The organism is Dictyobacter alpinus (assembly GCF_003967575.1).
GTDB lineage: Bacteria > Chloroflexota > Ktedonobacteria > Ktedonobacterales > Ktedonobacteraceae > Dictyobacter > Dictyobacter alpinus.
The window spans coordinates 2594616-2825301 of sequence record NZ_BIFT01000002.1 but is presented as its reverse complement, the minus strand read 5'-3'; the positions used below and the strand labels follow the sequence as shown (position 1 = coordinate 2825301).

The window sequence follows — 230686 nt, the reverse complement described above, 5'->3', positions numbered from 1 at the left end:
GGCAGCCACATTAATTATGCTGCTGGTAATGGATGGAGGCAACATCACAACAGCGCTGGCAGCAAAGGGTGGCATCGGCCTGATCAATCTCCCACTTTTTGATATCATGATCGCCTCCGAACTTATCGCAGTCTCATTACTCAATCCCGCCACTGTATTTCTGGTTTGCTTATTTAACTGTATCTTTATCACCCTGGATATCGTATTTGGACCTCGGGCGGCTGACCTCAACCATTACCTTGCTATGTCCGGCTGGGCGGTCGTCATCTCACGTCCACTACTCCTTGAGTTAGCGGTAGCTGTGGTTACATGGCAGTGGGTCACTAGTGCCAATAAGGCTCTTAAGAGAGCGAATAAAGCCGAAAAGTTAGCGGCTATGGAACACGAAATCGCTGAATATGAACGCAATGATGCGGTGAAGAAGCGGCAATTAGAGCAGAGCATCCAATATATCATCGAAACCCAGCGTCAGGTCGCCAATGGAGACTTTACAGCTCGCGTGCCTACGACACCAGATAATATGCTCTGGCCGGTAGCTATTTCTTTCAATAATCTTTTGACACGTTTTCAGCGCTACCAGCGTGAGGCCAGTGAAATTGAGCGTATTCGTAAGGATATGCCAATGGTGTTGCAAGCGATTCGCGAAGCAAAAATGACCGGGCGACCTCTCCAAATGAGGCGCACCGGTACGGTTATTGATGCGATATTACTAGAGCTGAATAAGTAATTCCTGCTTAGAACAACGCTAATCAGCTCTTCAGGTCCGCGTAGAGACAACGACCTCTACTTTACCTCCTGGACGCAGGGCGAGGTTGTGTGCAATGTCGGGCACAATATGCTGTCCAGGTACCAGACGAAAGGAATAGCGCTGGACGATAGCGGCAATCAATAACTGCCCTTCCATTAGAGCGAAGTGGTTACCAATGCAGATACGTGGTCCATCGCTAAAGGGAATGTAGGCTGAGCGCGGTAGAAGCTTCTCCTGCTGCGGCGTGAAACGCTCAGGCTGGAATTGCTCAGGATCAGGAAAGGCATCGGACCGTCTGTGCAGCGTATAGGGCGAGATCATCAGCGTGGCCCCTTTTGGCACCTTGTAGCCATCGATCACCAGATCATGCAAGGCTTCGCGCAAGATGCCTGGCGCGGGTGGATAGATACGCATGGTCTCCTTGAATACCTGTAAACAATAAGAGAGTCTGGGCAGGTTGGTATATGTGGGCAAACGGCCCTGAAGCTCCTGATCAACTTCCTGCTGGAGCTTTTGGTAGCATTCAGGATGGGTACAGAGCAAGTACCATGTCCAGGCCAGTGCGGCGGCCGTCGTTTCGTGTCCGGCCGTAAAAACTGTCATACATTCGTCGATTAATTGCCGCTCACTCATTGGCTGCCCATCCTCATCCCTGGCCTGTAGGAGCAGGGAGAGCAGATCATTGCGCTCGCCAGGGTTCTGACGGCGTTCCTCAATCATCTGGCGCAGGCGCGCTTCGACCAGTTGAGTCGCCTGGCGCACATGCCGATTGTGAGGCGTTGGAATATTCAATGGCAAGGTAAAAGGTGTGGTCAGTGTACGCACCGCATGAGCCAGGCCGATATTAATAGCGGATCCCAGATCGTCGGTCTCGCTAAGAAAATCAGTATCAAAGAGCACCTTACCAATGATACTCATCGTAAAACGGATCATATATTTGTTAATGTCAATGATCGCGCCATTTTCCCACTCCTGCATAACACGTCCGGCATAACTGACAATAGTATCAGCATAACTGACGATGTGGCGTGGTTGAAAAACAGGTGCGATCAACTTGTGCTGCCGACGATGAAACGCTCCTTCACTGACAAACAGCCCATTATTGCCCACAGCTTTACGCATGAGCCGACCTTTAGAAAAGTCGTCTGCATGCTCAACCAGCACATAGTGTGCATATTCAGCTTTATTGAAAAGCAGCATTGGCACCGGCCCGATGTGAAAACCCATCACATCCCCCTGCTGAGCCAGACGTGGAAGGAAATCCATACGATCCTGTAAAAACTCTTTATAGCTACCGAGCAGAAAATGCTCATGCGTAAAAGGAACGGCCTTCGTGATCGGAGATGTGTTAGAGGTGACCATCTTAATCTCTCCTGCAGATAAATCAATTTACACCTATGGTGAAAGTATGAATACTATATTGATGTTAATACTACTAAAATAATAAAGTCAAGATTATCCATCTATACTAATCCCATATACAAAAAAAACATATTGGTCAATGCCAGGATAGAGTTGTATAATGAGGGGAGAAGCAGTATCCTTTTGAAATGGAGGAGGATGATGGGCGAAACCATACAGACTCTGCCTCAGGAGGCAATGCATGAGAGCCTTTTTCTGAGTGGATCACTGGCATTGGATCTGGTGAATACTGAGATAATCGTGCGTGATAAAAAGCGTGATATGCTTTCATCGACGGCGGCTCTGGCGCGTTGGTGGGATGAGGCGTGTGAGCAACATCCCGATGACTGTCATTTTGTGGTACTAGAAAAACCCATTAACTGGAATACGAACCTGCTGCTAGAAGTAAAAATGCTCCGCACTGTTCTGCGCACCCTGTATACCTGTTTAATTGAACAGCAATCCCTCGATGAAGACACCTTCGAATACTTAAACAGGATCCTTGCCCTGGGCTATCCTGCCCTGCATAAAACCACGGCCCAAAGTGTGAAACCAGTCATCCGTCTACGCGATCCACAGCAAGGGGCCATTATCCTCCCTATTGCGTTATCCGCATTACATCTCTTTACCACGAAGGATCAGCAGCGCCTGCATGTCTGTAAGAATGAGCGCTGCATTCTGTTCTTTTATGACACAACCAGAAGTGGCACGCGCCAGTGGTGCAGCCTCAGTTGTATGCATCGTTCTCGCTCATTCCATAATTACCACAAAAACAATGTAGCAACGCATGCGTGACAGAGAGAACCACGCAAGCGTAGTATTTGAGGTAAAATAGAAAAAGGCACATATCTCTTTATTTCATTGTTTCACATCATAATGGAAGGATTCCTTTTATAATGCCGTCAGTATTGTCTTTTGAACAACATTACGGTCCCTGGGCATTAGTCACTGGTGCGGCCTCTGGTCTGGGAAAAGAATGTACCAATCAGCTTGCTGCGCGTGGACTTCATATTGTAGCCGTGGATGTTAACGCCGAAAAATTGCAGAAGCAAGTGCTTTTTTTGCAACAAACCTACCATATACAGGCCAGAACACTGGTGTTGGACCTGTCTACTCCTGATTTTCTTAGCGAAGTACAACAGGCAACCTCTGATCTGGAGATCGGTCTGCTTGCCAATATTGCAGGACTCTCCTCGGTTGGTCCGTTACTGGATGTTGAACTGGCAACATTACAACGTCAGATCATGATTAATTGTCTGGCTCCGCTGAATCTGTCCTATCACTTTGGACGCTTGATGAGGACGCGCGGTCATGGTGGTATTATTTTCTTCTCGTCTGCATCTGCGCTACAGGGTACCGCCCTCGTCACAAATTATGCCGCCACCAAAGCCTATAATTTGATTCTGGCTGAAGGATTATGGGATGAGCTACGTGGTGCTGGCATCGATGTCCTTGGCTTCGCGCCTGGCGCCACCAATACGCCTGGCTTTCACCATGCACAACCACACTATAAAGCGATTCCTATGCCCTATATGGAACCCGGACCAACTATCACTGAAGCGATTAATGCCCTTGGTAAAACTCCCAGTAAAATTGCTGGACGCTCCAATCGTGCAGCCGCCTTTCTCACTACCCGCATCCTATCGCGTAAACAGGCAATCAAAATGTTTGGTGACAACATGCGCAAACTCTATCCACAGCACGCTCAACCCATCACAAAATCGCAGAAGCACTCGTAGCAGCAGGGCAAGCCCCTGCTACTCGTTAACATAATATATCGCTAAAACACGTTTTTGTGCGAAGACGATGTGCCGCGTACGACTTGTGCATGGTCGTACGCCCACAGGTCGCAGATGCAAGACCTGCCGCTACGTTGTGTTACGCACCAAATAATGCTTAATGAAAATGTATTGGGGGACAAGACCTAATGCTACTCTAATCGCAGGATGTACTCTTCAGTCTCCCGGGCACGGGCATTGGCGTATCCGCTGTCTTCACCAATTCTAGTGAAGCCGCATTTTTCTAGTACACGCACAGAACCTATATTATCTTTAGCGGCACGCCCATACATGGGACGTGTTTGAACCTGCTGGAGAAACATAGCCAGTCCTCTGGTGGCAATTCCTTTCCCCCAATAGGGCTTCCCGATCCAGTAGGTAACCTCTGGGTGCCCTAACTCTTCATCTGTATAGCTTGCGACATAGCCCGCCACTTCTCCATTGAAGAGAATGGTCTGGATGGGATTCCCAGCCGCCAGAATCTTGCTCCAGTGTGCGTTGAAGGCTTCCCTGTTGGCTGGATCTTTCGATACAAAGGCTGCCATCCAACTCGCGTCCTTATCTAATTGCTGTTCAAAGAATATAGGCAGGTCACTCTCGCGAACGTCTCTCAAGAGGACACCAGAGCCATCAATAGTATTCAATCCGGTTTCCATGCAATCCCTCGCTTAATTAGTGAATTATCTACACAGACAATACAGAAACTCATTTGTACATATGTTCTAATATACCAGAATATACTAACTTTGTCTATGCTATGGCCCTATGAGAAGTTTTATCAATAGAGCTTGATTTTATTCAGGGAACCCGCTACGGTTGTACGGAAGAGGAGACGAACAATGTTCATGAGATGCACGACCGGGGACTATAATCAATAGAGAAGCCATAAAGCAGACAATCAGGCAGCCCAGCCGTGGTCGGCAACACAAAAGTTCCAAAACACTGGCCCGATAGAACCTCTTTCTTGACCTTGGGGTTGCCAGTTAGTAGAATAGTTAATTATCTATGGTAGATAATTAATGACAAAGTTGTCTGCAGCGTTAAGATAGAGGAGGCACCATTGCCAGGTGTGCGTATTTTAAATAAAAAAATAAGTTCGTACGGCCTCATTGCGGCTGCGATCATCGCTTTTGCCGTAGCTTTACGTATCTTGCTAGTCGTCTTACATTGGCCTCCCACCAATAGTGATGAAGGAATCATGGCTATCATTGCCAATGATATCGCTTACAAGGGAAAATTTCCATTGATGTTCTATGGCCAGGACTACATGGGCATCATTGAAGCTTATCTTGGAGCCCTCTTTTATCATCTCACGGGGGGATCATCGATCACGGCTTTAAGGCTTGGGGTTATTTTATTAATCGGTCTTTTCTTTTATGTTATCTATAAGCTTACCAGTATAATCTATTCTCAAAAAATGGCTCTATTCACTATTGCCATGCTGAGTGTTGGTTCGATTCCTTACTTAAGCCGTCAGACCCTGGGTACTGGTGGCTCTGCCGAAACCTTATTGTTTGGCTCACTCTCATTTCTTGTTGCTACCTTACTTTCGCTCTCATATGATCCTAAAGCCACCACTCGCACCAGGCTGAAACGTCTGGCAGGATATGCGCTCTTTGGAATTATCGTGGGAATTGGACTCTGGAGCGATATGGTGGGTGCGCCTCTCTATGCCATGTCAACCCTGCTACTTATTATTATCTGTTGGCGCGAAATAGTCATTTGGGGTGGCTGGTTTACAGGCCTCGTGGGAGGTGCGATTGGTTTGCTCCCAACGATTATCTATACGATCACCAATGATATTCCTCATGGAAAGAATCCGCTGAGTGTCTTGTTTGGCATGGCGGGCAGCAGGCCTACCACGGCAACACCAGAACAATTAACCTTCTGGCATAAAGTGGTCGAAACCGTACAGGTTAGCCTGCCGACCGCGACCAGTTCGCCTTTCTGTCCTGTCATTGAGTATCCTTTTATGGGTGATAATACAAGGCGAAGCTTGGCCTGCGGTATTATTCAGTCCAGTTGGAGCATCGGCTATCTGCTCTTGATTATCGCCTCTGTCGTAATGACTGTATTGGTTCTCAGACATCTCAGAAGCACCAAGGATAGCCTCAGTGTAGAAGAGCAACATAGAACACGGGTGATCAGTATAGCCCGCCTGTGTATGCTTGGTGCGGGCATTCTGGCCATACTCACGTACGTAAATAGTTCCGGTCCCATTGACCAACCAGGCTATCACGCACGCTATATTGTAAGCCTTGTCGCCATTACACCAGTAATTCTGGCGCCGTTATGGCAGGCCGCTACCCATCTTAGACCAGAAATCTCATGGCCGAAATTTAGATTATATGCCAGTCGCTTCATCCTGGCGGCACTGGCTATTATTCTGATTAGTGGCACAGTTATCGCCTTCGTGGAAGTTCCCAGAGCACAGGCCGCCAGTAATCGACGCCAGCATCTCATTGAACAGCTTACAGCCCTCAATGTGTCCTATCTCTTTACCGATCACTGGACCTGCTATAGCCTGATTCAGGCTACTATGAACACTAAACATCCCATTATGTGTTCAACGATTGGTGGTGATTATGTTCCGGGCGAGACCTATAAAACGCTAAAGCAAGCAAGTGCAGGGATTAGCGACCAGCATAAACGCATCCAGGCATTTGAAGATGCGGTCAATCATTCAAAGAGACCACCCTTTATGTGTGCCTCAGATCTCACGCTAACAAACGAGAAATACAACTGCTTGCCAGCGCTAAAAGCATGGGCCAAATTTATCAATGACTCCGGTGGAAACTACTTTGTCCCGCATAAGCTTGATGGCTATATCCTCTATCGGTCTGAGAAGAGGCCACCAGGGCGTTAAAACAAACAGGCTTACCAGAATACAAAGAGAGAGAAGGAACGCCATTGCCGATAGTGATCACTATCGGCAATGGCGTTCCTTCTCTCTCTTTAGCGCTGCACTTTTCGCGGCAGGATAGAGGTTACCGGCGCATGAGGCGTCTGGCCCTGCAACAAGGTATCAAGCAAGGAGAACATTGTTTGCACGATTTCAATGGCATCAAATTCAAATATCGTCATGTTGCGGTACCCAAACAGCATCGGAGAGTTCATGTTAGCATGTGAGGCAATTTTCACGTCCTGTCCTATACGCACACCAAGTTCTTGCAAAGCGGTTAAAGCGCCATGGGCCAGCATCTCATCTCCCAGGATCACTCCATCTGGCCGCTCACTTTCAGGAAGACTAAAGTATTCTTTGGCAAGCAAGTAGCCCTGTTCCTGAAATGGCATGCTATATGTTGGCTGAACAACTGGTAGCGGAAGAATTTTAGAGTACTGGGAATTGAATGGGAGAAGTGCCTCTTGATAGGCCCTTTGCAAGCCTTGAAAGGTGGCATAATCCTGAATATCATCTTGCTCCTGACGCTGAAGCGCGATCTGCCAGAGACCAATTTTAGTACACCCCTGTTGGAGCAACGCGCGGGCCGCCATCGTGACCATTTCAACGGAATCTAATTCAACAACCCAGGGTCCACCACCAGCAAATGATACATAGGCAATAGATTGCTTTAGCAACCACTCACGTAGTGGAGAACTTAAACCAACGGCCAGGACACCATCAACTTTCTGGTTGGTGATCATCTGGATGACTTGATCGGGCAGCGAATGGCTTGCATCCATGTTTGGCATGATAGTATAAAATTCGTACGTCTGCTGCTTAAAACGTGCTCGCCGCTCGGCCTCCTGCGAAAATAAAAACCATAGATTGGTCCAGAATGGCGAAACACCGCGTAACGCAAAGACCGAGGCATCGAATAAGATAGCGACTAACTTATGGTGGATATGCGGTGAGACAAAGATGCCTTCGCGCTCCTTGCTATAAAGGGTGCGATCGGCCAGCAATGGGGCCAGCGCTTCACGCAAAGTGATACGCGAGGTCGAGAAGAGTTCGCATAATTCACGTACCGGTAGCAACTGTGCATCCGGCCCTTTCTCAATAGCCATCTCACGAATCTTTTTGCGCACCTCTTCCACTTTCGTCAAAGTCTGATCGCTGGTACTATCTTTCATGCCCACCTCTTTTTACAGCAGTAAGGATAAAAACGGAACAACACTATCGTACCATATGCATGGCTTTTTTGCTCCTTTTTTTCCAAAAAACGAAGTATTGGAGTATCCCAATAGCTTCAAATCTAATATTTACCGCTCTCAAAAGAAGCATAAATTGCTTATACCTTAGTATTTCAGGTAATATAAGGCAGAAGCATTGACATTTTATCATCTTTCTCTTTATACTTGGGATATCCCAGTAAGATCTAAAACTAGCTACTCTATTGAGAATACTTACACTATCTTGGAAAGGAGCGGGATCAGAAATACTATCTTGATAACTCTTGTCCTGTTGTATGGATGAACAGGCTTCTATTTTGCTGCAATGAGATGCAGAAACCTGGTGTATGTGTATGGACACTGTAGTAACAACACACTCTCGGATTAATGGAAGGATTTCATTATGTCCCATGAAAAGGTGCAAAAAAGACGCTATGTGGCGTTTACATGCATAATGCTGGCGGCGCTCACTTTATCTACATTACTATTTTTTGTGCTTCAACCTCTACGAACGACCCATGCGGCCAATCCCAGCTATAATTGGAAACAGCTCAAAATCGGTGGTGGCGGCTTTGTGACAGGGATAGTTATTCATCCTACCGTCCCTGGACTGATGTATGTACGAACCGATGTTGGTGGCGCATACAAACTTGGGCCCAATGATACCTGGCAACAGTTGGTGACGGCAAGCGCGGTGCCCAATCCCACCCAGGGTGATTATAATGTTGTGAGCCTGGCCGTCAGTAAAAGCAACCCTCAGACCCTCTATCTGGCTGCCGGTAATGATCTCAGTACACAAAATGGGCGCATCCTCAAAAGTTCCAACCAGGGTCAGACTTTTACGGACAATGGTCAGCGCTGGTCTATGGATGGCAATGCGGATTATCGCCAGGGCAGCGAACGGCTGGCGGTTGACCCCAACAATGATAATGTGGCGTACTTTGGCTCTCCTAAAGAGGGTCTCTGGGTCACGACCGATGGTGGACAAAACTGGACGCAGGTGCCAACCAGTAGCATACCGGTCGGCACAAATAGCGGAAACACACCGGCAGGTGACGAATTTGTACTCTTCGATCCAACCAGCAGCGTCACCAATGGCAAGACCTCACGTATCTATGTCGGCGTAGCCGGTTCAGGTGTTTATAAGTCTGAGGACGCTGGTGCAAGCTGGAACAACGTCATCAGTACCGATCAGATCCCTTATACCGCCAATGTGGCTTCCGATAGCACGCTGTACGTCTCAATCCAGGCGACCACAGGCGCGGGTGCGGTGGAGCGTTACTCACCAACCAGCAATACAGCGACCACCATCTCTCCTTCACCCGGTGGTAATAGCTATGTCATAGCAGTCGATCCGCATAATCCGCAGCGCGTCATTGCAGGTGCGGGCGGCATTTCGAATGGCAATATCTGGCGTACCACCGATGGCGGTAGCACGTGGACCGCGCTCAATATCAGCGTTTCTTCTCAGGCTATTCCCTGGATAACGCAGACCGATGAAGTGAATTTTATGTCCAGTGCGGAGCTGGCCTTTGATCCATTGGTGCCCGATAAACTCTGGTTTCCTCAGGGGACCGGTGTCTGGTACTCTTCTGATAACAGCGGCCCAACAATCAATTGGAATTTCTATTCACAGGGCATTGAAGAGACGGTCTCCACAGATCTGATTGCCCCTCCTGGAGGCGCTACGATCTCAACCATCTATGATCGCCAGGGATTCTATCATGAGAACGTGGATGCTTATCCCGCCAAACCACTGCTCGACTCGGCATTCTGGGGTGGCACAAGTCTGGATTACAGCGGTGGCAATCCCAGTACGGTCGTAACCGTCCAGGCGAAAAATAATTACTATCCAGCCCTGACGGCCCGGGGTGCCATCTCAGCCGATGGTGGCAAAAATTGGAAGCTCTTTGGAAGTATCCCACCGGGTGCCGTGGGTGGAAATATTGCTATCTCGAGCACCGATCCCAATAATCTGGTCTGGCTTCCCAGTACCGGTAATTTTGGTCAGGGCACTGCTCCCTATTATTCTCAAGATGGTGGACAGACATGGACACAGAGCACTGGCCTGAGCGATCCTAAAGATACCCACTGGCTGTTCTGGTGGGGCTCCAAACGCGCCCTGGCGTCCGACAAGGTGAATAACGCTTTCTATGCCATTACCTTTTCCACTGGTACCTCATCTACCGGCACTTTTTCGACCTCAACCGATGGTGGTAAGACATTTGTGACGGCGGCTAATTCACCGGCCTGCGCCCAGAGTGGTGACTGCCATGTCTTTGGTCAGATCCATGCGGCACCAGGTCACGCAGGACACGTCTGGTCGAGCGCGGCAAAGGATGGGCTGTGGTATACCACCGATGCCGGACAGAGTGCCTGGACCAAAGTAAGCGCGGTCCAGGAGGCACGTGCCTTTGGCTTCGGTAAGACACTACCTGGCACGAGCTATCCTGCGATCTATCTCTATGGGAAGGCCAATGGCGATACGAGCTTTGGCATCTATCGCTCATCTGACCAGGGCGCAACCTGGAGCTTACTGTCTACGGCCCCGCTGGGCATCTATGATAATGCGAATGTGGTCAATGGCGACATGAATATAGCCGGACGTGTCTATGTTGGCTTTAGCGGTAACGGCTTCGCCTATGGGGATGATCCTGAGGCAAATAATAGTGCCAACAAGTATGAGGCCGAACAGGCAAAACTGTCTGGCCGGGCCGCGGTCAACACCAATCATGCCAACTATTCTGGCTCTGGCTTTGTCGATGGCTACTGGCACCAGGGTGCGGCTACCACCTTTACCGTAACGGTTGCGAAGGCTGGAAAATATAAGGCCGATCTACGCTATGCTAATGGCACTAACCGCACGCGTACCCTTAACCTCTATGTCAATGGCAAGCGCAGTAAAACCATCAATCTGGCAAAACTGGGCAACTGGGACACATGGGGTGATAGGGTGGAAACGCTTGTACTCAAGGCGGGCAGCAATACCATCACCTATAAATATGATCGTAACGATAGTGGTAACGTCAATCTCGACTATCTCCAGCTCTCAGCAGCTTAAAGCGCTAAACTTCTTTTCCCGCCGGTCAGGTAATTTTTGCCTGGCCGGCTTCGTTAATATGGTAATATGAGCATATGAAAGGAACCGCATGATGCGAGTATTACCGCCATTCTACCGTTAAATCTTTATTCCATGAGCGGATCTAATAACATCATTGCAGTATATTTGTGTTATGATAGAAGAAAATAGTATTGATACGCGTAGCAATATGTTTACTAAGACAAGATGCGCATGGGCACAGACCAACGAATTGTTCTTTTCCTACCACGATGAGGAGTGGGGCGTCCCGGTCCACGATGACCGCTTGCTGTTTGAGATGTTGAATCTAGAGGGCGCTCAGGCTGGCTTGAGTTGGCTTACAGTGCTGAAAAAACGTGAGAATTATCGTCAAGCCTTCGAGAACTTTGAGGCTGAGAAGATCATACACTACGATGAGGCCAAAAAAGCGGACTTGCTCACCAATGAAGGTATTATTCGTAATCGCTTGAAAATTCATGCTGTAGTTGAGAACGCGAAAGCTTTTCTTGCGGTTCAACGCGAATCCGGTAGCTTCGATCGCTACATCTGGCAATTTGTAGATGGAACACCTTTGCACCATCCTGAAGAGCAGCAGGGGATCGCCAGAAGTGAGCGCATGAGTAAGGACTTGAAGAAGCGCGGCTTCCGCTTTGTCGGCGCGACAATCTGTTATGCCTTTATGCAGGCCGTTGGTATGGTCAATGATCATACGCCGGACTGCTTTCGGAACGCTGAAATAATGTCGCGAGAAGTAGAGAGACATTTGTAGCTGTTCTTGCGATATATATTAGAGAGAGAGTGACTGCATAGTAAAATTATAAGATTGGTTTGAAGGAATAAGATGGATTGGTTTTTACATATCTGGAGGAAACAACGTTTTAAGGCACTAACAATCATCACCTTGCTGTATCTTCTGGTGGTTGATATATTATTGTTGGGCGATGCACTATTTCCACAACGTGAGGGCATATTGGCGTTGGCGGATATTTTCGCCCCCTATCTCTTTATTCCGTTGCTATTCCTACTGCCATTCTTATTCTGGCGTTTTACGTCCGTGTTACGCGTCGTGTTTGTGCTGGGTCTACTCCTTTTTACCCTCTGGTTCCCACCCCGCTTTAGCGGACCAGCTAGCGACCCAACGGTGGGCGCGCAACAGGTACGAGCACTGACCTGGAATTTTCGTGGTCGCAATAAACGCGACGGCTATCTACGCAACATCATTAATCTACAGGAGCCAAACATTGTCGCCTTACAGGAGGCCGATGCGAACGGACTTGATGTGGCGACAGATCTTCAGCAAAAGTATCCTTACCATCTCTATCAACAGGATGAGGTGCCACCGGGAGAGGCGCTACTGAGCCAGTATCCTATTGTGGCCCATGGCATCCTCCAGGCGTCCGATGGCTCGCGTACAGTCTGGGATATTCCCCGTGTGATGTGGGCGCGGCTGGACCTTGGTAAAGGCAAAACGCTGCTGGTGGTTAATGCACATCCTATCTCAGCGATCCAGACTGTGTATAACTGCTTTTACTGTCCTCAACGCCGTGATAACCAGATTAAAGAGCTTAATACGTTTCTGCAGCCACTACTGAAACAGCATGAGCATCTACTGCTCCTGGGCGATATGAATACCAGCGAGCGCGAAATGGCCTACCAGGATCTCGTCACAGGACTTCAGGATACCCAGCTGGCGGTAGGCACGGGAGTTGGAAATTCCTGGGGATGGCGGCTCCTCAATCAGGTCTGGGCAGTCCTGCGTATCGACTACATCTTTGTGAGTCCGAACGTCAAACCATTACAACTGGATACCGATTGCACGGCCCGTGGTAGCCAGCATTGTATCCTGATTGGTACATTCTCGCTCTGATCTCCACAAATTGACACAGAAGCTCTCACTGGTGCGTCTCCTTTTTATACCTACGACAATGCAATGACTATACGATGGAGATGGCTCGATGAAATTGGGATATGCCTGTATCAATCTTTCCATGAAAAACACGTTTCGCACGTTGCGGCTGGCTACGCTACGCGAGCAGGGACTACCTTATCTACAGACGCTGGTCGATGCCAATATGGTTTTGCTGGCGGAGATCTTGCGCTGGAATCATGAACATAATGTGCTGATGTATCGTCTCTCGTCTGATCTGGTGCCGTTTGGTTCACATGATGAGGTTGAACTCACCAAAATTGCCTTCCCGCTACGCCATGAAATCGCGTCATTGGCGCAGGGCATGCGTCTCTCCACCCATCCAGGTCAGTTTACACTCCCTTCCGCCGACGGTGAGGTATGGCAAAGGAGTGTCAAAGATCTGCACTATCACTGCTATCTGATGGATATCCTGGGCATCGATGGAGATATCGTGCTTCATGGAGGTGGTGTCTATGGAGATCGCGGCGCGACGGCGGAGCGCATCAAGCGCAACCTGCGCTCTCTACCAGCTGAAATTCAACGCCGCATCCGTCTGGAAAACGATGAGCGCTCCTGGGCCGTCGATGAACTACTGCCTATCTGTGAAGAGACCGGAATTCCATTAATTGTCGATTCTCTCCACCATGCCATCAACGGCAAAATGCCCCTGGCCAACCTCCCCTGGGTCAACATCTTCGCCACCTGGCAGGACCGTGTGCCCAAGTTGCACTACTCTGAACAGGATCCAACCAAACGAGCGGGCGCCCATAGCAGCTATGTCGATGTCAACGCATTTAGCAAGTTCCTCGCCAGCGTCCCAGGCTCCAGCTATGACGTTATGCTTGAATGCAAAGCCAAAGAACAGACCCTGCTCAAACTACGGCAGGAACTTGCCATCCTCGCGAGAGAGGGCTCACCTGAGATCGCTACCCTGATCAACACGAAACAGATCGAAGGTATCTACGCAGCGGCCACTTTATAAATAATGCCACTAATTTTCTATCTATGCTGATCCTACATCGCTTATCATTCATTTAACATGGTTGTTTTTTTCTCATCAAGGTCAAAGCAGGTGGTGGTCATAGATACGCTCACGCCTATTGAGCACGTCCCCTAGCGTAACGGCTGGGGGATGTGCTCACTCTTCGGCAGCATCTTGATGAGGATGCAGACCGCTTCACCCTAAAGGACATAAATCCTGGATTTTTCGCTTTAAAATTTCTTTTAGAGACAACATATCTATTTGTAACTTAATCTATATAATGATACTATACTGAGACTGGTATCATTTTCTGGTGCTTTTACAATGATCTCTTTTTATTTTTTTGTGTTGGATAGACACTATTGAAAGAGGAGATATTATTGCTTACTGGTCATGCCAATCTCAATTCATCAATCGATGTAAACTCTTCGCTCAATGTTTCTGTGGTGGAGCAAAGACTTTTGGCCGCTCTATTGGACCTTCTTTGTCTCGCTGGATTAGGTTTTTTGGTCAATACAACCTTTGGCGTTGTTCATGTCACAAGTGGTATGCCTCTACTGCTAGCACAAAATGGTTGGTCCATATATACAGCCACGACAACCGTTGATTGGTGGTGGCTGGCTTTGCTTACCTTTAGCTACTTTTTTGTGCTGGAAACTCTGTTCAGTACGACTATTGGAAAAGCGATGCTAGGCTTGTATGTGATCCCGGCATCAGCTGAACGGAGAAGCTGGCATATTACACCATGGCAAGCGTTTCTGCGCAATCTATTGCGTCCACTAGAAGCTCTTCAGATTTTCTATGTACTTGGTACAGGCTTACTGACGCTGATCATTATCAGCCGCACAGAAAAACACCAGCGCCTGGGCGATCTGCTGGCTCGCACTATTGTGGTTGATAAAAAGTCGCTCCCCAACCCACCATATCCAGCATCCCAGCGCCATCGACGTACAGTAATACTCGTGGCTATTCTGACATGTTGTGTGGCTGGTTGCACTGTTTTTTATTACTATGGGCGTCCCCCGCTGGTCATTGAGGGTCTATACAATACGCGTCAGCTATTGAATAACAGCGTACAGTCATATCAACTTGGCTCGCCCAGTTGGGGAACGGATAAAGCGGCAAGGAGTATCATCACGTATCCCATTCACGTAAAATCTATTCAGAAAGGAAAAATGCAAACGTGCGATGGTAAATTAATGCTCCATTGGGATAACTTCCCACAAGGATGGACCAGTGACGGAGGTGCTTTTTGGAACTGCACTCCATAAAGATTTCTATAGCTAGAAGTATGTCGCGATGCATATCATAGCGGAGTTGAAATAATGCTTCGCACTGAGCGAAAAAACTGGCCTGTATGTACAGGATACGCTGATGCTGGCGCTTGGATTTGAATCGGTGGTAGTATTTCAACATGGAGATCGATCGGTTTTCCAACCTTCCTCGATGGTGCTGGTTTGATTATCCCAAACTTTTACGCTCTATGGAACGTGATGTAGTATAAAGTAGAATGTGTGTCGGGAGCGGCGTTCGCGCTTATTTTCAATGCAATAATAGGAGCTGTTTATTAGTGAGTGAATTTAGTAACGAAGCACTGATAGGCGTACTGGCCCTGGTTGGTATCGTCATCATCATCGCGGCCTTGCTGTCAGGTATCATTGAGCGTACGGGCTTCCCACAGGTGGCTGTGTTCTTGCTTATCGGGGCTATGCTGGGGCCGGCGGGCCTGGGGCTGCTCAATTTAACGCTTGATTCTCCTATTTTACACACGGTCACCACTCTTAGCCTGGCTCTGGTGCTATTTACAGATGCGATTTCGCTGGATATTAATGAGATTCGCCGTTCAGGTCCTTTGACCCTCCTGGTACTGGGACCAGGAACGTTGCTTTCCACCGCTTTAATTGCATTGCTGGCCTGGGGGCTATTGCATTTGCCTCTGGTGGCCGCTATTTTATTAGGCGCGGCACTGGCCTCCACGGATCCTGTACTGCTACGTGGTCTGCTGCGACGCGATGATATTCCACCCACGGCACGCCAGGCTTTACGCCTCGAGAGTGGCTTAAATGATGCGGTTTTGCTACCGATTGTACTGGTAGCGATGGAACTGCTATCCAAGTCCAATGGACTCACCCCAACCGACTGGGGGCGTCTGGCCCTTGATCTCTGTGTGCTGGGACCCGGTGCCGGCATGCTGGTTGGTGTATGCGGCGTGGCAACGATGGCGCTGATCCGCAAGCGCTTTGGCATCAGGCGTGATTATGAGTCGTTGTTCTCGCTTGGTATCGCCTTTACAGCCTATGCCGCCGCTGAAGCGGTCCATGGCAGTGGCTTCCTGGCGGCATTCGTGGCAGGACTCACTATTTCGGCCCTGGATATCGAGTTGTGCGACTGCTTCCTTGAATATGGCGAGACGACGGCCGAGCTAACCTTGCTCTTCACATTTGTGCTCTTTGGCACATCATTGATCTGGGGTGGCCTGACAATCCTGACGATACCGCTAATCATTTTCGCGGTCTGCGCGCTACTGGTACGCCCCATAGCCTTTTATCTGTCACTGGCACGGGTACGACTTGGTTGGAAGGAACGCCAGTTGATTGCCTGGTTTGGGCCACGCGGTCTGAGCTCGCTGCTGCTAATTCTCCTGCCTGTCTTTAGCGGCATACCTGGCAGTCAATACCTGTTTTTGATCTGTTCACTGGTCGTGCTCCTGTCAGTAATCTCACATGGTGGATTGCCGCTGTTATTACAACGGCGTAATGTACGCCAACAAAATCAGCTCGGGACAACTCCAGATGGCAGTTCACCGCTACCTTTAGTTCCGGCACCAGCGGAGAACCTGCCAGCCGAAAACCTACCAGTTGAGGATGTACCAGCCGAGAAACCACCAACCGAGAAAGATCCTGCAAGTGCAGCAGTTACCCGCGGGTTGCCACTACCAGTCATTAATCAAGAAGCGACGGAAGAGAAAAAAGCGCCTGAGTCTGCTCCGGTGGCGGTTGATCAACAGCAGAGAGCGCCTTCAAGGATCATACTCAAAGATTTACGAGAATTGATCCAGCGGGGGGAGCAGGTTATCTTGTTGGATGCGCGTAAACCACGCGACTATAGCAATAGTGATGTACAGGCAAGCGGATCGATCCGTCTGTCACCTGATAATGTGGCCTTCCAGGCTCGACAGATGGGGCTGCCTACCTCCGCCTACATCGTCGTTTACTGTACTTGACCCAATGAAGAAACAAGTGCCCGTGTGGTACTAGACTTACAACGATCGGGCTGGCCGCGTTCCAGCGCTTTACGGGGTGGCTTTAAAGCCTGGCAGTCTTACGGACTGCCGCTTGAACCGCGTGGTACACCCCATACGTTCGATGAAAAACTGCTGATCTAATCGTATAATTAGTCAATCAATCACCAACAGAGCCTCTCTAACGATATCCAGAAAGGCTCTGTTGGTCTCTTGAAAAAGGATCTAAACGGACTTCGCTGCAATGCTCACGCTGGCAACAGGATATTTAGCATTAGCCAATGCTTGCTCTATCTCCGCCAATTGCACACGCTCGCTATCATAGCGGATCTGAACCGTTTTGGTAGGCAGGTCAGTCCCCATAATATCCACGCCGGCAAACGCTTGCAGCACCCTGGTAATATTACCCACACATCCACTACAATTCATCTTCGCCATCGTCAAACAACATTCTCGTAACATAGCAAAATCCTCCCTAACATCTAACACCAATCACACCTCTACTATATCAACTATTTATAGTAAAAGGAACCCTAAGCAAAAATATAGGTATTTATACTAATACAATAAAAAAGATCAATACAAATAAAAATAATCAAATCCTTCTCTTCAATGTATTGAAGTGAGTATGTAGATCGCAACTCCCATATCCACTTCAACATTTCATCATGTAGCGAGCAACGCAGGTGAGAGGATCCACAGATCATACCACAATCATTACCGTATATATTTATATATTTTATGTTATAATAAATTTGAAGATTGAAACGGTTGACCTGTGCTTCGTCCCAGTAAAAATTTATTTAGTCAGTACACACTATCAAGCTCCCTTGCATTGCTCCAGCACGGAGACAACACATCTGGCTTGTTTTTCAGGAGAATGACACATGATTACCGTGATACAACAAAAATATCTGCTTCAGGGAGCCGTCTTTGGGGCTCGTGGCGATTCTTGCTCGTGCAATCCATGCGATTGCAATCCATGCAAATGTGCGGATGGCGTGAGAGGCAACGATGGACTCAGCTATCCTTTATGGCGCGTCAGTGGCTATTATATCGAGACTGGCACTATTCAGGATATAGAGGTCTCAGACCTCTCCATTATGAGTCTGACTCAACCAGTTTCTGTAGAGAGTAATGAACTCTGGCAAGAGATATTTCTCATTGATGCCCGAGCAACCAGTGAACAAGCAAGTGCCCTGCTCAGTATGTTTGAGCGACAACTGGACAGTGTGCCGGCTGAAGTGGCCCCTTTACCGCACACACAGCGGGCTGTCTATCGCGCCCAATTAGCGTATCATCCCGCAGCAGAGGGCAATCCGACCCTCCATGCTACCTTTAGGCCTGATCAACCATCCTTGTTGCGCGCTAGCAGTGATCCGCAAGCATATCAGGCCCGCGCATGGGACTATGATGGACCAATGGCGTTAAGAAATACCTTTACATTCAAAAAAATGTAGCCTCTACGGCAATCTAAAAAGGCAGAAAAGGATTTGCTACCTTTCTGCTTTTTTGTTACCCATATATATCTTATTCCTCTACTATTTATCAGCCCTCTCCGGATGATAGCAGCCTCTACCCCTAACCTGTAAATATGACAGCAATACTGCTCAAATCTCGCCGCTACCCACCGCGACAGCCACATGCGTCGAACTCTATGTATCAATCCACCAGATGACAGATACGTCACCCCAGCAACGTGGTATGGCTTCCGGTGCTGGAAGAGTCTCACTGTGACGGACTGGGATGAGGCCGTTGGAAAGTCGACAGAAGAAAGAGCAAAGCAATGGCAGATCGACAGCAGGAGATGGCTGGTACCAACAGCAGCCAGCCCCATCAGCAACCAGCACAGAATCACATCACCTACCAGCCTGAAGATCGTCCCACGCTCATCTCAAGCATGTTGCTGGACCGCGCCACTACTGTGATCTATGTCCTGGTTGGTATCTGTTTTCTGCTGGGAACCCTCATCGCCCTTGGCTACGGCTGCTGGGATGTGGCAGTCACCTTACTAGGGCTATCAGGAATGCAAGGGAGCGAGCAATCTTCGGCGGTCGCCAACGCCATTATTAAACTGATCGCTGACCTGCTGCTGGTCCTGATTATGGCCGAGGTGCTTGGAACCATCATCCATTATCTCAAAGCCCATGTGACCTCGCTACGTCCATTTCTCTTCATTGGCATTATCTCCGCCACCCGAGGCATCCTCTCGATCAGTGCCAAACTCTCAGTCGGAAAGGTCGAAAATTTCAACTCGGTAATGATCGAACTGGGCATGTACGCGCTCATCGTCCTGGTCCTGGGCATCACCCTAAAGTTGCTGGGCCGAGATTTTGAGATTGGACCTAATGGATAAGATGTTCATTTCACTATTCCCCCCTTGACTTCAAGTTGACTTGAACATGTACACTTGCTGCTAGATCATGGTTAACTTATACACCAGCCTCTATTCAATCACGACTAGAAGATAAAAGGAAATATATCGACTATGCGTATTCTAGCTATTTCTGGCAGCTTGCGTGCAACTTCAACCAATACGAGACTTGTACGTACAATTATGCATATGGCTCCTGCTACAATGGAATTTACACTCTATGAAGGACTGGGAGACCTCCCACATTTCTCCCCTGATATCGATGGTGATCATTCACCCTCAACAGTACTCACATTGCGCCAGTTGCTCACTGAAGCCGATGGCGTACTGATCTGTACTCCAGAATATGCCTTTGGCGTCCCGGGCGTCCTGAAGAATGCGCTCGACTGGACGGTATCTACCGGCGATTTCTCTGGCAAGCCGACTGTGGCCATCAGTGCCTCCCCACTCTGGGGAGGAGGCGATAAAGCCCATGCATCACTGCTACTAACCCTACAAGCATTAGGCGCGAAGGTCCCCGAAGCAGGCAAACTCTCGATCCCTCAGATCAACAAAAAACTGAATCCTTCCGGCGAAATCCAGGATACAGCAACAGCCCAACAACTTACAGCCGTGCTCGATGCCCTCGCCCAAACCATCGACAACCTGTAATCCACAGGCTCGATGCCCTCGCCCAAACCATCGACAACCTGTAATCCACTGTTTTAAATGTGGTGTAAAATTGTGCGCAATGCGCACAATTTTACACCACATTTAAAAGAATGATGGGCCCTTCAGGGCCCGCGTATGGCTGGTCGCATATTCCTCAACAAGCGTGGCAACCAAACACTATCACAATAAAAAAAAAGAAGTTAACTGAATGTAAATTCTGTTACTCGCAACACATGTTACAAAAATATATGTGTTACAATATAGCTACAGGGAAAATATCTTCCCTGCTGGTCCTGTCACAGAAAGTTCAGTGCGTCAATTAGCATGGCCGTCTTATTTTGATTGTGAAAAAGGAGTTTTGCTCTTATGGAATGGGCAGTAACTATTGCTGCATTTCTCGCGTCAGCCGTAGAATTTGTCGAGGCCTTTACCATTGTCCTGGTGGTTGGCATTACGATTAACTGGCGGAGCGCGATGATCGGCGCCGTAGCAGCGGCTTTAACGCTGGCTGTGATTGTTGCCATCTTTGGTACCGCGATCGTCTATTATGTTCCAATTGCGATCTTACGCATCGTCGTTGGGTTGATTCTGGTTCTCTTTGGTTTAAAATGGCTCAAAAAGGCCATTCTGCGCTATAGCGGTCTCAAGGCATTACACGATGAAGAAGCCATTTTCGAGGAGACGATGGCAGAGATGCGCGCGCGTGGCGAAGATATCACCCAGATTCAGCCTACGGCTGTTGCGCTCTCATATAAATCGGTCCTGCTTGAAGGATTGGAAGTAGCTTTTATTGTGATTACCTTTGGGAGTAATGCGACCTCGACAAGCGGCATCAGCGGCATTGGCTCGGCTGCGATCGGTGCAGTTGTGGCTGGCCTGCTGGTAATCTTGCTGGGCGCACTTGTACGCGCTCCACTCAAGCAGGTACCTGAAAATACCTTGAAGTTCGTAGTCGGTATTATGCTTACCACATTTGGTACCTTCTGGATGGTTGAAGGCTTTAATGTGGATTGGCCTTTCGCGGATGCTTTCATTCCTGTTCTCGCCATTATCTATCTCCTGGCATCAATGGGATTTGTAGCGTGGCTAAAAAGCCAGCAGCGCTCTATCGCAGCGTCCAATGTCAGTAGCGTAGGACGATAAGCAAAGAGAGAGCAAGAAAGAAAGGAAACGGACTCGCGCATGAAACCATTAAAAGCGGTCTATAATTTCATTGTTGGCGATATGATTATTCTTGTTGGTATTGTACTTGTATTTCTCTTGTTACTACTGATAAATAATGTAGCTTCACTGGCAGCGATTCGACCTTATTCAGGACTCATTCTCGTGGTTGTTATTCTGGCAGTCCTGGGCATTACACTGAATCGCGAACTGCGTAGTAAGAAGAGAGTATAAGTTGTATCGTGTATGTGGTGGCAGGACAACTGCCCTGCCATCACGTACAGGTAATGGTATGTGGCAAAAGCCAGGGTCTGTAGCTTCTTTTTTAGCTTTTATGGGTATGACTGCGTTCCGTGCGTCGTGGGTGGAGTTGTTTATGTCCTTCTAGCGGTAAGCTTCCTTGTGACTCATCATCCTCTTGCTTGAGGAAGACCTTCTCCTCAAATTCTTCAAGCATTTTTGCGCAACGCTCTATACTGCGCAGGGCCTGCTCCCGACGGGCCGCCCCAAACCAGTCCCGTTCAACCACCCGATCATACCAGCGCCGAATTTTCTCCAGTTCCTGCCCAATTTCTTCCGCTTCCGCAAAGGTGAAATTCTGTCGAAAGGTCTCAAACTCGATCTCTTTACTGAAATTCACGTCGCAATTCTCGATAATCTCATCGTATTGCAGGTTGCTCTGCGCGATAAAACCATCCACAATTTTCGTTTCTTCTTCAACTGGTAGATCATTAATGGGCAATAGATGGTAATTACCACCTTGCTCTGTAATACGTTCGGTAATCTTCTGCAAAGAGAGACGCACTGCATCTATTTCAGGAAAAATACAAACACTTTGCTGCAAGTAAAGCGCACCCATCTTCTTTAACTCTCGCCAGATACCCACACGGGTACCTGATGGCTGGCTGGGCACTTGATAGATTAAAAGGATATAACGCCGAAGGTCCATCTATGAATACCTCATTTTTTGATGAATAGTTGTTTTCATGCGATCTTATGCCAGTCTCAATGACCATTTCCCCTACTATAGCACATCCTGTGCCACAGCTATTCACCAAAAATAAGAAACCCAGGGCTCTTGCATGCTCCTTTTTGGCGCCTGCGGCGCCAGGTTGGGGGGGTAGAGTGTGTTTGGTGCGCGGCTGGGCCGCGCACCAAACACACTCTACACATGAAATACTATCTAGTGATCTCCTTACGACCTCCGAGGAGCCATGAAAAAGCCCTGTAAGAAACTTTATGCTGTCCCAAAGGACAGGCAAGCGCTGTTCACAGGGACAGTGTCATTGTGAAAGCAAATCTGTTATGCTGTTCAACATGAAGAAGAACAATTCTTCTTAACATAAAATACTATTGGCTTCTTGGGCCAGAAATTGAGGTTTACACATGAGCAAGTTTAGCGACGCAGAGTTAGCATACTTAAAAACACAAAGGTTGGGGCGGCTGGGAACAGTAAATAAGCAGGGCGAGCCACAAGTGGCGGCCGTCAGTTTCCGCTATAATCCAGAGTTGGATAGCATTGATATCGGTGGCTACAACATGGAGACAAGTCAGAAGTTCCGCAATATTGCCCGCAACGGTCTGGCGTCCTTGCTAGTGGATGATGTACTCCCCCCCTGGAAAACACGCAGCCTGGAGATTCGTGGCGAGGCCCAGGCCATCGATGAAGATCATGGCGAACGCAATGCTCCCGGCATGAGTTCGGCGATTATCCGCATCATCCCTAAGCGCATCATTTTCTGGGATGACAGCGTTGAGCCCAGTGTCAGTTCCAGGCGCAATGTATAATAAAACACTTCAGCCAGATAGATTGGCGTAAAAAAACATATTGAAAATAACTCACAAATCAGATATTATCTATAGAGAGCTATTTGAGGAACCTCTAAGGCGGTTCCTTTTTTTATGTATATAACCCACTCTTCAACAAAGGGAAAACACGCATGGACGCCATCCAGCAAAAATCCATCCTACCACCCGGCCCTAAACCATTGCCTGTCTTAGGGAACAATCATAGTTTTGTCAGAGATCCACTGAATTTTCTACAAACACTGCATCAAACGTATGGACCCATGGCAACAATTCGTATGGCCGATACGCCTTCCGTGGTTCTGTTTGAACCTGAACATATTCATTATGTGCTGACCGAGAATCCTCGTAATTTTACGAGTGCGGAGTTTGCGCAGGGCTTGCAGGAGTTCACGGGACACGGCCTTTTCAATCTGGATGGGGATACGCACCGCCAGCAACGCCGTCTGGTGCAACCGGCGTTCCATCGCAAACGCGTCGAGAACTATGCCGATACGATGCGCCAGTATACCATAGAAATGTTGAATACCTGGAAGGCCGGCGATCGTATCGCTCTGGACCAGGAATTACAGCAGCTAACGATGCGCATTGTGGCTAAATGTCTGTTCGATATTGATCTTGGCTTGCGCAATAGTAAGCTTGGGCAGGCCTTTACAGATATCCTGGAGAATCAACCACGCTTACTGGAGACGATCACGAAACTGCGTATCGATCTGCCATTCACTGACTATGGTAAACGCCAGCGTGGTAAACGTATTATTGATAAAGTTATCTATGAATTGATTGCGCAACGCCGTACAGAAGGTATAGATAAAGGTGATTTCCTCTCGATGCTACTGGAAACCACTGAAGATGATAAAGCCTTAACTGATACACAAATACGCGATCATATCATGACGTTTGTGGCCGCCGGTCACGAGACCTCCAGTAATACGCTCGTCTGGGCCTTTTATCTGCTCGCCCAGAATGATCCGCAATACCAGAAACTCTATCTTGAGTTACAGGAACAATTACAAGGACAGCCTCCAACCCTGGCTGATCTCTCCAAAACGCCGTATACGGAGTGGGTGATCAATGAGACGCTGCGTCTCTATCCACCTGCTTATCTGATCGGACGTCGTGCACGCGAAGAGTTCAAGCTTGGGGAGTATACCTTGCCCGCCAAAACATTTGTGCTGATCAGCAAATGGGTCCTGCATCGCCGCCCTGATCTATGGGAGAACGCCGACACCTTTCAGCCTGAGCGCTGGCGTCCAGAGAACGCCAAAAATATCGTGCCCTGGTCCTATATCCCCTTCGGAGCCGGACCCCGCATGTGTATTGGTATGCCCTTCGCACAGATGGAAATGCGCCTGCTCCTGGCCACCATGATCCAGCGCTTCAAATTCCGGATTGTGCCAGGCTTCAAGATGGAGACCGATCCCCTGATCACCCTGCGACCAAAAAATGGCCTCCAGGTTATCCTGGAACCTGTTTCACAAGCCTAAAACGTAATACGACAATACATGATGATAGATGTATAAAGCGAGAAGAAAGACGAATCATGTAGGACGGTCCCCTTGTGGGTCGCCGTCCCCTCGCTCCACGTGAAGGTTCCTGAGCATGATCATGTTGAGTCTGAAAGGTCGCTACGTGAGATGGATTGGGCCTTGCGTACAATACCTTTCGGTTAAGCACTTTTGTGTCCACGAAAACGGCGTAAAAAGCAGCGAACCATACATCGATCGAACGACTTTAGAATCCCGCCTTGCGTACGTCGAGTGGGGGAATGAGCCAGAGTTCCGTACGTCAAGTGGGCGCCACACGCAAGGCCGGCATACGGCATGATCAACGGCGATACGTGCAGAAAAGACCTTGCATGCCTGTGGCGCCTACACGAATCATGGTTTTTCACCCTTGATCGTTGAGCAACGTTGAAACACACGGCCCTTGAGTATGAACTGAGGACGCGAACGAGCGCACATAGCTGAATGCCGTGCGCAGCGCAATCTGTAGTGGCTGTGTCGTCTTGCGAGTCTTGGATAAGAGGAGTCCTCCCTGCAAACTGGTCATCACCGCGACCGCGAGTTCGGCCGGGTTCGCATCCTTTCGGAGTTCACCCCGCTCTTGCATAGCAGTCAAGCCCTCGATCAGGTAGCCTTCCCATTGATCGAAAGAAGAGACCAGGGCCACACGACTTGCCTCGTCCTGATCAGCCAGCTCACTCGCCAGTGAGCCGACTGGACACCCCCCGATACATTGCCGTTTTTCTGTTTCGGTAACCAGAAATGCCCCCCAGCGTTCGAGATTCTCCCAACTGTCGAGATGATCGAGGAAGGGCTGTTCTTCGGCCAGAACCATGCTCGTCTGCCGTTCAATGATCGCCAGCACGAGGTCCTCTTTATTAGCAAAGTAATGGTACAACTGGCTTTTACTGACAGCCGTCGCCGCGCGAATGTCGTCCAGGCTGGTGCCCCGAACGCCCTTCTCATAGACCAGCCGCGCGGCCTGCGTGAGAATACGCTCCCGACTCCTATACCCTCGTGGGGTAAGAAACTCCCTCTGCATTGTTGATTCCCCTTCCTCTCATGTGCTCCCATTTCGTCGTCACAAGGTACGAAAAGAGAGTATTCTTGCCTCTGAGTATACCATATCCTGGACTTCCTAGTCCACTTCTGTTATAATGGACTATGTGGTTCAATATATTGAACCACATAGTCCATTATAACGTATTTCCAGGGATAGAAAGAGGCAATCTTTATGCGTTTACAGGGAAAAACGGCGCTCGTGACCGGATCTACCTCGGGCATCGGTCAGGCCATTGCGGAAGCCTTCGCACGCGAGGGTGCGAACATCGTCGTTTCTGGACGTGACGAGCAACGTGGGAAAGCTGTTGTTGAGAAGATTCGCGCGACCGGTGGGTCAGCGACGTTCGTGTTCGCTGACCTGTCTTCAAAAGCGGAGGTGGATCGTTTAGCGGACGAGGCCGTCAGGGTGTTCGGCCAGATCGACATCCTCGTCAATAATGCTGGCGCCGTTACATTTGGCCCCACCGCGCAGGTGGACGAGCCAACCTTCGATACTCTGTTCAACACCAATGTGAAAGCTCCTTATTATCTCAGCGCCGCTCTCGCTCCTCACATGGCCGAGCGAGGGGCCGGAAAAATCATCAACATCACGTCTATGGCCGCTCATATAGGCATGTCTGGACTGGCCCTCTTTGGAGCCACAAAGGCGGCTTTGACCCAGCTCACCAAATCCTGGGTGGCGGAGTTTGCGCATAGTGGCGTTAATGTGAATGCTATTGCCCCAGGACCAACTCTCACTCCTGCCAACGAAACGGCGGGAGCGGCTTTCATAGATCAAATAACCAGTACCCTGCCTGCCGGAAGAGCGGCCTCGCCCTCGGAGATTGCTGACGCCGCTGTCTACCTCGCCAGCCCTGAATCTAATTTTGTGCATGGCATCACTCTTCACGTTGATGGGGGACGTACAGCCGTCTAATCGAGGAACAGGAAAAAAAGAACCCTTCATCCTCAACAAAACATTTTCACAACCGGAGTAGAATACAAAAGAGTTTAAAGTCAGCAAGGAAAATAGACATGGAACATTCGATCGCACTCGTCACCGGTACCACCTCCGGGCTCGGTTATGCGGCAGCCCGCATGCTCGCCATCGAGGGCTACCGCCAGGTCATCGTTACCGGGCGCAGCCTGGCCCGGGTTCAAGAAACGGCCGCTCAACTCGCGGCTGAGACCAAGACACAGGTTTTCACGCCGCTGGAGCTGGAGCTGGACGCGCCGACCAGCATTCAATCCGCCCTCGCCGAGCTAGTCAGGCTCGGTCGGCCGATCGATTTCCTACTACTCAATGCAGGAATGGTCCCAGGTAAGAAGCGCGTGCTCACTGCGGCGGGCATCGAGGCGACTCAGGCCCCGCTAATCGGCCATCATCAACTGACCGTCGGATTGCTCCGCGCCAACCTTCTGAGCCCCAACGCGCGGATTGTTATCGCCGGGGCGGAACCTGCCCGAGGAGACGTACCCCTGTTCAGTTACACCGACGTGCCAGCCTTCGCGGCCAAATACCACCAGGGTGACCGAAGCGCTGCGGTGGAAGCCCTGGTGCGCAGCGGGCCGAACGTGAAATACGAGCCCAACCGGGCATATGCCGACGCGAAGCTCATCGTCGCTTGGTGGGCCGCAGCGCTGGCCCGCCGGTTACCCTCAGGCATGGCCGTGTACGCCGTCTCGCCTGGTGGGGCGACCGACACCAAGGTGGTGCGAAACGCTGGCCCGGCGTTGAAATATCTGTTTATCCCAATCGTGAACCTCATTCCCGGCATGAATCAGACGCCGGAGACTGCGGCTCGTCGCTACCTCCAGGCATCGGAGTTCGGAACCGACGTCTCGGGGCAATTCTTCGCCTCGGCGCCCAAGAAGGTCACCGGCCCCATCGAGGCGATGCGCCACCCGCACTTACACGATCGCGCCAGCCAGGAAGCCGCATGGCAGGCCGTCGTCAAGGTCTCCGGTGTCGACTTGTCTCTTACCCAGCATCCTTGAGCGCGGTGTCCTGAAGGAGCGCCGGTCATATCGAAGAAGTGCAACTCCAGCCCCCCTATGCGCTTGTGGAGCCAGGATATCCCTCGATATCCTGGCTCTTCACATGCCTTTCTAGAAGAAAGGATGCCAATTGACAACGTATTGATGGGCGAAGCGAGATGGGGAGCGATTTCTTACGTATTCAATGGTTGAGATATTCACTCTTCACGCTTATGACCAGCATCAAAGGGGTGTAGATCTCATCGTGATTTACACGTTTCGCAATATCCAATGACAATCCGTACAAATGCTTACATTGGAGGGCAAAATCACTTGGGAGGGCATTTACCAGATGAGACAGACAATTGTCAAGGGCTGGTTGCTTTTTATTTCCTTGATATCCATTTAATTGTGTACTATAAAATCGTATGCTAGTTGCTCAGGTGTAAGGAGGGAGAGATTTACTATGACAATTTCATCGCGCCAAGAAGATGGGTCGGATACTAGTAAGGCTACGAATAGGTGGGAGCAGGGCCAGGGAAAAATCGATGACATGCTCTGTTTCGCACTCTATGCGGCCTCGCGTGCGGCTATGGATGTGTATCGGCCATTGCTGGATAAGTTCGGTCTGACCTATCCGCAGTACCTGGTAATGGTTGTTTTGTGGGATCGTGAAACATGTTCTGTAAAGGATATTGGGCGCACGTTGCATCTTGATTCCGGCACGCTCTCTCCCCTTCTGAAGCGCCTTGAGAGTACAGGTTTCATTAAAAGGCAACGCCGCACCCAGGATGAGCGTGTTGTAGACATCTCGCTCACGGACGAGGGGCGTGCATTGCGTGAACGTGCGGTGGACGTGCCCATGCAGGTCAGTTGTCGCTACGGTATTGAGTTTGATGAGTACGTGACTTTGTTGGAGCAACTTAAGAAGTTAACGGCGCGGTTAGCATAAAACCATACTTGCTAGAATCCTTCGTTGGGGCGAAATGCGCCAGGCTGTCAGGAAGTGCAGGGCGAACAATCCTGGGAATGATTCCCTCTTTCGAGTCATGCGTTTCTGCCTTTCATCGGTGTTTTCAGCGTTCTACTGGAAGAGAAATTCAGCATGTTCGCTGGTTCGACTCGTCCTAGAATTCTGTTTCTCGTGCGAGGTTTCTAAGGCGAGTTTCTTCAGATCAAACAGCCTCTCAGACTGATGGAAGTCTTCGCTTGAGCAGAGCAATCGTCCTACTTTGCACTTGATGACAGCCTGGCGCATTTCAGGCCAACAAAACACGACTCTCAAGAGCGGCCCTCTCAGTCTTTCAAACACCTGATCAATCAGCCTTCTTTGATCCAATTTCCTTCGCGTTGTTTTTCGTTCCATTCATACTCAAGGGCCCACACCAATCATGGTTCGCGAACCTATGCATCAAGGGGAACGTCTGGATGGATAAACACGCCACCCAAACGTTCCCCCTCACCCCGGTACCATCCAAGGTGATTGGTGTAGGCGCCACAGCACTGCGAGTCGTTCTGATTCCCTGGCCCACGTAAACCCAGCAGTGCGGCCTTGCGTGTGGCGCCACTCGACGTACGCTTGGCAGACGTGGCATGTCGAAGCCATTATTTCACAAATCGCTTAAAGGGACGTGCGCAAGGCTCGCTTCTAAAGTAGTTATGTTGAACGCATCATCCCCAGGGATTACATCTAGCGGTTTCGCTTTTCCAGCTCGTCAAGCTCTTGGAGCCAGAGGGCGCTGCTGGCATCGCTGGGCATGCGCCAGTCTCCTCGTGGTGAAAGGGCAACCGAACCTACTTTTGGACCATCAGGCATGGCCGAACGCTTGAACTGGGCACCAAAGAAGCGCTGATAGAATACGCGTAACCAGCGCAACAGTTCGCTCGGCGTATGATGTCCCTGGAAGACCTGACAGGCCAGTGCATAGATTTTACGCGGCGCAAACGAGTGGCGTACCGCATAGAAGAGGAAGAAGTCATGCAGCACATAGGGTCCGATCGTGACTTCGGTCTCTTGCAGGATGGCTTCATTCTCCCCTAATGGTAGCAACTCGGGACTGATAGGGGTGGCGCAGATATCCTGCAATACAGCGGAGGTTGGACCACTATAGACGCTTTCGGCTGACCACTCGATCAGGTAGCGAACCAGCGTCTTGGGCACGCCTGCGTTGACGTGATACATGGACATGTGGTCGGCATTGTAGGTACACCAGCCCAGTGCCAGTTCGGAAAGATCTCCGGTTCCGACCATAAAGCCACCAATCTGATTTGCTACGTCCATCAGGATCTGGGTACGTTCTCTGGCTTGCGCATTTTCATAGGTAATATCGTGTGTGTTACTGTCATGACCGATATCCTTAAAATGTTGCAGGACAGCTTCGCTAATCGGAATCTCCTTCAACGTAATTCCCAGTGCCTGCGCCAGCAGTTCAGCGTTTGTGCGCGTACGCTTGCTGGTGCCAAAGCCTGGCATAGTAATCGCCACAATCCCATCCAGCGGCAAAGACAACATCTCAAAAGCTTGCTGCGTCACCAGTAAGCCCAGCGTCGAATCCAGTCCACCGGAGAGTCCCAACGTGATATGGGTTACACCAGTATGCTTGAGCCGCTTGGCCAGTCCCACGGACTGCAGATGAAATATTTCCTGACAATGTTGCGCACGCCGTGCCGGATCGGCCGGTACAAAGGGAGTAGGAGTCAGATCAGGACGTATCAAGGCGTTCTGCTCGGCGCTACGTGTCGGGATCGGCATCTCAAATTGGATGGTCCGATAGCTCCGCCCTGGTAATGCAGCCGAGAAGCTGCTGTTACGCAGGCGCTCATGCGTCATACGCTGCACGTCAATATCGGCCACCGCCATCTGGGTCGAAAAGTGGAAGCGCTCAGTTTCGGCCAGCATCTTACCATTTTCACTGATAAAGGCATGGCCAGAAAAGATGACGTCTGTCGTCGATTCACCAGGACCTGCGCCCGCATAGAGGTATGCAGCCAGACAGCGGGCCGATTGTTGCTGCACCAATGACAGCCGATAGGGAGCTTTACCCAATACTTCATCGCTAGCCGAAGGATTGATCAGAACCGTAGCGCCCGCCAGTGCCTGATCCCCACTGGGAGGCTGGACCGCCCACAGGTCTTCGCAGATCTCTATCCCCAGTACACAACCAGGAAAGTTACTGGCGGCAAATAATAGATCAGTACCAAAGGGAATGGTGTTCCCGCCCAGCTGTATCGCGGTAACAGGACTACTTTTGGCGGGGGTAAACCAGCGCTCCTCGTAATATTCGTTGGTGTTGGGAAGATATGTTTTGGGTACGATGCCCAGTACCGCTCCATCATTGACGTATGCGGCACAGTTATACAGCTTGCCGCCAATTTCGAGAGGCAGGCCAACCACCGCAGCTACCTTCGTCTCGCCTGACACACGCGCAATGGTCAGCAAAGCCTCGCGCGCCTGCTGCTGTAGCGCCGCTTGATAAAATAAATCAGCACAGGTGTATCCAGTAATAGAAAGCTCAGGAAAAACCGCCAGCTGACAGCCACGGGCCGCGGCATCCTTTAAAGCAGCGCCAATCGCCTGCGTATTATATTGAACATTTGCCACCTGCAACTCTGGCGCGACAACCGCAGCCCGCAGAAAACCCAGCGCATCCAGAGAGATTATATCTTGACTCACTCGCATTCCTCTTCTCTATTGATCTGGCCAGTCATCCCATCTGCTCCCCGTTTCATAGCCCGCCAGGCACTCGACGCTCCAGGGCTGAAAAACATGCACATCCTACCCATTCCGGCTGAAGTAGTTTTGAGTATACCATATAGCGAAAACCATCGACGTGCGAAAAGAAAAAATAAACCATATCTACACATAGACTTTGCTATCTCTTATAGGTCATTTGACCCATTCATATCTGGCTTACTTCTTTTATACTTGCTAAAAGCACAAACTGACCTGGATATCTAAACACCTATATACATAAAATGCATTGTTAACAGGAATGTAATTCAGGAATGGTAGATATGCGAAAAACACAGAAACTTGAGATGGCTAATAATGATACAAGTAATTCATCACAGCAACAATCTCCACAACATAAGTCCGTAATAAATCCGCACATACCTGATGCTAGCACTGAACTTGTGCATGGACACTATGAGATACTGCGCAAACTCGGCGACGGTGGCTTTGGTGCGGTCTACCTGGCACGTGATACACAGCGCACACGCAATTCGCCACTGGTAGCGCTAAAGCAGATTAATTTAAAAGATTTGTCTCCACAACAAATCATTGAGGCAACCGATACGTATAATCGCGAAGTAGACTTGCTCTCTAAATTCAATCATCCCCAGCTTCCCCAATTGCGGGCAGCCTTCTCAGATAGCGAACACTGGTATCTGACAATGACCTATTTTGGCGGCGAATCCTTTGAGAGTTATCTCAAACAGCGCTACGCCGATCCTGCTTCCCCAACCTATCAACCGTTCTTCCTCCAGGAAATCCTGGAGGTTGCCAATGAACTCTGTGATGTGTTGAACTACCTGCATGCGCAAACGCCACCGATTATTTATCGTGATCTCAAACCGGACAATCTCATTCGCACTGGCTCTGGCAGGCTATTTTTAATCGATTTTGGTATTGCGCGCAGTTTTAAACCAGCACAGCTCAAAGATACTATCCCCTTTGGCTCACCCGGCTATGCCGCTCCTGAGCAGTATGGCAAAACCCAGACCGATCAACGCTCGGACATCTATAGTCTGGGCGCTCTGCTCCATTACCTGCTCTCCGGCAATGATCCTGCTGACTCGCCCTTGCACTTTGCTCCCCTGCATTCCACAGACCCCAAACAGGCACGCCTGGAGCAGTTGGTGATGCGTATGGTCTCATTACCAGCTGATCAGCGACCAGCCACAGTTAACAACATTATTGAAGAGCTACATGCTATTGAGCCACCTGCCAGTTTACCCACCCAGCCAAAAAGAATTGGCAGAAGGCAACTCATTGCAGGTGGACTCATGGCCGGCGGCTTGCTGACCGTGGCACTGGGATGGAAGGCCAGGACAGATCAGCCCTGGTGGAATAATATTGTCTACTATTTTGATAGGATCAATCATAAAGCTATCAAACCAGTTACCAACCTTCCCTTACCTGAGGATACCTGGGCATGGACACCTATCTGGTCTCCCGATAGCCGCTTCATTGCCACCACAACTCAATATGGACAAGTCTCCATCTGGGATGTCATACGTCAGATGCAGACACGCATTCTACAGATACCATCTCAGGCCAGTCATTTTGCCAGTTGGTCGCCCAATGGTCGTTATCTGGCCATCGACGTCAACAATAGCACTCAGTCGCAACAACCAGCATCGATCATGCTCTATGACACCACAAGCTGGAAACAGTTGTCAGTCTTGATGATCCTCCCACAAAAGGCATTGGTAATGTCAGAGAACGCTCTTTCCTTTGCCTTTGCCTGGTCACCTGACAGTACCAGTCTGCTAACCAATGATCGAACAGGTAAGATACAACTATGGGATATCACAACAGATAAAAGTACGACTATAGCTGAAGGCCTATCGAACGGGTACAACAATACATTCTGGATTTCCGTAGATCCAACAGGCAAATTACTGGCCTTCGGCTACGGCAGAGCCGGAGGTGTTATCTTAAACCTGAAGAAGCATAATCAGCTAATGGAAATGCCAGGTGATATACAACCTCCTGACACATATTACGATAGACTAACAACAAATGGTGTTTACTGGAGTACCTCTATTGCTCCGTTAGCCTGGGCACCTGATGGTCAACGCGTGGCGATGATTGGCCTAAATGACGATATAGAAATACTTGATGTGCGGACGAATAGCAGTCTACTCTCACTAGAGACTTCCAATAACAAACTGGCCGAAATTGCCTGGTCACCTGATGGTAAATACATCGTTGCCCGCAGCTATTATGACATTACGCCATGGCAACTGGGACCCGGTGGCCCTCCTGAGATTAATCACTATGAGAATCTGCAATGCTGGGATGCTCAGACAGGAAAACTGTTAGGGAAAAGCCATGATTCCGAAGACAATACGTATTCCGCCTCATTTCCCAATTGGTCACCTGATAGTCAATATATCGCCACTATCGGATCAAATCCACCCAAACTGTATCTCTGGAAACCCGGCTGGTAAAGGACACGTCTCATCATCTTTATTTCGTTATTATCCGTATTACTACAGTGATAAGGAATTTTGCACTGCCTTATCTGCTTGAATCAGGCACATTGATGAGCTGGCTATTCCAGCATCTATACATAGAAAGAGGCTTCTTATGGCAGGTCTGAATAATCCAAAGGTTGAAAAAATACTGAAGGGAAAAAGTTTGGCCCATCTCGCGACTATTGGTGTAAATGGCGATCCTCAGACGTCTCCAATGTGGTTTTTATGGGATGGTGAACATATCAAGTTTACCCATACGACGACCCGCACCAAGTATGAGAACATTAAACGCGATCCACGCGTCTCCGTCTCGATCACGGATGCGGATGATCCTTATACCTATGCCGAGTTTCGCGGCGTTGTCGAACGCATCGAAGAGGATCCTAATGGTGCGTTCTATGATACGCTGGCCAAACATTATAACGCCCCCTTTGGCTATCAAGGCGATGAGCGCGTGATCCTGAATGTAAAAATTGAGCATGTCGTGGGTCAGAACCTCTAAACCGAGCCAGAGCTACCGTTTTACCTGGTCTTCTTCATTCATCCCCGCTAGAGCTTTTTGTCAATTAAGAAGATATGCGTTGGGGAGCAATTGCTTTTTGCTCCCCAACACAGTATAATCATCCATAAACGTTGTTGGGGAGCAAAAAAGAGGGCCAGGATTATTTATGCCAAAAAGCGCGCGCTATACCCTGCTCTGGTCACCAGAACAGGCAACCTATGTTTTTACAGGTCCTTCAGAAGATACAATGCCTGCATTCGGCAACAATCGTGATGAGTGGCTGCCATGGCTTGAAACCCAGCATAGTTTTGCCTTTGCTGGCCGCCATGGACGCATCAATCTGTTAAAAGAGCAGCGTCGCAATAGCGCTGAAGGTTACTGGTACGCTTATCGGCGTCATCAGGGCCGTATGCGCAAACGCTATCTGGGTTTGAGCTCCCAATTGAGTATAGAAAAGCTGGAAGAACTGGCAGCCCTCCTGACCCATGAGCCAGCAGTCACATCGGCATCTCCAGCTACTGCACCCACCTCACAATCCAAAACAGGTAACGTCAACACAGAGAATATAAGAAATCCCACGGTGTCTGCCCTGTCCTTTGAACCACTGTTGATCCCCAAGCTACAGTTGCCACAGCCACAGAAGTCGTTACTGTCTCGTGAGCGGTTGTGGAGGCTATTGGATCAGGGACTGGAGCATAAACTGACGCTGATTTCGGGACCGGCCGGCTACGGTAAGACAACGGCGGTCAGTCAGTGGATCGCCCAGGGTAGTTCACGCGCGGATTTTCCACGTGTGGCCAGTGTGAATCTGGATGAAGAGGATAATGATGTGGTGCGCTTCTGGCGCTATCTTATCGCGGCTTGCCAGCTACTGCTACCGCACTGCGGTGGTGAGGCATTGGAATTGTTGCGTGCGCATCGCTTGCTTCCATTCAAATCGCTGCATATGATGTTGACCTCCCTGCTCAACGAATTAAGCCAGCTTGAAGAGCCTGCGGTCCTTATTCTAGATGATTGCCATCTCGTCAATTCACCTCAGGTTATTGAATCACTCAGCTTCTTTATCGATCATTTACCTGTTTCACTGCATCTTTTTATGCTATTGCGCGGCGATCCACCATTATCAATATCACGCTTGCGCGCTCGCAATGAACTGCTGGATATCTACCCTCCTATGCTGGCCTTCTCGTTTGAGGAGACACGCGCCTTCTTTGAGCGCGAGCTTCCCTTTACGCTGGCGCAGAAGGATCTGCGACAGATCCATGAGCAACTTGAGGGTTGGGCGACCGGACTACGGCTACTGGCCCGTGCCTTGTTGGATGTCTCGAATACACAGACCATTCAACATATACTGGCAAACTTTACACAAAATCATTGGAGTATTCACGCATATCTCCTTGAGGAGGTTCTTCATACACTGCCAACGCGGCAGCAGGAGTTTCTCTTGCAGACCAGCGTGCTCCCCCTGCTGACTGCTCCGCTCTGCGATGTGATCAGGCAAGGGACAGATAGTGAGGAGCTGATCCAGTTGTTACGCGCGGGCGATATGTTTTTGGTACCGCTCTATGGCTCAGGCGAATGGGCACGTTATCATCCTCTTTTTGCCGAGGTGATGCGTCAGGAGGCGCAACGGAAACTAGGAGCTGAGCGTTTGCGCCAGCTATCGGCGCAAGCCAGCGTCTGGTATGAAGCACATAATTTGCAGGTAGAGGCGATTGAGGCGGCCCTGGAGGCGGCTCTGTTTGCGCGAGCGGTCATATTGATCGAGCAACTCATGGCGCAAAGGGAACAGCATACGGCATCGGAACCTCAAGAGATATACAGCCTGAGGCGCTGGCTACAACGCCTGCCTGAAGAGGAACTGGCTCACCATCCTGATCTGTGTGTACAGTATGCGATGTCCCTGCTTTTTTCGCTGATGGGGGAGGAACCCGAAACACCTCATGGCAGGGAGCGGATCCAGCAGCTGCTCTATCGTGCTGAACACTATTGGCGGGATGCAAATAATACGCAGAAGCTGGCTGAGATATTTGCGTTTCGGGCGCTACTGGCTCGTCAGGAAGGCAATATCATGCAGGCGGTCACCTGGGCCAGGCAGGCGCTGGCCTGGCTGCCTACCACTGAACGCACCTGGCGTAATCTGGCTCTGACAGTAGTGGGCGTTGGTGAAATGCTCTCCGGCGATCTCACGGCCGCACGCAAGATTCTACTGGAGGCTCTGGCACTGAGTGAGCAACTCGGGAATTTTCTGTATGCGCGTGCAACCAGAGGGATGCTCGGGGGCGCCAGTTTTGAGCTCGGCGAATTACATCATACCAGCGAACAGTTCCGCCAGATTCTTCATGAGGCTCGAGCGCAAGAGGATCGCGATGATATTGCGCGTATGCAGTTGGGATTAGCTCAGATTATGTATCAATGGAATCAGCTCGATGCGGCCCGTCAGGCTGCTCAGGAGGCTCTAGAACTGAGTGAACAGCTGCATGCTGAGGATACTCTGGCCCATGCGACGATGTGTCTGGCAACAATCGAGCAGGCACAGGGTCAGAGTGAGCAGGCGCAACAGCGGCTCACCGCCTGGTTAGTGCGCGCACAGACAACACAGACAGCACAGAGCTATCAACTTATGCGTGAGCTGAGAACCATACTGGCACGCTTCCAACTTGCCCGCGCCAATCAAACGGCCGTGCAGCGCTGGTTCGCCTCTGTAGAGCTCAAGCAAGAGACCTTGCCTCTCCTACAGCGCAGGCGCGAGCAACTGATGATGGCGCGCTATTTGTTGGCTCGGGAAGAGAGCTCTGCGGCGATAACACAACTCGAAGAGCTCTACGCCAGCGCCAAACAGACAGGCCATGTCCTGCTCACCCTGGAGGTTCTGGTGGTACTTGTCCTGGCCTATACGCGCCAGGGCACTCAGGCCAAGGCCCACGAACAATTGCAGCTTTTGCTCCACGCAACCCATAGTGAAGGCTATCAACGCCTCTTTGTGGATGAGGGAGAGGAGATGGCCAGATTGCTCCGTGACTGCTTGCCACGTATCCAGCCAAAGGCGCTCCAGATCTATGCCAAACAATTGCTCAACGCGTTTGATCCACAGCCCACACACTCTGCCACAGGGTTGTCCGGCGAACCTTTAAGCCAGCAGGAACAGAAAGTATTACGCTTGCTGAGCATGGGCAACACAAATGCCGAGATCGCCCGTGAACTGGTCGTCTCAGTCAACACTGTCCGCTCACAGGTCCAGAGTATCTACCGCAAATTGGACGTGAGTAACCGTATGCAAGCCAGTGCACGCGCCAAACAACTCAAACTACGCGATTAAAAATCATCCATCCTTCGTCCATACGCATGATGCTGGCTCATCCATCTGACTTCTATAGTAGAGATCGTAACCAGATGAAAATAACGTAGTCAGATTGGAGAATTATATTGTGAGTACAGCGAAAATCCCATCATCAACGCAGGAGGGCAAGAAGCCCACCCCAAAACGCCGGGCGATCATTTTCCTGGCCATCGTTTCCTTCTTAAATACTGTGGGTTTCACCATCGTTGGTCCGGTGACCCCTTTTATGACACGTCAGTACATCAGCAATGGCAATGATCTGGCCCTGACGGTTGCCTGGATGCTCTCTATCTATGGCATCTGTCAACTTATCGCAGCTCCGGGACTGGGTTTGCTGAGCGATCGCTATGGTCGGCGACCGGTCCTGTTTGCCTGTCTGATCGGTTCGGCTATCGGCTACCTGCTCTTTGGTCTGGGAGGCGCCCTATGGATCCTTTTCTTAAGTCGCATCATCGATGGCTTGACTGGTGGTAACTTTAGCGTGCTTTTTGCCTATGTCGCGGACATTACAGAACCTGAGGAGCGCGGTGCGTACTTTGGCATCTTCGGTGGTATCTCTGGCGTTGGTTTTATCCTTGGACCGGCTATCGGTGGCCTACTCGCCGGCATCAGCTATAGCACACCTTTCTTTGTCGCCGCAGCGGTTACCGCACTCAACCTGCTCTGGGGTTTCTTCTTTCTACCTGAGAGTCTGAAAAAGGAGCATCGTATCACAGCGATTCGGGTACGCGACCTCAATCCGCTATCCCAGTTAGGAACGGTCTTCAAAATCGCGAATCTACGCTGGCTTCTACTGGCGGCCTTCTTTTATGCCTTTCCCTTCGCCAGTCTTCAGGCCAACCTGACTATCTTGATGAAGGATAGTCTGGGCTGGAATCCGACTCAGGCTGGACTGGTCGCGACATTGGTTGGCGTTGTCGATATCCTGGCCCAGGGCGTCCTGCTTGGCAAATTGCTGCCCATCTTCGGAGATGTCAAGCTCAGCATCGGCTCCTTGATCCTGGTAGCTATCAGCTATATCTTGCTGGGAGCCGTGGCCATCATCGCCTCGCCACTCATACTCATTGCTGGAGTCATCCTCTTCGCGGGAGCCGGTGGACTGGTAGAAAACGGGCTACGCGGCCTCACTTCCCAGGCGGTTGGTCCCAGTCAACAAGGTCTGGTTGGTGGCGCCGGCCAATCCATGCAATCCCTGGCCATGATCGTCGGACCCATTGTCGGCGGCATCTTCTACGCCCAGTTCGGACACGCCAGTCCCTATTGGTCTGGCGCCTCGATCATCGGCTTAGCTATCCTCTGCATCGTGTTAGCCCTGCCAGCCTTACGAGCACATCGGGCCAAAACAGGTGCAGAACTTACACCCGATTTGTCTAAAGTTGAAACATAAACCGGATAGCTTCGTGGCTGGTCCACGCTTGTATCCCAATCGTTTTGATGCGCGCTATCAAATGGGAACGCAATCAAGCACACGTCTCAAACCTACGAGATGCCATTCCATTGCCAACAATGTATGTGAGGCGCTGGACCCTCGACGGCGAGGGCTCCAGCATACTCTGGTCCTGGTTCAAGCACCGACATACGCCAGCGCTCAACTTCATGTGGATCTTCCCGACTGGCCAGCAAGGCAACGGGCACGTCGGGAGCCACGGCCACATCAAACACGTTAAGCGGCAAGGATAATCCCATCCCTCTACCTTTTATGTAGGCTTCCTTGCTGGTCCAGCATTTAAAGAATGCACCGCGCTTCTGACTGGCAAGAAGAGCTAGAAAGACTGCCTGCTCGGCTGGTGAAAAGCTATGGCGGGCCAGCTCATCATAGGCGATATTGTCGCGCATATATTCTACATCCACCCCGAGTTGTCGTTGCCAGGAGAATGCATAGAGCGCCATTTCATGCGAATGCGAGAGATTAAATTGCAGCTCTGGCTGCCCCTCAGCCTGAACCAGGATGGGTTTGCCATAATCGTTCACCTGAAAGTTCAGCTCGGCAGGAGCTTGTCCGGTATACATGGACAGCAAGAGGCGCAGGATACCATGGGCGATTGTCCAGCGTCGGCGATCATGCTCAAAATAGAAGCGCTGCGCCCTGGCCTGTTCGGCTGGCTGTAGCACCTGCTGAAAACGCTGCATACTCGCTGGCGACGCCTGCAGGTCCGCCCGCCAGACATGGACCTCGTCCGGTCGCAATTCCAGTTTAGCTGGAGCTTGTTGCCACGGAGTTTCACGCATAAAATATACTTTCAATATCTACCAGAATCAACTATCTCAATGCCCAAACGACAATAAGAAGAATACTTATCTATACCATTGCGTTGCTGGTTGCTGCGCAGGCTTGCCAGGACCAGGTAGAATTTCACGTAGATATGCCTGGATACCTTTTTCCTGCTTCCAGTCCCTCTGATAACCTAGTGACACCTCTTCAAAGCGTACCCCATCGCGATAATCGGTTGCCCGCACATGAACATGGCCGGAGACGACTACAGAGACAGGATAACGCGTATGCCAGTCTTCGGTCTGTGTGGTTCCACACCAGATCGAGAAACGCGGAATCCGATAAACGCGAGCGAATTCCTGACGCAAAGGAAAGTGATTGATCAGTACAATTGAGTGAGTTGCGGGAATAGCGGCCAGACGCTTTTCAGTATAGGCCAGCCGTGCCTGACACCATGCCTGCCTGCTTGGATACGGGTCTGGATGCAAGACATACTCATCGCTACAGACCACCTTTGTCTCCGCAGCCCAGGCCACAGCCTGCTCCTCAGGAATATCAGCGGGCCGAAAACTATAATCATAGAGCACAAAAAGCGGTGCCAGCACAACCTGCTCGTTCCAGAGCGGATAAGGATCTTCGGGCGTAGCCACCCCATAAGATCGACAAATATCTACCAATGCACGATATTTTGGCTCACCCCTCAGCGCTGTCTCACTATTCGCCGGCACCGTCCATAGATCATGATTTCCCGGCACCCACAGAACTTTCGCAAAACGCTGCGTCAAAATCGAGAGCGCATAATCAAGCTGCTCTTCAGTCTCCCCCACATCTCCACCCACAATCAACCAATCATCAGGATAGGCGGGTAACACATCTAACGCCGCCCGATTACTTGAAACGCCAACGTGCAAATCACTAATTGCATAGACTTTCATTACGCACTCTCTACTGATTCTTTTATAGCCTCAAAACGCTTAACAGCTACCCATAACTATACAACAATTTCGCTAAACGTATAAACGCGCGCCACGACCATGAGAGAAACTCTACCTGGCAAAAAAGCCAACACAGCAAACGCATAGACACTACATAATATAATCAGCGGCTGTTTGTTGCTCATTCCCTCCCTATAATGTATCGTGTATCATATATAGGTGGGGTTGCTCTTAGAGGAATAGAGCAGTATTCTATTCCTCTAATTGTCGTTACTGGCTCTATTCCTCGTGCATCTCACCGACACCGTGGCCTTGAATAATGGCGAGCAAGGTTTGTTCGTCATATTGCCAATCCATGCTACCGGGGCGACGAACGAATGAGGCAAAAAATTCGTGAACGCCGTGACGTGGCTTCAGGGCAAGCTTTACCAGACCCTGTATTGCCAGATCACAGGTCCGTCCCGCCTCTAATACCTGCTGAAGAGCATCAACTAGCAAGGCAATGTCATCAATGTGTCCTGTTCGCCTGGCTGATTGACTCTCTACCTCAAAGAGAGGCTTAATCAGTACGATGATCTGTCCCTCTGGGGCGAGCAATCTGCTAGCTATGGGCAAGGCTTTCGTGAGCGATAGATAGGACAGGTCTAATGTGATCAAGCCTGGTAAGGGCTGCAGTATATCTGCTGTGAGATCACTCAGATTTGTTCGTTCTAGATTGTGTACACGAGCATTGACATGCAAACGTCCAAGCAGCTGCCCATAACCCACATCGACCGCATAGACCAGCTTTGCGGCGCGTTGCAAAAGACAATCAGTAAACCCTCCGGTGGAAGCACCACAATCCAGAGCTATCTGGCCACTTGCTTCAATCGCAAAGGCATCCAGGGCGGCTGCCAGCTTATAGCCAGCACGACTTGCATAGCGGGACCGTCCACGCACGCGTACATGCGCATCCCGAGGAACGAGCATCCCAACTTTATCCAGACGTTGATCATTTATCAAAACATTACCGGCCATGATCCAACCACGCGCTTCATCAAGATGGGCAAAGTAACCACGCTCCACAAGCAGCATGCCGAGGGGAAGACGCTTTTTAGAAAAGGCATAATTTTGCTGCTTCTTGTTATGACCATTTGCTTGATGATCTGAGAGTGAAGACATTCTTTTTCCCTTTTTCTTTTCTTATGCATGAGAATGCAACTTTTGCAATGACACATAAAAAAGGAAAAGGGGAGGAGCACGGCTCTGCGGTAATTTAGGGTAATAAGAACCAATCCACACCCGGGTGGCATGGATTAACCTGGTTGTTTGAGTTGTGAAGAAATATATGTATTAATTTCGGGCAGATTCTGCGGCGAGGGTACTTCCAATATAGCTGCGCATTATGACCCTCTTTTCAGCGCTAGCCTCTATTGATCGTCAATAGTGAGCAATACCATTCAACTGATCTGGCACATAATAAAACAACAATTGTCCATGACTATAGGAATTCACACGATAATAAATCATTACCACACTCCTATCTAGCGTGAAAAGCTTCTACTGAATTTTGGACTTCTTTGGAGAATACTAGATTATTTATCTCATGTCAAGCAATAGATACACCAAACCTACAGCTTTTATTTATTTCTTTGTTACCATACACACACACATAACAAACAGCAAAAATCAATATACACGCGGTAGCGGCAGCCTTAATGGCTGCGAACCTCCCCCATCGAGCGCAGCCAGTAAGCACCACGAGTTCACCTTCCTCCACGTCTTGCTCTGTGACCATCTCCGCCCACCTTCCCCTGGGATCATGTTTATGCACCTGGACGTAGGGGCAGGTGGACGGAAGGTGATCATAAAGGGAGGCTGGTGGGTTGGTGAGCTCATGGTGCGGGCGGCTGCGCTCGATGGGGGAGGTTCGCAGCCATTAAGGCTGCCGCTACTATTTTATTATCTTCTTTTTTGTATTTATCCCCTTTATATATCTTTTGCTTGTACGTGGATTTGTGCTAAAGGGGAGCATGCTGGGCATTTAGCCAGGATGTAACCTATTACAAGCATTCTTCATGAGGATTATTCTTGTAAGGCTTGTTGGGATGGTAGAACTCCTATGGTGTCGATGGTAAAGTTGTTTTGGGGATAGCTGTCCGTATCCACATTGAGATAGATGGCGCTGGTAATCGATGGCTGGCCGCCGGTTGTCAGGGTGCCGGTGATGAGAATAGGTGGCAGACTTTGTCCGATGGGGATCTGGGTGACTCCTGTATAGGTGGCAAAAAAGAGTATGGGACTGGTATTTGCAGTCGTTGTGACTTGCCAGTTTGTACCACTGATACTTAGATTACTGAAGCCTACGGGAATGACACCGGTGAGATGCAACAACTGGCTACCCGTGTTGAAAGGCTGGGGACCAACATTGCTCACAGTGAGGGTGGAGGTGACGGCCTGGCCCACATAAAAGGTGTTTCCATTGTGCGTCAATTGGAACTGTAGGTTCGGTAAACCAAGTGGTAATGCTTGCAGTGTCAATGGAATCAAGGTAGCTGGAATAGTGGTTTGCACAGATAGTGGCGTAATCAGGGTGGGTTGCGCAACCGTCACAAAGGTATCTGTGGCCAGATTATTGGCGGACTGCCGATCACCAGGTGTCTGGACAACAGCGGTATCGGTGATCGCTATTCCAACCGCGCTAGCTACAATACCGGATAGCCTGATCGGCGGAAGTATGGTTCCAGGTAGAACTGGATAGGTGCCAATATAGGTGGCGGAAATCAGGATCGGGCTGAGTGCTCCAGTCATTATGATCGACCAGTTGCTACCGCTGACTGTGACGTTTTTGAGGCCAACCGGTAGTACAGCGACCATGTGTACAAGATTGGAGCCTGAAACCGCACCAGCAGAAGGTAAGCTTGAAATGCTGATCTGCTCACTCAAGGTTTGTCCAATTCCTAGATTTGAACCACCAGCATGAATTTGCTGGATGGTCAGATCGGGCAATGGCAACGGGGTTGGACTTGGCGTCAGGGTTGGAACTGGGGTTGGGCTCAGCGTCGGCACTGGCGTGGGACTCGGCGTCGGGGTAGGAATTGTGCCAGTGGCCAGATCGCGAGCCATATTCCAGCTGTTTGGCGTGCCCAGTCCAGTGGCCAGATCATAATTAGCGGTTGCCTGGTAATATAAGTTGTTGCCCGTGGTTATATCGTGGAACGGTGGATACACCTGTGCATTATTATAGAGGTTATACAATGGCACATGCGCATTACCCAACACTGGCTTACTCTGGGCGATCAAATAGTGATTGATATCGCTCGCGATGGCCGCCCAAAGCGGTGCGGCTGCACTGGTACCACCTATCGATAACCAGCCTGAACAGTAGGAAACCGCCGCTGCGGTACAGTAGACCGAATAGCCTGTGGAGGGATCTGCATCAGCCGAGATATCAGGCACCATCCTGTGAGTATTAGTCAGGTTGATACCCGTCTGGTAGCCTGGTCGCGTAAAATATGAACTGATGCCACCACCACCACCGGTACCATTACTTACATTGCTCCATGCTGACTCGCTTGCATAGGTACCACCTGTACCTATAAGTAAATGAGTACCTCCAACACCAACAACATATGGATCGCTGGCAGGAGAATCGATGGCCAGGGTCGTTGTATCTCCACGGCAATCATAGGCGCCGGTATCGCCACTGGCCGCGAAAAAAGCCTGTCCTTGTGCGGCCCCCTGGGCAAAGATATTATCGAGGGCCGCTAATTCTGCGTTGCCGGACGATGGCTCACATAATCCCCAACTAATCGAGGTGACTTTGGCCAGATTGTCGGTCACGATTCTATTATAGGTATCATTGACACCTGATCCATTATTGGGCCCAATGTAAATCTTTTGTGCCGCATTGGGTGCGAGCGCTGACACAGCCTCCATATCTAATACAACCTCAATAGAAGAATCACCAGGTGTATTTGTGGCACCATCGACCAGCACATTCGAGTATTTCGCTGGTCCGAGATTATAAGTACTGAGGTATGTATCGACATCTGAAGGCTTGTAGCCATCCAGTTCAAAGATCGCCACGGTCTGACCAGTTCCAGAATATCCGGCATTGATTAAGCTATCTGCGCCATAGGCTGTCCTGAGTTCGTTTGGTGTATACCCACCGCCTGGACCTATCAGTGGCCTGATTTTTTTACGCCCATTTTTATAATTTATATAAATAGAGGATTGAGGATTCCATGGAATATTATTCAATCCCGCAATGCTCTGTATAGCATTACCAAGTGCATCAGGGACGGAAGGATTATTGGCAGGAGCATAAATAATATGGCCACTGCAATAATAATTATTGATCGTCACCTTAAAGGCTTTTTCTACCTGTGCGACGGTACCAGTGGCATCAATAATTACATTATTGGGAGCAATTGCGTCAATGGCAAGGCCTTGGCTGCGTAGAAAATTTACCACCTGATTCACTGTAGTCTGCGTGGGACCAAACTGGCTGGTGAATTGTTGAGGGGTCAAAAAATGTTGATAGTAGGCCGAGTTAGAATCATTTTGGGCGGCGATCAATGCCGTTAGATCAGCCTGATTGCGTAGCGTAAGGCTAACGGCAAGATGCAAAATATTATTTTTGGCAGTTGCATGCTGTACTGCCACACCCTTCAATGTTGGTATTACATGACCTGGTAGCACATGAAATGTGGGCTGCGAAATATGGCTGGCGGCAAAAATAGGCGTGACCGTCTTTACGGCACCATTGGTCATCAACGCAAGCATGACTGCAACACTTATCAGTATAAAGTGATGAATTCGTCGCGGATCAGGTTTTATCTTAAACATCGGTATCTTATTCCTAAAAAGTAATAATGCAATTTCTATAGAGAAATTACCTCTACTTAATACTACCGTTGTGTAGAAATTGCCCTCGTCAATAAGTATATATTGATAAGCACAACCTCAAACGCTCCGGACATAAAAAAAGATGGGGATCAATGCCCTTGAATAGTACTAGCATATAGTTCGGCTTGCTGTATCATGTTGTTTCAAACTATACTATGACAATCAATAAATTTCATCCTATATACAATCCATTAGTTCTATAGGTAGAGGACTAAAAACAGCGATGACTGAACAAAAGACACCCATTACACGGAACAATAATCGAAATAAAAAAGAATTTTATTCTATTTTTGGTTCTATCAATGAGGGTGCCTTCGTCTATGATGAGCAGGGACGTATCCTGCTAGCCAATTCTGTTGCCAATCGACTATTAGGCTTGAAGTCCAGGGAATCGAGTCGTGGCCATCTTTATTCTGAATATCTCCATCTATATGAAGAGGTAGGTGGACAACAGTTTCCGCTCTCAACGCAAGCGGATCCTTTAACACAGGCGCTACAGGGTACTTCGACACGACCTGTCGCGGCCCATCAGGTGCTATTACAGCAGGCGAGCGGAAACATGCTGCATGTGGATGTGTATTGTGCCCCTATACCTGCTGATCGCACATCGACACGCAAGGCAATCTGTATCATTCATGAGGCCTCTGTCTCAGCAAATGCGGATACGCAAAAGACGCAACAAATCATCCAGGCGTTGTTGGCTTTAATGGGTCTGCTTCCAGGTGGTAGTGACAACGAGGAGTATCCTCAAATGGCGACGGAATTACTTACTTCACCCGACATGCAGATGATCACAAAATCGATTATTGATTTATTACGCTCACAGCTCGCTTCTGAACATGCATGGCTACTCACAATTGATGCGACCAAGGATCAAGTTAAATTTATAGTCATGAGCGGTTTTACACCTGAACAAGAAGCACTGCGCCATAAGGCGGCGGAAAACTCTCCTATCTCTGCATTTATCAATCCAAAATATCTGGCTCGTCTCTTGATGCAAGAGATCCTGATTGTGTCACGCAAAGATATTCCGATTCAAGAGAGTTTGCGGGCCGATATTGGTGCGGAAACCCTACTCTGTCTACCACTGTTCGCGTTTAACCAGGTAATTGGCTGCTTGGTCCTGGCAAAGAGTGGCGATGGCATCCAATACTCAGCAGGAGAGATTGAATTAGTCAAGGCGATGTCAATGCTGATCACATTGATTCTGAAGCAATTTTATCTACGGACACAGCTTTTGCAGGTACAGGCTCGCGAACAGGCCTTGAGCGAAACCTATCAACGCATGAATGAATTTTTGGATCTGGCCAGCCATGAGCTATGTACGCCCTCAACGATCCTGATGGGAAATCTGCAACTGGCCCAGCGGCGCCTCCAGCGCGGTAAGATGCCAGCCACGCAAGAACAATGGGAACACTATCAGGCCAATATGCATCAGGCCCTGGAAAATGCCCTGCATGGGGCACGTATCCAACAACGTATGATCCACGATATGCTGGATGATTCACGAATACAAACCAATACCCTGAACTTACATCTGCGCCTTTGCAACCTGCAGGAATTAGTGGCTGAGACGGTCGCAGCTCAACAAATAGTAACACCTGAACGCATTTTTATCATCGAATTACCCTCTGCTGAACATGCTCTTGATATTATGATTGATGCCCCACGTATTCGGCGTGTCATCAATACCTTTATCCGACAGGCCCACGCCTATTCTCCTCTGGACCGGCCAATCAGGATCTGCCTCTGTCTGGAAGAAGACCAGGTTCGTGTAGAGGTCCGCGATCAGGGCTGGGGTGTTCCTGCCGCTGAGCAAGAACTAATCTGGAAACGTTTCTATCGCTCAACCGGCGTCGCGGTCCAGAACGAACTGGACCTCAGCCTGGGCCTGGGCCTCTATCTCTGCCGCGCCTTCATCGAACTCCACCACGGCACAGTCGGCGTTGATAGCCATCCACCACAAGACACAATCTTCTGGTTTACGCTGCCACTCGACGCGCAAGAATGAGTCTTTAGCTGACAGCTACCTTATGAATTCTTAAATAGACATTTTTGTCAATCACCTTTAAAAAACGTCAAAAAAAGAGATATACTATAATTATAATAATTACCATTTTATAAAAAAGGATTTTTCGCATGGATAACGATAAGGATATACCAACAAGTGAGCCAGAGCCACCTGACAAATTCTTCCAGCACTTAGAAAGTTGGTCCAAATCTACTAAATGGGATGTCGAGCCCGAAAATCGCTTTTCAAGTCCGCAAAGTCCTGTCAATGATTATTATGCATATTCGAAATCTACTCAAACCACTCACTATAAGACACATGATTTTGCTCATGAAAAAGAACTGGAATGGTGGAGGTCGTTTTCGGAAAAATATCCTTATCCATTGTATTGCATTCTACTCGCCGAAGCCGATGATGAAGTAGCCAGGCAGTTCATGGAAAAGGAACGTTCCTTTATTGATCATGTAACAGGCAAAGTCTGCTGCCTGATCTATTTTCGCGATCTTGATCGGGCAAAATTCTTTGATAATCCCTTTGAACTGGCAGAGCATACACGCTGGAATAATTTTATCAGCAGCTATACACGCATAGAATTTGATAAATACCCCTGCTTTCTCTTTTTTGAAGATTTCACCCACAGTGATTGGATTATTTTTTCATTGAAAGATATGAGCCTGCCACAAGTAAAAACATTATTTCAACAAGTGTGCACTTATATCCATCAACCACAAAAACAACTTTTTACCAATAAAGAGAAAAGTGCCTTTGAAAAACTAAGTCAATATGGAAAGGGCCATGTCCTCAAAAAGAGAGGTAAGGTCTTCGGAAGATGGATTGAGGAGTACGCGCCAGGAATCATCGCTGAGTTCCTTAAGACCATGATCGGCCTTCAATAAGGGATCCAGGAAAGCCTGTCAATCTATCGGCCCCTGGCTGGCTGGTCGCCATTGTGCTCGGTATCCATGCCATCAACCTGCGCAAAAAAGCACTGACCAGCCAGCCATCACGAACGTAACCTCTATACTACATGTTGAACTATCCACTCACTGTCTGTATGAAAGGTGGCGTCCTCAGGATTTGATCTGAGCCAGCAGTTCAGCGGTAGCGATGATACGTAGATCAAAGACGTTGGGAAAGCCCGGCTCATCAAAGTCCCACCAGACGGAGAGGACGGCTTGAGCCAGGGCCCAGCCACGGATTCGCTCACGTTCGAAACCAAGTTCGGCCGCCAGCTGATCCACACGGCGCGCCATCACACGTATGGGCTGGGGGGCATTAAACACCTTATGAGTCTCATTGCGCAATAGCGAGCCAGTCTCATAGGCCGGTTCGCCAATCACCCCCTTGGGATCGATCGCTAGCCAGGGAGCACGTTCAGCGGACAGGATATTCTCCTGATGGAGATCACCATGCAGGACTACCGGTTCCGCCTGACTGGCAGCAAGCTCGGCAAAGAGGCGACAGGCTTCGTCGAGCAATTTCAGTGGAATCGGGCCACTGTTCTGACTATAATATGTACGTGCCTCCACCAATCCACGCCCCCAATCCTGAATGCTCGGAAAGGAATGTTGCGCCGGCACAGGCTGCCGGATCTGACGCATCACGGCGGCAGCCTGCGAGAAGGCCTCTGCATCATCTTCGACCGTACTCAGCATATGTCCCGGTTCCAGACGTTCAAGGAGCATGGTTTCATCTTCATCATGAGCATCAAGCAAGCGCACCATACCATGTCCATCACAGATGCGCAGTGCCTCATGCTGAAGCGCAAACTCATCGCTGGGTAAACAGACCTTGATCACAACCGGAGTGCCGTCCGCACGCCTGGCAGGAGCGACATAATTAAATGACAGGTTGAATGGCTGCTCAAGCGTCAGATTCCAGCGTGCTTCACAATTTTTTAGCGCGGCATGCAGGCGCTCAATTCCACCAGTGCCAGTAGCATCATAGCTCAGACTAGCTCTATACATAAAATTGTCGGGCATAATAAACATGGAAGTTACTCTCCTATGCGTTGATTGCATATACTATGTATTGTACTGCTCTTTTTTAGCGGGTATACAAAAACCTGGAGGGCGTAGAAGAAATCCACACAAGGTGGGATGGAGGAGCACGTGGAGAGGAACATAAACAATCACATCGTGTATGTACCAGAGAAACAATGGAATTTTGATCATAAGAATAAAGCTCACTCGTACAAAGATAGATGAGTGAAGCCTGAATTCTACTATCTTGAGCGTATCAGCGTCAATATTTCGTGTACACTGCCATCTCCGTTTGAAAATCGATACAACTATTTTAACACGCTCAAACTACCCATGCAAGAAATCCTGGCTAAACCCAGGGCTTTTTAATTTTCCACTTCCTGGCTCCTACGGAGCCGTATTCTGGTGTGGAGTGTGTTCTGTGGGCGGCCGCGGCCGCCCACAGAACACACTCCACACCAGAATCCTCTGTATATGATTTGCCTGACAGTTACTCCCGGCTGAAAATTAAAAGCCCTGGGCTAAACCGATCTAGCATTCTTTTGCAAGGGTGAGTGGGAATGCAAGACCTCTCACTCACCCTTGTAGGAATTAATCCTCTACACGATCGAGACCACGGGATTTGCTGAGAGCGATTTCAAATTGCTTTTTGAGGGGAGGGATATGGTTGACGGCTCGCATCATAGTGCGTTGTCCAGCCACCACCGCTCGACCAATGACTGGTTTATGAATGAGGGCGTTGCTGTTCATTTGAGCCAGTGATTCTTTGACGGCCTCGGCGCCATATTTTTGCATTTTTTCCTCGTATCCGTGGATAGCAGGAAGAAGGTCGATATGTCCGTCGTGCACCGCTGTCAGTTGTTTGCATAGCAAGCGTGCATCGCGCAGAGCAGTGTTGGCACCTGCGCCACGACCAGGGGTCATTGTATGGATTGCATCGCCGAGCAAGGTGATATTGCTCGTTGTCCAGGCTTCGATAGGCTCTGATGTGCGGACATTAATGGCGGTAGCGGTGGTTGGATCGCTTAATTGGATCAATTTACGGAAATTGGGGTGCCAATTGGGGATCATCTCAAGCATCAAGGTGATTACCTCCTCGCCGTGTAGGGCCATGGGATCACGGGGAAAGTGTTGCCTGGCAGCCCAGAAGCCCCAGCCGATGTAGTCGCGCTCATTGTCATAGAGCATACCTGGCCATTTAGCGAGAAGGTCAGCATCATTGACGCCAATCCCTGCTTTTATGCTTCCATCGTGTTGCCATTTAAATTCAACGACATGGATGATGGCACCAAAACCTTTGGGGGCCATAATTATACTCAGCCCATCAAGAACCTTTTGCGGGAGCAACTGGCGCGCTTCTGGTGTCATGGGAACTTTGGCTCCAAACGAGAGGATGCCTGTATCGACCAGTTGTGCGTGGGGCAGGTATTGTTTGCGGACCCGTGAGTTGGCTCCGTCAGCCGCAACCAGCACAGTGCCAGTCGCACTGGAGCCATCGGCGAAAAAGGCTGTGACAGAGCCATCAGCGTGTTGTTCATAATGGGTGAAGACTTTGTCGAAATGGACAACATCTTCCAGGCCAGTCAAGAGAACCTGACGCATAGTCATGCGACTGACCGTGTGGTCTCGTTTCAGAGGATCTGGGTCCCCAGTTATCAATGAACCGCCTAGCGACCCCAGTTCAGTCAATCGCTCGCTGTACATATTGAAGTACTTTGGAGGTCGTGCACAGGTTGTGATAAAGGTATCGAACAGATCAGGCGGTAAATTTGCTTTGAGGCCACGGATACCATCGGGATCAATGCCCACGCGGTAGCCCTGTATGCCACTCATGCGAGTACGGTCGCGCTCATAGACTGCGACGCTAATATTTGCTTGTTTCAAGCCTTGTGCCAGGCAGAGACCACCTGTGCCTGCACCAATGATCAGCACATGTAACGGGAGAGTAGACATTCTTCAGTCCTTTTGCTACACTTTACCCAGTGATTAAATATCACATCACATGGATAGCACAGTAAATGTAAATCACAGTCACTAAGATATATTACGTTGAGAGGGTAAATAATGTTGCAGGAAAACGAGGGCTCGAAAAAAATCGATCTGGACCCGACCATGAAGGAACGTGTTACCCACTTGCGGGAAGAGCAAATCATGCGGGTGGTGACGGAGGTGCAGCGTAGCAGTGATATTTCGACCTTTTTTGTGCAGGCGGTGGCTGGGAAGGTTGGACTTCATCCCAGCGACCTAAAGGTACTGAGCATTCTCTCGCGCCAGAGTCCACTCAGTGCCGGACGTCTCGCCGATCTCACTGGTTTGACGACGGGCGCCATTACCTTTATGCTTGATCGTTTGGAGAAAGCTGGCTATGCACGCAGGATGCGGCATCCTGTTGATCGTCGTATCGTGTTGATTGAGCTTATTCCAGATCCATTGGAGCAGGCGACTGGCAAGTATTTTGCAGCAATGTTACGAGCGACCACTGATGCAGTGCGGGATTACTCTGACGAGCAGCTTGCGCTGGTAATAGATTTTCTTGAGAAGGTGAATGCGGCGGCGGAAGACGTCATGAAGGACCTGGAGAAGTAGAGGAGAGGATATGTATTGCAGGCGTTTTTCTTTTCTTTACGATTCACACATCTTTTTTTATAGAGCGGTATAAATAGGTCAAATGCCCCATGCCTGCTACGCTTTTATTCGCTTATACTGGGCAAAGCGCTGGTTTAGCGCCTCTATATAAAAAAGGATGGAACCATGTCAACCAGAATGAAGCGTTTCTCATTACACTCTATTCTACGCTTACTCGTTGCGGCCATCAGCATTCCTCTATTAACCGGACTCTTCGTACTATTCACCACAGGGGAGGCTGCTGCGCATGCTAGTCATCCAGCATTGCAGTATGTCGCATTAGGCGACTCTCTGCCTTTTGGTTATCAACCTGATAATGATTTTACCCATGGCTATGCGAGTGATCTTTTCCAGACGTTACAGACAAAACAGGGGTATGGGACGTTCGCGAATTTTAGTTGCTCGGATGATACTACCGCTACCTTTATCAATGGCGATCCTACGCAGAGCAATAGCCAGCGTGGTTGTCTGGTACCAGAGGTGCAGACCTCCAGCCAGCTTTCAGTGGCTAAAGCTTACTTACAGGTACATGCCAGCGATATCGGACTGGTAACACTCCAGATCGGTATCGATGATTTCTTGAATAGTGGCGCGATCAATTTGACTAATTGTCAGGTCGATCCTGCGATCTTCAATGCTCAGCTGACGACCGTCGATACAAATCTGACGCAGACGATCCTGCCACAGTTGAAGCAGGCACTTAGTGCCGCACCCAAACATCAGGCTAAACTGGTATTGGTGGATTACTTTAATCCACTACAACAACTCTGCCCCAATACTACAGCCTACATCAATACTCTCAATCAACATCTTAAACAGGATGCTCATGGTTATGCTGCCTTTGTTGGCATTAATCATCTTTTTACAACCCAAAATCTCTGCCAGTTGACCTGGATCTGTAATGATCTCCCCCCAACCCTGGGAGATATCCATCCACGTGATGAGGGCTACGCGTTGATCGCAGACACGATCTATAATCGCATCTTCTGCCATCGCGAGATTGAAGACTAAGTCCTAGCATACACGATACCAGTCGAGTCCTTTCTTTTCCGCTTTTAAACACTTGTAACAGAAGTAGAAAAAGAAAGGGCCTTTTTGTGTAGACCAGGCTAGAAATGAAGGAGGATCTTGTTATGAATAATTCGCAGCTCTCATCAACTGCCAATAACGACCAGATAGAAAAACTCTATCAAGCGTTGATAGATAGCTGGAACAGGCGCGATGCACAATCTTTCGCAGTTCTATTTACAGAAGATGGAGAGACAATCGGATTTGATGGAAGTCAATTAATCGGTCAGAGTGAGATTGCCAGCAACCTGCACGAAATTTTTAGCCATCACGTTACCCCTCCCTACATCACCAAAGTCAAAGATGTGCGCTTTTTCGGTCCTGATACCGCCATACTCCGTGCGGTCGTCGGCATGATTCCACCCGGCAGGACTGAGATCGAACCACAACTCAACGCCATTCAGACCCTTGTCGCCACGAAAAGTGAGCGTGGTTGGCTAATTGCTCATCTTCAAACTACACCCGCTCAGTTCCATGGCCGGCCAGACCTGCTTGAACAGCTAACCCAGGAAATAGAGCAGGTGCGCTCAGCTACACACAAATAATCAATATCCAACTAAAATATACGTGTTAAAGCTGAATTAACCGTGGACTGCGAACCCGGAAGGGTCATATCCAGACCCGGAACGTGCTGCTGAATGTCTTGCCAGATGTCGTTCTTTATGGCAGGTAACGGAATATAGTTATAGAGATCATAGCGACTCTCAATCTTTATAGGACGTTTCCCATAAAAACGAATCTTGATAGCAGCACGTTCCTCACGAATTCCCTGTTCAATTGGCAGTGCTTCCGCAGGCTTTTGTAGCTGCAATGCAGGTTCGCCAGTATGCGGCGAGAGTACAAGTTTATGAATATTTTGCCATGGAGTATAGAGAATATGTGCTCCAGAATTATAAACTATTCCTTCACGGCCAACGACTATGCGTTGCTTTGTAGCGCCATATAATGTGGCGGCACCAACCAGACAAAACATAAATATTGTAGCTAGAGATGCCCACAAACGATACATGTCATGTGCATATATGGCCCGCACCAGGGAAGTCACTTCATAAATTGTAAGGGATCCCCACAAAAAAATTGCCAGAGCAGAGAGCTGTCTGGTTGCACCTATACTATAGCTATGTGCCTCACTTAATTGATATGTTTGCGAAGAATCATGCTTGTTCATTATTTCATCCCTGATTATAATAATACGCTGTTCCCTTACATATACGGACGAAAGTGGTATTTAGATGAGCTATCAAGCTGTATCATATTTGTCCTAAAAAATCATTTCATAATCAATAGGGTGTAAAACGTGTATACACATTTTACACCCTATTGATTTAAATACATTCGAGCATCAACAAATGCAGAATCTTTTAGTTTTTCCCTAGTCGAGAGTTAAAAAATTTCACCATGTTGTCGCCTGTAGGATCGGTATATTTTTGCGCGACCATGCCTTTTACGAGGTCGGAGGTGGCGTAGCGGAAGTGTGGATGATCCTCGGCTACAGCCTGAATGATGATTTCCGCGATCTGGTCTGGAGTTTGTCCCAGCGAGGCAAAGCGTTCCTGGGAACCTCCCATGTACACTTCAAACATCGGTCCATAAATGCGCTGCTGCTCATCAGTTGGTGTCGCTGAAGTAGCGACAACTGAGGCCACGAAGTTTGTGTTTACAGGACCTGGCTCGATCACGGCCACATCAATGCCCAGGCGTTGGGCGACCGGAGCCAGACTTTCCATGAAACCTTCAACGGCAAATTTGGCGGCACAATAGGCATCGTTAAAGGGCTGCCCGATAATTCCGCCCACGCTAGAAACCGTGAGAATACGGCCTGCGCCAGCCGCACGCATAGCGGGAAAAACCGCCTGGGTCATACGCCATACGCCAAAGAAATTCACTTCCATGGTACGTCGTAAATCCTCGTCCGAGGTCTGTTCCATTGTACCCAGATAGCCTGCGCCAGCATTATTTACCAGTAGATCGATATGACCATATGTCTGTAGCACCTGCTGTACACAATCTGCCACCGATGTATCATCCTGTACGTCAAGCGCACGTATATCCAGGGTCACACCGGCTGAACGGGCACGCTCCTCCAACGAACCAGCCTTTTTCGTATCACGCAGTGTCGCCACAACTGTATAGCCACGCTGCGCCAATAATACCGCCGTACTCAAACCAATACCCGAGGACGTCCCGGTGACCAACGCGATCTTCTCATTCTGTACTGAACTCATTGCAAATCCTTCTATCCTGTACAAGGATATTAACCAGTGATGTGTGATGATGCCAGGTTACTTATACATAGCATCGAATCAACAAAGCTGAAATATAGTTACTTCTTTAGACACGTACAATATTGCAAAAAAGTCTATCGGGAAATAGTGGAGCGCAAAGACTGTTATGAGCATGCGTGCAAAACGTAGTATTTATCATTACGCATGCTCTACAAAAACTGTGCTGGCTATTGGGTGAAAAGACTGTCCTTCACCAGGATTACTATTTAATTTTGTCGATGGCGACAACAGCAATAATAAAGATGGCCAGGCTGGCCGCACAAAAACTGATCCATCCACCGGAACCACCAACGATAATCAGGCAGATCACGGCCATCACAATCAAGGTTAACAGGGACATGCCAAATGCGATCAGCCGCAATACATTATGATTATCAGGCGCAGATGGGTATAATTTTCCAGCCGCTCCACCCATTGATTGCCGTTGATAAGAGGACTCAAATTGCTGCTGATTATCTATCTGCTCGCCTCCATATCCACCATAACTTGAACTCTGACCAGCCTCGCTGGCCTCTCTTTGTGGCATCATAATTAGATTATTCCTCCTATTAGCTTTATTGCTATTGTTCTGTCTATCCATCATCAGTTACGTATAAGAGGAATATAAAGTTGCGTAGCAGCGGCCGGTCTTGCACCTGCAACTGTACGACGTACGAGCAGGCACAAGCCAGGCTTGCTCAACACAACTACATTTGTGCTTCTCGGACGGGACTAAGCAAGGATAATAAGCCTCCTACCACCATTCCAGCCAATAATGCTATACCATGAATATCGTGCAGGATTGATAGGCTGATGACCCCAATCAAACAAATGACGATGGCCAGCCAGAGCAACAGCCTCAGTCCTCCTGCCCGTGGCGATAAGATGCGCAACAGGACAGAGCCAACAATCCACAGGACAATGGAGATCCAGATGCTGCCAGTGGATTGGCCGATCAAGGATGAAACTTCAAAGATTGCAAAGAAAACGGGTAGAAAAAACTGAGGTTCTTTGCTCCTCAACAAGAGGATCAACATGCCACCCATCAGGCCGAACAGAGCGATTGAGTTGCCTCCTCCATAGGGTTGCCAGAGATAGCCCATAATTTCTCCAGCCAGTGCACCCGAGCAAAAGAGCAGTAACCAGCGCCACCATCCCAGCCAATGCTGAGCAGGAATCCCGACACAGATAAAGCCAATTGAGACGGTCAACAACTGCACCCAACCATCGGAATCTACTAATAATGGCGAGAGGATGCGCCACCATTGTCCTGCGGCCAGCGCATGTGGATCGCGCTGTAATGTCTGTAATACTACAGGTGAGAACTGCATCCAGATCACAAAGATAGTAGATAAGAGTATCACCAGCAACGGTAGGAATGGCAGTGGCCGCAGTGCGATTTCCTGTCGTAAGTTTAGCCTGGTTGGCTTTTTCTGGCTTGCTTCATCATTATGAGTATATGTGTTTCTCGAATTATCTTTAAAAGTATTCATAGCTATTTCTATCCTGCGTCCTTCTATCTATACATACATACTTTTCGCCATAAAATCCACTTTTTTAGGCGGCCGCGCTTGTTTCATCTGCAGAAAGTATATACAATAGCCGGATAGGCCCGCCTCATCCTACCGGGTGATTCGGGTGGGTGAGCATGTACGAAAAATGTTACGTACTCCATCGTTTCTGGAAATGGTAGTCCGAAACAAGCAACTGTATATGTAGAGAAAGGAAACATTACGTATGATTTTGAAGACACTACGCTTGGTCTGTATTATCTGTGCGGCACTCGCCTGTGGATTAACAGTAACCCATGATCTGGAGATGCCCGGTAAACAATTGTTGAGTGGTGCCGAGTGGTTGACGGTGCAGCATACGTTCTATGGTGGATTTGCGATTGTTGGAGGATTGGCTGAGGTGCTGGGCCTGCTCACAGCCGGAGTCCTGGCTTACTTTCAGCGTCGGCAACGCATGGACTTTCTATTCTCACTGGTCGTTGCACTCTGCTTTGCGGGCATGCTGGTGCTGTTTGCGGTCGGCAATAATCCGCTCAATCAGCAGATCGCTGCATGGACTCCTCAGACGTTGCCTGCTAACTGGCATGAGGTTCGTGACGCCTGGGATATGTTTCACGCCGCTAGTTCTGTGCTGGCAAGTCTGGCCTTGCTGCTACTGCTGATCTCAGTATTGCATCCAACTACATCTCAAGCCGCCACGGTCACCTCAGCATCCTCAACCAAACAAAAACAACAGAACAGCTTTAAGGCTACGCATCTTTCGCACCGGCTCCAACAGGAGTAACAGTGAACAGAGTAGCTAAATCCTTGTATGTAGCGGCCTCAAAACCAGCAGCGGCAAGACGGCTTCCAGCCAGCCATGCCTCCTGGAAGTCGTCACTCTTCAGCTTTGCGCGTGCCCGGTCCATGGCCTTGAGATAGGCTTTTTTATAAACTGGTGGCATGGGAGCAACAATCTGTGCTCGTATGCCTGCGGCAATGCCCCAACACTGTACCGCGTGCTGCGCCTGCTTCAGGGTCACCAGGATCTGCCCATATCCTTCCAGACAGAGAGCGGCAAGTTCTTTACCTCCCAGTTCTGAAAGATGTTTCCAGGCTTCCTCATACAAGGCGCGCGCCTGCTCTCCCTCACCGCGCAGGCCACTGATGCGGGCCAGCACAACCAGTGTTTCCGCAGTTCCATGCCGCTCATTGATCTGTTTGAAGAGGTGTCGCGCCTCTTCCAGTACCGTCATTGCGACCTCTTCATCCCCTGACGCATAGTGGATCTGCCCAAGTAAGACCAGGACGAGCGCTACCAACCTTTTATTGCCGATGGATCTGAAAAGGGCCAGGCTTTCTTCAGCCAACTCTTTCGCCCTGGCCCGCTCCTGCCCCGCCAGAAAGAGGATCGTAGCCATATCAAACAATGGATAAGCGGTACTATAGTGCTCACCTAATGCCTGGTAGGCGACCAGCGCCTCGTCAGCCAGTGTGAGCGCACGCTGGTAGCTACCTTGAATACAGGCGATCTGCACCAGGGCTTCGCGCGTTGAGGCGCAGCGACGCGGATTGTCCAGGTCAATGTAGAGGGTAAGCGCTTCTTCAAGCAGGCGACGAGCAACTTTATAGTTGTCTCTCACCATGGCCAGATTGCCCTGTAGACGCAGAATATTGGCCATCGATTCTTTATCGCCACTCTCGCGGAATAGGAGCTGACTTTCGCGCAGGTAGGATTCTGCGCGTGCGGCCTCATTTTGTAGCAGCGCCATAAAACCTGCATTATGCAGCGCCTGCGCTTTGATGATTGGTGATATCCCCTGACTGGCCGCCAGTGCTTGCTGCAGAAAAGCTGAACCATCCGCAAAATAACAGCGAATCTCCCAGAAGCGCATCAACGCTGAGCAGAGCTGGATCGCTTGCTCTATATGTTCAGTACAACGGGCCTCGACACTCAATAACCAGCGGAGCGCCACGCGCACATTATCATACTCACGATCGAGTTGGTCCAGCCAGAATATTTGCTCGGCTCCATTCAATAAAGGTGTAATCCTGGTAATCCAGCTCACTATATACTCGCTCAACGCAGCCTGCGTGGCCTGAAGTTCACCTGTGCTGGAGAGGCTTTCCAGTCCGTATTCACGCAACGTACGCAATAGCCAATAACGAGGCTCCCCCTCCCAATCATCTGAGAGCCGCAGCATGCTCTTATCCACCAGACTTTCCAATACCTCCAGGATATTGCCCTGGACTGGACTACTGGCACTACAGACCTGTTCAGCGGCTTCCAGCGTGACGCCACCTGTACAGACCGCCATACGGCGAAAGACACGCTGCTCATCGGCCTCAAGTAGATTATAACTCCAGTCAATCGCGGTATGCAGGGTCTGCTGACGCTCAGGCACATCCTGGGCTTTCCCTTGTAAGAAGATAGTGCCTTGCTCCAGGCGGGCCAGTAACTGTGCTGGCTTGAAGTGTCTGGTGTGAGCTGCCGCTAGCTCTATTGCCAGTGGAATACCATCCAGGTAGCTACATATCTTAATGATCGAGCTGACATTCTCCTGATTAAGGACAAAATTGGGGAGGACTGCCTGAGCCCTTTGCACAAATAAGCTGATGGCATCAGCAGGTCGCCAGGATTGTAGATCCACTATTGCTTCTACAGCTGGCAGTGGGAGCGGCGCAAGCTCAAAAATATGCTCAGCTTGCAGATGCAGTATTACGCGACTGGTCACGAGTATTTGCAGATGGGGACAACTTGCCAGCAGGTCAGCGATCAGCAAGCGTGCGGGTAGTACATGTTCAAAATTATCCAGTATCAAGATCAGTGCCTGTTCCTGCAAAGCACTCTTGAGCTGTTCGAGCAGACTGCTATTTTTATCTTCCTGCACATCCAGGGCCTGCGCGAGTGCGAACAGGACTTCATCAGTAGTACGCACTCGCTCTAAAGCAACGAAACAGATCTGTCTGGAGGAGCGCTCCTCAAGCTGTCTGGCGACCTGAAAGGCGAGCCGTGTCTTGCCCACGCCAGCGGTACCGATCAGTGTCAGGAGGCGCACATCCGGACGGGATAGTCGTTGAGTCAGCATGACCAGCTCATGCTCACGTCCGACAAAAGATGCCAGGTTGGAAGGAATACCTTGTAGTGAACGTCGGCGTCCAAGCGTGGCGGGTCGAGGAAAGGTCTGGGGAAGATGGGGCTGCACAAGTTGAAAGAGTCGGCTATGGCCAGGAATATCCTTCAGCCGGTATTCCCCGAGATCCTGTATCGTCAATGGTTCTGGAAGCTCATGAGCAATCAGATCATGGGTACGTTGTGAGAGCAGAACCTGTCCGCCATGGGCCGCGCTCATAATACGGGCGGCATGATGTACATCTAGTCCGATGTAGCCTTCTTCTACCTCTTGCAGTTCGCCCGTGTGGATCCCCATGCGGACACGCACGCTGACACCATCGGGCCACGTCGTATTGTGCAGGGATTGCTGGGCGCTAGCGGCTGCTAAGATAGCGTTTTGGGCACGCTCAAACACCACGAAGAAGGCGTCACCCTGCGTATCCACTTCATAGCCATCCTGCTCGGTAAACGCGGCCCGTAGTACACGCCGACACTCACGTAACATATCAGCATAACGGCTCCCAAGCTGTTGCAGCAGACGTGTTGAACCTTCGATATCGGTAAAAAGGAGTGTTAAAACGCCACCAGGGAAGCGCCGCGTAGTCTTGTTCATCGCTCCGTCTCCAATCAAGACGATCTTTTCGCTTTCCATCAATAATATCACAAAAATGCTCTATACGCGCCCCGAAAGCACACAGAACACCAATTAATTATGCTTGAACAGAAAGATATTTTTACATACCACCACTTACCTATTGACAATCAAGTTCATTGCTTCTATACTTAGTTACATGAGTAATGAACCAGCGAAGTGGTGGTAATAAAATGAGCCATCTTATTGAAGACAACAGACCAATTTTCATGCAGATCGCTGAACGCATTGAGAACGACATTATTGAAGGAGAATTGCCCGAAGAATCACAGGTTCCTTCGACCAATCAGTTCGCGACCTTTTACCAGATCAATCCGGCTACGGCCGCCAAGGGGATTAATCTGCTGGTGGATCAGGATATCTTGTACAAGAAGCGAGGTGTAGGTATGTTTGTGGTTACAGGTGCACGCGCACGCTTGCTGGCCCGGCGGAAAGAACAGTTCTTCGAGCAGTATGTGGTGACGATGCTTCAGGAAGCAGAAAAGTTAGGCATTACTATCGATGAGTTAAAAGATATGATTCAAAGAGAGGTATATCATTCATGAATAGTGTCGTTGAGGTCCATCAACTGACAAAAAGATATGGCCAGGTGACGGCAGTCGATCAGATCAGTTTCTCACTGGAGGAGGGCAAGATCTATGGCCTGCTGGGACGTAATGGAGCCGGCAAGACAACGATTATGCAGTTGCTCACCACCCAGATCTTCCCTACCGGTGGCGATATTAAAATCTTTGGCGCCACCCCTTATGAGAATAATGCCGTTCTGAGCCAGATCTGCTTTATCAAGGAGAGCCAGAAGTATCCAGATTCGTTCCGGGTCGTTGATGTGCTCAAGGTGATGACTGGCTTCTTTCCCAACTGGGATCGCGAGTATGCTTCTGCGCTGATCGAGGATTTCGAGCTTCCTTTGAAACGCAAAATGAAGGCGCTCTCCAGAGGTATGTTGTCCGCTGTGGGCATCATTATTGGTCTGGCCAGCCGGGCCCCATTGACGATGTTTGATGAGCCTTACCTGGGCCTGGATGCAACGGCTAGAAGCGTCTTTTACGAGCGCTTGCTTGAGGACTATACCGAGCATCCCCGTACAATCATTCTTTCAACCCATCTGATCGACGAGGTAAGCCGGTTGCTGGAACATGTACTGGTTATCAACCAGGGTACATTGATCCTGAATGAAGATGCCGAGACCCTACGCGAGCTCGCCTTCTCTGTGGTGGGACCAGCGGCCAGCGTCGAGGCGTTTAGCGTTGGGAAAGAGGTTATTGAACAGAAAGCGTTTGGCCGACAACTTTCAGCCACCATACTTGGCTCCCTGGACAACGCGGAGCGACGGCGGGCCGAGGCGATGGATCTGGAATTGACAGCGGTCCCGTTACAACAACTCATTGTCCATCTGACCAATGAGAAAAGAGAAAGAAAGGCAGTGGAGGCCCTATGAATCGCGTACCTGGTATCATCAAAATGTACTTTCAAGATAAACAATCATGGATGTTGATCCCCTGGCTCTGGATCCTGCTCCCAAGCTTTGCCGTCAACTGGCTGATAGCCTTGTTGACCCATAGCGATGTAGGTCTCTATACCGGCGGGCTTGCCTCGCTCTACCTCTCTACAGCGGCGATCGGCATGTTGATCGTGCGCGAAACATTTCCTTTCGCCATCGGTTTTAGCGCGCGTCGTAGCGAATACTTCCTTGGTACCTTGCTCGTGGTTCTGCTCTTCTGCACTGGCTCAGCAGTCTTGTTGCTACTACTCAGCTTGATAGAGCATAGCCTGATCCGGGGCTGGGGTGTCAATCTTCACTTCTTCTCTGTTCCGTATGTCAGCGATGGACCCTGGCCGGGTCAATTCTGGATCTCGTTTGTTCTGCTCGTTCATCTCTACTCGCTTGGCCTTATGTTAGCCAGTGTCTACCAGCGCTTTAGACGCAATGGCTTGCTGATCCTGGGCGTAATCGCGCTGGTTACTATCGCGCTGACATTCTTTGCCCTGACCAGTTGGATTGGCTGGGGTGGTATCATCGCCTGGTTTGCCCAGCATACAGCCGTAGACCTTGCCTCATGGTTAGCGCTGCCAGCACTACTATATATAGCAATATCGTATCTACTACTGCGAAAAGCGACAATATAATCAATGAGGGAGCAATAAAAAAAGATGTTTATGGATCAACAGAGCACGTTCCAGTTGCACGAGCAGGAACAATTTCAATCTTATTATGGCGCTGACACGTCCGCCTCATCAGCATCCACAAACAGGACTGAACAGAAAATCTATCCACCTGTACGGGACAATAGCAATGTGCTACGCATCCTGGTTGCCTTTCTCTCAATACTGATGTTACTGCTTTTTGGCCTGTTCTTTATGCTGATCATCGGCGGACCAAACGCCTGGATTGGCATCGCCAGCACGACCCTCTTTCTGATCGCTGTTGTCACCATCGATAAAGTTCAATAAAAAAAGTATGCTATATCGCCTACAGGAATGCTGGTTAGGGCACCTGCCAGCATTCCACACCACGGAAGGAAACCGTTATGTCATTTCAGCTAAAACAACCAGCGTTGCTGGAGAATGTTCAGACTCAGACGGAGTCAGCCGTTACATCGACCCCTACACGCCTATTCTTTGTTGATCATGTACGTGTCACCCTGACTATTCTGGTAATCCTCCACCATCTGGCTATCACCTATGGAGCCTTAGGACCCTGGTATTATCAGGAGCCAACCAAAGATCCATTGTCCGCTGGCATACTGACCTTCTTTATGTTGATCAACCAATCGTTCTTTATGGGTCTCTTCTTTCTGATCTCGGCCTACTTTACGCCCGGCTCATATGCTCGTAAGGGTCCCAGGACTTTTCTCAAGGATAGATTGCTACGACTGGGCATTCCATTGCTCGTGTTTAGCCTGCTCATCAATCCCTTGCTACTGATGTTTAGCTTCAAAGTACCATTCAGCCTGAACCTGATGGGTACTGGACCCCTATGGTTTGTTACAGCCCTCCTGATGTTCGATTGTCTGTATGTCATTTTTCGCCAGATCAGCAAAGGCCGAAGCATGCAAATGTTTCAGCAGACACACAAGCCACTGACATTTAAAAGTGTGCTGGCCTTCACATTATTCCTGGCCGTCTTCGTCTTTATTACACGCCTCTGGTTTCCCTTCGGCTGGTCTATTCCAGTTATCAACCTGACCATATCCAACTTCCCACAGTACATCAGTCTTTTCATCGTTGGTCTGCTGGCGGCACACCGTGGCTGGTTTCAAAATACGCCATCATGGATCGGCAAAGTTGGCCTCTGGAAGGCTCTTGGCTCCACGTTAATCTTGTTGCCGCTGGCGATCATCAGTGGGCCAGCCGCATTTACTGGTGGACTCCACTGGCAATCCTTTGTCTATGGTCTCTGGGAATCCATTATGGGGGTAGGTATGGCTAGTGGATTGCTTATCCTGTTCCGCCAGCGCCACAATCGCCAGGGGCGCATCGGACGCTGGTTGTCACAGCAGACTTACGCGGTCTACTGCATCCATGCGCCGATGATTGTTTGCATTGGTATTCTGCTCAGCAGCTTGCATCTCTATCCACTGCTCAAATTTGCCCTGGTATCACTGGTTGCCCTGGTACTCTGCTTCGGCTGCGCCGACCTGCTACGTCGTATTCCAGCAGTGCGCCGCATCCTCTAAAGTTTCTCACATGTAATAATACCTATCGTAATAGAATTACATACATCAATTGGTGTGTGTAACTCTATTGCTTTTTAACAGCGCTTATCCCCCATCCGACGCTGGCGGTTTCTGCCAGGTTAGTAGATAGCGCCAGAGGAGCAAGCGACGCAAGCGTGCAGCTGGCAGATGAACGGAAACGCTCGCCTGAATCTCTCTTAGTGACATCTCCGCTGGCCTGGTTGGTGCTCCACTGTAATCCCAGCCACGACTGAGTGCATAGAAAATATTCACGGGAACCGCGACAAGTGAGATCGCGGTATCAGCCAGACTGGCTTCCCGGTACAAGCCAAGCACCGCTAACACGCCCCCTGGTCGCAATAATGACACCATCTTTTCAAGCGCCTGTTCGAATGGCATATGGTGAAGCGATGCGGATGCACAGATAAAATCAAACTGCTCATCAAATTGGTGCTGCATAAAATCGGCTTCGGCAAACTGGATCAAAGGGTTACGTGTCAGTTCCCGGGCCCGCTGGATCATTGCCTGATCCGGATCTATACCTGACACGACTGTAGCAGACCGCTCGGCTACACGCCGGGCCAATTCACCATCGCCACAGCCAATATCCAATGCATTCTGACAATCCGGAGGGATCTGACGCAAAAGTAATTCTACATAATGCTCATTGTGGTTATACTGCAACATCTCACATTCTGGTCTAGCTATAAACCATCCCTATCATGGCTTACCAGTTCAGGTTGACCGCACCTTCCTGTTGAAACTTCTTTACACGGTTTAGCTATTTTTGTCAAATACCTTCGCGATCATTATTCCAATTGTTCCAGATGAACGCGGTTGCGTAATAGACTGCAATCGATTAGAATAGGCACATAATTTATAGAGGAGATTATTATGAGCGGACTAGCTTTAAAGATACAGGTTGATGATGAGATCGAATTACGCTTGAACGAGGTGCGCTATGCGGATGAATATCTGGCCTTGATCTTGCGCAATCTTGAGTATTTGCAGGAGTGGATGCCATGGGCTGCTTTTGAGCAGACTCCAACATCGCTACGAGCATATATGCAGAACACAATGCTACAATTTGTGGAAGGGAAAGGACTCCCCACTAACCTCTGGTATCGCGGGCAGTTCGCGGGTACCATCGGCTTTTCTAGAATGAGCCATGAGCAGCGCATGGCGGAAATTGGTTACTGGCTCGACAAAGATTTGCAGGGCCGGGGCATTATCACCAAGGCCTGTAGGACATTGGTAGATTATGCTTTCCAGGAATATGGCTTCAATAAAGTGGAGATCCATGCCGCTGCCGGCAACAAACCCAGCCGGTCCGTGGCCGAACGCCTGGGCTTTACACAGGAAGGAATACTACGCCAGGTGGAATGGCTTAAAGGCAAGCCTCATGATATGGTTGTCTATGGCATGCTCGCCAGCGAGTGGACGCATAAATAGTTGAGCAACCGGCCTGGCAGTACTCGGGAGTTGAAAAGGATAGGAATAACATGACGCAGGATCAGCAAACATGGTCGTTTGGTACAGGTAGCGTGACGTGTGATCTCAATGATGGCTCTGTAGTAAATGTGCAGCATCTAGAGCATCCGGGCATGAATTTCTTGCTGAATGAGCAGGAGAATAGCTGGCATCAGGCCCCTTTTCGCTGGGGGAAGGGATTTCTACTCACGAACGAGCAGGGAGCCCGCTGGAATCAGCCACAAACACTCACTGTGAACACTGAAGGACTGGATTGCACCTATCAACTCCTCCCATCACTCACGCTCAAGGTCAGTCGCCTGTTTGGTCAGCACTGGAGCGAAACATACACGCTCACCAATACAGGAACTACCAACGTAGATCTGACCTCGGTGGGCATCAGTACACCTTTTCGCGATCTCTATACCTCAGCTCAGGAGTCTCTTTCGGGCCATTGCCACGCCCATATCTGGACCGGCGGCGCGTATAGCTATGCCTGGGCCTGGCCTATGCGCGGCACAGGACCTGGACTGGGACTGGCCCTGACGCAAGGCGAGTTGTGGAGCTACTCGATCGCTTCGCGTAACTATTTTACTGGCTCGCAGATTCGTGGACATATCTATCTCCATCTCACTGATCGACGCACCCCCCATGCCATGGGCGGTCAGCCCGCCCTACAGCTACAGGCAGGCGCGAGCTTAAGCTGGTCCTGGACACTGGACTGGTTTGAGGATTTTGCCAGCTTCTCACAAACCTTGCTTGCGCCCCCAGTGGAACTGCCCAGGCTTACCGCCCAACAAGGCGAGCCGCTACTACTAAAGCGCCTGGTCAATACAGATGTACAGCTCATCCTACCCCACACGGTGCAGGCCAGCAGGCTTTCTGAGACTACAACCGCCTTGCAGAGCAATCAGGCAGGCATAGCTCACATTGATCTACAATGGGAAGGCAAGCGGGCACGCGTTGGTCTCCTTTTCCATCGTCCATTGCGTGAAATAGTTGAGCAGCGTATTCACTTCCTGCTGGCAAACCAGCGAGCCACTGAACGTGGTGGTACCGCAGCGGCAGCCTTTGTTCCCTATGATACACGCTGGCATCTACGTAGCGAGGCCAGTAACTGGTCGGACTGGTCGGATGCTCGTGAGCGCATCTGTATGCCGATCCTCTTGCAACACGCACGCATGCGCGATTGGGGTGAAAAACAAGCTATCGACGAAGCCCTACACGCCTTTACAGCCTTCTGTCGACACTATCTGATCACGCCCGACAACACGGTCCTGGGTGATAGCTTTCAGGATGCCACGGCGAAACCGCGCCTCTATAACTTTCCCTGGTTTGTCGATTATTTCCTCAATCAATATCACCTCTACGGACAAAACGAGGATGGCGAGACCGCCTGCTCTATCCTGGAACGGTATTATACACTGGGCGGAGAACATTTCCTGGCAATTGGCATAGCTGAATCCACCGAAGCAGTCATCCAGCTGCTCAGAGAGCAGGGCCAGCAACAACGGGCCGAACAATTGCGCGCACGGCTCCTCGCCCATGCTGACTATATGCTGGCCCTGGGAGCCAATCTACCAGCGCATGAGGTCAATTACGAGCAATCGATTGTCGCTCCGCTGCTCCAGTTACTCATCTCAGCGCAGCGCCTCAACCCATCCGAGAAATATATAGCGGCCATTAAAGAGCGCCTGCCATGGCTGCTGGCCTTTGCAGGACCACAACCACATGCGCGCTTGCGGCATATCGCCATCCGCCACTGGGATGGCTACTGGTTTGGAGCCCTGCGCCTCTGGGGCGATACTTTCCCACATTATTGGAGCGTCTTGAACGCCGCCGTCTTACTACGCTTACCAGAAGAGGCCAGTATGAGCGAGGCCACAACCATCGCCCACGCCATCCTGGATGCCAACCTCGTCAACTTCAACGACGATGGATCCGCCACCTGCGCCTTCGTCTATCCATCTTGCGTGGATGGGAATCCAGCCCATGTCGCCGATCCACTCGCCAATGACCAGGACTGGGCCCTGGTCTATGCCCTGCAATACCAGCGGGGGTGATGCTAAAAGCGTTAATCACTCCATGCCAGTTACAACTTTTTTAAAAATTCCAGCACAAGTTGATTGAACTCTACAGATTTCTCCATATTAAGATGATGAGCCACATCTGACATAACAATCTTTTGTGCACCCTTGATCTGCCGGGTCAGGATCTCACCTATTTCCAGGATTACAGCGACATCTTGATCGCCAACGATAATAAGTGTTGGTATATCAATTTCAGCCAGCCGGGCAATCGCTGGCGGATCAATCGTCTGAGCTGGTGGAGCGTCTGGATCATTGGGCCGTGTCCAGTTTTGCAGGCACATAGCCCGAATATGTTCACGGACTAAAGGATCAATCTGTTCAGGCGTCCTGGCTGGCCCTTCAGCCCATAAAGGCAGAGAGAGATCGATCATTTGGGGAATATCCATGCGTTCAAAAGCTTCACTCAAGCGCACAAATTGATCCTGCAATGGACTTTCGTGAATCCAGCGTCCAAAATCAAATCCACTAACACCCGGAGAAACCAGGACCAGAGCACCAACCATCGCGGGATGGTTAATGGCAAAGTCAAGCGCGGTAGCAGCTCCTCCCGAGAGTCCAAGGAGATGTGTGTGCTCAATCTCCAAGAATTGCAGCAATCCATACAAATCCTGCCAGTCAGTATAGAGTGGCGTATCAGTTTTGACGACAGCAGAATCTCCATAGCCACGTATATCATAGCGGATTACTCGATAAAACTGCGCTAGTTCCTCAAATTGATCATCCCAGAGTTTTCTATTTGAATAACCACTATGAATTAAAACCAGAGGATGACCATGTCCTGCAATTTCATAAAAGATAGTTGTACCATTTACATCAGCCATACCAGAATAAAACTGTCCTGTTGCTCTAGACATACAATATCCTCCTTACTTATACTGCTAAAATATTGGACGGCAACTAACGAGGAGACTGCCAGATCATCACTCCTTCTGCGTCAGTTGCGGCCGCTACCATGGTTCCGTCGAGTGACCACAGCACACCTTCAAACGAGCTTTTGGACTTTGGTGCAGCAAAGACAAGTTTCCCAGTCCGGGCCTCCCAGATGTGGAAGGTAAGGTCTTTACTACCAGAGGTAATGTATTTTCCTTGCGGGGACCAGTCGAGACCTTCAACGATATTCGTATGGCCTTGATATGTAAGTATATTACGACCGGTCGCCGTTTTCCATACTTGTGTCTTTTTGTCGTCGCCAATTGCTAAACGTCTTCCAATCTTCAAGTAGATAAAAAAGAGCCGTTATGCTGGTCTTCTCGGCATCAGCGTAACGGCTCTCTCTTAGTTTGCGTCTATAGCGCTGGTATGTTTCACGGCGTGAGAGTTAGCGTTTAGGAACAGTATTTACAGCGCTCACGGCGGCGATAGGCGTAGGCCAGTGTAGCCGCACCCAGGGCTACACCCCAGAATGGCCAGAGCAATTCGGGTCCCATGGTTGTCCAGCTTTCAATAAAGCTGGCGCGGGTGGCGACGATGCGTACATATTCCAGGCCGGCCGAGGTTACGACCAATGCAACAATTGTAGCCGGTATGATTGCCAGACGTGGTGGTACGCGCTTACCAGCCAGACCGATCATCCAGCGCGGAAAGATCTCGCCCCAGCGCTGCACCAGTCCTAGCGTGAGGATAGAACCGACAATAGACACGCTAGCCAGACTGGCTCCCGCAAGCCACATACCACTTGCCTGTCCTTCACGAAGCATCTGCTCGCTGATGCCCAATGGAATCCCCAGCGCCCAGATCCAGCGAGTAGCCGCATAGACTATAGGAATCATAGCGGCGAAAGCGACTGCCCATTTTCCCCAGTAGAGGGCCTTCTGCTTGCTTATTTCTTCAGATTGTGTACTCAGGCGTCCACAATGGGTGCAGGCTCCGCGGATAGATCGGTTATAGGTAACCGCTGTGGCGGCCCATAAAGCTCCACCTACCATTAAGATCGCCTGGTTGATGACTGGCCACGGTATCGCTTTTGAGAAGCTAACGGGCGGCCAGTGGAAGGGAGCACCGATCAGGAAAATGGGCGCATAGGCCACAGCCATCAGGACACGCCGATCGGGAATGATGATCAGCAGGGCAGCAGCAAGCAGGATGGCGATAGTCAGGAGCGGTATGCGTACAACTTTTCCACCCCATCTGAAGGACATGATCAGCGCGAGCAAGACTCCAATCAAGCCTAGCACAGCGATCACAGGTGCACCTGTCTCCACTCGTAATCCTTCTAGCACTGACTCTTGTGCGCCATTAGGATCCCCTGGTCCAAAGGGGAAACCGTTTCCTCCTAGCATCCAGTAGAGACCAAGTAGCCCATAGAGCAGTGACCAGATGGCGGTCACAAAGCCGATCCATTGGGGCCAGCGAGCCGACCAGGATGTATTTTTAGGAAGAGTATAATTGACTTCTTTTGCCATGATATTTCATTCCTTTCAGGTTAGCACATACGTAGCGCAGAAAGAGGTATGTATGTGTTGTTGTTCTCAGGAATAAGCATATCGCTGGCAGGGATTTTTGTGATGCGTCAGCAGTCTTGTTGGGGATGAGACATTTGACGCATCATTATTCGTCCTAATCACGCTGGACAAGCCCTTGTTGCCAGGCAAAGACCGCGGCCTGGGTGCGATCCATGAGGTGTAACTTGGAGAAGATATTGCTCAGGTGGCCTTTGACGGTTTTCTCACTGATGACAAGTTGAGCGGCAATATCAGCATTGGAGTTGCCGGCCGCAATTAAACGTAACACTTCTAACTCACGCTCGCTGAGCTCGATGAAAGGATTGGGCGCGGCGTGCCTGGTTCCACGCAGTTCCTGGACTACGCGTGCAGCGACGCGGGGATGCAACACTGATTCGCCACGTACAGCTTTATGCACGACCTCAACCAGTTCGTCGGGCTGGATATCTTTGAGGACATAGGAGAGGGCGCCCGCACGCAAGGCGGGGAAGATATGCTCATCCTCATGAAACGAGGTAAGTACAATGATTTGTGAGTGTGGACTGACCTGCTTGAGGCGGCGGGTAGCCTCAACGCCATCAATGCCGGGCATCATCAGATCCATCAACACGATGTCCGGTACTAGATCAGTCGCCATACGCACCGCGGACTGGCCTGATTCGGCCTCGCCAACCACGCTAAAGTCAGGCTGGATCTCCAGATACGCTCGGATACCTTCACGTACAATAGCATGGTCATCTACAATCAAGATGGTGATTAGCTCGGTCATCATTCTTCTACTCCTGATACAAATTTCTTCGCACTTACACAATTTCTTCGCCGGGTTGCTCACAGCTAACGGTGATTGTCGTGCCTTTTCCCGGCTCGCTCTGAATCTCTATTTGACCGTTCAGCGCCTGAATGCGCTCACGCATAGAGGACAGGCCAACACCACGATAATCCTTTCTCTGGCCATCAAAACCTCGTCCGTTGTCAGTGATGGCAAGCTTTATACGATCAGTACATGTCAGCTGAATCCTGACGGCCGTAGCTTCACTATGGCGCTCGACATTAGATAATCCTTCCTGGATGATGCGGAAGAGGGCATTCTCGATCACCAGTGGTACGGATGCATCGTTAGCCATTTCAAGTTCAAGTGGAATACCCGTCTGTTCCTGCCAGATGCGTGTATATTGCCGGACCGCTTCAGCCAGATTCTTACCCTCTAGCCCAACTGGTCGTAACTCGCGGATCAAGGTGGTCAGTTCGCGCTGCGCCTGACGGATCAGGTTTTCGGCTTTGGCCAGTTGCGTCTGCGCTGCTGTCGGATTGCGCTCCATCAGTGCTCGCGTCGTGCTCACATGCAAAGAGACGGCAAAAACCTGTTGCTTGACACTATCATGCAAGTCACGGGCCAGCCGCTGGCGCTCCTCAACGGTCGCCAGATCCTGACGCGTCCTGAGTAATTGTTGTAGCTGCTGCGCCATTTGATTAAGGCGGCGAGCCAGTTGACCCAACTCATCACGTGAGGCATCCTGTACAAACAGCGAGAAGTCACCCTGACTCCAACCATCAACGGCACTCACGATCGTCTGCAGTCGGCGCACCAGACCACGGGCGGTCACAATCCCAAAGGCCAGGCCAACCATACCGGCCCCAATGAAAAAGACCACGGCCCTCACTCCAAAGAATAGAAATAGATCCATCCACAGTGCGCGTGAACCAACATATATCCGCACCACCAGCGCGCCTCTGCTCTTTTCACCCTCAAGCAGTGGAGTCACCACATATACATTATCCTGCACAAAAATCGTATGTGCTCTCTGTCCTTCAGGCAAAGGAGAGGCAGGATCAGTCGCGAGTATCTGCTGCACGCTTGCTGGCAGTTGTGGCAAAAGAGGAGATCCAGCAGCGGGAGCAACGTCACCGGCGGCTACGCTCACCCTCCCATGTCCATCTATAGCCGCCAGATATCCCTGAAAGGTTGCATCGCTATCATGGCTCATCTTCCAGATCGCCTGAAGACGCTGCTGCCCGATCTTATCTACAGATAGAGTAGATCCAACCATCTGCGCTAGATTCTGTGCGTGACTCTCAAGCCTGGCTTGACCCTGTGTATTGGACACAACCAGGCCAATCAGCATCACCAGCAATTCAAGCAAGCACAACACAACGACACTGGTAAGCATATATGATATCGTTAATTTCCACTGCAAGCGATTGAAGCGTTTCAATACATGATCACCCTTCACAATAATCTTTTTCTATAGATAGACTCTCCAGCACATTTGCAAAAATAGAACCTGGCGCAACCAAAATCTCATAATCGATGCACTACAACCTATACATTGCTGAGAATACACTAAAAGCATAACTTTTTCGTGCGACTGGAGTCCTGTTAAGAGCAAGACAGGTCAGCATCAAACGAAACAAATTCAATTATGTTGGGAAATATCCAGAGTGTGTGCATGCCTGATCGAGCGACTCAGCATGGCAAATAGGGCCAGCACTAGCTGCCCTATGACTGCCAGCAGGACAGTTGTTTTTGGGCCAGCGTATTGCAGTAATAATCCTGTGAGTGTGAGTCCCAGCGGCGCCAGACCATTGCTAATCAGGCGTGAGACACTATTGACTCTGCCACGCAGGACATCCGGTGTGAGCTTAAAGCGGTAGCCTATATTCACGATATTGTAGATCGGGCTGAGTAAATAGGAGAATCCAACGATACATCCAAGCAGCAAGGGTGCAGGTAGGAGTATCAGGGGCATCCAGAGCAATACGTCCAGCCAGAGTATGCCCAGGATGACAAACGCAAAGCGCACGTGCCGTTGCACTTTTGTAGCTACCATCGAGCCAATAATACCTCCAATACCTCCAATGCTCAAGATGATACCAATTACTTCACTGGATGCCTGCTGTGATTGCGCAATAATAATGATGATAAGCGTCTGACCAGCCCCAAAGAAGACGTTTCCAGCGGTCGTCAGGGCCATTGCACGCAAGAGGGGTTGCCGCCAGAGCCAGCCGAGGCCCTCTACGATATCTTTGAGGAGATGCTGCTTTGTTGCTTCGCGCTGCTCTTGAAATGGGACACGCATGAGTAGCAGTGAGCATAATGAAAACAAGTAGGTAATAGCATCTGTGAGGAACGGCACCACCATTTGTATCGAAAATAGCAAGCCTCCAAGCGGAGAGCCAAGCAAATTCATAATGCCGACCGTCGCCTGGGTATATCCCATCGCGGAGGGAAGCTGCTCTTTGTCAACAACTTGTGGTAAACAGGTAACTTCAGCAATACTAAAGAAGGTTCCAAACAGGACATCGATAAAGCCTGTGATATAGAGCACCTCGATTGTCAGCTTGCCAGAGATACCAAGAAAAAAAATGCTGGCCATACCCAGTAAGCGCGCGCTATCGCACACAATCATCACGCGTTTCCGATCCCAGCGGTCCACGAGCGCTCCAGCCGGAAGCACAAAGAGCAAATAGGTCAGCGAGCGCATGGCACTGATAAATCCAGCCTGGGCCGGTGAATGCGTTACAGCCAGGATAAGCAACGGAAAGGCCAGGAGCGAGACGGCGGTACCAACACTCGAAAGCGTTTGTCCACTCCACAATAACAAGAAATCCCGATTTTTCCACAATGAGTTAGAATAGCTTTTCTGTTCCATAAAGCTTAATATACTCCTTGTTTATTGCTGACAATAAACAAGGATACACTATCTAAAGAAAAAATGCGCCGATAATTATTTCATTTGCTATCTAACTGCGTGATATGCTAAAAATATATACACATTACCTGATAGGAGCTATCAGGAAAGCTTCACGAGTAACTATATAAAAGGTGATCAATCATGGAAGTATTTGATGCTGTTCGTACGATTCTGGCTGTCCGTCAATTTCAGGATAAGCCAATTCCAGAAGAGATTATTCATGAAATCGTTGAGGCGGGACACGTGTCTGCCAGCAGCATGAATGGACAACCCTGGCACTTTATTGTTGTGCAGGATAAAGAGACATTACGCCAGCTTGCACCGCTGGCACGCACTGGTCCGTATATTACACAGGCCCCTGTGTCAATTGTGGTTGGTATGGAACACAGCCCCTTTGCCATCTCAGATGGTAGCCGCGCGATCCAATCCATGTTTCTGACCGCCTGGGCACACGGCATCGGCTCCAACTGGGTCGGCTTTGACAATCTGGAACAGGTTCGTCCACTGCTCGGCATTCCAGAAGACATCAATGTGCTTGCAGTCCTCCCCTTCGGCTATCCTGTCTCAGCTACCAGCAAAGGTATCAAGAAAAGGAAGCCATTAGGTGAGATCGCTCATCGTGAGCGCTGGGATCAGCCTTTCGCCTAAAAATATCTTGTAACTTTTAGCGCTATACTCAATGACAGTGTCTGGTTGCCCATTTTCATCGGGTAATATGCAACCAGCCGTACTTGGGCACCTATGGCGCACCAACAGTTTTAAGTGTAGTGTCAAAAAGTGTTCTCGAACACTTTTTGACACTACACTTAAAAAAGCATGGGCCCTGGAAGGGCCCGAGTACGGCTGGTTGAACGTTCCTGATGAGAGTGAAAAACAAACACTATCTGGGTAAGTAATTATTTTTGTCTGGTAGGGGTAATCTTGAATACGCAATGTCCAGTATGGGTCTGGCTACTACATTCTATTTCGCGAATATCCCACTGTTGCTGTTGTTTGGTTAAACGGAGCATAAGATCAAAGGAAGATTGCCAGGTGCCGCATAAGGGTTGGTTGGCGCCAATGGTTCCGTAGGCAAAGATATTGCTATAGAAGACAAAAATAAATGAGCCATCCGATAGCCGCTTCCATTCAGTTAACTTTTCTCCGCGCCGACTATCAACTTCGTTAGTCAGGATGTTGAGAAGCGCCCGCATCGTCAGATCTGGTCCGATGATCTTTGGAATCTGCTGCATTATAAAGATTAGTACTGCTTTTTGCAGTGCATCAGCCTCAACTTGATCGGCCCAGTGAGCGATCTGCTGGATAGGGTGGCGGGGATTTGAATACATCACAGCATGCATCAGTAACGAAAAATATTCCGGTGGAATCGTAAACTGATCTACGGCTGACGGCCAGTTCTCTTCGCGACTAAATTGTCCCAGACCGACGTCACGTAACAGGTTATCCCATTGTTCCGCGGGAATAACCTGTTTAGCAGCTTTTAATTGATAATACATATGTGAAGAAAATGAACGCTTCGTCCGCGTTACACGTGGCTGAAAACCATATGTGGGTAATGTATTCATAACGATCGTTTTCTCGGCTTGCTGCAATGGAATAGCGGCCGAGGGCATCATCTGCCAGATGCGCCTGAGAACTGCAGCATTAGACTTTGAAAAAACGTGCCTGGTCGATGAAGTTTGAGCTTCAGCACTCAGAATCAAACCATCATTGAGAAAGAAAGATGAAAGATCTACTATTGGAGTCTCATAGTGCAGTTCCTGGTTCAGACGCAGCATAAAGCGTCCAAATAAGGGCGTTGTTGTCTCTTCTTTTTGACCAACCAGGATCGCTAACGGCACAAAACGTTCCTTTATATAGCGATCAAACGCCTGATAACTCGTTGATGTTACAATAGCCCGCATTCCTGCCAATGTCAGTAAAGATGCCAGCTTCTGAACACGATCCACATTTGTGTCAATGATTAAGAGGACATGTTCTTGCGCATTCTTTAAAACATTCAGAGGATTTGTGGATGAGGTTCTGCCGGGGCCAAATAGCATGATTGAAGGTGTCCTTTTCTCATTGAGCAAACTGGTTAGATAATGAATTTTTCATGGCAAAAAGTTGCGGTATATAGCGCATAGCTCTGCAAGTTGCAAACACACGCTAAATACTGCTCTGAAAGATATAGTGTTAGGATGCCTATAATATATCATAGCATAGTCCATAATTAGAGGGGAATAAGAAGGGAGTTTTTAGCTAGTCACATAATTTATTTTAGCACTGAACACTCCACGCCTATGGTGCTCGTTTGCATTTGAGATGCGGTCGCGACCGCCTCTCCCTGTCTCTCCTCTCAAAAAGACGGTCGGTGGAAAACCGGTATAGGGTAGTTGGCTGGTTGGTGGAAAACCTGGATATGATAGTTGGTTGATCGGTGGAAAACTTATACACGATACATTGGCCTGTGGAAAAATCGCACGTGGCGTTAGTTCTATATTCAAACGCTTTCCTGGCATGTGGTACAATTAATACCATTATATGAGAGGGGAAGCGTTGAAATGCCCGAAGTCAAGCTGCAACGAGACGAAGTCATGGCACTACTGGAAGAGCTAGGGGCTGAACTGGCGGCTCGTGAGATTGACTCACCGGTCCAGGTTATTGTATTTGGCGGGGTCTATATGTTGATGCAGATCGGCAATCGCCTCTCAACCCATGATGTTGATATCGTGCCACTCGCGGGCAGCAGTGATCCTCAGCAGGAAACGAAACGCCAAAAGATTTTCAAGCAAGCCAGTAATGCAGTGGCTTCCCGTCATGGCTTACCACGCAACTGGATCAATAATGATGGCGCACTCTTTGTAGAAGAGATTATTCAAAAAAGTGAACTGGTACGCTGGAAGACGTTCCAGATGCTTGAGATCTGGTTACCGGAACTGGCCTGTATGTTAGCGCTAAAATTGACCGCCTTCCGACCCTTACAGGACCTGGATGATACGCTACACTTATGTCAGGCGCTCAATGTCACCACCGCTGAAGAAGCCCAGGCTATCCTCGACCGCTATGTACCCGCCTCCTGGCAAGAAGAGAATCTGGTTGACGAGACGCTCATGGATCTTTTTGGATGACATGTTTCTGCCTGTATCCTGCTATGCGAGATGGTAATGGTATACTACAAAGGAAAGCCTCTTTAAGGATAGGGGGATAGCAGGATGAATATGATACTTACTTTTACCAACGAAATGCATAGCATTAAAGATACTTATCAGGGGATCGCTCAGGGAGAGGATCCTCGCTATGCTGTGGGCGCTTTTCTGAATGACTTCTTTGATTATCACGCGGATGCGCGTCAGGCTTTGATTGCGGATCCTATCGAGGTAGCTGAGCATCCACAACCGGAACACTGGCAGTGGGCCCTCTTCTGTGCTGCGTCCATCGAATATCTCTGCCAGCAATATGGGATGGATTGTCCGGTATGGGTGCATACTCCTATATATGCAACCGCCTTGAGCGAGCCATGGTTCTTTGTGCCAACTGCTCTGCACAATCCAGCTGTCCGCGCACGCTATGAACGCGAGACTCCTGATCCCTTCACGCGCCGCAATATCTTCTGCGGAACACGTATCCTTATGCACAAAAAAGCTACCCACAAAGCCACGGCCCACCATATTATGCAACCGGCTTAAAGTCTTATCAACAATCATACTGGGTATCAGGCACAGGTAAGTGGGTCCCAGTCAACCCATTCGCCTGGATTGAGGATCAGGGTCGATACTTCTTGCTCTTGAGCCGCTTGTAGGAACTTCTCCAGTGCGGCAGGTGTCGAGATATAATGACCTGGATCGTCATGCATACCATAGTGGATAGGGCAAACGCGTCTGGCTCCAAGTATTTTCCCTGCCGTTACAGCCTGCTCGGGTGTCAGGGTCGCGGGAATCATGCTACCGGTAAAGCGGCCGCGATCATAGGTGACGCCATTGATTGGTACAAATGCCAGATCAAAGGGACCATATTGGCGCGCAATGTTCCACCAGTGTCCATGCCAGAGCGTATCGCCACAGTGGATGATCCTTCGCCCGCCTCCATCAATAATCCATGAGACCTGGGGCTCGCCCCATCCATCTGCGGCAGGAACAGGAATAGCCATGATATCGGCGGCAAGCCAGTTGAGCAGGATCGGCTTATACATCTCCGTTGCCTGGACCCGAAATTGGTTGTGGGCTACAGATCCAGCCATCAGACGGTGACAGAGCAGGCTCCCTTGCTCACCCAGCACAGATTGTAATGCCACTGGATCATAATGATCATCGTGCATATGGGTAATTACAGCATGTCGTTCGGTTGTCTGGGAAACAAGTGGAGGCACTGATATACCACCACTATTCCAGTTAGACGCTCCCTCAATAGCATCAATAAAGAGGGTTGTGTCACCTACTTCTATTTTTAATCCAGCCCAGATCAATCTTTGCAGACGCATTTTCTAATCCTTGTACAGACGCGTATCGTTACCACGTTGTCGACTCAAAGTTGGAGAGACCCCGAAACGCTCACGCCAGGCACGGCGAAACTGGCGCGCATCGCTAAATCCGCTTTTCATAGCAATGGTTTCAAATGGGAGTGTGGAGGCATAGACCAGTTGCGCGGCCACCTCCAGTCGCAGTAATTGATGATAGCGATAGGGTGTAATCCCTGTTGCCGCCTTAAAAGCACGGGCAAGTGAGCGCTCACTGGTCTGGCCCACGCTGGCAAGTTCAGCCAATGACGTGGGCTCGCCAACGTGCTCCACCAGCCAATCCTGCACCTTGTGGATACAAGGATTCATATGAGCGCGATACTCCAGATAGACACTTACCTGCCGTTCCAGTCCATTACGGCGCAGATACACCAGTAGCTGTCGAGCAACCTCCGCAGTCATACGCGCCCCACTGTCCTGCTCAAGCAGCCAGAGAGCCATATCAATACCTGATGTCACGCCAGCGCTCGTGATAATGCCTTGATCCTGTACATAGAGCACATCATCAAGCACCCGAGCCATGGGATAGCAGGATTGCAGTTCGGCGACGAATTCCCAGTGCGTGGTACAACGCCGTCTGTCTAGCAAACCCGCGGCACCCAGGACGGCCGTACCTGAACAGATGGAGGCGATCTGCGTTCCAGCCTGATAACTCTCCTGGAGCCAGCGTTTCGTAGGCTCAGCAAGCAAGCCACGACTCTGAGCAGGCGATGTGCCGGTGCCAGGTACAAAAACGATGTTCTTGCGATCAATTTCCGGCAACGGTTCCAGACGAGCAAGATAGAGCTGCTGCGCTGAACGCACCTCAGCAGAGGCTGCGCAAAAGCGCAATGTATAAGGTGCCCTAAACAGGCGAGCGGCCGTATCAAACACCTGGATAGGACCAGCCAGGTCAAGTAATTGCACATCTGGCAACACCAGAAAAATTATCTGTCGTCGTGGCCCTTGTTCGGTAACGTTCGGTTCAGCTAAAGGTCTTTTCATGTCACTAGTATGCAACACGTAACGCCCGCTTACCAGAGACAATCAAGCCAGATTGCGGACAAATCCAGCCACAATCTGACAGAGATCTTACATTTCCAGCGCCTTTTTGCCGGCGTCGATGATAGCGATAATGCGGTCTACATCATAGATGGAGCCACGCCAGATGCCACCACTGGCGGATTGCAAGGCCGCCCAGAGACGCGTGTCATCGGGGAGCTGCGGATCAGGTGCCAGTTCCGCGTGAGAGGTGCGTCCTCTGAGCAGGATAGCTCCCTCTTCAGGTGTGAAGGTTCTGACTCCATCCCCGATGAGGTTGAGCTGGCCATGCAGGTTGATGCGGTCGATGCTGATTTCGATGATGTCGCCATTACGCACTTTGCCGATGGGTCCACCGGTGAGCGCTTCGGGTCCGACGTGGCCGATACAGGCTCCGGTCGAGACGCCAGAGAAACGGGCATCGGTGATCAGGGCAACGTGCTTGCCAAAGGGTAGGTGCTTGAGCGCGGCGGTCAGTTGATAGGTTTCTTCCATACCGGTCCCGGCTGGCCCGCGACCCATCAGGACCATGATCTCGCCGGCGTGGATCTGGTTGGTCTTGATGGCTTCAATGGCTGCGTGCTCGCTGGTGAAGACACGGGCAGGGCCAGTATGCCGATAGACACCGTCCTCGTCTACCACGGATGGATCGATGGAGGTTGCTTTAATGACCGCACCCTCAGGAGCCAGATTGCCAACCGGAAACACAACAGTTGAGGTCAGTCCACGGCCTCTGGCGGTCTCTGGATCCATAATGACATCCTCGGGATGGATATTGTCCGCGGCTAACAAGCGAGCACGTACCTGCTGCCGGCGCTCCGAGCTTTCCCACCAGTTCAGTACTTGCTCCAGGGTCTGACCCGTACAGGTGTTGACACTGGTATCCAGCAGATCCATACGGCGCAGATGCAACATGACTTCGGGCACTCCACCAGCCAGGAAGGCTCTGACGGTAGGGTGATCCACGGGTCCGTTTGGTAGGACGCTCACCAGGCGTGGCACCTGGTGATTAACTTCCTGCCAGTCCTGGACGGTGGGGATGTGCAGTCCGGCGGAGTAGGCGATGGCGGGAATGTGGAGTAGCAGGTTGGTGGAGCCACCAAAGGCGGCATGTACGACCATAGCGTTACGGATCGAGGCATCAGTCAGAATATCTTGCATGCCCCAGCCCAACTGGATCTGCCGCATCAGTGCCTGGGCGGATTGGGTGGCGAGCGCTTCCCAGATTGGTTCGCCAGAAGGCGCCAGAGCCGAGTGGGGAATAGCCATCCCGAGCGCCTCAGCCACCACCTGCGAGGTCGCGGCCGTCCCCAAAAATTGACAGCCACCGCCAGGAGTAGCGCAGGCCCGGCATCCCATCTCCGCCGCCTCTTTCAGGCTGATCTCTCCATGCGTATAACGCACGCCGATCGATTGGATCTTGCCGGCATCCTCACCATGCTCGGCAGGGAGGGTTACACCACCCGGCACCAGGATGCCAGGGAGATGTCTGAGCGAAGCCAGCGCAATCAGAGTAGCAGGCAGGCCTTTATCACAGGTAGCCACGCCCAGGACAGCTTTACGCGTCGGCAAAGAACGGATCAGGCGACGCATCACCATCGAAGCATCATTGCGGTAAGGCAAAGAATCAAACATACCGGTCGTACCCTGCGTACGCCCATCACACGGATCACTGACATACGCGGCATAAGGAACCATACCAGATCCCTTGAACGCGCCAGCGGCGGCACGCATCAAGCGCCCGACCTCCCAGTGTCCGGTATGATATCCCAGCGCGATAGGAGTTCCATCTTCCGCACGAATGCCACCCTGGGTGCTCAACATCAGGATATGCTTGCCCAACACCTTGGCCGGCTCCCATCCCATGCCAACATTTTGCGATAAGCCAAATAAATCCCCGCTTGCCCACTCGCGCAACATCTTCGGTGTCAGGGGCAACTCGCCTTGCGGCCCTTGAGCATGCGTTGGAATAGCATATATCTCAGGCTGCTGCACTTGAAAAAGTGTTGAAAGTACATCAAGTTCGTCCATGTTTTACCACCTTTGGTTGAACACTCGTCAAATGATAGAATAAAAAAAGTATACTCGACATATCCTTCATTATCAATATACAAACGTGCAAAGATAGCATATTAGCTGTTCCAATCTGCTCGCTGCTCCGTTTAACATAATATGCTAGCTGATTTTCAGTTGGTATGTTATGGCATAAGTATATTTATACCATAACACCCAGTTTTGGGGGGAAATTTCAATTTTTAGTGTTTTTCCATACATTTTATTTATACATTTTTTATACTGACATCTATCTTGAATATAAAACAAAATGGCTAGCAGATTATTCATAGGATTGTTTTTTCTTTCAAGATCACGTATGCTTGACATATGGTAATATTGAACAATCGTGGAGATTGTAGGTTAACGATACCTGATGTCAAACAGGAGCGCCGAGGGCTTAAGCTTTCGCCCTCTACTTGCGATGTGATCACATCATGTGTGCGGTTCTACAAGCACCTCGATTCACCCTATTGCCAACGGGAATCGACAGAAAGCGAGATAAACAATGAACACAACTCCATCGGAGCAGGATGAAGGAGCTGTTCTGTTAGCCAGAACGGCGCAGGAGATGGAGCAACGCTTTCAAGCAACTTTTGAGCAGGCCGCGGTTGGTATGGCACATGTGGCTCCTTCAGGCCATTTCCTGGCAATCAATCAAAAATTTTGCGAGATTGTCGGCTACCAACATTCAGAACTGATCACACGCACATTTCAAGAGATTACTTATGCTCCTGATCTGTCCGCTGATGTTGCCTATGTCAACCAACTCCTGGTAGGTGAACTCACGACCTACGCCATGGAAAAGCGCTATATACGCCGTGATGGCTCCCTCGTCTGGATCAATTTGACGGTTTCCCTGGTTCGCAATGAGAATAACACACCACGCTACTTTATTTCAGTCATCGAAGATATCAGTCAGCGCAAACAGCTAGAGGAAACGCTTCGGCAGCAGAACAACTACTTAAACCAGATAGTGAATAACGCTCCCGATATTATTGCGCGTTTTGATCGCAATTTGCGCCACCTCTCAATTAATGCGGCCGCAACAAGGGCTACAGGGCTGTTAATCAGTGATTACCTTGGCAAAACAAATCGAGAACTGGGTATGCCTGCCTCTCAGGTCGACGCCTGGGATGCAGCCCTGGAGATGGTCTTTGCCACAGGCGAAGAAGGAATTATCGAATTCAACTATTCAGGCCCAAACGGCCACCACTGGTATCAATCCAAGCTGGCTCCAGAACGAGATCAAGAGGGCGAAATTGTGTCTATACTGTCTATCGCGCGCGATGTGACAGTGCTGCGGCAGGCACAAGAGAAGCTACAGCGTAGTGAGGCACGTAGCCGACGCCTGATGGATTCTAATATTATCGGTGTTTTCTTCGCCGAAGGCTCTCTGATTATTGAAGCGAATGACGCCTTTTTACAGATGCTTGGTTATCAGCAAGAAGATCTACAGGCACATGGACTCGATTGGACAACTATAACTCCGCCAGAGTATGCTAAGCTTGACGAGCGTGCAATCCAACAACTGCTGGTGCGCGGCTCATGTACACCATATGAAAAAGAATTCATCCATAAAGATGGTAGCCGGGTGCCAATTCTTATTGGCGCCGCCACTGTACAGGAGGATCCTACCCAGTGGGTCTGCTTTGTAATGGATCTCTCGGAGCAGAAACGGATCAACGACGAGTTGGCTCGGGCTGCCCAGGCGTTTCAAACGTTAGCCGATCACGTCCCAGATATTATTACGCGTCATGATGCAACGACGTTCCGCTATCTCTATGCCAATCCAGCTATCACGCACGCCACCGGACTACCTCCCGAGGCCTTTCCGGGCAAGACTTCACAAGAATTAGGGATGCCAGAGGAACTCTATCTCTTTTTTGAACAACAACTCACACATGTAGTGCAAACCAGGCAGCCTTTCAATATAAGTTATAGTGCACACAGTGTTGATCAGCTGCGGCAATATCAATCGAATCTCGTGCCTGAATATGATAGCGACCAGAATATGATCTCTATTCTGGTTATCACCTATGATATTACAGAACTCAAAGAGCTGGAAAGCCGTAAAGATGCGTTTATTAGTATCGCAGGCCATGAATTACGCACACCGCTAACCTCGCTTAAAGGCAATCTCCAACTGGCTAATCGTCAATTGGACAGGCTGATTGCGGATGATCAGGGACTATTTATGTCCCCGACACAATTGACCTTGCATGAAGTTCAAAAACGTCTGACACGTTCACTCCATCAGGTAGCCCTTCAGCAACGACTTATCAATGATCTGCTGGATGTTTCTCGTATCACCATCAACAAGCTAGAACTCTCTATCGAGGAGTGTGATTTACGGGCGCTGGTGCAAGAAAGCGTAGAGGATCAGCTTGCCAGCACACCAACTCAGGCAATCCAGCTAGACATACAAACCACAGACTCCGTCCTGATCATGGCTGACCGCGACCGCATCGGACAGGTTATCAGTAACTATCTCACCAATGCCATCAAGTATTCTAATAACGACCAACCAATCACAGTTGGATTAAGCGTCCAGGCTGATCAAGCACGCGTCTGGGTCCAGGATCATGGGCCAGGCCTGTCCGCTGATGCCCAACAACACATCTGGGAGCGCTTCTATCAGGAACCTGGCGTGACTGCGCGTAGCGGCTCTGGCACCGGATTGGGCATCGGACTCTACATCTGTCAAACGATTATTGCTCACCATAATGGTCAACTAGGAGTCGAGAGCACCCTGGGACAAGGTTCGACCTTCTGGTTTACCCTGCCACTTTCCACCTCCCAATAAGTCAGCCTGGGGAGCGCAATTGCCCCTGTTCTCCTCAAAACAAGCGATTTCAGGCCCTCCTCAAGCTACGTCAGGAACTTGCCGCCCTCTTAACAGCAATTCCACCTGAAATTGCCAGGCATAATCAACGCCAAAAAGATCGAAGGATTTCATACTGTACTAGCGTCATGCATATCAGAGTGAATATATTCACAATCACACAGAGATTCTTTTCATAGGACGCGAGCACATATACAGTTATACTGAATAAGTGGTAGATGCGCATGTGCTTTTCTATGAAAAGGATCTCTCTAATGAATACAAGCCCTTATCTTAATAATAATGCTCTCACGTTACCGGAAGATGGGCATTTCCAGGTCATGGTCTCTTTTCCTTTACAGGTACTGGCAACGTATCTCTGGCCCGTACCCACTACTTTTGCACGCCATAAACAGCAGGCTCGATGGAGTATACTGACTATCTGGCTCAGTGGTTTGCTGTTGATAACGGGTGTGGGAGCCTATATATGGGGGCGGCTACCAACGTTAAATCGAGGTATCGAGAACTTGAGCCTTCATCATCTGAACCCTCAAATCCTCACGCCAGCTTCGGTAATCGCCCTGGCATTAACACCCCCATTATTGATCCTGGGCTGGACGTTAGCTCTGCATCTCCTTGCTCGCACTCAAGAAGGTCGGGGCAGCTATCACGTCCAGTTATATAGCATGCAGATCATTGCCACCCCACCAGTCCTGCTGCTGATCACAACCACACTACTGCTCTCTGTTGCACCGAATATGGCAACCCCGCTGCGCCTCCCACTAGCGGCCATCGCCATACTCCTGTCGCTATACAGTTTTCTGCTCTGTTTACCTTCATTGATGGGTGTGCAGCAGTTGAGCCGTAAGCAAGCCATCATTTGTCTAGTCATAATTCTGACCGTGGCATTACTCCTGATCTTTTTCATGGATACATTTTCTAGCAACCATACTTCCGGGGGAGGGGGTGAGCGGAGTACTAAAAAGCCAAAGAACTGGCACGCACGATATTGTTCATACTGCGGCTTCTCACTGCAGGTATATGATCGGCTCCACGATACACATACTCAAATCTGCCCCCGATGCGGCCAAACACTCTCTTGATCAATGCCACATTGGCTACATGTTTATGTAATACGTTTAAGCAAGTTCCCGTCAGGGAACGAGTATGGGGGCACATATGTGTCTCATCCCTGATTAGAGGATGAGACACATATACATTGCTTAAACTACAGCGTAGACTTTGGCTTCCCAGGGAAAGATAGGCTCGCGACCAGCCCACTCAACCGACACCTTACGGTCCTGCGTAATCTCTTTCCAGCGCATTCCTTCTGGCAGTTCAGGCCAGTTATTGATGCGATATTCGGCAGATTTCGAGCTGGCATCAGGAGTCATATAATCGCTAAAGTTAGCAACAACGACCAGCATCGTACGACTACCAATCTCACCACGGATCCAGGCCATCACACGCTTCCCTTCGCTAAAGTCACTATGGATAAAGGTCGTCTCATTGCTCCACAGTTCTTCAGCCTTGGTCCGCAGCCGGACGAGCCGTGTCACATGATCAACGATACGCGCACGCCAGGGATCATCACGGCGCTCAAAGTTAACGGCATCCGTTTGCTTGTCGGGTCCTTCAGCAGGCACATCATGCTGGTCAGCAAACTCCTCACCCGCGAAGATCATAGGCACACCGACCGCAGTAATCAGACAGGTAAAGGCCAGCTTGATCCGCTGCTCCTTTTCATAGACGCCGTTGCTCTCCAGGTAATCATAAAGCCGCTCGTTCCCATAGCCCTCAACATCATGGGAGGTCAGATAATTGATGGCCTGCGATCCATCGCCAAAACCGATGCGGCGACAATCCACCATCTTCTTGACCATCTCCTCAAACAGAGGCTCGTCTGGATGACTGCGACCAACGATGGCGGAGCGTACATAACGCTTAAAGTATTCATTCCACAGACTATCAATACGCTGTTCATGCAACAGGTCCAGTGGCATCGCCAGTTCCTCGCCAGCCACCAGAAAACGCGCACCCGCCGTCTCTGGATTATTGCGTTGCTCATGCCAGCGCGCCTGATAGATGCTATGCGCGGCCGCCTTAAAGCTTTGAATAAAATCCCAGTTCGCGATATTAACGATACTATCGATACGTACGCCATCGATACGATAAAAGCGCATCCAGTGATCAAGATAGGTCAACATAAAAGAACGGGCAGGAAAGAGGCGCTGCTGCTGGCCGGTAAATGGATCATAGCCATCTACTTCATACTGATATTTGAAAAGATCGCTGCCAAACCCGTCACGATGCTCTCCCTGAGAATATTCTTCAGGATCACCGGAATCGAATTTAATAAAGAAATCAGGAAAGTTAATTGAGCGATATGGATTACGAGCAGAAAAAGCCATCACGACATCATCAAAGAAGCGCAAACCATTCTGATGACAGGCACGAATCAAGCGCGCCAGCTCTGTATTTGGTGCCGGCTTACGATTCCTGCCATAAATACCCAGATCATGGTCGGCGGTAAAGTAATTGGTGGTCGCATAGCCCCAGCCACCTTTGACGAAGCTATCGGCCGAGGGCAGAAGTTCCAGCGCCGTAACGCCCAGGTCTCGCAGATGGGCACGACCCTCCTGTAAGATAGCCAGGCCAAAGAAACTAAAGGGAATCGCAGCGGGATCAACCAGGGCCAGTACATCCCGGAACGTGCCAGCGGCAACTTCGACGCCGCCTTCTTTGCGTGTGCGTGACCAGCTCGCGGGCAACTCATAGATAACCAGCTGCGTGTTCACCGGCAGGGTCTCCAATGGAGGATCATTGCGCCAATCGGGCATTTGACCATCGGGATCACAGGCCAGCAGTTCACCATTTCGATATAACACCACACCAGCCGGATAGCGATCTTCCTCTCCAAACTGAGCATCATCGGGCCGTGGTCCCAGCAACCGCCAATCTACACTCAGCGCAAAAGGATCCGTACACCAGATCCGAGGATGGCTCTCCTTATACAGATTACTATCAGTAACCTCAAACCAGTAATGATAGATTTTACCATCCTCAAGCAGACAATCCCTGGCTGCGATATCCCATAGGTCCGGCCCCTTTGCCGAAGGAGACAATGGAAATGCTTGTTCGTCAGCCAGCCTCGGTGGCTCGCCAGCGACAAAGGTCCCAATAATCAGCCTGGGAGCTGGATCCGTTACCGCCGGACGCCAGAGCGCGAAATGCGTCTTTTTGTGCTCCAGCAGATCAGCCGCTGGCTGTAATGGAACATTGACTGCTTGCATGAATGATTTCCTTTCAAAGAAAACTCATCAAAAAAAGTGCTCCTCTATACAAGAAGAAGCACGGGATCTGCCTCCCATCTATAATATGCAAGACAGCAACAAAAAGTGTCAACTACTCCAAAATACAGGACCAAAGAAGACGACGCATATTCCCAAGCACTAATACATCTCACGTAGCGCTCTTGCTGCCCGATATGGTCATGATCAGGAACTTTGACGTAGGCCGAGGAGACGGCCCACGTCAGCGTCCCTGTGGACGATCATGTTGGGGATGGCATGTTGCTACGTGAGATGTATTGTTCCCAAGCCCTGGTGACGGCTCTCAGTGGGATGTAAGAGCCGCCCCAGGGGTCTGGAGTAACAATTGGTTATGGAATTAGTAGTTGCCGAAGTTGATCTTGATTGCTCCGTTGATGTTGACGACCACACCAACTTCATTAGAGTTGTTATAGCCGGTCTGATAGATGGCTGGCCACGTTTCGGTCGCGCCCTGGAAGGCTGGTGGATCATTCAGATACCAATCCTGTCCATTATTGTCGCTGATCGAGATCTGGTTGGAACCACCAGAGGAGACCAGCACACGACCACTTGAAAGGACCGTCACATAGGGGCCGCTCTGCTGATTGGGAATGTTGGTGCCCAGTCCATCAGGCCAGTTGATGCCGTCGCCAGAGATTTTATAGTGGACGTTACAATTATCGGTTCCACATACTTCAAAAACCAATATATAGTTGCCGTTAGCCAGACGAGCCATACCAGGCATGCCTGGACGCGCCGAGCCGGGTTCGGCGGCAGCGTAAATCTCCGCTCCCCAGCTCTGACCTTCATCACAGGAAACACGCTCAGATACGGTCTGACTATAAGATGGATTATCGTCGGCATGCTTCTCGTTGGCATAGAAGCCAGCGACACAGCCATTGGGCAACACATACAGGAACGGCTCCCAGAGGCCGCGATCAAAACGGCCATTCGAGTTAGGATTGGTATCCAGCTGGCTGACAAAATTCCAGCTGTAACCGCCATCGGTGCTTTTCACAACCGGCAGGCCATACCAGTTCAGGTCACTCTGACGATTACGCATGGCCAGCAAAATATCGCCATTGTCAAACTGCACCATCTGAGACTGCTCCTGGATATGTCCGTCAGGGGAAGGAATGCTTCCAATCTCGGTATAGGCTGGATTGGCAGGATTACTGCGGGCAACCTTGACGACCGGAGAGCCTCCGGCGGGATATTCTGTATAGGTAACCAGATTATCCCCTTGCTTGTCCCAGGGCAACATGCGCCCCCAGCCAGGACTGTTATTCGAACTGACGGTACTGACGGTAAACCAGTTGATTGGTCCTGCGGCTTGCGCGGCCGTAAATGGGGCCAGCGCAAAGATGATGCCCAGCATAGGGATGAGCAACAAGCGCCAGCGCTGTGTGTATTTGTGCATAATAGTTAGCTTTCCTTGCTATTCATTAACCGCTTCCAGCAGTGGAAGCATACACTACAAAACGATCTACCAAAACTTCAAAACCCATCTATCTTAATCCGTGGCAGCCCTTTAAGAGACCAACCACGGAGACAGTGGCGCCCAATACATTATCCCTTGATACTTCCGGCCAGCATGCCGCTGATAAACTGGCGCTGTAAGGCGATAAATAACACCAGGACTGGAACGGTAGCGACAGTACTAGCGGCCATAATCATCCCCCAGGCATCGTGTCCGGTCGTACCGGGACTGGAATTATTAATCTGGGTGGCCAGATTGGAAAGTAATACTTGCAGCGTCTGCATTGAATCCGAGCCGGTAATAATCACAGGCCAGACAAAATCGTTGTAGATGCCCAGAAAGGTCATAATCGCCAATGCGGCCAGTGCCGGCCTCATCAGCGGCACCACGATACGCCAGTACATACCAATAGGTGTACAACCATCAACTTTCGCCGCCTCCAACAACTCATTGGGCACATCCGCAATCTGCTGCCGCGTCCAAAAAATGGCAAAGGCATTGACAAGTCCTGGCGCAATCAGTCCTTGATAGGAATCCACCCAGTTCAGCGCACCCATCTCCAGCAAGAGTGGAAGAATCATAGCGATGGCCGGCACCATCATGGTTGAGAGCACAAAGGCAAACAAAAATTTCTTGCCACGGAACTCAAACTTGGCAAAGGCAAATCCGGCCAGCGGACAAAACAGCATGGTGGCTCCACCCTGGAGCAGGAGAACAATAAATGTATTCTGAAAACCAATCCACATCGGCACCGCCTCAAATAAGGCACGATAATTATTCAATGTGAGCGTCTGCAGATTGACGGACAGGGGCGCAGTGGCAATCTCATTTCCAGGTTTAAAGGATGAAATAATCATCCAGCCCAGCGGAAAAATAGTTACCAGCACCGCGATACAGAGTAGTACATAAACCAGCAAGCGACCCACGCGCACAGGACTACGGCGGGCCAAGATAGAATGTTGTCGATATACGCTGATCGATGTAATTTTTCTGGTCGACGCTTTAGTAATAATAGCCATAAACCTTCTATTTCTCCTCTCCGGTTTGCAGGAAACGCAACATAAATAATGAAAGGATGACCAGCAGAATCGTCAATAAGAAGGAGTTGGCCGCCCCAGTACCAAAATCTGAGTTGGTGATATAAGCATTCAATTGGAAGCCAGCGGTCGTAGTGGAATTATAGGGGCCTCCATTGGTCAGGACTTTGGGTTCCGCAAACATCTGGACGACGCCAAGGGTGCTAAAGACTATCAGAAAGGCAATCGTGCGGCGTAGTAGTGGCAAGGTAATCGAAAAGAATTGCTGGATGCCGTTGGCACCATCAATGGAGGCGGCTTCATAATATTCAGCCGGCACCGCTTGAATGGCTGCCAGCATGACTAACACCGAGAAGGCACTCCCGCCCCATAATACAAGCAGGGCCAGCGTTGGTTTAGCCCACATGCTGGTCGTAAGCCAGCCGATCGCGGGCAGGTGAATGATTCCTAGCAAGGTGTTGATTGCACCAAAATCCTGGTCAAAAAGGACCAGCCAGACCTGGGCAATCGCGACCAGTGGTACAACATAGGAGAGGAGCATCGAGGTGCGAAAGAAGCTGCGCAGGCGCAGGGCCGGCAACGATAGCAGGGCGGCGATGATTACCGCGATCAGCACACGAAGCGGGATGATCAAGAACCAGAGCGCCACTGAATTCAGGAGCGACTGCCAGAATGAGCTATCCGTCAGCAGAAACAGATAGTTTGAGAGTCCGATAAAACGTGGATCCGTATCTCCATGCCAGTGTGTAAAACTCAGGAAAAATGAATAGAGAAACGGGAATAGCGAAAAAGAGCAAAAGAAAATCACAAAGGGAGCGATAAATAGGTACGGCGAGAAGCTCCCTCCTAACCAGCGACGAAGCCGTGCGATTGGCGAGCGTGAAGGCATAACGGGCGGGAGAACTGTCTGCGGCTGGGATGGGGCAACAGCCATAGTAAAAAAACTCCTCTCTGAGATATGGGAGGATCCATGGCATTATGGATCCTCCTGGCGCGGTGAACAAACAGCGTGTCATGCAAGCGTGTGGGCCGCAAGCGGTGTTCACGCTTGTTTATGCAGGAGCACACTACTGGCGGGCGATTAGCTTTGTCTTGATATCATCCGAGGATTTCTTCAACACCTGCTCCGGTGTCATCTGGCCGTCAAGCAGGCGCTGCACATTCGTGCCAAAGTAAGGTACGGCCTGGTTATACCAGGGGGCGATATAATAGTTACCAGGAATATCCTTGACCGTTCCGGTCACGGTCTCCCATAGGTTCTGCCCGCCTAATCCCTCGGAATTCTTGTAAAGCTGCGTCTGGAGCGCCGGCAGATAGGAAGGGATCGAGGTATTGATACCACCGGCATAGATCTTGTTCGGTCCATAAACCGCGGTATAGCCCTCTTTACTGAAGACCAGATGTTCGTAGAAGAGCCAGGCCAGATGTGGATTTTTCGCTTTCTTGGGGATGATAAACGAGCTACCACCCATCACAGCACCTCTAGCACCGCCTGCGTTCCAGGCTGGCAGGGGCATGGCGCGCCACTTGCCTTTGGTCTTCTTAAACAAGAGATCAGGACCATACACGGCCCAGACTGCCCAGGGATAAAAGGCGACTTGATTGCTCTCAATGGCGGCGATATCGCCAGGCGCGTAGTACTGTGCCCGTGTTCCAAGCTTTTCATCACGGATACGTTTGAAGAAATTCATAATGTTGAGATAGGCCGGCGAGTCAAGCTGCAAATTTCCATTGGCATCCACCATACTCGTCCCTTGCTGGTTGGCAAACATCTCAACCCACAACTGAGTCAGGCCAGGATCCTGTTCCAGATGGATCGGTTTACAGGTTGGTCCAAATTTATTCTGCACCTTATGAGCGGCAGCAATCAGATCATCATAGGTTGCGATCGAAGCAGGATTCACACCCGCCTGCTGGAGCATGTCCTCCCGATAGTACAACAAGCCAGGATCAAGGTCCCAGGGAATACCCACGATATGATTCTGGTAGGTGTTGACGCGCAACTTAAACGGCACGATATCATGCACGTATGGCTTGATCCAATCGCTGATATCATAATAGTGCGAGGCAAGATTTGGCAGGTTATTATCTTCATAGAACGCACCATCCGGCACATTCACACCCGTATTCAACGTCGTTGGCAGCTTTGCATCGACATCCACCGATACATGCTTGACAGTAATTTTTGGATATTTTTTATTGAAAGAGGCAATGGTTGCATCAAAAACCTGATACAGATCGCCCGAACGATCCCAGATCGTAATGGTGCCCTCGTTAGCAGTAGCATTACCAGCGGCAGCCGGAGCCGAAGAATTCGCAGGGGAATTACAGGCCGCCAACAGGCCACCACTGGCCGCTAACGCTCCAATAGCAGCCGCTGATTTGAGGAATGAGCGACGAGAGAAAATATCCTGAAGTGTGGAAATGCCTGGTTGGGTGAAGGGCTCAAATTGTTTTGACATCTGTGTTCTTTCCTTCCCTCTTCATGAGAAAATCTGGAAAATACATGCAGCAGCGCATGGACAGAAGAACCTGATAAAATTTTGACCTGAACTCATCCATATGTCTGGACATGATTAACAGAGCTATGCAGATGACAGGACTGCATAGCACAAGTACTGACAGAATAAATACAGCTTGACAGAACAGGACGCTAACTGTTTTACTATAGAGAGTTCAACGTTGAACTTAGTATACATGGAGGATGTTGTTTTTGTCAAGGATCGCTATTTTTAGCTGCTTTTCTATAGTTGACAGCGATCAAAAGAGGATGCTACTATCTCATTATTAAACTTTTCCTTATAGTAATAATCCAGTATTGAAAGAAGTTTGGGCGACCGTGACTGTACATTTGAAAGATATTGCAGCCTATACAGGTGTCTCGATTAAGACGGTATCAAATGTCGTGAATGGCAACTACGAACATGTTGGACCAGAGACACGGGCGATAGTGCTTGATGCGATTAAGAAGATGAACTACCGGCCCAATACGGCTGCCCGTCATCTTCGTAAAGCCAGTGTGAGTATCCTGGCTTATGCATTTCCAGATCTCTCTAATCCATATTTCACTGATATTGGCGATGCTATCGCTACAGTCGCAGCCGAACTTAAATATACAGTTTTGCTGGACTACACCTTTGCTGAACGCGATAAAGAGTTGAATATTTTGACTGGGATGAGTCCCCACCTGTTGGACGGGGTAATTCTAGATTCACATGCATTAAATGTAGATGACATTGCAGAGGTCACAGCGAGTACCCCGATTGTATTATTGGGTGAACGACTCTTTGGGGCTCCCTTTGATCATGTCTTGATTGATAATGTTGAAGCGGCCTACGTGGCAACCAGCCATCTTATCGCGACCGGTAAACGCCGGATCGCCGCGATTGGCGTCCAGACCGCACGGAGCGAGGCACCATCCCTGCGCCTCCAGGGCTTTTTACGCGCCCACGCAGAGGCGCATATCCAGCCCGATAACTCATTACTCATGGATGGTGGACTCTGGCACCGCGCTGACGGCGCCAGAGCCATGCAGCAGTTACTGCAACGCGAGCAGAATGCGATGCCGGACGCCGTTTTCTGCTTCAATGATCTCATGGCCCTCGGCGCCATGTCCGTCATCAATGCAGCCGGCTATCGGATTCCGGAAGATATCGCCGTCATCGGCATCGACGATATAGAAGACGGCCGCTATGCCAGTCCTGCCCTTAGCACCATCGCCCCTGATAAACCGGAGATCGCACGCCTGGCGGTAACACGTCTGGTCGATCATATCAAAGGACATGCCAGCCAACCACCAGCATCAATCATGGCGCCATTTCACCTGCAGGCACGCGCCAGTACGCTAGGACGACAGGCAACACACTAACCAGCACACGTGGGTTGGACAACATTCTCAATTGCAATGAGAATGTTAAAGAGTTTTAACCATTCTTTTAATGATCTTATGATAGACTGCTATTAGAGAGATTAAAAAAGGATGGGGAACTTTTCTATGCGCTTGATTCGACAGAATGATGGTAGCTATGTGCCACAATTGACAACGATATGGGAGGTTGAAGAGCTGGCGGCCCGACCGGATGCCTGGGTACCTATCTGCCGGGTTGGTAAGGTAGAGACTATTGGCGAGATTCACAGCGAGACTCTGAAGATCCGCCTCTATCCCGACAGTCAGATCCGTAACCGAGAGATCGTGGCCCTGGCTTCCGGTCCTTCAACCTTTGAGGAAGGCCAGACCCAAACAGAACAATAGTTGATTGGCAACGGTCCACTATTGTTCTGTTTGGGTATTGGACCTTGTGTGCATAAGATAGACAAACATAAATACTAGCAAGGAAGGCCAATCGTGGAGCAAATTTCAATTGGCTTCAATCTTGATACCGTAGAAGACCTGCCTATCAATCGCTGTACTATCAGCACATCCTCTACTGGACACGGCCGCTATATCCGGCAAACAAGCAGTCCCAGTCACGTTGGCATTGTCAGTTTACGCCTCGAACCCTTTAAAGGCCCCCATGACTTCCTCTTGCAATGGCAGGTCACAGAAGAACAGATCCCACGCGATTTTCTACCAGCAATCATCAAAGGCTTTCAGCAAGCCGCCGGACAAGACCACGGCGGCCATGGAATTCTCTCTCAGTTGAAAATAACAATCACGGCTGGTCGTTGCCATCCGGTCGATGCCTCGGTCCACGGCTACATGCAAGCAACAATAATCGCTATTCATGGCGCCCTGACCCGTACTCAACTTATTCCATGCGTATAATGTTATTACGCTACCAGTTAACCCATACGACCCGCTCAAATTCTGCATAAACCTGGCGCATATGACACAGGCTCCCACAACTAGCACGCCAGCCACAAAAATAGTCGAGCAGCGTTGATAGTAACTATTGTGACTGCTGCTGCGTCTGCTCGGGATAGGTCGCCTGTGGATATTCATAAGGATTGTAAGCTGGCGACTGCATAGGCGCTTGCTCTGTCGCTTGCTCATTCTGCCGGGTCGCATAGCCCTCTCCATAAGGTCGATATGATTCGGGCGCTGGCGTGGTCCGTTCCGTAGGACGATAATATGGTTCCTGTGGCTGCCGGGTGGGCTGATAATATGTCTGTGGCTGTCTTCTCGCTTGCCTGGCAGGTTGATAATACACTGTCCGCGCACGAGGACGGGACCGTTTTGGCGCAAAAATAAAGTACATAACTGCACCAAAGATGTTGGTTACAAACATAAAGATGATCCAAAGTAATTTGCTTGTTCCACTTAAAGCTCGATTCCGGCTACAATGGATTAATGCGAGTATCCAGATAATCGTCGGAATAGCAATATACAATTCATGTGGCATATATCTTTTATCCTTTCCATTCAGGATGTTTCTTTATTTTATCTTAGCGCATGCCTGCGATTCAATTATATGCGTGAAGCTAGCCTCGGGTGGATAACGTTGAGCATTACACTTTAATAGCATTCTTTTTTACTAGTGTATATACGTAATGAACCTCCTATAGTAGCATAATCGTCAGGATCAACCCCGTGTTTTCCGCTCAATCCAGCAAGACCTGACAGGGTCAATTCGATTGGACAGACTCTTCAGCTTCATGGTGGCATAGCAGCATATCGATGAAGAAAGGCCATGGTGCAAGCCCACCATAACACACATATCCCCAACAATCCCTTCCCCCACCACGAACACGTCTCCGTAGTTACGACCCTCAGCGGTCGCTTGCCACCCGCCGCAGCGTGGTGGCCCGGTCTCTCAGCAATTCTATTCCTTCCAGACTGACTCGTTGCCTCACGCGGTGCCCAAAAGGAACCTCCCCATGGATGGCCTCACCCAGTGGTATCGCGGGGGCCCTCTCTCTGCCGGAGGTGATCACGCTGAGTGAGTCGAACTATCCAGATACCAGGCCACCACGCTGCGGCGGGTGGCAAGCGACCGCTGAGGGTCGCAGCTACGTGGTGCTTTTCATGGGACGCCTACTTTTGTAAAAAAACGCATGACGCCCAAAGGTAATTCGTTAGCGTGACGTTGCGTACATCGAGTGGCGTAGGCGCCAGGGGGAGAAATAACGGCAAAATAAAGAATGAGTTTATATTTACATGCTCCTACGTCCATACTATAATGAGCAGAAATTACAGACGAGAAATAGAGACAAGGGAGCAGTGTTTATGCTGGACAATGAACTGCTGGATGAGCCTGTGAGCTATCATAGTTATGCGATTGGTGATATTCATGGCGAGGTGAGCCTGTTGAGGCGCTTGCTCGATCTGTTGCCGTATCGGCCTGAGGATCATTTAATCTTTTTGGGAGATTATGTCGATCGGGGCGAGGATTCAATCGCGGTGATTCGTACCTTGCAGGCTATCCAGCAAGCGCATCCACATTGCTTTTTCCTGCGTGGTAATCATGAGGATGCCTGGCTGGAACAGTGGGATGGCACGAAATTCCTGGATCAACCATTGATGCCGGGTGCGCGCAAAGTCTGGGAGAGCTGCAATGGCCAGATACCGGCTGATATCGGCGAGTGGTTGAGTCAGACACGCATCGATTATGAGGATGCCAACGCCTATTATGTACACGCAGGCGTCCTACCAGACAAGCCTTTCTATTCAACGCCCCCTTACTCCAAAATGTGGGGGGCGCGCGGCTTCGCTGACAAGGATTATGACTGGGGTAAGACCGTCGTCTTCGGCCACTGGGAACAGTCCAGCCCTATGATCAAAGTCCACAAGATCGGCCTCGACACCGGAGCCTGGCGTACCGGCAACCTTACCGCTATCCAGCTCCCCGCCCGCCGCATCTTCCAGGTTCACCGCGAACTCGAAGCTTGACAAATTATGAGACGTTGTTTATCCTAATAAAAGGATATCAATAAAGCTTTTGAAGGAGTAGACACGTATGCCCGACTGCCGCTAGTTCTGTACCGTTTTCCTTTCCAGGAGAAAGTACGCCAGGATGGTATTCTTGCTTGATTTCTTTGATGTTTGGCGACATCAGGATTCTTTATGCACGGAAAAATCCTGTCTGGTGTAGGTACAGAAGGCATGATGCAGGCATTGCGTGTCATCTCTGAGTCAATCTAAAAAAAGAGGCTAAAACTCAAACGCTCAAACCTCTTTTCTCCTGGTGGGCAAACCTCACTGCATTGACAGCATTCGTCCAGGCACATGTATAGCGGCAAATAGATCATATTACGATACGCTTGCCCACTTCTGCTTCCCATTTGCTTTTCTTCCTGCATCCCCTCTCTGCTGGAAAGCATTTCTGGTACATCCCTTTCCTTTGCTCTTCATTCAAACTTTAGACACGAGAGGATGTATTCGTGAGTTTGCGACCGTTTCAACGCTACTTTGCATTATTGGCCCGCTATCTGCGCCCACAATGGTTGATGGCCCTTTTGATGGCACTGCTGCTATTGGTCAGTATTGGATTACAGTTGGAGAATCCAAGAATTCTGGGCGACTTTATCGATGTGACGGTGAAGCAGGGGCTCTCTCAGACATTGATCCTGGTGGCCCTGCTCTTTCTGGTGATATCGCTCCTCAATCAAGCGGTCTTTGTGGCTTCGGAGTATCTCTGTGAGAAGGTGGCCTGGACGGCGACCAATGCTCTGCGCAGCGATCTGCTGGCACATGTGCTGACACTGGACCAGGGCTTCCATAAGAGTCATACCCAGGGCGAGCTGCTGGAGCGCATTGATGGCGATGTTAATGATCTGACAAATTTTTTCTCGAAGTTTGTGGTGCATATGCTCTTCCATCTCTTGCTACTGATCGGCATACTGGTGGTGCTCGGCTCGATCGATTGGATCTTGAGCGTGAGTATGGGACTCTATTGTCTGCTGGTAGCGGGTGCCCTGACCTGGATGCGCCGGCCTTCGGTGGATCGCTGGGTGATGGCCCGGCAGGCCAGTTCCGAGTTCTTTGGCTTTATGGGCGAGTCGCTACAGGCCGCGGAAGATATACGCGGCAATGGTGGCCTCAACTATGTCTGGCAAAACTTCTATCAGCGTTTTTCACGCTGGTACAACACAACCTGTTATGCCGGTTGGTCGGGTGGCGCGCCCTGGATTATCTCACAGGCGCTTTTCACGCTCGGCCGGGTGCTGGGACTGGCTCTGGGAGCCTACTTATGGAGTATCCACATCGCCTCGCCCGGCACGGTCTATCTGATCTTTCTCTATAGCAATCTGCTGATGCAGCCGCTCGATAAGATCCAATGGCAACTCCAGGACCTCAATCAATCGGAGTCTTGTATTCGCCGTATCGATGGCCTGTTTAAGACCAGTTCCGCGATCCAGGATGGGCCTGGCGCTCATCTCGCTCCAGGCGCGCTGGCAGTCTCATTTGAACAGGTTTCCTTTGGCTATAAGCAAGACAATCCGGTGTTACAGGATGTTTCGTTCCAGGTGCCGGCTGGACATGTGCTGGGGATTGTCGGTCGGACGGGCAGCGGTAAAACGACGATCTCACGCCTGCTCTTTCGGATGTATGATCCTCAGTCCGGTCGAATCTGTTTGAATGGTGTTCCACTCACGGAGATGCGACTCAAGGATCTACGCCAGCGGCTAAGCTTGATTACGCAAGATGTCCAGCTCTTTGATGCTTCGGTGCGTGATAACCTGACATTCTTTGAGCGCACGATTAGCGATGAGCAGGTCCTGGCGGTGCTAGCCGAGATCGGCCTGTGGGATTGGTATCAGGTGCTCCCAGAGGGATTAGATACCCGGTTGGGTCCAACTGGAAATGGCCTGTCAGCTGGTGAGTCCCAGTTGCTGGCATTTGCACGCGTCTTTCTGACTCAACCCGATCTGGTGCTGCTGGATGAGGCTTCGTCACGCCTGGATCCTTTGACGGAACAGGTAATTGAGAAGGCGGTGGATCAACTTTTCGCAGGGCGTAGCGGAATCGTGATTGCGCATCGTCTGGCCACTATCCAGCGCGCCGATGAGATTCTGGTTGTTGAGGATGGACGTATTCTAGAGGCTGGTCCACGCGCCACGCTGGCCGCTGATCCAAACTCCCATTTCGCCCGGCTGCTACAACATGAGCAAGGAGAAGTTTTTGTATGAAGATGTACAGTATGCTTGTTAGTTTGAACCGTTATCGCTTCTTTTATCAGGCCAGAGGAGTCATCCTGGGTTTTATCTCCCATGCATCCACACTGGTATTTGGCCTGTTGTTGCAGCAACTTTTTGATCTACTGATGCGGCAACCACACTTTAGTAGTCAGCTTGCATGGTTACTGGTAGGAACATTTGCGCTCACCATGATCCAGATGGGGATGCAGTTCATCGGCTTTGATAATACGCTCAAATATCATTATCCGGTGCGCGGCCTGCTCAGCCGCAATGTGCTGGCCAATCTGTTCCGCCAGCCGGGGGCGCGAGCCCTGAATGTATCTCAGGGTGAGGCGCTGAATACGTTGCGCGATGATACAGAGACGGTCGCGTATGCGCCCGCCTTCAATCAACTTGGCGACCTCTTTTTTACCATCGTCGCCCTGATCATCCTGTTACGGATCGATGCCGTCGTCACGCTGGCAGTCCTGCTTCCCTTAGGACTGATCATCATACTGGCGCGGCTCTGGATGAAGCAGATTGAGCACTATCGTCAGGCCAGCCGTGAAGCGACCGGGAAGGTAACTGGACTGGCGGGCGAGCTGCTGGGAGCCACCCAGGCGATCCAGGTAGCCGGAGCCGAGTCGGCGGTGATTACGCGTTTCCGCCAGCTCAGTCAGCAGCGCTTGCTTCAACTTCTACGCGAACGATTACAAAATGAGAGCGTCAATGCCATCCTGGGCAATACAGTTGGACTCGGCACCGGCCTGGTGCTGTTTATGGCGGCCCTGCGCTCACATTCGTCCAATCTCAGTATCGGTGATATCGCGCTTTTCATTTTCTACATGGAATATATCACTGGTACCCTGACCGGGATAGGCAGTACGCTGGGAAACTTTGCCCAGGTACGCGTCTCGTTAACACGCTTAATGTCCTTGATGCAGGCCAGGGATCATGGTGAGAAGCTGGTCGAGCATCATCCTGTCTCTAATAAGAAGCAGGCGCTAGCGGTGCCGGAGGTAGATTGGAGCACGGAATGTGAGGAGAAGTTAGAGCTGATCACGGCCAGGCAGCTCAAGTATCATTATCCAACCAGCGGAAAGGGTATCGACGGGATCGACCTACGCCTGGCGCGCGGTACCCTGACGGCGATCGTGGGCAGGGTTGGCTCAGGGAAGACGACGCTGGTACGTACCTTGTTAGGCCAGGTAACCAGGGATGGGGGCGAGATATACTGGAATGGCCAGTCGGTCGGTGACGCGGCAGACTTCTTTGTACCGCCACGCTCGGCATACACGCCTCAGGTTCCCCATCTCTTCAGTGATACCCTGCAGGCCAATATCCTGCTGGGACAGGCTGAAGGGACGGTAGATATCCAGGCAGCCCTGCATAAAGCTGTATTGGATCAAGATGTGGCAGGCTTTCCAGACGGTATCCAGACCGAGATCGGTACACGGGGTATGAAGCTTTCGGGTGGACAGGCCCAGCGTACCGTGGCGGCCCGTATGCTGGCCCGGCCCGCAGAATTGCTAGTCCTGGACGATCTCTCCAGCGCCCTTGATGTCACCACCGAGGGCCAGATGTGGGAACGTCTCTTCGCCCAACGCGACCATACCTACCTGGTTGTCACCCACCGCCAGGCCGTACTACGTCGTGCAGATAATATCATCGTCCTGAAAGACGGCAAGCTAGAAGCCCAGGGTACGCTACAAGAACTGCTCGCCACAAACCCGGAAATGCAACGCTTATGGTCCAATGAACCCAAAACGAATGATCGTGTTTAATCGGCTTGGACCAACGTGGCGGTCACGCGTTTGTCGCTGGCGATCTTCTGGATTCTGACAACGACGTGCTGACCCTTATGATAGAGATCGGCTGGATGTGTGATGTAGCCAGAGACGGCTTGCGCCGCAGGGATCATGGCTAACACACCATCCAGATCAACATAGACCCCTTCATTGTCCAGCGTAGCGATAGTACCGGCATAAGTAAGATCTAGTTTTAGTTTGCCTAGCACCTCATCACGGCGCTGCGCATAGGTCAGCGACAGGACAAGCTGCTCGGGCTTCTTGTCCAGAATCATGACGTCAACCTCTTGTCCTGGCTGCACTACTCTCCAGGGATCAATGAAGCTTTTCTGGAGCGAGATATGGCTGGGTGGAATTGTACCTTCGATACCACCTATATCTACTTTGACCTGATGACTATAGATGCTCTTTACCCGCCCCTTACAGACATCTCCTGGTCGTAATGTGGCCAGCAACTGAGCCTCCAGGCGCTGCCGCTCAGCATCCAAATCACCCTTGGTCGATAGCTCCAGGGACAAGATATGCAAGGGACGATTAACTTCTAAGATTCTGACCTGGATCTCCTGACCTTTGAGGGCCTCCAGGCGCTGATAGATCAACTCTTCTTCAGACAATTGTTGCTCTTCAATCGTTAGATCTACCATGCGCCAGTTGACCCCCAATGTGACATGCTCAACTGTGCCTTGAATGCCGCGAATATCCACAATCAAATGATCGCCCATCAATTCAACAATATTGCCGGTTAGCATTCGATCATATTTATACTGTTCATCAAGCCATGACCAGACATCATCTTGAAACTGTTGCTCTTCTGACATCGTGCTCCTCCCTTAAATATATGATCGAATAGTATCAGTTAGTATACGCTTTAGCGCTTTTCTATGGCAAATAAAAATTTTTCCAGGGCAACAGCTACCCCATCGTCGATATTCCTCAATGTTACATAATCGGCAACAGCTTTGACTTCCTGGTGCGCATTTCCCATAGCGATACCCAGACCAGCGAAACGCAACATGTCAATATCGTTATGGTTATCCCCAAATGCAATCACCTCCTCGGGCCGAATATCCAGCATCTGTGTAATCGTCCTGAGAGCATTGGCCTTAGAGACTGCTGGATGCAGGAATTCCAGCCACTGGCCTGCGGTCTGCGTCACATAGAGTTTGCCCACAAAGGCCCGCTCCAGTTCCCGGCGCTTGGCGATCAGTGTAGCCGCATCTCCAAAGGCCCCAATCTTGATACATGGTTGTGGATACACATCCTCAATCTTCTCTACATCACGTACAGGAATGCCAGAAAGATACCAGTTATGCCGATTATAGAGTTCATGCTCGGTATATAAATAATCATTAGTATAGTAACAAAATACGAGATCTAGACGCCGTGCATATTCAATCACAGGTAAGATATAGTCAGGTGGAACCAATTGTTGATACAAAATTGTATTCGTGTTCATATCGATTACCACTGCTCCATTGCTGGTAATCTGGGGCGCATTGAGTGGAAGTCCACTGATCACCTTATGGAAACTAAAGGGCACCCGGCCCGTGGCGATCACCAGCCGCATCCCATCGGCCACGGCCCGCTGCAAGACTTCCAGCGTATATGGACTCACTTTATGTTGCGGAGTTAACAAGGTTCCATCCAGGTCAATAGCGAGGAGACGATACATAGTAGAAGAAACTCCTGACGAATAAGTCGGATCAGAGAAAGTGGATTTCACTATCTCTACTTTAGTATACGCTTTTTTTAGTCGTTCAGTTAATGACACCGTTATGCATAAACATCTGAGGAAGCGTATTTCCAGACTTGACACAGCTGCTTGAATTGGCTATCATTGTAATGAATGAACATTCAATCGGATGATTAATTATTCGATCACCATAACGCAAAATGCGATGAAAAGAATAGGGGACATGCAGCAATGGACAAGACACCTGATCTCATTCAAGAACTGATGGTGGCTGCCCGGCGTAAGCAGATCCTGGATGCGGCCACCCAGGTATTTGCCGAAAAAGGCTTTCATCGCGCCACAATTAAAGAGATCGCCCGCGTGGCTGGTATCGCCGATGGCACAATCTATACATACTTTGCGAGTAAAGATGAGGTCTTGCTGGCGGTCCTGGATCGACTGAACGAAACAACCGAACGAAAACAACAGTTTGTCCTGGGAGATGAGCAGGATCTCAAAGCTTTTTTTCGAGCGTACCTCCGGCAACGCATGGCCTTACTCTGGCCTAATGCTGAAGTGTTTCGAGCGGTCCTTCCGGAACTCTTAGTTAATGCTGAATTACGCAAGCAGTATTATGAGCAGGTACTTGCGCCAACCATTGCGGTTGGCGAACAATTTTTCCAGGGGCAGAACGAGCAGATCCAGATTAATATTCCACTGACCGTGCGAGCCATTGCTGGCACTCTGCTCGGCCTACTCTTACTGCAACTCATGGGGGACGAGGTACTCACGGAGCAGTGGGAAGAGTTGCCAGATGTGTTGACAACGCTCTTTTTTGACAAGATTTCGTAGCTATTCAGGAAAACGCGCTGCTTGAAGCGTGGCCGTTGTTGGCAAGGAAAGAAGCTATGACTATCACACATCCTACTCCAATCAGGCTGTTGGAGAAAGCACTCGTCATGTATGTGGGCCTGCTCATGGTGAGCTTATTGATCATTTTTGCCATCGAGCCATCGATCTATACCACAACTCTCTGGCCCGGATGGGTGCCGACTGAGCGTTACCCCTGGCCTGTACTTCTGTTTTTGGCTGCCTTGCTCGCCTTTCTCAGCATGCTGATATATGGAATACTCCACCGTTGGCGCTGGCTCTTCTGGGGGCTGCTCCTGGCCTGGAGCGCCTCAGTCATTCAGATTCCAATTGAAGGCTTGCAGCTCCTAGGCGTTTTTCCCAATCCCTATCCTATCTGGTATAGCCTGTTTCGCGTGGGTGTTGGATTCACTGAGCTGGGATTTGCCTGCTGGATGATCCAGTCCTATCGACAACAGGGGGTCTGGGCAATGAGAAGAAATGTAGAGCAGGTGAGTCATCTTGTACGAACAGAGCTGGGACTAATTGAGTATCGAAGCGTGGGGCAGGGTCCTGTAGTACTGGTGTTGAACGGTGGACACACGAACTGCCATTCACCACTGGGTCATGAGACTTTCTTTCTGGCACAGGGCTATCAATTGATTATCCCATCGAGACCCGGTTACGGTAGGACCCCTTCATCTACTGGAAAGCGTGCCGAAGCATTTGCTGACGCTCTGGTGAGTTTGCTTAATCTCCTCCAACTGGATCAGGTGCTTGTGGTAGGAATTTCAGCAGGTGGACCAACCGCCTTGCAACTGGCTGGTCGCCATCCTCAACGCGTCAGCAAGGTGATATTGCAGAACGCCGCCACAGATGGCCGATATGCCCGTGGAATAATACGTTTTTTGACCTATCTGTTCTTCAATCCTGTGCTGGAAGGAATGGTCTGGGCAGCCTTTCGGAGCCTGGCACGCATTGCCCCTCAGAGTGCACTCAAATGTCTGATGTGGGGCCTTACCTGTCTACCAATCGATCAAGTGCTCTCTGCAATGAGTCCTGATCAACGAAAAGGGGCCCTTGCCTTTTTGCAAGCTTCACGTTCGGGATCAGGATTTCTCCATGACATCCAGCATCACTGTGGAGATCTTGGCCGTGTGACGGCTCCTGTCCTGGTTATTACCAGTAAATATGATGGCCTGGTCGATTCTTCACATGCTATCTATGTGCAGGACCACATTCCTCAGGCTCAGCTTTTTGTCTCCGAAGCAGAGAGCCATCTGATGTGGTTTAGCGTCCATGACCATGAGATTCAGGCCAGAATGCAGGCCTTCCTGCAATTGGGGAGCATGAGAGCATAATTTTAGCTGCGTGGCTCATCGTTAAAGGGGTTAATTCTCTTTCATCGTTAGCAATGGCGCAAATGCGCCATTGCTGCACCAACCAATAAAACATGAATGGGGGCGCCTGCGCTCCCCAGGCTGGCTGAAAACACACCACTGCCATTGGGATGGGAGTAAGACATTCTCTCTGAAATGCCATTAAGGCAAGTAGCTGCCACCGCCAACCGCGAGATAGTTGCCGGTCAGATAGCTGGCCTGGTCGGTCGCTAGCAGCAGAATAGCTCCTGCGATATCCTCTGGCTGTCCAATCCGACGCAGAGGTAGGGTTGCGCCAACCTGCTGCAAGCGCTCGGGCGTAACTTCTGTTGATGCTTCCGTCTCAGTGAGACCCGGTGCCACCACATTGGCGCGGATACCGTGTGGACCAAGTTCGCCGGCCAGCACTTTCATCAGCGCTTCGACTGATGCTTTGCCCGCGGCATGTGCTCCGCTTCCAGGTGGTGTTCTCCGAGCAATCAGGCTACTGACCGCAATGAGATTCCCGCGTTTTCGCTCAATCATTAAAGGAGCCAGCACGCGCGCGGGATGGTAAATACCCACCAGTTCACCTAATACTACGTCCTGATACACATCCCAATTCGATTCCAGGAAAGAACCAAAGAGCGCCGAGTTATCGGGAACAGCTGTAGCGTTCATTACGAGCGTATCGATTGATCCCAATTGTTGCTCAACAACCTTGACCATTTCCAGGAGCTGCGCCGGATTATCGACGCTCGCCTGCACCGCGAGCGCGCGCCCGCCTTCAGCTTCAATCGAGGCGACCACTTCCCGGGCACGCTCAGCATTGGCATGATAATTGACAGCGACAGCGGCACCATGCCGGGCAAACAGACGAGCGGTGGCCGCGCCAATCCCTCGGCTCGCGCCCGTAATCAGTGCCACCTGCCCCTGTAATAGTTGAGTTGGTCGCATCTCCGCGCCGCTGGTAATGTTTTCTCTCATGTAATGTTTCCTTTACTAGCTATCACCACTCCTGGTAGCAGGCTCAGCTTTATCTGCTTAGAGCGCAGCCTTGAGCGGTTTGTAAAAATTAGTGACGTTGCCATCAGGATCGCTAAACATAGTGGCATGCTTGTGATATGCTACCATTCTGAACGATAGCTTTCTTTCAATACGCTACCATAGCGTAGCGTTTTATGTCAAGAGGAGAAAAAGAACGATGGAAGGATCGGCTCAAAGTGAGGATAAGCGGGTCGAGCGCTCTAAGGCGAAGGTTCTCGCCGAAACCTATCGTCAACTGGCGCTCAATGGCATCAGTGGCGTGACGATCGAGGGGATTTCCCGCCATTCAGGCATCCCCAAAACGACCATCTATCGTCATTGGCCGTCGCGTTCAGCGTTGCTCATCGATGCCTGTTCCCGCTTCGGGAGCGTACCCGAAGTACCGGACGTAGGAAGTTTGCAAGGTGACATGCGCGCGCTGCTGATCGACCTTGCCGAGCGCTTACAGACGGCTAACTGGAACTCGGTCTATCCTTCGATCATTGATGCCGCTGAGCGCGATTCTGTGATCGCGAGCATGCAGACCGCTATGCAAAAAAGCTTCATGACGCCGTTTGAAATCGTCATAGAGCGGGCCCGGGCCAGAGGGGAGATTTCGTCGCGGCAATCCACAGATGATCTGGTTGCGATACTGGTGGGGCCTCTCTTTTACCAGCGCTGGTTCTCGAAACAGAAGATCGATAGCAGCTTCATTGATACGATCATCGACCTTGTGATTCGCTCGACGTCGGACGTGGGATAATAGCCCGCTGTTTTCAACGGTCGTCAGAGGTCTACTGGAACAGGCCGCATGCGCAAGAACCTCAGCTTGCCGCACGCCTGTCCGGGGCCCATTACACCAGAGCAATACCTGTTCAGCACATCACAAACAAAATCTATCATAAACTGCAATACTTGATATTTATCAGGATTCAGGCAGGAGAAGAGAGCAAGATCGGAGAAGTTTTTTTCGTGTCCTCATGCTATACTCCGAAAGCGAGCATCGTTCGTTGTGTGGAGCCGAGCTTTGTCTTCATACATAAACACGAAATGCATAAGAGAGATCTGGCGGCATCGCCTTTCTCCCATTCTCCAACAATTGATAAGGATGGCTTCTGATGAGAAAATTTATCGTCCTCACGTTTCTCACGCTTGATGGGGTCATGCAAGCACCTGGTATGTCTGATGAAGACACTTCCGACGGTTTTAAATATGGTGGTTGGAGTGCGCCGTATTTTTACGAAGCTGACGAAGCGGCTGGTACGTTCATGGAAAAATATATGCAGCCTGCAGATCTTCTTTTGGGGAGAAAAACCTTTGAATTTTTTGCTTCTTTCTGGCCGACACATGCAGACATGTGGCCAGGCATCAATGACGTCACAAAATATGCTATCAGTACCACTATAGACAAATCAGATTGGAACAACTCAGTTTTTCTTAAAAGTGTCGATGACATCAAAAAACTCAAGAATTCAGAAGGCCCTGCTATCCAGGTTCACGGCAGTGGCAACCTGATCCAGACACTACTCAAACACGATCTGGTTGATGAGCTGTGGTTGAAGACGTTCCCCGTCACGCTCGGTAGCGGCAAGCGTCTATTTAGTGGAGGCACTATTTCGGCAGCCTTTACATTAACAGACAGCCTGATTACGCCAAACGGAGTAATTTTCGCCAATTATGAGCGAGCCGGAGAAGTCAAGACAGGTACTGTTGGAGCTTGATCTGATGGCTCAATATGCATCCCGGTCATCAAAAAGGCGAGAGGCATGTGAAACGCCCTCGCCCTTGCCCAAGAGTGCTTATCTCCCTTAGTGGCCAGCCCCTTGTACGGTGATCCGTTCACCCAGTCCAAGCGCCTGCAACAACTCCCGTTGAATGGGTTCTGTCGTCTGATTGACGGCAGTGGGCGCACCACCCCCCATCAAGGGATCGACCACTGTGCGTAAAGGCCGTTGCCCCACTGGAGTTTCAATCAACTGGAGGACTGCCGAAACCAGAACCTGCGCATCAGGAGCCTGCTGGCTCTGTAAATTTGCCTTGACCCCATTCCATAGTTGATCAGGCAGGTCGCCGTCTGGAGCATAGCCATCGGTCCGTGCTTGATCTGCCGGCTTCATCATTTTGGACCAGTAGTCGGTCGGAAAGCCACCTGGTTCAACGATGACGACATCCACCCCTGACGGTGCCAATTCATAGTGATAGCTCTCGCAAAGTCCCTCCACCGCGAACTTCGAAGCGGTATAAGCACCGGCGAAGGGGATGACAATCCGGCCCTGGAGGCTGGAGATGGTGATGATCAGCCCGCTGCGCTGGGTACGCATGGCGGGCAGGACGGCACGCATCATTCTCTGGATAGCAAAGACATTGACATCAAACGTCTGCTGAAATTGCGCGACCGAAAAGGCCTCGGTGTATCCTCCCCCACCAATGCCCGCATTATTAATTACTACATCGAGCCTCCCAGCCTGTTGCAACACCTGGTCAACGGCAGCAGTAACCGAGCTCTCATCGGTCACATCCAGTTCCAGCAGGTGCAAACTACCCGGCTGATCTTGCGCATAACGACGTAACTGCCCGGCGGGTTCAGCATTGTATCCTTCGAGTTGGCGCATGGTGGCAAAAACTGTATATCCCTGGGTCAACAATCTCTGAGTTAGCAAAAAACCAAACCCGCTGCTGCTTCCGGTCACTAAAATAGTTTGTGTACTCATGGAAATTCCTCGCTCTTTCTTTGAAAATGAATATCAGTAGTAATAAAATCATGTTGTCCTGTTGTATTATCCTTTCATCCTCCTTTTACCTCGAAAGCGCCAACACGTCTGGCTTTCAGTGGGAAAATGGCGCCTCCGGAGTCTGTTTCTCAACCGGGAACTGGATCTCGATCAGGTAGTCGTCCAGGTCACCTTCGCGTCGCAGACACACCTTGCGACAGACGCCGGTGATGGTGTAGGCGTACTCTTCAATCCATGCCCCCAGCGCATGATAAGCCTCGCCAATCAGATATGGGCTGCCATGATAGAGCGTACTGACCATCAAAGGCTCCGCTGGCAAGTCGCGCAAAGCCACACGTTCCCCTCGATATTCGGTAAGCTTGCCCACCGACGAACGCTCTACTGGAACCGCGACCTCCACGTCGATATCCATGCGCGTATACTCCCGCTCATAGTAGAGATAAAGCACTGGACCGACGGGCTTGACCTTCTGCTGTCTAAGAAAGATCAACAGGTCGTCGGCATACTGTGCTTTCTGAGCCAGATTGGCAACTACATCGCGCGTTGAGACGACCGTCAAGGGTTCGACACTCTTGAGGATCACCTCGTAGGTGGGCATCCGCCTCCCTTGTTCCAGAGATTTCAAGCGCGTTTCTATGTGTGAGATCCGCTCCTGCTCCTCTTGAACGCGTCGCCGGAGTTCTACTTGTTTGGCCCGCAGCATCTTCTGGATGGTCTCGGCAGAAATATCCTGGTCGAGGATCTGAACGATCTGGGTGAGATCCAGGCCGACCTCCTTGAGCGCCATAATCCGATGCAGTCGAGAAAGCTGGTCGAGCTCGTAGAAACGATACCCGGTCTGCTGATCGACGTGTGCTGGCTGAAGAAGTCCAATCTCGTCATAATAGCGCAACGCCGACATCGCAACCTGACCGATCCTGGCAAAATCGCTAATTTTTAGCATGATCACCCTCTTTGCGTGAGATAGGAAGGAGCAGGAATGCTCTTCATGAAGAGAATACCACTTTCAAGTAGGTTGAAAGTCAAGAGGAAATGAGCCGATTCTACAGCTAGATGGGAAGAAAGGATCCGCTTCTTGCTGACCTACCCATGCAGACATGTGGTCAGACAAGCTGTGCTGGCAAAAAAATGGGCCATGTATCACGCCCAAGCACGTGATACATGGGCATTTTGGTAATTACTCCATTCATATCGTAGGCATTTTTTATTGGTGCATTGCCATAAAGCAGAATAATTATAAGAATCGAGCCTGAAAAACTGAAGCGTTAAAAGACTCTTTGGCGTGTCAAATATAGATTAAGCTACATATCTAGCCTTATCGAATCCATATAGAATAAACAAAAGAGCAGAAGACGTATAAGATAAAGACGTTATAGGAAGACGCATAATGATGAGCCATTATATGACGGACATAACTTCGCGCCAGAAGATCTGCAAGTTGGTTACACTCATAATGCTTGCAAATTATCAATAAAACAAGGATGTGACATCAGCATATGAATAATAGGTATAATGCAGAACAGCGCCAGACCCTCAAGCGTTACGATCCCATCTGGAAATCACTACGCATCGATCGTGGTATCAGCATTCTTCAGGGGCTCACTTATGTGGGTATCATTGCTTTTTATATTTCACTGTACAGAGCCGCGCCAAACCTCAACTTTGGCATCTTTCTGTTTGCTATATTACTACTTCAGCTTATCTTCAATCAGGTACGACAGGAACGGCATTGGTTGCGTGTTGGGGAGCGCCGCCTGTATGCACTACACAATGAGGTACCGATACAGGAACAAATAGTAAAAGATCCTGCCACGCCACCAGCAGCTCTACCATTTGTAGTAGCGCTGGATTGGAAGCGCAATATGCTTATCACTATTGGTGTAGTGACGACGATCTTTATTGTAGTGGTAGTGGCAATGCTTTTCTCGCCGGCGACTTCTGATCAAAGTATCTTTATAGCTATACTCTTCTCTGCAATTATCTTTTTTTGGGTTGTCATGATACTGCTCTCACTGGCCTATCAGGCATATTTCTTGCGGCAACGTATCGAGGTCAGCGAGGAGGGCATTACGACCCGCTTCCGAGGCCAGGAATATCACATACGCTGGCAGGATGCGCGCATCTTCGCGCAATATAGCTCGGGCACCATGGGGCAATATAAGCAGATCTTTGAGCTCTCTAATGAACAGGTCATTGTACGCTGGTCCCAGGGCAATTTTGTAGGAAACTTTTTGCTGAAGACCAGGAGCAATACAACTGGCAAGCAGGATTATAACTGGCTGATTGGACGCGTGAATGCCCTGGTGGCAGAGAATACAAACTTGCCACTCATAAGCCTGGATAATACCTCGCCGATCAAACTCAATTCAGAGGTACGACAACACCTGCGGGGTCTTATCGATACACAGGCCGAACCAACATCCACGGCCATAGCGCTGGCTCAGCATGATCCGCTGGTAAAGCGCTTACAGTGGCAAGGCGAGAGCGGACGGGCAGTCCTGATAGCATGTGGGGTCAGCCTGCTGTTATTCATCTATGGGATACTAAACCTGGCCCATCTACTGGTCATCCCTCCCCTAGAAAGCTTTGGCAATGGCTTCTGGCTGGTGATCGGTGGTATGCTGTTCGTGGTATTCGCATTCACACTGGGTATCCTGTCGATCAGCCAACGCTACTGGCAACGCATAGCCAGCCTGCGCCAGCGTGCCTCACAAACTCCAGCTACCTTTGAGGTATCCCCTCAACCCACGCCAACTACCGAAATATTACAACCGGCCAGCCTGATCATTCGCAATCGCTTCAGTTACCTATTTATCATATTTTTTGTAGAGTCCTTCATAATCTGGTCACTTATAAATGGTAGCCTCATCAATGCCCTGCTTCATCAACGCCTGGAATCCACCGGACTCCTGATCTCGTTGGTGCTCGCGCTACTGATGAGTGTCCTTATGACCCCATTTATCCAGCGCGCCTCGCAGCGACGCATTGAGGTTAGCGCCCACGGCATCTCGACGCGCCTCAATATGGTGGATAGCTATATCAACTGGCAGGATGCCCGATTGTTTGCGCGCTACCAGAACATGCAACTACGACAGCGATCTACGCGCAACCGCTACTATGAGCTTGCCAGCCAGCAGACAGTGGCACGCTGGCTTGTGAACAGGAACCATTTTTCCTTCATCACAACCGAACCCAAAATGAGCCAGGAGCAATACGAAAACTGGTTACAAGCCCTGGACGGCTACATTACGGCACGCACCCAACTACCCTTATTAGATTTAGATACAGAAGAGATGAAATAATATGCTTGAGAATCATTTTAGTGACGCGACCTTTACGCCAGAAGATCCACAGTTAACCACATACAACAACAGCAATTTTAAGTTTTTATTGATCTTCAATGGTATTGCATCCTGCATATACTTATTGGCGCTACTAACCCTTTTTATACCAGGAATATTTAGTTTAATTACAGCTCTCAGAGGTGTCGCTTTATTCATCGTTTTCGTATTGAATTTCTTGACAACTTTTTATAATTCATATTTACCATCACGGTATTGGCATAGATTACAGCAGAAGCGACCCCTGGCCTTCGAGCAGCCTGGAAACTACCTATCTGCATATCAACCCGCTTCATTCCCCGAACTGCCCCAACCAGATAGAGTCGCGATCATAACAAAAACAAGCATTATATTGCTGCCATATATCTTCATCATAACTCCAGTGATCTGCTTGTTATTTTTCAGCACGTCTCTGCTTATGGCATTGCTGATCGGGGTCGTAGTCGCTGTGCTAGTATCTATAGCGTTTCTGGTGACAGTATATGTACAACGCAACCAGCCACGATATCCCTATGTCGAGGTGTCCCAGGACGGTATCGCTGCGGCGATGGATAAGATTCGAGAGCCACTGCCATGGCAGGATATCTGCTTCTTCGCAACCTACCAGGGACCATACACACCTTTTATGCTCACTAGCAGCAAACATGCCCGTTATTATGAGCTAGCTAGCCCCCAGCGGATCATACGCTGGCAATATCAGCCCAAACGCTCTCCGCTTATAGCAATCCAGCCGAAACTCGATCAGGCCGCCTATGATCGCTGGCACCAGCAACTGCTAGGCTACATCAAAGAACGTACCAACCTGCCCCTGGTCGACCTGGACGCCGTACCAGAGCAATCCGAAAAAAATAAGCGAAATAGTTATACTCAATCCTTGCATCAATAATCATAAATATTGGTCTTGCATCAAAGCAGAGAGGTGAATTTATTTTATGCGCCATACCCACTCTTTATATAATGCGGCCCAGCGCCGGGCGCTCAGACGCTTCGATCCCATCTGGAAATTTATGTATATTGAGCGCGGCATACACATCTTCCTGGCCCTATTCTGGCTGACTTTCATTGTCATAGGAAGCGTACTAATACAGACAGAACGAACATGCCGTCGTGCGCTGGTCGTATACAGATGCGTTGAGCAAGTTACTGTTGAAAATGACGGTCAGCGATACCGACAACCTGAAGTATAAGATGATGATACGTGCGGTTCTTGCCTCACTTGCTTGCTTCTGGCTTGGAGAATCGCTCCCCAAATGTGCTATGCAGCGCTGAAAAAACGTAGCATAGCACATTCTTTTGATTTGTTAGAACATCACAGATAAAAGTGAGACAAGCCACGCATCGACTATACCTGTCCCCAGGTAAATTTCTCCCAGCCCTGGATCTGGGTCACCATGGCGTCCAGCGGGGTATTGTTCTGGTCGGTACGCGCACTCACATAATTCCCGTTGGCCTGGGCCTGAAGCGCGATGGTGCCATCACTCTGTGGGAGCCAGGTAAATTCCTCCCAGGCCTGCACCTGGGTCGCGCTCGCATCAAGTGGATTATTGCTCTGATCGATTCTGGTACTCACATAATCCCCGTTGGCATGGGACTTCAGGGCGATCCGTCCATTGCCGGCATCGATCACATCAAACTCTTCCCAGGCCTGCACCTGGGTCGCGCTTGCATTCAGGGGATTATTGCTCTGATCGATTCTGGCACTGACATAGTTGCCATTGGTCGCATTGAGCCAGATGGTTTTGCCGATGGGTGCGCCAGAGCCGCCGCCAGACTGGGTTCCACTCCATTTAAACGTGGCCGCCGCGCCCGCCGGTAGCGTATAGGCAAAGTTCTCGCCTCCCCACTGCACGTTGAAGGTCTGGCTACTGGACGCGGAGTTGTAGGCAACCAGTACCTTCGAGCCATCAGAATTCTTGAACGCCACATCCTGAATGCCATTGTTTCCCGCGCTGGAATCGATATGGTAAGCACCAGGAGCAACAAACTTACTGGCCTGTCCCAGACCATAATAATCCCCGTTGTAGGTCACATTTCCGCTATTCTGATCGACGCTCACCACGCCACGGCAGGTGGAGCAGGCCGCGCCCGTCCCAAGGTTAGGCTGGCCATTTGGATCGAGCACCATGCCCCAACGCACAACCGACTTGCCCCAGTTGCGCACAACACCGATGAGCAGGGACATCGTGTTTGGGAAACCATTGCTGTTCTCCCAGGTGCCACCAGAGCATTCAGTCTCCCAGGTATCCTTGTTGGAGAAAGAGTTGTGTACGGTCGTCTGGGCGTCGACGGTACCACCATAGCAGTGCCAGGCGGTGCCAGCGGTATAAGAATTGGCGCTGGCATCACCCAAGATAGTGTTGGGATAGCTGGGCTGATCCCAGTTGTGGTCGTAGCCCAGGATCTTTGTCGTAATGCCATTCTGCGCGAAGGTTGGTCCCAGGTTGTTTTTGATAAAATTGGTCTCATCCGTAGCCGGAAAAGACATGCCGGGATAGCCGTTGGGCACGTAGAGCGGTTCGTTCTGGGGAGTAATCGCGTAGATGGGTAAGCCCTGTGCCTGGTAGGCCTGAACATACTTTGCAAAATAGTTGGCATAGGCACTATAGGCGTTGCTATTGAGCGTACCACCCTCCATGGAACCGCTCGACTTCATCCAGCCTGGAGGACTCCAGGGCGTACCCATAATTTTAAGCGCGGGATTAATCTGCAAAGCCTGCTTTAGGACAGGAATAATGTAGGCTGTGTCGTGATTAATAGAGAAATGCGCCAGCGAGAAATCGGTCTGGCCGGCGGGTATATCATCATAGGAATATTCACCCACAGTTGGGGCCGGTGGCGTCAGGTCCGAGGCACCTAGCGGCTGACGCAAGAAGCTCAGACCAATACCACTCGTACTGCTAAAAAGGTTATTCATCAGGGTAGAACGCTGGCTGCTACTCATCTTGTTATAGACTAGCCAGGCACTGGAATCCGCAAAAGAAGCACCAAAACCATCCATCTGCTGATACGTCTGATTCTCGTTGACGCTAATCACATTGCCACCACCACCCCCATTGGCAAAGGTCAGGTTGGCCTGGGGCGCCAGGTGGGTACTCAGATCGCTAGTGGTGAGCCAGACGTTGACCGTTTCACCGGCCGCGTGGATCGGTGTAGGACTGGAGAAGATAGCCACAATGCTAAAGAGTAAGATGGTACAAATAACAGAAACGTGAAGGGAGCGCACAGTAAAGGTGCGCAGCGGGGTCGACCAGTGCATAGAATCCTCCTTGAAATACATGTTGGTCGCACAAATCGAGAGAAAAAGGCTGGATGGCTACCATAGGCAACCACCTCTGTAGATAGCTGGACAAGCTGTTGTAAGGAAATACGGATGGCAGCATACGCAATAGATAAAAAGGACTACGACGTCCTCTGCTGAATTCCTTACTGGGCCGCCAGTGAATTATGTTGTGTGTCGATCATATAAATGCCAGAGGTAAAGAAGCTATCGTGAGCAAGCAGGGCCGCACCAATACTGCCAGCATCCTTCCCAAGTTGGCTGACAAGTATCTGTGTTGCGCCAAACGGCGATTCGAGCGCATAACGAGCCACAAACTGCCGCACCTCAGGCAAGAGATATGGACCAAGCAAGGTACCAACCCAGCCACCCATAATGATGGATTGCGGATTGAATAGATTGATCAGGTTAGCCAGGCCCGCTCCCAGGTAGTGGGCTGTATCATGTAAGACCTGAATGGCTGCCCCATCTCCCTGCTGGGCCGCTTCAAGAATCGCGGAGAGCGCTTGCATCTCATCCTCATTCGAGACCAGCGGACTAGTAGGGACAAGTTGCGTGAAGCGACGAATGATCGCGCTGGCACCGATATAGGCTTCGAGACACCCACGGTGCCCACAGCGACAGACAGCCCCATCCAGGGCCATCACGGTATGCCCCCATTCACCAGCACTATTGGTTTTACCGCGATACAGTTTCCCTTCATAGATAATGCCCGCGCCAACCCCGGTTCCCAGGTTCACAACGATCATCGTTTCAGCGCCGGCCTCCACCTCCCTTTTGCGCAGTTCGGCCAGGGCCATGGTTTTAGAACCATTGTCCAGGAAAAGCGGTATGGGCAGGGCCTGACTAATCAGTGCTTTAAGCGGCACGCGCTGCCATTGCCAGGAAGGGGCCAGAACCGCATCATTATCGGTGTGGTCAACCAGGCCCAACACGCCCAGACCCATACCCAAAACTTTTTCAGCAGGGATGGCTAAAGCGGCAAGGAGCGTGGTAACACCCTCGATAACACATTGCACAGCCTTCGTGGGATGATTCTCTTCACCATGCAAAAAATAGTGCGCGGTGCGCAGATTTCGCAGGGTCAGGTCAAATAGCTCCACCACCACATCGGTCTCGCCAATTTCGGCGCCAAAGAAATAGCCATATTCACGATTGAGGCGCAAAATCGTCCTTGGCCGGCCGCCATTGGAGGGTTCAAGGCCAGCCTCCAGGAGTATACCCTCGGCAAGGAGTTCAGCCACAACATTTGTAACGGTAGCGACACTTAAACCAGCGCTCTGACTCAATTGCAAACGGCTGATATCTCCGGCACGATAGATCGCGTGCAACACTATCGACCGATTAACGCGCCTGACGTCGCGCGATGTAAGGCTGGCGGTTAGCACATTCCTACCCCTCATACAGGATAATCAGCGAATACAACCGTAAGTTTTTCGGGCATGCTTTGCGCGACTTGACCAGAAGAAGTATGTTGATCAAAATACTTAAATACTATAATCTTACACTTATTATAAGGTTTAAATTAAGTCCTGTCAAGATTTTCTCTGCAATGGATAGTATGTATTGTTGGGCATGGTCCGTAGCCGCCATGACGTCATGTAAGCCCGGCGCCAGCGTGAAATGAACAGGATGATTCGTCGCAAACGGCATCTCATGCCCTTGTGTATCAGAGGGCTGCCAATTAGGATTATTGCCTGAATATGAACCATTCATCAGGTCATCAAAAGATCCATTTTGATACCAGGAGTCAGCCAGAGGGGAAGTTGGATTATTCGGCGTTGCCGATTTCGCGCTGCGCACAAATTCGTATCCAGTAAGTACGCCCGCGATCTCGCTTAAAAGACCCGCCGTCGTTTTGTCGCGATACGTTGCGCTGGTACTACTCGGTCCTACCACCCTGGCAGGATCAGGCTGGTACTCTGCAGCTCCTACAATTCCTGTGAGGAGCAGAACAAAAAAGAGTATGCGGAGAATCACGAACATCCATGTACGTGTATGCATAGAAGATCTCCTAGCACTAAAAGGCCGTCATTCCTGACTCATTCATCAAGGAAAGGGCTTTCACTCAGCTGAATCTAAGTGTACTGAGAGGAAAGCTTCCTGTCAAGAGGCGAAACGCTCTTTTTTCTCGCGCTACCTCTCATAATCTGGATATATACCGACTATTTTTGCTGGAATAGGCAAAAATAGTCGGTAAAAGATCTTGACAAACTGTTTTTAAACAGGTAATCTCTTTTCTAGATTAAGGAAAACCCTTTCCTTAATCTAGAAAAGTAGGGTCCCATTCAATGAGAAACCACTTTTCTCTGGCTCAAATAAGCGGAGGAGGAGACAGCGTGGCACAGGATAAAGAAAACACGGAGCGTATATTACGCCCCTTACCCACCTTAAGCGATGTCGCACAGGCTGCAGGTGTGGCACTAAGCACAGCATCGAAGGCCCTCAATGGACAGGGGAAACTCCGTCCAGAGACACGCGAACGGGTTCTTGAGGCGGCGAAGCAGCTTGGTTTTCGGCCCAACGACCTGGCGCAGAGTCTGGTACGCGGACGTAGCTTTACGGTAGGTCTACTATCGACTGACAACTATGGTCGCTTCAGCATTCCCCTCGTGACAGGCATTGAAGACGCATTGGTAAATGCACAGATTTCTGTATTTCTTTGCAATACTCTCGGGAGTCCAGAACGGGAGCAGCAACACCTTGATTCGTTGCTAGCCAAACATGTCGATGGGATTATTGTTACCTCGGATCGCACGAATTCACGTGCACCAATTGATCTAGGTAAACTTGATCTGCCTGTGATCTATGCCTATACCCGTGTTGAAGATCCCAATGTGCTCTGTATCTTACCGGATGATGAACAGGGCGCACGGTTGGCAGTGGAACACCTGATCAAGCAGGGCCGCCGTCATTTCGCACATATTACCGGCCCGGTTTATTTTGAGGCGGTGCAGCTACGAGCAAAAGAGATGCGAGCAGTTCTCGGTGAACATGATATCCCTTTCACTGAGCGACGGGTTCTTTCGGGAGCCTGGGAAGAAAGTTGGGGCTACGAGGCCGCAAACATTCTATTGGATCGTGATCCATTGATCGATGCAATCTTTTGTGGCAGCGATCAGATTGCGCGTGGTGTCGTTGATGGTCTCCGTGAACGTGGGATTCGCGTTCCTGAGGATATTGCAATTACCGGCTTTGATAATTGGGAGGTTATGGCCACAGCCGTTCGCCCACCCCTCACCACAGTTGATCTGAACTTGCACGAATTGGGCAAACTCGCCGGTACACGTTTGCTGCAGATGATCGATGGCCAGCGCCCAACTGGTATCGAGCGCGTACCATGTAGCCTGGTCGTCCGAGAGTCCAGCGCTGCTCAAAGCAAGAGTATACAAACCAAGAGCAAGATTCAACAACGAGAGGCATAACAGCGCTCATTATTTTTATTGTTTACTGCTCTGAGAGCAGAAAGGACAGTCTGATCTATGAAGATACGGGGTCTAGTAGGAGCTATGCTGCTTCCATTTCTTGCGCTTACTCTGATTTTAGCTGCCTGTGGGGGCACGAGCAACAGTAGTGGTTCTTCTGATAAAGTAACGATTACGTTCTGGAGCCGCGACAGTGATGCAGCTCTGGTTCAGCCTCTTATAGCTGCGTATAACGCCAGTCACAAAAATCAAATCAAATTGACGCTTATCCCAGCAAATAGCTTTGTGACCAAGTTTGGTTCAGCTGTGGCTAGTGGTGATGTGCCCGATCTGGTGGCGACCGACCTGGTGTATACACCTGCATTTGCTTCACAAAATCAATTAACAGATATCACCGATAAGGTGAAGGCACTGTCTTTCTTTGATAAACTCAGCCCTTCTCATGTACGCCTGGCAACCTATCAGAGCAAGATTTATGGCCTACCTTTTAGCGCCGAGGGCTCTTTCCTGCTCTACAACAAAGATCTCTTTAGCAAGGCTGGGCTTGATCCCAACAAGCCACCTACCACATGGGCACAGATGGAAAGTGATGCAAAAGCTATTACAAAACTGGGCAATGGCACCTATGGCTATCATATTTCGGGTGCAAACGGTGGCATTAATGCATTCACTTTCCTACCATTAATCTGGGCCAGCGGTGGCGATATTCTCAACTCTGATGGCACCCAGGCGACACTTTCGTCGTCGCCCCAAGTTAAGGATGCCTTGAACTTCTATCGTCGCCTATGGACTGGAGGCCTGGTTGATCCTGGCTCGAAAGTAGATGATGGCTCGAACTGGTTTACTGGTTTTGCTGCCGGCAAAGTGGGCATGGTGGGGGCTGGTGCCTTCGAGTTAAGTACGCTGAAAACCAAAAATAGCAATATTAACTTTGGAGTTGCGCCGCTGCCGGGTAAAAATGGTGGCTCGTCTGCTTTTGCTGGTGGCGATAATATCGTCATACCGAGTGGTTCACACCATCCTGATCATTACATCCGTGGAATCACTGCTGGCGCGGTCAAGGGCTAGCGCTGCTTTTCTCTCCACCATACTTTGACTGAAAGATAGAGGGTATCTCTTTATGACATCCAACTTGCTTGCTTCTCAGGTCACGTTTGCTCAAGAATCTTACTTACGCCCTGTGCCTTTTACACAGGTAAACATCGATGATGTGTTCTGGAAGCCGCGTATTGATAAGAATCGCTTACACACGTTACCCCATAGCTATCATCTTTTGCAAACGACTGGTCGCCTGGCGGCTTTTCGCCTGGATTGGGAACCAGGAAAAGGTGGCGAGCCACATATTTTCTGGGACTCTGATGTCGCGAAATGGCTAGAGGCCGCGAGTTATAGTCTGGCCAATGTGCCTGATACAGAGTTAGAAGCGCAAGTTGATGAGGCTATTGCACTGATCACGAGCGCGCAGCAACCAGATGGATATCTTAACCCGCATTTTACGATTGTTGAGCCGGAAATGCGCTGGAAAAATTTGCGCGATAACCATGAGTTGTATGGGGCCGGTCATATGATTGAGGCGGCGGTCGCGCATTTTCAGACAACGGGCAAACGTACCTTATTGGATGCGATGTGTCGCTATGCCGATCATATTGCGGCAACCTTTGGTACCGGCCCTGGTCAACTCAGAGGGTATGATGGACATCAGGAGATCGAGCTCGCTCTCGTGAAACTGTATGAAGTGACTGGCGAGAAGCGCTATTTGCAGGTTGCAGCTTACTTTGTTAATGAGCGCGGGCGCTCGCCCCATTATTTTGACGAGGAAGCTGTACGGCGTGGAGATAACCCCAGAGATTTCCAGCATCAGACCTACGAGTATAACCAGTCACATGTACCGGTTCGTGAACAGAAGGAAGTAGTTGGGCACGCTGTACGTGCGATGTATCTCTATTCAGCCATGATCGATCTGGCTCGTGAGACAGGTGATGGTACGCTGTTGGAGGCGTGTCATACGTTATGGGATCATCTTTGTCGTACGCGTATGTACGTCACAGGTGGTATTGGAACGTCTCGCCACAATGAGGGCTTTACCGCTGATTATGATCTTCCCAATGAGACAGCTTACGCTGAAACCTGTGCCGCTATCGGTCTGGTAATGTGGAGCCAGCGTATGCTTCGCCTTGACTGCGATAGCCGATACGCTGATGTGATGGAGCATGCACTGTATAACGGGGTGATAAGTGGCGTATCACAGGATGGTACGCTCTTTTTCTACGAAAACCCCCTGGCCAGTACCGGCCAGCATCACCGTCAACCATGGTACGATGTCTCCTGTTGTCCAACAAATATCGTACGCTTGCTGCCTTCGTTAGGACAATATATCTACGCAACCAATAAAGAGACACTTGCGGTTCATCTATATATTCAGAGCGAGGCGCGTGTATACGTGGGTGAGCAAGAGCTTACACTGCGTCAGCAAACGAATTATCCCTGGGAGGGAGCGATTGCGCTACGTTTGCAGATGAATGCTCCCACAGCTTTCCGCTTGAAGCTGCGCATACCTGGTTGGAGTCGCCAGAGTACGATCAAGGTGAATGGAGAAGACATCGATCTCAATGCGTGTTTGGAGCAGGGATATGCCACTATCGGGCGTGTGTGGAACGATGGGGACGAAATACAACTCGATTTTGCCATGCCTGTCGAGCGCGTCTACGCTCACCCCGCTATTTCATTCGATGTTGGACGTGTGGCGTTGCAGCGTGGTCCCTTGATATATTGTCTGGAGAGTGCGGACAATCCAGGAGCGCTGGAGAATATGTTCTTGCCTATGGATGCAGAGATTGAAGCGAGCTATGATCCTCAATTTCTGGGAGGAGCCGTGATTATCCAGGGTAAAGCGCTACGTTATGAGGAGGATGATTGGGCAGGTCAGCTCTACCGTACTACCCCTCCGCACCCTGTTTCTCATACCATGCGTGCCATTCCCTATTATCTCTGGGACAATCGCGAGCCGGGCGAGCTGCGCGTGTGGCTAAAAAGTTGCTAGAATAACCAGTGTTCTATGTATGGATAAAACACTGATATTGCCTCTTCCATTATATGTAGCAGGACCATACATTACCAGCGCACAGAAGAGATACCAACTCAGTTGGCATCATCTCTGTGTGCTGGCTCCCACCGGAATAGGACGAGAAGCATTTGGAATGGCTCAGAGTGGACTCCTTGTATTCAATGAACCATTATTTATGAAACACAAACATTTTATAATTCACTCTTTAAGGGCTCGGCGCTGTGAGGATGTACGTTATCCAGGGTAGATTCTTTACGCAAATCGTACAAAGGGAGACCGGTACGAGCCACTACCAGTGCATTGAGCGCCTGGATCTGTTGTACATGTTCTTCCAGCGGAATAGTAGAAGTCATAAGCATCTGAAAAAAACCAGGACGACGCACAACTTCAGTCCAGCGCACTATATCGGTCATGCTAGATAACTCGTAAGTAAGCGAGGATTGATTGCGTTGTGCTCCCCAGGTATGATATACCGCAAAAAGTCTCGCCTCTTCCCAGCGTACCAGACTCTGCTTATTTCCACTAAACATCGATATTGCTTGCTCAGTAACATCTACGATCTGCCGTTGCCGGCGCAATACAAAGATAAGTAGTGACACAATCAAGAAAAGAAAAAATACAACCACACACACAACCACAAGAATTGATGTATCACTCAATAAACTCACCATAAAATCCTTCGAAGTCCAAGCGACCAATCCTAGATAGGGAACGAAAAGTATCACTACCATTCCCATAAATTTTAAAAGGGTACCTTTCCCATAGCGAAATGTAAGTGTACAGGGCAACGACAGCCCGGCAGCACTAGACGCAGGCTGTTCAGCTGCCAGCAGCGAGAGATCGCCCCTGACGGTCGCAATGCGCAGCCGTTCTATATGTTTCCAGTATTGCCATTGCCGGTAACTCAACATAGATGAAAAAGCATTCAACAATAAAACGCTAGTAAGGGGAATTTCACGTAAAAGAAACGGCACAAATTTACTTTCAGCAAAGATAAAGCCTACAAACAATAAAATAACCAGAAACGCAAATAGCGCTATTATAGATATAAAGAACGTAAGAAATTGGTTTTTAAAGATTGCAATTAATGGATTAGCACGAATTGTTCTGGCCATAAATGGCTCCATCATATCCTCCCTGAACATGCCAGCCATAGTGGCATGATAGCCCGATTGAGGCTGCTTTATTACCCACAGGAAATCGTCCTGAGAGGGCGCTCATCTACGGACACGTAAGATATGAATGAATAGGAGACAAAATTAAGGAATTACGCAAGATATAATATCTTCAGAGTAAAAGAGTTGGCCTCCATCAACCTTGAAGGTATCGAAGATGCAGGCCACAGGCTCTGATCCAGCTCTCATGAATGGAATTCAGAGATTACCTCAATTGGACCCACAAGCTGGCGATTAAACTCCTCCAGGTACTCGGCTGGTATCCAATATTCCAGGTGAACCGCACCGCCAACCTGGCGCACCTCATAGCGATCCAGAAACGCTTTGTGCACCTGGAAACGCGTCACATAGCCCGAATGCCCATCACGCGCATTCCAATCACACGCAATCTGGGTGGCATATCCCTCATTCAAGACAGGATAAAAGATAGGCTGCCAGTATAAACGTGGCGGAAAGGCAGTCCACTCGCTCTCTCGAATCAACGCCAACTCCTCCTCCCCCACCGGCCGAAACAGTACAACACCCTCACTCGAGATAGACTCATTCTGAACCATAGCGTCACCTTGCTTTCACAGGAATGCAACAAACTAAAAACCGTAGAACATTCAGAGCATTTACCACTACCCTGCCCCTCATGACAGCGTATATAGCGCGGGTCTCATTGATTAGGCCTGCTTATAAAGTATGCCGCAACGAACAAAAGAAAAGAGAAGCTAAAAGTTACCAATCCAAAAATAAGCATTATCAATAGTATACCCGGAAATGAATGAGTAAAAAAAAAGGTCAAGTAAATAAGCAGTGAGCAAAAATTGCATATTGCTGCAATTAAAAAAACTCTGCGATTATGAGGCCTTCGCATATGTACTTCCTTTCAAGCAAATATTATCGATTAAATAGTACATCTACTAAGACTCGGTGTAAATGTGATTACTACATGGCGGTAAAATGTGGTAATTATTTGACGTCACACCAGCATGGCCTTTTTCTTCTCCTGGCGATGGGGAGAGCTTTGCTGGCTGGTTTAAGAGATTACCCTTTTTTTAGTTAACTACACATTTATGATGATTTCAGTTCTTACGAATAAATCTTTTGTAGTATAAAGTAATTTATGTGACACGCACTTAGAATTGCTATAATTGTAGTGAACATATTTATAGAGAAAGAAGTTAATAAAACAACTTCCTTCTCTATGATTGAAGATTGAATAGAAGGAGTCCTACTTATGTTCCGCTCTTACCTCATTTGGACAAAAGTGACAAAGAAACAGCGAAATAATACGCTTTTTATAACTTTATTACTATTTATAGCAGCATTATTGTATTTAAATTACATATTACCTCAAATGTACTTGCTTAACTTTATTTACATTATCATGGCCGCGTTCATTTTTTATTGCGATGTTCTCTTTTTTATTTCATTTCAACAGGCTATGCGTACAGAAAAATTCTCTTGGCATCAATCCAAAGATCTTTGGTACTTTTTTTTCTATACTGGAGGATTTGTATTTATTGTTACACTATTTCTCCTCGTGCATAGACTCCTTTCTCCTACCGTTGGTTTTGTTATTGTTTTTCTTTTTTTTGTAGATGTAGTTCTATTCTCGATCCTCATCGCAAAGAATGCGTAAAATCAAAATTAGTCATTGTATAATGCTTCTCCAAAGTGTGGCACAAGTATAAAGCTGTTCAAGCTAGCTATGTGTAGTTGAGCATATTTTGATTACCTACGACAAGGGATCCTTCTCAGTCATCATCGAAAGTACAAATGAAACAGGATTATGATACCGTCATAGACATCATTGGTGTAAATGTGATTACTTGATGACGTGGTTTTTTGTCAATTCTATGACGTCTATCACAGACAGCTTTCCTCAGTCGGGCACTTAGCCTACGCGGTTGAGGTGTGTATCCTTAAAGATTGTAGGATACTTGAGGCCGAAGCCGAGAAGGCGATCGAGCCCGATGTGGGAGAGCCAGATCAGGGCGAACAGCAGCAGGAGTGGGTTGCTGATGAGCAGGGAGATTGCAAGCAGGGCGATGGGTAGAACATAGGTATGGATGAGGTTGTACACGTATGCTCCTATATGGGTGTTGATGAGGTAGCCGAGTGCGGAGAGATCTGGTATGAAGAGGAGCAAGATGTACATCAGCCAGTTACCTCCATGCTGTGCGTAGAGGAGCAGGGTGAGGAGAAAAACGCTGGCCCCTTCGAGGCGCAGGAGGATGGCGGGCGTGAAAATTTTTGTGGTGTTCATGCTGTTTTCCTTTGTCTGATTTTTAATGATTACCGGATGATCTGGTTTGAGGGATTTCAGGGATGATGCTGACCAGCAAGTAGGCCCAGAGGTCGAAGCCTGGCAGAGGGAGAGTACCCAGATTGCCGGGCAGGAAAGGCAGGTCGGCATGGTGTACGAGCAGGTCAAAAAGCCTACTGATCCGATGCCGGCCTCGTCGGCAAGTTCAGCACCGGATGTCATCACCTCGCAGGTGTTCAAGCCCACTCTAGGTATGGGCGTGCTCGGTGAGGAAGGGCAGGGTCGGGATCTTTGCCAGTTCTCTGGCGACTGGCCTGTTCATCTGTCTCAGCATTAAGGTTGGTGCCAATCGGCTCATTACCTTCAGGACATTGCTTACCCCGGGCCGAATTTCCTCGGTATCCTTTTCGAGACCTCTTAGCGCTACCCGCACCATCTTGTCAACATTCATCACGCCTGAGCTCTGGTTGTTAAGCGCGTCCGAGCCAAAGTTGTCCATGAGCGGAGTGCTCGTGGGAGGCGGGGCTAACTCAAACACTTTGACAGGTGTGCCGTGCAGTTGGATGCGCAGGGATTGGGTATAGGAATGGATGGCAGCCTTGGTGGCGCAGTAAATGGGTGCACTTGCCAGCGGCACAAAAGCCAGTCCTGATGACATGTTGATGATAGCAGCCTGACGCTTCGTTGTGAGAAACGGCAAAAACTGCTCGACCATGCGCACAGGCCCCAGCAGATTAATAGCAATCTCATGACCGATATCCTGTAGCCCGTGCTGTCCTTGGAGGCTTAGCATGCGCATCTCCCCGGCATTGTTCACCAGCACATTGAGATCGGGAAAATCGTGCGTCACACGTTGATAAAGCGAGACGATGGCCGCCGGGTCGCTGACGTCGCTCTGATAGGTATGCATATCTGGGAATTGTCTCTGTACCTCTTGAAGTTTGTGCGGATCTCGTCCCGTAATGAGAACCGTGTTCTGCCGTTTATAAAGCTGTATTGCGAGTTCCAAGCCGATCCCGCTGGTACCACCGGTAATTAAGATGGTGCTGCCTGAAAGTTTCATGCTGCATTTCCTTTCGCCTAACTTTTTTATCACGCTGACAATTTATGTCATATTGTCAGTATAGACACATTGACAATATTTGTCAAGGTAGTAAAATATGAATGGGTCAAGCGGTCTGGAAATATTACGCCACTCGCTTCCCACTCTTCCTGAACCGGTTTTTACATTAGATGTATGCAAAGGGGTTGTGATGACACAAAGCAAAGAAGAGCAAGTGCTGAACGCTGCTCGTAAGATCTTCATGAGATATGGTTTTAAGCGCGCCACGATGAGCGATCTGGCGGAAGCAGCGCAGATGTCGAGGCCGGCATTATATCTCATCTTCTCTTCTAAAGAAGAAGTCTTTCAGGCTCTCATCACCCAGATCTTCTCCGAATTGCTACATGACGTGCGTAAAGAAGTGAGTACGCACGAGGAGGTTGCTGATCAGTTGACCAGCGCGTTCGAGGTCTGGTGTGTGCGCCCATTTGAAATGATCCAGGCCTCACCCGATGCAAGAGATATCCTCGAGAGTGGCTATGCATTCGCTACCGAGATAACAATGGGAGCGTTTGCTGAATTTGAAACGATCCTCTCGGATATTCTACGGCCTCTCATGAGCGATCAAGCAAATCTTTCCCTCTCTCCTGAGCAACTGGCCCATATTCTAAACACCGCCACACAAGGCTTCAAAGAATCGGCTTCGTCTGCCATGCAGATCCGACAACTGATCAAAGGGTTAATCACCATCGTCCTTGCCGGCCTGAACCACTAGCGAACAGCATCATAGCACAAGAAGTTCTCACTTTTTTAAACAAACATACGAACGTGTAGAAACGTGATGGAAAAGAAATAGAATGGATAGATCTATTCAGGTCAAAAGTTCATTTGCACATGACAACTGGCGTCTTTTATAAACTATCAAGAATGTGCCACAATGATGTTAGAGCCTTTGTTATGAATTAAGGAAGGAAGCTTTGAGCTATGCAACATTGGATTTGTGTGACCTGTGGTACCCAGTTCTCGGCCAGCCAGGAGCCGCCTCGGGAATGTCCGATCTGCCTGGATCAGCGCCAGTATGTTGGTCATCAAGGCCAGCAATGGACAACGATGGACGCGATGAGCGCGGAAGGTCGCAGCAATACACTCAAACATCATGAGCCACATCTGCTGGGCATTGGCACAACCCCCAAATTCGCCATCGGCCAGCGCGGCCTCCTTGTGCGCAGCGAGCACGGCAATGTCCTGTGGGACTGCATTAGCTATCTGGATGACGAAACCTACGAGACCGTCAAGGATCTGGGGGGTATTTCAGCGATCGCGATCTCCCATCCACACTATTATTCAAGCATGGTCGAATGGGCCAGGCGCTTTGACGCGAAGATTTATCTACATGCCAACGATCAGCAATGGGTCATGCGGCCAGATGAGCGTATCATCTTCTGGACAGGTGAAACCCAACAACTACCCGGCGATATCACCTTGATACGCCTGGGTGGACACTTCCCAGGCGGAACCGTCCTGCACTGGCCCCAGGGAGCCGAAGGCAAGGGGGCGCTGCTCAGCGGAGATATCATTACAGTGGTCGCCGATAATCGCTGGGTCAGCTTCATGTATAGTTATCCAAATTTGATTCCGCTACCAGCCAGCGAAATCCAGCGTATGCGCAACACTATCGCACCCTACACATTCGATCGTATCTACGCAGCCTGGTTCGAAGCCATCGTCCCACAAGATGCCCATGATGCCGTCATGCGTTCGGCAGACCGCTATATCGAAGCCCTGCAAACCGTCCTTCCCGTACGTCAGGGATAAAAAGAGGCACGCGAACTTAAACAATTGGTGGTCTGAGGAAAGCGCTCGCTGGAGACGTATGTACGCTCTGACGAAACATGAGCAAACTACTCTTATCCAAGGAACAGAACAATGGCACCTGGTAAGCAATATGTGAAGGCTATTTCTGAAGAAAACGGAGGAGATATGATCACTGAAGGTCAGATGAGACTGGTTCGCTGGTGTTTTCTCGCCAGTTTAGTGCTGTTCATTCTGAGCAGCATTATACAATTACTTGAACATCCAGCAGTTGCGATACATGGTGGAACCGAAATACGTATCTATCTGAGCTTATATGTACTGGCATTACTCATTTATGGCTGGTTCGCACTCTTTCGCACCCATACAGGAACAACAGACGAACGTGTTGCTCTCCAACAGGGAACATGTTGGGGGCTTCTTTGTGGAACGATATGGGCGATCGAACTGTTGGTGGGCAATTTTCCGCTCGCTCCATCAGGTCCGTTCATGCTCATCCTCTATAGAGGCTCATCATTGCTCGGGTTTCTGCTCCCGGTGTTCCCCAGTCTGCTTACGGGATGGCAGACCGGACGCATCTCTCCAGGAATTCAGGCTGGTTTACTCTGTGGGATGTTGGGCGGATTGATGATTTTCTTAACCTGGCTATTGTTTTCAGTTCCTCTTTTTCAGGTGGGATTGAGTGACCAGCAGACCATTACAGAATTTCGGCACAGCGGCCTCCCAGACATTATCACCTACATAGCTGGTGATTGGCTGGCCGCTCTGATCGGTCACCTGTGGATTGGCTTAATCACGGGCCTGCTCCTGGGCGTTCTCGGAGGAACTATTGGGAAAAGCGCCCGTTTGTCCTGGAGGTCTTCTGAAACACAAAACTGATCCAGCGATGAAAGACGATATCTGCTTTTTTCATCAGGTTCGCCAACCGCTCTATCCGCGCCGTTAGGAGGCTTGTTAGCCATAATAGATCATCTAAATCCTTTGTTGTTTCGTATTAAAGGAGACAATTGGCCTGCGGGGCCAAAGCGAGAGGATGATGTGGGAATGTGTATTGTTCAGCTTGCTTATTTTGAACTTATGTTCTATAGTGTAAATAAGCACAGGGAAATAAGTGAGCATTGAGCTGAAAGGATAATTTTCATGAGTCAAGACGACCATGCGACCAATAATAAAAAGACAACAACCGAGAACGATCAAAGTGCCGAGCTGCGTAAATCACCGATGATGGCCCATCTGCTGGATGCCCTCCAGAAGAAAGAGGATATCGGTCATTATGGCCGCCTGACCTTTGTGATGATTGCGCGCCACTTCTTGCCGGATGAGCAGATCGTGGAGTTGCTAAGCGGTCAACCCGATCATAATGCGACCGATTCACAGGCCTTGCTGACCCAGGTCAAGCAGCGCAACTATAATCCTCCCAAGCGCGAGCGCATCCTGGAATGGCAGTCACAACAGGACTTCGCGATCTGTCCCGATCCTGAGAATCCTGATGCCTGTAATGTCTATCAGGAACTGACGTTCCCTTCTGAGATCTTCGATCAGATTAATGATTATCACGAAGCTCAGGTAAAATCGCAGGAACAGTAATAATACTACTTCTTTGTTCTGTTCCCTCCCCCCAACAAGAATCAGTGGCCGTTTAAAACGGCTGCTGATTCTTGCTTTTTAGGATAACGGCTTACTCCGCGACCACCGCTATATGCTCATCGCGAAGCAAATATTGGCTGGTCAGGGAATGGTGGGCGTCGAGGAGTTGGCGTGGGGTCCCTTCAAAGATGACCTTACCACCTTTGTTGCCGCCTTCAGGTCCCATGTCGATGATCCAGTCGGCATTGCAAATGATGTCGAGGTTGTGTTCAATGACAATAACGGTGTTTCCGCCATCAACCAGACGGTTCATGATCTCCAGTAAATGCGTGATATCGGACATGTGCAGGCCGGTGGTTGGCTCATCCAGTACATAGATACTGCCATGCTTGTGCAGTTCACCGGCCAATTTGATGCGCTGACATTCACCACCAGACAGGGTGCTGAGCGGCTGGCCGAGCGTCAGGTAATTCAGGCCAACATCGCTCAGCGCTTGCAACTTTGTGGTGATGCCGCGTATCTTAAAGAAGGGCAGCGCCTGCTGGATAGTCATGTTGAGCACATCGGCAATGGATTTGCCATGCAAGTGATAGGTCAGCACCTCTTCTTTGAAGCGCTTACCCTGGCAGACTTCACATGGCAAGGCCACACTATCTAGGAACGCAAGATCGGTATAGGTCACGCCAAGGCCCTGGCAGTTATCGCACGCCCCTTTGGAATTGAAACTAAACAGGCCCGCATCCACTTTGTTAGCGGCCGCAAAGGCCTTACGCAGCTCATCCATAATTCCAGTATAGGTTGCAGGATTGGAGCGCGTCGAGACTCCAACCGCCGATTGGTCAATCACGATCGCGCCCTCATGGCGCTTCAGGAAGGCCTGATTGATCAGCGAGCTCTTGCCGGATCCGGCTACACCTGTAACGACCGTCAGGACGCCTGTAGGAATATCTACACTGACATCTTTCAGATTGTTGATCGTCACATGGCTGACTGACAGCTTGCCTTTTGCCGCTCGAAACGAGCTCTTTGGCGAGGCACCATGTTTAAGATAGCGTGCCGTCAGGGTATCAGCCTCCATGAGACCCGCGAAAGTACCCTCATAGACAATCTTGCCACCATCGCTACCGGCATGTGGTCCCATATCAACCACATGGTCAGCCACCTGCATGACCGCAGGATCATGTTCAACCACAAGTACCGTATTATGCTTATCCCGCAAGGCGCGCAGCAAGCCATTCATACGATGGATATCCCGTGGATGCAGGCCGACACTGGGCTCATCGAAAATGTATAGTGTATCTACCAGGCCACTGGTCAGATGCTTGACGATTTTTACGCGCTGGGATTCACCACCAGACAACGTATCGGTCTCGCGATTCAGGCTAAGATAGCCCAGGCCGATATCCACCAGATGCTGCAAACGTTCAGCCAGCGTATCCACAATCGGAGCCAGCGCCGGATTCCGTATCTCCTTGACAACAGCAATCAGTTCATCCACCTCCATAGAAGCCAGGTCCGCAATAGTATAGCCATTGATTTTACAGCTCAGCGCCGCCTGGCTCAGTCGTGAACCCTTACACAAAGGACATGGCGCCATTGTCAGATATGGCTCGACATTTTTGCGCGTGCGCTCCGACAGGGTTTTGATGTCGCGATTGATAAACTTGCGATTAAACTTGACCACTACACCTTCATACGTAACCTGCAAAGGCTCACCGTTGATATCCATCGGAACCTTAAAGGGCCCGCCATACAACAACTGATCTATTTCAGCTTTAGTGTAATCGGACAATTTTTTATCTTTATCGAACAGATTAGAGCGTAAGTAGCTACCCCGTTCCCAATTAGCCAGGCCGGGCGCAATAATGGCCCCCTCGCTTAGCGACTTCGAGCGATCCACCAGTACATCAGTATCTACTCCTATCTTGCGACCCACCCCATTACACTCTGGACACATACCCTGTGGATCATTAAAGGAGAAGGCATTGGCATAGCCAACATAAGGCGTACCACCGCGCGAATATAAGACCCGCAGCAATGGTGCAATATCAGAGATCGTACCAACTGTAGAATGCGAGCCACCACCCAGACGTTTCTGATCTACAACCACCGCCATACTAAGATTCTCAATCGCATCCGCATCTGGCTGGGGATAGCGCGGCAGAAAGTTCCGCACAAACATACTGAAGTTTTCATACAATCGGCGCTGCGCCTCAGCAGCTATAGTATCAAAGACGATAGAAGACTTGCCTGAACCCGAGACACCAGTAAAAACCGTGATTTTGCGCTTAGGTAAGCGCAACGAGACATTCTTTAGATTGTTCTCGCGAGCACCCCGGATCTCTATATATTCCTGTGACATAGGCTTAAGCCTTTCCTTTTGCATAAAAAACATGGGCTAGAAAAAAAAGTTGAGGGCGTATCTTTCTTCCTTCTATCCTCTGCGAACCCGCTAGCGCATATGGCAACGCCCCAGACTATTGCAGAGTACACTATAGCAGAATCAAGGCGAAAAAACTTATCAGATCTTGCTCTTTCTGGCCGTTTAATGAAGTCTGGCAAACTCTATAATGCTGAGTAGACATGGAGAGATCTCTGCTCAAGGGACTAGATATCAAAGGGGCCAAGTTGCCAGTTGCTTGTGCGGGCCCAGTCTTCAGCAGCATCGATGATGATGTCACAGATAGGATCCTTGATATCATAATAGAACTCTATATCATCGGCATGCCGGCTAGCGAGATTGGTCTTGATCAAGCCATAGGCGGCACTAGCAACTGGATGGCTGCGTAAGTAATCGCGGAATAAGATCGGGTAGCGCTGGTTGGGGCGTCCCTACGCCCGGACATGCAGATGCATCGGACGCAGGTCAGCTGGTTGACGGAAATAGCGCTTCTCCCAATCTGTAGCTGGTCCTTCATAAAGGGGCGGGACATGATCGCTCACGATTCCAGGAGCCTGTGTGTAACCGAGCGTGCCAAGAAGAGTCACCAGCTGTGGCGTACAGGCAAAATCCGCAACCGTAATCTGCACATCAATAATATCTTTCGCCGCCAGATCAGGCACGGATGTAGATCCAATATGGTCAATACGCAATGCCAGATCGCCTAACGCCGCACGTAACGGCCGGGCCACCAGCATAAACTGCTCAGGCCAATCTGTATCATATGGAACAATAGTGATCATCAAATCCCCCTAAAAGTCTTTGTGGAATTACAATAAGCATAGATGAGCCAGAAAATATCGTAACACAGCACACAACGGGCCAGAATCAAGTGGGAGATCCCATTCCATCGCAAGCATACGAAGCAACCGCCTCTAGAAACGGTCCGAGCGTATACCACACGCAAGGCCCAATACATCTCACGTAGCAACATTTCGGACCCAACATGATCATGGTCATCCGTTCTATATTAAACCGTTATATCTCTATCCAGGTCGTGTGCATGGATTTCGTGGCGCCAGATGGGAATATCGCGCCATTCCCAGGGCGCATTGACGATATCTGCAAGCGATGATGGGTTATTACACCAATAGAGCAGGCCATAGCGGGTTGCACGATGACCAATCACGACAATGGTTTTACCATCATAATCGCGTAAGGCAGCGCGCAAAAAGGTACCGACGCGTTGGACAGCCATGACGACACTCTCCCCATGAGGGAATGGCTCAACGATACGTTGTGGAAATTCTTCATCTATTTGCTCAATGGGATATTGTGTCATATCCCCATAATCGCATTCACGCAACCTGGCATCACGATACATAGGGAGTCCACGGCTAGCAAAGGCAATCTCGGCGGTCCTCCAGGCACGTTGCAGATCAGAACTATAGATAGCATCCAATGTCACCTGAGCATAGTGCTCTCCACGGCTCTTAGCTTGTTGCAGACCAGCTTCTGAGAGGGGCACATCTACATAACCAGAAGCGCGTTTCGCTTCATTATCAATACTGGTCGCATGCGGGGAATAAAATATTGTCAGCATTCGCGCCATAATCCTCAATTATAATCTAACATTTCTAGCCGGAGTCTAACATGCGAAAAGCTAATTTTCAAGATGGGCATCCATTATACAATGGGAAACGTATCATAGGTAGTAGTATTATGCGATCTTTTGCGTTATTTGTTGAGGATAAAAAGATGAAAGAGTATCCACGTGATCTGCCCCCTTGTCCTATTTGTGGCAATGTCCTGTTCTTTGCCGATCCGGCCGATATCCAAAAACTTTATGGATAGCTCTCTATGGATATATAGTAAAAAAGTACCAGAAGAGATCCAGAGATCCTAAAGCGAGTGGCCTGTACATGGTATAGTCGATAAACTATAATTTATACTACGCGAAAATTTGTTCTTTCCATGGCAGTTTGTTCTTCGCTGATCATTTATAGAGGGAGTGTTTTTCGCTATCGAATAGTTTAGATTGTGAGGTATAATAGGGCCACAGATATTAGCGTTTCAAGGCAACACGCTGACAGTAGACTGTCTGGTGCCGATAGGTGTGGCATACACAATCCAGGCTAAACCCACCTGGCCAGTCTGGTCCAGGGATAAGAGAAGAGAAGAGAAGAGAGAAGAAATACGTATGGCAAAATTACCTGATCCCGCCCCGCAGGAAGAGACTTCAACCATCTCGGAACTGCGATCCGCAGTCAGGCAAACTGAACACCGCTTTGAAGTTACCTTTGAGCAGGCAGCGGTTGGCATGGCGCATGTGGCGCTGGACGGCAGATGGCTCTATGTGAACCAGAGGCTATGCGACATCACTGGCTATCAACGCGATGAATTGATAGGCATGACCTTTCAAGAAATGACGTTTTCTGAAGATCTGGCGGCAAATCTGGCCTATATTAAACAGCTTGTCGCCGGTGAAATTTCTACTTATTCCATGGACAAGCGCTATATACACAAGGATGGCCATCTGGTCTGGGCCCATCTGACGGCCGCGCTGTCCCGCGATGAAGATGGGACACCACAGTATTTTATTTCGGTGATAGAAGATATCCACGAGCGCAAGAAGTTGGAAGAGGATCTCTATCATCAGCGTCAGGCGTTTATGGCGGTGGTGGAGAACGCTCCAGACATCATTACACGCTATGATCGCGCTGGCCGCTTCCTCTATATTAATCCGGCTGGCTGCAAGGTCGCTGGTCGTGCCCAGGAAGAGATTGTTGGTAAGACCCATGCAGAAAATGGGTTTCCCGAGCAACATAATCGGCGCTGGCAGCATGCGATAGCGGAAGTGTTCCGCACGCAAAAACCACTTGAACTGGACCTGGATTTTACGGGTCCGACTGGCCGGCGTTTCTATCAAGCAAATCTGGCACCTGAATTCGATGCCAGGGGGCGGATGATTTCGATATTGAGCGTGACCCGCGACATCACTGACCGCAAGTTGATAGAGGAAGAACGAGTTCACCTGCTGGCCGCCGAAAAGCAGGCACATGCGGAAGCCGAGGCTGAACGCCAGCGACTCTACGATCTCTTCATGCAGGTACCTGCCCTCGTATGTCTACTCAAAGGACCTGAACATGTCTTTGAGTTCGCCAATTCGCGCTACATGCAAATCGTTGGAAACCGCGAACTCATCGGCAAGACGATCCGTGAGGCCCTACCAGAAGTAGCTGATCAGGGTATCTATGAGTTGCTGGATCAAGTGTACGCCACAGGCAAGGCGTTCCATGGCAATGAAGTACTTGTGATGATTGATCGCAAACTGAATGGACATTTAGAAGAGGGATTCTTTAACTTTGTCTATCAACCAGCCCGTGATACCAATGGAGAAATCAATGGTATCATGGTACATGCCGTCGAAGTTACCGAGCAGATTCGCAATCGTAATCACTTGAGGTCGAGTCAACAACGACTACAACTGGCTCAGCAAGCCGCCCATATCGGCACCTTCGAGTGGATGATCGCGAAAAACGAGATTATCTGGACCCCCGAACTGGAAGCGCTCTATGGCTTGCCCGCAGGCGGTTTTGAGGGTCGCTACGAAAACTGGGCACAACGTGTCCATCCAGCCGACCTGGCACGAGCCGAGGAAAGCCTGCAAGGCTCGATCAACGGTGGCCCCCCATATAATGTGGAGTTCCGGGTCGTCTGGCCCGATGGCTCACAACACTGGATGCTTGGTAAAGGTGAAGTTGCTAAAGATGAAAATGGACGTGCAGAACGTGTCTTTGGTGTGAATATCGACATCACTGAACGTAAAGAGGCCGAGCTACAACTGGCGAAGACACTGGAGCAGGTTGGCTTTATTGCATCCTCCAGTAAACTGCTGGTTGCCTCAATGGACTATCAAGAAGTACTGGTTCATGTAATCAAAAACGCCATTCCAGCTATCGCCGATTGGTGTCGCATCGACCTGCATAGCACCGAAGCCGGCATTCAACCACTACGCATCTCTTATCCCGATACACTGCTGAAAACCCAGGAACTGAACTTTAAGCTGGAAGATCCTGCCACCGTGACCATTCCAGCGGTGATTGCCAGTATCAGAGAGGAAAAGACGCCAGCGCTCTACACTCATCTAAACGACAAGGATCTGCAAGAGCTCACCTATGATCCCACCGAACAGAGCCTGCTACGCGCCCTGCACGCGGAATCCGCAATAGTGATGCCGCTCACCGTTCAGGGCCAGATTGAGGGCACCATCACCTTTGTCGCCTCGCGCGAACGCGGCTCCTATACCATGGGAGACCTGAATATCGTTGAGGAACTGGCCAGCCGCGTCGCGACGGCGATTGAGCGCGCCCGCATCTACCATAATCTACAGGATTTAAATGCGAACCTGGAGGAGCGCGTCGCCCAGCGTACCGATGAGTTGCGTATGCTCAATGCGAATCTTGAACGCAGTAATCAGGAGCTCCAGGAATTTGCCTATGTGGCTTCACATGATCTGCAGGAACCGCTGCGTAAGATTCAAGCCTTTGGTAATCTGCTTGAAGAAGAATACGGTGCGGAAATCAGTGATGGAAAAGAGTATCTGGATCGCATGAGGAACGCGGCCGCTCGTATGCGTGTCCTGATCGATGATCTGCTCACCTTCTCGCGAGTCGCCACCAAGACGCTCCCCTTCTCACCGATCAGCCTGGATCTGGTTGCACGTGATGTGATAGAGGATCTGGAAACACGCATTCAGGAGACACAAGGCACGATCGAACTGGGCGAATTGCCTACCATTGAGGCTGACTCACGGCAACTCTATCAGGTCCTACAAAACCTGCTGGGCAATGCGCTAAAATTCCATCGTCCCAACGTGCCTCCGGTCATCAAAGTCTCGGCCACCATTGAAGAAAACAGCCAGCTAGACGAATTCTACAGTGGGCCCAACTGCATTCTCACGGTCCAGGATAATGGCATCGGCTTTGACGAGAAATATCTGGATCGGATCTTCACTGTCTTCCAGCGTTTACATGGGAGGACAGAATACGAAGGCACAGGCATTGGCCTGGCAGTTGTACGCAAAATTGTAGAGCGGCATGGCGGTACCATTACTGCTACCAGCACCATTGGCGAGGGTTCCACCTTTATTGTGACCTTGCCAGTAACGCATTAAACAAAGGATGTAGACATTCCATGATGAATTCCAATAGCATCGTTATTTTAATGGCAGACGATGACGAAGATGATATTCTTCTGACCCAGAAAGCATTACAAAAAGGAAAATTGCTCAATACTTTATATAGTGTTAGTAATGGAGAAGAACTATTAGATTACCTGCTCCATCGCGGCAAATATACCAATACTGATAACACGGATGCCCCATTGCCTGGCTTGATTCTACTAGATCTCAACATGCCCAAAAAAGATGGACGCGAGGCACTGCGTGAGATCAAAAATCATCCCGAACTCAGAGATATTCCCATCGTGGTCTTCACGACATCAAAGGCAGAAGAAGACATCTATCGCTCCTATAAATTAGGTGTTAACTCGTTTATTACGAAACCAGTAACCTTTGACAAATTGATCGAAGTCATGCAAGCGCTGGGAAAATATTGGTTTGAGGTTGTCACCTTGCCAGACAAATCAAAGAAGGGCACGTATGGAACTACAGCGAACGACGATTCTACTCATTGAGGACGACGAGGAGGATTATATCCTCCTCCGAAAAGTGCTCACCAGGATGCGCCATGCTAAATACGACCTGCAATGGGAGAGCGATCCGAACGCTGGACTCACCAGGATGCTGGCCGGCCAGCATGACCTGTGTTTACTCGACTATCGTCTGGGCGCTCAGAATGGTATTGAGCTGATCAAGAAGGCACGTAGCATGGGCTATGCACTGCCAATTGTGCTCTTGACGGGTGCCAATGAATCTGAAATCGATATCATGGCCCTGCAAGCTGGCGCGGACGACTATATATCAAAGGAAAATTTGCAAGAGGATCTGCTCCGTCGTATTATTCGTTATGCGATTGAGCGTAAAAAAGCTGAGCGCGAACGCGAAAAATTGATCAGTGAGCAACTTGCCAGCCAGGAACTGGAGAAGAAGCGCAATGAGTTTATCAGCATGGTGGCTCATGAACTGCGCACGCCTCTAACCAGTTTAAAGGCCCATGCCCAGATTCTGCGCAAGCGCTTCCTACTCAGTGGTGACGAGCAGGTAGTGCGCACCACCTCACGCATGAATACACAGATTAATAAGCTGACCGACCTCATCAGCGATTTCCAGGATGTCACCCGCATCGAAGGTGGAAAACTCCAGTTTCGCGAGGATTACTTTGCCTTTGATGAGCTGGTCGCGGAACTGATCGAAGAGATCCAGCCAGTTACAGAGAAACATCTGCTCCTACGCGATGGTGAAACCAACAAAACCGTCTGGGGCGATCGTGGGCGTATTGGTCAGGTAATAACTAACTTATTGATGAATGCCATCAAATACGCGCCCGCCAGCGATCGTATCATCATCAAAACGACCGCCAATGACGACTCTGTAACTCTGGGCATTCAGGATTTTGGACCAGGTATCCCAAAAGGCAAACAAGAGAAAATCTTTGATCCTTTTTATCGCCTCACCGATGCCAGGCAGCAAGCCATCTCAGGACTTGGCCTGGGCCTCTACATTGCCTCTGAAATCATCCATCGTCAAGAAGGCAAAATCTGGGTAGAAAGCGAAGAGGGCTGCGGCTCCACCTTCTACTTCACCCTCCCCCTGGACCGCGAACATATTGAGAACACAGACGAACAGGATGCGAGCTAACCCCATCCAACCGTTCAAGAGAAAGGACCCTCCCCTTCTCTTGAACCATTCTCTCAAGCTACGCCAGAACAAACACAAAGCGGCAAGCGTCTTTATTTTTTAATCAGCAATGTCCTTTTGTCCTTCTCAAAGAGAAAAAGAAGCGGATACAGCTATAGAAGATGTATACTTTGTAGAACAGATACATACATGCCTATACACAAAGGAGCACAAGATGAGAAAAGGACTGGCAGTACTATTAATGAATATGCTGGCATCTGAACTTGGCTATGAAATCAGATGGATTAGTGATAGTCCTGAAAATAGTTCAGACGTCATTCTACTAGATAATAATGCCGGTGATAGCAGGAGTTTTAGTGGGATACAAAAATTTGAACTGGCCGTTGAATGGCTACGCCAAAAGATGTAAAAATTTGTATACGTTTATGCGACCTGCTTCACCCTCCTTCTGGCTATAATCTATCCACCTCAATCACCAGAACACAGGTCGCTAACACCTGGCCAAATAAGAAGCCACAGCGCATCCAGAATGCGTATCAAACTCAAACAATAGCCCCGCCACTATTCAAGCATGGGCACTAAAAATTCCTCCTCCTCATTTCTGACCCTTTGTACAGGAACTATCACTGCTTTTGGACAGTGAGTATAAAACCTTTTACACCCTATACTAAAACAGTAATCACGAACTAGAGAAACTAAGCTTGAATAGAAAGGGTCTTACGACAATGCCAGCACAAACACTGATCATTCCTTTTCGCGTGCCAGAAGAACAGGATAAAATTTTCCAGCAACAATGGCCTGCCACAGTAGAATCATTCAGCCATACGCCCGGCTTTTTGCGTGCCCGACTCTACGCATGGAGTCCTGAGGTCACAACATATGTGGAAAATCATATCTTCAATATGAAATGGCTAGAGACGCGCTTCCGCTTTACCACTATCATTGAATGGGACGCAAACACATATGATCGAGCAGACAGGCACATAGATCTGGTCAAACAAAACATATCCTTCCCTTCCTATCCAGCCTATTATCGTCTGTATGGCGGTATCGGTCAGGCAGTTCAGGCTGAAAGACTACAAGAAATTAAAACGGGACAGGAATTTACTTTTATCGTTCCTTTTGAGGTTCCTGAAGGTGAGGAGGAGAAGATGCGCGAAGAGTACAGGCGCGTTGTGGCGGATATGGCTCGTACCGATGGGGCGTTAGGACCAGGACTCTATGAAATAGATACTCAGGCCGTAGCCGGGCTTGCCAGCGAGACGCCGTTCCACTTTTTTAATGTGGCTGAGTGGCTTTCAGTAGCAGATTACAAGGCCGCGATGGATTCACGACGCCGGATTAAGCCGATTACCTTTACCGGTCATGGAACCTATTATCGTCTTGCCGCTACGTATACGTATACGGACTATAAAGATTGATGTAATGTCCGCACAGCATGAAAGATTATTAGTGTAAAACAACAAACTAATGCTATAAACACACAAGGAAAAATAATCATGATCAAACTAGCCATCATCATCGGAAGTACGCGCCAGAAACGTAAAGGCGAGGTGATAGCTCGCTGGGTGCGGGAGATTGCGGCAAGTCATAGTGAGGTGGAGGCGGAACTGGTGGATCTCAAAGATTTTAAGCTGCCACATCTCGGTGAAGAAGTATCCACAGAGATGGAGCCACACAATCAAGCAAACCTGCAAGCATGGTCAGAGAAGATCGCTAGCTTCGATGCTTACATCTTTGTGACGCCCGAGTACAACCATGGTCCATCCGGCGTACTCAAGAACGCTATTGATCATCTCTATAGTGAATGGAACAATAAAGCTGCAGGCTTTGTTGGCTATGGATATATAGGTGGGGCACGCGCGGTAGAACATCTACGGCTAGTCATGGGCGAGATCCAGGTCGCCGACGTGAAAGGTCAGGTCGCGATCTCCCTATCATCCGATTTCGAGGACTACACACTCTTTCAGCCACGCTCATTCCAGGGGGAGGCAGTCAATACGATGCTCGATCAGCTTATCGCCTGGGGCGGCGCGCTGAAAACGCTACGCGCCACCCCTGTAGCCAACTAAATGCTGTCAGGAAAGCTATCCTGGAGGCTTAGAGGCACGTTGCCTCCCTAAACGGTGGCGCGTTGGAATGTACGGGTCACCCAGAAGATCGCGACTAGGGCCAGCAGGCCGATCAGCAGGTAGCCCTGGATAACGTCGCCGCTGGCCAGATTACCGGTGAAGAGTGCTCGGGCCGCGTTGACTGCATAGGCAAAGGGATTAAATCTGGCCAGCAGGCGCAGGATTGGTGGGGCCAGCGTCAAGGGCAAGGTTATGCCTGAAAGTAAGAAGATTGGCAAGCTTAAGGTATTGAGGATGGATGAAAGGGCGTTCTCGTCCTTGAGCAGGAGCGCGAGGGCGTAAGAACATGAGGAAAGGCAGAGCGCAAGCAGGATCAACAGGCCCAGGGTCAGCACCAGACCAGCCAAATTGATGTGTACTCCTAGTGGCAACGCTATGGCTATAAGCAGAATCGATTGTAGCAGGAGTACCACACAATCTCGGAGGAGATAGCCAAGGGATAGTGCAAGTCGGCTGAGGGGGGTGACGCGCAGGCGTTCAATAAAACCTGAGCGCAGTTCGGCGACGAGGCCAAAGCCGGTAAAGGCGGACCCAAAGAGGGCCATCATAACCAGAACTCCAGGTGTGAAGACGGTCAGGGCTCCTCCCGCTGGAAAGCCAGGCACACCTGAAACGGATTGTAACAGCGGCGCAAAGAGGAAAAGATAGCATAACGGCTGGAAGAGTCCGATGAGAGGCCAGACTGGATTACGCAGGGTCTGCCCCATGATCCAGGAGAATAGCAGCCAGGTGTCGCGTAATAGTTTCATGGCGATCCTTCCTTGTGCTGAAGGTATACAGCATACATTGGATGAACATATACAGCATATATCGAAAGATGGTAATTCATAAGAGCAAGAGCAATTACAAGCTAATCGCGTTGGCAGTATCCTCCCGCAGCGAGCGTCCTGTCTGTTGCAGGAAGACATCGTCGAGCGATGGACGGGTCAGGGCGACGCTCTGTACCGCAATGCCTGCGCCCTCTAGCAGATGCAGCAGGACGACCAAGGCTTCTTCACCTTGATCCACATAGACATATAATTCTGCCTGGTCACTCTTCATTTCTCGGACGCCTGGTTGGTTACGCAATAATTGCTGCGCCTGCTCCACTGCTGTCTCTGGACGTGTCAGGCGAAACGTCACAACATCGCCCGCGATCTGCTGTTTGAGCTTGGCTGGCGTACCTTCGGCCACGATCTTACCACCATCGATGATCGCCAGACGATCACACAGGCTGTCAGCCTCCTCAAGATAATGCGTGGTCAGGAAAACCGTCGTGCCCAGGGCATGCAAGCGGCGCACTTCATCCCAGAGATAGGCCCGACTCTGTGGATCAAGGCCCAGGCTGGGCTCGTCCAGGAACAGAATCTTTGGTCGATGCACGATACCCAGCGCCAGATCCAGGCGGCGGCGCTGACCTCCCGAATAAGTACGGATAGGTCGATCGATAAAGGTCTCCATAGCGAATTGCGCCACCAGTTCCTGCATTCGCTGACGTGCCGCAGTTCCAGCCATACCATAAGCATGAGCCTGAAACAGGATATGTGCACGACCGGTCGCGCCATCACCGCTCCCCCTGACCTGTCCGACATAACCAATACACTCGCGTACCCGGGCAGGTTGGCGTGCCAGATCAAAGCCGGCCACGCGAGCCCGGCCCTGATCTGGCTTGAGCAGTGTCGCTAGAATACGTACCGTGGTCGATTTTCCAGCCCCATTTGGACCCAGGAAACCAAATATCTCGCCCTCAACTACGTGCAAATCCAGCCCCCGTACCGCCTCAACCACAGCGCTTCGCACGCGAAAGCGCTTCCAGACATCCTCAAGATCGATCAACGCCATATGATAATTTCTCCTTTACGTAAAATATATACATACCACATGTATGTATAATAGCAAAAAAAAGAGAGCTCCTATACGCGAGCAATACCCTGTAAAAAAAGGTCCACGGCATCTTCCGCATAGCTCTGAAGCGAAAAGGACGTAGGATCAACCAACCAGAGCGAGGTCATACCGTTAATAATGCCCAGCGCAGCGGTCGCAGCCGCCTCTGGACGCACATCGGGCCGAATCTCACCAACGGCGATCCCCTGCTGGATCAGGCCAGCAAAGAATTGGATAGAGGCACGATTGCCCTGAATTTTCTCCTGCATACCCTCAGCGAGTTCAGGCGAAACCTCCGTCTTCAACAAGGTCAATTCCAACATACTACGAAAATCAGCATCCTGCTCGGGATAGGTCAGCCAGCTCAAAAGGATCCGACGTAGCGCTTGCAATGGGGTTCCTCCCTGCGTATAGATAGCCTGAAATTGGGTTGCCACCCGTTGATAGCATTCGCGCACAAGCGTATTAAAAAGATCAGCCTTACTGCCAAAATGCCACTGGATGGCCCCACGCGTGATCCCGGCCCGCCGGGCAATATCCTCAAGCGTGGTGGCCGCATAGCCATTGGTGTGAAAACTCTCTAGCGCGGCATCCAGCAAGCGTTTACGGGTAAGGGCGGCATCTTCTTTTGTCTTACGCATAGGACTGTCATCAAGCTCCTTCACATATATACATACCATATGTATGTATATTGTGTCAAGCTTCAACATTGTATAAGACATCTGGTGAGATAAACTAGATCTTCACCAGATGTCTGCGTGTTACTTGTTCAGGAAAGAGGAGATGATTGGTAGGAGGAGATCCGGTTGGAAAATAATGTTGTAATGAGTAACACCCGGCAGGATGGCGAGTTGAGAAGGGACCATGTGTTCGCCACTCCAGCCAGCATCTTTCAAGCCTCCACCGAGAAGGGCAAAGAATTCCGCGGCACGAGCAGGCGCGAAAGAATCAGAGTCGCCGGCTATGATCAGAGTAGGCAGCTTTAAAGTCGAAACAGCCTCGGTCCAGTCATATTCCCGGCTCATACCTTCCTTCATTTTACCTACAAAGGCTGCAAAATCCTCTGGCTTTGGCGCAACCTGCTTATAAGCATCATAGACAGGAGTACTAATCAGTCCATCAACATTAATAGCGCCCATGCCTGCCTGCACTTCTGGATACCAGCCGGTATGCTTGATGGGAATGGAGATAAGCACGAGTTTGTTGATGAGCTCTTGGTGGCGGATGGCGGTCTGAAGCGCTACGAGACCTCCAAGCGAATAGCCAAGGATGTCCGGTTTCTCAAGTTCAAGGTAATCGATCAGGCCAGCGATATCATCGGCCATCTGGGCAAAATCGATAGGACGATCGGTCAGCGCGGTCCGTCCGTGGGCATAAAGATCAACACCGATAACCTGATGTTCACGCATCAGTGTGGGCGAGAGTGCTGAGAACATATCAAAGGTGCCAAAACCACCGTGAAGCATGATCAAGGGCTTGCCAGTACCATGAACCTCATAGTAAAGGTTGATGCCATTTACGGGTGCATGATTTCCAGTTGGATTATGTGTATTAGCCGCCATTATCAAAATACTCCTTCAATGTTTCATTATAACAGAGTAATGATCGCTAATCTTCTATTCTATTTGCAAAGATAAAATCGGAAGAATACTATACGAGCTTACGTGAGAGATCACAGTTGGTGCCAAACGGATACGATCCTCAGGACAGTAGCGCATTGATGCCTATCAACTTTTTCTCTCCATCTTCTTCAATGCTGGATTTACTAGCAGTGCAAGCGTCACTAACAAGTAGATACTTCCCATAATAATCAGTGCCATCTGCATGCCAAGCCAGCTAACCAGATAGCCTGACAAGAGGACACCAATGGGGATCCCACCCAGGCTAGCTGCGCCGATAACTCCGAGTACACGTGAGCGCATCTGCTCAGGGATGCGCTCATAGCCTAGCGTCATAAGCAATGGATTGATGGGTCCAATGGCCAGCCCGGTCACGGCCTGTACAACTAACAGAAATGGAAGAAATGGGAAGAAGGCCAGGGCCAGAAAGCGCGTGCCACCACCCAGGGTGAAAGATATGCCTAGCGTGAGCCGACGTGGTAGCCGATGTCCAATCGCTCCATAGATAAGCGTGCCTAGGAATGCGGCTCCCCCGAAGACACCAATCAGGGCACCGAGCGGCCAGGGACTCTGAAAGTAGGTATGCACATATACTGGATAAATGACTGAGAAAAGAGCACTATCCAGTAGATTTGTGATCAGGACGGTCATCAGAATAGAGAGTATTAATGTATCTCTCGCAATGAATTGTAGCCCTTCACGTAGCTCTGCCAGATAACGGTGTATGCCACTGTTCGCGCCCGCTGTATGCGAGCGGGATAGCTTACGAGGGACCATGAGACCAATCAGTATCGCTGATACCGCGAAGGAGAACGCATCCAACCAGAGGAGATTATTCGCGCTAACCCAGACCATGATCAAGGCCGCCAATGGCGCTCCTAATAAGCCTGCCAGGCGGCTTAGACCATCGCTGATCGACGTGGCGCGCTCCATCGGTACCCGCGCCTCTCGTACCAGTTCTGGCAAGAGCGAAGAGCGCGCCACCTCTCCAGGCGCTTTAAGCAAGCCACCCAGAAAAACAAAGGTTAGCAGTAACCAGAAAGGCAGGCTGGCCAGCATATACAGCAGCGGTATAGCCAGCGTACACGCGCAACTGGCAATATCCGCCAGCACGCTTGTACGTTTGTAGCCCAGGCGATCAACCAGAATCCCACTAAAGAAGGATGAGAGTATCAGAGGCAGGGTAGCAATGGCCGCAGTCAACGCCGTTTGCTCGATACTACCGGTTGTCTGCAACACAAACCAGGGAACGGCCAGCATCGTCAAACGATCTCCGACCAGCGAGATACAATTAGCAACATAAAAAGCGTACAGTGGCACATGCACCGGGGCCTGTCCTGGATCCGTCTCGGTTGAGAAGGGGTGCTTATCGTTAGTCGCAGCCAGCATATATCAATTTTCCTCCGTGAAAGTATCTAGCTTCCGATATGTTTCCCGCTCAAAAAGCGTTGAAAAGCTGGCCCGTTCTTTGACACTCTCAAAGGTCACCAGCAGCGCGGGACGGCCCTGGGCCTCAACTTCGTTGATCGGCAACAGACGCATGCGTGGATGTTTTTGCCAGAAACGCAGTCCTTCTGGTGCGGCCAGAGCATAACAATCAAGTGCCGCCCAGTTGTCCGAACCACAGAACGGACAGGACGTATTGATAGTATGATGTAGTCGGGAACTCCCTTTCAGCCAGGTTGGTGCCGTTATCGGTAACTCATACCTGACAGGTACAGTTTTGTCGCAATGGGTACAGGCAACATACCCCCGCTCAAGTCCTGAACCATAGAAGGTATCAACCCAGCGCAAGACACGCCGCAGCGCAGGCTTATAGCTCTGTATGCCCCGTAAAGTCTGAGGCAGATAGCTGGAAGTGATGACATCATCAGGATGAGAACAACATACGGGACACTTGACACGCACAAAGCCTGCTTGAGCATCTATCGTTCCCAGCAAACGTTGCTGTCCACACAGCACACACCAGAGGCTGGTTTCTTCCCACTCGCTAGCAGTTTTTCTCACGAATTCCAGCCATGCCTGCGCCTCATGGCTCAACTCACCAGTTAACAGGTTGCGCAAAGCCAGCTTACCACGCTGCAGGCGCATCGCAAGCGCATTCGGACGCGCACCTATGCGGGCCGCCAGCTCCGCCAGCGGAGTTTCCTCAATATAGCGCTGGATCATCACCGTCCGCGTCTCCACTGGTAGCAAGGCCAGAGCGCGATCGAGTAGCTCAATTAATTCTTTATGCTCCAACGCGACCTCTATATCATAATCATCCGCAAGGAAATCGGCCGCATTGTATTCATCTCCATCTTCATCCTGGAGCAACAGTGGCTGCACCGGCTCACGGCCTGTTCGCCTGGCCCAACGCAAACACACATTACGCGTAATACCATTCATCCACTGCTTTTGTTTATCCACATCACGCAACATATGCAGATGGCTCCACGCCTCTAATAGTACCTCCTGCGCCAGATCCTCGGCGATATCAACATTTCCCGTAATAGAAGCACATAATTGGACAATGCGCGCACGCTCCGACAGGAGTTCACCCTCTAACGCGCTCGTTACTTGCAAAATCTGCTTATCCATGCATTTCAACCTTGCTAAAAGATATTGATATTGCTACCATCACCTCTATGTCGCACAACACCCACCAAAATTCACGTAAAAAAGTTTCTTTCTGGCAGCGCTAACTACTTTCGCTTATTTTTGAGCCATTTTACCGTGTCGAATGCAATAAAGCCAGATAACATCACACGTGATTGGTTGACATTTCTCTTTTTTTATATTATTATTTTTTTGTAGATTATTATAAATATTTATAGTAATCTATAGAGAAGGGAAAGAGCATGGCGAAGGCAGATATATTAATGCATCCAGTGCGGATGCGGATAATAGGTTTAATTAGCAGGCAGGCTCAAACCACGCAGCAACTGGCGAAGCAGATGGCCGATGTAGCAACTCCGACGCTCTATCACCATTTGAATCTGCTGGTGAAAGCAGAAATCCTACAGGTGGTCAAAGAGGAGCAGAAGCGTGGTACCTATGAGAAAACATATGCACTAGTCGAGGGCAGTTCAGTGCTGGGTACAGAGGATCTTTCACAAATGACCGCAGACGAACTAATGCATATGTTCCAGCTCTTTGTCAGCGTCTTGATCGGCGATTATGCTCAATACTTACAGCAAAAAAAGGATCGTGACTACAACGACATGGGTATGCGCCAGGCGCTATTGCATCTAAGTGATCAGGAATTCCAACAGTTTCTGCAAGAGCTCGGCACTTTCTTCCAGCCCTGGCTTGCCTATCAACCAGGCCCTGAACGGAGGCAGCGCCTTTTTAACACCATTGTTATGTCGATGCCACCATCCGAACAGACACAGGATGAAGCTAACAAAAATTCTGATTAGTATCTCTTAACGATTGATGCTCTATATATATAGATCTTTCTTCTATAGCAGTAAGGAAACTCGGAGGAATAAGATATGAACATAGACAGCACGACCCACACAATTAATCCTACCGCACAAACAGCATCTCAACACGTAAATTGGAAAGGCGTTGCCTGGTATTTACTGGCGGCTTATGCCTTTGCCTGGATCATGTTTATCCTGCTCAAGCAGCTTGGAGTGCCCTTTACTACACGGGCCGCACTCGGCATGTTTGGTCCTGCCGTAGCCTGTCTCCTGGTACGCCTCATACGCCATGAAGGCTTTGCCGATGCCGGCTTACGTCTGCGCAGTAAAGAGCTCAAGGGACAAAAGCACACCTGGCTGTTTTATGTGGCGGCCTATGTCGTACCGATTGCGCTACTGACAGTCGGATTTACACTGGCGATCCTGTTCAATCTCCAGCAATGGGACATGGCAGGCAAAGTACAGGCCTTGTTGAAAGTGCTGCCTGCGCAGAATAGAACACTGGGCTCAACGACCCTGGTAGGATGGCTAGGCATTGTAGAGGCCTGCACTATAGGTGTACTGGTCACTATGATCGCCACCTTTGGAGAAGAGTTTGGCTGGCGTGGCTACCTGCTACCACGGCTCCTGCCACTTGGACCCATCAAAGCCACGCTACTGCTGGGTGTCATCTGGGGCTTCTGGCATGCACCATTGATCGTGCTGGACGGCTACGAGTTTGGTGGCCTCTATCCTCTCCTTGGCGTCTTCTTCTTCATGCTCACTACCATCGCATATAGCATACTCTTCACCTGGCTACGCCTGCGGACCGGCAGCATCTGGCCAGCCGTCCTGGCCCACGCCACCATCAACTCGGTAGCAAGCGCCGCCTTTGGCTTCGCCATCACTACAGGTAATCTCTACATCGGAGCCCCACTGGGGCTGATAGGACTGCTTCCCTGGTTCGTTTTCGCCGCCTGGCTGATCCTGACCAGACGCCTTGCGCAACCCACGGTTCAGCAAACAGCACCGTCCACAGAAAATCCCAAAGAGAACTAAAGCACTCAGGATGAGGATATATCTTTCCTCATCCTTTTCTCTACCTGCTGAGATCTATGTAAGTTGGGCCGCCAGACGTTTGGGGGCGATAAGGCGATAACTATCTTTGACCAGATCATTGACCATCTCCCAGTCAATATCGATATCAAACCACAGACCGATCCAGCCTTTACCCCCCACATAGGGTGGTACAAAAAACTGGGTAGGATCAGAATTGACCAGCGCCTGCTGCGCGCCCGCTGGCGCCTTGCACCAGACCGTCATACGACCATCCACTGGATGTTGCATCGCGAAAATCTTATCTCGCACCCGGAAAGTAGGATTCCCTACTCCACCACCCTCGGTTGCCTCCGGTAAAGCCATACAGAACGCGCGCAAACGCTCAATTGGATCTTCCTGCATCCCTTTTCGTCTCCTCACAACATTAGAACTTTATTTCTAGTTCCAGTATGCCCTAAAGCAAAAAGAAATGCAAGTGCGCTAAACCGACCAGGACTTTTATCTAGCCTGCTGCTTGCTTTGCACGTTATCTATAGTATCCAGATATGAACTTTCGCATTTCCAACACAAAAAAAGACATGTTTTAGCCAGCGTCTTCTGCTCTCAAAGGTTTATCAAAGTAGATATAATAACCATAAAATAGAGAGGAAAACGCTGGCTAAGACGGTACACATTTATAAGTGAAACGAGAATATCTTATGACTTTGCATGACGATCGCCAGAGACTTTCGTCTTTAAACTATGCCATTGAAGATTCGAAAGGGCCAATTGCGCTTTCATCTGCTGCAGTTCATCTTCGCTTAATAACTCTTCCGCCAGATAACAACAACGTCCTAGATGCTCCTGCTTGACAACCCGTTCCATCGGCCAGACAAACCAGCCATGTTTCTTCAATTGGCGTAATGCCTGAAGATCATCCATGAATAAATTTTTTAGTTGTTCAAAAACACTCATCTTCATCTTCCTCGCTTGATCTCGACATTGAGATGTACCAGAGTAGTATTCTATTCTATGAGCATACCATAATTATGCTCTGTTACGGTATAGACATTTTGTCCATATTGAAGCACTCAGATCCATATTTCGTAACCTCTACTTATTCGGCTGCTATGAATCAATATGATTTAGTAACTAAATAGAATCACGGACGTATTATAAGTAACGTTTCATCACATAAGCTAAATTTAGTACAGGTCGCTACTGGATAGATTAAAGTATTATTATAGCTCTGCTTATGATATGTATAGAAGGGATTCTCAATGAAAAAAATTGATCAACGCTTTCCGAAGAAACTAATCATCACCTCTTATTGGCCGCGCAGAACTGCCGAAGAAAACAACATTGGCTATGGGGTGACCCGCAAACATATCTTCTATTATCTGGTTATTTCGCCATTCGAACGTAGCCTGGGCTGGTTTGTTGATCCACGCGTGCGGCCAGCAGTATCACCCATTGTGCGCATGATGATGCTTTTTTTACCACTCATCGCCACCTCCATAGCGCTTGGAGGACGAAAGTATAACGGATTCTACACCTTGGATGATCAAGGTCGTCCTCTTACTTTTCTGGGCCACTTACCTGCAGCAGAGACATCAGGCCGGGTCGGAATGGGGCGCAAGAAATTTATACGCCAGCTCAGAAACTTACCAGTAGATTGATAGACGTTTATCTACTATCACCGCAAGATTCGGATAGCATCCTCAACCATTCTCGTCTATACTAACTCTTGTACTGAAAAAGTCACATGAGCTGGACAGAACTTGAGGACAATCGAGTATGAAAGTCAAAGACATTGGGATGCTTTTCTTGCTGGCGGTGATGTGGGGCGGCTCGTTTCTATTTATGCGTATCGCGTCTCCCGTACTTGGACCGGTAGTATTAATCGAACTACGCACAATGATCGCGGGCCTGGCCCTGCTACTATACGTCAAAGCTATCGGACGGCCGTTGGATTTGCGCGCTCGCTGGCGGCATTATCTGATTGTAGGTATTATCAATTCAGCGCTACCTTTTACGCTTATAGCGACGTCAGAACTGTTTCTGACGGCCGGACTGGCTGCGATTCTTAATGCAACCACACCACTGTTCGGCGCAATTGTGGCGGCCCTATGGATCAAGGATCGCCTGACCCTTAAAAAGATGTTGGGGCTGCTACTGGGAATTATTGGTGTGGGGATACTGGTAGGCTGGAGCCCACTGCCACTTACATCGGGAGTAATCCTGGGCATCCTGGCGATGATGGGCGCCTCAGCATTCTATGGAGTTGGCGGCGTCTATACAAAAGTCTATATGAAAGGTGCCAGTCCACTGGCGATGACGGCTTGCTGTCAGCTAGGGGCGGGCCTGTTTTTGCTGCCGTTTACAGCTGCATTCCCAGCTCGGCACGTTCCCGATCTCTCTGTGATCATCTCGGTCGCTGGTCTGGCGCTGGTGTGCACGGCCCTCGCCTACCTGCTCTATTTCCGCCTGATTGAGAATGTTGGACCTACCAATACGATGACTGTGACATTTCTGGTACCCTTCTTCAGTATCTTCTGGGGCGCCCTCTTCTTGCATGAAACGGTAACTCTAAGTACTTTTATTGGCTTCGGGATTATTCTACTGGGAACCGGCTTTGTGGTCGGACTGCGCTTACCACGCAAAATTGGATCCGGTCGCAAGCAGCCTGCATTGCTACATGGAGAGGATGCGCTTCAGTCACAGGAGCCATCACAATCCAGCAAAAGTGAAAGCGAAGTATACTAACTTCCACAGAGGATAGATAATATAGTCCTCACATAAAGCGAGCGGCCTGGCAAAGTTACCAGACCGCTCGCTTTATTTATAGTAAGAACTACTCGTGAATAGTAGCAGGAATTTCCTTGCCTTTAGGGATAAAGCGGATCGACAGAGAGTTGACGCAGTGACGTGTATTCTTGGCCGTCAGACGCTCACCTGTGAAGACATGTCCCAGATGGCCGCCACAATTAGCGCACGTAATCTCGGTCCTGTAACCATCGGCATCCGTCTCGCGGCGTACAGCATTAGGATAATTCTCATCAAAGGCGGGCCAGCCACAGCCACTATTGAACTTGCTCTCCGAAGAGAAAAGAGGAGCGTTACAACGACGACAGATGAATGTTCCATCTGCGAAAAATTCATCATATTCATTTCTAAATGGGGCCTCAGTCCCCTTATGCAGAATTACCCGCTCTTCTTGAGGTGTCAATTTGTTCATGTATGTCTCTTCCTTTAATTGTATGGAATTGTAGCTCTAAAAAAACATCTCTACATGATGCTAATGTATATAACAATGAACAGTCAAGTTTGTGTTCCCAGGAGGGTGCCATTCATTTTTTTGCAAGCGTAGCCATGGGCCCATCCCCTCATACATCTCAAGTCACGATAGATCATCCCCAACATGATCATGATGAGGGACGTTCACGTGGGCCGTCTCCTCGCCCCCTGTCAAAGCACCTGTTTAAAATCATAATCGCCATCTCCTCACCCTATGTCAAAGTACCTGAGCATGTCCACGATGGTATGCATATCGTTGCAAAAATGGGCACACTGCAGTGTACCCAATATACTCTAAACATAGGTTATCCACAGGATTACACCGCTTATACACATGTCTTCAGGAGTTGTACACAAAGCTTCCACATAGTTCAACAAAAAGTTGTGGATAAACTACTAGCGGCCATCCAGGCTGATCAGCTACACTTTTGTATAAGAGAATGGTTCTACCTCCCTCTCGGAAATGTGATTATTTCTTTGTTTTTATCTAGCTACTGATTCATTTATAGTAAGAGGGGAGATTGTTATGCCAGCACCAGTGGTGACATCAGAGATTACACGACCGAGTGCGCTGCGCCATCGGCCGATCGGGGCAGAGACGGAAGAGGTGCGCTTTGTGACGCCCAGAGCGTCAAGGACACTTCCTAGACAGGAAGTACATACAACCGGGAGTCACGCTCCTGCGAAGAAGTTAACAAAGCACAGGGAACAGCCATACGCACAGAGGCATAACTTTCACTGGTCGCTGATCGCTGGCCTGACCATGCTCGGCATGCTACTCGTGTTCTGGCTGGCCCAGCAAGCTATTGGCTGGGGAATGACTACCTATGATGATATGCGCTATGGACGGCCAAGAACCGTCCAGACCGACGCGTTTGTGGGCCATGAGAGCGGCACCACTCCCAGCCACTTTATCGCCCTGAACGATCATGGCCGGGTCGAAATCATCGAGATGCCCGGTGGAGATCCTGCGCACGCCCGCATCTTCCTGGGTCCACAGATATGGGGAGCGCAGGCCGATCTGGTCCCGGTCAATATCAACTTCATACCTGGCAGCGCCGGAAGCAAGCAGATGGATATGGATGTCTCATTTCAAAATAATCATGTGCGCTTCCACAATGAAAAAGGGACATTTGTCCTGCAAACACATTGAGTAGAAATAGAGCAAGCGCAGCCTGACAGCAAATGCAGTCTCTTAAGACTATATGCAATATCACAGGCTGCGCTTCGCGATCTCGGTATTGACTAAGAGTGTTGGCCGGAAAACGCTAGATCATTAACAGAAGCGACACGGGCTGCAAAGCGACGTTGAACCTCTTGCAAGCTAGAGGGACGACCATGCCCAAAGTAAACACGCTGAACCGAGGCACGAAGAAGCTTCGCAATGCTTTGATGCAGGAGCGGGACATCGTCAGCAAAAAAAGGATAGAGCGGATGATTCTCCCGCCAGAGGGAGCCAGCCAGCACATCTCCAGCGATGCCGATGCCTTCTGGATGCAGAAACGTAATGGAACCGGGACTATGTCCTGGTGTGTGGATAACCTGTCCTGCGATTCCATATGGTGAAAGAGCCATGCCTGCTTCTAGCAAGATATCAGGTTCAAACGGCTCAATGTTCGGCTTTGTAATCGCCTTGATCAGATGGCCAATAGGGCGAATAGGACGTGGTATCGGAGCCAGGCCACGCCTCATCCATTCCACTTCCAGCGCGTGGATCGCCACGGGTACATGCAAGCGCCGGCGCAATTCATTTGCGTTGCCTGCATGATCAGAATGTCCATGGGTGAGCAGGATGAGCGATATGTCCTGCATGGACACATTCCGCTTCTTCAATTCATCCAGGAGCTTATCGGCCATGCCGGGGAGACCAGTATCCACCAGCACATCTCGCTCTCCATGGATAATATACGCATTGACAAAACCTAATGCTATAGGCTCTATCACCGGTCTATTGCCTTTCATACGTTCAAACCCTTTCTCTTTATAAAGATCAATATTTAGCGTGTAGAACCTGTCAGGATCTGCTGGAGATAGTGATCGAGCTCACTCCAACCAGGATTTGGCTGAATAAAGCCAAGATATTTATCCGGTCGTACAAGATAGGCGGTCGTAATGCCAAATTGATGGTATAAAGAGAGATCACGACCACGATCACTCCAATATTGCACATCCTCTGGTAGCCAGTCAGGACGTTGATAGGATGTACCAATTACCCGTATATCGAGGATACCTGGATAACGTCGCGCGCTCTCAGTAAGCAGTTGCAATAACGCCGCACGCTGATTCTGCTTTTCTCCTATGAAGAGCAGCAAGGTATGTTGTGTTCCCTTTATCAGCTCAAAAAGATGCTGATAGGACTGGGTAATACCATCAAAGAAGCGTTGATCTGGCGCACGATCGCCTGCTTGCAAGCGTAAAGCATGTCCCTTCACAATTGGCGAGTGACGATAATGATGGGCAAGCTGAGAGAAGGAGAATGTGAGGAATTTTGGTAGAATATACGAGCTACCTACGGCTTGCATGAGCAGATCGCGCGCGGCAGCCTGACGTCCTTCTTTCATTAACATCGCGGTGACCCCAAGATGGGTTGTGCGGATGACTCCTTTAATGACACTGGCACGCTCGCGTTGATAGCTATCTAACAGCCCATCGTGCGCATCTCCATGAAAAACATAAGCCAGCTTCCAGCCCAGATTATAGGCATCGGCGATACCCAGATTCATCCCTTGACCACCAAAAGGCGTGTGGATGTGGGCCGCATCGCCAATCAAAAAGATGCGTCCTTGCCGACTATCTGTCACCTGGCGATGTGCGAGATTAAAGGTCCAGAACTGCTCGGCCGCCAGCACCTTTCCATCTATGCCTGTACGTTCCAGGCTATGCTGGGCATCTTCTCTATCTGGCTCAACCAGGCGACCTGCACGGTCACGCGTCTGGGTGTATGCCATACGGTAAGTATTCTCTCCAGGCAACGGAAAAACGCCGAAAATGCCTTCGCGATCACCACTGAAGGTCATCTCATTGCGTGGGAGCGGCCAACTAATCTTCGCATCGCAGAGCACCCAATCGTCAGCATAGGCCTCACCCACAAAATCTATGCCTGCGAGGGTGCGTACGGTGCTTTTGGCGCCATCGGCCCCGATCAGCCAGGAAACGCTCACCTGTTCCTCCCGACCATCCGCATGGCGCAAGCGCGCCTCCACCGCATCCGCGTTCTGCTGCATACCAACCAGCTGCACACCACGCTCAACAGGAATATTGATCTCCTCCAATTTCTTCATCAGGATATATTCAGTACGGTATTGCGGCAAATCAAGCATAAAAGGATAAGGAGTATGTTTTAAGCGACTGAAATCCAGTCGCAGCCTATCCTTATAGCGTGTCCGTAGAGCAAGGATATCAACCTGTTGACCTTCAGCCAGAAATGTATCAATCACGCCAAGATCAGCAAAAATTTCCAATGTTCGTGCGTGGATAGCCGCCGCCTTAGAGAGCTGCAGGGGCTCAGCATGCTTATCGATAATACGCAATGGTACATTATAACGTGCTAATTGCAATGCTAATGTCATACCTGATGGACCCGCCCCAACAATAAGGACAGGGTGTTGCTGTACGTTCATAAGGACAACCTCTTTCGTAGACATCCGCCTATAACATTGTAGCTAAACTTCTATTTTCAATAGTTTCCTGGCAGCAATCACAGCTGGACAGATGCCAGAAGAGCGTGACTAATGCGTCTGCTCTTCTGGACTCAGAATGCCTTGTAGCAAAAACTGCACAAAATCAGGGATGTGCAGCTGCCCTGAAACATGGATGAGTTGTGACATGAAAATGGTGTAAAGCAGCGTGCGAGCGGTCAGCGCAGGTTCATGCGGTCGCAACTCTCCAGTTGCCATGCGCACCGCCAGATAGCTTGTAAGGATCTCAACACCACCCTCAATCAGTGCATCTTGATGACGCGCAACCTCTGGATTCTTCTGTGCTTCACAAATAAAGATCTGCACCAGATCCCTCTTTTGCTGCAGTAGCAGGGCAAAGTTTTGCGCAACCTCTGGCAACACTTGCCTGGCCGGACGCTCAGACGAGGCAGAGAGCAAGACTTTCAATTCCGCCAGAAAGCTATGGCGCTCAATCACGGCCAGCAACAACTCTTCTTTATTGCGAAAGTAATGATACATTAGTCCTTGCGCAATCCCGGCTGCTTTGGCCAGATCAGGGATAGAGGTCGCGTTCCAACCTTTCTCGGCGAAGAGGTGGAGGGCTGTATCAATCAGGTGCTCTCGACGCTCTTCGGCTTGCTGTGCTCGACGGGTCATTATCTCTCCTTCAGTTGAAATAATTTTCATTGAAATATTATTCAATGAACTACTGAGTAGTATAAACAAGAATGAGAACACTGTCAAGGCCACTGATTACCTGAAGCCTCAATAGATTGACAATCATTTTTATGGCGTGCTATCGTTAGGAGGCTATTATAATCAATTGCAGTTTTTCATGAAAAGAATTGTGATATGAATTCATCTGTACGGTTTTGCGATAATTGTGGGGCCACTAATCGGCTGGATGCTAAATTCTGCTATGCGTGTGGACAACCTCAAGTTACTTATACAACTACGAATACGGCTACGGGGCTGCTGACTTCTGCTTATGCGTTAAAGCAGCGCTATCACATTCTACAAAAGCTGGGACAGGGTGGCTTTGGGGCTATCTATCTGGTAGAGGACCAACTTTTTAATAATACACATCGGGCGGTGAAGGAGATGGGGATGCGTGGACTGGATGCGGACGAGACAAAGGAGGCTATCGAGGCTTTCCGCAATGAAGCGACGCTGCTGGCCAATCTCTCACATCCTAATCTGCCACGTATCTATGATCACTTTGAGGAACATGGACGTTGGTACCTGGTGATGGACTATATCGATGGCGAGACGCTTGAGAAGCGGCTGGAGAAGACTACTGGTGGCGCGCTTCCTCTCAAAGAGGTGGTCGAACTAGGGATCCAGTTATGTACTGTATTAGGCTATCTGCATAGCCATCAGCCACCGATCATCTTTCGCGACCTGAAGCCAGATAATGTGATGCTCACGGACGATGGGCAGTTATATCTGATCGATTTTGGCATCGCCCGCTTCTTTAAACCTGGACAGAGCAAAGATACGATGAATCTTGGTACACCCGGCTATGCGGCGCCCGAGCAGTATGGCAGGATGCAGACGACGATTCGCTCAGATATCTATAGCCTGGGAGCCACACTCTATCAATTGTGCTCCGGCATTCATCCAGGGCTGACACCATTTCTGCAACAGCCACCAGAGCTGGATCCAACGGTACCTGCGAATGTGGCACTGGAAAAATTGATTATGCAGATGCTGGAGATGAAAGAGCAGCAGCGACCAAAGGATACAGGTGTAGTCAAACAGGAACTACAACGTGTCCAGCAGATGCAACAGACCGCCAGCATTCGACAGATGGTACAACCTGTCCAACCCAGGATATCGACTACCACTACGAGCTTACCAGCAACCCCACTTACCCTTGAACCACGGGCCAGCATTATTGTGGCACAGCAAGGTGGCGGCGACTATACATCTTTGAGTGAAGCTATACAGCAAGCGGAGCCGGGCACCTTTATCTTTTTACGCGAAGGTATCTATAAAGAAAGCATTATCCTGGATAAACCGATTGAGATCATCGCCAATGGACCACGCGAGCAGGTCGTACTTGAGGGCGCTGGCTCACACTGCGTCGTCATGCAGACCAGTTCCGCCACAATGCGTGGACTGACCATCCGTTGTCCCGAGGGTCCGAGAGGCAAGACCTGGCGCGCAATCCATATTACTGAGGGTGAACTCTTTATTGAAAACTGCGATATCAGCTCAGCTTCATCTTCCTGTATCACCATCCTGAACGCCAACACCAATCCCACTATTCGCTACTGCACCATCCACGATAGCGCAGGTCATGGCATCGCAATCTCACAAAACGCCCATGCCACCATTGAATACTGCGATATCTTCAACCATAGCCGGTCCGGGATACATGTCACGATAGGGGCCGACCCCATCGTACGCCACTGCAACGTTTACGACTGTCAGCTCTACGGGCTGCTCATTCAGGACCTGGGCCGTGGCACTTTTGAGGACTGTGATATTCATCACCATGGCTATGCCGCTGTCACGGTCAATAACCAGAGCAATCCATTGCTCCTGCGCTGTCAGCTGCATGATAACCAGAAATATGGTATTGAAATCCTGCAAGAAGGCCAGGGTTCGTATCAGGATTGCGAAATTTTCGCCAATGGCGTCGATAATGTTTCCATTACGACTGGTAGTACGCCCTATTTCTACCTCTGCCGCATCCATGAAGCGCAGCAGCATGGCATCATCGTGACCGACAACGGCAAAGGGATACTTGAATACTGCGACATCTTCGCCAACCAGGCGGCCAACGTCGCCATCGCCAGCGGTGGAGATCCCCAGCTCCAACGCGACACTATCAGTAAAGGCCAGGACTACGGTGTCATTGTCACCGCCAACGGACGCGGCACCATCGACAATTGTACCTTGATCGACAACGCCCGAGGAGCCATCTCCATCGAACCTGGCTGCGCAGTAGATATCAAGAAGAATAATTTCCACTAATAAAAAGATAGGATAATCAAGCATAAGCTCGATTATCCTATCTCTCTCATGAAGTGCATCGAACAAACAGTATGTCTGTACGGTTGATTTAGCGATAAGCTACATCTTTGTTGCGCTCGCGAGGGATCTGGTACCAGATATCGTTGCAGACATCCAGGAGTTCCTGATCAAGGATGAGGTTAACGGCTGGTAATGATTGGTCGAGTTGCTCGGGCTTGCTGGCTCCAACGATAGCTGAAGTGATGGCCGGTTGAGCCAGAACCCAGGCGATGGCGACCTGCGCGATCGAGACGTTGTGCTCGTCACAGTAGCGCTTGAGCTCTTCAACAGCACGCATCTGCGGCTCTTGCCAGTAACGATCCCGGTAGATCTTACCGGCGTTTTCCAGGCTGAATCGCGTACCACCCTCAACCTCCTGGCCAGAGCGATAACGACCGGTCAGCACACCACCGGCCAGCGGATTGTAGCTGATAACGCCGATCCCTTGATCCTCAACCAGTGGAAAGAGCTCGGTTTCAATGTGCCGGAACAGAATATTATAGCGTGGCTGCACACTATCAAAGCGCGCCAGGCCAAGCTTATCACTGGTCCATAGAGCTTTAGTCAGCAGCCAGGCAGGATAATTGGAGCAACCAATGTAGCGTACCTTGCCACTATGTACCAGATCATCAAGGGCCCGCAACGTCTCGTCAAGGGGGGTCTCGTAATCTGGAAAATGCATCTGATACAGATCGATATAGTCGGTCTGCAAACGGCGCAGGCTATCCTCTACGGCCTGCATGATATGCTTGCGCGAGCCACCCTGATCATTGGGACCGCTCCCCATTTTGCCAAAAAACTTGGTGGCCAGCACGATCTGGTCACGGCGGCCTTTAAGCCAGCGTCCAATAAACTCCTCAGTACGACCAGCAGTCTCTAAAGTGCCACCTAGCGGATATGCATCGGCGGTATCAAAGAAAGTCACTCCGTGTTCAACCGCGCGATCCATGATAGCGTGCGATGTAGGCTCGTCACACTGATTGCCAAAAGTCATAGTACCCAGACATATTTCAGAAACTTTTAAGCCTGTACGCCCTAAACGTTTGATTTCCATCTGTATCCCTTTCTCTGCTAAAGTTGAATTTCCTCATACCAGCAACTCTATTATTTATGCATTGCGCCAGGAATACTGAGGCTGATATCCTAACAGGGCACGTGCTTTTTTAATTGAAAGCAAGGTCTCGAATTCTTCAACCTCACCATGTAATGGCACACCCGGGAAAACTTCAGCCAGCAGTTCACGACTCGGACGCTTCATGACGGTATCGGCCGCCGCGATAATAAAGGCCTCAGCCCCCTTGATATCTGCCTCCAGACCAAGACGACAGCTCTGCGCCACATCACGCGCATCCACATAGCCCCAGAGATTCCACTTACGTAGCGTGGCATCATCCGAGAACGCAGGGAAGCGTTGATAATCCTGTGGCTCCATAATATTCGAGAAACGCAGACCCACAAAAGGAATGCCACTCCAGCGATTGAACTGACGCGCCATCTCCTCAGAGATAACTTTTGAGAGCGCGTAACTGGATTCAGGATAGAGGGGATGCTCTTCGTCGATCGGCGCGTAGACTGGCTTCTCACGCTCAAACGGTAATCCCAGCGTGGTTTCACTGGATGCCCATACGACCCGCTTCAAACCCAGCGCCATCGCGGCACTGAAAATATTGTAGGTGCTAAGCGTATTATTACTAAACGTTACTTCTTCCGTTCGAATACCAGGAGCAGGAATCGCACCCAAATGGACCACTCCATAGGCACCAGCCAGGACTTCGAAGACCTGTCCCAGATCGGTCAACTCAACCTTTAAATAAGGACAAAGTTGCTCGGCAGGCGGCAATAAATCTACATTTAAAACCTCATAGTCATGCTCTAAAAGATCCTTAATCACCGCACGGCCAGCCTTGCCGCTCCCTCCAGTAACAACAATTTTCTTCATCGAATTATAAACTCCATTCATAATCACACAAACACAATATACTATTCCTGACACCTTGTTATACGAAAGAGAGAGCGCCGAAGGCCTCAGTCGTTAACCCGGGGATCCATTATACTTTCAATTTCTTCCTCTCTCCAGCATTATAGATAGCTTTTTATCTGCGCAAATTTGATATTGACACAATTCGATTGAAATATCTGTAGATTTCGTTTAAAATGCCTCTATGAGTAATAAGCCTTAAATGCCTGTCAGAATTGCACTGTAACAAGATAGTAGCTTTTCTCAATGATTTCAGCACTTCCGTGCGTGGAAATCGCATCAAATAAGCTTAAAAAAGATTTTGCTCTGCAAGCAAATATTCTATCCTGCACCGTAAAAAACATGCGCTGCATATGCATTACATGCATAGCATAATACACAACTATAGTACTTTTATCACTAGATTTCCATATCCTGCAGGAATAAATGGATCTATAAAATTAGAGCATTCTCGCATAGAGAAATAAAAAAAAGCCAGTGTTGCGTCCATTGCTCCACGTCGCGTCGCCAAACCGATAAGAGCAATAAAAGCAAACTGGCATAGAAGAAAAATGTATTACCGAATTTATTATATGCAGTACGGACAAGATGCTCTCGCATCTCTAACATTCAGGATAGAAACGAGTATAACATTGTTCAATTCAATGTCAAGTAGTATTTATTCCGCCTGCTTCTTCTTCGGGATCACATTACGTCTTTCTTCTGCCAAATCATTATTCGACAACATACAACGCAAAGGATTGAAGAGATGTCCACACGATCATCGAAGATAGAATATATGAAATGCAGCAACGTACTTGGCCCTGATGAGACCTGGGACCTGGTTGATGGCACCAGGCAAGATGTACTGGCACGTACCTGTAAACCTAAGGCGCTTGAACTCTATCTTTTTCTGCTTAAAAACGCCACTATTGAAGCGTTACCCGGTCAAGGTTTGACCGCTGTCTTCTCCTGCCATTGTCTGCGTAATCTCGCCAGTGCGTATGGTGGAAGCTATGATTTTATTTCACGTACCATCGCTATCATGGGGGCACTGGAACTGGTCCAGCACTATCATCATACCCCCTCCGGCACCCAGATCCACCTGCACCTGGGTCCGTATCAAGCCCCTGCTTCATTAAACAAACTCAACAACCTGCGTACCAATAAGCGCTTCAAACTGTGTCAATTGGCCAACTCAACACGCAAACGCTACATCTATCACTATGGCGATCCTGGACGGGCGACCCCTGCCTCAACCATGCAACAACTCAAGGAAACATGCCAGCAGCTCCTTCAGGGCCCAATGAATCGAGAGACAATCACATTACTCACCGATCAAGTCCATACGCTAGCCAGCTACGTCCAGCAGGGCGACTCGCCCAGACAAAAAGGTTACTCCATTCCTCAAACATCCAAAGTCTGCGCATATAAAGGTGAGACAGGTAACGCTGAAAGGGAGACTTCTATTGCAAAGGGCGACCTGGATATACAAAAGGGAGACTCACATAGACAAAAGGGTTACCTGGCTCCTGAGGAGGATATACCAAAAGGCGACTCGCTTGCACAAAAAGGTTACCTGGCTCCTGAAGAAAATACACAAAAGGGCGATTTGCCTGCGCAGGAAGGTTACTTTGGTGCGCAGAAAGGGCGACCTGTAGTGGAAAAAGGTTACCTGGAAGAAGCTTTTTGTGCCGAAAAGGGTTACTCGCCAGATAGCTTTGAGCACAAACAGGGAGACTCTGAAGCCAAAAGGGAGACTCAGGTAACCCCTGTATCGATTATCGATCATAATAATTTATTATCAGCTCTTCTATTCGCTTGGTTGCTATATATAAAACGGCTTCAGCCCTTGCTTTGTGTGTTCGCTAATTATGTAGACTAGATAGTATTTATTCTAGGGCAATAAGTGTAGTATTTGGAGATAGATATGCTTCATTGGCTGATTTGAATGTATGTAGCTAGGCAAATATTTTAATGTTTATTCTAGGTCAATTGATCTAGATCAGTTAATTTAAATAAAAAGTCTAGATCAATTGTCAATGTTGACATGTAGTCGTTTTTGTCTTATGCTTGCTCTAGAGTTGCTATACTATTGCATCTGTGTTAGATCAGAAAGTATTAAGATTATGACTTCCGAGATTAGCAAAGTTGACGAGATTATTAATGCAATCCGTCAGCGCATTGTGGCAGGCGAATTCGGAACTGGTGGTAGACTGCCATCATTGAGAATGTTTGCATCCCAATATAACACGACTCAAGAGACGATGAACAAGGCTATACAGCAACTACAGTCTGAAGGTTTGTTATCATCTCTTGGCCGCCAGGGCGTCTTTGTCCACATGCCGAGAACCCGTATTCCTGGTATCTTACCTAGATTTGATAAATATCTTGAAAGTTTAGGTTTGACACCTGTTGAAACAAATATTGATGAGCCTGCGTTAGTGCCAGCCTCTGAGGAGGTTGCAAAAATTTTTGGTATTGCTCCTGGGTCTTCGATAGTTCATCGCTTGCGCCGTCAAGGAACAACTACTGCACATTATCGGCTGGCGGAAAACTTTTATCCTGTAACGTTGATCAATGATCATATTCTCCATCAGATGCAATCTGACGAGAGATTTGATGCGGTTCTTGCTATAAAAGAGGCTCATGGTAAAGTTATTAAGCATGTGCATGAAGATGTTATCGCACGTCTACCAGATCAGAGGGAACAAGAGCTATTGAAACTTGTTCGAGGTGCTCCTGTTCTTGAGGTCAAGAGAACTAACTACGCTGAGGATGATACAACAGTCATAATGTATAACAAGATCATTTTTGTAGCTAGTTACTTCATGCTCTCTTATGATTATGAGGCTGCTCATTGGACAAACAAAAAATAATAGCAAGCAAGCTATGAAAAGGGGTGATTTATGTATCACCTCTTTTTTTTACCCATTTTATGATCTAGTCATTTAACTATTGACATTTGATCTAGAGCAATATATAATCTTAATAGCTGCTGAGTGAGCAGTGATAAATATCACAATAGGAGGTGATTTTTGCAAGACAATAGTGCATTACGCAATACATTTCTGATCGTGCTGTTGATCTTTGGTGCTGGAGCTTTCTATTGTTTCTCTGTTGGGAATGTTATTGGCGGAGTCATTAACACGGTTGGTTTTCTGGCAATTGTAGGGGTGCTGGCTAGCGGTTGCCGCCACTAGTCCAGCGTATGAGATTAGTTTTTGTGTTCACTGTGACCATCTCTCATATTTTAAGTATGCGGGATGGGATCGGATACGTCAAGAGAGGAGCATTCCTATGACGACATTCATTCTGTCACCTATGCAGGTGCTTATTGTTTTCGGTGTCCTGGTCGTGTGTTCGTTGATCTTCCGTGCTTTGAAATTGCGTTCCTTACTGCTGCTGGCCGTCGTCGCATTTGCTGTGTTGTTCTTTGTGCAATTTCAAGTCCCTGTAAATCAGTTCTTCGCATTCTTCGCTCATCGCTAGAGGAGGTGGCGTATGCCTGCACTGCTTCGCTCTCGATCCTTTGTCGTTCATGTGTGGCCTTCTGTAGACAGTGATCAGGTTGAGCCTTCGATTACAGATGATGTGAACTCTCTTTCCTCTGTTAATGCTGTGAGACAAGTTATGGATAAATATGGTGTTGATTATGCTGATGCGGTGTGTGCCACGGTTAATGATGGTTACAGTGCTGGTGAATGGTTTTTTCAAGCCCGTTGTAATCGTGGGCAAATCGCTTATCGACAACCTGAGGTGATGTGATGGCACTACCTTGCAAGGATCAGGGTCATTGTTGGCAGTCAACTACTGCTCCTGGTTGGTTTAGGTGTACTCGTCCGGTCAACTTTTCAGCAAAGTCAGGCAAGGTAGCCGTGTGTGGTGCTGTTGGTATCTGTCCTGCCTGCCTTGGTTACATCTTACTGGACTATGACGTCTGTTTCTGTTCTCTCCATCAGGATGTACCTATTGTCAGCTATCCGGTGCTTGAGAGAACAACTCATCATACATCATCTGCTCATTCCTGTGAGCAACAATCTCTTTGGTAGTTTACATTGCTTTTGTGCTATGTGATGGGTGTGTGGCATCGCTTGATATGTTGTCACACATTGCCATTCATTCAAGCAGGGATACCTGCAAGGAGTTACCTCTATGATGAATTTTATTGGAACACTCAAATTTGGTGCTGCGTACAATGTTGATGGAAAAGATAAGTCGAAAAAGGGCATGATTTCTTTTACGGTCGCTGATGAGATTGGCAACACGTTTTCCTGCCAGATGTGGGAAGACGATCCACAATTTGCGAATCTCGCACAGGGCATTGAACAGATGCGCTTTCAGCCTGTCCAATTTACCATCAAATCATATGTGTCTCGTATGCGCACATTTAAAGATGGTACTGAGCGTCCACAAACAAACTTTATTGTCGCCAACGTGTCGTTTCCGAATGCTGCTGCTCCTGCCTCTACGACTGGTGCATAAAGATTGATGCTTTGCTCTTTGTGTTCTTTAATCGGTGTCGTTTGTTTCTTTTGGAGGACTAACTTATGAAAACAGGAACCGTGGTTCGTGCCCATTTGTTTCGTGAGCGTTTTGACGTGATGATTGCGGTGATCGCTCCATTTATCATCATGCTTGAGTCTGGATATGGTAATGCCTGGGCCTTTGCTGGTGGTCAGTCGCTTCTGACTGGTACGGGATTGATTGCGCTTGCTCGTGGCATTTTCCTTGAAGGTTTGATTTTTGCCATGTTCAAGCTAGTCCGGTTATTCATTTCCAAGAATAATATCGGGTTCTATGTGCTAGCACTTGTGCCTGCGGTGATTGGCTTTGTTGGCATGGTGGTTTCTGCTGGTTGTAACCTGGGCTTTGTCAATCATAGCGGTGAAATGGCGTGGGTTGTGAAAACAGTATCACAATACATGCCTGATTTTCTGGTAGTTGTGTTTAAACTTGGTCTTGGTTTGCTGTTTCCAATTGCGGTCGGTGCGTTTGCGTTGTTTGATCTGAGTCATTTAGTGGAAGAGATGTTTACTTCCTCCAACTTAGAAGATCGGTCGATGATTGTCGAGCGTGCAGAACAGCACCGTTCTATGTTCCTCAAGTCTCAAAAAAAGGCGGCAAAAACGGCGCAACAACACTATGATGCTGCTTGTGCTGCGGATGTCGATAACATTGTCAAGGCAGTGAAAAGCGGCAATCTCTCCTTTGGCATGGATGAATTAAAGAAGGAGAAGACAGAAAAGCACAAGGTTGGTGTGCAGAAAATCATTCCTGCTCAGCAACCTTCGCTACCAGCTCCGTCTGCTCGTCCTGGGCTTCCTGGTGAATTTCAACAGCCAAGGGTGGTCAATGCAGCACCGTCTCAATTTCAACCGCTTCAGAATATGACGTCGCAAAACGTGGTGTTTCCTTCTCCTCAGTCGATGCCAGGGAAACCACAATGGCAAGCGATGGCGAATAATCAACAAAAACAGTAGCATACTTGCTTCTTGCACGCCCGGCAAGTGGTACGCCTAGCAAGTGGCACGCCTCAACGATGAGGCAAGTAAGCACAATTATCAATCAAACATGTCTGCTGACGGTTGACTTTTGTCGTTATGCCTTAGATCATATGTTCTAGGTAATAGAGCAAGCAGAAAAAACCTGAGGCATTATCTGGCTTCCTGAGGCATAAGCGTTCAAGCTTGATCTTGTCGCACTGTGACGGTGCGAAGCAAGCGTACTACCTGGATACCTGTGCCAGAATTGGAGTGTCGACGGTGCTAAGGAAGCATCTGAGTATATCACCTTGGCACCGTCGGCATGGAATGCACTGCACAGAGTGTCCAGGTGGAGACGCTAGTCACAAGACCAAGTAGCTAGTGCGGGGTGGGGTTCTCCTTCCCTCTCAATAGATGGAGGTATCACGATGAATGTTCCTTATCATCCTGATCAAGAGTTCTTCGAGATGGCTTTTTTCCTTGGACAGAATCACGCCTATGATCATGTAGAGTCTCAGCCGCTTCGATGTGTGATTAGTATAGGGGCGAACTTTACCGGGGATCGTCCTGAAGCGTTTTATCGTCAATTGCAAGCAAGCTACATGGCTGGGTATGAAGGTTGTGCGCTTGTACCTGCACAGTAGCAAGGAGGTGTTTCTATGGGTCTAGGTCACACAGCACGGGTTATTGTCACGGTTGATGTGTTTGTATTGCGTCAAACCTCAAGAGGATTGCAGGTGTTGCTTATTCAGCGTGGTAAAGAACCATATGCAGGTCAATGGGCACTGCCTGGCGGGAAGCTTGATGAGCATGATCTGACACTAGAGGATGCAGCATGTCGAGAGGTTCATGAAGAGACAGGGATTGTCCTTGATTCGCTTGTTCAGGTCGCGACATTTGGCAATGTTGATCGTGATCCTCGTGGTCGTTACGTCAGCGTGCTCTATGCTGCTTCTGTTCCTCCTGAATCAGTGATGTACACACATGCTGGTGATGATGCGATGAATGCTGCATGGTTCCCTTTTGATACATGGCCTACTCCTCTGGCGTTTGATCACGATGCACTTGTCGCTCTGGCGATGAGCCGTTTATAGGAGGTGTCCAATGATTGAGCTTTCTTTGAATGTTCGTGACATTAATAAGGCTGCGGATAAAAATCGTGTTGGCGGTGGTGGTGGCGTCTATTGTTCTCTGCAAGGTAGTGAAAGCTTTCATCGTATCACACAGGCAAAAAGTGTTCGTGGTCAACTGGTGGTCCGTCGTCTTCATGATGGTCATTGGGTCTATCCGGTGGCTGTGTATAAGGAATGGTGAGAGGAGGGCATTACGATGGGATTACGGCTATTCAATCCTGTGACTGATTATCGTTATGAGTGTGTTTGTTCTGATCTGTCATGTCAGTGTGTCCAACAACGGCGCAAGGTGATTCGTGTGGCTGAAACGTATTGTAGTGAACCTCTCTGTGAGTGTGGTCATGTCATGTTAGTGACACATATCGCTCTGGATGATTATTCTGATGATGGCATTGGTGTTCTCAAGCGAAGGCATCTTCAGGTCTTTAGTTTGGACCAGTGCCGCAATTTGTTTCTGGATCAAACTGATTCTCAATATTCACAGATCAAGGGACACGCATACTATACGGTTGCTTGCCTTTGTGGTGATGCTGGAAAAGATGACCAGATGGTGAAAGATACGTTGTGGGTGTTGCAAAAGCATTGTGAGATACATAATCCGCTAGCATCTGAAGTCTTTTCAACTGCACTTTCATACCTTCTATTAGCACAGTAGTATGTTCATCTGCTTGTCTCGTTGTCCTTGTAAGTAATCTCTACATTTGTAGCAGTGCTATCTGTGGTGGTAGCACTGCACACCACGAAACTAGTAACACGTGGTGTGCTATTTACAATATTTTTTTCTTTTTACTGTGGTGTTTATCAATGTTTTCGAGGAGGGTTTTATGGAACAAGAGTTGCTAGAGTCTGCTTATAACTTTGGTTGGATGGCTAAGGCAAGCCATGAAGAGTATAATCCGATGCGTTTTGTCTTGACTGCATTTCGTGAGTATGGTTCGTATGATGAGCAATTTAATCAATCGCTTGTTCTGCGTTATACGGCTGGTTATAACGAATGTCCTTCTGATTGGGTTGAACGGTCTAAGTAGGAGCGTGTTATGCAGAATGAGTCGTTCTATGATGTGGCGATCTGGCGGTACTGGCCTTCTTCTGATCTGCCCTATGTGGCGTTTCTCAATGCGGATGTGGTGTCTTCTGCTCTGGTCGCTGCCTTGCACGTGATGGCAGCCAACAAGTTGAAACATGTGGCTCGTGTGGCGGTCAAGTGTCCTGATAGGAGCTATCAACGGTGGGAACACGGGTTAACCCTGTATCAACAACGAGAGGAGATTCCAGCATATGACTGATAAAGAAAAGATTGTTCATTTTGGTCCTGATACCTTTCTTGTCAATTGGAAGTTTGCTAATGAGCATGATATTCCTACGGGTGACTCCTTGCCTGATCATGTGATTGAATTGCTTGAGGCCTATCAAGATGAGGCAAAGAAAGCCCATGAGTCGGTGCCAACTGATCTTGAGTGTGATGGTCGAACGCTCTACATGCGGTCGCATGGGTCAGGTACCTTTTCTTGGCTGCTGTATACGGATGAAATCACCCTTGATATGGGTCATGGTAGGTTACAGGGACATGTCTTCTGTCAGGCTCGTTTCTCTTCGATCCTCTTGAATAAGATTGGTCCTGAGGCGTGTATTCTGGCGGTTGAAGAGGTGTTAGCGGGCTTGCTTGGTGCGACATTTCATCAGCAAGCATCCGAGATTCATTTGTGTGCGGATGTGGTCGGGGTTGATTTCTCTCAGGTTGATCCTCATCATGATTTTGTTTCTCGCGTGGTGCGTATTCGTGAGCGCCCAACGGTGCCAGAAGACAACGAATTGTCAGAAAGTCTCTCTCCTGGTGAGATTGAAAAGTTGGAAACATTATTACAGCACCAACGGGAAGAGGGCATTGTTGATCCGCTCATTACCTCCAATCATCGCAAGATTGCCACTCTTGATTTTGGTTCTCATGGCTCTCAAATTTCCTGTCAGATTTATAACAAGTTGGCTGAGGTCAAGAAACGCAAAAAAGACTGGTATTTTCCGATCTGGCTTGCAAGAGGATGGGATGGAACGTCGGTGGTCTGGCGGATTGAGTTCCGCTTTAAACGCAAGTTTTTGCAACGCTTTGATCTGAATGGGGCGTATGACGTGATTGAACAATTCCATTTGCTCTGGAAATATGCGACTGAGCAATGGTTGCGCTATGTGGATCACTCTCAACCGTCCACCAATGTCTCACGCTATCCAACACATGCGGCTTGGTCGCTGATTCAATCGGCGTATACTGCTGGTGAAAAGCTGGTCTGTGATGCGCAAACAGAACAAGCCTTACGGGTTGACATGGTGACGCACGATAAGCCGTTACCAGTGATTGAACAAGCCCAGTCAATCATGCTGCACGATGCTTTATGGCATGAGGTCGAGGGTGCCCAGACCAATATAGAAGGATTGGTTCTGACGCTCCTGGCTCCGGCGACGTTCTATCGGTGGGTGCTGCTCTTTGTGCTCCTGTCAACGATAGAGAAAATGATTTACACAAAGATGTCAGAGGATGCGCGTGCGATCACTGCTTCAATGCAGGGTCAACCCGTTGAGCTTTTGCGTGAGTTTGCCAGTGAGCAAATAGCCTTACTCTCTGATGGACAGCGAGGTGAATTACTTGATGGGTTATGTCCTCAGCCATTCCGTGAAGTGCGTTCCGAATTAATCGAGCGTCAAAAACGGATGGCGAAACAAAAAGCATGTGTGGCGGCTGCGCTTGGGAATCTGCGTACAGCGGTTGCTTTGATGCCACTTGAGGAGCTACCAGGGCATCTGGCACATACTTGCCGGACACCTGGACGGACGTATGTTGATTTGCTTTCCTCGATGATCTGGTTTGTGGGAAAAGCGTATACCTATGACAAGGAAAAAGGACGGTTTTTTGTGGAAGAAGTGAATAAGAAACGGCTGGCTTTTGGCATGTTGACAGCAGTGGACTATGAACGGGAAAAGCGTTCGTATGGTGTTGAACTTGCTGCTGATGATTGGTCAACGATTGATCGTGAACTTGATGCCTTGCGTCTCAAGTCTGTGATTTCTGCATAAAGGAGTTTTCTTATGAAGCTGTCAAAACGTCGTCAGGGTGCCCAAAGCTCTACACCATCGCAACAAAATACAGAATCACTATCCTTTGATAGAGCATTAGAGCTTTTTCTTAAATCTCAAAATGCTGCTGGTCATTCTAAGACAACACAAAAAGATTACCTTCAAGTCATCACATGGTTTTGGCGTTACATATCTGATGAATTTGGTTATACAAACATAAATGAAGTGGAGGAGGCGGATATTATAGAGTGGTTAGACTATTTACGTAATGCTACAAGCCGATTGGGGAAACCTTATAGCAGTAGAACTATAAGTACTTATTATACAGATGTTACAGCTTTTTTTTCCTGGTTGGTTAGGCATAACTATATATGTGTTAATCCGATGAAAGGTGTACCATCTCCGAAAACAGATAAGGCCCTAATTCGTGTCTTTACAGAGGATGAGCTAGTTTTGTTGAATGCAGCATGTGATCGTGCTGCCAGTGGCAAGGCTATAACTCCTGATGAGCGCAAAGCTCTTGCAGCTCGTGATCGGGCTTTCCTCTGGCTGCTTTTATCAACAGGTATTCGTGTTTCTGAGGCATGCGGTTTACTGTTTTCTGATATTGATTGGGATACGGGTATGATCTATGTTCGTGGCAAAGGTGCGAAAGAGCGTAAAGTCTCGTTTGGTAAGGTTGCTCGTCAGTACTTGGATACCTATATTCGGTATTGGCGTGGTGGAACAACATCTGGTGATGAGTATGTGTTTCTCAATGTGTTTGGCAATCCTCTTAAAACTGCGGCTGCTGGTGAGCTTTTCAGAAGATTAAAGAAGGTTGCTGGTATTACTGATAAACGTGTAAGTGCTCATACCTGTCGTCACTGGTTTGCTGTGAACGCTATTAAGAATGGTGTTCCTAGTACGGTTCTCCAAGGATGGCTTGGACATGAGCAGTTAGAGATGATAAATACATATGTTCGCTTGGCCGAGCAGGATAACAGAGACTTATATGCTCGTTTCTCTCCTGTGGATTCTCTGAACATGCATCACTCCTCTAAAGACAGGCGAAAGCAGATGAGGGATTGGCGCAACTCTAGGAAAAAAAATTGAGACTCTGACATTGTTATTCTAGGGCAATAGCATTTGTGAGCTTAGGTAGCCTTTAAAATAGGCTTTCTAAGCTTGTTTGCTTTGTGCGTGCATTGGCATCTAGACTTGATTTATTAGTATCCTCTAAAAATTATTTAATGCTAGCATAATAATTTATTATTATCGAATGATTATATCTCTAACGATAATATTATCGATAGGGAGACCGCTCAGTGCTTGAAAAATTCAACTTCAGAAAGAAAAAGTCAGATCGAGCAGATCCGCAAAGAAGCGGAGGCTCTGGCATTTTTTGTAGACAAGTCTCCCCGCAACCTGCCATCATTTATCAAAAAGCTATCAGAGAATCCCAGAGCCACCAGGGCCGCGCTCGTTGATCTATTGGTCCAGACACACAATCCCGATTATCGGGGCAAACCCAACGTACCAGGGGCCTGGATGAATAATGTTTATAAGCGCTATAACTGCCTGGATCCCAACATTAGCGATGAGGTTATGCACTGGCTTGATAGCGATGCCACCTGGCAGGAGATCGATGAGACACTGAGGCTGGAGGCTGAACAACGTGCCCGGCCGCCAGCAGCTAATAACAGTGGCGCGCAACCACTGGCGGATACCGTGTCCTCCAGACAAGCAGTAGCTGAGACGACCTGTGATCAGGCGGTCAAGCTAACTGCGGTCCCCCTGGATATCAATAAGACCTGGATGAATGAGGCTGAGGCTCATACTCTGGCCCAGCAAATTGTGCTGGATGGGGCTACCCATGACTATGTCATTACGACTGAGGTCGCGCCAGATCACGCTGTCTGGCTGGTACGCATCAATTGGGATGGCAACATCCTGGCCATCACCAGCCCAGCCCACTGGCGTAGCGAGTTTGCTGAAATTTATAGCATGCTGCAAGCACGGCTACGCATTCCCGCTTAAGCACAGAAAGGATTTTTCATGGAACATATCGTGAACATTATTCGTGCCCACAAAAACTCAGACAAGTTTATGGCAATGCAACAAGCGGACAATGATCCGCGCCGCTGGCAGACACCCTGCGATCAGGAGTTTGATGCTGAGGATGAGGAACCAGTAGCCGGGCCTGAGCCCGGGAAGGAGTTTGATGTGAGCTCGTCGCACTACACAGGTCCGATCACGAAACCAGCCTTTGAACTGCCTGCCTGTCAATCAAAAACGCATCAAGAGCCGCCAGAGCCCCCCTGCTCGCTCTGCCATGGACACCACTATTACCGTGTGGAGGTTCCGGTAGGCCACGAAATGTTCGGGAAGGCCGTTGAATGTGCTTGCATGCAAGCCAAAAAAGCAGAGCGCCAGCGTCAGTACCTGCTGCAGTTGTCAAACCTGGATACGCTAGAGGAATTTCGCGACAAGAGCCTGCACACCTTCAATGGCTTTCTTCCTGGCACACGCGTCGCCTTCCAGCAAGCCACCGATTATGCCAATAATCCGCAAGGCTGGTTGGTCTTGACTGGCCCCAACGGCTGTGGAAAAACGCACCTGGCCGTCGCCATCGCCCGTCATCGCCTGGAATCCAAAGACACCGTCCTCTTCGCGGTCGTGCCCGACCTGCTGGACTACCTGCGCGCCACCTACGCCCCCAAGGCCGAGGTCCAGTATGATGTCCTTTTCCAGCGTATGCGCCAGGCCAAATTCCTGGTCCTGGATGATTTAGGAACCGAGCAGCATTCCCCCTGGGCCAGCGAGAAACTCTTTCAGCTACTCAACCATCGCTATAACGCCCATCTCTCAACCATCATCACCACCAACCTGATCGGCCTGGAAGGCGTTGAGCCGCGCCTACGCTCGCGTATGAGCGACACGCGCCTCGTCAAACGCATCGACATGACCGATGTGGCTGACTACCGCCTCAAATCCAATGAATAGCATCACCGATAAATTCTACAATAATATGAAGGGATGAGCACATATTGAAGAATAACTAAACTTTACCTTGAAAAACACAGGCATATCAGTTACGCTTATAAAGATCACAAAAACATGAAGGGAAGGTTGATTGTTTAATGACCTGGACTCTAGCTTGCTCTAATCTGCGCTAGCCATTTGCTTCCTCTTTCTGGCTGCACCAAGTGCCTTTGACAATCTCCATCTGATCAACCTGTACACTGTTTTGTCTATCGAGTAGATGAAATAATAGCCGTTGTACATGATAGATCAGGATTGTTTAGCCAGCTCGCTTGGATAAAAACCGCTAGTAACGGATGCCAGGCAAGCGAGTAGGATGGTCATTACAATCCCTTCCATTGCGACTCATGTCCCCCTTTGTTGCGCACCCTCTTGCCTGGTATCCCTCTAAGTTGTTAGGGCTCGACCATTTGTGGAGATTTATCTATAATACATGGATAAAGCACATTAGCAGGAGGATAACCATGGCTGATCATCAAGCCACTATAGCAACCGATGAGATTCAGAGCTTGCTCGCCAGCTACTTTTCCGGCGAGATTACCGATCTGGTCGAGTTAACTGGTGGGCGTATATCCCGAACCTATGCGTTCCACGTAGGCGAACAGGCATATATTATCCGTTTCAATAAGGATAATATGCTGAACACCAACTTACCCAAAGAGGCATATCTGTCCCAACGTCTGGCGTCAAGTAGAATTCCAATACCACCGATCTTCTATACTGGTCGGTTAGGCGAGCTGTATTATGCAATCTCGCAGAAGATGCCGGGTAAGATGCTGGATCAATTGTCGCCACAAGAGGTTGAGGAGCTCTTACCTGAGGTAATTGAGCTACTGGACACGATCCATCAGGTAGATGTAAGTACAACTACTGGCTATGGCATCTTTGATTATCAGGGACAGGGTATGGCTGCAAGTTGGCGTGACTCACTGCTCCAGGTGGGACAGGAAGAAGATACGCGTGATTTCTTTGGCAAGTGGTATCACTTGTTTGAGGATAGTTTCCTGGAACGGGACCTCTATCAAGAGTTGTATAGGAAGATGCGGCAATTGCTAGATGTTTGTCCTACCGAACGCTACTTGCTGCATGGGTCGCCCTCATTCAGGAATATCCTGGCCGAGCAAGGACGGGTCAGTGCGGTCCTGGATTGGGTGGATGCCAGGTATGGCGATTTTGTATATGATATCGCCTACCTGGACATCTGGACACCTGAGTTCAGGATCGCTGAACGCTTCCAGGAATATTATCAGCAGCGCCAGCAAGAGGTTACCCATTATCAGGAACGCTTACTGTGCTATTACTACTATATCGCCCTTGGAGCCTTGCGCTTCTATGCCTATAGCAATGAAGCAGGCGCTTATCAATGGATGCGCCAGGTAATTCTGGCAAAACACTCGCTCGCTTAGTAAAGTGAGCGTACCAGTCCGCCATCGACCTGGATGGTGGTACCGGTGATATAACTGGCCTGTCTGGATGCCAGAAACGCGACCAGGCTGGCCAGTTCCTCTGGCTCGCCCACACGTCCCATTGGGATCCCCTGGGCCAAATCCTTGATAGCCTCTTCCTGGCTGATCCCCTGGTCTAACTTTTGCTGCATGCCTGGTCCTTTGCGCAAGCGATCCGTTAAGATGCGCCCGGGACAAACATTGTTGATGGTGATATTATCCGGTGCCAGCTCGGTTGAGAGCGATTTCGCTAATCCAATCACGCCTGGTCGAATGGCATTGGAGAGCAAGAGGCCGTCGATTGGCTGCTTGACAGAGGTACTGACGATATTGATGATGCGGCCCTGGCCCGAGCTGCGTAGATGCGGGATCGCCAGACGGAACAAGCGGACAGTGCTCAAGAGGGTTAGTTCGAACGCGGCCAGCCATTGCGCATCGTTAAATTCAGCAAACGAGCCAACCGGTGGTCCACCAGCATTATTCACTAACACATCCAACCGTCCATACTCCTGAATAGTCGCCTCCACGATCGCGGTCAGATCCTCCGCGTGGGTCACATCACCCGGAATAGCCAGGACATGTGTCCCGCTCTTCTGGCGCAACTCCTGGGCCGTATGCTCAAGCGCCACCCGATCCCGTGAAGCGATCGTCAATAAGGCCCCCTCCGCCGCCAGAGCCGCCGCACTCGCCTTACCAATGCCCTTGCTGGCCGCCATGACCAGCGCGACTTTCCCCTGTAAGCCTAAATCCATCAACTTTTTCCTTTCACATCTATGGAATGCTATCCATCAATTTTGGATGCATAAATCGTTTATAGTGAAAAGGCCCATACTATTAATTGAGTCCAGAAACTTGATTGTCCCTATTGATCAAGGGAAGTGTAAACCAGAAGGTAGAGCCATGGCCTTTTACACTTTCAACGCCAACTTCTCCATCTTGTCCATGGATCAGAACCTTGCAAATATGCAATCCTAAGCCTAATCCGGGCGTTCCACGGGTATAGCTAGCTACTTCATGCGTTTGATAGAAACGCTCCCAGATATGTGCCTTATGCTCTTCTGTAAGGCCCAGCCCATTGTCCTGAACCCAGACCCTCGCGACCCCGGCCTCCACGGACATGCCAATCTGGACAGGTTGCTCTGGTGGAGAATATTTAAAAGCATTGATCAGGTAATTACTCAGTACTTGCCTGGTACGTTGTGCATCTGCCAGGACCATCACCGAAGGGAAGGGAGGAAGAGTAAAATTGATCACGCGTAGTGGATGGATCGCTTGTTGATCGTGCACAGTTCTCTGCACCAGGGACACCAGATCGCATGGGGCCAGAGTGAAATTCAGCTTATCCGCCCGTGCGCGAGACAGATCGAGCAAATCATTTATCAGGCGTGTCTGGTCATTCAGGTTTTCCACACCTCGGGTAAGCATGCTCATAGCCTGAGAAATAAGCTTTTGCTGCTGGCTATCGAGCACTGAGGCATCAGCAAGCAGACTGGTCAGACGCCGCTGTGCCAGTTGAATATTACCCTTCATAGCGGTGAGTGGCGCCTTTAACTCATGCGTCACCATACTCATAAAAGCTTCTCGCTGCTGCTCCAGTGCCTTCTGCTCTGAGATATCAAGCAGCGTCCCAATATAGCCTAAAAAGTTTCCAGATGGATCTGTATAGGAGGAACCATGCGCGACCACCGCATGATAGAAGCCATCAGCCCGATACAGGCGAAACTCAGTATGGTAGGGAAGGCGTTGCTCAAGCGATTGCAGCCACAACATCGAAGCTTCTGCATGATCATCAGGATGGATCGCCGTCATCCACCCTAATCCCAGACTCTCTTGTTCCGATAAGCCAGTAAAGGTATACCAGGTAGCATTATGGAAGGTGCTATCACCATGTGTATCCGCCTGCCAGATCATAATGGGGGCCTGATTCGCAAGGGTGCGAAAACGCTCCTCGCTCTCGCGCAACTGCTTCTCCGCCTTCTGGCGCTCAGTTACCTCCATGCGCAAAGCAATCTCAGTGGTCACAAACTGCGCCAGTTCCTTCATGATTCTGATCTCACGCTCAGACCAGACGCGTGGTTTATCATCAATGGCGCAAAAACTGCCGAGCGCCTGACCTTCCACCTCCAGAGGGAATCCCAAATAGGCAATGACGCCCAAATCAGGAATCGCCAGATTGTTTGCCAACCATGCTTCTTCACGAGCATCGGTCACAATCAACGGTTCATGGGACGCAACCACATATTGACAAAACGAGTGCGATAAGGGCGTCTGCTGCTGGGATGCCCAGGGTTCCGGCAAACCATAATAACTCTTAAAATACTGTCGATCTTTATCGACTAAAGAAACAAGTGACACTGGTATTTCTAGAATTAATGCAGCCAACTTTGTAAATCGATCAAATGCTTCTTCACTTGAGCTATCCAACAACTGACTTCTAGCAAGTGCCTGCAATCTCTCATGCTCAGCCATAACTTAGTTATGCATGCCTTTCTCCTGCCTGACGAGGTTAATTCTTCATTATACCACCACTGATTCCAGCATCCAAAATATCACAAAGAGGCTTAGCTGATTCAGGGTATCTTGCCTAGAACACAAAGGGGATGAGCCGTTTCGTGCGCTGCATATATTCCTGATAGCGCTGCCCCAGCTGCGCCGTGAGGACCTGCTCTTCCACCTGGATACGATAACTAAAGCCAATAAGCGCGCAGCCCATGATGACGAGCAGACTCAACCAGTTCGTCAGGCTGAGTCCCAATCCAAACAATGTGATGAAGAAACCAGTATAAGCGGGATGCCGAATGAGCCGGTAGGGACCAGCTTCGATCACGGGCTGCTCGGTTGCGACGGCCACTTTCGTCGTAAAAAATGCGCCAAGTACAGTAATAGCGTAGAAACGTAATACGATCCCCGCGTAAATCAGGAGAATGCCCAGCCAGAAAAAAAACATGTTCGCGCTGGTAATGGCGGTACCAGGAACCTTAAAAGCCGCTAGCACACCAAGCAGGATACCAAACACCATCAAACAAAGGATGAGCATGTACGATCCTTGATCATGGCGCTGGATGCCGGTACGGAGGCGGTGGTGTGTCTTGATATCCACCCACGTTTCCATCACTCTCCAGATGAGAAGGCTGATTGACAGGACACCAAGAGCCAGCACATTATGTGTGAAAAGCGGTTGCATAATCCACATCCTTTGTTTTAAATTACGCCCTGTAAGCCCAAATACATAAATAATATCAAAGTGTGTCTCTATTCCATTATTGACATCCTCATTTGTTTATTAGAAAAATAATACCATAGCGGGATCGCATAAAGATGAATGTGACCTATTGGATAGAAATCCTAAATAGAGCAAGATTCGATAAGTTTTTCAGCTTAAATTCGTGTATACTACTTCCAGACAGTAGAACATATGTACGATGAATAGTTCACATTAATCTGGAGGAAACAATGCACACACAGCTGAATCCGTATCTGGGCTTTAAAGACAACACTCGCGAGGCCATGGAATTTTACCAATCGATCTTTGGTGGTAAGCTTGAGATGAACACATTCAAAGAACTCAACGCATCTCAGGATCCAAGTGAAGACAACAAAATCATGCATTCGGTGCTACAGGCAGACAACGGCATTGCATTTATGGCATCTGACACGCCAGATCGCATGGAATATAAAATTGGCACAAACTTTAGCATGTCTCTCAGTGGGGACAACGAAGCAGAATTAACACACTATTTTAAGCAGCTTTCGGCTGGTGCCAACATAACAATGCCACTTGAGAAGGCCGTCTGGGGTGATACATTCGGCATGCTCACTGACAAATTTGGTATAAACTGGGTCGTCAACATTACTGGTTCAAAAGCCTAGCCTCTCGTACTGGCAGCGCTCGTCGCTGCAACCAGTTCGCATCAGAGTAAGCAACGCCACACCGCAGGGAGGGACGCGTGATATCTCCAACTCTGCATGTGGCGCGACTTGACGTGTGCTTGGCCCCAACCCTGCTTGAGCTCAATTATAATGTTTCGCCTGTACCCAGAGGGTCGAAAATGGTACCTGCGCCTTCGGCTGCCGCAAAATCAGGATAGGAGCACGATTCTCAAAGTCCACACACGCAGTGCAGGACGTTCTGGCGGCCAGCGTCACCGAGTTGTACGCCTGCGCCGCGTCCTGGAGCGTGATATTGATCGTGACGAGAACCTGACCGCTACACCCCTGCGGTCCCCAGACATAGAAGACGTTATGTCCACTGATCGGCGGAGGCAGATGATAGTGCCCACCGAATTGCATGAGCGCAGCCGCCTCACCATAATTGGAGGTATAGATGCAGGCGACTCGCTGCTGATCTGGCGGCAGACTGTGATACACCTGCGCAATCAACGCCACCTGCTGCTCCCAACCAAAGCGATCCGCCAGGGATTGCGGCAACCCGTAGACATTGCCTGCCTGCTGATTTGCCCCTGCGCCGCTGCTACTCTTGCCATACACCTGTGCATACACAGCCGGTGGCAATACCGGCATTGCTAGCGGAGCCAGCAGGAGGCAACTGATGACCAGCACCATGGGATAGACCGCGACCCAGCGGCGTATGCGCACCCGCCATGCATCGATCAGCATCGCCCCACCAGCAAACAACGGTGGGTAAGCTGGAGCCAGAAAATAGGATTTTCCCTGAATCACGAGAAAAAGCACAAAAAGGATGAGGTATGCCCATCCGAAGACCCGATAGCGCGCCCCGCGGGCGGAGAAGAAGTACCACAATCCTGCACCCCACAGGAGCACCGAGAAAGGATTCATGACGAGGATCTGGTTGGGCAGGAAAGCGAAAGGCGACTCGCCAGCGCTATGATTTTTGGAATAGCCCGCCCAATACTGGAGCGAGGCCCAGCCACTCGTGGCATTCCAGAGCAGGAATGGCATAACGAGCGCGAAAGCAATCAGGCCCCCAAACAGCGTCCAGCGGGTGAAGAGCAAGCGACGTTGAGAGGAAAGCCCCAGCCCGACAATCAGGGCGAATCCCCAAAAGAGGATAGTCTCCTTGGTCAATAAGCCCAGGCCAGCCACCAAGCCGAACCAGAGCCAGCGCCGGGGCTTTTCATCTCGCAGCAGGAGGATAAGGATGGTAGCGCAAAGCGTCCACCAGAATTCATCGAAGACATCATAGCTATAGATCGAGCCGGTTCCCATCAGGACGAGGGCTGTCGCCGCTGCCAGGGCGGCAAGTCCCTGAACCCAACGCGTGCCGCCTATAAAACGGGCCATAAGCCCGGTCAGGATGATCGTCCCGGCGCAAACCAGCGCGGAGATCACATGGATGGCCCATAAAGCGTTGCCAGTAAGGAAGCGGGGTAGAGCCGTGATCCAGGGAACCAGCGGCGGGACATCCACATAGCCCAAGGCGGGGCGCTGGCTCATGGCCAGCACATAAAGTTCATCGCGGAAGTACCCGTAATTGCCCCCAACCAGGACATGGACCAGGAACGAGATGCCGGCGATAATCAGCACGGCAGGCGCGAGATCGGCGCGACGATACAGGGTGGTGATGCTGGCGCGCAGTGATGAAGCAACGGACATAATAATAGCTCCTTTGGGAAGAGAGAACAGTCCCCGCAATGCGAGCATGATGTATTATAAAGCCGCCTGAACACGCTCTCGGAGTATCATAGCGATCTTTTTCATTGAATTTTGATCAATTGATCGAAAGATATAGATCTACATCATTGTACCTCTCTTTCGTTGCATATGTCTAGCTTCATCCAAAATTATCTATTGAGAATTCACACACGATTCACATTTGGGAGTCTCATCATCACAATGAGCTCACAGAGTCTGAAGCAGCCTTCACCACATTGCGCGCAATAAACCTATCACAACGATAAATTTGATCCTATGAATAGTGTGAAAAGAGACACATCCACAATGTGGAATGGCCTATAGCATATACATCTCATCTCATGTATTCTCAAAGCAGACGAGGTACATTCCTATTGTATCCAGATCCTCTTATAATACGTATCATTAAATACATGAAAACAATTACATAAATATGCTATGCTCAAACTAAGGAAAATCATGAATACAGCAATCTTCTCAATACTCTTATCGGTTGGGGCGGCTCTTATCGGCTGGGTGTTTCGTGTTGCTAAGCTGGCTCAGCAACAGAGAAAAAGTGCGCAATGGCAATATAATATCCTGGGCTCTGCATGTGTGGGGCTATTAATTATGGGTATCGGGGTTATGGGCCTGCTCGCCTCTCTGCAATAACCCGCCTCTTACCATCTAATGTCAGAAAACATTATGCCTATAACACAATTCAAATTGGAATCCATAGCGGATAACATATCCTGAAGACATTCAGAAACCACCAATAGATCACCTCTTTTAAAGCTACCGTGAAAGTACCATACTTATGGTAGAATGATAGTTGCATCACATAAATAGAAAAGATGTGCTTAAAAGAGGAAATAAAACATGAGTATAGAACCATTCTCAATTGAAGTACCAGAGTCGGTACTAACCGATTTACGACGGCGCTTAGAAATGACGCGCTGGCCGGATGAGATTGAGGGGAGCGGCTGGGATTATGGGATGAATCTGGCGTATTTGCGTGAGCTGGTGGCATACTGGCTGGATAGCTTTGATTGGCGGGCGCAGGAGCAGTTGCTGAATTCATTTCCACAGTTTAAAGCCGAAGTGGATGGAATGGGTCTGCACTTTATCCATGCGAAGGGCCAGGGGCCTGATCCGCTGCCGCTGATTATCTCACATGGCTGGCCTGGCTCGTTTTTTGAGATGTATAAGATTATTGGGCCTTTGACGGATCCAGCCAACCACGGAGGCGATCCACAGGATTCCTTCGATGTGATTGTGCCCTCACTACCTGGCTATGGCTTCTCGGATCGGCCTGATATGCGTGGAGTGGATGTAAAGCGGGTCGCTGAACTGTTTATGCAATTGATGACACAGGAGCTGGGCTATGAGCGCTTCGGTGCGCAGGGCGGCGACTGGGGTAGCGCGATCTCGTTGCGGCTCGGTGAGGCGTATCCGGACAAGCTGATTGGTGTACATGTTAATATGCTGCCAGTCAAGTTAGAACCCAGCGAGGAGGAGCCATCTGAAGATGAGCAGCGCTGGCGTAAACAGCTCCAGCAATTTCAGAAGGATGGCGGCGGCTATAGTCATATTCAAGGCACACGGCCACAGACCCTGGCTTATGGCCTCAATGATTCCCCGGCGGGTCTGGCTGGATGGATAGTTGAGAAGTTTCGAGCCTGGAGCGATTGCCATAACGATATTGAGTGCGTGTTTAGTAAAGATGAACTACTCACAAACGTGATGATCTATTGGGTCACCCAGACGATTAATTCTTCAATGCGACTCTACTATGAAAATTCCCACTCTGATAGCGTTGTTGGTAGCAGGGTCGAAGTACCAACTGGAGTCGCCATCTTTCCACGCGAGATTATGATTCCACCCCAGGGTCTGGCATCACAACAGTATAATATTCAGCGCTGGGCAACCATGGGGGCAGGCGGCCATTTTGCTGCCCTGGAACAGCCAGCCGCCCTGGTTCACGAGATCCGAGCCTTTTTCCGTCAACTCCGGAAATAAAGCATTATAGCTTTAATCTACTCTCGTCTAGGTCACAATGGGCGCGTCGGTCGAGTATTTCTCGTAGAGGCGCTCAGTTACGATAGCTTTGAGCCGCAGGACGGTCTGGTAGATGTCCCGGTAGGTGGTGTAGAGCGGGGTAATGCCCAGACGGATATTGTCAGGTGCCCGGAAATCAGGCAGAACCTGCATATCGTTGATCAAGGCCAGATCAATGCGCAGTCCTTCTTGATGTCCGAGAGAGACATGTGAGCCGCGCTGTTGGGCCTCGCGTGGCGTCTTAAGGGTAAAACCAAGTGGTTCCAGTTCGCGCTGCCAGAGTTGGATCAGATAATTACTCTGCCGCAGGGATTTGGCACGTAGTTTGTCGATTCCTGCTTCCAGTAATAGCTCAACGCCTGGCTCGATCAAAGCTAAAGACATCATCGGGGGCGTACCCGTCAGGAAACGACGCAGTCCGGGTGCGGGCTGATAATCCAGCTTGAAATCAAACAGGTCGCGCTGTCCCATCCAGCCTGAGAGCGGGTTGAGCAGCTTTTCTTGCAGATCGCGGCGCACGTAGAGAAAGGCGGGCGCACCCGGGCCGCCGTTGAGGTATTTATAGGTGCAACCAATGGCCAGATCAGCGTTGGCAGCATGGAGATCTACAGGAACCGCACCAACTGAGTGACTGAGATCCCAGAGCACCAGGCTACCGGCGTCATGCGCTGCCGCAGTCAGAGCGGCCATATCATAAAGATAGCCACTTTTAAATACGGTATGGGACAACGTTAGCAGAGCGGTCTGCTCGCTTAAACGTGCCTGGAGCGCGGACACAGGACCATACACGCCATCGGCTGAGGGCATGATTTCAAGCTGATGCTGCTTGTCCAGTAGCTCGATTACCCCCTGCAAAATATACAGGTCCGAAGGAAAATTGAGATCGTCAGTCAGGATATGAGCACGGCCAGATTGTAAGCGCAGAGCGGCCATGACCAGCTTGAAAAGATTGATAGAGGTGGATTCTGCCACGATCACCTCATCCTCATGCGCTCCAATCAGGTGAGCAATCTTTGCACCAATACGCTCAGGAGCCGTGAACCAACCCTCATTCCAACTGCGGATCAGCCGTGTTCCCCATTGCTGATGGATCATATCAGTAGCCAGCTCGGTCGCAGCCATAGGCAAACGTCCCAGAGAATTCCCATCCATGTAGATCAGTTCATCCTCTGCGATCATAAAACGGTCACGAAAATGCCCCAGATCATCCTGGGCATCTAGCCTATCAGCATAGGCCAGATCGGTAGAAATCGTCATAGTTGTTGTATTCTTTCTATGAGATAGATACAAAGACATATGTCCCGCGTCAATGCTAAAGCTGTGAGCGAATAGCCCAGAGATCCGGGAAGATGGGCTTGAGTGTGGTTGCCAGATAGGATGCACCAGGCGAACCACCCGTACCAGCTTTGATACCAATGGTGCGCTCAACCATCTTCACATGTCGATAGCGCCATTCCTGCAGACCCTCATCAATATCGACCAGATTCTCACAAACATTACTGACAATTGGATCATGGCGATACGCCTCAATCAACAACGCCTGAATCTCAGCCGAAGGCTGGATGGATTGCGTCACATCCCGTTGCAGATGCTCCTGTGGCACATCATAGCCGTTCAAATGCAGATAATACAAAAAGGCGTCCCAGACCGTTGGCTGCTGATAGCGCTCATCGAGCCGCTGGCGGGCCTCTGGATCATCGGTACAATGCTCCAGAATATTCGCGCGCTTATAGCCGAGTGCAAACTCAAGCTCCCGAAATTGGGCCGATTGAAAACCGCTGGCAGTCTCTAGAAATCCTCGAAACGAGTTAAATTCCAGTGGAGTCAAAGTCTCTAAGACATCGAGTTGCGCCACCACCGTCTTCAGTATAGCCAGAATGCGGCGTGTTGTATGCGAGGCGCGGGCCGCTTCATTCTGCCGGAGCAGCTGCTGCATATATGTAATTTCATGCAATAATTCTTTAAACCAGAGTTCATAAACCTGATGGATAATAATAAAGAGTAACTCATCATGCTCGGGTCCCTGAGGTCCTGAACTTCTGGGCGTCTGTAGCCGCAACAACTCATTCACCCGCAGGTAGCTAGCATAATCCAAAGCTTTAGACATCGTAGTCCTGTTCTTTCTACTACACATACAAAATCCAGCTGTATGTGCGCTATAATATGCTTCGATTATAGCGCTAACTGCAACCATTGTGTTAAATTTTGATTATCATATGATAAATAACTATATTACTTTTCGCTGAAGTAATCAGAGTTAAATTTCTCTAATATGCACCCGATTCAGCTTCATCTGGCATCCTTACAAAGTGGTCACTAAAAATTATGTATATTTTACTTATCACTTGATAATTTTTTGGTCCTGATTTATATTGATAGAAGTAATTATACTGCTGTTTTTCCTAATGAACGACTTAGTGTGTGGAGAAGAGAATTGAAGGCTCACCAGGAGCCGTCACTCTTCTCAGGAGAAGATATGGTTACACGATGGCTACATGCGCTCACCGATAGCGCAACCGGCAGACGGGGTAAGTTTGTGACAATAGCGATCTGGTTGATTGTCGCGGTCGCGCTGGTGCTCACGGCACCTAAACTGGCCGATATTTATGACAATGGATCAACTCAGAATATACCATCTGATGCAAATTCTCAGGTGGCTCAACGACTTCTACTAGAAAAATTCCCTGGGAGTAAGGGCACGCCTGCAATTATAGTTTTTTATGATGAGAAAGGTTTGAGCGCGGACGATAAAGCCACCGCAAAAAAGGTCAGTGATTGGTTGGTATCCAGCCAGAAACCAGCCTCGGTGGATAAAGTGCTCTCTATTTTCACGGTCCCTCAAGCCGCTAGCCAGCTGGTCTCACAGGATGGCAAGACAATGACACTGATCGCCAACCTGACCGGTTCATCCTCGGACACCAAATTTCAAGACAGTGTCAAGCAAATAAGCAATCGTCTCAAGACAGATACAGCCAATACCAACGTCCAGGCATACGTCACCGGACCCGCCGGCGTCATCACTGACACGGTTCGCATCTTTGGCTCGGTCGATGTCAAGCTGCTCCTGGCCACCGTTGGGCTGGTCCTGGTGTTGTTGATCTTGCTGTATCGCTCACCGATCCTGGCATTCCTTCCCCTGATTGGTGTAGGCTGGGCCCTGCAAATTATCAACGCCATATTAGGTTTTGTCGGTAAAACAGGAGTCGTCGGTATCAGCCAGCAGGCCACCTCGATCATGACAGTACTCCTTTTCGGCGCTGGGACGGACTATTGTATCTTTATCGCTTCACGTTTCCGTGAGGAACTGGTTATCACCCAGGACAAACATGAGGCGATGCGTACAACCATGCGTGCGGTTGGTGAAGCCATTACATCCAGCGCCGGCACCGTCATCCTCGGTCTGCTAACACTCCTTTTTACCTATATTGGACTCTACTACAGCCTGGGACCTGCGCTGGTCATTGCGATCTTTGTCATGCTGATCGCTGGTCTGACACTGGTTCCCGCCCTGCTCGTCTGGTTGGGTCGCGCCGCTTACTGGCCCTTCTTACCTCGCTATAATCCTGCTCTGCATGAAGAAGAAGCGGCCAATCTCAAAGGCTTCTGGGGCAGCCTGGGCAAATGGACTGCCAGGCATCGCGTAGTGGCCGTGGTAGGCAGTACAGTATTCTTGATCATTCTGGCTCTTGGCAATATCGGCTCTGTGCCGACCTTTAACTTTTTGACCGCCTTCCGCGAGCCCACTGATTCGAGCAAAGGCTATGCGATCCTGCAAAAGCATTTTCCAGCTGGCACACTGGCACCAACGACAGTGCTGGTAAAACTCACTGGTACCGATGCTGACGCGTACAAGCAACTGGCAAAAATCGATGCTATCAATGTTGCCGCCCAGAAAGCTCCTGGAGTCGCCCAGGTACAGGGACCAACCCGACCAACGGGCAAGGATCCTCTGGTCGATCCAGCCAAACTTCAGAGCACCATCACCACTTTACCAGCACCATTGCGAGATGCGATCCGCTCTGGCAAACAAGCAAACATACCTTCCCAGCCTCCTACTGGTGGGCAACAACCGCCTACCACGGGCAAACCACCTGTCGGCGGACAGACTGGCAAGCCATCTACCGGGACTGGTGCCCAGCAGCCACCTACATATACCCCTGAACAGCTCGCATCCATTGGAGCCTTTGCGGCCAGCACACAGTATGTCTCAAAGGATAACAGCACCTTCCAGCTATCAGTGGTGCTGAAAGATGATCCCTATTCGTTGACCGCCATCAACAATATCACGCCGCTGCGAGACGCTTTAAATAAAGCCCTCAAGGACAACTTCCAGGGCGGCAATAGTCCTACAGCTAGCCTGTATCTGGCAGGACAAACATCACAGCTTTCAGATACATTGGGCTATAATCAGCATGACACCTATCTGGTCGTGCCGGCGGTTATCCTGCTGGTTGGTATCGTCCTGGCGCTCCTGCTACGCAGCTTGATTGCTCCAATCTACCTGCTGGCAGCCGTGACCCTGAACTTCCTGGCCTCCATTGGTATCTGTGCATTTTTCTTTGAACACATCGAGGGCCAGGACGGCTTTAGCTACGCCATCCCCCTCTATACCTTCATATTCCTCGTGGCCCTGGGAGCGGACTACACCATCTTCCTGATGTCGCGTGTCCGTGAAGAAGCCAAGCGACAAGGCATCGAAAAAGGAGTTCCATACGCCGTCTCACGCACAGGTGGAGTGATTACATCCGCAGGCCTCATCCTGGCCGGCACCTTCGGTGTCCTGATGACACTGCCCTTGAACATCCTCTACCAGCTCGGAGCCTGCGTCGCCGTTGGTATCCTGCTGGATACATTTATCGTACGCGGTCTCCTCGTTCCAGGCCTCGTCCTTATGCTCGGCAAATGGAACTGGTGGCCCGGTCGTCTGTAAACACAATCGTAGCGCCATCAACAATTAAAGCAAGGATTTGATACATACGATAAGCGCCCTCATTAGAGCAATGAGGGCGCTTATTCAGACATCACATGAATGATAAAATCACCTATGATCCTATAATCATTAACACATTCGGTATATTCAGAGAAGGCTACCAGCCTAGATAAACTTGACCAGGAATTGCTCCACATACCTGGCATAGGCAGCTGGATCAACATTGAATGAGATACCATGCCCCGCCTGGGGGACCATGGTTAGTTCTTTATAGGTAGGACAGGCTGCATACAGGCGGTGAGCCATGTCAGTCGGCACAAAGGTATCTTCTTCCCCGTGAATAAAATAGACTGGCAACTTCGTTTTCATAATTTGCTTCAGGCTGGATGCTTCACTAAAAGAGTAACCGGCACGCAATTTACAGACCAGGCTGGTCGTATAAATAATTGGAAACGGTGGCAGATGATACATACGCTTGCCTTGATAAGACAGGATATCCATGACGGAGGTATAGGCACAATCAGAGATCACACACTTGACCTGTGGGGGTAAGGGCTCACCACCAGTCATCACAACAGTGGCCGCACCCATCGATACACCATGCAGTGCAATCTCACAATCCTCGCCCAATCGCTGAATCAATAGATGAATCCATTTCAGATAATCCAATCGTTCATGCCAGCCAAAGCCAATATAATTACCCTCGCTCTCACCATGTCCACGCGCATCAGGCATCAGGACATTGTACCCAAACTCCTCATGATACATCTGGGCAAATGGTCCCATATTCAATTTCGCGCTACCACTATAACCATGGGCAATTATCACTGTTTTAGTGGTAGGACTAGGAGCTGGCAAATAAAAACCACACAGCAACAACCCATCCCCCGACTTCATCTCAATCCGCTCAAAAGGCTGCGACTCCACCCATGGCACATCCTGGACCGGTAGATCAGGCGCACTCCCCTGAGCCAGATCCGGATTATCCACCAGAAACGTCTTTGGTTGACGATAGATCGCCACACGATAAAAATAGAAACTTGCAATTGTCAGCAGTAACAAAATCACACACACTATAATCAAAAGAACAATACCAAAAGTTAACATGAAGAAAAGGCGCTCCTTTTATATATTAAAATATAAAAATATCCATCATTTTCGTCTATAAAATGCCAACCAACACCTACGTAAAAACGCTAGCAGTCGTAGTATAATCCATATTTCCAATTCCACCAAGAAATAAAGTGACGGTCCCATCTTTCCAGAGATTGGTGGACTTGATGCGAAGCTGTGTATCAAATCCAACAATCTTTAAATAAGCGAGCACCGTAACTACCAGATCACACACAAAAGAAGTAGCCCGTAGGCAAAAATGTCCAATACACCTCTCATTTAAGTTGTATTGTAAATCATCACAAGTATTGCATTCTACCTTATTATAGAGTATCTTAATATTAAATATATCTCTGCCCCATGAGCACTATACCACTTGTATTTATATAATCATAAAAAGAAAAGAACAAATAAGCATCCCAAGGAGTAAACTTCTATTATGACACTCATAGGCGAGTTAGTGGGTACTTATAGAGTACTTGCGGTTCCTTATCAAGATTCTTTCTGTGAACTTCTGAAGGCTGAACGAACAGCGACCGTATTACTAATTTTTTTACCTGGCGTAAAGATTGAAACACAGGAAGAAAAAAATGGATTCTTGAATCAAGCGGTTAGTATTATCCAACACAACGGCATCACTATTTCAGTCCTAAAAGCTGGTATTTCAAGTGGTCATCCCTATTTCGCCACAACCTATACCGATGAGGTACAACAGGTTTTGCTTGATTATATCAAGATGATCAGTCAGGCACTTCGCGTAACGCAGGGTCAACAGGGGAACAATCATGCTCGTTTCCAGATTCTTATGAGCATCCTGATCCAAACAACAAAACATGGGGCCAGGCCAGTGCGACCAGCGTTTAATGCGCAGACAAGACCAATGCAAGCAATATTTGACACACGAACAAAGCCGGTACAGGCTATAGCAGATCCTTATACGCGCCCAAAGCAAGATACACGTCCAAAACCAGATACACGTCCAAAACCAGTATCTGTACCAAATGACCTGAATAGCCGTCCGAAATCAGTCATATCTGCATCACGCCTTCAACCAATCATATCCTCATCAAGTCCCCGAGCAGAGCCATCCAGCGCTCAACTAGAGCCATCCAGCGCTCAACCAGAGACATTCAGCGCTCAACCAGAGACATTCAGCGCTCAACTAGAGACATTCAGCGCTCAACCAGAGACATTCAGCGCTCAAGCAATACCGTCCCGATCACAAAATCAACGCATTCAACAAGTCTCACTTCTATCACGCATTCAACGAGTTCCACTTCTATCACACATTCAACGAGTTCCACTTCTATCACACATACAAAGCATCCCACTTCTAGTGGGCATACGACCGCTGCGCAAGCCACTAAAAATCAAGTGGTGGCAACTAGGGATTATCGTTGCGCTCCTCCTTGCCATTCTGGTAGCATCAAGAACGGCACTGTATACATTTGTTCCAGCCGCCAGTGCGACGGTAACGGTGACGCCCGTCCAAAAGAAGTTGGATGAGAGCTATCCACTCTCCGTAGTAACGGATGCACAAAATGGTCTGATGTTCGTTGTAGGCCGGACGATTGTTTTCACCTCACCACAACGCACCCAGACAGTCAATGCCACAGGAAAAGTAGTGCGACCCGCAACCCAGGCGCGAGGTATCATCACACTGGCGCAAATTCATCTCACGACCATAAATCCTAGTGGAAATTTCCTGGCCATCTCATCTATAACAGATGCTCAGGGAAGAAACATCGTAACCGATGAAAAAGTTAAGCTCATAGATGGTGGCACGGTAACCATTAAAGCCCATGTAGAGCCGGCGGGGGCGGCTGGCAACATTCCGCCAAATGATATCAATGGTCCTATTCGTATCGTTGATGATAAAACCGAGGCACCGATCGGAACAGGCTATATCTTTAACGCTCAAAGTTTTAAGGGCGGTACTGACGCGCTAAACGACACCTATGTGCAACAAGCAGACATTAATAATGCCACTAGAACGCTCAGCAATCAATTAACACCAGGAGTCAAGGATCGCGTCCAGAAAGACATTGGTAAAGGTGAGAAGCCAGCTCAGGATATTCAATGTTCACCTAACACATTCGCCAATCATAAAGTCGGCGATAAAGTCGCAAACGTAGCTGTGCAAATCAGCGTTACCTGCAAGGTCCTGGTATATACAGACAAGATGTTGCATGACCAAGCGGTCAAAATATACCAAAGCCAGGGTAACAAGCGCCTAGGCAACGATTATGGTGTTATAGGAAACATGCTTATCAGCAAATCAGCGACGACCCGACGTAACATGTTCATCATGAGAGTACAAGGCATCTGGTCCTATCAATATACGCCTGATCGTTTGGAAGAGATCAAACGTCTGATCGCGGGCAAAAAGAGCCGGGATGCCTTACAAATCTTGCATGAGCGGAAAGAGATACAAAACGTAACCTTGATGACGACTGGCGGCCTTGGAAACACGGTTCCTACCTCATCCAACGATATAAAAATAGTCATTAGTAAAGTCACTGGCTTATAAGCCAACTTAACGCGATAAACAACTATCTAGCTTTCCATTCTCTATCTTGATTTGATAGAGGATGGAAACTATTTATGTTATATGTTGGATTTATTATAGATATAAACGTGATGGAATAAAACTATGCCAAAACGTCTGCTTGACCAGGTGCTAATCATCGATATAGAAGCGACCTGCTGGGAGGGTCCGCCTCCTGATGGTCAGGAAAATGAGATTATCGAGATAGGCCTCTGCCTGCTGGAAGTTGCCACGCGGCAGCGCCATAGCAAGCGCAGCATCCTTGTGCGCCCAGAGCATTCCACCGTCAGTCCTTTTTGTACGCAATTGACCGGCCTGACCCAGAAACAGGTAGAGGGAGGCATCTCCTTTCCTGAAGCATGCACACTACTACAGGATGAGTATTATGCGCAGCAGCGTGTCTGGGCCAGTTATGGCGACGCCGATCGTCTTTATTTTGAACGACAGTGTCGCCAACGCCAGATCGCGTATCCCTTTGGTCCCAAACATCTCAATATCAAGACACTTTTTGCGCTACAACATGCTCTGACCCGCGAGGTGGGTATGGCCCGTGCATTGCAAATTCAACAGATAGCACTAGAAGGAATCCATCACAGCGGGGCCGATGACGCCTGGAATATCGCAGCCCTCTTTGCAGCCCTACTGCAAAAAGAACCAACCAATCCTGGTAAGCTCCCATAGCAATAATTGTTTCCAATATTTGCATCCCAATGACGAAATGCAGTAATATTAAAGATATATAACTGATAGTACAAGCACAGTAAATAAAAGGTGGAGGAGCATATATGCCAGATATAGTAGGAGATTTCAGACACCAGATTGCGACATTGATGGCGCAAGTATTTGCTCTTGTGCAGGAATGTCCGCCGGGTCGCGTTACAACGTATGGTTGGTTGGGCAAGGCAGTAGGATATCCACGGGGCGCACGTATGATTGGTTTTCTGATGCATGAAGCCCCTGAGGGAGTACCGGCGCAACGCGTGATCAATAGTAAAGGCGAGCTAACAGGCAGTCGAGCCTTTGGCCAGATCGGTCGTATGCGCCAGTTGTTAGAGCAGGATGGCGTTACATTCCTTGAGGATGGGCGCGTCGACCTGAAGCGTTACAGTTGGGATCCAAATAGCGACCTGAGCGAAGATGAACGCCAGCAGATCCTGGCCAACGCAAGTTCCACAGCGATTGAACCCAGTCCTCGCCTGCTCACACTGCTACATACCGATCCAGCCTCACCATTCAAAATAAACGCATAAATACAGGAATCCAAAGCAGGATTTGAGTATGCGCATATCAACTGTGTATTACCTAAAGATCGACTATGTGTTATAATTCTAGCTGAATGGATGCATTAGGTAATACACAGCTTTTTTGGCTGAAGGAGTTTTGATGCCTCGACGTGCGCCTTATCGTTTGCTCTGGTCAGAACAGGTGAAACGGTATGAGCTAGTTGGAGCGGCCGATCAGGCGGCTCCAGATGATATGGTACCGGGCGAGGCTACCTGGTTCACCTGGCTGGATGGAGTGACCTCATTTGCTTTCCACAGTCGGTCGGGGATCAATTGTACGGTTCGCAAGGAGGTAATCCAGGGAAGCGGATCATACTGGTATGGTTATCGTTCATTACAGCAACGGACCGTGAAACGCTATCTTGGTCGGACCAGGGATCTCTCGCTGGCGCATTTAGAAAAGGTGGCCGAGAGCTTTGTAGCGGCGGTCAAGGTTCCCACCACTCCTGGCGCGTCGACTAAAACATTGATTGACACAAATGAACCTGTAGAGCCGCCTCCATTAGTAACACCCTTAGGGCCATTATTAGAATCCAAGTTACGACCTCCTCGTCTATCACACACGTTAATCGAACGTCCACGGCTCCACCAGCGACTGGATGCCTGGCAAGCCTACAAGCTCACACTCCTCAATGCACCAGCAGGTTTTGGCAAAACCACCCTGACAAAGTCCTGGTTAAATCAGCAACATAGCATAGCCGAAACGGCCTGGGTCTCCCTCGATACAGGCGATAATGATCCAATACGCTTCTGGCGCTATATCCTGGCAGCCTGTCAGGCCTGGTCTCATCCTCAGAGTCAACATGCACTCGCCTTATTGCTCTCTATATCCACACCGTCCTTGCAGCCAATTTCGCTGGAAACGGTTTTGACGGTATTTTTAAATCAAATAGCGCGACAGGATCAACAGCGTCTTTTGGTCCTGGAGGATTATCATGTCTTAACCGAGCCACGGATTCATGAGAGCTTCAATTTTCTACTGGCTCATCTCCCTGAAAATCTACACATTCTGCTAATAACGCGTCTGGAGCCACCTTTAGCGCTGGTACGGCTGCGCGCCAATGGCGAACTCAATGAACTCCAGACCAGCGAACTACGTTTCACCTATGCTGAAATGGTGGCTTTTCTGGAACGAACCCTGTCATTTCCACTCTCGGCAGAGACGTTGGAACGGCTTCACAGCCAGCTGGACGGTTGGGCAGCCGGACTACGTCTGCTCTCATTGTCCTTACAGGGTAAGCAAACCGACGAGCAGATTGAGCAGGCGCTGGCCAGCTTTCGAGGCAGCCAGCCATCGATCCGCAACTACTTTATAGGAGAGGTATTACAGGCTCAGACAGCAGATCTTCAAGATTTTTTGTTGCGCACAAGTATATTGACACGCCTGAGTCCGTCCCTTTGTGCAGCAGTTACCAACCGAACAGATAGCGCCACATTGCTGGAAACAATCGAGCAGGCTAACCTGTTTTTAGAGGCCCTGGACTGCACAGGCGAGTGGTATCGCTACCATGAACTTTTCGCGGAGGCGATGCAACATGAGGCTCAGCGTCGGTTGGGTGAAACGGCGCTTAAACAGCTCTATCAAGCGGCCAGCTTGTGGTTTGAAGAACATGGTTTGCTGGTAGAGGCGATTGAGGCGGCTTTCCACCTTGATCAAAGCGAACAGGTCGCACGGCTGATTGATCGCCACATTGAGGCACTGGGTTCCATCGATACACATGAGCATCATACCTTGCTACGCTGGCTTGAACGCTTACCACAAGAGGTATTGCGCCAGTTTCCGCTGCTCTGCTTTAGTTATGCGGTCACCATGATCTTTGGTCGTGATCAAAACACACAGCCAGAAGCGCCCCCCACCCGGTTTGAAGAGTTTTTGCAGCTAGCCGAGAATGGTTGGCGCGCCAGCAATAACCTGGTAGGATTAGGCAAAATTCTGGCCATGCGCGCCCTCCTTAGTTTCCAGCTAGGAAAGCGCAAAAATGCACGATCTCTGGCCGCACAGGCCCTTGAATGGTTGCCAGAAGATGATGCAACCTGGCGTAGTATGTGCTTGATGGTTATCGGCCTGGATGCGATGCAGATGGGCCAGTTTAAGCAAGCAGACCAGACACTCAAGCAAGTATACACACAATGGACCATCACCAATAACACAGATGCACGCGATGGCATAACCGTGCTTCTAGGTCTGCTCAGCGTCGAGCAAGGTGATTTACAGCAGGCCAGTAATTATTACCGTAAGCTAATAGGCCAGCCTAAACGATCAGACCAGCAGTCAGCCGCGGCCGCAGCCCACCTGGGACTGACCTATGTCTATTATGAATGGAATATGCTAGAGGAAGCCGCACAACAATTACAGGAAGGATTACGTCTGGCAGAAGTTTTTACTGAAATTCCCCGTGACCTTCTTGTAACTATGAGCGATCTAATGCAAGCCCTGCTACAACATAGTCGTGGAGAGACACAGTTGGCCTTACAATACCTGACGACCCGGCTCAGGTACAAACAAGATGATGCCATGAGCAATCCATTTTATGCCTACATGCAGCATGAAATAATCTCCTGGATCGTGCGCCTCTCCCTACTTATTGGCGACCAGGCTACTGGGGAAGAATGGATAAATGAGTTAACAAATCAACATAATCGCTCTATCTCTCCCTCTATCATTCCCCTATTGGATGCACCTGCTGATGCAGTAATTGTAGAGGCACCACTCACAGATGACTACCAGCCATTGCAGGAAAATGGCCCGGTAGCGATTGCATTACAAGAGGAGAAAGCCTTGCTGGAGGCTCGTCTCTATTTAGCTCAGGGTCAGGCGGAAACGGCGCTCAAACTGCTTAATGCTCTCCTTCCAGCCGCCCACGAAGCTGGACGAGGACACCATACGCTCCAGATACGATTATTATTAGCCCAGGCCTATAGCGCACGCAAACAGGTATGCGAGTCACGTGAGGTTCTACTGGCTGCGCTCAAACAGGCCCAGACCGCAGGCTATCAACGACTCATCCTGGATGAGGGAGATCAACTATTTCTGCTGCTACGCGACCTCTTGCCAGAGTTACCTAAACAGTCACTGCGTAGCTATGTGCAGTCGCTGCTACGCTCCTTTGCCCAGCAGCGCCAGAAGACCACCGTTACAGCGGTCATCTCTACTATCTTTGAACCCCTCTCAAAACGCGAACAAAAAGTGCTACGCCTCCTGATCGCTGGCCATTCGAATCCAGAGATCGCGCGCGAATTGATTGTGTCCGTTAATACTATACGCACCCAGATTCAGAGTATTTATCGTAAACTCCAGGTCAACAACCGCCAGGCCGCCAGTGAGGTAGCACGCGAACTCAACTTACTGTAGAGTGGATGAGAACCTCTTCTTTTTCAGCTAGCGCAGAAAATCACCCTCCCATTCATGCAAGCAGATGATGCAAACTCATCCTGTCTGACACTACACTATAAACAGCAACAAAACAAAAACTACTGGCTAATCAGTGTAAGCAACACGCACAATTCCTTCTGCATTGCCTATAAAAAAAAGAGTATAGAAGCGAAAGGACAGGCCGATGACTACAGATATCCAGCAAGCAGACTATAGCAAAGAACATAATATTATGGTCCCGATGCGTGATGGCGTGCGTCTGGCTACCGATGTTTACCGTCCCAAACAAGATGGGCAGTGGCCGGTACTATTAACGCGGGTGCCATATAGTAAAGATGTGCGTGTCGGCGAGGATCGCGCAAAGTATCTCTTTTTAGAGATGGATCTGGATCTCACGCGAGCGATACAGGCGGGCTATGTAGTGGTGATACAGGATACACGCGGGACATTTGCCTCAGAGGGCGAGTTTGTCCCATTCAGGGATGAGGCCAATGATGGCGTCGATACCATCGCCTGGATAGCCAGTCAACCCTGGTCAACAGGACAGGTTGGCATGTTTGGTGTGTCTTATCAGGGACAGACACAGTGGCAAGCAGCCAGTCAACAGCCAGAGGCCTTACGCGCCATCGCTCCCTGTCAGGCACCAGAGTCACATGTATTCCCTGCTTACGAGAAGGGAGCGTTTCAATTAAGCATTGTGCTGGGCTGGACGCTCACCCATGATTTAGCCGGAAATATCGAGCAACTTATCAGCCAGGGACAATTCACCCAGGAAAAGATGCTGGAAATCATAACCCCCATACGTAATCTGGATCAATGGTATCAACATATCCCACTCACCAGTGTGCCCTTGCCTGAAGAAAAGGCGGCAAACTATCTGGATTGGTTGCGGCGGCCACCTTATGATCAGTACTGGCATCAAATGGATGCGGAGCAGATCTATGAACGCATTCAGATTCCCATGCTTATCATTGCTGGCTGGAACGATTACTTTTTGAATAAAGATCTGGCTCATTATCAGGCGATGAAGCGCCATGGCGGCAGCGAGCTAGCACGCCAGCAGACGCGCATCGTGATTGGCCCCTGGTCGCATGGCTACTTTACCGGCACATTTCCTGAGCGCAACTATGGGCCTGCAGCCAGCGCTGAAGCTGTCGACCTGACAGGAATACAGCTACGCTGGTTTGATCGCTGGTTGAAAGGGATTGACACGCAGCACGAACAGGAGGCGCCGATCTTGCTGTTTGTAATGGGGCTGGACGAATGGCGCACAGAAGCTGAGTGGCCTCTGCCAGACACGCATTATCGTCGTTTCTACCTGCATAGTGCTGGCCATGCCAATAGCTCGGCGGGAGATGGCCTGCTCTCAAGCGAGCAACCTGGAGATGAGCCAGAGGACAACTATCAGTACGATCCACATCATCCAGTACCATCCAAAGGCGGCTCTATCTACCTGTTAGGCGATGATGTGCCATTTGAACAAAGTCAGCTCGAAGAGCGGGCAGATGTCCTATGTTATACCACACCTATATTGGAGCAAGCAGTCGAGGTCACTGGTCCTATCGAACTGGTGCTCTCGGTAGCTTCATCAGTTCCTGATACTGACTTTACTGGCAAACTGGTGGATGTTTATCCCGATGGTCGGGCGATTCACCTGACCGATGGGATTTTACGTGCCCGCTATCGCGAAGCAATCGACAAACCAACCATGATGGAACCTGAGCAGATCTATCAGTTGCAGATAGATTTGGGAGCCACTTGCAACCTCTTCAAGGCTGACCATCGCATACGTCTGGAAGTCTCTAGCAGCAATTTCCCGGTCTTTGATCGCAATACCAATACAGGTGGCGACCTGATTAATGAACACGCAGAAGATTTCAAAATTGCTGCTAATCGCATCTATCATAATAGCAGCCATCCATCCTATCTGGTCTTACCACTGATTGAACGAGATAAGCAATAAAACGCTCAGCATTACGAGAAAAACAGATAGCAAGCATATGCAAAATCGCCATTGATAGCAGAAAGGATTACGATAACGTGTCACAAAATAGTTTAGTCATCCCAGAGATTATTAGCAAGCAGGCAGTGGTGACAACACCTATTATTCGTGTAGATAAGCTGGTCAAGCGCTATAAAAAGGCGGAGAAAAACGCCGTTGATCAGATTTCATTGGAGGTTCCGGCTGGTACGCTCTTTGCGCTACTGGGACCCAATGGCGCAGGCAAGACGACTGCGATCTCTATCCTGACCACAACTCTGGCCGCGACCTCTGGCACGGTCCAGATCGCGGGCTATGATCTGGCCACGCAGGCACATTTAGTCCGGCGCAAGATCGGCATCATCTTCCAGCGTCCCAGCCTGGACCTTAATCTGACCGCCGAGGAGAATATTCGCCTGCATGTTAACCTGTATGGCCTCTATCCCTATCGGCCAGCCTTTCGCTGGATGCCGCGTGCTTACCGTACACAGGTACAGGAAATGGCAGCGCTACTCGAAATCGAAGAAAGCCTCTTCAAGCCAGTCAAGACCTTCTCTGGAGGCATGAAGCGCAAATTGGAAATTGTGCGCAGCCTGCTCCATCGGCCAGAAGTGCTGTTTCTGGATGAACCAACTACCGGCCTGGACCCTGCCAGCCGCCGCAGTCTCTGGGACCATCTACGCCGGGTACGCGCGGAGAGCGGCACCACGGTCTTTCTGACTACCCATTATCTAGAGGAGGCAGAAGGGGCCGATCAGGTCTGTATCATGAATCATGGACGTATCATCAGCGCCGGCACCCCGCAGCAGATCAAGGCTGACCTGGCTCCATCTACCCTCACAATCAACGCAGAGGACCGGGATCGGCTGCGTGCTGAACTACAACGGTTGGGGCAACCATTTAAAGATGGTCCACAGTTCGCACTGGACATCGAGAACGAGCAGGTTCATCAGCTTCTACAACAGATTCAAACGCCACTCAACCTGGTTCAGACCAGCGCACTTTCATTGGAAGATGCCTACTTACGCATTATTCAACAAGATTAATGCTACATAAACACATGGAGATACACATATTATGCAGAACACGCTCAGTCAGCATTCAACTGCTCACGCAAAGCGCATCAATATTACCTGGAATGCGCTAGTAACTATTGCTGCACGCGATGTCACGCGCTTCTTGCGCGACCCTATGCGCCTGCTCTTTACATTCATCCTGCCTATTATTATGGTCGGCGGCCTGGCAGCCCCCTTGCAAAGCAACTTTGGAGGGGCGGCAGGATTCAATCTGATGACCTTCAGTATAACTGGACTGCTGGCAATGTCGCTCTTCCAAAGCTCAATGCTCGGTCTGGTCTCGCTCCTTGAGGATCGCACCAGCGACTTCAGCCAGGAGATGTTTATCGCGCCCATCTCACGTTATGCGATCATCTTTGGGAAGATCCTGGGTGAAGCACTGGTCGCGCTGGTACAGGGCTTTGTCCTGGTGCTCATGGGCTTGCTTATCTTTAAGGTCCCCATATCAGCAACAAGCTTGCTCTTGCTTCTCCCCGTTTCTCTAATCGTTTGCCTGTTTGGAGGTGCATTTGGAGTCCTACTCATCTCACTGTTCAACAGTCAGCGCACCGCTAACATGGTCATGCCCTTTATACTATTCCCACAGATCTTTCTATCAGGAGTCTTTCTACCACTACGTAACATGCCATGGTACCTGGACATCTTATCGAAAATCATGCCAATGCGCTATGTCGTTGACCTCACCCGTGCTATATTCTACCTCGGACGCCCCGAGTATAAGCAGATCATACTACTAAATCCATTGGTCAACCTGCTTATCACTGCCATCCTGTTCATCATCTTCCTTGTCAGCGGCACCATTCTCTTTGTACGCAGTGAACACAACCGTTAATATACATAAGAGAAATCAAAAACGAGCAAGATTACGAGCACTGGCCACATCATCTAGAAACTTCATCACGACCAGCGTTGTGGCCCGGACAAAGGTGTTGTCCTGGCCGCTACCCATAGCAGGCACTGTAGCAAAGCGTCCATAGACATCCTCTTTAATAACACTGGCTAATTGCATAGAGGTTAGATAATTGCTATAAGCCAGCATCAGATGCGGTTGAGCTCCCATTAGATACTGAGTGGATGGTAAACGATCGCGCTTCTTGTGAGAATTAAAGGAAGGATCGGCGGGGACGAGATTCCACAATTCGTTGATCGGATAAACTGATAGTGGTAACAGGTGATCCAGGTCGTACTTCACACCTGAGCGAATCGCTTTTTTAGACCAGGGGCAGACAAATTCTTTGCCTTCTAATAGAAGAATGTCAATGTGATTGCGCTCCCAACTCAGAGGACGTCGATTATCAGGTCGATCCACCAGTAGACTATAGATGTGGCCACGATCCACCGCATCATCAGGCTGCACGCGCTCTGAGAAGAGGCACCACTCATGGATGCACAGCGCCTCAATCCAGAGCGACATCTCACGAAACGTCTGCCAGAGATCTGCCTTGATGACCACACATAGATCCTCTGGACATGTGCCAGGAAGAGCAACCACCTGACCGGCCAGCACCTTATAGCGGGCTGGACGCGCAAAGATGCTCCATTCACCAGGACCTGCATGCCGAATTGGATTATCCAGAACCGCACAGATCGCTTTAATTGCCAGTTCATACTGCTGCAACAACTCAGGAGAATACTGCTGCCGCTTGCGTGTAAGCTTCATCTCACCGATCATGAAAAAACCATCGGATGGCCTGGCAGGTAGCTGGCTAGAACGCTCCCACTCCTGCCGTAAGCGTGTCAGAGCACCTCGAAAAGCTACATCACTATTCATACCCTGAGCACGCTGCGAGCGTCGCCCCTGCCAGATCGGTTGCTGCTCAGCCATAAAAGGCCAATAATACGCCACCCAATAACGCGCCAGCTCGCGTAGCGGCACCACCACATCCTGACGATATGTATAGAGATCCGGAAAAGAGAGCACCAGATCATTTATTGCCCGCAACAAAGCAATCTTATAACTCGTCACCTTCGTATCATGACGCAGAATCGTACTGATAACACTGCCCGGTAACTGAAATGCTAGAGGCTTTTCCGTCTGCATATACACATCTCATTACTAACATCTACAAATAGAAAGCATGCCCCACCCCTTCCACTCTATATTCCCTGCAACCTCAGTATAGCATGATTTTAATAGTATTTCTTACATGTCCCTATACACCTATACATTCTGGCGTGATGTAGAGCTTGACATGCCGCTTTTGCTATGCGCTCATTCTCCTATGATGACGATTAATAGTACTGCTCAATAGATTATTCCTGTAGAGTAAGCCATTTAGTCCAGTTTGAAGATAGCCAATCATGCGCATGATAGTTGATTTGAACCGCTATCAAAGCTATAGGCACGGAGGAGATCATGTCCGTCTCACAATCAAACTTACTGGATCAGGTCCTTGATTATGCTAATCGTGCAAATCCTTATCCCATCTACGCGAAGATGCGTGAAAATCCAATTCAACGGCAAGCTGATGGCCGTTATGTGGTCAGCTCATATGAGCTTGTAAAAAGCCTGGTCAATGATCCACGCATGAGCGTTGATATGCGCAAAAGTAATGAACCAACCATTCGGGTTGAGCAAGAGGAGCCAGGATTTGTCTTCCAGGATCCTCCCCGGCACGATTGGCTCCGTCATCAGGTTATCAGCAGGTTCACACCTGAGCTGATCAGCAGCCTGCGTCCACGGCTAGAGGAGATCGTCAAAGGGCTACTTGACGCCCAGCGTGGGCAGAACCAGATAGACATTGTGGATAATTTTGCCTATCCGTTGCCCGTCACAGCCATCTGTGAGCTGCTTGGCGTGCCACGCGAGGATGAGGCGCAATTCCACATCTGGTCCACCATGATCATTAAAGGCAGCAACCTGGGTAGAGATAAAGACGCTGTCAAGGAGGCTCAGCAAGGGCGAGATCTCTTAAACAACTATATGGGTCGGCTCATCGACACGATCCAACAGCAGCCACGGCCAGGGCTCCTCTCGGCGATGATTCATGATAACACCATAGAGAAACGTATGAACCGGACCGAGTTGGTGACCACTGCCACGCTCCTGCTGATCGCTGGACATGAGACGACCGTCAACCTGATCACCAATAGTACCTTGACCCTCCTGCGCCATCCCGAAGCGTTTGAGCGCTTACGCCGTCATCCGGCCATCATCGCTAACATGATCGAAGAGGTCCTGCGCTATGAGCCGCCTGTCCAATTCACTATGCGCAACGCCCTCACGGACCTGAGCATCAAAGGCGTCAAGATCCCACAAGGATCAATTGTCATGCTTATGAACGCCGCCGCCAACCGTGATCCAGCCCACTTCAAGGAGCCAGATCGCTTTGATCCGGAGCGACCCGCTATCGAACATTTTAGCTTTGGGGGTGGCATCCACTACTGCGTCGGCGCGCCACTGGCCCGATTGGAGGCCGATATTGCCCTGACTGCCCTGGCTCGCCGCCTGAAAAATCCGCGCCTGGTACAAGATCCACCACCATATCGTGAAAGCCCCACCCTGCGCGGCCCCCGCCACCTGCTCGTCAGCTTTGAGCGTATAGAAGATTAGTCGCGCCACTAACAAGCAAGCATAAAGACACATTTATGCTTGCTTATCACGCAGATCCGAGAGCGGCAGACCAGTACGGGCTACGATTATTTCACTAAGCGCCTGCAACTGCTGATGATATTCAGTCACGGCCTCCGCCGAATCTTGCCGTACATCCTCAAGTCGCTGCACCGCGTACCAGCGCAGAATATCGGTAGCACTGGATAACTCATAAGTAATAGCTCTGCCTGACCGTTTCTGTCCATAGATCTCATAGATAGCAAACAATTCTGCCTCATGCCAGGGAATCAGTGTTTTGCCTATCCTCACACCCTGTTCCGTGACAAATATCTTTGTCCCTCCCTGTCGGGCACTGATACTCCTGATTACAACAATTAAGATGCCAATGAAAAGGGCAAGCGCCACAAAACTTACCAGGAAGCCCTGCCAGCGAACCAACCAGAACTCGAGAAAACGGCTGAATGTCCAGGAAAAGCCAGTAAAATACACAAATACTAGCAGCAGTATCAAACCATAGCGACGTGGGAGAACTCTCTTCACTGATGGATGACTAATGGTAAAAGGTAATGGCAAGGCAGTTGGGTTTGCCACTGGTTGCTCGGCAGCATACCATAAATCCCCTCTCATCCCAGCCGCGATACGACGCAGTTCAATCCAGCGCCAGTAGAATAATAGTGATCTATTTGAGACGTATGTAAAAGGAAAAAATAAGACTATAAATATGTATGCGCCTCCAGTATCTAAGAACTTTATTAAGTTATCCATAGAAAAAGGTATGGTTATAAATGCAAGCACAAAAACAACAACGATGAAGGCGTACATCCACATAACTACAGCAGACATAATTTTTTGCGCTCGATACGTTTCAATCAGTGGATTCCTGCGTAATTTCCTGGCATAAGATGGTAGCATTATTTTCTCCCGGAATTAGATTGCATCAGCCATACAGACCTGGATCAATACCAGATTTATACACATAATTTCAGTAAATAATCATACATGGCTATTCATATATAAATACGCAATAGATACAAATAAAATAGACAAAGCAAGCTTGACCGACACTAAATTTTTTTAATTAATGCTACACACAAGTTTCTAATACTACCTTTTCAAATATCATCTTCTTAATTAACTCCATACACAATTTTCCACTTAAAAACAAATGGGCACCGCAGGTACAAGCTATCAAAATAAACTCTATACATAGCGTTAATCATATTTTACTCAGGCTAACATGCCTCCGTTTTTCTGCTACTTGAATAATAACATGAAGCATGCTATATTTGTGTTTATATATTTATACACTGGCTATTGTTCTTTTATCTGATGATGGTGAATAGCTATTATGTCTGAAGATCTAAATAAAGCAATTTCAGCTTTACTTGAAGCGCTCAAGTTTAGTCCCACCATACGTTTACGGCGGCATGTGGCTGAATTATTAATGCAGGCACAACGTTATCAGGAAGCGGAAACACAGTGGCAGGAAATTTATCGGCAGACCGAAGATCCTGAATGTCTGGTCCAATTAGGGATGGCATATTATCGGACTCAGAACTTCGCCGAGGCAAAAAAAGTCCTTCTTGAGGCAATAACCCATGCAATCAACGCCGAGACTATCTTGCTCCTCTCAAAGGTTTGCTATGAGCTGGGTGATTATCAGCAAGCCGGCCAATATTATGAGCAAGCCATCAAGCAAGATAGCGAGCTCGCTGATGTTGATTATCAGCGCATACTCCTGTCCAATGGTGCTCAGTTACTGGCCACTGTAACACTTGGCGGTACTCATGAAGTGGACGATTATGTAGACAATGATCTGGTCGAGCGGCCAGGAGTGGCGTTTAAGGATGTTGGTGGAATGGATGTCCTAAAAGAGCAGATCAAGATGAATATCATCTACCCTTTTCAGCAACCAGAGCTCTTTCAATCCTTTGGCCGCAAAGTTGGCGGTGGACTACTGCTATATGGCCCCCCGGGATGTGGCAAGACCTTTCTGGCACGTGCCACAGCTGGAGAGTGTCAGGCCCATTTTATTATTATCTCAATCCACGATGTACTGGATATGTATATTGGCAATAGCGAAAAGAATCTCCATAATATATTTGAGTTAGCACGCCGAAAAAAACCTGCGATTATTTTTATTGATGAATTAGATGCTCTAGGCGGTAGTCGTCAACAAATGCACCTACATCACGGTCGTATGCTAACCAACCAATTATTGACTGAACTCGATGGAATTGATTCCGACAATAGCCAGATACTGGTGTTAGGCGCTACAAATAGTCCATGGTTTGTAGATGCCTCGCTACGCCGGCCGGGTAGATTTGATCGAGTTCTCTTTGTTCCACCCCCTGATCTAGCAGGTAGAATCCAGATCTTACAACTTCATCTACAAGGCAAGCCAATTGAAAACATTGATTATACCCGCATTGCAAAACTGATGGAGAAGTTTTCTGGTGCCGATATCCAGGCAGTCTGTACCGCAGCCGCGGATACCGTGATTGCCCAGGTTATGAAATCCGGCAAGATGCGTCCAATCCGTACTGAAGATCTACTCAATGCATTAAAAAAGATCAAACCATCCACATTAGAATGGCTCTCTATTGCTAAAAATTATGCAACCTATAGCAATGTGGCCAATGCTTATGATGACATTCTCGACTATTTAAAGAAGAAGTAAGGACATATCACATGGGAAACCGCTTTATTGATCTGGCTGCCATTAAGGATGAAATGAGTAAAGCTGAGTATGCGATCAGTGTAAGAAAATATCCACTGGCCCTGGAAATTTTGCATCGTGCACTGGAAACACATCCTGGCAATAGCGTCGCACTACAAGCGATTGGGCGTGTCTATCTAATACAGAATAATGTTCCTGCGGCCAGAGAAGCCACGCTAGCAGCCCTCGCACAAGATCCAGAGTTTCCTGGCGCCCATGATTGTTACGGAATGATCTGCCAATACCAAAAGGATTATGATCAGGCAGAACAGGCTTTCCGCCGGGCAATTGAACTCAAGCCTGAATATAGTAACGCGCATTATAATTACAGCGATTTTCTTTTGCTGATCCGCAAGGATACAGTTAAAGCGAAGGAACATTGTCTGAAGGCTATCGAAATAGAGCCTACGGCGCCGCGTTTCTATAAAGTACTGGCACGAATCTATATAGCTGAAAATAATTTGCAACAGGCCGAAGATGCTTATCTGCAGGGACTCAGTCTGGATCCAGAGAGTGTTTCTTTACATACCAGTTATGGAGCGTTTCTGCTCAATAACAAACATGATCCGAAAGCTGCTTTTGAGCACTTCCGCATCGCACTGATGCGCAATCCAGCCGATGCTGTCACGAGAAATAATTTCTTTAAAGCGCTCAAAGCTAAAAATCGCTTCTACTGGCTCTTCTGGCAATATGCCTCCCTGCGTCGTAAGTTGGGAGCCGGTGTCTCTCTGATATTTATAGCAAGCATCGTAGCAAGAGTAGCCTGGAACGCGACGATCGATAATCCCACTTTGCATCCAATAGTTTTTGTCGTAGTCTTCCTGTATTTGTTGTTCTTCTTGTACGTCCTGACGGTGAATCCGATTTTTAATTTCTTGATTAAAAGAGGTATGATTAAATAGACACATATACCCCATCATAGAAGATGTGAATCATAGGAAATATACTGTACAAACAATGGAAGATGGTAAATGCCGTCTTCCATTGTTTGTGTTTTTGATATAGAGACATACGCAATAGTCGTAAACACGTCCACATATGGATGAGGGTGATTGGATTGAAGCCCGTTCGCTAATGGTAGTACAATAGTGGCAGTAGTCGTTGTCACTATTTCTTTTCTAGAAGGTCAGTCTATAATGAGTATTAATATGCCAATTCGCTTAACCGCTCTGGCCAGTAGTGCCGGTTGTGCCGCTAAAATGGGGCCTCAGAATCTGGCCCAGGTTGTCAGCCCGCTAAAAAATGTGGGGGTGCCACAGGACCTGCTGGTTGGATTGGACGCGATCGATGATGCAGCCGTTTATCGCTTGAATGCGGAGCAGGCAGTAATCAGTACAGCGGACTTCTTTCCGCCTGTTGTGGATGATCCTTATAGCTATGGGGCAATCGCGGCGGCTAACGCGGTCAGCGATATCTATGCTATGGGCGGCAAGGTCCTGATGGCAATCAATCTGGTAGCCTGGCCCGATGATCTGGATCCGGCTATTCTGCGTGAGGTTCTACGGGGTGGATCTGATATCGTTGCGCAGGCGGGTGGCGCCATCGCAGGGGGACACACCATCATTGATAGTGAGCCCAAATACGGCCTATCGGTAACTGGCATGGTCCATCCAGAGCATATCCTGACCAAAGGCGGTGCTCAACCCGGCGATATCTTAATCCTGAGCAAGCCACTGGGCACAGGACTCCTGACGACCGCGCAGAAACGCGACAAGGTGACAGAAGAGGATATCCAGGCCGCGATTGCTTCAATGACACGCCTGAATCTTAAAGCCAGCGAAGCTCTGGTAGCGGCTGGAAAAGGTGTGCACGCCGCTACTGATGTAACCGGCTTTGGGATTATGGGACATGCCCGTGAGATGGCGCTACAGAGCCTGACCAACATGCGCTTTGATCTGGCCTCATTCCCCCTATTGCAGAATGCCCGTCACTACGCCAAACTCGGCTGTATCCCAGGTGGAGCCCAACGCAACAAGACCTTTTTGGAGTCCCATGTCAGTATCGCCGCTGGCATCGATCCCATAGACCAGGCCATCCTCTGGGATCCCCAGACATCCGGTGGACTCTTTGCCGCCGTCGATCAGGAAACCTGGTCCCAGCTCTCCAAACTCGCATCAGACGTTCCCTTCTGGCGTATCGGCCAGGTTACCGACAAAGTCGCCACCGAAAACGAGGTTCTCCTTTCAGTCCAGTAAGAAATTCTCGCCCACAAAAAAGCGGAAGAAAATTGGTCCTGATTTTCTTCCGCTTTTTTGCATCCTCATGGCATATCTTTAATTGCGACCGCAAAATTTGCTGAAGGGTAGCGCCAAAGCTTATCTTTAGTACTAAATTATAGGAACGTAAAGGCGTTTTTGTTATAATGCTTTTCAGGCGTATCTCTATAATTTAATGCAAATTTTGAAATACAGGCTTATATTACAATATATTCATCTGGCATATGGAGGTGGGGAATACATGGCAACAAATATTGAAGGTACGACCGATCCTCAAGTAGCTACAACTGAGACTGAGAAGGAAACACATAGCAGCACACGATCGCGATTGTCCGGCCAGGGTTTTATCACGTTGCTCATAAGTATCGGCCTGGCATGCGCCACCCTGCTACCGCGTTTGCTCCTGGCATGGCAACTTGATGAAGTCACCGATGAAATTGTCTATTTATCCGGTGGCAAAGTGTATCTGCCATTGATTGCGCACGCCGATATTGCCTCTAAGCAGTGGTTGGTCAATCACGAACATCCACCATTGGTCAAAATTCTCATTGGGACATCAATAGCTTTAAATAATCTTATGGGTCATCCCCTTGGTGAACTCATGGCTGGACGCCTGCCAAGTGTAGTCATGGGCACGCTGCTGGTTCTGGGTATATACTGGTTAGGACGCTCTCCGTTTGGCACAAAGATCGCACTGCTTGCGGCCCTTGCCCTGGCCATCAGCCCCTGGTTAGTCTACTTCAGTGCCCTGGCCTATCTGGACATGACCATGACGTCATTTATTACGCTAGCCTCTCTACTCCTCTGGCACGCGATAAAGCGCCCCTGGCTCTATCCAGTGGTCACCTTCCTGGTAGGACTGGGAGCCGCCAGTAAATATCCCGCGGTACTGGTTATTCCCGCTATCGCACTCTTCGTGGCATATTACTACTTCTTGCTGCGTCCAATGCTACCAGTCGAGCAACGCCCACCATTACCATGGCGCTGGTGGACCATAGCCTTTCTAGTTGCGCCACTCAGCTTCCTACTGGCCGACCCTGCCATCTGGCCACACCCCCTTAGCCGCCTCTTGAGTAGTTTTGCCTTTGAAGCCACCCACTCAAAAAACGGGCACCTCGTCTTTCTGGCCAACCAGATTCTGACCCATGTACCAGTCTGGACCAGTGGCTATACACTTTTTATAAAGATGAGTAGCCTTTTAACCATTCCAGCCGCGCTGTTTAGTGTATTCACGCTGCTTAAAATAGTGCGCTTCCATCTCCATAAATCTCACCCGGATCCCATACAGATTGGCCAACAGGCTTACCTGCTGATCTGGCTCTTTGCTATGCTGGCAATGTTCAGCCTGCTCAATATCGCCGTTGGCACACACTACTATCTGCCTCTCGCACCACCCGTGGCCATCGCCGGCGTCTCTGGTTTAGCAGTATTGCTTCACACCATCGCCAACTTCATCTGGAAAAAATCTACACACAAACAAGAAATCCTGGCCACTACAAACAGTAAACAAGCAAACATAGCCAACAAGCTGCCAGGCATACAACTTCAGCTGCTGCTTCCGGCCCTGCTCCTCGCCATCCTGGCAATTGGTCCACATTTGATCGGTTTGAGCACCGTATATGCCGCTGAAGGCTATACCTCTGAGCTCTTCCAGAATAATGAGAACCAGCGCTTACAGGTGGCCTATCCTGGCTATCGTGAAGCTCTGCAATGGTTGGCCTCCAAGACACAGGAACATGCGAAAGTCGGGCTGGTCGGAAACAGTATTAACGGATGGTTACCCTATAATCCAGCATTAGTACAACACTTCCAACTATCACAAATCGATGTCACCGATCCAAAATTCGAGTACACGCCCAAGAGTTTTCAGGGCTACAGCTATCTTGTCTGGCCAACCCATCTCAAACAACGTGGTTATCCATGGCCAGCAGGATATCATTCCATCTATCGTGTTACAGGCGGCAAGACTATCTATTGCGAGATCCTGAAAACATAATATTATCTGTGGAGAGTGCATGTATAAATAAACGTAATGCTGGATTATGCTTATTTATACATGTTCGATGGGGCAACCAATTGGGGGACAAGCCCCAAATCTACGGGGGATGGTTATGCAAGCTCGCGGCGTATGACGGGCGCGACTTTGGTGCCGAATAGCTCGATGGAATGGAGAATTTCACGATGAGGCATCGCACCCACACTCATCTGCATCAGGAAGCGTTGGTGGTGGAAAATCTCGTGCTGGAAAAGAATCTTTTCGATGACTTCTTCCGGACTTCCAACCAGGAGCGCACCCTGGAGAGTGGTTGAGGCATCATATTGGCGGCGACCAGATGGCGGCCAGCCACGCTCGCGGCCAAGCATGTTCATCATGGCCATATAATATGCAGCATGCTCATCTCGCGCCACTTGCGCTGTGTCCGCGATGTAGCCATGCGAGTTAATACTCACGGGTAACGCCGACACGTCATGTCCACTGCGTTGCGCCGCATCACGGTAAATCTTGACCAATGGAGCAAAGCGCGCCGGTTGTCCACCAATAATAGCCAGGGCCAGAGGCAGACCAAGCGTGCCGGCACGTACCATTGAAGCTGGCGTGCCACCGGCCGCAACCCAGATTGGTAATGGATTCTGTATAGGGCGAGGATACACGCCCAGGTCATCCATAGCAGGACGGTGCTTACCAGACCAGGTAACGCGCTCACTCTCACGTAGACGTAGCAGGAGTTCTAGCTTCTCAGAGAATAGCTCTTCATAATCATCAAGATCATAGCCAAAAAGCGGAAAGGATTCGATAAATGAGCCGCGACCAGCCATGATCTCAGCACGTCCGCCAGAAAGGAGATCGAGGGTAGAAAAGTTCTGAAACACGCGCACCGGATCATCCGAACTCAAGACGGTGACGGCGCTTGTCAGGCGAATATTGCGTGTGCGCTCGGCAGCCGCGGCCAATACCACTGCCGGAGCAGAAACAGAGTACTGGGGACGATGATGTTCACCAACGCCAAACACATCCAGACCAACCTGATCGGCCAGTTCAATCTCTTCAATAAGATCACGCAGACGCTGGGCGGGACTAATCATCTCCCCGGTCTCAGGAGAGGGCATCGTATCTGCGAATGTATATAAACCAAGTTCCATCATGAATTCCTTGTAAGGCGATGCGTGATCAAAGCGCGCAAAGTCCTGATTGTATCAACACTGACAGGTAGCATGGCCACCTGTCGCTAACAATTTGTATGTTACTTATATTATTATTGTACATTTAAAGAGCGACATCCGTCAAGCTCGCAGTATCCAGCAAGCAAACAGACGGGCGATGATGGCTTGACTGGTCGCACTATGTATCTTTAGGTGTGGACGCTTCAGGTTCGCCCCAGCCACCACCGCCGGGAGAGGCGATGGAGAGGCGATCGCCGGGAGCTGCGCGAAAGTGGATTTTACCGGGCAGGATGCGCTCTTGGTCATCGTGAATCAAGCGATTTTCACCACACGTGCCTGGCTCGCCCCCCTGGAGTCCATAGGGAGCAAAACGACGGCGCTCGCTGAGCAGGGTTACGTCGGTTGGTACTTCAAAAGTAATCTCACGGATCAGGCCGTCGCCGCCACGGTGCAGGCCGTTGCCACCTGAATTGTCGCGCAGTTGATAACGGCTGATACGCATCGGGTAGGCATACTCGAAGGCTTCAATCGGGGTATTGAGCGTGTTACTCATGTGTACATGGACGCCAGATAAACCATTCTGATCAGGGCCCGCGCCCATGCCACCTCCCATGGTTTCATAATAGGCGAAGGGCTGCTGGCTCCGGGGATCGATGCCGCCGGCGGTAATATTGTTCATGGTCCCCTGACTGGCAGCGGGGATCAGCTGCGGTAGCGCCTGGGCTAGAGCACCAAAGATGGTATCGGTGATACGTTGCGAGGTCTCGACGTTCCCTTGCGCCACGCCAGCTGGTGGACGCGCATTTACCACAGTGCCAGCGGGTGCAATCACCTTTACCGGCATAAAAGTACCGTGATTCATTGGTGCATCCTCGGGTAACAAACAACGAACCACATAATAAGCAGCCGAGCGAGCAACCGCAGCCACAGTATTGACATTGCCACGCACCTGAGAACTACTGCCGGTAAAATCTATGGTCAGCTCGCTTCCCTGCACCGTCACCTGGACCGCTATCTTGATAGCCTCAGCCCCCATCCCGTCGTCATCCAGATAATCCTCAAAGATATATGAGCCATCAGGAATCTGCTCGATGCAGGCACGGGTGATACGCTGAGCATAGGCGATCAGGGCCTCAATATGCTCCTCCATGATCGGTAAGGTCCAGCGCTCGACCAGTTCCTGCATACGTCGCATAGCGGTGCGATTCGCGGCCACCTGGGCAGTGAGATCGCCACGCCGCTCATCAGGTGTGCGCACATTACGCAGCAAGAGCGTAAACAGAGCTTGATTAAGCTGACCAGCATCCCACAGCTTGACCGGAGGAATAATCATCCCTTCCTGATAAATCTCGCTGGCCAGCGGCATTGAGCCCGCCGACATACCACCTACATCCGAGTGGTGAGCCCGATTAGCAGCAAAACCAATCAGGCGTGGCTCACCAGCAGGCTCAACAAAGATCGGCGCAATCAATGTAATATCAGGGAGGTGTGAGCCGCCGAGAAAAGGATCATTGAGAGCGATAAGATCGCCAGGAGCAAAACTAGCAAAACTGGATAGGGCCGCCGCCACTGAATCCGGCATCGCACCCAGATGTACAGGAATATGCGCAGCCTGAGCTATCAAGCGGCCCTGCACATCAAAGAGTGCACAGGAGAAGTCGCGCCGCTCTTTGATGTTGGGTGAATAACTACTCAGCATCAGGACCGTTCCCATTTCTTCCGCCAATGCCGCCAGGGCACTGCGCAAAATCTCCAGGCTAATTGGCGTTACATGTGTATTCTCGCCCATGCCTCTATTGCTCCTCTCTACGCTCAAGGATTATATTTCCAATCTCATCAACATAGCCATGCCAATCAGGCGGGAGAACGGTTGTAGTATCATACTGCACAATAATGGCCGGGCCCGCTAAGAGCGTTCCAACATATAAAGAAGAGCGTTCATAGACAGGCGTGTCATGCGCTACCAGCGCTCCCATTGCGTCCGCAAAGATCACGCGACGCTGACTCAATGGTATGGCTACCACCCCTGCCTTTGACTGCTGCCGTTGCTGCTCGGGCGTATGTGTCAGGCCACGCGCTTTTAGCCGTACATTTACTACCTGCACCTGCTCGTCAGGATCATTATAGCCAAAGCGCTGCTCATGGGCCAGATGAAAATCCTTAGCTGCCTGCTCAACCTTTTGTATAAAAGGTATCCGTAGCTCATAGGATTGTCCAGCATAGCGCAGGTCCAGATAACGCTCGATGCGCACATCCTCAACTGCAATTCCTTCATGCGCCAGATCCTGCCATCCCTGTTGTTCCAGCTCTTGAAGGACCGTCGTGACTACTTCCTGGGCGTGCTCGGCTGGCAGCATGATGGTACGTACGTAGTCCTTAAGCGTATCCGCGACCAGGGTGCCGAGGGCTGATAGTACGCCTGGTACAGTAGGAACCAGTACCTTGGGGATACGTAGGGCGGCGGCCAGTTCACAGGCGTGCAGGGGACCGGCTCCCCCAAAAGCAACCAGGATAAAGTTGCGGGGATCACAACCGCGCTCCACCGAGATCACACGTATCGCAGCCTCCATATTAGCGTTAACGACACGGATAATACCCAGCGCAGCCTCTTCCAATGAGATCCGCAAACGGCTCGCGATAGCCTGAACGGCTGTGTGGGCCGCCTGGAGATCCAGTGTCATTGAGCCGCCAAGAAAGGCATCAGGAAGCAGGCGACCCAGCACCACATTGGCGTCGGTAACCGTAGCCTCGCGTCCACCACGTCCATACGCAGCAGGACCAGGACTGGATCCAGCCGATTGAGGTCCAACGCGCAGGGCCCCACCCAGGTCGAACCAGGCGATACTCCCACCACCGGCACCTACGGTATGGATATCTATCATTGGCAGTTTGCTAGGATAACCGCCTACCATTCCATTAGTCGTCTCTGTAGCCGCTCCATTGATCAGCGCAACATCGGTCGAGGTACCGCCGATATCAAAAGAGATCGCCTGCTCAAAACCGGAAGCCTGGGCCACATAGACCGCGCCCACCACACCGGCGGCTGGTCCTGACAGTAAAGTGCGGGCCGCTTCACTACGTGCGGTCACACTGGAGATCGAGCCGCCATTGGATTGCATGATGCGTAGAGTGGTCTGCTCCGGCAACCCCTGCTCCAAACTCTGTAGATAACGCGCCACAAGGGGACCGATATAGGCATTAAGGACCGTCGTACTGGTCCGTTCATACTCACGAAACTCGGGCAGGATACGCGAGGAAACCGAGATGGAGAAACCAGCCTGCTGAGCCTGTTCGGCCACATACTGCTCATGAACAGGATTGGCAAAGCTAAAGAGCAACGAGATCGCAACGGACTCTACACCGGCTGCCTGCAAGCTTACCAGAGCCGCCGTTAGCGAGTCCTCATTCAACTCCACCACAACTTCTCCACGCTCATTCAACCGCTCAAGCACCTCCACACGCCGCTCCCGTGGCACAAGAGGAGGAATTTTCTGTGCCTGCAAGCTATACAACTCCGGACGTGCCTGTCGACCAATCTCTAAAATGTCACGAAAGCCGGCCGTAGTAATCAGGCCCGTAGCCACTCCTTTATGCTCCAGAACTGCATTTGTCGCTACAGTTGACCCATGCACCATTACATCTATAGTATCCAAAATTTCTAGATCATCCAAAGCCTGAAGAATCGCCTGGGATGGGTCTTCTGGCGTTGAAAGAACTTTATGCACCTTGAAGATACCATCTTGAAACAAGACAATATCGGTAAATGTCCCCCCGGTATCAACTCCCACCAGGACATGTGTCATAGTCAAATCTCCTTCAGACAACAATCATTGAGACAAGGTTAACAAAAAAGGGTAGTCAATCCAACAGGATACATACCATTTATACCTGAAAGCATAAAAACGGAAGATATTTAATAGGACATTAATCTCTAACTGTTAGTATTCAAATATCGAGTAGATCTTTCTCACGTGATACTCTTAAGTTCTTAATAGATGTAAAAAAATTTTCAATGCTAAAATATATTATAGTGGACTAAATGGATAAGAAGACTCTCCATGTCCATGTTACGGATAGTTACCTGTATAAGGAGAAAATAGTTATGGTCGTAGCAGACTTTTATACAAATGGAGAATATCTACAGAAAAATCCTGACTGGCATGAAGATGCGGCGCCCTGGAAAGCAGAGAGCGTTCTAGAGATAATGCAGCGGAACGTGTTGCTACCACATACAACCTGTGAGATCGGTTGTGGATCCGGGGGCATACTACAGATTATGCAAAAAAGCTTACCATCTGATTGTACATTTGAAGGTTATGATATCGCGCCACAAGCTATTGCGATGGCCAAAACACGCGAGAACCAACGCCTACACTTCCATCTAGGCGATTTCTTCGCCGAAAAGGAACTTCCCCACTTTGATCTCATCCTTTTCATCGATGTATTGGAACATTTCGAGAACTGCTTCCAAATTTTACGTGATGCCCATCCTAAAAGCACCTATAAGATTTTCCAATTACCCCTCGACATCTCAGCCAGGTCTGTTCTAAGGAACGAACTAATCGACTATCGCCATGCCACCGGCCACCTGCATTTCTTCACAAAGGATATCGCGCTGGAGATCCTACGCGATGCGGGCTATGAGGTCGTTGATTATTACTATAGCCTGCAACCCCTGGACCCAGAACCCTGGGGCAAAGTCAAAAGTCCAGTCAAAGCCCTCTACAAGCTGATTCGCCTTGGCAAAAGAGCCTTTGTACGCCTGCCCTCGCAACTCTGCTACGCCGTTAAACCTGACCTCGCCGTACGTATGTTTGGAGGTTGGCGTCTGGTAGTACTCGTCAAATAATACCACCAATCGCTTTTCACTATCACCATTTTCATAGATCAACAAAATCTTAAAGTCTTATTGTGCAGTGATTAAATATTAATATATAAATGGGGACCTATCAATTATTGATGATGGGTCCCCATTTATATATATCTGAATGACAATGAAGGCGCTCCCCCCCAATCGCCTGCGTTTTGTACTGGATCAAACAGCCTCTTACCCTGGAAAAGAAAAACGAGCAACGCGAATGTGAACTGCAAATAAACGATTACCAAATATATGCTGAGTCTTGCCAAACATAGGAGAAGTATTATATAAACAATCGAAGGTACACTTCTAAGCAGCACAAGCTTTCGACAAAACATATCAGTAAGCTCAAGGAGGATACCTTTATGACAAAGCTAGTTCACCCTTTAGCAGCACAGGATGTAGCTTTTTATAAGGAAAATGGCTACCTGCTCTATCATAATCAATTATTCGCGGCAGACAAGTTTACCCACTTACAGAATATCTTTGAGGAACATTTAGCGGATAAAGGTGAGAAGCTTTCCGACGAACTGGATACCCCTCATTTTCGCGATCCGCGCCTGCTGGATTTCTTGTTGAGCGATGAGGTATTGGACCTGATTGAACCAATTCTGGGACCAAATATCTTTTTGTGGTCGAGCCATTTTATCTGCAAGGATCCTTATATTGGTCGCGCGACGCCCTGGCATGAGGATTCTGCATTCTGGAATGGACGAGTCGATACATACGAGAAGATCCTTACCGTATGGCTGGCCCTGGATCGCAGTACACGCGATAATGGCTGCATGCAGGTGATTCCAGGCACACATATCAATGGTTTTTCAGCATATGAGGACATCGATACGACCACCAATACATTTGCCAGTCAGATAAAAGATGTGGATGTAACTAAAGCTGTACCGTTCGAGTTAGAACCCGGTGAGTCCTCACTGCATGATTCACGTATTATGCATGGAGCGGACGCGAACACCAGCCAGTATCGACGTTGCGGCTATACTATGCGTTATATGTCAGCCGACACACGACTTATCCCTGACAGGAACGCAGGCCATAAGATCTGGTTGGCACGTGGCCAGGATCTGGCCGGAAATACATATGTGAATGCCTGATTGAAAGGACGAGGAGGTCCCTTACCCGGATCTCCTCACAGAAATAGAGGATGCGCCATACCGCACTTAAACGCCTGAGTAGTAGCGATTTTTTACAGGCGGAGCTTCCATTAAAAATCTATCGTCATTCACTGCGGGAACATGTAGAAGTTCACTGGCATGAATTCTACGAAATGGGGCTTATCCTTTCTGGAGAGGGTCAGCATATCCTCAATGGTCATACATATCCAGTACAACGGGGCAGCTGCTTTTTGCTATCGCCAGCCGATTTTCACGCGCTTACACCCGCTGGAAGTGAACCGCTAGAACTATTTGATGTCGTCTTTCATACCGATATAGTCGATGAGGAGATATATCATCTGCTCTTCCATACGCTGAAAAATTATCAGTTACACTTCACACATACTGAATGGGAGATCATCGAACAAGAATTTCAACGCCTGTATATGGAATCACATATACAGCAGGTTGGGAGCAAACACATTATAATTGGATCGCTGGAGCGCATCCTGATAGATCTATTGCGCAAAAGCCAGCAAGAAATTTCTAGCCAGCCAGACGCGAACCAGCAACAACGACTAACGCTGAGCCTGATCTATCTCCATCATCACTTTCGAGAACCACTCACCTTGAAGGAGGTCGCGACACAGGTACATCTTTCACCAGCCTATTTCAGCGAATACTTCCATCATACCTATGGCACCACCTTTCAACACTACCTCCAGGAGCTACGCCTGCGCTTCTCCATGTCCCTGCTCTCTAGTACCGCTCTGCCTGTAACCCACATTTGTGCCGCCTCTGGCTTTCAAAGCCTTTCCCATTTTGAACGCGCCTTCAAACAGAAATTTGGCCAGACCCCACGCCAGGCTCGCCACAATCAATCAGCGCATAAACCGATACATGAGTACTTCTATACCCCTGACGAAACGTTGCCATAAAAAACGTAATATATGTGGTAGAATATACATATGGAATAAAGCGAATAACTTTCAGGAGACGAGGGCGGGAGCAAAATAATTCATGCAAGATGAAGTACTTGCTAATTACCGCGTTGAGGCTAGAATTGGAAGTGGGGGCAATAGTCTTTTACGGCATGCTACCTCTCACGCTCCTTAGCCTCATCTATCGCTGGCAACAATCTCTCTGAGTCAGTGCCACCTATTCTTCGGGTTGGGCCCAGCTAGGGAGATCTGAGTGCTGTGCGTTCCGCTGATGAAGCTGTGTCATCGAGTTCGCGCGTCCCAAATAAGGGCTGTTCAACTCTGTCTGGAGCGACAGGACACGCTCGACCTGCACCCGGACCTCCGGTGGCAGCAGGTCATGTACAGCAACCAGGGTGTCAAAGAGCACGGCGTCTACAGCCTTCTTCTGCGCTTGCTCGTTCTCCGGATGGGCTTTCAGATGCTGTAAGCGCTCAACCGCTAGATTGAGCTTACGTAAGGCCTCCTGTTGAGCAATATCCACCGTTGGTTTTCGTCCATTCGTAGCCATCTTTACCGTCCTTCATCATCAATCTTCTTGCGAGAAAGTACTAAAATGATTGCCCAAAGAATACCAGAAAACACACAAAATAGCTATTTCCAACACGTGCAGACAGGAAAAACATACAGCAACTACAGCTTTCATGCATGAGAAAAGTACTTTTCCTACCAATTTTGAGCTTTTTCTGGTACAATCATCATGGATCTTCTCTTTCTTTTCAGGAAAATTATATCCACCTATAAGGAATTATAAAATACGCTTGTATAGCCAATCAGGAGTTATTTCATTTGAGTAGTAAAGAGCAGCTTTGTCCTCAATGCGGTACACAGATTCAACCGGGACAAAAGTTCTGTGGCCATTGTGGGATGCCTAGCGTGCAAGCAGCGCCAACAAATAGGATGAAGGCAGTTGTACAGCCAGTGGCAGCATCCGAATTTGTGCCACGGCCAGACGTCCCTATGTCCACGAGTACTCATGAAGAAACCTGGCAGCAACCACAAGATGGCGTAAAGTCCGCGGACCATCCCATCCCAATGACACCAATGCTACAGGAACGACCAGCCGGGAATCACCCCTTTCAGTCTGCTCCCCAGGCCATGCCATATCCACCCATGGGACAAATGCAGAATACGCCACGACCCTATCCTTCAATGGGCCAGGGACAAAATATGCCCCAGGCCTATCCGCCCATGGGTCCAGCCCAAAACGGAGCACAACCCTATATGGCTCCCCAGTACTATGGGCAGCCAATGCCGCCGATTGGCTATCCTGCTGCTCCAAAGAAGAAACACAGCATGCTCTTCATCCTGCTCGGAGTGGGTATAGCCATGCTGGTTATACTTTGCGCTAGTCTGGTCTTCATTGTGAATACATTGAGTAATCAAGGTAGTCAACAGGCTACAACCCCCAATTCCGATGGTCAGGTACAGGCAACGCCCACGGTTCAGCCGGCCGGCAAACCTGTACTGATCGATAATTTCGCGGACAATGGTAATAAATGGGATTTATTTCAGTCCGATGGGTATAGTGCCAATATACAGAATCATCAATTGATTATGACTGAGGCCAACGGCAAAAATTTTGTGGAGCACATTCCTAATGCCGAGCAAATCAGTGATTTCCAGATGGATATGACCTACACAAACTTACAAGCAGGCCAGCAAAGCTTTGCAGGGATCGTGTTCCGGCGCCAGAATGTGCCTGCCTCCATGGGCCTGCGGAGCTATGAATTGAAGTTTGCTGCCACCACCGGGCAATATATGATCAAGAAAGTCGTGGATCCACCAAAGAACCACGACCCCAATCAGACCAATGCAACCATTACACTGGCCTCGGGATTCCTGGATACTCCTCCCCCGGCCAACCAGCCGATTAAGATTAGCATGATCGTCAAAGGCACAAATATGACCTTCCTGGTCAATGGTGTCCAGGTAGCAACCTGCGATGATAACACTTCCACCAATCCCTATACGACCGGTGGTATTAATTTGATCCTGCAAAATAGCTCAAGCGGTACGCCGGCAAAGGTAGCATTCTCACATATTGCACTCTACTCATCAGAATCTAGTCCCGCTGCAGGACCAGGAATCTAATTTCATACTGTCTGCTTGCTTTTAGCATGATGTGGTAAAAACAAGCAGGCAAGTAAATAAGACTATACGGTTACAAGATATGCCCTTTATTCTCCTCTTGCTATTTCCATGAGGATATGCCAATATACAGGCAATATTGCATCAGGAGAATTTAAAATCATGACAAGTAATCGCTCTCCCAGGCGCTGGCAGCCAACCAGGTTGAATGCCAAACAACGGCTGCATACCCTCCTCCGTGAAAATCCAGCGCTCAGCCCCCAGGAACTTGCTCGTCTGGTTGGCTGTACACCCGCCTCCGCACGCATCTGGAAAGGAACATTTTTCGCCAAAAGCTATACGAACGATGCCGATGAAACACCTGCACAACCATAAAATCAATCCATGCGCATTCTTTAGGCATAGTCAATAGAGAAACTTGCCCTGGTCAATAACATCACATACAATGAAAGGATACATGTACAAATAATCAGGGAGACAAAATGGATTATAATTGGACAAACTGCTCCAAGGTCATAAAGGCTGAGGTTAACACACTGCTGCTAGAGTTTCCACGTTTACTGGATGATCATCTACTCGGAATCTATCTTTATGGATCATTGGCCTCCGGCGGCTTTAATCCTGAGCGCAGCAATATCAATTTGCTGGTCTTGACTGACCATCCGCTAGAGGATAAGGTCAGGCATCAGGTGGCGACACTGCTGCTGCGTATGTCACGGGTTCCTGCTCCGCTCGATTGCATCTTTGCAGTCAAACAAGAAACAGCGGAGGGATTATTGCCGATTACGCTTCATTATCATGAAAAAGTCCGTGAGGAATATCAACGAGCCCTGCGTAGCGACAATGAGCAGCCACCGAATGGGGCGACCAGTATCAGCAACGACCAACAGATCCTTGCATTCCAGGCTCTGCGTACCGATGGAATCTGCCTTTACGGCCAATCTATCGCCGACGCGATTCCTCAGCCTTCGGCTGTGGCCTTCCGAAACGCGTTAATCCATGAAATGCAAGCAGAACTAGAGCATCCCCTGCACGATCCTATCGCCTTTGTCTTAAACGGTTGCCGTGCAATGGCCTACCTTCGGAGTGGCAGCCTGCTTTCCAAGCGTGACGCCGCCATATGGGGACTCACACAACTACCTGAACAGTACCACTCGTTGATCCAACAGGCCCAGGCGCTCTACCAGGGAGAACGGCTGGGACGACCGGTCGGACGTGCCACACTCGATAACTTTGCTCAATTTCTACAGGAAACATTTCAGCAAGCGGCTTGAAAAGCCTAAAGATTATTTGTATCGCTACCTCACTGCTGAAACCTGGATACACAATCGATAGAACTTGTATAAGTACAGCTTAACGGTCTGCGAGATAGGGCAACGTTTTAGCAGCCGAGGTAGCAGTCGCACCGCAGCTTTTCCGCACTAGCAGGCTGATCGGTAGCTTTATTTGTCGATTACTAGAAAAGCGCTGTGAAATCAAGTTATGCAAAATATAGGCGCTCTGCCTTCCCAATTCATTGGCAGGTTGTACTATGGCCGTCAATGGCACACGTAACATGGCTCCGATACGGCTGCTCCCACCGCTACACACCAGCGCCAGCTCAGTTGGGACCGCCAAAGAAAGTTGCTCGGCTACATAGAGAACCTGAACCGCCACATAATCATTCATGGTTACCACGGCGGTTGGCCGCTCAGGCTGCTGTAAATAGGCATGCAAACCCTGGATGTCAGCCGAACAACAGGGTTCAATCATCGCATATTGATTATAGACAGGCGGGTATGCATGCTTTAGCGTCGATAAAATAAGGCTATCATCTACAGGTAACTGATGATCTTGTAGACATTGAAGGTAGCCAGCATAGCGCTCTCCACTACTTGTCACCATATAATCGATCGTCACAAAGCCAATCCTTTGATGTCCCAGCTTGATCAAGTGTTCCGTCGAGGCATAACCAGCCATAAAATCATCTGAAATAACATAACTACAATCAATTTCAGGCACATAACGGTCCTGCAACACAAAAGGAATATTTCGTTGTTGGAGCGTCTGTAGCATCGCAATACGGTCCTGATCCTGGGGAGAGGAAAAATAGTGTCCAGCACGTTTCTGCACACGGTGATCACAGGGATAGATAATCATACCTGCTACACCCTGACGTAAGAATTGCTCGATGTGATAGCGCTCCAGACCCCCATCTTCCTCTGAATACGCGAAACTTAAACCATAGCCAAAGGAGCGCGTCATAGATTCCACGCCCAGCACGATACTATCTAGAAAATCGGTACCAAGGTGAGGAATGACAATGCCAACGAAAGTTGTATGCCTGGGCATGCGAAACGCGGAAGGGGATAGCTCGACACTCTCTACTTCAACGTCAGGTTGGATATTTCCAGATTTTGCGGCAAAAGGCTCAGCAGCTTCAGCAACAAAGGTGCCCCGTGGTCGCTGGCGATAAAGCACACCTTCGCGGACAAGCGACTCTAACGCCTTGGTAATGGTCCCATGACTTACGCCAAACTGCCTGGCCAACTCTACTTCAGAGGATATTTTGGTATGAGCAACCAGACTTCGTTGCATTATATCCTGCTGGATACTTTGAGCAATTCGGCGATACAAGGGTAGCTGTGGCTCTTGTTCTTGCGCTGTACTCAAAGATTCTTCCTTGTCAATAGCTACAAATTAGCTCTTCCGTCTTGTATTATTCAGAGTATATACTATAGTGTATAGAAGCGTCAATATATAGACATTTCATATTAATTTCATGCTTATCTGCTGTCTATGATGGTGCATTACAAACTTCTCAGCTTCTAAGAGAAATAAAATATGATCAATAAGACAAATTACCAAAATCTACCCCTTTTCATCCTTGACATATTGACATACACTAGTGTAATATCTCATCTATAAACTAATGTATGCCGCTAGAAAACACCACTATAATTTTTTGATCATCCCATAATATCAGGAAGGAACAGCCGTTCTTGATTGGAGAAACCTGGATGCAAAAAAATTGGTATCTCTGGTCTATCATGATCTTGCTACTATTTATTCTATCTTCGTGCTCTAGTAGTATGGATATGGCTACTGTTGATCATGATATGGCTTCTACGGTGACAGTAGTGGCACAAAATCAGCCATCAAGGACGAGTTTCTCGTTTGCAGGTGCGCTAAAACAAAGGTACCAGATCACATCTGCGGCAACTATTTCTAAACTCCGACATGGTCATAAAGAATTTACCATCAATATTGTGGATGCACAGCGTTCATTGATCATTGTCTTCTACGGCTATAACGGCCCCGGAAATTATACGCTTACCAATCGATCTAATGGAGGAGATGTAAGGATTACGGTGGATCAACAGTACTGGGATCTCTCATTGATTGCCACTCTTCCCTGTTCACTGATGATTCGATCAGACCAGCCAACTATCACTCCAGGTGTGGATAGAATGCGTGGAAATTTTTCCTGCCTGTCGCTCCCTGCCGGGCATCTGAATAAATCGCGGCAACCCGTTGCTATTACTGACGGCCAGTTTGACATCTCGATCCTCGTCGAAAGTTGAAGAATAACAAGAAAGGAGGTAGAAGAAGGACAGACGCGTGAATTTTTACAGTAACTACTTAGCCATTTATACTCATCAATACTAACAATTCTCTCCATGATGTCTTCAGACATCGATTCGCGTACTTATCAGGACATCGTTGTACTTGAGCTGTTATTTCCGAAGCGAAGGAGTGCCTCGTGAAAAAATTAACGCGATCCACACATGTAATTTCACTCGTCGCCTTGCTATGCTGCCTGGTACCTCTGCTCCAGGCCTGTGGTAGTACTACACCTTCCAATGGGGGAAACGGGCCAGTAACCATTACAGTCGCTTATCAGCAGTTTGGACCACCACCTTATCATGAAGAAGAGTGGTGGAAGAGCGCCAAAGCCAAAATTGAAGCCGCCAATCCTAACATCAAAGTAAAACTGATGCCGGTTATTGCCGATGAAGGTAGTTACTACACCAAACTAGACTTGATGCTACGCTCAAATAATCCACCAGATGTGGTGCGTGAGGATAGCTTCCTGGTTGGATCGGACGTGACGGCTGGCTATCTGGCCCCTATGGATTCTTATCTGGACAAATGGCCGGATTACAAAGCCCAGTGGTTTGATAGTATGCAGAAGATTACAATCTTCAATGGCCATAACTATGGGGTCATGGATGGTACAGATGTGCGCGCTATCTGGTACAACAAAGATATCTTCAAAAAGGCCGGCCTGCCCACGGACTGGCAACCAAAGACCTGGGCAGATATCTTAAGCGCCGCCCACACCATCAAGAAAAAGGTGCCTGGCGTCATTCCGATGAATCTATATTCTGGTGTGCCGATGGACGAGGCTTCGACCATGCAGGGCTTTGAGATGTTACTTTATGGAACCAAGGATACACTCTACAATTACCAGAATAGCAAATGGGTCTCTTCAAGCAAAGGCTTCAAGGATTCCTTGAATTTTGTGAAAGAGGTCTATAATCAATCCGATCTACTTGGACCAACCAACGACATCACGTTGAGCACCACCGCTGGTAATACTATCTCGCAGCAATTAATTCCTCAAGGCAAACTGGCAATCGATATTGATGGTTCATGGATGGGCGGCACCTGGGAAACGGGAGGCTCTACGCCATGGCCACAATGGAAGGATACCATGGGCCTGGCCAAAATGCCCACTCAAAATGGCCAGGATCCCAAGTATGTGACCCTCTCAGGCGGCTGGGCTTACTCGATTGCTGCCCGTTCTCCCCACAAGGATCAGGCGTTTGAGGTTATCAAAACCGCCTTTGCGAAAGATCTGCTAGGAAAATATGATATTCAGACCAACGGTATTGCCCCACGTAAAGATATCGTGAGCCTGCCTGAGTATAGCGCAATCCCCAATTTCCCATTCTTCACCCAGCTAGTGGATTTCACCCAGTTCCGGCCTGGTTTCCCGGCTTATCCGAAGATCTCTGTTCAGATTGACTCGGCAATGCAGCAAGTCATGAACGGTAAGTCGCCGGATGATGCTATGTCAGCCTTTACACAATCAGTGGAATCGATCGCAGGATCGGACAAGACTGAGAAGCATCCGTGACGGTATTCCTGAAGCCATAAAGGGATAATAGAGCGATGGGCCATGCAGTTTATGGCCCATCGCCTCCCCGTTTGTAGTGCTCTTTGATTTTTGTAGGAGAAATGTGCATGCAGGTGGATACCTCAATCGATACACGAGCCACGGAACAATCATCACGCACCATTAAGAGAAAACGGAATCGGCAGCTACGGATCAGCTTATTGTTCATGGCACCTGCGTTTCTGGTCATCGCGATTTTCATGTTGGGTCCAGCCTTCTGGTCGATTTATGTCTCGTTTACAAATATGGCTTTGACCGGCGTGGGGGCTGCAACGCCTCAGTTTGTCGGCTTTGATAACTTTGTGCATATCTTCCGCGACGGAGAATTTCTGAATTCACTGCGTGTCTCACTGACATATCTGGTATTTTCAGCTTTAATTGGACAGGCAGGACTGGGATTATTACTGGCACTATTGATGCGGCATCGTAACGCAACCTTCAAGGCGATTCTCGGCGCGATTATTGTTGCAGCCTGGGTGATTCCTGATGTAGTAGCCGGCTTTGTGTGGAGCGCCTTCCTGGCTGGAGGCCCGCAGAGTGTACTAGATCCTGGCTTGCTCAATACGATTTTTTCTACCTTTGGTCTTCCCAAACATGCCTGGTTACAGGAAGCACCAATGACGATGGTGGTGATCGCCAACATCTGGCGCGGTACGGCCTTTTCGATGTTGCTCTATGCATCGGCCCTGGAAAGCATACCGCAAGAACTGACAGAAGCTTCGTCTATTGATGGCGCGAATGCCTGGACAAGTTTGCGGTATATTATCCTGCCGCTGATTAGAGGTGCCATCGGTACCGACCTGCTACTGATTACACTGGCTACCTTGTCTGACTTTACACTGGTCTATGTTTTGACGGCAGGTAGTAATATCAATACCGAGCTGATGACTATTTACCAATACCGCCAGGCATTCCAATTCTATCAGATTGGTTATGGTAGCGCCATTGCACTCTTGATTATCGCGGCCGGAGCGATTCTGTCTTTGATTTATACACGCATTTTGCGCGTCGATTTATAGTACAGATGAGGTTATAGTATGGTTCGTCGAGCGCTGATTTCTACGATCATGTATATCTTTCTAACTCTACTAGGTCTGTTCTTCCTGGTGCCACTCCTGTGGCCGGTACTGGCAAGTATCAATACATCTGCCTCGCTGGCAGTCAAATGGCCAGACCATCCCAGTTTTGATAACTATACAACCATCCTGACAAATGGAGTTGTCATACCACCCTTTACCAATAGCGCGATTATGGCCATCAGCACCATGGTACTAGTAGTAATCCTGGCAGGACTGGCGGCATATCCTCTTTCACGCTTTCAGTTTCGCTTCAAAAATACCCTGATGCTAGCGGTTCTGTTTGCCAGCGCCTTACCAATTCTGGCCCTGGTCACACCCCTCTATGCCATGTACGTCACACTCAATCTGGTTGATACCCTGCAAGGCGTGATCCTCTTCTTTGTCGCCAGCGCCCTCCCCTTCAGCATCTGGCTGATGAAGAACTTTCTGGATTCTGTGCCCTACGAACTGGAGGAAGCCGCCTGGATTGATGGAGCCTCTACTTTTACTGCCCTGGTCCGCGTAGTACTCCCACTCTGCGCTCCTGGTATCTCCGTCGTTGCTGTCTGGAGCTTTCTCGGTGCCTGGACCAACTTCTTTGTACCCTTGATTCTCCTGCAAACACAGGAATTGGAGCCTGCCTCGGTCAACATCTATACCTTCTTTGGTAGCTACGGCCAGGTCAATTATGGACAACTGGCCGCCTACGCCATGCTCTATGCATTGCCCGCCGTGGCGCTCTACACCCTCGTCTCTCGCTTCTTCGTCAAAGGTATCAGCGGCGGCCTTAAAGGCTAACCACCATCTGAAAGGAATCTGCCTCCCATTTATAGAGAAGCCAGATTCCTTTTGCTATAGAATGGGCTTACAACATAGTTTCTTTTTATCCTGACAATTTTCTATAGCATGATATGTGAGTATTGGCAGTACAAAAACACCTTAAAAAACCACTAGTCATACCATGCTGTCTCTGCTATACTTTCTCTACAACTAGATACATACAAGACAATGCATATATGTATGGCAGCCGGCTATGTAATCCATCAAGATACACAGCCCAACACACTTCTACCTCCAACGTAAAAACGTTTCGTAGCACGAACGTAGATTGTCTGTCCTTAGTTACGTCACCGTAATAGCAAGAAAACCCTCATATTCTGTGTTACTGATCAAGCACCGTCTATTTCTTTTCCTATGATCTGGGAGATTTAGTTCACCAGAGCATAATACCTGCAATATTATTGAAATGCAAACGTGAATATACTCAGCAAGCAAGGCACACTGTTCACTATTGCAGCACTACATGGACCATTGATCGAATAGGACACAGGAGAACGTTCAATGTCAACACCTTTTGGAATGGCGGGTGAGGGACAGGAGACCATACGCCTGGGTATGCCAGAAACTATACGCAACTCGATGCAGATGCCACGCATACCTCGTGCCTCACGGCAGATACAACCAAAAAGAACGACTGGGACACAACAGAGGAATACTACGGGCACCCAGGTAGGACGCCCTACAAAGCGCCCATTACCAATAACTGAGACACATGAGGCGCCAGGTCCAGTACAACCGCATCCAAAGAGGCACTGGCTGGTATCACTCGGACTTGGCATGGTGTTGATGCTCGTCATCGTGTTTTGCTGGCAGTTCGTGGCCCAGCGGACGGGAAGTTTCTATGCTGACTGGCAGTATGGTCATCCGAGGACATTCCAGACCGATGCCTTTGTAGGACATGAAAGTGTCGCGACCATTCCTAGCCATTTTATTGTCGTCAATCTGAATGGCATGATTCAAATACTTGAATTGCCAGGTGGCGACCAGACCAAAGTTCAGCGCTTCCAGATCACACAATTATCGGGCGCAAATGCAGCTGATGTCCCGGTCACCATCGAGTTTGTAGATCCAAATCATACCCATCATCCAGACATGCTGGTGCATATTCAAGATGCACAAATACTCCTTAAAAACGAAAAAGGCACTTTTCACGTCGTGAATCATTAAATTATGAGATTAATTATAGAAAGAAGAGCGGTCTAATCCGGAACATTGAATACGCATCTGAACTGGAATTGGTCACGGCTCTTCTTTTTCGTAACAGGTAAACACTCGATAAAAAAGAGAATTGACAGCAATGAATGAATATGTTATTTTCATATGCGGAGGTTAAAAATGCGTTACATGTTGCATTATACTTTTATCAAATAAGCCGCACTCCGGACCCTGTGTCCTTCCACCTCAGTGCACAAGGCACAATCCTCTCATACCCTTCATGAAGAGGCGTGTATTTCTTTGCCACGTTTAGCAAGCGTGTGAATGCCTGTATGCATTATGATAAGGGAACACCAAATTTTCCTGGCAGGTTTCACTACCGCACATGCACCTGCCAAAATTTACGTAGAAGCCTGGCAGTACATTTCATAGTTCATAGGTAAGAGGCGACAACATGGATATTTTCTTACAAAACCATCAATACAACTATATTATGCGGCAAGGTCGGCTGATCATGTCCACCATAAGAACCTGCACCGACAATCAGGTTATAGAAACGTTCAAATACAGCGCGGTAAGCAAAGTATTGGATGCTTGCCCTGGTCTCAGTGAAGAGCACCAGCAATTGCTGAAAAGATTGGGTGATTTGCAGACAGCAGAAGAACTACAACTATATCTGGACAAAATACTACAGTGTACCTTCAAATTTCCCGCAATTACTGAAACCCGATTACAGCGCCTGTTTCCAAAGGTCAAGAAACTCAGTATGCCTGATCTTACAGAGATCGATGAACGTCCTCTGACATACTTTACCTGGATGGATACAGCCACAAATAAGCATTATCTTGTTTATTACCGACAGCCTCAACCGAGTAAAGAGGCCGCTGGCAAGCTCGTTGGCATTCAGGGCCAGTATACATCGACAAACAAGACGGGAATCTGCGCCTTCTGTAAAAAGACCGGTGATGCAAGCTTATTCTCCGTCAGAGCCAAAACCAGGAGTGCCCAGTCGCCTGATTATTATCGCTCAGTAGGCCAGTATATCTGTCTGGACAGCAAAGTCTGTAACACCCAGATCACAGAGCTAGATGCATTGGAGAGCTTTATCGAGTCTGTATCCAGATAATATCAGGCACCAGACTAGATAACATGTGTATATGCTATACTGAATGCTGCGAAATATCGCTCGCAGCATTCAGTATAGTAGAAAACCTCCTATTATTTTCAAAATTAGCATATCAATATCACTAACTCCATCCCCAAACCCTCCCCTTAGAACACCTTTATACACAAAGGGGTGTCTGTCATTCATTTTTTATCAAGATCGACATGAGCGGAAGATCGGAGGCCCAATTCATTTCACATGAAGAGTCGCCTGGAACGGAGAGACCGCATCGTGTTGAAACAACCGAATCGAGAGGGGAGGAGACGGCCCATGTCAAAGCGCCTGTTTACGATCATGATTGCCGTCTCCTTGCTCTACATCAAGGTCCCTGAGTATGTCCACGATGGTGTGCATGTCGTTGCAACAAAATGCATGACACCCTGCGTAGAAATACTGCTATCTATTTATGACCATCTATGCTATACTATTATCATAAACAAACAATAAGTAAGTAGATAGCAGATAAACAGGAGATTCCAGGCATGGCAATTGATCCAATCGCACAGCAACAGCAAAATGCGCAGAACTGGCCGTTACGCCGCGTTGGCCTACGTGTCCAGAATATGCAGCGTAGCATTGATTATTATCAACGTCTGGGACTCGCTATCGTGCGCGATGAGCGTGACCAGGATGGGAATGGGAGCGTCGGACTGGGGGCCGATGAGCATGAAGTCCTGCAACTGCGCACTCTGGCAGGTGGACGGCCACGCCCGCGCCATACCGCTGGCCTGTTCCATTTCGCCTTGCTGGTCCCTGATGAGCCGGAACTAGGTTCCTTTTTGCAGTATGTTCTGGATAGTCAGCATAATGTGCCCCTGGGAGGTGCCTCAGATCACCTGGTCAGTCAGGCTCTCTACCTGACCGATCCAGAAGGGAATGGGATTGAAGTGTATGTTGATCGCCCTCGTACGGAATGGCCGATTCGTAATGGAGTCGTTGCCATGGATACATTGCCACTCGATGCACCCCATCTGTTAAAACAGGCTCATGATTTCAAGGGATTCTCCAGTGGACTACGCCTTGGTCATATGCATCTCAATGTAGGTGATCTCGATCGTACCTATAATTTCTATCAACATACCCTTGGAATGCAGCGTATGATCGGCATCGAGCAGCAAGCCTACTTTCTGTCCTGGGATGGCTATCACCACCATCTTGGCACCAATCTATGGGCTGGTCGCAACGTCAAACAGGTCGAGCCAGATATGTATGGCA

200 protein-coding genes and 1 pseudogene (2 of these 201 only partly in view) are annotated in these 230686 nt (G+C 49.4%); 123 read left to right on the top strand and 78 right to left on the bottom strand.

Translation table 11 applies throughout. The annotated features are described in order from the left end of the window. A protein-coding gene (locus EL633_RS33865) for a hypothetical protein (RefSeq protein WP_126631620.1) crosses the window boundary here: on the top strand, nt 1-727 show its 3' portion. It extends 359 nt beyond the left edge of the window; the window shows 727 of its 1086 coding nt (coding positions 360-1086); its start codon lies off the left edge, out of view; it ends in the stop codon at nt 725-727. Nucleotides 728-757: 30 nt separating this feature from the next. Here EL633_RS33865 and EL633_RS33860 read toward each other — a convergent pair whose 3' ends face one another. Beyond that, nucleotides 758-2110, bottom strand: a complete 1353-nt coding sequence (locus EL633_RS33860) for a cytochrome P450 (protein WP_126631619.1) — start codon at nt 2108-2110, stop codon at nt 758-760. Nucleotides 2111-2308: 198 nt separating this feature from the next. Between EL633_RS33860 and EL633_RS33855 the strand changes: the two genes are divergently transcribed. After that, a complete protein-coding gene (locus tag EL633_RS33855) occupies nt 2309-2944 on the top strand; it encodes a CGNR zinc finger domain-containing protein (protein WP_126631618.1) in 636 nt (211 codons plus the stop codon). A gap of 101 nt (nt 2945-3045) precedes the next feature. Then, nucleotides 3046-3888, top strand: coding sequence for an SDR family NAD(P)-dependent oxidoreductase (locus EL633_RS33850; protein ID WP_126631617.1), 843 nt, complete (start codon nt 3046-3048; stop codon nt 3886-3888). Between the two features lie 191 nt (nt 3889-4079). On the opposite strand, the gene EL633_RS33845 is transcribed toward EL633_RS33850, so the two are convergent. After that, complete coding sequence (locus tag EL633_RS33845) at nt 4080-4571, bottom strand: GNAT family N-acetyltransferase (RefSeq protein WP_161982708.1); 492 nt, start codon at nt 4569-4571, stop codon at nt 4080-4082. A 416-nt stretch (nt 4572-4987) separates the two neighbouring features. Between EL633_RS33845 and EL633_RS33840 the strand changes: the two genes are divergently transcribed. After that, nucleotides 4988-6793, top strand: a complete 1806-nt coding sequence (locus EL633_RS33840; RefSeq protein ID WP_126631615.1) for an ArnT family glycosyltransferase — start codon at nt 4988-4990, stop codon at nt 6791-6793. Between the two features lie 89 nt (nt 6794-6882). Here the strand turns inward: EL633_RS33840 and EL633_RS33835 are convergent, their stop codons facing one another. After that, nucleotides 6883-8001: a substrate-binding domain-containing protein gene (locus EL633_RS33835; protein WP_126631614.1), complete on the bottom strand. Its 1119-nt coding sequence runs from the start codon at nt 7999-8001 to the stop codon at nt 6883-6885. Between the two features lie 442 nt (nt 8002-8443). Here EL633_RS33835 and EL633_RS33830 point away from each other — a divergent pair, with 442 nt between their 5' ends. The 7 genes from EL633_RS33830 to EL633_RS36845 all read left to right on the top strand — a co-directional run bounded on the left by EL633_RS33830 (nt 8444) and on the right by EL633_RS36845 (nt 17395). Continuing rightward, on the top strand, nt 8444-11101 hold the full coding sequence (locus EL633_RS33830; RefSeq protein WP_126631613.1) for a CBM35 domain-containing protein: 2658 nt from the start codon (nt 8444-8446) through the stop codon (nt 11099-11101). 172 nt (nt 11102-11273) lie between these two features. After that, complete coding sequence (locus EL633_RS33825; RefSeq protein ID WP_246039318.1) at nt 11274-11888, top strand: DNA-3-methyladenine glycosylase I; 615 nt, start codon at nt 11274-11276, stop codon at nt 11886-11888. A gap of 72 nt (nt 11889-11960) precedes the next feature. Then, nucleotides 11961-12986 carry an endonuclease/exonuclease/phosphatase family protein gene (locus EL633_RS33820; RefSeq protein ID WP_126631612.1) on the top strand — a complete coding sequence of 342 codons (1026 nt, stop codon included), beginning with the start codon at nt 11961-11963 and terminating at the stop codon, nt 12984-12986. 88 nt (nt 12987-13074) lie between these two features. After that, nucleotides 13075-14010 (top strand): UV DNA damage repair endonuclease UvsE, encoded by a 936-nt coding sequence (gene uvsE / locus EL633_RS33815; protein WP_126631611.1) that lies wholly within the window; start codon nt 13075-13077, stop codon nt 14008-14010. Nucleotides 14011-14390: 380 nt separating this feature from the next. Next, the gene (locus EL633_RS33810) at nt 14391-15281 is read left to right on the top strand and encodes an RDD family protein (protein ID WP_161982674.1); all 891 of its coding nucleotides are present in this window, start codon (nt 14391-14393) and stop codon (nt 15279-15281) included. Nucleotides 15282-15580: 299 nt separating this feature from the next. Then, complete coding sequence (locus EL633_RS33805) at nt 15581-17233, top strand: cation:proton antiporter domain-containing protein (RefSeq protein WP_161982673.1); 1653 nt, start codon at nt 15581-15583, stop codon at nt 17231-17233. A gap of 24 nt (nt 17234-17257) precedes the next feature. Further along, nucleotides 17258-17395, top strand: coding sequence for a rhodanese-like domain-containing protein (locus tag EL633_RS36845; protein WP_161982672.1), 138 nt, complete (start codon nt 17258-17260; stop codon nt 17393-17395). A gap of 81 nt (nt 17396-17476) precedes the next feature. On the opposite strand, the gene EL633_RS33800 is transcribed toward EL633_RS36845, so the two are convergent. Continuing rightward, the gene (locus tag EL633_RS33800; protein ID WP_126631608.1) at nt 17477-17713 is read right to left on the bottom strand and encodes a heavy-metal-associated domain-containing protein; all 237 of its coding nucleotides are present in this window, start codon (nt 17711-17713) and stop codon (nt 17477-17479) included. A gap of 425 nt (nt 17714-18138) precedes the next feature. Between EL633_RS33800 and EL633_RS33795 the strand changes: the two genes are divergently transcribed. The 5 genes from EL633_RS33795 to EL633_RS33775 all read left to right on the top strand — a co-directional run bounded on the left by EL633_RS33795 (nt 18139) and on the right by EL633_RS33775 (nt 21671). Further along, nucleotides 18139-18711, top strand: a complete 573-nt coding sequence (locus tag EL633_RS33795; protein WP_126631607.1) for a DUF1326 domain-containing protein — start codon at nt 18139-18141, stop codon at nt 18709-18711. A gap of 326 nt (nt 18712-19037) precedes the next feature. After that, nucleotides 19038-19607, top strand: a complete 570-nt coding sequence (locus EL633_RS33790; protein ID WP_126631606.1) for a phosphate-starvation-inducible PsiE family protein — start codon at nt 19038-19040, stop codon at nt 19605-19607. A gap of 132 nt (nt 19608-19739) precedes the next feature. Next, nucleotides 19740-20276, top strand: coding sequence for an NADPH-dependent FMN reductase (locus EL633_RS33785; RefSeq protein WP_126631605.1), 537 nt, complete (start codon nt 19740-19742; stop codon nt 20274-20276). 366 nt (nt 20277-20642) lie between these two features. Continuing rightward, on the top strand, nt 20643-21419 hold the full coding sequence (locus tag EL633_RS33780; RefSeq protein ID WP_126631604.1) for a COG4280 domain-containing protein: 777 nt from the start codon (nt 20643-20645) through the stop codon (nt 21417-21419). 39 nt (nt 21420-21458) lie between these two features. Next, the gene (locus EL633_RS33775; RefSeq protein WP_126631603.1) at nt 21459-21671 is read left to right on the top strand and encodes a hypothetical protein; all 213 of its coding nucleotides are present in this window, start codon (nt 21459-21461) and stop codon (nt 21669-21671) included. Between the two features lie 91 nt (nt 21672-21762). Here the strand turns inward: EL633_RS33775 and EL633_RS33770 are convergent, their stop codons facing one another. Beyond that, nucleotides 21763-22386, bottom strand: a complete 624-nt coding sequence (locus EL633_RS33770) for a Chromate resistance protein ChrB (RefSeq protein WP_126631602.1) — start codon at nt 22384-22386, stop codon at nt 21763-21765. Nucleotides 22387-22823: 437 nt separating this feature from the next. Here EL633_RS33770 and EL633_RS33765 point away from each other — a divergent pair, with 437 nt between their 5' ends. Together EL633_RS33765 and EL633_RS33760 are read left to right on the top strand one after the other, a co-directional pair. Then, entirely contained in the window at nt 22824-23225 is a 402-nt protein-coding gene (locus EL633_RS33765) for a PPOX class F420-dependent oxidoreductase (protein WP_126631601.1), read from the top strand. Between the two features lie 152 nt (nt 23226-23377). After that, nucleotides 23378-24730: a cytochrome P450 gene (locus EL633_RS33760; protein ID WP_126631600.1), complete on the top strand. Its 1353-nt coding sequence runs from the start codon at nt 23378-23380 to the stop codon at nt 24728-24730. A 403-nt stretch (nt 24731-25133) separates the two neighbouring features. On the opposite strand, the gene EL633_RS33755 is transcribed toward EL633_RS33760, so the two are convergent. Further along, complete coding sequence (locus tag EL633_RS33755; protein WP_126631599.1) at nt 25134-25790, bottom strand: TetR/AcrR family transcriptional regulator; 657 nt, start codon at nt 25788-25790, stop codon at nt 25134-25136. Nucleotides 25791-25982: 192 nt separating this feature from the next. Here EL633_RS33755 and EL633_RS33750 point away from each other — a divergent pair, with 192 nt between their 5' ends. The 3 genes from EL633_RS33750 (at nt 25983) to EL633_RS33740 (ending at nt 28718) form a co-directional block, all read left to right on the top strand. Next, nucleotides 25983-26726, top strand: coding sequence for an SDR family NAD(P)-dependent oxidoreductase (locus EL633_RS33750; protein WP_174845192.1), 744 nt, complete (start codon nt 25983-25985; stop codon nt 26724-26726). Nucleotides 26727-26824: 98 nt separating this feature from the next. Continuing rightward, complete coding sequence (locus EL633_RS33745) at nt 26825-27787, top strand: SDR family NAD(P)-dependent oxidoreductase (RefSeq protein WP_126631597.1); 963 nt, start codon at nt 26825-26827, stop codon at nt 27785-27787. Between the two features lie 445 nt (nt 27788-28232). Further along, nucleotides 28233-28718 (top strand): MarR family winged helix-turn-helix transcriptional regulator, encoded by a 486-nt coding sequence (locus EL633_RS33740; RefSeq protein ID WP_126631596.1) that lies wholly within the window; start codon nt 28233-28235, stop codon nt 28716-28718. A gap of 738 nt (nt 28719-29456) precedes the next feature. Here the strand turns inward: EL633_RS33740 and EL633_RS33735 are convergent. Beyond that, nucleotides 29457-31445, bottom strand: a complete 1989-nt coding sequence (locus tag EL633_RS33735) for an NAD(+) synthase (protein WP_174845191.1) — start codon at nt 31443-31445, stop codon at nt 29457-29459. Between the two features lie 335 nt (nt 31446-31780). Between EL633_RS33735 and EL633_RS33730 the strand changes: the two genes are divergently transcribed. From EL633_RS33730 to EL633_RS33715, 4 genes are all read left to right on the top strand, one after another. Next, nucleotides 31781-33943, top strand: a complete 2163-nt coding sequence (locus EL633_RS33730) for a WD40 repeat domain-containing serine/threonine protein kinase (RefSeq protein ID WP_161982671.1) — start codon at nt 31781-31783, stop codon at nt 33941-33943. A gap of 139 nt (nt 33944-34082) precedes the next feature. Further along, nucleotides 34083-34472 carry a PPOX class F420-dependent oxidoreductase gene (locus EL633_RS33725; RefSeq protein ID WP_126631594.1) on the top strand — a complete coding sequence of 130 codons (390 nt, stop codon included), beginning with the start codon at nt 34083-34085 and terminating at the stop codon, nt 34470-34472. Nucleotides 34473-34638: 166 nt separating this feature from the next. Further along, nucleotides 34639-37791, top strand: a complete 3153-nt coding sequence (locus EL633_RS33720) for a winged helix-turn-helix domain-containing protein (RefSeq protein ID WP_126631593.1) — start codon at nt 34639-34641, stop codon at nt 37789-37791. 109 nt (nt 37792-37900) lie between these two features. Then, nucleotides 37901-39199 (top strand): MFS transporter, encoded by a 1299-nt coding sequence (locus EL633_RS33715; RefSeq protein ID WP_161982670.1) that lies wholly within the window; start codon nt 37901-37903, stop codon nt 39197-39199. 92 nt (nt 39200-39291) lie between these two features. Here the strand turns inward: EL633_RS33715 and EL633_RS33710 are convergent, their stop codons facing one another. The 4 genes from EL633_RS33710 to EL633_RS33695 all read right to left on the bottom strand — a co-directional run bounded on the left by EL633_RS33710 (nt 39292) and on the right by EL633_RS33695 (nt 45789). After that, nucleotides 39292-40041, bottom strand: a complete 750-nt coding sequence (locus tag EL633_RS33710) for a 4'-phosphopantetheinyl transferase family protein (protein WP_126631591.1) — start codon at nt 40039-40041, stop codon at nt 39292-39294. A gap of 66 nt (nt 40042-40107) precedes the next feature. Then, nucleotides 40108-40959: a metallophosphoesterase family protein gene (locus EL633_RS33705; RefSeq protein WP_126631590.1), complete on the bottom strand. Its 852-nt coding sequence runs from the start codon at nt 40957-40959 to the stop codon at nt 40108-40110. Between the two features lie 279 nt (nt 40960-41238). After that, the gene (locus EL633_RS33700) at nt 41239-42120 is read right to left on the bottom strand and encodes a TlyA family RNA methyltransferase (RefSeq protein WP_126631589.1); all 882 of its coding nucleotides are present in this window, start codon (nt 42118-42120) and stop codon (nt 41239-41241) included. Between the two features lie 903 nt (nt 42121-43023). Continuing rightward, nucleotides 43024-45789, bottom strand: coding sequence for a S53 family peptidase (locus EL633_RS33695; protein ID WP_126631588.1), 2766 nt, complete (start codon nt 45787-45789; stop codon nt 43024-43026). Between the two features lie 283 nt (nt 45790-46072). On the opposite strand from EL633_RS33695, the gene EL633_RS33690 reads away from it, so the two are divergent. Beyond that, nucleotides 46073-47860, top strand: coding sequence for a PAS domain-containing sensor histidine kinase (locus tag EL633_RS33690; RefSeq protein WP_126631587.1), 1788 nt, complete (start codon nt 46073-46075; stop codon nt 47858-47860). Between the two features lie 128 nt (nt 47861-47988). After that, a complete protein-coding gene (locus EL633_RS33685; protein WP_126631586.1) occupies nt 47989-48756 on the top strand; it encodes a hypothetical protein in 768 nt (255 codons plus the stop codon). Between the two features lie 174 nt (nt 48757-48930). Here the strand turns inward: EL633_RS33685 and EL633_RS33680 are convergent, their stop codons facing one another. Both EL633_RS33680 and EL633_RS33675 read right to left on the bottom strand, forming a co-directional pair. Next, nucleotides 48931-49851, bottom strand: coding sequence for an aminoglycoside phosphotransferase family protein (locus EL633_RS33680; RefSeq protein ID WP_161982669.1), 921 nt, complete (start codon nt 49849-49851; stop codon nt 48931-48933). Nucleotides 49852-50433: 582 nt separating this feature from the next. After that, on the bottom strand, nt 50434-51795 hold the full coding sequence (locus tag EL633_RS33675; RefSeq protein WP_126631584.1) for an FAD-dependent oxidoreductase: 1362 nt from the start codon (nt 51793-51795) through the stop codon (nt 50434-50436). A 111-nt stretch (nt 51796-51906) separates the two neighbouring features. Here EL633_RS33675 and EL633_RS33670 point away from each other — a divergent pair, with 111 nt between their 5' ends. The 3 genes from EL633_RS33670 to EL633_RS33660 all read left to right on the top strand — a co-directional run bounded on the left by EL633_RS33670 (nt 51907) and on the right by EL633_RS33660 (nt 54080). Further along, nucleotides 51907-52428 carry a MarR family winged helix-turn-helix transcriptional regulator gene (locus EL633_RS33670; protein ID WP_126631583.1) on the top strand — a complete coding sequence of 174 codons (522 nt, stop codon included), beginning with the start codon at nt 51907-51909 and terminating at the stop codon, nt 52426-52428. Between the two features lie 165 nt (nt 52429-52593). Next, on the top strand, nt 52594-53478 hold the full coding sequence (locus tag EL633_RS33665) for an SGNH/GDSL hydrolase family protein (RefSeq protein WP_126631582.1): 885 nt from the start codon (nt 52594-52596) through the stop codon (nt 53476-53478). Nucleotides 53479-53600: 122 nt separating this feature from the next. Further along, the gene (locus EL633_RS33660) at nt 53601-54080 is read left to right on the top strand and encodes an SgcJ/EcaC family oxidoreductase (RefSeq protein ID WP_126631581.1); all 480 of its coding nucleotides are present in this window, start codon (nt 53601-53603) and stop codon (nt 54078-54080) included. A gap of 11 nt (nt 54081-54091) precedes the next feature. Here the strand turns inward: EL633_RS33660 and EL633_RS33655 are convergent, their stop codons facing one another. The 4 genes from EL633_RS33655 to EL633_RS33640 form a co-directional block, all read right to left on the bottom strand. Beyond that, nucleotides 54092-54703 (bottom strand): hypothetical protein, encoded by a 612-nt coding sequence (locus EL633_RS33655; protein WP_126631580.1) that lies wholly within the window; start codon nt 54701-54703, stop codon nt 54092-54094. A 193-nt stretch (nt 54704-54896) separates the two neighbouring features. Further along, on the bottom strand, nt 54897-55760 hold the full coding sequence (locus tag EL633_RS33650; RefSeq protein ID WP_126631579.1) for an SDR family oxidoreductase: 864 nt from the start codon (nt 55758-55760) through the stop codon (nt 54897-54899). 262 nt (nt 55761-56022) lie between these two features. After that, the gene (locus EL633_RS33645; protein WP_126631578.1) at nt 56023-56349 is read right to left on the bottom strand and encodes a hypothetical protein; all 327 of its coding nucleotides are present in this window, start codon (nt 56347-56349) and stop codon (nt 56023-56025) included. Between the two features lie 157 nt (nt 56350-56506). Further along, a complete protein-coding gene (locus EL633_RS33640; protein ID WP_126631577.1) occupies nt 56507-57292 on the bottom strand; it encodes a rhomboid family intramembrane serine protease in 786 nt (261 codons plus the stop codon). A gap of 244 nt (nt 57293-57536) precedes the next feature. Between EL633_RS33640 and EL633_RS33635 the strand changes: the two genes are divergently transcribed. Then, the gene (locus EL633_RS33635; RefSeq protein WP_126631576.1) at nt 57537-58094 is read left to right on the top strand and encodes an anthrone oxygenase family protein; all 558 of its coding nucleotides are present in this window, start codon (nt 57537-57539) and stop codon (nt 58092-58094) included. On the opposite strand, the gene EL633_RS33630 is transcribed toward EL633_RS33635, so the two are convergent. Continuing rightward, entirely contained in the window at nt 58060-61017 is a 2958-nt protein-coding gene (locus EL633_RS33630) for an adenylate/guanylate cyclase domain-containing protein (protein WP_161982668.1), read from the bottom strand. The two genes, EL633_RS33635 and EL633_RS33630, sit on opposite strands and share 35 nt — an antisense overlap. Nucleotides 61018-61229: 212 nt before the next feature. Here EL633_RS33630 and EL633_RS33625 point away from each other — a divergent pair, with 212 nt between their 5' ends. From EL633_RS33625 to EL633_RS33605, 5 genes are all read left to right on the top strand, one after another. Continuing rightward, nucleotides 61230-61601, top strand: coding sequence for a GntR family transcriptional regulator (locus EL633_RS33625; RefSeq protein ID WP_126631574.1), 372 nt, complete (start codon nt 61230-61232; stop codon nt 61599-61601). Continuing rightward, a complete protein-coding gene (locus EL633_RS33620) occupies nt 61598-62494 on the top strand; it encodes an ABC transporter ATP-binding protein (protein WP_126631573.1) in 897 nt (298 codons plus the stop codon). The genes EL633_RS33625 and EL633_RS33620 overlap by 4 nt, the downstream gene beginning before the upstream one ends. After that, a complete protein-coding gene (locus EL633_RS33615) occupies nt 62491-63183 on the top strand; it encodes a hypothetical protein (RefSeq protein WP_126631572.1) in 693 nt (230 codons plus the stop codon). Before EL633_RS33620 ends, EL633_RS33615 begins: the two co-directional genes overlap by 4 nt. Before the next feature lie 24 nt (nt 63184-63207). Then, nucleotides 63208-63507, top strand: coding sequence for a hypothetical protein (locus tag EL633_RS33610; protein ID WP_126631571.1), 300 nt, complete (start codon nt 63208-63210; stop codon nt 63505-63507). Between the two features lie 77 nt (nt 63508-63584). Beyond that, the gene (locus tag EL633_RS33605; protein WP_126631570.1) at nt 63585-64733 is read left to right on the top strand and encodes an acyltransferase family protein; all 1149 of its coding nucleotides are present in this window, start codon (nt 63585-63587) and stop codon (nt 64731-64733) included. Nucleotides 64734-64817: 84 nt separating this feature from the next. On the opposite strand, the gene EL633_RS33600 is transcribed toward EL633_RS33605, so the two are convergent. Beyond that, nucleotides 64818-65420 (bottom strand): class I SAM-dependent methyltransferase, encoded by a 603-nt coding sequence (locus EL633_RS33600; RefSeq protein WP_126631569.1) that lies wholly within the window; start codon nt 65418-65420, stop codon nt 64818-64820. Between the two features lie 207 nt (nt 65421-65627). Here EL633_RS33600 and EL633_RS33595 point away from each other — a divergent pair, with 207 nt between their 5' ends. Together EL633_RS33595 and EL633_RS33590 are read left to right on the top strand one after the other, a co-directional pair. After that, nucleotides 65628-66185 (top strand): GNAT family N-acetyltransferase, encoded by a 558-nt coding sequence (locus EL633_RS33595; RefSeq protein WP_126631568.1) that lies wholly within the window; start codon nt 65628-65630, stop codon nt 66183-66185. Nucleotides 66186-66235: 50 nt separating this feature from the next. Next, the gene (locus tag EL633_RS33590; RefSeq protein ID WP_126631567.1) at nt 66236-68266 is read left to right on the top strand and encodes a hypothetical protein; all 2031 of its coding nucleotides are present in this window, start codon (nt 66236-66238) and stop codon (nt 68264-68266) included. Between the two features lie 29 nt (nt 68267-68295). On the opposite strand, the gene EL633_RS33585 is transcribed toward EL633_RS33590, so the two are convergent. The 6 genes from EL633_RS33585 to EL633_RS33560 all read right to left on the bottom strand — a co-directional run bounded on the left by EL633_RS33585 (nt 68296) and on the right by EL633_RS33560 (nt 74384). Continuing rightward, nucleotides 68296-69147 (bottom strand): alpha/beta fold hydrolase, encoded by an 852-nt coding sequence (locus EL633_RS33585; RefSeq protein ID WP_126631566.1) that lies wholly within the window; start codon nt 69145-69147, stop codon nt 68296-68298. A gap of 43 nt (nt 69148-69190) precedes the next feature. Then, on the bottom strand, nt 69191-69511 hold the full coding sequence (locus EL633_RS33580; protein ID WP_161982667.1) for a WD40 repeat domain-containing protein: 321 nt from the start codon (nt 69509-69511) through the stop codon (nt 69191-69193). Between the two features lie 107 nt (nt 69512-69618). Then, entirely contained in the window at nt 69619-70695 is a 1077-nt protein-coding gene (locus tag EL633_RS33575) for a hypothetical protein (protein ID WP_126631564.1), read from the bottom strand. Between the two features lie 154 nt (nt 70696-70849). Continuing rightward, nucleotides 70850-71503 (bottom strand): response regulator, encoded by a 654-nt coding sequence (locus EL633_RS33570; RefSeq protein ID WP_126631974.1) that lies wholly within the window; start codon nt 71501-71503, stop codon nt 70850-70852. 34 nt (nt 71504-71537) lie between these two features. Next, nucleotides 71538-72965 (bottom strand): HAMP domain-containing sensor histidine kinase, encoded by a 1428-nt coding sequence (locus tag EL633_RS33565; RefSeq protein ID WP_126631563.1) that lies wholly within the window; start codon nt 72963-72965, stop codon nt 71538-71540. Nucleotides 72966-73148: 183 nt separating this feature from the next. Continuing rightward, nucleotides 73149-74384, bottom strand: coding sequence for an MFS transporter (locus tag EL633_RS33560; protein ID WP_126631562.1), 1236 nt, complete (start codon nt 74382-74384; stop codon nt 73149-73151). A gap of 183 nt (nt 74385-74567) precedes the next feature. Here EL633_RS33560 and EL633_RS33555 point away from each other — a divergent pair, with 183 nt between their 5' ends. Beyond that, nucleotides 74568-75074 (top strand): nitroreductase family protein, encoded by a 507-nt coding sequence (locus EL633_RS33555; RefSeq protein ID WP_126631561.1) that lies wholly within the window; start codon nt 74568-74570, stop codon nt 75072-75074. A 248-nt stretch (nt 75075-75322) separates the two neighbouring features. On the opposite strand, the gene EL633_RS33550 is transcribed toward EL633_RS33555, so the two are convergent. Beyond that, nucleotides 75323-76468 carry a hypothetical protein gene (locus EL633_RS33550; protein ID WP_126631560.1) on the bottom strand — a complete coding sequence of 382 codons (1146 nt, stop codon included), beginning with the start codon at nt 76466-76468 and terminating at the stop codon, nt 75323-75325. 501 nt (nt 76469-76969) lie between these two features. On the opposite strand from EL633_RS33550, the gene EL633_RS33545 reads away from it, so the two are divergent. Together EL633_RS33545 and EL633_RS33540 are read left to right on the top strand one after the other, a co-directional pair. After that, the gene (locus EL633_RS33545) at nt 76970-77536 is read left to right on the top strand and encodes a hypothetical protein (RefSeq protein ID WP_126631559.1); all 567 of its coding nucleotides are present in this window, start codon (nt 76970-76972) and stop codon (nt 77534-77536) included. Between the two features lie 84 nt (nt 77537-77620). Further along, a complete protein-coding gene (locus EL633_RS33540) occupies nt 77621-78094 on the top strand; it encodes a hypothetical protein (protein WP_126631558.1) in 474 nt (157 codons plus the stop codon). A gap of 26 nt (nt 78095-78120) precedes the next feature. Here the strand turns inward: EL633_RS33540 and EL633_RS33535 are convergent, their stop codons facing one another. The 3 genes from EL633_RS33535 to EL633_RS33525 all read right to left on the bottom strand — a co-directional run bounded on the left by EL633_RS33535 (nt 78121) and on the right by EL633_RS33525 (nt 81972). Further along, nucleotides 78121-78885: an MBL fold metallo-hydrolase gene (locus EL633_RS33535; RefSeq protein ID WP_126631557.1), complete on the bottom strand. Its 765-nt coding sequence runs from the start codon at nt 78883-78885 to the stop codon at nt 78121-78123. A gap of 3 nt (nt 78886-78888) precedes the next feature. Continuing rightward, nucleotides 78889-79905, bottom strand: coding sequence for a GlxA family transcriptional regulator (locus EL633_RS33530; protein WP_126631556.1), 1017 nt, complete (start codon nt 79903-79905; stop codon nt 78889-78891). An 87-nt stretch (nt 79906-79992) separates the two neighbouring features. Next, nucleotides 79993-81972, bottom strand: a complete 1980-nt coding sequence (locus EL633_RS33525; RefSeq protein ID WP_126631555.1) for a YjhG/YagF family D-xylonate dehydratase — start codon at nt 81970-81972, stop codon at nt 79993-79995. Between the two features lie 529 nt (nt 81973-82501). Between EL633_RS33525 and EL633_RS33520 the strand changes: the two genes are divergently transcribed. Then, on the top strand, nt 82502-84799 hold the full coding sequence (locus tag EL633_RS33520; RefSeq protein ID WP_126631554.1) for a PAS domain-containing sensor histidine kinase: 2298 nt from the start codon (nt 82502-82504) through the stop codon (nt 84797-84799). A 293-nt stretch (nt 84800-85092) separates the two neighbouring features. Further along, nucleotides 85093-85920: a Yip1 family protein gene (locus EL633_RS33515; protein ID WP_126631553.1), complete on the top strand. Its 828-nt coding sequence runs from the start codon at nt 85093-85095 to the stop codon at nt 85918-85920. Nucleotides 85921-86040: 120 nt separating this feature from the next. Here EL633_RS33515 and EL633_RS33510 read toward each other — a convergent pair whose 3' ends face one another. From EL633_RS33510 to EL633_RS33490, 5 genes are all read right to left on the bottom strand, one after another. Further along, entirely contained in the window at nt 86041-88110 is a 2070-nt protein-coding gene (locus EL633_RS33510; protein WP_126631552.1) for an alpha-amylase family glycosyl hydrolase, read from the bottom strand. A gap of 376 nt (nt 88111-88486) precedes the next feature. After that, nucleotides 88487-89548 (bottom strand): sialidase family protein, encoded by a 1062-nt coding sequence (locus EL633_RS33505; protein WP_126631551.1) that lies wholly within the window; start codon nt 89546-89548, stop codon nt 88487-88489. Nucleotides 89549-89697: 149 nt separating this feature from the next. After that, nucleotides 89698-90627 (bottom strand): carbohydrate ABC transporter permease, encoded by a 930-nt coding sequence (locus tag EL633_RS33500; protein ID WP_126631550.1) that lies wholly within the window; start codon nt 90625-90627, stop codon nt 89698-89700. Between the two features lie 7 nt (nt 90628-90634). Then, on the bottom strand, nt 90635-91579 hold the full coding sequence (locus EL633_RS33495) for a carbohydrate ABC transporter permease (RefSeq protein WP_126631549.1): 945 nt from the start codon (nt 91577-91579) through the stop codon (nt 90635-90637). Nucleotides 91580-91712: 133 nt separating this feature from the next. Then, entirely contained in the window at nt 91713-93107 is a 1395-nt protein-coding gene (locus EL633_RS33490; RefSeq protein WP_126631548.1) for an ABC transporter substrate-binding protein, read from the bottom strand. 377 nt (nt 93108-93484) lie between these two features. Between EL633_RS33490 and EL633_RS33485 the strand changes: the two genes are divergently transcribed. The 3 genes from EL633_RS33485 to EL633_RS33475 all read left to right on the top strand — a co-directional run bounded on the left by EL633_RS33485 (nt 93485) and on the right by EL633_RS33475 (nt 95410). Further along, on the top strand, nt 93485-94513 hold the full coding sequence (locus EL633_RS33485) for a LacI family DNA-binding transcriptional regulator (protein ID WP_126631547.1): 1029 nt from the start codon (nt 93485-93487) through the stop codon (nt 94511-94513). A gap of 126 nt (nt 94514-94639) precedes the next feature. Then, nucleotides 94640-94897, top strand: a complete 258-nt coding sequence (locus EL633_RS33480; protein ID WP_126631546.1) for a hypothetical protein — start codon at nt 94640-94642, stop codon at nt 94895-94897. A gap of 93 nt (nt 94898-94990) precedes the next feature. Beyond that, nucleotides 94991-95410 carry a hypothetical protein gene (locus tag EL633_RS33475; protein ID WP_161982666.1) on the top strand — a complete coding sequence of 140 codons (420 nt, stop codon included), beginning with the start codon at nt 94991-94993 and terminating at the stop codon, nt 95408-95410. A 124-nt stretch (nt 95411-95534) separates the two neighbouring features. On the opposite strand, the gene EL633_RS33470 is transcribed toward EL633_RS33475, so the two are convergent. Then, on the bottom strand, nt 95535-95987 hold the full coding sequence (locus EL633_RS33470) for a PLD nuclease N-terminal domain-containing protein (protein ID WP_126631544.1): 453 nt from the start codon (nt 95985-95987) through the stop codon (nt 95535-95537). 479 nt (nt 95988-96466) lie between these two features. Between EL633_RS33470 and EL633_RS36840 the strand changes: the two genes are divergently transcribed. From EL633_RS36840 to EL633_RS33455, 4 genes are all read left to right on the top strand, one after another. Next, nucleotides 96467-96631, top strand: coding sequence for a hypothetical protein (locus EL633_RS36840; RefSeq protein WP_161982665.1), 165 nt, complete (start codon nt 96467-96469; stop codon nt 96629-96631). 180 nt (nt 96632-96811) lie between these two features. Continuing rightward, nucleotides 96812-97474 carry a metallophosphoesterase gene (locus tag EL633_RS33465; RefSeq protein WP_161982664.1) on the top strand — a complete coding sequence of 221 codons (663 nt, stop codon included), beginning with the start codon at nt 96812-96814 and terminating at the stop codon, nt 97472-97474. A gap of 491 nt (nt 97475-97965) precedes the next feature. Next, the gene (locus EL633_RS33460; protein ID WP_246039315.1) at nt 97966-99714 is read left to right on the top strand and encodes an ABC transporter ATP-binding protein; all 1749 of its coding nucleotides are present in this window, start codon (nt 97966-97968) and stop codon (nt 99712-99714) included. Then, nucleotides 99711-101486, top strand: a complete 1776-nt coding sequence (locus EL633_RS33455) for an ATP-binding cassette domain-containing protein (RefSeq protein ID WP_126631542.1) — start codon at nt 99711-99713, stop codon at nt 101484-101486. Before EL633_RS33460 ends, EL633_RS33455 begins: the two co-directional genes overlap by 4 nt. Here the strand turns inward: EL633_RS33455 and EL633_RS33450 are convergent. Further along, on the bottom strand, nt 101483-102328 hold the full coding sequence (locus EL633_RS33450) for a S1 RNA-binding domain-containing protein (RefSeq protein WP_126631541.1): 846 nt from the start codon (nt 102326-102328) through the stop codon (nt 101483-101485). The two genes, EL633_RS33455 and EL633_RS33450, sit on opposite strands and share 4 nt — an antisense overlap. A 50-nt stretch (nt 102329-102378) precedes the next feature. After that, a complete protein-coding gene (locus EL633_RS33445; RefSeq protein WP_126631540.1) occupies nt 102379-103182 on the bottom strand; it encodes a Cof-type HAD-IIB family hydrolase in 804 nt (267 codons plus the stop codon). Nucleotides 103183-103434: 252 nt separating this feature from the next. Here EL633_RS33445 and EL633_RS33440 point away from each other — a divergent pair, with 252 nt between their 5' ends. Together EL633_RS33440 and EL633_RS33435 are read left to right on the top strand one after the other, a co-directional pair. Continuing rightward, entirely contained in the window at nt 103435-104034 is a 600-nt protein-coding gene (locus EL633_RS33440; protein WP_126631539.1) for a TetR/AcrR family transcriptional regulator, read from the top strand. A gap of 56 nt (nt 104035-104090) precedes the next feature. Continuing rightward, entirely contained in the window at nt 104091-105392 is a 1302-nt protein-coding gene (locus EL633_RS33435; RefSeq protein WP_126631538.1) for an alpha/beta fold hydrolase, read from the top strand. A gap of 180 nt (nt 105393-105572) precedes the next feature. On the opposite strand, the gene EL633_RS33430 is transcribed toward EL633_RS33435, so the two are convergent. Further along, complete coding sequence (locus EL633_RS33430) at nt 105573-106376, bottom strand: SDR family NAD(P)-dependent oxidoreductase (protein WP_126631537.1); 804 nt, start codon at nt 106374-106376, stop codon at nt 105573-105575. 217 nt (nt 106377-106593) lie between these two features. Here EL633_RS33430 and EL633_RS33425 point away from each other — a divergent pair, with 217 nt between their 5' ends. Then, the gene (locus EL633_RS33425; protein ID WP_126631536.1) at nt 106594-107178 is read left to right on the top strand and encodes a TetR/AcrR family transcriptional regulator; all 585 of its coding nucleotides are present in this window, start codon (nt 106594-106596) and stop codon (nt 107176-107178) included. A gap of 355 nt (nt 107179-107533) precedes the next feature. Next, nucleotides 107534-108136 carry a dihydrofolate reductase family protein gene (locus tag EL633_RS33420; RefSeq protein WP_126631535.1) on the top strand — a complete coding sequence of 201 codons (603 nt, stop codon included), beginning with the start codon at nt 107534-107536 and terminating at the stop codon, nt 108134-108136. A gap of 87 nt (nt 108137-108223) precedes the next feature. Here the strand turns inward: EL633_RS33420 and EL633_RS33415 are convergent, their stop codons facing one another. Both EL633_RS33415 and EL633_RS33410 read right to left on the bottom strand, forming a co-directional pair. Further along, nucleotides 108224-109126: an SDR family oxidoreductase gene (locus tag EL633_RS33415; RefSeq protein WP_126631534.1), complete on the bottom strand. Its 903-nt coding sequence runs from the start codon at nt 109124-109126 to the stop codon at nt 108224-108226. A gap of 115 nt (nt 109127-109241) precedes the next feature. Then, a complete protein-coding gene (locus EL633_RS33410; protein WP_126631533.1) occupies nt 109242-110090 on the bottom strand; it encodes a MerR family transcriptional regulator in 849 nt (282 codons plus the stop codon). A gap of 553 nt (nt 110091-110643) precedes the next feature. Here EL633_RS33410 and EL633_RS33405 point away from each other — a divergent pair. The 3 genes from EL633_RS33405 to EL633_RS33395 are packed head-to-tail and all read left to right on the top strand — an operon-like array spanning nt 110644 to nt 113675. Continuing rightward, nucleotides 110644-112449 carry a hypothetical protein gene (locus EL633_RS33405; protein WP_126631532.1) on the top strand — a complete coding sequence of 602 codons (1806 nt, stop codon included), beginning with the start codon at nt 110644-110646 and terminating at the stop codon, nt 112447-112449. A 1-nt stretch (nt 112450) separates the two neighbouring features. Further along, nucleotides 112451-113374 carry an ABC transporter ATP-binding protein gene (locus EL633_RS33400; protein ID WP_126631531.1) on the top strand — a complete coding sequence of 308 codons (924 nt, stop codon included), beginning with the start codon at nt 112451-112453 and terminating at the stop codon, nt 113372-113374. A gap of 46 nt (nt 113375-113420) precedes the next feature. Beyond that, entirely contained in the window at nt 113421-113675 is a 255-nt protein-coding gene (locus EL633_RS33395; RefSeq protein WP_126631530.1) for a hypothetical protein, read from the top strand. Between the two features lie 155 nt (nt 113676-113830). On the opposite strand, the gene EL633_RS33390 is transcribed toward EL633_RS33395, so the two are convergent. The 3 genes from EL633_RS33390 to EL633_RS33380 all read right to left on the bottom strand — a co-directional run bounded on the left by EL633_RS33390 (nt 113831) and on the right by EL633_RS33380 (nt 117769). Then, complete coding sequence (locus tag EL633_RS33390) at nt 113831-115744, bottom strand: glycoside hydrolase family 30 beta sandwich domain-containing protein (RefSeq protein WP_126631529.1); 1914 nt, start codon at nt 115742-115744, stop codon at nt 113831-113833. Between the two features lie 167 nt (nt 115745-115911). After that, the gene (locus EL633_RS33385; RefSeq protein ID WP_161982663.1) at nt 115912-117153 is read right to left on the bottom strand and encodes an ROK family transcriptional regulator; all 1242 of its coding nucleotides are present in this window, start codon (nt 117151-117153) and stop codon (nt 115912-115914) included. A 106-nt stretch (nt 117154-117259) separates the two neighbouring features. Further along, nucleotides 117260-117769: a hypothetical protein gene (locus EL633_RS33380; protein WP_126631527.1), complete on the bottom strand. Its 510-nt coding sequence runs from the start codon at nt 117767-117769 to the stop codon at nt 117260-117262. A gap of 335 nt (nt 117770-118104) precedes the next feature. On the opposite strand from EL633_RS33380, the gene EL633_RS33375 reads away from it, so the two are divergent. From EL633_RS33375 to EL633_RS33365, 3 genes are read left to right on the top strand one after another with little or no spacing between them, the layout of a single operon-like run. After that, nucleotides 118105-119190 carry a LacI family DNA-binding transcriptional regulator gene (locus EL633_RS33375; RefSeq protein WP_246039314.1) on the top strand — a complete coding sequence of 362 codons (1086 nt, stop codon included), beginning with the start codon at nt 118105-118107 and terminating at the stop codon, nt 119188-119190. A 57-nt stretch (nt 119191-119247) separates the two neighbouring features. Next, entirely contained in the window at nt 119248-120258 is a 1011-nt protein-coding gene (locus EL633_RS33370) for an ABC transporter substrate-binding protein (RefSeq protein ID WP_126631525.1), read from the top strand. 52 nt (nt 120259-120310) lie between these two features. Beyond that, entirely contained in the window at nt 120311-122230 is a 1920-nt protein-coding gene (locus tag EL633_RS33365) for a glycoside hydrolase family 127 protein (protein ID WP_126631524.1), read from the top strand. 215 nt (nt 122231-122445) lie between these two features. On the opposite strand, the gene EL633_RS33360 is transcribed toward EL633_RS33365, so the two are convergent. From EL633_RS33360 to EL633_RS33340, 4 genes are all read right to left on the bottom strand, one after another. Then, a complete protein-coding gene (locus EL633_RS33360) occupies nt 122446-123369 on the bottom strand; it encodes a hypothetical protein (protein WP_126631523.1) in 924 nt (307 codons plus the stop codon). Nucleotides 123370-123614: 245 nt separating this feature from the next. Next, entirely contained in the window at nt 123615-123983 is a 369-nt protein-coding gene (locus EL633_RS33355; RefSeq protein ID WP_126631522.1) for a hypothetical protein, read from the bottom strand. Nucleotides 123984-125311: 1328 nt separating this feature from the next. Then, nucleotides 125312-125683: a DUF4260 domain-containing protein gene (locus EL633_RS33350; protein ID WP_126631521.1), complete on the bottom strand. Its 372-nt coding sequence runs from the start codon at nt 125681-125683 to the stop codon at nt 125312-125314. A 247-nt stretch (nt 125684-125930) separates the two neighbouring features. Further along, nucleotides 125931-126746 carry an SDR family oxidoreductase gene (locus tag EL633_RS33340; protein ID WP_126631520.1) on the bottom strand — a complete coding sequence of 272 codons (816 nt, stop codon included), beginning with the start codon at nt 126744-126746 and terminating at the stop codon, nt 125931-125933. Between the two features lie 190 nt (nt 126747-126936). On the opposite strand from EL633_RS33340, the gene EL633_RS33335 reads away from it, so the two are divergent. The 4 genes from EL633_RS33335 to EL633_RS33320 all read left to right on the top strand — a co-directional run bounded on the left by EL633_RS33335 (nt 126937) and on the right by EL633_RS33320 (nt 130124). Then, nucleotides 126937-127500 carry a TetR/AcrR family transcriptional regulator gene (locus EL633_RS33335; protein ID WP_161982662.1) on the top strand — a complete coding sequence of 188 codons (564 nt, stop codon included), beginning with the start codon at nt 126937-126939 and terminating at the stop codon, nt 127498-127500. 209 nt (nt 127501-127709) lie between these two features. Continuing rightward, nucleotides 127710-128540, top strand: coding sequence for an MBL fold metallo-hydrolase (locus EL633_RS33330; protein ID WP_126631518.1), 831 nt, complete (start codon nt 127710-127712; stop codon nt 128538-128540). Between the two features lie 111 nt (nt 128541-128651). Then, entirely contained in the window at nt 128652-129416 is a 765-nt protein-coding gene (locus EL633_RS33325) for a hypothetical protein (RefSeq protein ID WP_126631517.1), read from the top strand. Nucleotides 129417-129677: 261 nt separating this feature from the next. Further along, nucleotides 129678-130124 carry a hypothetical protein gene (locus EL633_RS33320; RefSeq protein ID WP_218027634.1) on the top strand — a complete coding sequence of 149 codons (447 nt, stop codon included), beginning with the start codon at nt 129678-129680 and terminating at the stop codon, nt 130122-130124. A 91-nt stretch (nt 130125-130215) separates the two neighbouring features. Here EL633_RS33320 and EL633_RS33315 read toward each other — a convergent pair whose 3' ends face one another. The 3 genes and pseudogenes from EL633_RS33315 to EL633_RS33300 form a co-directional block, all read right to left on the bottom strand. Next, nucleotides 130216-132486, bottom strand: a complete 2271-nt coding sequence (locus tag EL633_RS33315; protein WP_126631516.1) for an ATP-binding cassette domain-containing protein — start codon at nt 132484-132486, stop codon at nt 130216-130218. Nucleotides 132487-132731: 245 nt separating this feature from the next. Next, nucleotides 132732-133262: pseudogene (locus tag EL633_RS37735) on the bottom strand (GrpB family protein). A 272-nt stretch (nt 133263-133534) separates the two neighbouring features. After that, complete coding sequence (locus EL633_RS33300; protein ID WP_161982661.1) at nt 133535-134107, bottom strand: histidine phosphatase family protein; 573 nt, start codon at nt 134105-134107, stop codon at nt 133535-133537. A 597-nt stretch (nt 134108-134704) separates the two neighbouring features. Between EL633_RS33300 and EL633_RS33295 the strand changes: the two genes are divergently transcribed. The 6 genes from EL633_RS33295 (at nt 134705) to EL633_RS33270 (ending at nt 141396) form a co-directional block, all read left to right on the top strand. Beyond that, nucleotides 134705-137680, top strand: a complete 2976-nt coding sequence (locus EL633_RS33295; protein ID WP_126631513.1) for a PAS domain S-box protein — start codon at nt 134705-134707, stop codon at nt 137678-137680. Between the two features lie 20 nt (nt 137681-137700). Continuing rightward, nucleotides 137701-138201 (top strand): response regulator, encoded by a 501-nt coding sequence (locus EL633_RS33290; protein WP_218027633.1) that lies wholly within the window; start codon nt 137701-137703, stop codon nt 138199-138201. Further along, the gene (locus EL633_RS33285; protein ID WP_126631512.1) at nt 138167-139324 is read left to right on the top strand and encodes a sensor histidine kinase; all 1158 of its coding nucleotides are present in this window, start codon (nt 138167-138169) and stop codon (nt 139322-139324) included. Before EL633_RS33290 ends, EL633_RS33285 begins: the two co-directional genes overlap by 35 nt. A gap of 214 nt (nt 139325-139538) precedes the next feature. Beyond that, a complete protein-coding gene (locus EL633_RS33280) occupies nt 139539-139733 on the top strand; it encodes a hypothetical protein (protein ID WP_126631511.1) in 195 nt (64 codons plus the stop codon). A gap of 316 nt (nt 139734-140049) precedes the next feature. After that, nucleotides 140050-140745, top strand: coding sequence for a hypothetical protein (locus EL633_RS33275; RefSeq protein WP_126631510.1), 696 nt, complete (start codon nt 140050-140052; stop codon nt 140743-140745). Between the two features lie 78 nt (nt 140746-140823). Beyond that, nucleotides 140824-141396: an NADPH-dependent FMN reductase gene (locus tag EL633_RS33270; protein WP_126631509.1), complete on the top strand. Its 573-nt coding sequence runs from the start codon at nt 140824-140826 to the stop codon at nt 141394-141396. Nucleotides 141397-141443: 47 nt separating this feature from the next. Here the strand turns inward: EL633_RS33270 and EL633_RS33265 are convergent, their stop codons facing one another. The 6 genes from EL633_RS33265 to EL633_RS33240 all read right to left on the bottom strand — a co-directional run bounded on the left by EL633_RS33265 (nt 141444) and on the right by EL633_RS33240 (nt 147518). Continuing rightward, entirely contained in the window at nt 141444-142205 is a 762-nt protein-coding gene (locus tag EL633_RS33265; RefSeq protein WP_126631508.1) for an ABC transporter permease, read from the bottom strand. A 94-nt stretch (nt 142206-142299) separates the two neighbouring features. Continuing rightward, nucleotides 142300-143277 (bottom strand): ATP-binding cassette domain-containing protein, encoded by a 978-nt coding sequence (locus EL633_RS33260; RefSeq protein WP_218027632.1) that lies wholly within the window; start codon nt 143275-143277, stop codon nt 142300-142302. Nucleotides 143278-143348: 71 nt separating this feature from the next. Continuing rightward, nucleotides 143349-143960, bottom strand: a complete 612-nt coding sequence (locus tag EL633_RS33255; RefSeq protein WP_161982660.1) for a TetR family transcriptional regulator — start codon at nt 143958-143960, stop codon at nt 143349-143351. A gap of 120 nt (nt 143961-144080) precedes the next feature. Further along, on the bottom strand, nt 144081-144881 hold the full coding sequence (locus EL633_RS33250) for an alpha/beta fold hydrolase (protein WP_246039313.1): 801 nt from the start codon (nt 144879-144881) through the stop codon (nt 144081-144083). Between the two features lie 165 nt (nt 144882-145046). Then, a complete protein-coding gene (locus tag EL633_RS33245) occupies nt 145047-146327 on the bottom strand; it encodes an MFS transporter (RefSeq protein ID WP_126631505.1) in 1281 nt (426 codons plus the stop codon). A gap of 3 nt (nt 146328-146330) precedes the next feature. Then, nucleotides 146331-147518 carry an RNA polymerase sigma factor gene (locus EL633_RS33240; RefSeq protein ID WP_126631504.1) on the bottom strand — a complete coding sequence of 396 codons (1188 nt, stop codon included), beginning with the start codon at nt 147516-147518 and terminating at the stop codon, nt 146331-146333. Between the two features lie 260 nt (nt 147519-147778). Here EL633_RS33240 and EL633_RS33235 point away from each other — a divergent pair, with 260 nt between their 5' ends. Next, nucleotides 147779-148339: a helix-turn-helix domain-containing protein gene (locus EL633_RS33235; protein ID WP_126631503.1), complete on the top strand. Its 561-nt coding sequence runs from the start codon at nt 147779-147781 to the stop codon at nt 148337-148339. 75 nt (nt 148340-148414) lie between these two features. After that, a complete protein-coding gene (locus tag EL633_RS33230) occupies nt 148415-149383 on the top strand; it encodes a CPBP family intramembrane glutamic endopeptidase (protein WP_126631502.1) in 969 nt (322 codons plus the stop codon). 54 nt (nt 149384-149437) lie between these two features. Here EL633_RS33230 and EL633_RS33225 read toward each other — a convergent pair whose 3' ends face one another. Further along, nucleotides 149438-149785, bottom strand: coding sequence for an MmcQ/YjbR family DNA-binding protein (locus EL633_RS33225; RefSeq protein ID WP_126631501.1), 348 nt, complete (start codon nt 149783-149785; stop codon nt 149438-149440). A gap of 294 nt (nt 149786-150079) precedes the next feature. Next, nucleotides 150080-150337 (bottom strand): hypothetical protein, encoded by a 258-nt coding sequence (locus EL633_RS33220; protein WP_126631500.1) that lies wholly within the window; start codon nt 150335-150337, stop codon nt 150080-150082. 305 nt (nt 150338-150642) lie between these two features. On the opposite strand from EL633_RS33220, the gene EL633_RS33215 reads away from it, so the two are divergent. Continuing rightward, nucleotides 150643-151041, top strand: a complete 399-nt coding sequence (locus EL633_RS33215) for a hypothetical protein (RefSeq protein ID WP_126631499.1) — start codon at nt 150643-150645, stop codon at nt 151039-151041. 118 nt (nt 151042-151159) lie between these two features. Beyond that, the gene (locus EL633_RS33210) at nt 151160-152128 is read left to right on the top strand and encodes a DMT family transporter (RefSeq protein WP_126631498.1); all 969 of its coding nucleotides are present in this window, start codon (nt 151160-151162) and stop codon (nt 152126-152128) included. A gap of 88 nt (nt 152129-152216) precedes the next feature. Here EL633_RS33210 and EL633_RS33205 read toward each other — a convergent pair whose 3' ends face one another. Next, nucleotides 152217-152600, bottom strand: a complete 384-nt coding sequence (locus tag EL633_RS33205; RefSeq protein WP_174845190.1) for a methionine-R-sulfoxide reductase — start codon at nt 152598-152600, stop codon at nt 152217-152219. A gap of 585 nt (nt 152601-153185) precedes the next feature. On the opposite strand from EL633_RS33205, the gene EL633_RS33200 reads away from it, so the two are divergent. Further along, a complete protein-coding gene (locus EL633_RS33200; RefSeq protein ID WP_126631496.1) occupies nt 153186-153812 on the top strand; it encodes a hypothetical protein in 627 nt (208 codons plus the stop codon). Between the two features lie 92 nt (nt 153813-153904). Here the strand turns inward: EL633_RS33200 and EL633_RS33195 are convergent, their stop codons facing one another. The 3 genes from EL633_RS33195 to EL633_RS33185 form a co-directional block, all read right to left on the bottom strand. Next, a complete protein-coding gene (locus EL633_RS33195) occupies nt 153905-154621 on the bottom strand; it encodes an MBL fold metallo-hydrolase (protein WP_126631495.1) in 717 nt (238 codons plus the stop codon). A gap of 35 nt (nt 154622-154656) precedes the next feature. Next, the gene (locus EL633_RS33190; RefSeq protein ID WP_161982659.1) at nt 154657-156279 is read right to left on the bottom strand and encodes an FAD-dependent monooxygenase; all 1623 of its coding nucleotides are present in this window, start codon (nt 156277-156279) and stop codon (nt 154657-154659) included. A gap of 108 nt (nt 156280-156387) precedes the next feature. Beyond that, nucleotides 156388-156975 (bottom strand): TetR/AcrR family transcriptional regulator, encoded by a 588-nt coding sequence (locus EL633_RS33185; protein WP_161982658.1) that lies wholly within the window; start codon nt 156973-156975, stop codon nt 156388-156390. Between the two features lie 195 nt (nt 156976-157170). On the opposite strand from EL633_RS33185, the gene EL633_RS33180 reads away from it, so the two are divergent. Beyond that, on the top strand, nt 157171-159300 hold the full coding sequence (locus EL633_RS33180) for a right-handed parallel beta-helix repeat-containing protein (protein ID WP_126631492.1): 2130 nt from the start codon (nt 157171-157173) through the stop codon (nt 159298-159300). Nucleotides 159301-159388: 88 nt separating this feature from the next. On the opposite strand, the gene EL633_RS33175 is transcribed toward EL633_RS33180, so the two are convergent. Both EL633_RS33175 and EL633_RS33170 read right to left on the bottom strand, forming a co-directional pair. Next, complete coding sequence (locus tag EL633_RS33175; RefSeq protein WP_126631491.1) at nt 159389-160393, bottom strand: aldo/keto reductase; 1005 nt, start codon at nt 160391-160393, stop codon at nt 159389-159391. 54 nt (nt 160394-160447) lie between these two features. Then, nucleotides 160448-161278 (bottom strand): NAD-dependent epimerase/dehydratase family protein, encoded by an 831-nt coding sequence (locus tag EL633_RS33170; RefSeq protein WP_126631490.1) that lies wholly within the window; start codon nt 161276-161278, stop codon nt 160448-160450. Nucleotides 161279-162065: 787 nt separating this feature from the next. On the opposite strand from EL633_RS33170, the gene EL633_RS33165 reads away from it, so the two are divergent. The 18 genes from EL633_RS33165 (at nt 162066) to EL633_RS33085 (ending at nt 175411) form a co-directional block, all read left to right on the top strand. After that, on the top strand, nt 162066-163181 hold the full coding sequence (locus tag EL633_RS33165; protein ID WP_126631489.1) for a hypothetical protein: 1116 nt from the start codon (nt 162066-162068) through the stop codon (nt 163179-163181). A 244-nt stretch (nt 163182-163425) separates the two neighbouring features. Beyond that, nucleotides 163426-164175, top strand: a complete 750-nt coding sequence (locus EL633_RS33160; RefSeq protein WP_161982657.1) for a GntR family transcriptional regulator — start codon at nt 163426-163428, stop codon at nt 164173-164175. A 159-nt stretch (nt 164176-164334) separates the two neighbouring features. Next, a complete protein-coding gene (locus EL633_RS36835; RefSeq protein WP_161982656.1) occupies nt 164335-164499 on the top strand; it encodes a hypothetical protein in 165 nt (54 codons plus the stop codon). 97 nt (nt 164500-164596) lie between these two features. Continuing rightward, nucleotides 164597-164788 carry a hypothetical protein gene (locus EL633_RS33155; protein WP_126631487.1) on the top strand — a complete coding sequence of 64 codons (192 nt, stop codon included), beginning with the start codon at nt 164597-164599 and terminating at the stop codon, nt 164786-164788. A 12-nt stretch (nt 164789-164800) separates the two neighbouring features. Beyond that, the gene (locus EL633_RS33150; protein ID WP_126631486.1) at nt 164801-165064 is read left to right on the top strand and encodes a hypothetical protein; all 264 of its coding nucleotides are present in this window, start codon (nt 164801-164803) and stop codon (nt 165062-165064) included. 387 nt (nt 165065-165451) lie between these two features. Continuing rightward, nucleotides 165452-165781 carry a hypothetical protein gene (locus tag EL633_RS33145; protein ID WP_126631485.1) on the top strand — a complete coding sequence of 110 codons (330 nt, stop codon included), beginning with the start codon at nt 165452-165454 and terminating at the stop codon, nt 165779-165781. 65 nt (nt 165782-165846) lie between these two features. After that, a complete protein-coding gene (locus EL633_RS33140; protein ID WP_126631484.1) occupies nt 165847-166779 on the top strand; it encodes a hypothetical protein in 933 nt (310 codons plus the stop codon). 431 nt (nt 166780-167210) lie between these two features. After that, the gene (locus tag EL633_RS33135) at nt 167211-167426 is read left to right on the top strand and encodes a hypothetical protein (RefSeq protein ID WP_126631483.1); all 216 of its coding nucleotides are present in this window, start codon (nt 167211-167213) and stop codon (nt 167424-167426) included. 15 nt (nt 167427-167441) lie between these two features. Continuing rightward, nucleotides 167442-167876: an NUDIX domain-containing protein gene (locus EL633_RS33130; protein ID WP_126631482.1), complete on the top strand. Its 435-nt coding sequence runs from the start codon at nt 167442-167444 to the stop codon at nt 167874-167876. Nucleotides 167877-167886: 10 nt separating this feature from the next. Beyond that, complete coding sequence (locus EL633_RS33125; protein ID WP_126631481.1) at nt 167887-168096, top strand: hypothetical protein; 210 nt, start codon at nt 167887-167889, stop codon at nt 168094-168096. Between the two features lie 15 nt (nt 168097-168111). After that, nucleotides 168112-168570: a hypothetical protein gene (locus tag EL633_RS33120; RefSeq protein ID WP_126631480.1), complete on the top strand. Its 459-nt coding sequence runs from the start codon at nt 168112-168114 to the stop codon at nt 168568-168570. A gap of 169 nt (nt 168571-168739) precedes the next feature. Beyond that, nucleotides 168740-168943: a hypothetical protein gene (locus tag EL633_RS33115; RefSeq protein ID WP_126631479.1), complete on the top strand. Its 204-nt coding sequence runs from the start codon at nt 168740-168742 to the stop codon at nt 168941-168943. 9 nt (nt 168944-168952) lie between these two features. Beyond that, nucleotides 168953-169201 carry a hypothetical protein gene (locus EL633_RS33110; protein WP_126631478.1) on the top strand — a complete coding sequence of 83 codons (249 nt, stop codon included), beginning with the start codon at nt 168953-168955 and terminating at the stop codon, nt 169199-169201. Further along, the gene (locus EL633_RS33105; protein ID WP_126631477.1) at nt 169194-170981 is read left to right on the top strand and encodes a hypothetical protein; all 1788 of its coding nucleotides are present in this window, start codon (nt 169194-169196) and stop codon (nt 170979-170981) included. Before EL633_RS33110 ends, EL633_RS33105 begins: the two co-directional genes overlap by 8 nt. A gap of 12 nt (nt 170982-170993) precedes the next feature. After that, nucleotides 170994-172076 carry a tyrosine-type recombinase/integrase gene (locus tag EL633_RS33100; RefSeq protein WP_126631476.1) on the top strand — a complete coding sequence of 361 codons (1083 nt, stop codon included), beginning with the start codon at nt 170994-170996 and terminating at the stop codon, nt 172074-172076. 216 nt (nt 172077-172292) lie between these two features. Further along, entirely contained in the window at nt 172293-173000 is a 708-nt protein-coding gene (locus EL633_RS33095) for a hypothetical protein (protein WP_126631475.1), read from the top strand. Nucleotides 173001-173018: 18 nt separating this feature from the next. Continuing rightward, nucleotides 173019-173966, top strand: a complete 948-nt coding sequence (locus tag EL633_RS33090; protein ID WP_126631474.1) for an ATP-binding protein — start codon at nt 173019-173021, stop codon at nt 173964-173966. Nucleotides 173967-174469: 503 nt separating this feature from the next. Continuing rightward, nucleotides 174470-175411, top strand: coding sequence for a phosphotransferase family protein (locus EL633_RS33085; protein WP_161982655.1), 942 nt, complete (start codon nt 174470-174472; stop codon nt 175409-175411). Here EL633_RS33085 and EL633_RS33080 read toward each other — a convergent pair. From EL633_RS33080 to EL633_RS33070, 3 genes are all read right to left on the bottom strand, one after another. Next, on the bottom strand, nt 175408-176202 hold the full coding sequence (locus EL633_RS33080; RefSeq protein WP_126631472.1) for an SDR family oxidoreductase: 795 nt from the start codon (nt 176200-176202) through the stop codon (nt 175408-175410). The genes EL633_RS33085 and EL633_RS33080 overlap by 4 nt on opposite strands. 82 nt (nt 176203-176284) lie before the next feature. Further along, nucleotides 176285-177919, bottom strand: coding sequence for a sensor histidine kinase (locus EL633_RS33075; RefSeq protein WP_126631471.1), 1635 nt, complete (start codon nt 177917-177919; stop codon nt 176285-176287). Between the two features lie 115 nt (nt 177920-178034). Continuing rightward, nucleotides 178035-178634, bottom strand: a complete 600-nt coding sequence (locus EL633_RS33070; protein WP_161982654.1) for a methyltransferase family protein — start codon at nt 178632-178634, stop codon at nt 178035-178037. 269 nt (nt 178635-178903) lie between these two features. On the opposite strand from EL633_RS33070, the gene EL633_RS33065 reads away from it, so the two are divergent. Then, on the top strand, nt 178904-179320 hold the full coding sequence (locus EL633_RS33065) for a VOC family protein (RefSeq protein WP_126631469.1): 417 nt from the start codon (nt 178904-178906) through the stop codon (nt 179318-179320). A 141-nt stretch (nt 179321-179461) separates the two neighbouring features. Here EL633_RS33065 and EL633_RS33060 read toward each other — a convergent pair whose 3' ends face one another. Beyond that, nucleotides 179462-181024, bottom strand: coding sequence for an ArnT family glycosyltransferase (locus tag EL633_RS33060; protein WP_161982653.1), 1563 nt, complete (start codon nt 181022-181024; stop codon nt 179462-179464). A gap of 498 nt (nt 181025-181522) precedes the next feature. On the opposite strand from EL633_RS33060, the gene EL633_RS33055 reads away from it, so the two are divergent. Together EL633_RS33055 and EL633_RS33050 are read left to right on the top strand one after the other, a co-directional pair. Further along, the gene (locus EL633_RS33055) at nt 181523-181714 is read left to right on the top strand and encodes a hypothetical protein (protein ID WP_126631467.1); all 192 of its coding nucleotides are present in this window, start codon (nt 181523-181525) and stop codon (nt 181712-181714) included. A gap of 207 nt (nt 181715-181921) precedes the next feature. Next, nucleotides 181922-183061 carry an epoxide hydrolase family protein gene (locus EL633_RS33050; protein WP_126631466.1) on the top strand — a complete coding sequence of 380 codons (1140 nt, stop codon included), beginning with the start codon at nt 181922-181924 and terminating at the stop codon, nt 183059-183061. Between the two features lie 27 nt (nt 183062-183088). On the opposite strand, the gene kynU is transcribed toward EL633_RS33050, so the two are convergent. Together kynU and EL633_RS33040 are read right to left on the bottom strand one after the other, a co-directional pair. Continuing rightward, nucleotides 183089-184357, bottom strand: a complete 1269-nt coding sequence (gene kynU / locus EL633_RS33045) for a kynureninase (protein ID WP_126631465.1) — start codon at nt 184355-184357, stop codon at nt 183089-183091. 55 nt (nt 184358-184412) lie between these two features. Further along, the gene (locus EL633_RS33040) at nt 184413-185207 is read right to left on the bottom strand and encodes a tryptophan 2,3-dioxygenase (RefSeq protein ID WP_126631464.1); all 795 of its coding nucleotides are present in this window, start codon (nt 185205-185207) and stop codon (nt 184413-184415) included. 369 nt (nt 185208-185576) lie between these two features. On the opposite strand from EL633_RS33040, the gene EL633_RS33035 reads away from it, so the two are divergent. Beyond that, nucleotides 185577-188030, top strand: a complete 2454-nt coding sequence (locus EL633_RS33035) for an MMPL family transporter (RefSeq protein ID WP_126631463.1) — start codon at nt 185577-185579, stop codon at nt 188028-188030. A gap of 165 nt (nt 188031-188195) precedes the next feature. Here EL633_RS33035 and EL633_RS33030 read toward each other — a convergent pair whose 3' ends face one another. Next, on the bottom strand, nt 188196-189137 hold the full coding sequence (locus EL633_RS33030; RefSeq protein WP_126631462.1) for an alpha/beta hydrolase: 942 nt from the start codon (nt 189135-189137) through the stop codon (nt 188196-188198). A gap of 445 nt (nt 189138-189582) precedes the next feature. Here EL633_RS33030 and EL633_RS33025 point away from each other — a divergent pair, with 445 nt between their 5' ends. From EL633_RS33025 to EL633_RS32995, 7 genes are all read left to right on the top strand, one after another. Next, nucleotides 189583-191673: a baseplate J/gp47 family protein gene (locus tag EL633_RS33025; protein ID WP_126631461.1), complete on the top strand. Its 2091-nt coding sequence runs from the start codon at nt 189583-189585 to the stop codon at nt 191671-191673. Between the two features lie 123 nt (nt 191674-191796). Beyond that, nucleotides 191797-192372 carry a 3'-5' exonuclease gene (locus tag EL633_RS33020; protein ID WP_126631460.1) on the top strand — a complete coding sequence of 192 codons (576 nt, stop codon included), beginning with the start codon at nt 191797-191799 and terminating at the stop codon, nt 192370-192372. Nucleotides 192373-192476: 104 nt separating this feature from the next. Then, on the top strand, nt 192477-192941 hold the full coding sequence (locus tag EL633_RS33015; RefSeq protein ID WP_218027631.1) for an MGMT family protein: 465 nt from the start codon (nt 192477-192479) through the stop codon (nt 192939-192941). A 133-nt stretch (nt 192942-193074) separates the two neighbouring features. Then, nucleotides 193075-196326 (top strand): winged helix-turn-helix domain-containing protein, encoded by a 3252-nt coding sequence (locus tag EL633_RS33010; RefSeq protein WP_126631459.1) that lies wholly within the window; start codon nt 193075-193077, stop codon nt 196324-196326. A 205-nt stretch (nt 196327-196531) separates the two neighbouring features. Next, entirely contained in the window at nt 196532-198310 is a 1779-nt protein-coding gene (locus EL633_RS33005) for a CocE/NonD family hydrolase (protein ID WP_126631458.1), read from the top strand. A gap of 77 nt (nt 198311-198387) precedes the next feature. Next, nucleotides 198388-199374 carry an ABC transporter ATP-binding protein gene (locus EL633_RS33000; RefSeq protein WP_218027630.1) on the top strand — a complete coding sequence of 329 codons (987 nt, stop codon included), beginning with the start codon at nt 198388-198390 and terminating at the stop codon, nt 199372-199374. A gap of 31 nt (nt 199375-199405) precedes the next feature. After that, nucleotides 199406-200236 (top strand): ABC transporter permease, encoded by an 831-nt coding sequence (locus tag EL633_RS32995; RefSeq protein WP_126631457.1) that lies wholly within the window; start codon nt 199406-199408, stop codon nt 200234-200236. A 15-nt stretch (nt 200237-200251) separates the two neighbouring features. Here the strand turns inward: EL633_RS32995 and EL633_RS32990 are convergent, their stop codons facing one another. Further along, entirely contained in the window at nt 200252-201445 is a 1194-nt protein-coding gene (locus EL633_RS32990) for a DUF8808 domain-containing protein (RefSeq protein ID WP_126631456.1), read from the bottom strand. 315 nt (nt 201446-201760) lie between these two features. Between EL633_RS32990 and EL633_RS32985 the strand changes: the two genes are divergently transcribed. Further along, nucleotides 201761-202957 carry a cytochrome P450 gene (locus EL633_RS32985; protein WP_126631455.1) on the top strand — a complete coding sequence of 399 codons (1197 nt, stop codon included), beginning with the start codon at nt 201761-201763 and terminating at the stop codon, nt 202955-202957. A gap of 33 nt (nt 202958-202990) precedes the next feature. On the opposite strand, the gene EL633_RS32980 is transcribed toward EL633_RS32985, so the two are convergent. Further along, a complete protein-coding gene (locus tag EL633_RS32980) occupies nt 202991-203548 on the bottom strand; it encodes a hypothetical protein (protein WP_126631454.1) in 558 nt (185 codons plus the stop codon). A 757-nt stretch (nt 203549-204305) separates the two neighbouring features. Here EL633_RS32980 and EL633_RS32975 point away from each other — a divergent pair. The 4 genes from EL633_RS32975 (at nt 204306) to EL633_RS32960 (ending at nt 209888) form a co-directional block, all read left to right on the top strand. Further along, nucleotides 204306-205637, top strand: coding sequence for an AAA family ATPase (locus EL633_RS32975; protein WP_126631453.1), 1332 nt, complete (start codon nt 204306-204308; stop codon nt 205635-205637). A gap of 11 nt (nt 205638-205648) precedes the next feature. Then, nucleotides 205649-206578 (top strand): tetratricopeptide repeat protein, encoded by a 930-nt coding sequence (locus EL633_RS32970; RefSeq protein WP_126631452.1) that lies wholly within the window; start codon nt 205649-205651, stop codon nt 206576-206578. A gap of 234 nt (nt 206579-206812) precedes the next feature. Beyond that, nucleotides 206813-207871, top strand: coding sequence for a selenide, water dikinase SelD (gene selD / locus EL633_RS32965; protein ID WP_126631451.1), 1059 nt, complete (start codon nt 206813-206815; stop codon nt 207869-207871). A gap of 262 nt (nt 207872-208133) precedes the next feature. Further along, nucleotides 208134-209888, top strand: coding sequence for a glycosyltransferase family 39 protein (locus EL633_RS32960; RefSeq protein ID WP_161982652.1), 1755 nt, complete (start codon nt 208134-208136; stop codon nt 209886-209888). Between the two features lie 113 nt (nt 209889-210001). Here the strand turns inward: EL633_RS32960 and EL633_RS32955 are convergent, their stop codons facing one another. From EL633_RS32955 to EL633_RS32945, 3 genes are all read right to left on the bottom strand, one after another. After that, nucleotides 210002-211033 carry an LLM class flavin-dependent oxidoreductase gene (locus EL633_RS32955; protein WP_126631966.1) on the bottom strand — a complete coding sequence of 344 codons (1032 nt, stop codon included), beginning with the start codon at nt 211031-211033 and terminating at the stop codon, nt 210002-210004. A gap of 199 nt (nt 211034-211232) precedes the next feature. Continuing rightward, complete coding sequence (locus tag EL633_RS32950; RefSeq protein WP_126631449.1) at nt 211233-212843, bottom strand: hydantoinase B/oxoprolinase family protein; 1611 nt, start codon at nt 212841-212843, stop codon at nt 211233-211235. A 4-nt stretch (nt 212844-212847) separates the two neighbouring features. Then, the gene (locus tag EL633_RS32945; protein WP_126631448.1) at nt 212848-214857 is read right to left on the bottom strand and encodes a hydantoinase/oxoprolinase family protein; all 2010 of its coding nucleotides are present in this window, start codon (nt 214855-214857) and stop codon (nt 212848-212850) included. A 299-nt stretch (nt 214858-215156) separates the two neighbouring features. Between EL633_RS32945 and EL633_RS32940 the strand changes: the two genes are divergently transcribed. The 3 genes from EL633_RS32940 to EL633_RS32930 all read left to right on the top strand — a co-directional run bounded on the left by EL633_RS32940 (nt 215157) and on the right by EL633_RS32930 (nt 217959). Then, nucleotides 215157-215903, top strand: a complete 747-nt coding sequence (locus tag EL633_RS32940; RefSeq protein WP_161982651.1) for a class I SAM-dependent methyltransferase — start codon at nt 215157-215159, stop codon at nt 215901-215903. 374 nt (nt 215904-216277) lie between these two features. After that, the gene (locus tag EL633_RS32935) at nt 216278-217021 is read left to right on the top strand and encodes a phytanoyl-CoA dioxygenase family protein (RefSeq protein WP_126631446.1); all 744 of its coding nucleotides are present in this window, start codon (nt 216278-216280) and stop codon (nt 217019-217021) included. A gap of 50 nt (nt 217022-217071) precedes the next feature. Next, nucleotides 217072-217959 (top strand): helix-turn-helix transcriptional regulator, encoded by an 888-nt coding sequence (locus tag EL633_RS32930; protein ID WP_126631445.1) that lies wholly within the window; start codon nt 217072-217074, stop codon nt 217957-217959. Between the two features lie 220 nt (nt 217960-218179). On the opposite strand, the gene EL633_RS32925 is transcribed toward EL633_RS32930, so the two are convergent. Beyond that, nucleotides 218180-218512, bottom strand: a complete 333-nt coding sequence (locus EL633_RS32925; RefSeq protein ID WP_126631444.1) for a hypothetical protein — start codon at nt 218510-218512, stop codon at nt 218180-218182. A 278-nt stretch (nt 218513-218790) separates the two neighbouring features. Here EL633_RS32925 and EL633_RS32920 point away from each other — a divergent pair, with 278 nt between their 5' ends. The 3 genes from EL633_RS32920 (at nt 218791) to EL633_RS32910 (ending at nt 221366) form a co-directional block, all read left to right on the top strand. Then, nucleotides 218791-220095, top strand: coding sequence for a zinc ribbon domain-containing protein (locus EL633_RS32920; RefSeq protein WP_161982650.1), 1305 nt, complete (start codon nt 218791-218793; stop codon nt 220093-220095). A gap of 159 nt (nt 220096-220254) precedes the next feature. Continuing rightward, a complete protein-coding gene (locus tag EL633_RS32915) occupies nt 220255-220467 on the top strand; it encodes a hypothetical protein (protein WP_126631442.1) in 213 nt (70 codons plus the stop codon). A gap of 107 nt (nt 220468-220574) precedes the next feature. Beyond that, nucleotides 220575-221366 carry an aminoglycoside adenylyltransferase domain-containing protein gene (locus EL633_RS32910; protein ID WP_126631441.1) on the top strand — a complete coding sequence of 264 codons (792 nt, stop codon included), beginning with the start codon at nt 220575-220577 and terminating at the stop codon, nt 221364-221366. Between the two features lie 79 nt (nt 221367-221445). Here the strand turns inward: EL633_RS32910 and EL633_RS32905 are convergent, their stop codons facing one another. Beyond that, the gene (locus tag EL633_RS32905; RefSeq protein WP_126631440.1) at nt 221446-222744 is read right to left on the bottom strand and encodes a GntR family transcriptional regulator; all 1299 of its coding nucleotides are present in this window, start codon (nt 222742-222744) and stop codon (nt 221446-221448) included. A 425-nt stretch (nt 222745-223169) separates the two neighbouring features. Between EL633_RS32905 and EL633_RS32900 the strand changes: the two genes are divergently transcribed. The 7 genes from EL633_RS32900 to EL633_RS32870 form a co-directional block, all read left to right on the top strand. Further along, entirely contained in the window at nt 223170-223655 is a 486-nt protein-coding gene (locus EL633_RS32900) for a hypothetical protein (protein WP_126631439.1), read from the top strand. A gap of 179 nt (nt 223656-223834) precedes the next feature. After that, the gene (locus tag EL633_RS32895; RefSeq protein WP_161982649.1) at nt 223835-225214 is read left to right on the top strand and encodes an extracellular solute-binding protein; all 1380 of its coding nucleotides are present in this window, start codon (nt 223835-223837) and stop codon (nt 225212-225214) included. 107 nt (nt 225215-225321) lie between these two features. Next, entirely contained in the window at nt 225322-226272 is a 951-nt protein-coding gene (locus tag EL633_RS32890; RefSeq protein WP_161982648.1) for a carbohydrate ABC transporter permease, read from the top strand. 18 nt (nt 226273-226290) lie between these two features. After that, nucleotides 226291-227109 carry a carbohydrate ABC transporter permease gene (locus EL633_RS32885; RefSeq protein WP_126631436.1) on the top strand — a complete coding sequence of 273 codons (819 nt, stop codon included), beginning with the start codon at nt 226291-226293 and terminating at the stop codon, nt 227107-227109. Nucleotides 227110-227652: 543 nt separating this feature from the next. Next, the gene (locus EL633_RS32880; RefSeq protein ID WP_126631435.1) at nt 227653-228318 is read left to right on the top strand and encodes a hypothetical protein; all 666 of its coding nucleotides are present in this window, start codon (nt 227653-227655) and stop codon (nt 228316-228318) included. 442 nt (nt 228319-228760) lie between these two features. Beyond that, entirely contained in the window at nt 228761-229432 is a 672-nt protein-coding gene (locus EL633_RS32875) for a FusB/FusC family EF-G-binding protein (protein ID WP_126631434.1), read from the top strand. 521 nt (nt 229433-229953) lie between these two features. After that, nucleotides 229954-230686, top strand: partial view of a VOC family protein gene (locus tag EL633_RS32870; protein WP_126631433.1) — the 5' portion only. The gene runs 86 nt beyond the window's last position; only the first 733 of its 819 coding nucleotides appear in the window; its start codon is at nt 229954-229956; its stop codon lies beyond the right edge, outside the window.

Excerpts from the sequence above, each read along its gene's own strand:
- EL633_RS33860 (WP_126631619.1), bottom strand. The coding sequence starts at position 2,110 with ATGGTCACCTCTAACACATCTCCGATCACGAAGGCCGTTCCTTTTACG.
- EL633_RS33855 (WP_126631618.1), top strand. The coding sequence starts at position 2,309 with ATGATGGGCGAAACCATACAGACTCTGCCTCAGGAGGCAATGCATGAG.
- EL633_RS33850 (WP_126631617.1), top strand. The coding sequence starts at position 3,046 with ATGCCGTCAGTATTGTCTTTTGAACAACATTACGGTCCCTGGGCATTA.
- EL633_RS33835 (WP_126631614.1), bottom strand. The coding sequence starts at position 8,001 with ATGAAAGATAGTACCAGCGATCAGACTTTGACGAAAGTGGAAGAGGTG.
- EL633_RS33830 (WP_126631613.1), top strand. The coding sequence starts at position 8,444 with ATGTCCCATGAAAAGGTGCAAAAAAGACGCTATGTGGCGTTTACATGC.
- EL633_RS33825 (WP_246039318.1), top strand. The coding sequence starts at position 11,274 with ATGATAGAAGAAAATAGTATTGATACGCGTAGCAATATGTTTACTAAG.
- EL633_RS33820 (WP_126631612.1), top strand. The coding sequence starts at position 11,961 with ATGGATTGGTTTTTACATATCTGGAGGAAACAACGTTTTAAGGCACTA.
- uvsE (WP_126631611.1), top strand. The coding sequence starts at position 13,075 with ATGAAATTGGGATATGCCTGTATCAATCTTTCCATGAAAAACACGTTT.
- EL633_RS33800 (WP_126631608.1), bottom strand. The coding sequence starts at position 17,713 with ATGTTACGAGAATGTTGTTTGACGATGGCGAAGATGAATTGTAGTGGA.
- EL633_RS33795 (WP_126631607.1), top strand. The coding sequence starts at position 18,139 with ATGATTACCGTGATACAACAAAAATATCTGCTTCAGGGAGCCGTCTTT.
- EL633_RS33790 (WP_126631606.1), top strand. The coding sequence starts at position 19,038 with ATGGCAGATCGACAGCAGGAGATGGCTGGTACCAACAGCAGCCAGCCC.
- EL633_RS33785 (WP_126631605.1), top strand. The coding sequence starts at position 19,740 with ATGCGTATTCTAGCTATTTCTGGCAGCTTGCGTGCAACTTCAACCAAT.
- EL633_RS33780 (WP_126631604.1), top strand. The coding sequence starts at position 20,643 with ATGGAATGGGCAGTAACTATTGCTGCATTTCTCGCGTCAGCCGTAGAA.
- EL633_RS33775 (WP_126631603.1), top strand. The coding sequence starts at position 21,459 with ATGAAACCATTAAAAGCGGTCTATAATTTCATTGTTGGCGATATGATT.
- EL633_RS33770 (WP_126631602.1), bottom strand. The coding sequence starts at position 22,386 with ATGGACCTTCGGCGTTATATCCTTTTAATCTATCAAGTGCCCAGCCAG.
- EL633_RS33765 (WP_126631601.1), top strand. The coding sequence starts at position 22,824 with ATGAGCAAGTTTAGCGACGCAGAGTTAGCATACTTAAAAACACAAAGG.
- EL633_RS33760 (WP_126631600.1), top strand. The coding sequence starts at position 23,378 with ATGGACGCCATCCAGCAAAAATCCATCCTACCACCCGGCCCTAAACCA.
- EL633_RS33755 (WP_126631599.1), bottom strand. The coding sequence starts at position 25,790 with ATGCAGAGGGAGTTTCTTACCCCACGAGGGTATAGGAGTCGGGAGCGT.
- EL633_RS33750 (WP_174845192.1), top strand. The coding sequence starts at position 25,983 with ATGCGTTTACAGGGAAAAACGGCGCTCGTGACCGGATCTACCTCGGGC.
- EL633_RS33745 (WP_126631597.1), top strand. The coding sequence starts at position 26,825 with ATGGAACATTCGATCGCACTCGTCACCGGTACCACCTCCGGGCTCGGT.
- EL633_RS33740 (WP_126631596.1), top strand. The coding sequence starts at position 28,233 with ATGACAATTTCATCGCGCCAAGAAGATGGGTCGGATACTAGTAAGGCT.
- EL633_RS33735 (WP_174845191.1), bottom strand. The coding sequence starts at position 31,445 with ATGCGAGTGAGTCAAGATATAATCTCTCTGGATGCGCTGGGTTTTCTG.
- EL633_RS33730 (WP_161982671.1), top strand. The coding sequence starts at position 31,781 with ATGCGAAAAACACAGAAACTTGAGATGGCTAATAATGATACAAGTAAT.
- EL633_RS33725 (WP_126631594.1), top strand. The coding sequence starts at position 34,083 with ATGGCAGGTCTGAATAATCCAAAGGTTGAAAAAATACTGAAGGGAAAA.
- EL633_RS33720 (WP_126631593.1), top strand. The coding sequence starts at position 34,639 with ATGCCAAAAAGCGCGCGCTATACCCTGCTCTGGTCACCAGAACAGGCA.
- EL633_RS33710 (WP_126631591.1), bottom strand. The coding sequence starts at position 40,041 with ATGCGTGAAACTCCGTGGCAACAAGCTCCAGCTAAACTGGAATTGCGA.
- EL633_RS33705 (WP_126631590.1), bottom strand. The coding sequence starts at position 40,959 with ATGAAAGTCTATGCAATTAGTGATTTGCACGTTGGCGTTTCAAGTAAT.
- EL633_RS33700 (WP_126631589.1), bottom strand. The coding sequence starts at position 42,120 with ATGTCTTCACTCTCAGATCATCAAGCAAATGGTCATAACAAGAAGCAG.
- EL633_RS33695 (WP_126631588.1), bottom strand. The coding sequence starts at position 45,789 with ATGTTTAAGATAAAACCTGATCCGCGACGAATTCATCACTTTATACTG.
- EL633_RS33690 (WP_126631587.1), top strand. The coding sequence starts at position 46,073 with ATGACTGAACAAAAGACACCCATTACACGGAACAATAATCGAAATAAA.
- EL633_RS33685 (WP_126631586.1), top strand. The coding sequence starts at position 47,989 with ATGGATAACGATAAGGATATACCAACAAGTGAGCCAGAGCCACCTGAC.
- EL633_RS33680 (WP_161982669.1), bottom strand. The coding sequence starts at position 49,851 with ATGTTTATTATGCCCGACAATTTTATGTATAGAGCTAGTCTGAGCTAT.
- EL633_RS33675 (WP_126631584.1), bottom strand. The coding sequence starts at position 51,795 with ATGTCTACTCTCCCGTTACATGTGCTGATCATTGGTGCAGGCACAGGT.
- EL633_RS33670 (WP_126631583.1), top strand. The coding sequence starts at position 51,907 with ATGTTGCAGGAAAACGAGGGCTCGAAAAAAATCGATCTGGACCCGACC.
- EL633_RS33665 (WP_126631582.1), top strand. The coding sequence starts at position 52,594 with ATGTCAACCAGAATGAAGCGTTTCTCATTACACTCTATTCTACGCTTA.
- EL633_RS33660 (WP_126631581.1), top strand. The coding sequence starts at position 53,601 with ATGAATAATTCGCAGCTCTCATCAACTGCCAATAACGACCAGATAGAA.
- EL633_RS33655 (WP_126631580.1), bottom strand. The coding sequence starts at position 54,703 with ATGAACAAGCATGATTCTTCGCAAACATATCAATTAAGTGAGGCACAT.
- EL633_RS33650 (WP_126631579.1), bottom strand. The coding sequence starts at position 55,760 with ATGAGTTCAGTACAGAATGAGAAGATCGCGTTGGTCACCGGGACGTCC.
- EL633_RS33645 (WP_126631578.1), bottom strand. The coding sequence starts at position 56,349 with ATGATGCCACAAAGAGAGGCCAGCGAGGCTGGTCAGAGTTCAAGTTAT.
- EL633_RS33640 (WP_126631577.1), bottom strand. The coding sequence starts at position 57,292 with ATGAATACTTTTAAAGATAATTCGAGAAACACATATACTCATAATGAT.
- EL633_RS33635 (WP_126631576.1), top strand. The coding sequence starts at position 57,537 with ATGATTTTGAAGACACTACGCTTGGTCTGTATTATCTGTGCGGCACTC.
- EL633_RS33630 (WP_161982668.1), bottom strand. The coding sequence starts at position 61,017 with ATGAACAAGACTACGCGGCGCTTCCCTGGTGGCGTTTTAACACTCCTT.
- EL633_RS33625 (WP_126631574.1), top strand. The coding sequence starts at position 61,230 with ATGAGCCATCTTATTGAAGACAACAGACCAATTTTCATGCAGATCGCT.
- EL633_RS33620 (WP_126631573.1), top strand. The coding sequence starts at position 61,598 with ATGAATAGTGTCGTTGAGGTCCATCAACTGACAAAAAGATATGGCCAG.
- EL633_RS33615 (WP_126631572.1), top strand. The coding sequence starts at position 62,491 with ATGAATCGCGTACCTGGTATCATCAAAATGTACTTTCAAGATAAACAA.
- EL633_RS33610 (WP_126631571.1), top strand. The coding sequence starts at position 63,208 with ATGTTTATGGATCAACAGAGCACGTTCCAGTTGCACGAGCAGGAACAA.
- EL633_RS33605 (WP_126631570.1), top strand. The coding sequence starts at position 63,585 with ATGTCATTTCAGCTAAAACAACCAGCGTTGCTGGAGAATGTTCAGACT.
- EL633_RS33600 (WP_126631569.1), bottom strand. The coding sequence starts at position 65,420 with ATGTTGCAGTATAACCACAATGAGCATTATGTAGAATTACTTTTGCGT.
- EL633_RS33595 (WP_126631568.1), top strand. The coding sequence starts at position 65,628 with ATGAGCGGACTAGCTTTAAAGATACAGGTTGATGATGAGATCGAATTA.
- EL633_RS33590 (WP_126631567.1), top strand. The coding sequence starts at position 66,236 with ATGACGCAGGATCAGCAAACATGGTCGTTTGGTACAGGTAGCGTGACG.
- EL633_RS33585 (WP_126631566.1), bottom strand. The coding sequence starts at position 69,147 with ATGTCTAGAGCAACAGGACAGTTTTATTCTGGTATGGCTGATGTAAAT.
- EL633_RS33575 (WP_126631564.1), bottom strand. The coding sequence starts at position 70,695 with ATGGCAAAAGAAGTCAATTATACTCTTCCTAAAAATACATCCTGGTCG.
- EL633_RS33570 (WP_126631974.1), bottom strand. The coding sequence starts at position 71,503 with ATGACCGAGCTAATCACCATCTTGATTGTAGATGACCATGCTATTGTA.
- EL633_RS33560 (WP_126631562.1), bottom strand. The coding sequence starts at position 74,384 with ATGGAACAGAAAAGCTATTCTAACTCATTGTGGAAAAATCGGGATTTC.
- EL633_RS33555 (WP_126631561.1), top strand. The coding sequence starts at position 74,568 with ATGGAAGTATTTGATGCTGTTCGTACGATTCTGGCTGTCCGTCAATTT.
- EL633_RS33550 (WP_126631560.1), bottom strand. The coding sequence starts at position 76,468 with ATGCTATTTGGCCCCGGCAGAACCTCATCCACAAATCCTCTGAATGTT.
- EL633_RS33545 (WP_126631559.1), top strand. The coding sequence starts at position 76,970 with ATGCCCGAAGTCAAGCTGCAACGAGACGAAGTCATGGCACTACTGGAA.
- EL633_RS33540 (WP_126631558.1), top strand. The coding sequence starts at position 77,621 with ATGAATATGATACTTACTTTTACCAACGAAATGCATAGCATTAAAGAT.
- EL633_RS33535 (WP_126631557.1), bottom strand. The coding sequence starts at position 78,885 with ATGCGTCTGCAAAGATTGATCTGGGCTGGATTAAAAATAGAAGTAGGT.
- EL633_RS33530 (WP_126631556.1), bottom strand. The coding sequence starts at position 79,905 with ATGAAAAGACCTTTAGCTGAACCGAACGTTACCGAACAAGGGCCACGA.
- EL633_RS33525 (WP_126631555.1), bottom strand. The coding sequence starts at position 81,972 with ATGGACGAACTTGATGTACTTTCAACACTTTTTCAAGTGCAGCAGCCT.
- EL633_RS33520 (WP_126631554.1), top strand. The coding sequence starts at position 82,502 with ATGAACACAACTCCATCGGAGCAGGATGAAGGAGCTGTTCTGTTAGCC.
- EL633_RS33515 (WP_126631553.1), top strand. The coding sequence starts at position 85,093 with ATGAATACAAGCCCTTATCTTAATAATAATGCTCTCACGTTACCGGAA.
- EL633_RS33510 (WP_126631552.1), bottom strand. The coding sequence starts at position 88,110 with ATGCAAGCAGTCAATGTTCCATTACAGCCAGCGGCTGATCTGCTGGAG.
- EL633_RS33505 (WP_126631551.1), bottom strand. The coding sequence starts at position 89,548 with ATGCACAAATACACACAGCGCTGGCGCTTGTTGCTCATCCCTATGCTG.
- EL633_RS33500 (WP_126631550.1), bottom strand. The coding sequence starts at position 90,627 with ATGGCTATTATTACTAAAGCGTCGACCAGAAAAATTACATCGATCAGC.
- EL633_RS33495 (WP_126631549.1), bottom strand. The coding sequence starts at position 91,579 with ATGGCTGTTGCCCCATCCCAGCCGCAGACAGTTCTCCCGCCCGTTATG.
- EL633_RS33490 (WP_126631548.1), bottom strand. The coding sequence starts at position 93,107 with ATGTCAAAACAATTTGAGCCCTTCACCCAACCAGGCATTTCCACACTT.
- EL633_RS33480 (WP_126631546.1), top strand. The coding sequence starts at position 94,640 with ATGCGCTTGATTCGACAGAATGATGGTAGCTATGTGCCACAATTGACA.
- EL633_RS33470 (WP_126631544.1), bottom strand. The coding sequence starts at position 95,987 with ATGCCACATGAATTGTATATTGCTATTCCGACGATTATCTGGATACTC.
- EL633_RS36840 (WP_161982665.1), top strand. The coding sequence starts at position 96,467 with ATGGCCTCACCCAGTGGTATCGCGGGGGCCCTCTCTCTGCCGGAGGTG.
- EL633_RS33465 (WP_161982664.1), top strand. The coding sequence starts at position 96,812 with ATGCTGGACAATGAACTGCTGGATGAGCCTGTGAGCTATCATAGTTAT.
- EL633_RS33455 (WP_126631542.1), top strand. The coding sequence starts at position 99,711 with ATGAAGATGTACAGTATGCTTGTTAGTTTGAACCGTTATCGCTTCTTT.
- EL633_RS33450 (WP_126631541.1), bottom strand. The coding sequence starts at position 102,328 with ATGTCAGAAGAGCAACAGTTTCAAGATGATGTCTGGTCATGGCTTGAT.
- EL633_RS33445 (WP_126631540.1), bottom strand. The coding sequence starts at position 103,182 with ATGTATCGTCTCCTCGCTATTGACCTGGATGGAACCTTGTTAACTCCG.
- EL633_RS33440 (WP_126631539.1), top strand. The coding sequence starts at position 103,435 with ATGGACAAGACACCTGATCTCATTCAAGAACTGATGGTGGCTGCCCGG.
- EL633_RS33435 (WP_126631538.1), top strand. The coding sequence starts at position 104,091 with ATGACTATCACACATCCTACTCCAATCAGGCTGTTGGAGAAAGCACTC.
- EL633_RS33430 (WP_126631537.1), bottom strand. The coding sequence starts at position 106,376 with ATGAGAGAAAACATTACCAGCGGCGCGGAGATGCGACCAACTCAACTA.
- EL633_RS33425 (WP_126631536.1), top strand. The coding sequence starts at position 106,594 with ATGGAAGGATCGGCTCAAAGTGAGGATAAGCGGGTCGAGCGCTCTAAG.
- EL633_RS33420 (WP_126631535.1), top strand. The coding sequence starts at position 107,534 with ATGAGAAAATTTATCGTCCTCACGTTTCTCACGCTTGATGGGGTCATG.
- EL633_RS33415 (WP_126631534.1), bottom strand. The coding sequence starts at position 109,126 with ATGAGTACACAAACTATTTTAGTGACCGGAAGCAGCAGCGGGTTTGGT.
- EL633_RS33410 (WP_126631533.1), bottom strand. The coding sequence starts at position 110,090 with ATGCTAAAAATTAGCGATTTTGCCAGGATCGGTCAGGTTGCGATGTCG.
- EL633_RS33405 (WP_126631532.1), top strand. The coding sequence starts at position 110,644 with ATGAATAATAGGTATAATGCAGAACAGCGCCAGACCCTCAAGCGTTAC.
- EL633_RS33400 (WP_126631531.1), top strand. The coding sequence starts at position 112,451 with ATGCTTGAGAATCATTTTAGTGACGCGACCTTTACGCCAGAAGATCCA.
- EL633_RS33395 (WP_126631530.1), top strand. The coding sequence starts at position 113,421 with ATGCGCCATACCCACTCTTTATATAATGCGGCCCAGCGCCGGGCGCTC.
- EL633_RS33390 (WP_126631529.1), bottom strand. The coding sequence starts at position 115,744 with ATGCACTGGTCGACCCCGCTGCGCACCTTTACTGTGCGCTCCCTTCAC.
- EL633_RS33380 (WP_126631527.1), bottom strand. The coding sequence starts at position 117,769 with ATGCATACACGTACATGGATGTTCGTGATTCTCCGCATACTCTTTTTT.
- EL633_RS33370 (WP_126631525.1), top strand. The coding sequence starts at position 119,248 with ATGAAGATACGGGGTCTAGTAGGAGCTATGCTGCTTCCATTTCTTGCG.
- EL633_RS33365 (WP_126631524.1), top strand. The coding sequence starts at position 120,311 with ATGACATCCAACTTGCTTGCTTCTCAGGTCACGTTTGCTCAAGAATCT.
- EL633_RS33360 (WP_126631523.1), bottom strand. The coding sequence starts at position 123,369 with ATGGCCAGAACAATTCGTGCTAATCCATTAATTGCAATCTTTAAAAAC.
- EL633_RS33355 (WP_126631522.1), bottom strand. The coding sequence starts at position 123,983 with ATGGTTCAGAATGAGTCTATCTCGAGTGAGGGTGTTGTACTGTTTCGG.
- EL633_RS33350 (WP_126631521.1), bottom strand. The coding sequence starts at position 125,683 with ATGAACACCACAAAAATTTTCACGCCCGCCATCCTCCTGCGCCTCGAA.
- EL633_RS33340 (WP_126631520.1), bottom strand. The coding sequence starts at position 126,746 with ATGAAACTTTCAGGCAGCACCATCTTAATTACCGGTGGTACCAGCGGG.
- EL633_RS33335 (WP_161982662.1), top strand. The coding sequence starts at position 126,937 with ATGACACAAAGCAAAGAAGAGCAAGTGCTGAACGCTGCTCGTAAGATC.
- EL633_RS33330 (WP_126631518.1), top strand. The coding sequence starts at position 127,710 with ATGCAACATTGGATTTGTGTGACCTGTGGTACCCAGTTCTCGGCCAGC.
- EL633_RS33325 (WP_126631517.1), top strand. The coding sequence starts at position 128,652 with ATGGCACCTGGTAAGCAATATGTGAAGGCTATTTCTGAAGAAAACGGA.
- EL633_RS33320 (WP_218027634.1), top strand. The coding sequence starts at position 129,678 with ATGAGTCAAGACGACCATGCGACCAATAATAAAAAGACAACAACCGAG.
- EL633_RS33315 (WP_126631516.1), bottom strand. The coding sequence starts at position 132,486 with ATGTCACAGGAATATATAGAGATCCGGGGTGCTCGCGAGAACAATCTA.
- EL633_RS33300 (WP_161982661.1), bottom strand. The coding sequence starts at position 134,107 with ATGCTGACAATATTTTATTCCCCGCATGCGACCAGTATTGATAATGAA.
- EL633_RS33295 (WP_126631513.1), top strand. The coding sequence starts at position 134,705 with ATGGCAAAATTACCTGATCCCGCCCCGCAGGAAGAGACTTCAACCATC.
- EL633_RS33290 (WP_218027633.1), top strand. The coding sequence starts at position 137,701 with ATGATGAATTCCAATAGCATCGTTATTTTAATGGCAGACGATGACGAA.
- EL633_RS33285 (WP_126631512.1), top strand. The coding sequence starts at position 138,167 with ATGGAACTACAGCGAACGACGATTCTACTCATTGAGGACGACGAGGAG.
- EL633_RS33280 (WP_126631511.1), top strand. The coding sequence starts at position 139,539 with ATGAGAAAAGGACTGGCAGTACTATTAATGAATATGCTGGCATCTGAA.
- EL633_RS33275 (WP_126631510.1), top strand. The coding sequence starts at position 140,050 with ATGCCAGCACAAACACTGATCATTCCTTTTCGCGTGCCAGAAGAACAG.
- EL633_RS33270 (WP_126631509.1), top strand. The coding sequence starts at position 140,824 with ATGATCAAACTAGCCATCATCATCGGAAGTACGCGCCAGAAACGTAAA.
- EL633_RS33265 (WP_126631508.1), bottom strand. The coding sequence starts at position 142,205 with ATGAAACTATTACGCGACACCTGGCTGCTATTCTCCTGGATCATGGGG.
- EL633_RS33260 (WP_218027632.1), bottom strand. The coding sequence starts at position 143,277 with ATGGCGTTGATCGATCTTGAGGATGTCTGGAAGCGCTTTCGCGTGCGA.
- EL633_RS33255 (WP_161982660.1), bottom strand. The coding sequence starts at position 143,960 with ATGCGTAAGACAAAAGAAGATGCCGCCCTTACCCGTAAACGCTTGCTG.
- EL633_RS33250 (WP_246039313.1), bottom strand. The coding sequence starts at position 144,881 with ATGGCGGCTAATACACATAATCCAACTGGAAATCATGCACCCGTAAAT.
- EL633_RS33245 (WP_126631505.1), bottom strand. The coding sequence starts at position 146,327 with ATGCTGGCTGCGACTAACGATAAGCACCCCTTCTCAACCGAGACGGAT.
- EL633_RS33240 (WP_126631504.1), bottom strand. The coding sequence starts at position 147,518 with ATGGATAAGCAGATTTTGCAAGTAACGAGCGCGTTAGAGGGTGAACTC.
- EL633_RS33235 (WP_126631503.1), top strand. The coding sequence starts at position 147,779 with ATGGCGAAGGCAGATATATTAATGCATCCAGTGCGGATGCGGATAATA.
- EL633_RS33230 (WP_126631502.1), top strand. The coding sequence starts at position 148,415 with ATGAACATAGACAGCACGACCCACACAATTAATCCTACCGCACAAACA.
- EL633_RS33225 (WP_126631501.1), bottom strand. The coding sequence starts at position 149,785 with ATGCAGGAAGATCCAATTGAGCGTTTGCGCGCGTTCTGTATGGCTTTA.
- EL633_RS33220 (WP_126631500.1), bottom strand. The coding sequence starts at position 150,337 with ATGAGTGTTTTTGAACAACTAAAAAATTTATTCATGGATGATCTTCAG.
- EL633_RS33215 (WP_126631499.1), top strand. The coding sequence starts at position 150,643 with ATGAAAAAAATTGATCAACGCTTTCCGAAGAAACTAATCATCACCTCT.
- EL633_RS33210 (WP_126631498.1), top strand. The coding sequence starts at position 151,160 with ATGAAAGTCAAAGACATTGGGATGCTTTTCTTGCTGGCGGTGATGTGG.
- EL633_RS33205 (WP_174845190.1), bottom strand. The coding sequence starts at position 152,600 with ATGAACAAATTGACACCTCAAGAAGAGCGGGTAATTCTGCATAAGGGG.
- EL633_RS33200 (WP_126631496.1), top strand. The coding sequence starts at position 153,186 with ATGCCAGCACCAGTGGTGACATCAGAGATTACACGACCGAGTGCGCTG.
- EL633_RS33195 (WP_126631495.1), bottom strand. The coding sequence starts at position 154,621 with ATGAAAGGCAATAGACCGGTGATAGAGCCTATAGCATTAGGTTTTGTC.
- EL633_RS33190 (WP_161982659.1), bottom strand. The coding sequence starts at position 156,279 with ATGAACGTACAGCAACACCCTGTCCTTATTGTTGGGGCGGGTCCATCA.
- EL633_RS33185 (WP_161982658.1), bottom strand. The coding sequence starts at position 156,975 with ATGACCCGTCGAGCACAGCAAGCCGAAGAGCGTCGAGAGCACCTGATT.
- EL633_RS33180 (WP_126631492.1), top strand. The coding sequence starts at position 157,171 with ATGAATTCATCTGTACGGTTTTGCGATAATTGTGGGGCCACTAATCGG.
- EL633_RS33175 (WP_126631491.1), bottom strand. The coding sequence starts at position 160,393 with ATGGAAATCAAACGTTTAGGGCGTACAGGCTTAAAAGTTTCTGAAATA.
- EL633_RS33170 (WP_126631490.1), bottom strand. The coding sequence starts at position 161,278 with ATGAAGAAAATTGTTGTTACTGGAGGGAGCGGCAAGGCTGGCCGTGCG.
- EL633_RS33165 (WP_126631489.1), top strand. The coding sequence starts at position 162,066 with ATGTCCACACGATCATCGAAGATAGAATATATGAAATGCAGCAACGTA.
- EL633_RS33160 (WP_161982657.1), top strand. The coding sequence starts at position 163,426 with ATGACTTCCGAGATTAGCAAAGTTGACGAGATTATTAATGCAATCCGT.
- EL633_RS33155 (WP_126631487.1), top strand. The coding sequence starts at position 164,597 with ATGACGACATTCATTCTGTCACCTATGCAGGTGCTTATTGTTTTCGGT.
- EL633_RS33150 (WP_126631486.1), top strand. The coding sequence starts at position 164,801 with ATGCCTGCACTGCTTCGCTCTCGATCCTTTGTCGTTCATGTGTGGCCT.
- EL633_RS33145 (WP_126631485.1), top strand. The coding sequence starts at position 165,452 with ATGATGAATTTTATTGGAACACTCAAATTTGGTGCTGCGTACAATGTT.
- EL633_RS33140 (WP_126631484.1), top strand. The coding sequence starts at position 165,847 with ATGAAAACAGGAACCGTGGTTCGTGCCCATTTGTTTCGTGAGCGTTTT.
- EL633_RS33135 (WP_126631483.1), top strand. The coding sequence starts at position 167,211 with ATGAATGTTCCTTATCATCCTGATCAAGAGTTCTTCGAGATGGCTTTT.
- EL633_RS33130 (WP_126631482.1), top strand. The coding sequence starts at position 167,442 with ATGGGTCTAGGTCACACAGCACGGGTTATTGTCACGGTTGATGTGTTT.
- EL633_RS33125 (WP_126631481.1), top strand. The coding sequence starts at position 167,887 with ATGATTGAGCTTTCTTTGAATGTTCGTGACATTAATAAGGCTGCGGAT.
- EL633_RS33120 (WP_126631480.1), top strand. The coding sequence starts at position 168,112 with ATGGGATTACGGCTATTCAATCCTGTGACTGATTATCGTTATGAGTGT.
- EL633_RS33115 (WP_126631479.1), top strand. The coding sequence starts at position 168,740 with ATGGAACAAGAGTTGCTAGAGTCTGCTTATAACTTTGGTTGGATGGCT.
- EL633_RS33110 (WP_126631478.1), top strand. The coding sequence starts at position 168,953 with ATGCAGAATGAGTCGTTCTATGATGTGGCGATCTGGCGGTACTGGCCT.
- EL633_RS33105 (WP_126631477.1), top strand. The coding sequence starts at position 169,194 with ATGACTGATAAAGAAAAGATTGTTCATTTTGGTCCTGATACCTTTCTT.
- EL633_RS33100 (WP_126631476.1), top strand. The coding sequence starts at position 170,994 with ATGAAGCTGTCAAAACGTCGTCAGGGTGCCCAAAGCTCTACACCATCG.
- EL633_RS33090 (WP_126631474.1), top strand. The coding sequence starts at position 173,019 with ATGGAACATATCGTGAACATTATTCGTGCCCACAAAAACTCAGACAAG.
- EL633_RS33085 (WP_161982655.1), top strand. The coding sequence starts at position 174,470 with ATGGCTGATCATCAAGCCACTATAGCAACCGATGAGATTCAGAGCTTG.
- EL633_RS33080 (WP_126631472.1), bottom strand. The coding sequence starts at position 176,202 with ATGGATTTAGGCTTACAGGGGAAAGTCGCGCTGGTCATGGCGGCCAGC.
- EL633_RS33075 (WP_126631471.1), bottom strand. The coding sequence starts at position 177,919 with ATGGCTGAGCATGAGAGATTGCAGGCACTTGCTAGAAGTCAGTTGTTG.
- EL633_RS33070 (WP_161982654.1), bottom strand. The coding sequence starts at position 178,634 with ATGCAACCGCTTTTCACACATAATGTGCTGGCTCTTGGTGTCCTGTCA.
- EL633_RS33065 (WP_126631469.1), top strand. The coding sequence starts at position 178,904 with ATGCACACACAGCTGAATCCGTATCTGGGCTTTAAAGACAACACTCGC.
- EL633_RS33060 (WP_161982653.1), bottom strand. The coding sequence starts at position 181,024 with ATGTCCGTTGCTTCATCACTGCGCGCCAGCATCACCACCCTGTATCGT.
- EL633_RS33055 (WP_126631467.1), top strand. The coding sequence starts at position 181,523 with ATGAATACAGCAATCTTCTCAATACTCTTATCGGTTGGGGCGGCTCTT.
- EL633_RS33050 (WP_126631466.1), top strand. The coding sequence starts at position 181,922 with ATGAGTATAGAACCATTCTCAATTGAAGTACCAGAGTCGGTACTAACC.
- kynU (WP_126631465.1), bottom strand. The coding sequence starts at position 184,357 with ATGACGATTTCTACCGATCTGGCCTATGCTGATAGGCTAGATGCCCAG.
- EL633_RS33040 (WP_126631464.1), bottom strand. The coding sequence starts at position 185,207 with ATGTCTAAAGCTTTGGATTATGCTAGCTACCTGCGGGTGAATGAGTTG.
- EL633_RS33035 (WP_126631463.1), top strand. The coding sequence starts at position 185,577 with ATGGTTACACGATGGCTACATGCGCTCACCGATAGCGCAACCGGCAGA.
- EL633_RS33030 (WP_126631462.1), bottom strand. The coding sequence starts at position 189,137 with ATGTTAACTTTTGGTATTGTTCTTTTGATTATAGTGTGTGTGATTTTG.
- EL633_RS33025 (WP_126631461.1), top strand. The coding sequence starts at position 189,583 with ATGACACTCATAGGCGAGTTAGTGGGTACTTATAGAGTACTTGCGGTT.
- EL633_RS33020 (WP_126631460.1), top strand. The coding sequence starts at position 191,797 with ATGCCAAAACGTCTGCTTGACCAGGTGCTAATCATCGATATAGAAGCG.
- EL633_RS33015 (WP_218027631.1), top strand. The coding sequence starts at position 192,477 with ATGCCAGATATAGTAGGAGATTTCAGACACCAGATTGCGACATTGATG.
- EL633_RS33010 (WP_126631459.1), top strand. The coding sequence starts at position 193,075 with ATGCCTCGACGTGCGCCTTATCGTTTGCTCTGGTCAGAACAGGTGAAA.
- EL633_RS33005 (WP_126631458.1), top strand. The coding sequence starts at position 196,532 with ATGACTACAGATATCCAGCAAGCAGACTATAGCAAAGAACATAATATT.
- EL633_RS32995 (WP_126631457.1), top strand. The coding sequence starts at position 199,406 with ATGCAGAACACGCTCAGTCAGCATTCAACTGCTCACGCAAAGCGCATC.
- EL633_RS32990 (WP_126631456.1), bottom strand. The coding sequence starts at position 201,445 with ATGCAGACGGAAAAGCCTCTAGCATTTCAGTTACCGGGCAGTGTTATC.
- EL633_RS32985 (WP_126631455.1), top strand. The coding sequence starts at position 201,761 with ATGTCCGTCTCACAATCAAACTTACTGGATCAGGTCCTTGATTATGCT.
- EL633_RS32975 (WP_126631453.1), top strand. The coding sequence starts at position 204,306 with ATGTCTGAAGATCTAAATAAAGCAATTTCAGCTTTACTTGAAGCGCTC.
- EL633_RS32970 (WP_126631452.1), top strand. The coding sequence starts at position 205,649 with ATGGGAAACCGCTTTATTGATCTGGCTGCCATTAAGGATGAAATGAGT.
- selD (WP_126631451.1), top strand. The coding sequence starts at position 206,813 with ATGAGTATTAATATGCCAATTCGCTTAACCGCTCTGGCCAGTAGTGCC.
- EL633_RS32960 (WP_161982652.1), top strand. The coding sequence starts at position 208,134 with ATGGCAACAAATATTGAAGGTACGACCGATCCTCAAGTAGCTACAACT.
- EL633_RS32955 (WP_126631966.1), bottom strand. The coding sequence starts at position 211,033 with ATGGAACTTGGTTTATATACATTCGCAGATACGATGCCCTCTCCTGAG.
- EL633_RS32950 (WP_126631449.1), bottom strand. The coding sequence starts at position 212,843 with ATGGGCGAGAATACACATGTAACGCCAATTAGCCTGGAGATTTTGCGC.
- EL633_RS32945 (WP_126631448.1), bottom strand. The coding sequence starts at position 214,857 with ATGACACATGTCCTGGTGGGAGTTGATACCGGGGGGACATTTACCGAT.
- EL633_RS32940 (WP_161982651.1), top strand. The coding sequence starts at position 215,157 with ATGGTCGTAGCAGACTTTTATACAAATGGAGAATATCTACAGAAAAAT.
- EL633_RS32935 (WP_126631446.1), top strand. The coding sequence starts at position 216,278 with ATGACAAAGCTAGTTCACCCTTTAGCAGCACAGGATGTAGCTTTTTAT.
- EL633_RS32930 (WP_126631445.1), top strand. The coding sequence starts at position 217,072 with ATGCGCCATACCGCACTTAAACGCCTGAGTAGTAGCGATTTTTTACAG.
- EL633_RS32925 (WP_126631444.1), bottom strand. The coding sequence starts at position 218,512 with ATGGCTACGAATGGACGAAAACCAACGGTGGATATTGCTCAACAGGAG.
- EL633_RS32915 (WP_126631442.1), top strand. The coding sequence starts at position 220,255 with ATGACAAGTAATCGCTCTCCCAGGCGCTGGCAGCCAACCAGGTTGAAT.
- EL633_RS32910 (WP_126631441.1), top strand. The coding sequence starts at position 220,575 with ATGGATTATAATTGGACAAACTGCTCCAAGGTCATAAAGGCTGAGGTT.
- EL633_RS32900 (WP_126631439.1), top strand. The coding sequence starts at position 223,170 with ATGGCTACTGTTGATCATGATATGGCTTCTACGGTGACAGTAGTGGCA.
- EL633_RS32890 (WP_161982648.1), top strand. The coding sequence starts at position 225,322 with ATGCAGGTGGATACCTCAATCGATACACGAGCCACGGAACAATCATCA.
- EL633_RS32885 (WP_126631436.1), top strand. The coding sequence starts at position 226,291 with ATGGTTCGTCGAGCGCTGATTTCTACGATCATGTATATCTTTCTAACT.
- EL633_RS32880 (WP_126631435.1), top strand. The coding sequence starts at position 227,653 with ATGTCAACACCTTTTGGAATGGCGGGTGAGGGACAGGAGACCATACGC.
- EL633_RS32875 (WP_126631434.1), top strand. The coding sequence starts at position 228,761 with ATGGATATTTTCTTACAAAACCATCAATACAACTATATTATGCGGCAA.